General features: G+C 33.8%; 210 protein-coding genes, 7 tRNA genes, 3 rRNA genes, 12 pseudogenes and 1 riboswitch (2 of these 233 only partly in view). Of the genes and pseudogenes, 152 read left to right on the top strand and 80 right to left on the bottom strand.

Translation table 11 applies throughout. The annotated features are described in order from the left end of the window. The 5 genes in view from AAGE00_RS06885 to rseP are tightly spaced (at most 45 nt apart) and all read right to left on the bottom strand, a layout consistent with a single transcriptional unit that may run on beyond the window. Window positions 1-2,016 carry the 5' portion of a WPE palindromic element domain-containing protein gene (locus tag AAGE00_RS06885; protein ID WP_213863888.1) on the bottom strand. Its footprint begins 1,050 nt before the window's first position, so 2,016 of the gene's 3,066 nt are visible here — the first part of the coding sequence; its start codon is at window positions 2,014-2,016; the stop codon falls past the left edge of the window. Between the two features lie 45 nt (window positions 2,017-2,061). Next, window positions 2,062-2,493, bottom strand: coding sequence for a 3-hydroxyacyl-ACP dehydratase FabZ (gene fabZ, locus AAGE00_RS06880; protein ID WP_006014455.1), 432 nt, complete (start codon window positions 2,491-2,493; stop codon window positions 2,062-2,064). Between the two features lie 4 nt (window positions 2,494-2,497). After that, window positions 2,498-3,058, bottom strand: coding sequence for an OmpH family outer membrane protein (locus tag AAGE00_RS06875; protein WP_007302414.1), 561 nt, complete (start codon window positions 3,056-3,058; stop codon window positions 2,498-2,500). Continuing rightward, complete coding sequence (gene bamA / locus AAGE00_RS06870; RefSeq protein WP_052265000.1) at window positions 3,059-5,392, bottom strand: outer membrane protein assembly factor BamA; 2,334 nt, start codon at window positions 5,390-5,392, stop codon at window positions 3,059-3,061. A 7-nt stretch (window positions 5,393-5,399) separates the two neighbouring features. Continuing rightward, entirely contained in the window at window positions 5,400-6,515 is a 1,116-nt protein-coding gene (rseP, locus tag AAGE00_RS06865; protein WP_007302416.1) for an RIP metalloprotease RseP, read from the bottom strand. Window positions 6,516-6,614: 99 nt separating this feature from the next. Between rseP and AAGE00_RS06860 the strand changes: the two genes are divergently transcribed. Continuing rightward, window positions 6,615-6,881, top strand: coding sequence for a succinate dehydrogenase assembly factor 2 (locus AAGE00_RS06860; protein ID WP_019236875.1), 267 nt, complete (start codon window positions 6,615-6,617; stop codon window positions 6,879-6,881). On the opposite strand, the gene AAGE00_RS06855 is transcribed toward AAGE00_RS06860, so the two are convergent. Genes AAGE00_RS06855 through AAGE00_RS06845 form a run of 3 tightly spaced genes read right to left on the bottom strand, consistent with a single transcriptional unit; the run spans window position 6,859 to window position 9,170 of the window. Continuing rightward, window positions 6,859-7,176, bottom strand: coding sequence for a cell division protein ZapA (locus AAGE00_RS06855; protein ID WP_007302417.1), 318 nt, complete (start codon window positions 7,174-7,176; stop codon window positions 6,859-6,861). The genes AAGE00_RS06860 and AAGE00_RS06855 overlap by 23 nt on opposite strands. A 43-nt stretch (window positions 7,177-7,219) precedes the next feature. After that, a complete protein-coding gene (locus AAGE00_RS06850; protein WP_007302418.1) occupies window positions 7,220-7,498 on the bottom strand; it encodes an HU family DNA-binding protein in 279 nt (92 codons plus the stop codon). Window positions 7,499-7,517: 19 nt separating this feature from the next. Further along, window positions 7,518-9,170, bottom strand: a complete 1,653-nt coding sequence (locus tag AAGE00_RS06845) for a 30S ribosomal protein S1 (RefSeq protein WP_052264995.1) — start codon at window positions 9,168-9,170, stop codon at window positions 7,518-7,520. Window positions 9,171-9,273: 103 nt separating this feature from the next. On the opposite strand from AAGE00_RS06845, the gene trmB reads away from it, so the two are divergent. Further along, window positions 9,274-9,918 (top strand): tRNA (guanosine(46)-N7)-methyltransferase TrmB, encoded by a 645-nt coding sequence (gene trmB / locus AAGE00_RS06840; protein WP_007302420.1) that lies wholly within the window; start codon window positions 9,274-9,276, stop codon window positions 9,916-9,918. A gap of 208 nt (window positions 9,919-10,126) precedes the next feature. On the opposite strand, the gene AAGE00_RS06835 is transcribed toward trmB, so the two are convergent. Next, window positions 10,127-10,648: a pyrimidine dimer DNA glycosylase/endonuclease V gene (locus AAGE00_RS06835; RefSeq protein ID WP_007302421.1), complete on the bottom strand. Its 522-nt coding sequence runs from the start codon at window positions 10,646-10,648 to the stop codon at window positions 10,127-10,129. A gap of 122 nt (window positions 10,649-10,770) precedes the next feature. Beyond that, entirely contained in the window at window positions 10,771-12,168 is a 1,398-nt protein-coding gene (terL, locus tag AAGE00_RS06830; protein ID WP_012481978.1) for a phage terminase large subunit, read from the bottom strand. A 61-nt stretch (window positions 12,169-12,229) separates the two neighbouring features. On the opposite strand from terL, the gene AAGE00_RS06825 reads away from it, so the two are divergent. Together AAGE00_RS06825 and AAGE00_RS06820 are read left to right on the top strand one after the other, a co-directional pair. Further along, complete coding sequence (locus AAGE00_RS06825) at window positions 12,230-12,442, top strand: hypothetical protein (RefSeq protein WP_007302423.1); 213 nt, start codon at window positions 12,230-12,232, stop codon at window positions 12,440-12,442. A gap of 34 nt (window positions 12,443-12,476) precedes the next feature. Further along, the gene (locus AAGE00_RS06820; RefSeq protein ID WP_149168772.1) at window positions 12,477-13,313 is read left to right on the top strand and encodes an alpha/beta hydrolase; all 837 of its coding nucleotides are present in this window, start codon (window positions 12,477-12,479) and stop codon (window positions 13,311-13,313) included. 728 nt (window positions 13,314-14,041) lie between these two features. On the opposite strand, the gene AAGE00_RS06815 is transcribed toward AAGE00_RS06820, so the two are convergent. The 3 genes and pseudogenes from AAGE00_RS06815 to AAGE00_RS07995 form a co-directional block, all read right to left on the bottom strand. Continuing rightward, window positions 14,042-14,680: a hypothetical protein gene (locus AAGE00_RS06815; RefSeq protein WP_341815232.1), complete on the bottom strand. Its 639-nt coding sequence runs from the start codon at window positions 14,678-14,680 to the stop codon at window positions 14,042-14,044. 117 nt (window positions 14,681-14,797) lie between these two features. Continuing rightward, window positions 14,798-15,355 carry a hypothetical protein gene (locus AAGE00_RS06810; protein ID WP_341815231.1) on the bottom strand — a complete coding sequence of 186 codons (558 nt, stop codon included), beginning with the start codon at window positions 15,353-15,355 and terminating at the stop codon, window positions 14,798-14,800. 4 nt (window positions 15,356-15,359) lie between these two features. Beyond that, a pseudogene (locus tag AAGE00_RS07995) lies at window positions 15,360-19,864 on the bottom strand (hypothetical protein); the annotation flags it as partial. 115 nt (window positions 19,865-19,979) lie between these two features. Here AAGE00_RS07995 and AAGE00_RS06795 point away from each other — a divergent pair. Further along, window positions 19,980-20,939, top strand: a complete 960-nt coding sequence (locus tag AAGE00_RS06795) for an IS5 family transposase (protein ID WP_341815149.1) — start codon at window positions 19,980-19,982, stop codon at window positions 20,937-20,939. Window positions 20,940-20,968: 29 nt separating this feature from the next. Here the strand turns inward: AAGE00_RS06795 and AAGE00_RS06790 are convergent, their stop codons facing one another. From AAGE00_RS06790 to purE, 6 genes are all read right to left on the bottom strand, one after another. After that, window positions 20,969-21,154, bottom strand: a complete 186-nt coding sequence (locus AAGE00_RS06790; RefSeq protein ID WP_341815228.1) for a hypothetical protein — start codon at window positions 21,152-21,154, stop codon at window positions 20,969-20,971. A gap of 372 nt (window positions 21,155-21,526) precedes the next feature. After that, window positions 21,527-22,990, bottom strand: a complete 1,464-nt coding sequence (locus AAGE00_RS06785) for a DegQ family serine endoprotease (protein ID WP_213863890.1) — start codon at window positions 22,988-22,990, stop codon at window positions 21,527-21,529. Between the two features lie 3 nt (window positions 22,991-22,993). Continuing rightward, window positions 22,994-23,866, bottom strand: coding sequence for a protease modulator HflC (hflC, locus tag AAGE00_RS06780; RefSeq protein ID WP_007302430.1), 873 nt, complete (start codon window positions 23,864-23,866; stop codon window positions 22,994-22,996). Between the two features lie 2 nt (window positions 23,867-23,868). Further along, entirely contained in the window at window positions 23,869-24,894 is a 1,026-nt protein-coding gene (gene hflK / locus AAGE00_RS06775; protein WP_019236880.1) for an FtsH protease activity modulator HflK, read from the bottom strand. 414 nt (window positions 24,895-25,308) lie between these two features. Further along, window positions 25,309-27,138, bottom strand: coding sequence for a DNA mismatch repair endonuclease MutL (gene mutL, locus AAGE00_RS06770; protein ID WP_213863891.1), 1,830 nt, complete (start codon window positions 27,136-27,138; stop codon window positions 25,309-25,311). Further along, a complete protein-coding gene (gene purE, locus AAGE00_RS06765) occupies window positions 27,138-27,638 on the bottom strand; it encodes a 5-(carboxyamino)imidazole ribonucleotide mutase (RefSeq protein WP_213863892.1) in 501 nt (166 codons plus the stop codon). The genes mutL and purE overlap by 1 nt, the downstream gene beginning before the upstream one ends. An 852-nt stretch (window positions 27,639-28,490) precedes the next feature. On the opposite strand from purE, the gene AAGE00_RS06760 reads away from it, so the two are divergent. The 8 genes from AAGE00_RS06760 to rpoD all read left to right on the top strand — a co-directional run bounded on the left by AAGE00_RS06760 (window position 28,491) and on the right by rpoD (window position 33,079). After that, window positions 28,491-28,787, top strand: a complete 297-nt coding sequence (locus AAGE00_RS06760; protein WP_007302434.1) for a helix-turn-helix domain-containing protein — start codon at window positions 28,491-28,493, stop codon at window positions 28,785-28,787. 60 nt (window positions 28,788-28,847) lie between these two features. Next, the gene (gene rpoZ, locus AAGE00_RS06755; protein ID WP_213863893.1) at window positions 28,848-29,240 is read left to right on the top strand and encodes a DNA-directed RNA polymerase subunit omega; all 393 of its coding nucleotides are present in this window, start codon (window positions 28,848-28,850) and stop codon (window positions 29,238-29,240) included. Window positions 29,241-29,269: 29 nt separating this feature from the next. Next, complete coding sequence (locus AAGE00_RS06750; protein WP_012481980.1) at window positions 29,270-29,515, top strand: monovalent cation/H+ antiporter complex subunit F; 246 nt, start codon at window positions 29,270-29,272, stop codon at window positions 29,513-29,515. A gap of 6 nt (window positions 29,516-29,521) precedes the next feature. Next, window positions 29,522-29,794, top strand: coding sequence for a monovalent cation/H(+) antiporter subunit G (mnhG, locus tag AAGE00_RS06745; protein WP_012481981.1), 273 nt, complete (start codon window positions 29,522-29,524; stop codon window positions 29,792-29,794). 11 nt (window positions 29,795-29,805) lie between these two features. After that, the gene (locus AAGE00_RS06740; protein ID WP_213863894.1) at window positions 29,806-30,330 is read left to right on the top strand and encodes a DUF4040 domain-containing protein; all 525 of its coding nucleotides are present in this window, start codon (window positions 29,806-29,808) and stop codon (window positions 30,328-30,330) included. Next, window positions 30,323-30,742: a Na(+)/H(+) antiporter subunit B gene (locus AAGE00_RS06735; RefSeq protein ID WP_007302439.1), complete on the top strand. Its 420-nt coding sequence runs from the start codon at window positions 30,323-30,325 to the stop codon at window positions 30,740-30,742. The genes AAGE00_RS06740 and AAGE00_RS06735 overlap by 8 nt, the downstream gene beginning before the upstream one ends. Continuing rightward, window positions 30,739-31,041: a cation:proton antiporter subunit C gene (locus AAGE00_RS06730; protein WP_012481982.1), complete on the top strand. Its 303-nt coding sequence runs from the start codon at window positions 30,739-30,741 to the stop codon at window positions 31,039-31,041. The genes AAGE00_RS06735 and AAGE00_RS06730 overlap by 4 nt, the downstream gene beginning before the upstream one ends. A 139-nt stretch (window positions 31,042-31,180) precedes the next feature. Further along, window positions 31,181-33,079 (top strand): RNA polymerase sigma factor RpoD, encoded by a 1,899-nt coding sequence (gene rpoD, locus AAGE00_RS06725; RefSeq protein ID WP_007302441.1) that lies wholly within the window; start codon window positions 31,181-31,183, stop codon window positions 33,077-33,079. 1,629 nt (window positions 33,080-34,708) lie between these two features. On the opposite strand, the gene AAGE00_RS06720 is transcribed toward rpoD, so the two are convergent. Next, window positions 34,709-35,326 carry a hypothetical protein gene (locus tag AAGE00_RS06720; RefSeq protein WP_213863895.1) on the bottom strand — a complete coding sequence of 206 codons (618 nt, stop codon included), beginning with the start codon at window positions 35,324-35,326 and terminating at the stop codon, window positions 34,709-34,711. 153 nt (window positions 35,327-35,479) lie between these two features. Here AAGE00_RS06720 and AAGE00_RS06715 point away from each other — a divergent pair. The 19 genes from AAGE00_RS06715 to rnc all read left to right on the top strand — a co-directional run bounded on the left by AAGE00_RS06715 (window position 35,480) and on the right by rnc (window position 55,402). Continuing rightward, window positions 35,480-36,983 (top strand): 16S ribosomal RNA (locus tag AAGE00_RS06715). Between the two features lie 102 nt (window positions 36,984-37,085). Continuing rightward, window positions 37,086-37,457, top strand: a complete 372-nt coding sequence (sdhC, locus tag AAGE00_RS06710; RefSeq protein WP_012481985.1) for a succinate dehydrogenase, cytochrome b556 subunit — start codon at window positions 37,086-37,088, stop codon at window positions 37,455-37,457. Beyond that, the gene (gene sdhD, locus AAGE00_RS06705; RefSeq protein ID WP_012481986.1) at window positions 37,454-37,819 is read left to right on the top strand and encodes a succinate dehydrogenase, hydrophobic membrane anchor protein; all 366 of its coding nucleotides are present in this window, start codon (window positions 37,454-37,456) and stop codon (window positions 37,817-37,819) included. The genes sdhC and sdhD overlap by 4 nt, the downstream gene beginning before the upstream one ends. A gap of 76 nt (window positions 37,820-37,895) precedes the next feature. Then, complete coding sequence (locus tag AAGE00_RS06700) at window positions 37,896-39,128, top strand: hypothetical protein (RefSeq protein ID WP_007302448.1); 1,233 nt, start codon at window positions 37,896-37,898, stop codon at window positions 39,126-39,128. Between the two features lie 118 nt (window positions 39,129-39,246). After that, the gene (locus AAGE00_RS06695; RefSeq protein ID WP_012481987.1) at window positions 39,247-40,548 is read left to right on the top strand and encodes a sugar phosphate nucleotidyltransferase; all 1,302 of its coding nucleotides are present in this window, start codon (window positions 39,247-39,249) and stop codon (window positions 40,546-40,548) included. Between the two features lie 116 nt (window positions 40,549-40,664). Then, window positions 40,665-41,894, top strand: a complete 1,230-nt coding sequence (locus AAGE00_RS06690) for a lipoprotein-releasing ABC transporter permease subunit (RefSeq protein WP_007302450.1) — start codon at window positions 40,665-40,667, stop codon at window positions 41,892-41,894. Continuing rightward, window positions 41,887-42,618, top strand: a complete 732-nt coding sequence (locus tag AAGE00_RS06685; RefSeq protein ID WP_341815227.1) for a hypothetical protein — start codon at window positions 41,887-41,889, stop codon at window positions 42,616-42,618. The genes AAGE00_RS06690 and AAGE00_RS06685 overlap by 8 nt, the downstream gene beginning before the upstream one ends. Beyond that, window positions 42,615-43,835 carry a tetratricopeptide repeat protein gene (locus AAGE00_RS06680; RefSeq protein WP_019236883.1) on the top strand — a complete coding sequence of 407 codons (1,221 nt, stop codon included), beginning with the start codon at window positions 42,615-42,617 and terminating at the stop codon, window positions 43,833-43,835. Before AAGE00_RS06685 ends, AAGE00_RS06680 begins: the two co-directional genes overlap by 4 nt. A 166-nt stretch (window positions 43,836-44,001) precedes the next feature. After that, entirely contained in the window at window positions 44,002-44,874 is an 873-nt protein-coding gene (gene atpG / locus AAGE00_RS06675) for an ATP synthase F1 subunit gamma (protein WP_007302454.1), read from the top strand. Window positions 44,875-44,892: 18 nt separating this feature from the next. Continuing rightward, window positions 44,893-46,227: a TldD/PmbA family protein gene (locus AAGE00_RS06670; RefSeq protein ID WP_007302455.1), complete on the top strand. Its 1,335-nt coding sequence runs from the start codon at window positions 44,893-44,895 to the stop codon at window positions 46,225-46,227. 174 nt (window positions 46,228-46,401) lie between these two features. Then, window positions 46,402-46,653, top strand: a complete 252-nt coding sequence (locus AAGE00_RS06665) for a cold-shock protein (protein ID WP_007302456.1) — start codon at window positions 46,402-46,404, stop codon at window positions 46,651-46,653. 34 nt (window positions 46,654-46,687) lie between these two features. Next, window positions 46,688-47,914: a DEAD/DEAH box helicase gene (locus AAGE00_RS06660; protein WP_012481988.1), complete on the top strand. Its 1,227-nt coding sequence runs from the start codon at window positions 46,688-46,690 to the stop codon at window positions 47,912-47,914. Window positions 47,915-48,211: 297 nt separating this feature from the next. Then, on the top strand, window positions 48,212-50,491 hold the full coding sequence (locus tag AAGE00_RS06655; RefSeq protein ID WP_007302458.1) for an AAA family ATPase: 2,280 nt from the start codon (window positions 48,212-48,214) through the stop codon (window positions 50,489-50,491). 56 nt (window positions 50,492-50,547) lie between these two features. Continuing rightward, a complete protein-coding gene (locus AAGE00_RS06650) occupies window positions 50,548-51,546 on the top strand; it encodes a molecular chaperone DnaJ (protein ID WP_264376718.1) in 999 nt (332 codons plus the stop codon). A gap of 58 nt (window positions 51,547-51,604) precedes the next feature. Continuing rightward, window positions 51,605-52,495 carry a class I fructose-bisphosphate aldolase gene (locus tag AAGE00_RS06645; RefSeq protein WP_213863897.1) on the top strand — a complete coding sequence of 297 codons (891 nt, stop codon included), beginning with the start codon at window positions 51,605-51,607 and terminating at the stop codon, window positions 52,493-52,495. A 5-nt stretch (window positions 52,496-52,500) separates the two neighbouring features. Next, window positions 52,501-52,572: transfer RNA gene (locus AAGE00_RS06640), tRNA-Cys, on the top strand. A gap of 107 nt (window positions 52,573-52,679) precedes the next feature. Next, window positions 52,680-53,477, top strand: a complete 798-nt coding sequence (locus tag AAGE00_RS06635) for a hypothetical protein (RefSeq protein WP_052264760.1) — start codon at window positions 52,680-52,682, stop codon at window positions 53,475-53,477. Between the two features lie 72 nt (window positions 53,478-53,549). After that, window positions 53,550-54,617, top strand: coding sequence for a quinone-dependent dihydroorotate dehydrogenase (locus tag AAGE00_RS06630; RefSeq protein ID WP_007302462.1), 1,068 nt, complete (start codon window positions 53,550-53,552; stop codon window positions 54,615-54,617). A 92-nt stretch (window positions 54,618-54,709) separates the two neighbouring features. Continuing rightward, on the top strand, window positions 54,710-55,402 hold the full coding sequence (rnc, locus tag AAGE00_RS06625) for a ribonuclease III (RefSeq protein ID WP_213863898.1): 693 nt from the start codon (window positions 54,710-54,712) through the stop codon (window positions 55,400-55,402). A 52-nt stretch (window positions 55,403-55,454) separates the two neighbouring features. Here rnc and AAGE00_RS06620 read toward each other — a convergent pair whose 3' ends face one another. The 3 genes from AAGE00_RS06620 to AAGE00_RS06610 are packed head-to-tail and all read right to left on the bottom strand — an operon-like array spanning window position 55,455 to window position 57,453. Next, window positions 55,455-56,054 (bottom strand): SCO family protein, encoded by a 600-nt coding sequence (locus AAGE00_RS06620; protein WP_007302464.1) that lies wholly within the window; start codon window positions 56,052-56,054, stop codon window positions 55,455-55,457. Between the two features lie 35 nt (window positions 56,055-56,089). Then, the gene (gene dnaQ, locus AAGE00_RS06615) at window positions 56,090-56,794 is read right to left on the bottom strand and encodes a DNA polymerase III subunit epsilon (protein WP_007302465.1); all 705 of its coding nucleotides are present in this window, start codon (window positions 56,792-56,794) and stop codon (window positions 56,090-56,092) included. Further along, entirely contained in the window at window positions 56,794-57,453 is a 660-nt protein-coding gene (locus AAGE00_RS06610) for a Tim44/TimA family putative adaptor protein (protein ID WP_007302466.1), read from the bottom strand. The genes dnaQ and AAGE00_RS06610 overlap by 1 nt, the downstream gene beginning before the upstream one ends. A gap of 164 nt (window positions 57,454-57,617) precedes the next feature. On the opposite strand from AAGE00_RS06610, the gene secB reads away from it, so the two are divergent. The 10 genes and pseudogenes from secB (at window position 57,618) to AAGE00_RS06560 (ending at window position 72,595) form a co-directional block, all read left to right on the top strand. Next, window positions 57,618-58,121, top strand: coding sequence for a protein-export chaperone SecB (gene secB, locus AAGE00_RS06605; RefSeq protein WP_007302467.1), 504 nt, complete (start codon window positions 57,618-57,620; stop codon window positions 58,119-58,121). A 6-nt stretch (window positions 58,122-58,127) separates the two neighbouring features. After that, window positions 58,128-60,752, top strand: a complete 2,625-nt coding sequence (gene acnA, locus AAGE00_RS06600) for an aconitate hydratase AcnA (protein WP_213863900.1) — start codon at window positions 58,128-58,130, stop codon at window positions 60,750-60,752. A gap of 127 nt (window positions 60,753-60,879) precedes the next feature. Continuing rightward, window positions 60,880-64,020 (top strand): bifunctional proline dehydrogenase/L-glutamate gamma-semialdehyde dehydrogenase PutA, encoded by a 3,141-nt coding sequence (putA, locus tag AAGE00_RS06595; RefSeq protein ID WP_213863901.1) that lies wholly within the window; start codon window positions 60,880-60,882, stop codon window positions 64,018-64,020. 166 nt (window positions 64,021-64,186) lie between these two features. Further along, a complete protein-coding gene (locus tag AAGE00_RS06590) occupies window positions 64,187-64,828 on the top strand; it encodes a protocatechuate 3,4-dioxygenase (protein ID WP_012481990.1) in 642 nt (213 codons plus the stop codon). 135 nt (window positions 64,829-64,963) lie between these two features. Further along, window positions 64,964-66,421 (top strand): leucyl aminopeptidase, encoded by a 1,458-nt coding sequence (locus AAGE00_RS06585; RefSeq protein ID WP_007302471.1) that lies wholly within the window; start codon window positions 64,964-64,966, stop codon window positions 66,419-66,421. Between the two features lie 257 nt (window positions 66,422-66,678). Further along, window positions 66,679-66,891, top strand: coding sequence for a hypothetical protein (locus AAGE00_RS06580; RefSeq protein WP_006279675.1), 213 nt, complete (start codon window positions 66,679-66,681; stop codon window positions 66,889-66,891). Continuing rightward, window positions 66,876-68,945, top strand: coding sequence for an NADH-quinone oxidoreductase subunit NuoG (gene nuoG / locus AAGE00_RS06575; RefSeq protein ID WP_019236890.1), 2,070 nt, complete (start codon window positions 66,876-66,878; stop codon window positions 68,943-68,945). Before AAGE00_RS06580 ends, nuoG begins: the two co-directional genes overlap by 16 nt. 416 nt (window positions 68,946-69,361) lie before the next feature. Further along, window positions 69,362-70,387, top strand: a complete 1,026-nt coding sequence (gene nuoH, locus AAGE00_RS06570) for an NADH-quinone oxidoreductase subunit NuoH (RefSeq protein ID WP_213863902.1) — start codon at window positions 69,362-69,364, stop codon at window positions 70,385-70,387. Then, window positions 70,380-71,378 carry a porphobilinogen synthase gene (gene hemB / locus AAGE00_RS06565; RefSeq protein ID WP_213863903.1) on the top strand — a complete coding sequence of 333 codons (999 nt, stop codon included), beginning with the start codon at window positions 70,380-70,382 and terminating at the stop codon, window positions 71,376-71,378. Before nuoH ends, hemB begins: the two co-directional genes overlap by 8 nt. A 371-nt stretch (window positions 71,379-71,749) precedes the next feature. Next, window positions 71,750-72,595, top strand: a pseudogene (locus AAGE00_RS06560) (IS982 family transposase). A 52-nt stretch (window positions 72,596-72,647) separates the two neighbouring features. Here the strand turns inward: AAGE00_RS06560 and AAGE00_RS06555 are convergent. Continuing rightward, window positions 72,648-73,607, bottom strand: coding sequence for an IS5 family transposase (locus AAGE00_RS06555; protein WP_341815149.1), 960 nt, complete (start codon window positions 73,605-73,607; stop codon window positions 72,648-72,650). A gap of 145 nt (window positions 73,608-73,752) precedes the next feature. Here AAGE00_RS06555 and AAGE00_RS06550 point away from each other — a divergent pair, with 145 nt between their 5' ends. The 6 genes from AAGE00_RS06550 (at window position 73,753) to uvrC (ending at window position 80,751) form a co-directional block, all read left to right on the top strand. Continuing rightward, window positions 73,753-73,938, top strand: a complete 186-nt coding sequence (locus AAGE00_RS06550) for a hypothetical protein (RefSeq protein ID WP_341815226.1) — start codon at window positions 73,753-73,755, stop codon at window positions 73,936-73,938. 16 nt (window positions 73,939-73,954) lie between these two features. After that, complete coding sequence (locus AAGE00_RS06545) at window positions 73,955-74,911, top strand: IS5 family transposase (protein ID WP_341815148.1); 957 nt, start codon at window positions 73,955-73,957, stop codon at window positions 74,909-74,911. 284 nt (window positions 74,912-75,195) lie between these two features. Beyond that, window positions 75,196-75,954: a hypothetical protein gene (locus tag AAGE00_RS06540; protein ID WP_007302495.1), complete on the top strand. Its 759-nt coding sequence runs from the start codon at window positions 75,196-75,198 to the stop codon at window positions 75,952-75,954. 44 nt (window positions 75,955-75,998) lie between these two features. After that, window positions 75,999-76,838: a glycine--tRNA ligase subunit alpha gene (locus tag AAGE00_RS06535; RefSeq protein WP_127464006.1), complete on the top strand. Its 840-nt coding sequence runs from the start codon at window positions 75,999-76,001 to the stop codon at window positions 76,836-76,838. Window positions 76,839-76,841: 3 nt separating this feature from the next. Next, on the top strand, window positions 76,842-78,950 hold the full coding sequence (gene glyS / locus AAGE00_RS06530) for a glycine--tRNA ligase subunit beta (protein ID WP_213863905.1): 2,109 nt from the start codon (window positions 76,842-76,844) through the stop codon (window positions 78,948-78,950). After that, the gene (gene uvrC, locus AAGE00_RS06525) at window positions 78,934-80,751 is read left to right on the top strand and encodes an excinuclease ABC subunit UvrC (RefSeq protein ID WP_012481994.1); all 1,818 of its coding nucleotides are present in this window, start codon (window positions 78,934-78,936) and stop codon (window positions 80,749-80,751) included. Before glyS ends, uvrC begins: the two co-directional genes overlap by 17 nt. 11 nt (window positions 80,752-80,762) lie before the next feature. Here the strand turns inward: uvrC and AAGE00_RS06520 are convergent, their stop codons facing one another. Further along, a complete protein-coding gene (locus AAGE00_RS06520) occupies window positions 80,763-81,254 on the bottom strand; it encodes a Smr/MutS family protein (protein ID WP_007302491.1) in 492 nt (163 codons plus the stop codon). Window positions 81,255-81,346: 92 nt separating this feature from the next. Here AAGE00_RS06520 and rlmB point away from each other — a divergent pair, with 92 nt between their 5' ends. Next, window positions 81,347-82,114 (top strand): 23S rRNA (guanosine(2251)-2'-O)-methyltransferase RlmB, encoded by a 768-nt coding sequence (rlmB, locus tag AAGE00_RS06515; RefSeq protein WP_007302490.1) that lies wholly within the window; start codon window positions 81,347-81,349, stop codon window positions 82,112-82,114. A 90-nt stretch (window positions 82,115-82,204) separates the two neighbouring features. Here the strand turns inward: rlmB and AAGE00_RS06510 are convergent, their stop codons facing one another. Both AAGE00_RS06510 and AAGE00_RS07990 read right to left on the bottom strand, forming a co-directional pair. Continuing rightward, window positions 82,205-83,434 (bottom strand): hypothetical protein, encoded by a 1,230-nt coding sequence (locus AAGE00_RS06510; protein ID WP_341815225.1) that lies wholly within the window; start codon window positions 83,432-83,434, stop codon window positions 82,205-82,207. A gap of 299 nt (window positions 83,435-83,733) precedes the next feature. Then, window positions 83,734-85,997: pseudogene (locus AAGE00_RS07990) on the bottom strand (surface protein-related protein). Window positions 85,998-86,361: 364 nt separating this feature from the next. On the opposite strand from AAGE00_RS07990, the gene AAGE00_RS06495 reads away from it, so the two are divergent. After that, the gene (locus tag AAGE00_RS06495) at window positions 86,362-87,321 is read left to right on the top strand and encodes an IS5 family transposase (protein WP_341815149.1); all 960 of its coding nucleotides are present in this window, start codon (window positions 86,362-86,364) and stop codon (window positions 87,319-87,321) included. Between the two features lie 29 nt (window positions 87,322-87,350). On the opposite strand, the gene AAGE00_RS06490 is transcribed toward AAGE00_RS06495, so the two are convergent. Further along, the gene (locus AAGE00_RS06490; protein ID WP_341815223.1) at window positions 87,351-88,376 is read right to left on the bottom strand and encodes a collagenase; all 1,026 of its coding nucleotides are present in this window, start codon (window positions 88,374-88,376) and stop codon (window positions 87,351-87,353) included. A gap of 487 nt (window positions 88,377-88,863) precedes the next feature. Between AAGE00_RS06490 and AAGE00_RS06485 the strand changes: the two genes are divergently transcribed. From AAGE00_RS06485 to AAGE00_RS06475, 3 genes are all read left to right on the top strand, one after another. Beyond that, window positions 88,864-88,936: transfer RNA gene (locus AAGE00_RS06485), tRNA-Val, on the top strand. A 27-nt stretch (window positions 88,937-88,963) separates the two neighbouring features. Then, window positions 88,964-89,860 carry a cation diffusion facilitator family transporter gene (locus tag AAGE00_RS06480; RefSeq protein ID WP_007302486.1) on the top strand — a complete coding sequence of 299 codons (897 nt, stop codon included), beginning with the start codon at window positions 88,964-88,966 and terminating at the stop codon, window positions 89,858-89,860. A gap of 55 nt (window positions 89,861-89,915) precedes the next feature. Continuing rightward, window positions 89,916-91,730 carry a hypothetical protein gene (locus AAGE00_RS06475; RefSeq protein ID WP_341815222.1) on the top strand — a complete coding sequence of 605 codons (1,815 nt, stop codon included), beginning with the start codon at window positions 89,916-89,918 and terminating at the stop codon, window positions 91,728-91,730. On the opposite strand, the gene plsY is transcribed toward AAGE00_RS06475, so the two are convergent. From plsY to AAGE00_RS06455, 4 genes and pseudogenes are all read right to left on the bottom strand, one after another. Further along, window positions 91,725-92,300, bottom strand: a complete 576-nt coding sequence (gene plsY / locus AAGE00_RS06470; protein WP_052264701.1) for a glycerol-3-phosphate 1-O-acyltransferase PlsY — start codon at window positions 92,298-92,300, stop codon at window positions 91,725-91,727. The genes AAGE00_RS06475 and plsY overlap by 6 nt on opposite strands. A 12-nt stretch (window positions 92,301-92,312) precedes the next feature. Beyond that, window positions 92,313-93,779, bottom strand: coding sequence for an amino acid carrier protein (locus tag AAGE00_RS06465; RefSeq protein ID WP_341815221.1), 1,467 nt, complete (start codon window positions 93,777-93,779; stop codon window positions 92,313-92,315). A 2-nt stretch (window positions 93,780-93,781) separates the two neighbouring features. After that, window positions 93,782-94,474, bottom strand: a pseudogene (locus tag AAGE00_RS06460) (alanine:cation symporter family protein); the annotation flags it as partial. Beyond that, entirely contained in the window at window positions 94,410-95,735 is a 1,326-nt protein-coding gene (locus tag AAGE00_RS06455; RefSeq protein ID WP_341815372.1) for a recombinase family protein, read from the bottom strand. The gene AAGE00_RS06455 and the pseudogene AAGE00_RS06460, both read right to left, overlap by 65 nt. Window positions 95,736-95,885: 150 nt before the next feature. On the opposite strand from AAGE00_RS06455, the gene AAGE00_RS06450 reads away from it, so the two are divergent. Beyond that, the gene (locus AAGE00_RS06450) at window positions 95,886-96,845 is read left to right on the top strand and encodes an IS5 family transposase (protein WP_341815220.1); all 960 of its coding nucleotides are present in this window, start codon (window positions 95,886-95,888) and stop codon (window positions 96,843-96,845) included. A gap of 12 nt (window positions 96,846-96,857) precedes the next feature. Here the strand turns inward: AAGE00_RS06450 and AAGE00_RS06445 are convergent, their stop codons facing one another. The 4 genes and pseudogenes from AAGE00_RS06445 to AAGE00_RS06430 form a co-directional block, all read right to left on the bottom strand. Next, complete coding sequence (locus AAGE00_RS06445) at window positions 96,858-97,259, bottom strand: recombinase family protein (RefSeq protein WP_341815196.1); 402 nt, start codon at window positions 97,257-97,259, stop codon at window positions 96,858-96,860. 292 nt (window positions 97,260-97,551) lie between these two features. After that, window positions 97,552-98,208, bottom strand: a pseudogene (locus tag AAGE00_RS06440) (alanine:cation symporter family protein); the annotation flags it as partial. Window positions 98,209-98,216: 8 nt separating this feature from the next. After that, a complete protein-coding gene (locus AAGE00_RS06435; RefSeq protein ID WP_254229922.1) occupies window positions 98,217-99,002 on the bottom strand; it encodes a CDP-alcohol phosphatidyltransferase family protein in 786 nt (261 codons plus the stop codon). Beyond that, complete coding sequence (locus AAGE00_RS06430) at window positions 98,999-99,682, bottom strand: phosphatidylserine decarboxylase (protein ID WP_213863911.1); 684 nt, start codon at window positions 99,680-99,682, stop codon at window positions 98,999-99,001. The genes AAGE00_RS06435 and AAGE00_RS06430 overlap by 4 nt, the downstream gene beginning before the upstream one ends. Before the next feature lie 232 nt (window positions 99,683-99,914). Here AAGE00_RS06430 and AAGE00_RS06425 point away from each other — a divergent pair, with 232 nt between their 5' ends. The 6 genes from AAGE00_RS06425 to AAGE00_RS06400 all read left to right on the top strand — a co-directional run bounded on the left by AAGE00_RS06425 (window position 99,915) and on the right by AAGE00_RS06400 (window position 110,766). After that, window positions 99,915-100,781: an ankyrin repeat domain-containing protein gene (locus AAGE00_RS06425; RefSeq protein ID WP_019236893.1), complete on the top strand. Its 867-nt coding sequence runs from the start codon at window positions 99,915-99,917 to the stop codon at window positions 100,779-100,781. A gap of 70 nt (window positions 100,782-100,851) precedes the next feature. Then, window positions 100,852-102,084, top strand: a complete 1,233-nt coding sequence (locus AAGE00_RS06420) for a hypothetical protein (RefSeq protein ID WP_019236892.1) — start codon at window positions 100,852-100,854, stop codon at window positions 102,082-102,084. Between the two features lie 221 nt (window positions 102,085-102,305). Then, window positions 102,306-104,678 carry a DNA topoisomerase (ATP-hydrolyzing) subunit B gene (gene gyrB / locus AAGE00_RS06415; RefSeq protein WP_007302477.1) on the top strand — a complete coding sequence of 791 codons (2,373 nt, stop codon included), beginning with the start codon at window positions 102,306-102,308 and terminating at the stop codon, window positions 104,676-104,678. Between the two features lie 186 nt (window positions 104,679-104,864). Continuing rightward, window positions 104,865-106,331, top strand: coding sequence for an Asp-tRNA(Asn)/Glu-tRNA(Gln) amidotransferase subunit GatA (gene gatA / locus AAGE00_RS06410; RefSeq protein ID WP_213863912.1), 1,467 nt, complete (start codon window positions 104,865-104,867; stop codon window positions 106,329-106,331). A 111-nt stretch (window positions 106,332-106,442) separates the two neighbouring features. Continuing rightward, window positions 106,443-108,971, top strand: coding sequence for a DNA polymerase I (gene polA / locus AAGE00_RS06405; protein WP_007302475.1), 2,529 nt, complete (start codon window positions 106,443-106,445; stop codon window positions 108,969-108,971). 844 nt (window positions 108,972-109,815) lie between these two features. Continuing rightward, window positions 109,816-110,766 carry a hypothetical protein gene (locus AAGE00_RS06400; protein WP_007302496.1) on the top strand — a complete coding sequence of 317 codons (951 nt, stop codon included), beginning with the start codon at window positions 109,816-109,818 and terminating at the stop codon, window positions 110,764-110,766. A 37-nt stretch (window positions 110,767-110,803) separates the two neighbouring features. On the opposite strand, the gene AAGE00_RS06395 is transcribed toward AAGE00_RS06400, so the two are convergent. The 4 genes from AAGE00_RS06395 to AAGE00_RS06380 all read right to left on the bottom strand — a co-directional run bounded on the left by AAGE00_RS06395 (window position 110,804) and on the right by AAGE00_RS06380 (window position 116,426). Then, on the bottom strand, window positions 110,804-111,586 hold the full coding sequence (locus tag AAGE00_RS06395; RefSeq protein WP_213863914.1) for an exodeoxyribonuclease III: 783 nt from the start codon (window positions 111,584-111,586) through the stop codon (window positions 110,804-110,806). Beyond that, complete coding sequence (locus tag AAGE00_RS06390; protein ID WP_007302498.1) at window positions 111,586-112,293, bottom strand: uroporphyrinogen-III synthase; 708 nt, start codon at window positions 112,291-112,293, stop codon at window positions 111,586-111,588. Before AAGE00_RS06390 ends, AAGE00_RS06395 begins: the two co-directional genes overlap by 1 nt. A 235-nt stretch (window positions 112,294-112,528) precedes the next feature. Continuing rightward, window positions 112,529-114,058, bottom strand: coding sequence for a hypothetical protein (locus AAGE00_RS06385; RefSeq protein WP_341815219.1), 1,530 nt, complete (start codon window positions 114,056-114,058; stop codon window positions 112,529-112,531). A 190-nt stretch (window positions 114,059-114,248) separates the two neighbouring features. Next, the gene (locus AAGE00_RS06380; RefSeq protein WP_341815218.1) at window positions 114,249-116,426 is read right to left on the bottom strand and encodes a hypothetical protein; all 2,178 of its coding nucleotides are present in this window, start codon (window positions 116,424-116,426) and stop codon (window positions 114,249-114,251) included. A 129-nt stretch (window positions 116,427-116,555) separates the two neighbouring features. Between AAGE00_RS06380 and AAGE00_RS06375 the strand changes: the two genes are divergently transcribed. Next, window positions 116,556-117,881, top strand: a complete 1,326-nt coding sequence (locus AAGE00_RS06375; protein WP_213863916.1) for a phosphomannomutase/phosphoglucomutase — start codon at window positions 116,556-116,558, stop codon at window positions 117,879-117,881. A gap of 130 nt (window positions 117,882-118,011) precedes the next feature. Here AAGE00_RS06375 and AAGE00_RS06370 read toward each other — a convergent pair whose 3' ends face one another. From AAGE00_RS06370 to AAGE00_RS06360, 3 genes are read right to left on the bottom strand one after another with little or no spacing between them, the layout of a single operon-like run. After that, complete coding sequence (locus AAGE00_RS06370) at window positions 118,012-118,599, bottom strand: CvpA family protein (RefSeq protein ID WP_007302502.1); 588 nt, start codon at window positions 118,597-118,599, stop codon at window positions 118,012-118,014. 57 nt (window positions 118,600-118,656) lie between these two features. After that, complete coding sequence (locus tag AAGE00_RS06365) at window positions 118,657-119,253, bottom strand: riboflavin synthase (RefSeq protein ID WP_213863917.1); 597 nt, start codon at window positions 119,251-119,253, stop codon at window positions 118,657-118,659. A 40-nt stretch (window positions 119,254-119,293) separates the two neighbouring features. Next, window positions 119,294-121,027: a hypothetical protein gene (locus AAGE00_RS06360; protein WP_007302504.1), complete on the bottom strand. Its 1,734-nt coding sequence runs from the start codon at window positions 121,025-121,027 to the stop codon at window positions 119,294-119,296. 682 nt (window positions 121,028-121,709) lie between these two features. Here AAGE00_RS06360 and pheS point away from each other — a divergent pair. The 12 genes from pheS to ruvC all read left to right on the top strand — a co-directional run bounded on the left by pheS (window position 121,710) and on the right by ruvC (window position 130,181). After that, window positions 121,710-122,753: a phenylalanine--tRNA ligase subunit alpha gene (pheS, locus tag AAGE00_RS06355; RefSeq protein ID WP_019236907.1), complete on the top strand. Its 1,044-nt coding sequence runs from the start codon at window positions 121,710-121,712 to the stop codon at window positions 122,751-122,753. Then, window positions 122,754-123,989, top strand: a complete 1,236-nt coding sequence (locus tag AAGE00_RS06350) for an NTP transferase domain-containing protein (protein WP_019236908.1) — start codon at window positions 122,754-122,756, stop codon at window positions 123,987-123,989. A gap of 82 nt (window positions 123,990-124,071) precedes the next feature. After that, window positions 124,072-124,542 carry a P44/Msp2 family outer membrane protein gene (locus AAGE00_RS06345; protein WP_052264904.1) on the top strand — a complete coding sequence of 157 codons (471 nt, stop codon included), beginning with the start codon at window positions 124,072-124,074 and terminating at the stop codon, window positions 124,540-124,542. Between the two features lie 234 nt (window positions 124,543-124,776). Then, window positions 124,777-125,241 (top strand): outer membrane beta-barrel protein, encoded by a 465-nt coding sequence (locus AAGE00_RS06340; RefSeq protein ID WP_213863918.1) that lies wholly within the window; start codon window positions 124,777-124,779, stop codon window positions 125,239-125,241. 228 nt (window positions 125,242-125,469) lie between these two features. After that, window positions 125,470-125,772 carry a 50S ribosomal protein L21 gene (gene rplU, locus AAGE00_RS06335; protein WP_007302510.1) on the top strand — a complete coding sequence of 101 codons (303 nt, stop codon included), beginning with the start codon at window positions 125,470-125,472 and terminating at the stop codon, window positions 125,770-125,772. A 10-nt stretch (window positions 125,773-125,782) separates the two neighbouring features. After that, window positions 125,783-126,052 carry a 50S ribosomal protein L27 gene (gene rpmA, locus AAGE00_RS06330; RefSeq protein WP_006012184.1) on the top strand — a complete coding sequence of 90 codons (270 nt, stop codon included), beginning with the start codon at window positions 125,783-125,785 and terminating at the stop codon, window positions 126,050-126,052. Between the two features lie 8 nt (window positions 126,053-126,060). Beyond that, window positions 126,061-126,137 (top strand) — tRNA-Ile (locus AAGE00_RS06325). A gap of 39 nt (window positions 126,138-126,176) precedes the next feature. Then, window positions 126,177-127,343 (top strand): methionine adenosyltransferase, encoded by a 1,167-nt coding sequence (gene metK / locus AAGE00_RS06320; protein ID WP_019236911.1) that lies wholly within the window; start codon window positions 126,177-126,179, stop codon window positions 127,341-127,343. 109 nt (window positions 127,344-127,452) lie between these two features. Then, complete coding sequence (locus AAGE00_RS06315) at window positions 127,453-128,118, top strand: TenA family protein (protein ID WP_007302512.1); 666 nt, start codon at window positions 127,453-127,455, stop codon at window positions 128,116-128,118. Window positions 128,119-128,157: 39 nt separating this feature from the next. Further along, window positions 128,158-128,817, top strand: coding sequence for a TenA family protein (locus AAGE00_RS06310; protein ID WP_007302513.1), 660 nt, complete (start codon window positions 128,158-128,160; stop codon window positions 128,815-128,817). 47 nt (window positions 128,818-128,864) lie between these two features. After that, window positions 128,865-129,692: a cytochrome c oxidase subunit 3 gene (locus AAGE00_RS06305; RefSeq protein WP_019236912.1), complete on the top strand. Its 828-nt coding sequence runs from the start codon at window positions 128,865-128,867 to the stop codon at window positions 129,690-129,692. Beyond that, window positions 129,693-130,181 carry a crossover junction endodeoxyribonuclease RuvC gene (gene ruvC, locus AAGE00_RS06300; protein WP_341815217.1) on the top strand — a complete coding sequence of 163 codons (489 nt, stop codon included), beginning with the start codon at window positions 129,693-129,695 and terminating at the stop codon, window positions 130,179-130,181. A 25-nt stretch (window positions 130,182-130,206) separates the two neighbouring features. Here ruvC and ruvX read toward each other — a convergent pair whose 3' ends face one another. The 3 genes from ruvX to AAGE00_RS06285 are packed head-to-tail and all read right to left on the bottom strand — an operon-like array spanning window position 130,207 to window position 133,635. Beyond that, window positions 130,207-130,674 carry a Holliday junction resolvase RuvX gene (gene ruvX / locus AAGE00_RS06295; protein ID WP_341815216.1) on the bottom strand — a complete coding sequence of 156 codons (468 nt, stop codon included), beginning with the start codon at window positions 130,672-130,674 and terminating at the stop codon, window positions 130,207-130,209. A 57-nt stretch (window positions 130,675-130,731) separates the two neighbouring features. Further along, a complete protein-coding gene (locus tag AAGE00_RS06290) occupies window positions 130,732-132,516 on the bottom strand; it encodes a ribonucleoside-diphosphate reductase subunit alpha (RefSeq protein ID WP_341815215.1) in 1,785 nt (594 codons plus the stop codon). Between the two features lie 48 nt (window positions 132,517-132,564). Next, window positions 132,565-133,635, bottom strand: coding sequence for a methyltransferase domain-containing protein (locus AAGE00_RS06285; protein WP_007302520.1), 1,071 nt, complete (start codon window positions 133,633-133,635; stop codon window positions 132,565-132,567). A 331-nt stretch (window positions 133,636-133,966) separates the two neighbouring features. On the opposite strand from AAGE00_RS06285, the gene AAGE00_RS06280 reads away from it, so the two are divergent. The 3 genes and pseudogenes from AAGE00_RS06280 to AAGE00_RS07985 all read left to right on the top strand — a co-directional run. Then, a 23S ribosomal RNA gene (locus AAGE00_RS06280) occupies window positions 133,967-136,731 on the top strand. Between the two features lie 67 nt (window positions 136,732-136,798). Then, a 5S ribosomal RNA gene (gene rrf / locus AAGE00_RS06275) occupies window positions 136,799-136,905 on the top strand. Window positions 136,906-137,096: 191 nt separating this feature from the next. After that, a pseudogene (locus tag AAGE00_RS07985) lies at window positions 137,097-137,954 on the top strand (IS66 family transposase); the annotation flags it as partial. Here the strand turns inward: AAGE00_RS07985 and AAGE00_RS06270 are convergent. Genes AAGE00_RS06270 through rpmH form a run of 3 tightly spaced genes read right to left on the bottom strand, consistent with a single transcriptional unit; the run spans window position 137,933 to window position 138,710 of the window. After that, window positions 137,933-138,154 (bottom strand): hypothetical protein, encoded by a 222-nt coding sequence (locus AAGE00_RS06270; protein WP_341815214.1) that lies wholly within the window; start codon window positions 138,152-138,154, stop codon window positions 137,933-137,935. The pseudogene AAGE00_RS07985 and the gene AAGE00_RS06270 sit on opposite strands and share 22 nt — an antisense overlap. A 60-nt stretch (window positions 138,155-138,214) precedes the next feature. Further along, window positions 138,215-138,592 carry a ribonuclease P protein component gene (rnpA, locus tag AAGE00_RS06265; protein ID WP_081439702.1) on the bottom strand — a complete coding sequence of 126 codons (378 nt, stop codon included), beginning with the start codon at window positions 138,590-138,592 and terminating at the stop codon, window positions 138,215-138,217. After that, complete coding sequence (gene rpmH / locus AAGE00_RS06260; RefSeq protein ID WP_080600798.1) at window positions 138,576-138,710, bottom strand: 50S ribosomal protein L34; 135 nt, start codon at window positions 138,708-138,710, stop codon at window positions 138,576-138,578. The genes rnpA and rpmH overlap by 17 nt, the downstream gene beginning before the upstream one ends. A gap of 107 nt (window positions 138,711-138,817) precedes the next feature. Here rpmH and pstC point away from each other — a divergent pair, with 107 nt between their 5' ends. The 3 genes from pstC to AAGE00_RS06245 all read left to right on the top strand — a co-directional run bounded on the left by pstC (window position 138,818) and on the right by AAGE00_RS06245 (window position 141,786). Continuing rightward, window positions 138,818-139,906, top strand: a complete 1,089-nt coding sequence (pstC, locus tag AAGE00_RS06255; protein WP_012482001.1) for a phosphate ABC transporter permease subunit PstC — start codon at window positions 138,818-138,820, stop codon at window positions 139,904-139,906. A gap of 96 nt (window positions 139,907-140,002) precedes the next feature. Beyond that, entirely contained in the window at window positions 140,003-141,439 is a 1,437-nt protein-coding gene (gene atpD / locus AAGE00_RS06250; RefSeq protein WP_213863920.1) for a F0F1 ATP synthase subunit beta, read from the top strand. A 5-nt stretch (window positions 141,440-141,444) separates the two neighbouring features. Then, entirely contained in the window at window positions 141,445-141,786 is a 342-nt protein-coding gene (locus tag AAGE00_RS06245) for a F0F1 ATP synthase subunit epsilon (protein ID WP_213863919.1), read from the top strand. Window positions 141,787-141,915: 129 nt separating this feature from the next. Here the strand turns inward: AAGE00_RS06245 and AAGE00_RS06240 are convergent, their stop codons facing one another. The 4 genes and pseudogenes from AAGE00_RS06240 to AAGE00_RS06225 all read right to left on the bottom strand — a co-directional run. Then, entirely contained in the window at window positions 141,916-143,007 is a 1,092-nt protein-coding gene (locus AAGE00_RS06240; protein WP_250147221.1) for a hypothetical protein, read from the bottom strand. Between the two features lie 51 nt (window positions 143,008-143,058). Beyond that, window positions 143,059-144,606 (bottom strand): group II intron reverse transcriptase/maturase, encoded by a 1,548-nt coding sequence (gene ltrA, locus AAGE00_RS06235; RefSeq protein ID WP_341815213.1) that lies wholly within the window; start codon window positions 144,604-144,606, stop codon window positions 143,059-143,061. Window positions 144,607-144,614: 8 nt separating this feature from the next. Next, complete coding sequence (locus AAGE00_RS06230; protein WP_341815212.1) at window positions 144,615-144,881, bottom strand: hypothetical protein; 267 nt, start codon at window positions 144,879-144,881, stop codon at window positions 144,615-144,617. Window positions 144,882-145,242: 361 nt separating this feature from the next. Further along, window positions 145,243-147,165, bottom strand: a pseudogene (locus tag AAGE00_RS06225) (hypothetical protein); the annotation flags it as partial. 409 nt (window positions 147,166-147,574) lie between these two features. Here AAGE00_RS06225 and fsa point away from each other — a divergent pair. Then, a complete protein-coding gene (fsa, locus tag AAGE00_RS06220; RefSeq protein ID WP_007302527.1) occupies window positions 147,575-148,219 on the top strand; it encodes a fructose-6-phosphate aldolase in 645 nt (214 codons plus the stop codon). A 774-nt stretch (window positions 148,220-148,993) separates the two neighbouring features. Here fsa and AAGE00_RS06215 read toward each other — a convergent pair. Continuing rightward, window positions 148,994-149,461 carry a hypothetical protein gene (locus AAGE00_RS06215; protein ID WP_010407187.1) on the bottom strand — a complete coding sequence of 156 codons (468 nt, stop codon included), beginning with the start codon at window positions 149,459-149,461 and terminating at the stop codon, window positions 148,994-148,996. A gap of 132 nt (window positions 149,462-149,593) precedes the next feature. Then, window positions 149,594-150,310, bottom strand: coding sequence for an SDR family NAD(P)-dependent oxidoreductase (locus tag AAGE00_RS06210; protein ID WP_007302529.1), 717 nt, complete (start codon window positions 150,308-150,310; stop codon window positions 149,594-149,596). Window positions 150,311-150,512: 202 nt separating this feature from the next. On the opposite strand from AAGE00_RS06210, the gene carA reads away from it, so the two are divergent. The 36 genes from carA to AAGE00_RS06030 all read left to right on the top strand — a co-directional run bounded on the left by carA (window position 150,513) and on the right by AAGE00_RS06030 (window position 171,334). Continuing rightward, window positions 150,513-151,601, top strand: coding sequence for a glutamine-hydrolyzing carbamoyl-phosphate synthase small subunit (gene carA / locus AAGE00_RS06205; RefSeq protein ID WP_052265062.1), 1,089 nt, complete (start codon window positions 150,513-150,515; stop codon window positions 151,599-151,601). A 109-nt stretch (window positions 151,602-151,710) separates the two neighbouring features. Beyond that, window positions 151,711-151,792: transfer RNA gene (locus AAGE00_RS06200), tRNA-Tyr, on the top strand. Window positions 151,793-151,796: 4 nt separating this feature from the next. Beyond that, window positions 151,797-151,867, top strand: a tRNA-Gly gene (locus AAGE00_RS06195). Between the two features lie 78 nt (window positions 151,868-151,945). Beyond that, complete coding sequence (tuf, locus tag AAGE00_RS06190; protein WP_007301992.1) at window positions 151,946-153,118, top strand: elongation factor Tu; 1,173 nt, start codon at window positions 151,946-151,948, stop codon at window positions 153,116-153,118. 14 nt (window positions 153,119-153,132) lie between these two features. Then, a complete protein-coding gene (gene rpsJ, locus AAGE00_RS06185; RefSeq protein WP_012482004.1) occupies window positions 153,133-153,453 on the top strand; it encodes a 30S ribosomal protein S10 in 321 nt (106 codons plus the stop codon). Between the two features lie 9 nt (window positions 153,454-153,462). Beyond that, a complete protein-coding gene (gene rplC / locus AAGE00_RS06180) occupies window positions 153,463-154,185 on the top strand; it encodes a 50S ribosomal protein L3 (protein WP_029237662.1) in 723 nt (240 codons plus the stop codon). 2 nt (window positions 154,186-154,187) lie between these two features. Continuing rightward, window positions 154,188-154,802: a 50S ribosomal protein L4 gene (rplD, locus tag AAGE00_RS06175; protein ID WP_007302533.1), complete on the top strand. Its 615-nt coding sequence runs from the start codon at window positions 154,188-154,190 to the stop codon at window positions 154,800-154,802. Further along, window positions 154,799-155,086 carry a 50S ribosomal protein L23 gene (locus tag AAGE00_RS06170; RefSeq protein WP_007302534.1) on the top strand — a complete coding sequence of 96 codons (288 nt, stop codon included), beginning with the start codon at window positions 154,799-154,801 and terminating at the stop codon, window positions 155,084-155,086. Before rplD ends, AAGE00_RS06170 begins: the two co-directional genes overlap by 4 nt. Window position 155,087: 1 nt before the next feature. After that, window positions 155,088-155,912 (top strand): 50S ribosomal protein L2, encoded by an 825-nt coding sequence (gene rplB / locus AAGE00_RS06165; RefSeq protein ID WP_052265061.1) that lies wholly within the window; start codon window positions 155,088-155,090, stop codon window positions 155,910-155,912. 3 nt (window positions 155,913-155,915) lie between these two features. Beyond that, entirely contained in the window at window positions 155,916-156,200 is a 285-nt protein-coding gene (gene rpsS, locus AAGE00_RS06160; RefSeq protein WP_010404687.1) for a 30S ribosomal protein S19, read from the top strand. Window positions 156,201-156,209: 9 nt separating this feature from the next. Continuing rightward, window positions 156,210-156,560 carry a 50S ribosomal protein L22 gene (gene rplV, locus AAGE00_RS06155; RefSeq protein ID WP_007302537.1) on the top strand — a complete coding sequence of 117 codons (351 nt, stop codon included), beginning with the start codon at window positions 156,210-156,212 and terminating at the stop codon, window positions 156,558-156,560. A 39-nt stretch (window positions 156,561-156,599) separates the two neighbouring features. Continuing rightward, on the top strand, window positions 156,600-157,220 hold the full coding sequence (gene rpsC, locus AAGE00_RS06150; RefSeq protein ID WP_019236921.1) for a 30S ribosomal protein S3: 621 nt from the start codon (window positions 156,600-156,602) through the stop codon (window positions 157,218-157,220). An 11-nt stretch (window positions 157,221-157,231) separates the two neighbouring features. Beyond that, window positions 157,232-157,645 carry a 50S ribosomal protein L16 gene (gene rplP, locus AAGE00_RS06145; protein ID WP_019236922.1) on the top strand — a complete coding sequence of 138 codons (414 nt, stop codon included), beginning with the start codon at window positions 157,232-157,234 and terminating at the stop codon, window positions 157,643-157,645. Between the two features lie 11 nt (window positions 157,646-157,656). After that, window positions 157,657-157,860 (top strand): 50S ribosomal protein L29, encoded by a 204-nt coding sequence (gene rpmC / locus AAGE00_RS06140; protein ID WP_038198186.1) that lies wholly within the window; start codon window positions 157,657-157,659, stop codon window positions 157,858-157,860. Continuing rightward, window positions 157,853-158,083, top strand: a complete 231-nt coding sequence (rpsQ, locus tag AAGE00_RS06135; protein WP_010404696.1) for a 30S ribosomal protein S17 — start codon at window positions 157,853-157,855, stop codon at window positions 158,081-158,083. Before rpmC ends, rpsQ begins: the two co-directional genes overlap by 8 nt. Window positions 158,084-158,101: 18 nt before the next feature. Beyond that, window positions 158,102-158,461: a 50S ribosomal protein L14 gene (rplN, locus tag AAGE00_RS06130; RefSeq protein ID WP_007302542.1), complete on the top strand. Its 360-nt coding sequence runs from the start codon at window positions 158,102-158,104 to the stop codon at window positions 158,459-158,461. Then, window positions 158,461-158,778, top strand: a complete 318-nt coding sequence (rplX, locus tag AAGE00_RS06125; protein WP_007302543.1) for a 50S ribosomal protein L24 — start codon at window positions 158,461-158,463, stop codon at window positions 158,776-158,778. Before rplN ends, rplX begins: the two co-directional genes overlap by 1 nt. 6 nt (window positions 158,779-158,784) lie before the next feature. Beyond that, window positions 158,785-159,321, top strand: a complete 537-nt coding sequence (gene rplE, locus AAGE00_RS06120) for a 50S ribosomal protein L5 (RefSeq protein ID WP_007302544.1) — start codon at window positions 158,785-158,787, stop codon at window positions 159,319-159,321. 12 nt (window positions 159,322-159,333) lie between these two features. Further along, complete coding sequence (rpsN, locus tag AAGE00_RS06115; RefSeq protein WP_007302545.1) at window positions 159,334-159,642, top strand: 30S ribosomal protein S14; 309 nt, start codon at window positions 159,334-159,336, stop codon at window positions 159,640-159,642. A 22-nt stretch (window positions 159,643-159,664) separates the two neighbouring features. Next, window positions 159,665-160,060, top strand: a complete 396-nt coding sequence (gene rpsH / locus AAGE00_RS06110; RefSeq protein WP_007302546.1) for a 30S ribosomal protein S8 — start codon at window positions 159,665-159,667, stop codon at window positions 160,058-160,060. Window positions 160,061-160,076: 16 nt separating this feature from the next. Then, window positions 160,077-160,622 (top strand): 50S ribosomal protein L6, encoded by a 546-nt coding sequence (gene rplF / locus AAGE00_RS06105; RefSeq protein ID WP_007302547.1) that lies wholly within the window; start codon window positions 160,077-160,079, stop codon window positions 160,620-160,622. A 5-nt stretch (window positions 160,623-160,627) separates the two neighbouring features. Further along, window positions 160,628-160,999, top strand: coding sequence for a 50S ribosomal protein L18 (rplR, locus tag AAGE00_RS06100; RefSeq protein ID WP_213863922.1), 372 nt, complete (start codon window positions 160,628-160,630; stop codon window positions 160,997-160,999). Between the two features lie 12 nt (window positions 161,000-161,011). Beyond that, window positions 161,012-161,524, top strand: coding sequence for a 30S ribosomal protein S5 (rpsE, locus tag AAGE00_RS06095; RefSeq protein WP_007302549.1), 513 nt, complete (start codon window positions 161,012-161,014; stop codon window positions 161,522-161,524). 3 nt (window positions 161,525-161,527) lie between these two features. Beyond that, complete coding sequence (gene rplO, locus AAGE00_RS06090; protein WP_019236927.1) at window positions 161,528-161,998, top strand: 50S ribosomal protein L15; 471 nt, start codon at window positions 161,528-161,530, stop codon at window positions 161,996-161,998. Window positions 161,999-162,001: 3 nt separating this feature from the next. Continuing rightward, on the top strand, window positions 162,002-163,330 hold the full coding sequence (gene secY, locus AAGE00_RS06085) for a preprotein translocase subunit SecY (protein ID WP_213863923.1): 1,329 nt from the start codon (window positions 162,002-162,004) through the stop codon (window positions 163,328-163,330). Next, window positions 163,327-163,968 carry an adenylate kinase family protein gene (locus AAGE00_RS06080; RefSeq protein ID WP_052265056.1) on the top strand — a complete coding sequence of 214 codons (642 nt, stop codon included), beginning with the start codon at window positions 163,327-163,329 and terminating at the stop codon, window positions 163,966-163,968. The genes secY and AAGE00_RS06080 overlap by 4 nt, the downstream gene beginning before the upstream one ends. A 59-nt stretch (window positions 163,969-164,027) precedes the next feature. Then, window positions 164,028-164,396, top strand: a complete 369-nt coding sequence (gene rpsM / locus AAGE00_RS06075; protein ID WP_213863924.1) for a 30S ribosomal protein S13 — start codon at window positions 164,028-164,030, stop codon at window positions 164,394-164,396. A 24-nt stretch (window positions 164,397-164,420) separates the two neighbouring features. After that, entirely contained in the window at window positions 164,421-164,807 is a 387-nt protein-coding gene (gene rpsK, locus AAGE00_RS06070) for a 30S ribosomal protein S11 (protein WP_006012273.1), read from the top strand. 20 nt (window positions 164,808-164,827) lie between these two features. Continuing rightward, complete coding sequence (locus AAGE00_RS06065) at window positions 164,828-165,895, top strand: DNA-directed RNA polymerase subunit alpha (protein ID WP_007302554.1); 1,068 nt, start codon at window positions 164,828-164,830, stop codon at window positions 165,893-165,895. A gap of 7 nt (window positions 165,896-165,902) precedes the next feature. Then, a complete protein-coding gene (gene rplQ, locus AAGE00_RS06060) occupies window positions 165,903-166,331 on the top strand; it encodes a 50S ribosomal protein L17 (RefSeq protein WP_010404731.1) in 429 nt (142 codons plus the stop codon). Window positions 166,332-166,342: 11 nt separating this feature from the next. Beyond that, window positions 166,343-166,696, top strand: coding sequence for a YraN family protein (locus tag AAGE00_RS06055; protein ID WP_010404733.1), 354 nt, complete (start codon window positions 166,343-166,345; stop codon window positions 166,694-166,696). Between the two features lie 38 nt (window positions 166,697-166,734). Beyond that, entirely contained in the window at window positions 166,735-167,283 is a 549-nt protein-coding gene (gene atpH, locus AAGE00_RS06050; RefSeq protein WP_341815211.1) for an ATP synthase F1 subunit delta, read from the top strand. Then, window positions 167,280-168,821, top strand: coding sequence for a F0F1 ATP synthase subunit alpha (gene atpA, locus AAGE00_RS06045; RefSeq protein WP_213863925.1), 1,542 nt, complete (start codon window positions 167,280-167,282; stop codon window positions 168,819-168,821). The genes atpH and atpA overlap by 4 nt, the downstream gene beginning before the upstream one ends. 9 nt (window positions 168,822-168,830) lie before the next feature. Beyond that, window positions 168,831-169,325 carry a transcription elongation factor GreA gene (greA, locus tag AAGE00_RS06040; protein ID WP_007302559.1) on the top strand — a complete coding sequence of 165 codons (495 nt, stop codon included), beginning with the start codon at window positions 168,831-168,833 and terminating at the stop codon, window positions 169,323-169,325. A gap of 3 nt (window positions 169,326-169,328) precedes the next feature. Next, complete coding sequence (ribB, locus tag AAGE00_RS06035) at window positions 169,329-169,973, top strand: 3,4-dihydroxy-2-butanone-4-phosphate synthase (RefSeq protein WP_007302560.1); 645 nt, start codon at window positions 169,329-169,331, stop codon at window positions 169,971-169,973. Between the two features lie 71 nt (window positions 169,974-170,044). Next, entirely contained in the window at window positions 170,045-171,334 is a 1,290-nt protein-coding gene (locus AAGE00_RS06030; RefSeq protein ID WP_341815210.1) for a M48 family metalloprotease, read from the top strand. 1 nt (window position 171,335) lies between these two features. Here AAGE00_RS06030 and AAGE00_RS06025 read toward each other — a convergent pair whose 3' ends face one another. From AAGE00_RS06025 to AAGE00_RS06015, 3 genes and pseudogenes are all read right to left on the bottom strand, one after another. Then, window positions 171,336-171,671: a TrbC/VirB2 family protein gene (locus tag AAGE00_RS06025; RefSeq protein ID WP_007302562.1), complete on the bottom strand. Its 336-nt coding sequence runs from the start codon at window positions 171,669-171,671 to the stop codon at window positions 171,336-171,338. 95 nt (window positions 171,672-171,766) lie between these two features. Further along, the gene (fabG, locus tag AAGE00_RS06020; RefSeq protein ID WP_213863926.1) at window positions 171,767-172,501 is read right to left on the bottom strand and encodes a 3-oxoacyl-[acyl-carrier-protein] reductase; all 735 of its coding nucleotides are present in this window, start codon (window positions 172,499-172,501) and stop codon (window positions 171,767-171,769) included. A 698-nt stretch (window positions 172,502-173,199) separates the two neighbouring features. Continuing rightward, window positions 173,200-173,577 (bottom strand): annotated as a pseudogene (locus AAGE00_RS06015) (transposase); the annotation flags it as partial. Window positions 173,578-173,697: 120 nt separating this feature from the next. On the opposite strand from AAGE00_RS06015, the gene AAGE00_RS06010 reads away from it, so the two are divergent. Continuing rightward, window positions 173,698-174,657 carry an IS5 family transposase gene (locus AAGE00_RS06010; protein ID WP_341815149.1) on the top strand — a complete coding sequence of 320 codons (960 nt, stop codon included), beginning with the start codon at window positions 173,698-173,700 and terminating at the stop codon, window positions 174,655-174,657. Between the two features lie 45 nt (window positions 174,658-174,702). Here the strand turns inward: AAGE00_RS06010 and AAGE00_RS06005 are convergent. Both AAGE00_RS06005 and AAGE00_RS06000 read right to left on the bottom strand, forming a co-directional pair. After that, window positions 174,703-175,272: pseudogene (locus tag AAGE00_RS06005) on the bottom strand (IS110 family transposase); the annotation flags it as partial. 244 nt (window positions 175,273-175,516) lie between these two features. Further along, on the bottom strand, window positions 175,517-176,473 hold the full coding sequence (locus AAGE00_RS06000; protein ID WP_341815148.1) for an IS5 family transposase: 957 nt from the start codon (window positions 176,471-176,473) through the stop codon (window positions 175,517-175,519). A 334-nt stretch (window positions 176,474-176,807) separates the two neighbouring features. Here AAGE00_RS06000 and ppdK point away from each other — a divergent pair, with 334 nt between their 5' ends. Together ppdK and AAGE00_RS05990 are read left to right on the top strand one after the other, a co-directional pair. Continuing rightward, window positions 176,808-179,462, top strand: coding sequence for a pyruvate, phosphate dikinase (gene ppdK / locus AAGE00_RS05995; protein WP_213863927.1), 2,655 nt, complete (start codon window positions 176,808-176,810; stop codon window positions 179,460-179,462). A gap of 188 nt (window positions 179,463-179,650) precedes the next feature. Continuing rightward, a pseudogene (locus AAGE00_RS05990) lies at window positions 179,651-180,247 on the top strand (hypothetical protein); the annotation flags it as partial. Window positions 180,248-180,292: 45 nt separating this feature from the next. Here AAGE00_RS05990 and AAGE00_RS05985 read toward each other — a convergent pair. Beyond that, window positions 180,293-181,252: an IS5 family transposase gene (locus AAGE00_RS05985; protein WP_341815149.1), complete on the bottom strand. Its 960-nt coding sequence runs from the start codon at window positions 181,250-181,252 to the stop codon at window positions 180,293-180,295. A gap of 102 nt (window positions 181,253-181,354) precedes the next feature. Between AAGE00_RS05985 and AAGE00_RS05980 the strand changes: the two genes are divergently transcribed. The 3 genes from AAGE00_RS05980 (at window position 181,355) to AAGE00_RS05970 (ending at window position 184,501) form a co-directional block, all read left to right on the top strand. Continuing rightward, a complete protein-coding gene (locus AAGE00_RS05980) occupies window positions 181,355-182,149 on the top strand; it encodes a hypothetical protein (protein WP_341815209.1) in 795 nt (264 codons plus the stop codon). Between the two features lie 209 nt (window positions 182,150-182,358). After that, window positions 182,359-183,441 (top strand): efflux RND transporter periplasmic adaptor subunit, encoded by a 1,083-nt coding sequence (locus AAGE00_RS05975; RefSeq protein ID WP_213863928.1) that lies wholly within the window; start codon window positions 182,359-182,361, stop codon window positions 183,439-183,441. A gap of 148 nt (window positions 183,442-183,589) precedes the next feature. Beyond that, window positions 183,590-184,501: a hypothetical protein gene (locus tag AAGE00_RS05970; protein ID WP_264376750.1), complete on the top strand. Its 912-nt coding sequence runs from the start codon at window positions 183,590-183,592 to the stop codon at window positions 184,499-184,501. A gap of 57 nt (window positions 184,502-184,558) precedes the next feature. On the opposite strand, the gene grxD is transcribed toward AAGE00_RS05970, so the two are convergent. Both grxD and AAGE00_RS05960 read right to left on the bottom strand, forming a co-directional pair. Further along, window positions 184,559-184,876 (bottom strand): Grx4 family monothiol glutaredoxin, encoded by a 318-nt coding sequence (grxD, locus tag AAGE00_RS05965; RefSeq protein WP_007302570.1) that lies wholly within the window; start codon window positions 184,874-184,876, stop codon window positions 184,559-184,561. 16 nt (window positions 184,877-184,892) lie between these two features. Then, window positions 184,893-185,111 carry a BolA/IbaG family iron-sulfur metabolism protein gene (locus tag AAGE00_RS05960; protein WP_007302571.1) on the bottom strand — a complete coding sequence of 73 codons (219 nt, stop codon included), beginning with the start codon at window positions 185,109-185,111 and terminating at the stop codon, window positions 184,893-184,895. 119 nt (window positions 185,112-185,230) lie between these two features. Between AAGE00_RS05960 and AAGE00_RS05955 the strand changes: the two genes are divergently transcribed. Beyond that, complete coding sequence (locus AAGE00_RS05955) at window positions 185,231-186,145, top strand: P44/Msp2 family outer membrane protein (protein ID WP_019236934.1); 915 nt, start codon at window positions 185,231-185,233, stop codon at window positions 186,143-186,145. Window positions 186,146-186,155: 10 nt separating this feature from the next. Here the strand turns inward: AAGE00_RS05955 and AAGE00_RS05950 are convergent, their stop codons facing one another. Beyond that, on the bottom strand, window positions 186,156-187,478 hold the full coding sequence (locus AAGE00_RS05950; RefSeq protein ID WP_341815208.1) for a malic enzyme-like NAD(P)-binding protein: 1,323 nt from the start codon (window positions 187,476-187,478) through the stop codon (window positions 186,156-186,158). A 121-nt stretch (window positions 187,479-187,599) separates the two neighbouring features. On the opposite strand from AAGE00_RS05950, the gene pgsA reads away from it, so the two are divergent. From pgsA to AAGE00_RS05910, 8 genes are all read left to right on the top strand, one after another. Further along, entirely contained in the window at window positions 187,600-188,142 is a 543-nt protein-coding gene (pgsA, locus tag AAGE00_RS05945) for a CDP-diacylglycerol--glycerol-3-phosphate 3-phosphatidyltransferase (RefSeq protein ID WP_006012406.1), read from the top strand. Between the two features lie 99 nt (window positions 188,143-188,241). Then, the gene (locus tag AAGE00_RS05940; RefSeq protein ID WP_007302576.1) at window positions 188,242-189,198 is read left to right on the top strand and encodes a hypothetical protein; all 957 of its coding nucleotides are present in this window, start codon (window positions 188,242-188,244) and stop codon (window positions 189,196-189,198) included. A 67-nt stretch (window positions 189,199-189,265) separates the two neighbouring features. Then, window positions 189,266-189,952, top strand: a complete 687-nt coding sequence (gene bamD / locus AAGE00_RS05935; protein ID WP_007302577.1) for an outer membrane protein assembly factor BamD — start codon at window positions 189,266-189,268, stop codon at window positions 189,950-189,952. A 7-nt stretch (window positions 189,953-189,959) separates the two neighbouring features. Further along, the gene (locus tag AAGE00_RS05930) at window positions 189,960-190,700 is read left to right on the top strand and encodes a YebC/PmpR family DNA-binding transcriptional regulator (protein WP_019236937.1); all 741 of its coding nucleotides are present in this window, start codon (window positions 189,960-189,962) and stop codon (window positions 190,698-190,700) included. Continuing rightward, on the top strand, window positions 190,697-191,737 hold the full coding sequence (locus AAGE00_RS05925; RefSeq protein ID WP_019236938.1) for a M23 family metallopeptidase: 1,041 nt from the start codon (window positions 190,697-190,699) through the stop codon (window positions 191,735-191,737). The genes AAGE00_RS05930 and AAGE00_RS05925 overlap by 4 nt, the downstream gene beginning before the upstream one ends. Further along, on the top strand, window positions 191,721-192,590 hold the full coding sequence (locus AAGE00_RS05920; protein ID WP_019236939.1) for an SPFH domain-containing protein: 870 nt from the start codon (window positions 191,721-191,723) through the stop codon (window positions 192,588-192,590). The genes AAGE00_RS05925 and AAGE00_RS05920 overlap by 17 nt, the downstream gene beginning before the upstream one ends. Window positions 192,591-192,666: 76 nt before the next feature. Continuing rightward, window positions 192,667-192,769: riboswitch (TPP riboswitch) on the top strand. Then, the gene (locus tag AAGE00_RS05915) at window positions 192,758-193,042 is read left to right on the top strand and encodes a SemiSWEET family sugar transporter (RefSeq protein WP_026097271.1); all 285 of its coding nucleotides are present in this window, start codon (window positions 192,758-192,760) and stop codon (window positions 193,040-193,042) included. (Overlaps the previous riboswitch by 12 nt.) Continuing rightward, window positions 193,014-193,694 carry a thiamine diphosphokinase gene (locus AAGE00_RS05910; RefSeq protein ID WP_213863930.1) on the top strand — a complete coding sequence of 227 codons (681 nt, stop codon included), beginning with the start codon at window positions 193,014-193,016 and terminating at the stop codon, window positions 193,692-193,694. The genes AAGE00_RS05915 and AAGE00_RS05910 overlap by 29 nt, the downstream gene beginning before the upstream one ends. Window positions 193,695-194,238: 544 nt before the next feature. Here the strand turns inward: AAGE00_RS05910 and AAGE00_RS05905 are convergent. Both AAGE00_RS05905 and AAGE00_RS05900 read right to left on the bottom strand, forming a co-directional pair. Beyond that, window positions 194,239-196,215: an ankyrin repeat domain-containing protein gene (locus tag AAGE00_RS05905; RefSeq protein ID WP_007302582.1), complete on the bottom strand. Its 1,977-nt coding sequence runs from the start codon at window positions 196,213-196,215 to the stop codon at window positions 194,239-194,241. A gap of 78 nt (window positions 196,216-196,293) precedes the next feature. Further along, window positions 196,294-197,442, bottom strand: coding sequence for a Bcr/CflA family efflux MFS transporter (locus AAGE00_RS05900; RefSeq protein ID WP_213863931.1), 1,149 nt, complete (start codon window positions 197,440-197,442; stop codon window positions 196,294-196,296). A 149-nt stretch (window positions 197,443-197,591) separates the two neighbouring features. Here AAGE00_RS05900 and ubiE point away from each other — a divergent pair, with 149 nt between their 5' ends. The 4 genes from ubiE to argS all read left to right on the top strand — a co-directional run bounded on the left by ubiE (window position 197,592) and on the right by argS (window position 204,087). Beyond that, window positions 197,592-198,290 (top strand): bifunctional demethylmenaquinone methyltransferase/2-methoxy-6-polyprenyl-1,4-benzoquinol methylase UbiE, encoded by a 699-nt coding sequence (gene ubiE, locus AAGE00_RS05895; protein WP_341815207.1) that lies wholly within the window; start codon window positions 197,592-197,594, stop codon window positions 198,288-198,290. Window positions 198,291-198,449: 159 nt separating this feature from the next. Next, complete coding sequence (locus AAGE00_RS05890; protein WP_213863932.1) at window positions 198,450-200,147, top strand: ABC transporter ATP-binding protein; 1,698 nt, start codon at window positions 198,450-198,452, stop codon at window positions 200,145-200,147. Window positions 200,148-200,601: 454 nt separating this feature from the next. Continuing rightward, window positions 200,602-202,158, top strand: a complete 1,557-nt coding sequence (locus AAGE00_RS05885; RefSeq protein WP_341815206.1) for a hypothetical protein — start codon at window positions 200,602-200,604, stop codon at window positions 202,156-202,158. 228 nt (window positions 202,159-202,386) lie between these two features. Continuing rightward, the gene (argS, locus tag AAGE00_RS05880) at window positions 202,387-204,087 is read left to right on the top strand and encodes an arginine--tRNA ligase (protein ID WP_213863935.1); all 1,701 of its coding nucleotides are present in this window, start codon (window positions 202,387-202,389) and stop codon (window positions 204,085-204,087) included. A 15-nt stretch (window positions 204,088-204,102) separates the two neighbouring features. Here argS and ccmA read toward each other — a convergent pair whose 3' ends face one another. Both ccmA and AAGE00_RS05870 read right to left on the bottom strand, forming a co-directional pair. After that, window positions 204,103-204,726 (bottom strand): heme ABC exporter ATP-binding protein CcmA, encoded by a 624-nt coding sequence (gene ccmA, locus AAGE00_RS05875; protein WP_213863936.1) that lies wholly within the window; start codon window positions 204,724-204,726, stop codon window positions 204,103-204,105. A 347-nt stretch (window positions 204,727-205,073) separates the two neighbouring features. Next, the gene (locus AAGE00_RS05870) at window positions 205,074-205,505 is read right to left on the bottom strand and encodes a hypothetical protein (protein WP_213863937.1); all 432 of its coding nucleotides are present in this window, start codon (window positions 205,503-205,505) and stop codon (window positions 205,074-205,076) included. Between the two features lie 429 nt (window positions 205,506-205,934). Here AAGE00_RS05870 and AAGE00_RS05865 point away from each other — a divergent pair, with 429 nt between their 5' ends. Both AAGE00_RS05865 and AAGE00_RS05860 read left to right on the top strand, forming a co-directional pair. Further along, entirely contained in the window at window positions 205,935-206,141 is a 207-nt protein-coding gene (locus AAGE00_RS05865; RefSeq protein WP_250147229.1) for a hypothetical protein, read from the top strand. A 275-nt stretch (window positions 206,142-206,416) separates the two neighbouring features. Further along, a complete protein-coding gene (locus AAGE00_RS05860; protein WP_250147230.1) occupies window positions 206,417-207,577 on the top strand; it encodes a hypothetical protein in 1,161 nt (386 codons plus the stop codon). 473 nt (window positions 207,578-208,050) lie between these two features. Here the strand turns inward: AAGE00_RS05860 and AAGE00_RS05855 are convergent, their stop codons facing one another. Genes AAGE00_RS05855 through secG form a run of 4 tightly spaced genes read right to left on the bottom strand, consistent with a single transcriptional unit; the run spans window position 208,051 to window position 210,735 of the window. Then, window positions 208,051-208,458, bottom strand: coding sequence for a nucleoside deaminase (locus AAGE00_RS05855; RefSeq protein ID WP_010404879.1), 408 nt, complete (start codon window positions 208,456-208,458; stop codon window positions 208,051-208,053). 17 nt (window positions 208,459-208,475) lie between these two features. Further along, complete coding sequence (locus AAGE00_RS05850; protein ID WP_007302591.1) at window positions 208,476-208,769, bottom strand: hypothetical protein; 294 nt, start codon at window positions 208,767-208,769, stop codon at window positions 208,476-208,478. A gap of 38 nt (window positions 208,770-208,807) precedes the next feature. Continuing rightward, complete coding sequence (locus AAGE00_RS05845) at window positions 208,808-210,415, bottom strand: CTP synthase (protein ID WP_007302592.1); 1,608 nt, start codon at window positions 210,413-210,415, stop codon at window positions 208,808-208,810. Further along, complete coding sequence (secG, locus tag AAGE00_RS05840; protein WP_213863938.1) at window positions 210,415-210,735, bottom strand: preprotein translocase subunit SecG; 321 nt, start codon at window positions 210,733-210,735, stop codon at window positions 210,415-210,417. The genes AAGE00_RS05845 and secG overlap by 1 nt, the downstream gene beginning before the upstream one ends. 116 nt (window positions 210,736-210,851) lie before the next feature. Between secG and AAGE00_RS05835 the strand changes: the two genes are divergently transcribed. Continuing rightward, window positions 210,852-211,376 (top strand): gamma carbonic anhydrase family protein, encoded by a 525-nt coding sequence (locus tag AAGE00_RS05835; RefSeq protein WP_213863939.1) that lies wholly within the window; start codon window positions 210,852-210,854, stop codon window positions 211,374-211,376. Here the strand turns inward: AAGE00_RS05835 and AAGE00_RS05830 are convergent. Continuing rightward, window positions 211,366-212,391, bottom strand: coding sequence for a hypothetical protein (locus AAGE00_RS05830; RefSeq protein WP_213863940.1), 1,026 nt, complete (start codon window positions 212,389-212,391; stop codon window positions 211,366-211,368). The two genes, AAGE00_RS05835 and AAGE00_RS05830, sit on opposite strands and share 11 nt — an antisense overlap. A gap of 340 nt (window positions 212,392-212,731) precedes the next feature. Between AAGE00_RS05830 and tnpA the strand changes: the two are divergent. Further along, window positions 212,732-213,150 (top strand): annotated as a pseudogene (tnpA, locus tag AAGE00_RS05825) (IS200/IS605 family transposase). Between the two features lie 16 nt (window positions 213,151-213,166). Here the strand turns inward: tnpA and AAGE00_RS05820 are convergent. Next, complete coding sequence (locus AAGE00_RS05820; protein WP_213863941.1) at window positions 213,167-213,913, bottom strand: hypothetical protein; 747 nt, start codon at window positions 213,911-213,913, stop codon at window positions 213,167-213,169. 213 nt (window positions 213,914-214,126) lie between these two features. Between AAGE00_RS05820 and AAGE00_RS07980 the strand changes: the two are divergent. Further along, a pseudogene (locus AAGE00_RS07980) lies at window positions 214,127-214,240 on the top strand (IS481 family transposase); the annotation flags it as partial. Between the two features lie 298 nt (window positions 214,241-214,538). Here the strand turns inward: AAGE00_RS07980 and glmS are convergent. From glmS to AAGE00_RS05805, 3 genes are all read right to left on the bottom strand, one after another. Beyond that, entirely contained in the window at window positions 214,539-216,350 is a 1,812-nt protein-coding gene (glmS, locus tag AAGE00_RS05815) for a glutamine--fructose-6-phosphate transaminase (isomerizing) (RefSeq protein WP_007302597.1), read from the bottom strand. 8 nt (window positions 216,351-216,358) lie between these two features. Continuing rightward, on the bottom strand, window positions 216,359-216,772 hold the full coding sequence (gene yajC / locus AAGE00_RS05810) for a preprotein translocase subunit YajC (protein WP_006012489.1): 414 nt from the start codon (window positions 216,770-216,772) through the stop codon (window positions 216,359-216,361). A 130-nt stretch (window positions 216,773-216,902) separates the two neighbouring features. After that, window positions 216,903-216,979 (bottom strand) — tRNA-Asp (locus AAGE00_RS05805). Between the two features lie 181 nt (window positions 216,980-217,160). On the opposite strand from AAGE00_RS05805, the gene rpsB reads away from it, so the two are divergent. The 5 genes from rpsB to AAGE00_RS05780 all read left to right on the top strand — a co-directional run bounded on the left by rpsB (window position 217,161) and on the right by AAGE00_RS05780 (window position 221,320). After that, window positions 217,161-217,976 carry a 30S ribosomal protein S2 gene (gene rpsB / locus AAGE00_RS05800; RefSeq protein ID WP_012482019.1) on the top strand — a complete coding sequence of 272 codons (816 nt, stop codon included), beginning with the start codon at window positions 217,161-217,163 and terminating at the stop codon, window positions 217,974-217,976. Beyond that, the gene (tsf, locus tag AAGE00_RS05795; protein ID WP_108784350.1) at window positions 217,973-218,818 is read left to right on the top strand and encodes a translation elongation factor Ts; all 846 of its coding nucleotides are present in this window, start codon (window positions 217,973-217,975) and stop codon (window positions 218,816-218,818) included. Before rpsB ends, tsf begins: the two co-directional genes overlap by 4 nt. Further along, window positions 218,802-219,545 carry a UMP kinase gene (pyrH, locus tag AAGE00_RS05790; protein ID WP_010407219.1) on the top strand — a complete coding sequence of 248 codons (744 nt, stop codon included), beginning with the start codon at window positions 218,802-218,804 and terminating at the stop codon, window positions 219,543-219,545. Before tsf ends, pyrH begins: the two co-directional genes overlap by 17 nt. Before the next feature lie 7 nt (window positions 219,546-219,552). Then, entirely contained in the window at window positions 219,553-220,110 is a 558-nt protein-coding gene (frr, locus tag AAGE00_RS05785; protein WP_007302601.1) for a ribosome recycling factor, read from the top strand. Window positions 220,111-220,303: 193 nt separating this feature from the next. Further along, entirely contained in the window at window positions 220,304-221,320 is a 1,017-nt protein-coding gene (locus AAGE00_RS05780; protein WP_341815205.1) for a substrate-binding domain-containing protein, read from the top strand. A gap of 102 nt (window positions 221,321-221,422) precedes the next feature. On the opposite strand, the gene AAGE00_RS05775 is transcribed toward AAGE00_RS05780, so the two are convergent. After that, complete coding sequence (locus tag AAGE00_RS05775; RefSeq protein ID WP_007302603.1) at window positions 221,423-222,391, bottom strand: hypothetical protein; 969 nt, start codon at window positions 222,389-222,391, stop codon at window positions 221,423-221,425. A gap of 124 nt (window positions 222,392-222,515) precedes the next feature. Here AAGE00_RS05775 and AAGE00_RS05770 point away from each other — a divergent pair, with 124 nt between their 5' ends. The 3 genes from AAGE00_RS05770 (at window position 222,516) to dcd (ending at window position 225,730) form a co-directional block, all read left to right on the top strand. Beyond that, window positions 222,516-223,973: a TrkH family potassium uptake protein gene (locus AAGE00_RS05770; RefSeq protein WP_213863942.1), complete on the top strand. Its 1,458-nt coding sequence runs from the start codon at window positions 222,516-222,518 to the stop codon at window positions 223,971-223,973. A gap of 129 nt (window positions 223,974-224,102) precedes the next feature. Next, window positions 224,103-225,062, top strand: a complete 960-nt coding sequence (locus AAGE00_RS05765; protein WP_341815149.1) for an IS5 family transposase — start codon at window positions 224,103-224,105, stop codon at window positions 225,060-225,062. A 110-nt stretch (window positions 225,063-225,172) separates the two neighbouring features. Further along, window positions 225,173-225,730, top strand: a complete 558-nt coding sequence (gene dcd / locus AAGE00_RS05760; RefSeq protein ID WP_006012513.1) for a dCTP deaminase — start codon at window positions 225,173-225,175, stop codon at window positions 225,728-225,730. Here dcd and AAGE00_RS05755 read toward each other — a convergent pair whose 3' ends face one another. Together AAGE00_RS05755 and AAGE00_RS05750 are read right to left on the bottom strand one after the other, a co-directional pair. Next, a complete protein-coding gene (locus AAGE00_RS05755; protein ID WP_213863943.1) occupies window positions 225,731-226,756 on the bottom strand; it encodes a hypothetical protein in 1,026 nt (341 codons plus the stop codon). A 126-nt stretch (window positions 226,757-226,882) separates the two neighbouring features. Next, entirely contained in the window at window positions 226,883-228,118 is a 1,236-nt protein-coding gene (locus tag AAGE00_RS05750) for a metallophosphoesterase family protein (RefSeq protein WP_052265037.1), read from the bottom strand. Window positions 228,119-228,308: 190 nt separating this feature from the next. Here AAGE00_RS05750 and AAGE00_RS05745 point away from each other — a divergent pair. From AAGE00_RS05745 to virB9, 4 genes are all read left to right on the top strand, one after another. Next, window positions 228,309-228,396: transfer RNA gene (locus AAGE00_RS05745), tRNA-Leu, on the top strand. 20 nt (window positions 228,397-228,416) lie between these two features. Beyond that, complete coding sequence (locus AAGE00_RS05740; protein ID WP_213863944.1) at window positions 228,417-229,502, top strand: GTP cyclohydrolase II; 1,086 nt, start codon at window positions 228,417-228,419, stop codon at window positions 229,500-229,502. A 72-nt stretch (window positions 229,503-229,574) separates the two neighbouring features. Further along, complete coding sequence (locus tag AAGE00_RS05735) at window positions 229,575-230,255, top strand: virB8 family protein (protein ID WP_007302609.1); 681 nt, start codon at window positions 229,575-229,577, stop codon at window positions 230,253-230,255. After that, on the top strand, window positions 230,242-230,686 hold the 5' portion of the coding sequence (gene virB9, locus AAGE00_RS05730; protein ID WP_029237539.1) for a P-type conjugative transfer protein VirB9. Its footprint extends 347 nt past the window's final position; the window shows 445 of its 792 coding nt (coding positions 1-445); its start codon is at window positions 230,242-230,244; its stop codon lies beyond the right edge, outside the window. The genes AAGE00_RS05735 and virB9 overlap by 14 nt, the downstream gene beginning before the upstream one ends.

Here is a 230,686-nt window from a genome sequence, read left to right as displayed (position 1 = left end):
TCCTTCTGACAATGCATTTTGCACCTCTTCGCTATTTAATCGATAGCTCGGTGAATCTTTTAGCTCTTTTCTGTATATAATTTTCACTCCCCCGAAGCTCTTAGTTAGTTCCAATATTTTTGCTTCTCTATTCTCTTTTTTTGCTAACTCTTGCTCTGCTTGGATCAATTTTGCGTGCGATATAAGCTCATTTGCAATTTCATATTCTTCTTCCGTCCAATCTTTTTCAACATATTTCTTTCCATACTTATCAACTAATATCTCATAACGAAGAAGAAATTTTTCTACTTGAATTGGATAATATGCTAAAGCTTCAGTGGCAGTATCAATTGCAGTGAGTCCTGCACCTATGACAACTATCGGCATGCGAACTTGCAGATTTGCTATGGAGTCGAACTTAAGAGCACCGGTAAGTTGTAATGACATCAGAAAATCAGATGCCATGCGCACTCCGCGAGCCAGCATATTCTTTATTTTGATCATTCGTGGCTTGCCAGAGCCAAGTGCTAGTGCGATGTGATCAAAACCCAAGTTGAAGGCATCATCAACATTAATCGTGCCATCAAAACGAATGCCTCCATAAAGTGCGAAATTCTCACGCCTTTCCAGTAGTAATCTAATAATCTTTAAGTAATTTTTATCCCATCGGGAAGTAATGCCATATTCTGCCACCCCACCAAACCCATCTGCCATGCGTTCACTCAATTTTTCGTGTTTGAAATCTTTAATTAGCTGAAAATTATCGATCAAAGGTTCAATCTTTAGTCCATCAATGGCGATAACGTTATGCCCATCGTTTAATAAATGATGAGCTAAATTAAAACCCGCAGGACCAAGTCCTACAACTAGAACGTTTTTTCCAGTATTTTCTTTTGGCAATGGACGCTGAAAATTTAAAGGATTCCAACGGCTAAGCAGAGAATATATTTCAAATCCGTACGGCAAATTGAGTACGTCGTCCAAAATCCTTGTTTCAACCACTGGCACATTTACAGGCTCTTGTTTCTGATATATGCATGAGTTTATGCAATCATTGCATATTCTATTCCCAGTAGCTGCACATAATGGGTTATCTATCATCACAATTGCAAGACTTGCTATGCTATATCCTTCGCTTTTTACCAGATTCATTTCTGATATTTTCTGCTCTAGTGGGCAGCCGTGCAGCTCAACTCTAAGTGGAGACTTTTTGAAAGTGTTGTCATCATTGATTAGCCCCTTTGAGCAGCTGTCCTTACTTTGCTTATGACAAAATATGCAGTAGTGAGCATTATCTAGTGCTTTATTCAAACTCACCTTTTTGCTTGTTAGATCAAAACCATATCTTCTTTTCACCTCATTTGAATACAGAACCTCAACCTCGTCTACTTCTTTTTTCAAGAATGATACGAGATTTTCGTAATCAATTTTCTTATGTATGCTAAATAGTATACTCTGTTTATTTTTTACTCTCCAAACTGCATATTGAGCCGCAAGTTCTATTTCTTCTTTGTGATCCTCTTTATTTTCAAGCCAACTCATTACCTGCTCAGAAAAGTTTTTTTCTGTTGTCGGTAAAGTAATGAAACTATTTAATTTGTTAGTGACATAATCAATATTTGCTACATCAGTGTATTTCTTCAATGCATAACGCTGAACAAATAATCTTTTGCATCTGTATATTACAGCAAAGTCATTGTGTTTTTCCTTTAACTCTTCTACTTCTTTTTCAATATTGAAAAATTTTGCAATAAATTCATCAAGTAAATGTGAGAGATCCATTATTAACTGGCTATTACAACCATCTTTCATCCAAGCTGGAATCCATCCTTCTTGTTTTCTGGATCCCAGTGTCAAGCACTGGGATGAACACTGGGATGACATCGAAGAAGAAGCTGCTTTTTCTCTTGCTTCAACTAATGAATAAAACAAGCTTTCATCGCACGATTTTATGTAATCCAAAAACGCCTTATCTAACTTTATTAATTCATTACGAGTGTATAAGTTTGAAAATGAGATTTTGAAATTCAGTTGCATCTTTATACTATACAGTGTACATACTGTTTCTTATAGATGAAGATTTTATTTATCTTGCAGTTTTGCTAAGATTGTTGCTCCTGCAACCTCTTCTTTTCCAACAGATGCAACACACTTAAATTTGTATACACCTAAACGCAAACCTTCAAAGTTAGATTGAAGAATTAAGGTATCTCCTGGAGTGACTGGCTTTCTGAATTTTGCGTTTTCAATGGACATAAAGTATACAACTTTATTTTCTACTGTTTTTTTACCGAGAACACATATAGCAGATGCTTGAGCTAAAGACTCAATTATCAAAACTCCTGGCATTATCGGATGGCCAGGAAAATGACCAATAAAAAATTGCTCGTTGAAAGTCACGTTTTTAATTGCTTTTATACTCATACCAGGATCGCATTCTATGACCCTATCTACTAAGAGAAAAGGATAAGAATGTGGTAGTATTTTTATAATATCATTGATATTACATTGCATAAGTCTATTCAATGTTTTGCAAAGCAAATTCGGGGATTTCCTTGTTTACATTTTTTAATACTACATCCGATAAATCTACTTCATCCATAGAGTATAAAACTTGATTCTTTTTTGAAATAAATAGTACCAAATCTATGTTGTTTTTTTCTGCTGTTCTTTTAGCAACTTCTTTTATCTTGTTAAAGACACTTTCTACTGCTTCTCTATAATTTTCTTCTAAATGTGACATTTTCTTAGCGTAATTATCCCTAACACTTACAGTATGCTTACTAAATTGTTCTGTCTTTTCTTTTTTTGCTTCTTCTGACAAAAGGTCAAATTCTTCTTTCGATGGCTTAAATTTTTCTAACTCATTTTCAAATTCCTTCTGTAATCTAGAGTTCTGCTCCTTTATTTGTTGTTGTATATTTTGCAGAGCCAGAGATTCATTGATAACCTTATCACTATCAATAATGGCAGCCTTTGTATTAAGCGTGCTCTGAGGTTGATACCCTACAAACTTATACCCCACAAATAAGGAAATAATTAAGGCAATAACTGATGTAAATAACTGTATATATTTCATTTAAATCCCCGCTTCAATAGAAATTTTAACGTTTGTCGATGGTATTATGTCATAAGCTTCCTTTACTAAAGGAAACCCAAAATCTAATCTAATTCTACCAAAAGGAGAAGGCATTGAAAAGCCAAAACCTGGTGATACTCTTATAAGCTTACTATCGTAATATTTCCCACTATATCTCTTCTTTTCATCTAAACCAAAAAGTGTTGCATAGTCAACAAATAGTGAGCCTTTGATACCAGCATAGTCGTATAATTTAGATAGTGGAAAATCTACTTGCTGTGTTAAATTAAAATAAGTTTTGCCTCCCAATGAGCTTTGATTTTTGTCTTCTGCTCTTGGTCCAATGCCGGAAAGGTCAAATCCTCTAATCTCATTACCCCCTTTAAAAAAGTGCTGGCCAATGTTTAGATCTTCATCGGTATAAGAAAAAATATGACCTGCTGCTACTTTAAAGCGCAGTGTTATATCATCATCAATTTTGCTTAATATAGGATGTGTATAAAAAGATAAGAATTCAGATTTTAGGAAATTTACATTTCCTCCCAATCCTGAAATATCCTGATTTAAGCGCAATAAATATCCCTCTTTAGGAGTATAGAGGTTATCCAGTTTATTGTATGATAACGTATATCCCACTGATGAAACCTGATACTCACCTTCTTGATCTCTTATTATCTCAGAGATATCCTCATCTTTTCCACCCTTATTGTCCATGTGTATGTGATTATACTTATAAGAATATTGAAAGGAATTGGTTAGATTTTCTGAGATTTTATATGATACTTTTGCTATTCCTCCCCAGTTGCAGGTATCGAAAGTAGTGTTTGGTTTGTCTTGTTTTTCATAAAAAACACCCATGCCTAGTGAAGTATCAGAGTCGTTAAAATTATTTTCAACAGCGTCTATACTAGTAGAAAGAACATATTGACTTTTTTCAAGAGCAAAAGATACTTCTTTACCACTACCAAATAAATTACGATCTGTGAAATCGGTTTTAACAAATACTCCACCAGGAAGAGACATACCACCTGTTAAAGATAACGAGGCAGTTCTTTTTTCTTTAACATTTAAATCAAGATTCACTGCATTGTCATCCACTGTATAACTATTTATTTTTACTGTTTCAAAGAAATCACTATATATCAATTTTCTACGTGATTTTTGGATCTCAGATGTGTTATATGCGTCACCTTCTGCCATGCTAAGTTTTCTTCTAATTACTTTATCTAAAGTGCGGTCATTGCCATCAATAGTAATTTGGTTTATATAAATCTTTTTACCTGGTAGCACTTTGTAAGTTACATCCACAATATTGTTATGTTGTGTATATTCTGGATTAACTTTTGCAAATATATATCCTTTTTCGCTTAAATGTTTACTTATTTTTTCTGCTGTATTGTTAATTTTAACTCTATTAAATATTTGATTATTTTCCTCTTTGATAAATTCTAATATTTCTTCCCTTAAACTTAAATCCTGAATCTCAGTTTCAATATCAACTTCATTATTTCCAAATAAGTATTGCTGCTTTTCATCAATCAAAAAAGTTAACTCTATTTGGTTATTATTATCAACCTCAACAATTGGTTGGATATTATTTTGAATATATCCCTTAGATGAATAGAAGCGATCAAGCAGTTCTGTGTTAATCAGTAGATATTGAGGTGAATAATGAGTTCCGCTTTTAAAAATGGCTCTAAATAACTTACTAAATATATCATTGCTATGCCTTTTGATAACTTGCTCTAACTCATTTGCTGAAAAGTTTTTATTACCTATAAATCGTAAACCCTTAATTTTAGAAGTTCTTCCTTCTTTTATCTTAAAAATTAGGTTTATCCTATTGCTACCAAGCTTATCTAGCTCATATGCAATTTTAACACCAATTTTACCACTGTTCCTATAAAGAGTAGCTAGATTTATTAAATCGTTTTGTAATTTTGTTTCAGTGAAAATAGTTAGTGATTTTGACTGGATAACGTTATTTAGCAACTCTTTACTGTTAAATAACTTATTGCCTTTCAATATTACTTTGTTAATCAATGGATTCTCATGAATTTTTACTACTAAGTTTTTTTCATCATCGATATAGGCGTTAATACTAGCAAATAACTTTGTTTTATATAAATCTTTTATAACTGAATCTACATCATCATCATTTATATGATTACCTGGTTCTAATTTTGTATAAAACCTTATTGTTTGATCACTTACTCGCTCATTGCCAATATACTTAATATTTTTTATCTGTACTTTTTCCTTATTTTCTAGAGCAACAAGTAGAGTGGGAAAAGAAATAAATATTATTATTAGTATGTGAAATAACTTTTTCATATGTATCTTAAAAAAGATGCCTAATATCATTTGTGATTGCAACTGCCATCAACAAAAACAGTATGGTAGCACCAAAAGTGGCTGCATATTTTTGATATTTCAAACTCAAATCTCTACGTATAACTGCTTCTATAATATAATGAAATAAATGCCCACCATCTAGTAGTGGTATTGGCAGCAAGTTAATTGCAGCTAAATTCGCTGAAATAATTGCCATAAAATATAGAACCATAATAAGTCCCTTTTTAGCTGATTGCCCTGAATATTTTGCAATTTTTATTGGCCCACCTATTTCATTTATACTCCTTTTACCAACAACAATTTGAAAGAGTGCTTTGATTGTTAAACACATAGTGTGGTAGGTTTCATTCACTGATAGGCTAGCAGCTCCAAGAAAAGATGACTGTTTTAACCCTATCATATTAATTGAGGTAATTCCTATAGTTTTTCTTTCTATTATGTTACCAAAGACATCTCTATCCTCAACTGTAAACGGAGTTAGAATAGTTCTGTACTCTTCGTTATTTCTGCTATACTTAATTTCTATTCTTGTTTCAGGGTTGGACATTATCACGCGTGAAATATCTTCAAAGTATTTTATTTTGTACTCATTGATCTGTGTAATAGTGTCACCTGGTAATAGGCCAGCTTGCTTTGCTGCACTTTCTTCAATTACATTACCAATTACTGGTGGAGTACGATAATAACCTGCCACGCTGAAAAATATTGTGAAGGCTATAACGGTAAATATCATGTTTGCAAAAGGCCCTGCAAAAACTATTGCTGCTTTTTGATATCGAGGTTTTGTATGGAATGAGTATAATTTTTCTTCTTCAGTTAATTTTTGTTGATCAACAGGAACGCTTGCTGCATTAGTATCCCCTAACATTTTAACGTAACCACCCAATGGAAAGGCACTTAATTTCCATCTAGTTCCAGACTTGTCGTTAAAACCAAAAATTTCAGGACCAAAGCCTATAGAAAAAGATTCAACTTTAACCTTGCATGCTTTAGCGACAATATAATGCCCACATTCATGCACGAATACTATGATAGAAATTATTAAAGAAAACGATAAAAAATAATATATTCCAGCGCTAAGTTGATGAGAAATTAATTCCACCTATGTTTTAAATCTTAATCAAACGTTGAGTATATTAAAATGCGCCTTGCTTGACAAGTATTTAGTTTAGTCTTTAAATTAAAAAAAAGTTTAATGACAATGATAGATATCTCCTTATTAAGAAGAAAACTGATGTATAGGAGTTGGCATAGGGGTTGTAAAGAAACTGATATACTTTTAGGGCATTTTGCATTGAAATATCTTGATAAATTTTCCTTAAGTGAACTAATTGAATACGAAAAAATAGTTGATCTTGATGATTGCGAATTATATTGTTACATAACTCGTAAGAGACTTCTCCCCCCTGATTTGAGTAGTGAGGTAGTCGATTTGATTGCTTCCTTTAATCACTTATGCACCCAATAATCTTGTTTACCCTATCTAATACTTCAGCATATTCTACTCTTTTTTCCTCCTTATACTTTTTGCATTCTTGATTTATTTCGTCTAATCGCTTTGTTAATTCTAAAATTTTGTCTTCGAGAGTCAATGCTGCAAGTAAGAAATTTAATGCATCTGAGCCCTTACCTCCAGTTCTTTGAGATATGGAGCTAACTAGCTTGTTGAAGCTATTAGCAAGTTGTAATAAATGGTCCTTCTTTTTACTTTCGCAAGATATTTTATATGTGTTATTATGTATAACTATTTCTACTACTTGCATATGATGCTATATTGTACAACTTTCAAATTTACAATATAGATTTTCATTCATTTATCAAGAGGGATAACTTTTTACTGCTACGAAAATAAGTTTTAAAGTATTGATGTTTTGCAACCTTCTGTGACGTCAAATTACTTGCTTCTTTCAAGTTATAGCTTCTAATTGAAAAAGAACCAAACCCCCTGATTTCAACTCTATTATGATATTTTAACGTGTTTGAAAACACTCGAAAAAAACTATCAACTATGGCTGCTATAATAACCTTATCTAACAAAAGGTTTTTTTTTGCCACTTTTGCTATTATATCAGATTTCGTTGCCATTTATATGAAGCACAAGAAGTTATTTGGCAGATAATATTATATTATATTTTTCAACACCTACTACTTCAACTTGTATTTTTTCTGATATAGAAAACTTTTTATTTTCTGGTAAATGCTCTTGATCTACTAAAAGGGTTACATTGTTCTCAATTTCAACGATTAGACCATTTTCCTCTCTCTTACTTACAGTAACCTGAATTTTATCCCCTACTTTAACTTTCTCTATCAGTTCTTCAAGAGGATCATACTCTATTTGTTTTACTCCAAGATAAATTCTTGTCCGATCTACGTTAGCCCTTATCACTTTTGCTTCTATTTCATCACCTACATTATACTTTTTTATCTCATCTGAATTGTTTTTCGACCAACTTAGATTTTGCATATAAATTGTTCCTTCTACGTCCTCAGATATCTCAGAATTATCAAAAGTCACAGATATTTGTGAACCATTGTTGCTTTTAACTTTACCAGAAACAATAGAACCAAGAGGATATTTATCAATAAATACTTGCCAAGGATTCTCTACGCACCTTTTTGTGCTTAAACTCATCTTATTTTTAATAATGTCAATACCGAGAATTTTTACATCCACTTCTTGTCCTATTGTTACAAAACTACTAATTGGTAAATTACTCTTGCTCCAAGTTATTTCTGATGAGTGTACCAAACCCGCAATCCCAGGTTTAATCTCAACAATGAATCCACAATCTTTTATACCCGTTACGCATCCTTTGTGTACGCTGTTAATTGGGCATTTTGACTCTAGATCTTGCCAAGGATTGTCTCCTAATTGTTTTACACCCAGGGAGATTTTTCCATTTTCTCTATCTATTTTTATAATTTTAGTTTTTATATGCTGACCACAAGAAAAAATTGCAGATGGATGACTTACATTACTCCAAGAGATATCTGTAATATGTAGCAGTCCATCTATAACTCCCACTGTATCTGATTCATGAATGCCAACAAATGCACCGTAGTGAGTGATGCTTTTTATTTTGCCTTCTACTACATCACCTTCATTTAAAGATTCTAAAAACTTAATTTTTTCACCAGCATGCAACTTCTCTAATACCAGCTTTCTTGATACTACAATATTCCCCTGCTTCTTATCCATTTTAAGAACGATGAATTTTTGTTCAGTTTCAATAAGGTGATTAGCATCTTTTATTTGCTTCAAATCCACATGACTCAGAGGTAAAAACGCACTTATTCCATCACCAAGATCAACAATAAAACCGCATTTAATTGAGCGTTTAATGATTCCTGTTACTTCATCTTTTGTAATTGCGCTTTCTTCCAATTTATTCCATTTTTCGTCTCTGATTGCTTTCTCACGACTAAGAACAACATTACCATGGTAATCTTCAATTCTTTCAACATAAACTCTAATTTTCGAGCCAACAGTGATATCATCATTACAACTGAGCTCCTTAATCAGAATTCTTCCGTCTGACTTTAAACCAACATCAACCACAATATCATTAGAATTTCTTCTTGTGATTATACCTTCTACCACATCTCCTTCTTTGATTTTGTTAGCAAAAGAATCTTCACAAAAGTCATTGTCTTGATTATCAAATTGATCTTGAAATATCTCTTCTATGAACCTATTTGATGATAGCCTCTTGATAGCAACTGTACTTTCCATACCTTTTAATTTTAACTTCATTAGAACTCATATATTATATAATATTAATAATTAGTGACAAGTAAATTCTCATTAATTCATTTCGAGAATTGTTTAAGCTATAAAAGATTAAGTTATGTAAGATATGTTATCTAGGAATAATAATTGGATTAGGTCATTTTCCAGAAGATCTAGGTTGAAGTTGAATGTTTTGGAGAAGTATTCTATTAAAAACAGCAAGGAATCTATAAAAAAGATCGTAGACTTACAAAAAAGAATACGAGTAGAAATAGGTTTCGGTAATGGTGAAAATATGCTCCATCAGGCATTCAATGAATCTGATCTATTATTTATAGGATGTGAGCCTTATTTAAAGGGGGTCTCTTCCTTGCTAAAAAGCATAGAAGCACACAGCATAAAAAATATTTTAATATGGACAGAAGATGCAAGAGAATTAATTGCCAATTTTCCTGACAACAGTGTTGAAAAATTCTTTATTCTCTTTCCAGATCCATGGCCAAAAAGAAGTCACAACAAAAGACGGTTAATTAATACGGAATTTTTAAATTTATTAGCAAAAAAAATACTTGTCACAGGTGAAATATTTATTGCAACTGATCATCAGGATTATGCAGAGTGGATAGAGTTACATATAAAGCAGTGTAATTTTTTAACCTATAAGGAAGATAGTTTTGCAAATTATACCCCAACAAAATACCACAGAAAAGCGCTAGAATATCAGCGTAAAATAAAGTTTTTTAAAGTAAATGTTATATCTAAACTGACTTAGATTTACCTCTGCTTGTTAGTACAGATGTGTACATGACACTCTATAGTGCAAGTAGCCTACCATATACTGGGAATAACAGTTTACTGAATTCTTTAATCTCACAAATAGAAAGATCAATAAACTTGATAAACATCAACATTATCAGCCAGCATTGCTTTTGCAACTTCAATTCTACCTTTTTTATGATCGGTTTGGATAATTTTATAACCTATAGCATTTTGTCTAGCAACCAATCTGGTGCTTCTCTACCTTTTTCCCACTTAGCAAATCTCATCTTTTCTTTTAGGTAATATTCTCTATATGCTTCTATTGGGTTATTACATTTATATCGATCAGGTAACGCTTGTGTAAAAGCTTGTATATCAGCTGATCGAAATATTAGCAAATCCTTGTTATTATCGCACCAATCTATAACTTCTTCGGATTTATGCGTTCTTTTGTATCGCAAGCTATATTCTATACACAATTCTTTTCCATGTTTTATTAACCAATCAAAGTTTCCTTTTGATTGTCTAGCCCATAAAGAACAAGGATGGTTTTTGTGAGTAAGTTTATATGGAACTTCTATATTCTGGTTTGTAATGCTGACTAAAGGATTTGGCTCTTTTAATGCTATTGAAAAAACACTGCTAAGCAATTGAGCAGTTTCTAGCGGCATTTTTACTATGTGCTTATCGCATAACATTTGTGCTGCAGTTACAGGATTTTCGTCTAATATAAAGATATTCATCTAAGCACCCAGAGATAGAATTTTTGCGTAGTATTTATTTCAATAAACCCTAAAATATCATTCAGAAAATGGATAAAACTCAGTTAAAAAAATTATACACAATTCCGAGGAACCTTTTCAAGCTACAATGAACGTATCGCTACCACTCTAGCAATATTATTTCTCACCCACTGAAGATATTGCACGGTACTGTCTACTTGATCGTCGTGACGGATTTCTGGAAACATTAAAATCTCATACTCAAAGTCGCTAAGCCATACTGCTTGGTTAGGGAGAAAAACCCGCTCAGATTCTATAATTGGGACAATTCGGTGAAATCGAGTTAATTTGTCATCATGTGGTACTATTTGAATAATAGGTAAATCACTGTTTTTCCTGAGCTCCTGAACCAATTGCTGACCGCTTGCTTTTGCTTCGATTAAAATTGCGTGTGGCTTCCACCTTGCAGCCAGCGACAGAACTTTCTCTTTAAGTTTTGGATATTCAAGTTTTGCGCGATATACATCGAGTAAATAGAATGTATTATCTACTTTTGTCCAGGTAGTGCAGACACTAAAGTCACTTGTATTGTTTGTTGAAATTGCAGTATCCCAACTTTGTGTTACATGCAAGAGGCTATCAGGAAAATTTTTATAGCGCTTCAACCACTCTCGTTTAATTATAGCACTTGAAAGTGGTAGAGGGTTTTGTTGGTATTGAGCAGCAAAACCATAACTCCCAAGTTCAGCTTTTATCATCTCAATTTCTTCTTTTCCTTCAGTTAGGGAATACAACAATTGACCTTCTTTTCTTGAGTATATTTCCTGTTCATGCTCTGGAATATGATTATTAACTGAATAAATAATCTCCTTATCTTCAGCTATTATTGGTAAACAGACATGATGCCATATGTTTCTTGGTTTACAGAGGAGGTGACCAGTTAAATCTTCTAAATGGAGTCTGTGCATCACAAGAACGATAACTCCTTTTTTTCTGTCGTTGAGCCTGGTTACTAAAGCCTGATCAAACCAGTTTGCAGCACGCTTTCTAAATGTTTCGCTCAAAGCTTGTGCGGGACTTAGTGGATCATCCACGATAATGAAATCTCCACCTTCACCGGTTAATGTTCCCCCAACTGATGTTGCAATCCTACATCCTCTTTGCACTGTTTGAAATTTATATTTAGTGTTTTGATCTTTGCATAATTCTACTTTCGGAAATAGCTCTCTATACCAATCAGATTGCATTATGCACCTGGTATCGAGTGAGTGCTTTTCGCTGAGGAGCCGAGAATAACTTGCAACTATTATTCTTGCAGTTGGCTGATTTCCGAGTATCCATGCGGGCCATGCAACACTTACACAAATAGACTTCATTGAACGCGGAGGCATATTGAATATTATTCTTTTCACTTCACCTGAACTTGCCGCTTCAAGCCTATCCGCTATGACTTTTATATATTGATAATCATTATACTCACACCCCGGTACTACCGTTTGAAAGCATAATTCAATGAATTTTAAAAAGTTTATATTGTTCATAAAATTGAGATTTTGTTGATTTTTTAAGATTTTTTTGTATAATTATAGTGAGAGTTAAAATATGAAAGAAACAAGAGAGCAAACTGAGAGAGAATTTATAAAAACTCAAAACGGGATAAAAATAGAGACAATTACGCTTCTTGGTAAAAATCAAAACAATAATCGAGGTGAAAAACATCTGATATACTTTATTGGTGGAAATAGAGCGTTAAGCCCTGGTAAAGATTATTCCCAAAATTGGAATTGGGCCACAGAGCAATGTACATCTTTTTAATTATCCTGGACTTGGTTTAAGTAAAAACAGTTCATTGATACGTAGCAATAGAGTTAAATCTGGTATAGCAGTTGTAACTAACTTATTGGAAAAAGGTATAAAGCCAGATGATATCATATTGTTTGGAGACTGCCTAGGTGGACATGTGGCTGCAGAGGTTCATAAAAATTTTAAGGGTAAGGATATACATTTAAGATGTATCGTTAGCAATGCCGCTAGTTCACTTAAACAAGCGTCTCTTTATTACTTTGGTTTTATGGCAAAGTTAAAAATTTTTCTTGCTCCGATAATCAGATTGGTACTGAAGATTTTTGGCTGCCACTGGAAGACATATAAAATCGTAAATTCAATTACTCCTTATACAATGTACTTTAATCGAGAGGGAGATAAAACGATAAAACAGCCAGCGCAACTTGCAACAGAAATAGAAAAAATAGATCAAAGCGGTAGAAGAAAAGATTACCAAAAAAAAGAAGTATTTGAAGGATTTGAGGAATATGAAGAATTTTTCAAGCAGCATACAACATTAAGAAAGAATGATAAATGTATTGATTCTAAAAAAGCTGATAAAGATATACATAAATTGCCAATTACGTGTTTAAAGTCTTCCAACAAAACTGATTACACTTTTCCTGAGTTGATTAGTTTATATATTCACATTACAGATGAATATTTTTCTAAATATGGCTCATTAAATAATGAAGAGAAGATTAAAGCATTTAAAGAAAGTAAATTTTATAAAGATTTTTCAAGCTGCAAAAATTCAAAGGGCTTTTTGCATAATCACATGAAGAAGCAAGAGATGTCATTTCAGCATGTGATAATAGAATCTGGGGAAAAAAGACCTTTCTTGACAAGTCAAAGAAGGTAGTTGCTCTTAACTTGACGCGTATGCTTTCTTCAATATTTTAGCCATCTGTATCTGTTCAGATGCATGCAAATATTGAAACCAGTGTTTCTTTTCTTATCATCCGAGTACTGGGATCCAGAAGAATTAATTGTGAACAAATAGCTATACGATATTTTCAATGAAGTTACAAAAAAGCTGTATTCCACACTGGAATGACACCGTCATAAACTGCTAGGCCTTCATAATGTCATTCCAGTCCTCATAGTGTTTATCCCGGCCTTCATAATTTCATCCCAGTGTCCTCTTTCTCTTGTCATCCCAGTACTTGATACTGGGATCCAGATGCATGGCTAATGCTGAAACCAATACTCCCTTTTCTTGTCATACGAGTACTGGGACCCAGAAGACTCAGGTAATAAGAACTAGATTCCAGCGCCACGCGCTGGAATGACACCGTCATAAACTGCTAGGTCTTCATAATATCATACCAGTACTGGTATCCAACTAAATTGGTGAACACTTTACAGCATTTTTGATAGAAAGAACTAGATGCCAGTGTCAAGCACTGACCCATTTTTTCCTTAAGTTTTTGCAGCTTGTGTTCTATTACAAAACCACTGCGTTACTAACGAGCGGCAAAATGGTAGCGAATCTAAACTAAAAAAATACATTTTTACACTGCTTGAAAGTCTACTCGATTCAATTTTAAAAACAATTATTGAAACAATTATAATATACTTTGTGCGTGGTTAAGATAGCTCTGGAATAGTATAAAGAACTATGTCATCATTGAAGAGAAATTCATCTGTTGTTTTGTACTCTTTATTAATTTTATAAGAATCATAAACATCGTAATCTGCTTTTGTATGGTAATCACAATATTGAAACTTACCCTCTTTATTGAAAAAGCCAAATTGATCAATTAATGTAGCCATTTTCTCACGTTTTGCTAATTCAAATACATCAGCTGGGCAGTGGCCTGAAGAATCTTGATTAGTAGTTCCTTTTGCAATAAAAAAAGATGGTTTATCGTTAAGTAACTTGCAGAAATTTGGCTTATATCCCTTTTTCATATAGTTTAAACTTGTATACTGGTATTCATCTGGAACATTTGAGTATTGAGAATCATACTTTTTATGTTCAAAAAACTCATTACCTAGGAAATTACAAAATGTTAATTTATAATCATCATTATTACTAGACTTAACGACTTTAAGATAATGAAAGTTTCTAGGAATTTTTATCTCTTCTTCTGTAACGTGATTATGTATGACCAATTGGTCATCAAGCATGCAGTAACCTATTTTTGGTAAAGTAGCTACAAGCTTACCGTTTAACATGATATCTGCTTGATAGATATTATCCGATAATTCTTTTCCCTTTTGCAAAGTAAAATCCTGCCCTGCTTTAGCTGGTGCACTGCATTGCTCAGTTTTAGTTAAGTTTTTTATTATTGTTGATATCTCACTAATTTCTAATATATCATGTTCATTTTTTGTGTATTGCTACTTATAGCAACTACCATCTTCACATACTGGAAGACATTTTCCTTCTTCATCTGATATATAGATATAATCACCTTCTATTGTAAAATAAAGTCCACCTTTTTCTTCTTGAATTTTTTGTAGTACTGGGTCATTTTCATCGTTAAAATTGATAAAATTGAGCATTCCAATAAAATTATTTCCATCATCATTACTCATTATGAGTTCAATAACAAAATTATTACTGTCTTTTATGTACTTACGTGAAATTAACGCTTCTTCTCCTAATTTAAGCTGTTTTATAATATTCTCTTGATTCTCGCCTATGATAGCTTTTTGTTCTATAATAAAGTCCGTGCCATTTAATTTCAGAGGTGAGTTGTTTGTAAATAAAACTATCTCATCACCCTGCTCCTTTAACTTTAAATCATTAATATTCCCTACTTCAACTATACCAATATGTGAAGAAACAGTATTAACATTACCATTTTCCTTTACTATGTAATATACAGTGGGAAGTTTAATCAATTTTTTATAAAGCGGATTTTTATCGTCTATTTTAAATATATGTTTTTCCATGATATTACCTTAAATAACCGACAACTTGCTGATTAATGGCACTGAGGCTACTAGGAGGAGCAACATAACTCATAAAACTCCTTGGCTGCTCATTATCTGCCACTATTTTTTCAGTATTAACGAAAGCTCTTTGCTGCTCATTTAATCTTTTTTCCATATGATCTTTAAAAATAGCCAAACATTTACCGGTTTGTTTGTAATTAGGGAATGATTTTTTCGCAGTTACACACAAGAACTTCAACAACTCGTTATGATTTTCATCATTAAGTAATGACTTATTGATAATGGTTGACTGCAGTTCCATTGGATCAAAATTTAGACTTCTCTTTGAAATGCCACATTTCACAGCTGTTGCTCCTAATACTTCTTCAAATTGTATTACAATATCTGCTGCATTTATTATTTTTGCTACTTCCTGTATTTCATTTTTTACTTTATATTCATCCTGTCCTACCGCAGGGTAAAAGAAATTTATTACTTGAGATATAAATGAAGTTGGTCTGCTTGCTCCGCTTGTCACTGATGATTTTTTAATTTCCCTCCTTCTTCTACGTGCACCACAAATTTGATCTGCTGGACTTGTTCTACAAAATATATCTTTTGTTTGACGATAGAGCGCCTCTGTGTCTCTTTGCGATCGCAAAGCTTGAGTGTTAAAACTTTTAGCATTTTTTGTAAAAATAGCTGTTTTATTGTGCAGTTCTTCGACTTTGTTTGCAAAACCTTCTGAAGCATTTTTAGCTGCCTCTGCTGCTTTTTTAGCATCCAGAGTTTCATTTTTTGCTTTTCTTATCTCACGTAAAAACTGATCAGCTAATGTAGCACCTATTCCATCTATACCTGGCTCACCTTTTATGCCTTGAGGACCAATATCTCCTTTTAATCCGTCTATACCGGGCTCACCCTTGTTGCCTGTAAGACCTTGTGTACCATTGAAGCCCCTCATACCTGGCTCTCCTTTTGAACCTGGCAACCCATCTGATCCTTTAGGACCTTCTGGACCTTGCAACCCATTCGCACCTGGTTCTCCTTTGTCACCTTTAGAACCTATCTCTCCTTTCTCACCCATATCACCTTTTATTCCCATGGCTCCGTCTAATCCTTTAGGACCTATATCTCCCTTTGTTCCATTTATACCTGGCTCACCTTTTATACCTTGAGGTCCTATATCTCCTTTTAATCCTTCTATACCCGGCTCACCCTTGTTACCTGTAAGACCTTGTGTACCATTGAAGCCCCTCAGACCTGGCTCTCCCTTAGGACCTTCTGGACCTTGCAATCCATTTGCACCTGGTTCTCCTTTCTCACCCATATCACCTTTTATTCCCATGGCTCCGTCTAATCCTTTAGGACCTATATCTCCCTTTGTTCCATTTATACCTGGCTCACCTTTTATACCTTGAGGTCCTATATCTCCTTTTAATCCTTCTATACCCGGCTCACCCTTGTTACCTGTAAGACCTTGCGTACCATTGAAGCCCCTCAGACCTGGCTCTCCCTTAGGACCTTCTGGACCTTGCAATCCATTTGCACCTGGTTCTCCTTTCTCACCCATATCACCTTTTATTCCCATGGCTCCGTCTAATCCTTTAGGACCAATATCTCCCTTTGTTCCATTTATACCTGGCTCACCTTTTATACCTTGAGGTCCTATATCTCCTTTTAATCCTTCTATACCGGGCTCACCCTTGTTGCCTGTAAGACCTTGTGTACCATTGAAGCCCCTCATACCTGGCTCTCCCTTAGGACCTTCTGGACCTTGCAACCCATTCGTGCCTGGTTTTCCTTTGTCACCTTTGGAACCTATCTCTCCTTTCTCACCCATATCACCTTTTATTCCCATGGCTCCGTCTAATCCTTTAGGACCTATATCTCCTTTTTCTCCCTTTGGACCTTGGACTTCTCCTGGATTTTTCCTTAGTTCTTCTGCAATGCTTTGTGTTAGCTCGGTATTATTTGCAAGGTTTTCTACTAATGTATGATTAGAATCACTTAGTAACACATCTGCTAGCTCTTCCATTCTGTTATCAGCTAATGCAATGGCTATTCCTGTTTGAATATCTTGATTACTAATAATTCTTCCTGCAACTTGCTTCTCTAATACTAAATCTCCGCCTTGGTCACGATATTCAAGCACCTGATTAGCAATAGTGCCATTATTAATTAATTTTTGTGCAACTTCTTCAGGACTTGCATCTCTACCTTTATCACCTTTAGACCCAGTATCTCCTTTGTCACCTTTAGAACCTATCTTTCCTTTCTCACCCATATCACCTTTTATTCCCATGGCTCCGTCTAATCCTTTAGGACCAATATCCCCTTTGTTCCATTTATACCTGGCTCACCTTTTATGCCTGGCTCACCTTTTATGCCTGGCTCTCCCTTAGGACCTTGTGCACCTGGCAATCCATCTGTTCCGGTATCTCCTTTATCACCTTTAGAACCAGTATCTCCTTTGGGACCTTTTATCTTTCCTGGATTTTGTCTCAATTCTTCTGCTATTCCTTCACGTAAGACTGGATCATTTACCAGCACTTTTTTATCTTGATCATCTTTTGCTTCTAGTACTGCTCTTCCTAATTCACCTACTTTTTGAGTGTCAAAGAACTGATGAACAATATTTTCAACTATTGTTTTTGCTGCATTCACATCGCCTTTTAATTTGGCATACTCAAGCAAATACTCAACTAATTTTTCCTTGTCTATTTCTTGCTTCACGATTTCTAGAGCCTTTGGCTGATTATTTAAATCACTATGAAGCAGAAGATACTTAGCAAGTGCCCAATCGCTCACCTTACCTTTTATAAGATTGTGAGCTTCTATCTCGCTCATACTGCTTCTATCAACAAGTAGTTTAGCAAGCTTTTCTGCAAATTTTTCATATTTTTGGAAGGCTATAGGATCGGGATTATTTTTCTTTGTGGCATCGCTTGTTATCTTACTCACAGTATCTTTTATAATGTTTTTTGCTTCCTCTAAAGAAAGTTTACTTACTACTCCTTCAGTAAGTTTTGCTACATCAATTTTATTCACAAGTTCCTGCGAATTAAGATTAATTTTACCGGCAATCTGAGTTGCAAGATTTTCACCTTTGATACCATTTGCGTTAAGAACTGCTTCTCCTAGCTCAGCTTTTTTACTGGTAACTAATTCAGTTGCAATTTCTATAGCACTTGAGGCATCTCCCTTCTCACCTTTTGAGCCAGTATTTCCTTTAGAACCTTCTGGACCAGGAAAACCTCGGTCACCCTTATTACCTTTGGGACCTTGTTCGCCCTTTAACCCCCGTTGACCGTTACGACCTGGTTCGCCCTTTTGGCCTGGAGGACCTTGTACGCCTTTAACTAACGCTTTTAAAGAATCTTCTCGCTTTACACGCTCACCAAAAAGATGTGCTATTCTTTCTGAAAATCCCATGGAATTACTCTGATCTTCTTCCATTATAGCTGCTGCTAAAGGATATAGATGGGCTCTGTTAGAAGAAAATTCGGTAACAACTTGACTAATACTTGGAGTTATTCCATTAGTGCCTTGATTCCCTTTTTCTCCTTTAGGTCCTTGATCACCTTTTGATCCATGCGCACCTGACGATCCAGTATCCCCCTTGTTACCTTGAGGACCAGGCGCTCCATCGAAGCCTCTATCACCTTTTTGTCCCCTTTCACCTGGCTCACCTTTAGGACCTTGTACACCAGTACGTTCTAATCTGTCTATTCTGCGTTTTAAAAGTTCAATTTCTGTTTCTAAATTTATATGTTCTTGAATATTCACATCAACCTCCAAAAAGTTATCAAAATTTTCTAAGTTATAATAATAAGGATATGGACCTGGTCTATTGTCGTGCTCATACCCAAAAGAATTAGGGTTAAAATTATAAAAATTTTTGCATGTGCTATTTTCATACGATATGCAACCAACATAACTATTGCCTAACTTTTTTACTGCGAAATAGGTATCTTGTGCTTTCAAGCTCTCCATTTCATGAAAAGGGAATAACTGGAATGTATTGCTTATACGAGTAAATGCTGAAAGGATATTATTCAATATGCCAACTTTTCCACCAGTTAAATTATATACCTGATTATATACCTGAGCGCTCCTATATAATTTGTATATATTTCTTGATTCTTTAAACAAATAGTCTCCTATTTTTATTTTGAGTCTTCTATCAGGTGAACTTTTAAGATCTTCCAAAATAAGACTAACATTTTCGCTACTAATTATGTCTTTTGGATCTATTAAAACCTTCCTGTTTTCTAGCAGTTCATAATAAGTACTACAGCTTTCATGATTATATGTGTTAACATGTAAACCATTTGTGTAACCATAAGGCATATGATAAATAGTATCTATCATAGTATCTTTGCCATCATAGTAATAATAATAAGGTTGATCAGAGGTAGTAACTAAAGCGAATTTGTAATCATTTCCTACCCTTTCTAGCTTTAATTGTGGCCATTCAGATAAGTTGTTTAGTATACTTGCCACGTCATGCTTCAAATCCCAAATGGCTTTGTTGCATAGCTAGTGTTGGTTGAGGTTATTGTAAGAAGAAAAGCTTTTTAATATATGGCTACTAACGAATTTTGTTGTAAAATAGGCATTTTTCAAACAAGTACAACTTATGCCACAAAAAATGAGAGTAAGTAACCAAAGAGAATATAACGAGTTTCTCAAAAAAAGAGGAAATGTTTTTCATTTTGTTAATCAAGCCATAGAAAATTGGTATGAAAATAGTCCAAAAGTTGCAGGTGGCAATAACACTTATAGTGATAAAGTTGTAATTTTAATACACATAATAGTTCATCTTTTTAGAATTGGCTTGAGACAAGCTGTAGGTTTTGTAAAAGGTTATATGGTACAAATAGGCAAAAAACTTAAGATTATCAGCTATACACAAGCTTCCAGAAGATTTAAAAAGCTTAATTTGAAGATTGATGACCATAGAAGCAATAAAGATGATCTGGAAAATGTTGAAATTGCCGTAGATAGCACTAGAGTTAGTATCTACAATAATAACGGTGGGCATAGTAAGCTTAATATTCGAAAAAGAAAATACAGTGGTTATGGTCAAGTAAGAAAATTACATGTTGTTTTAAACATAAATGATAAGAAAGCAATAAGCATGAACTACACTAGTGGTGTTGCTGTAGACTATTTGCCGGTCTGCGATATGTTAGAAGAAGTCAGTGATAAATATAACATTTGTTCTATTCGAGCAGATGCGGCTTATGATATAAAAAGTGTGTATAAAGAATGCAGAAAATACAATATTGTGCCTATTATTCGCCCTAGGAAGGATACTAAAATTTGTTTAGCTGACTACTTATCAGAAAGAAACAAGTATATTAGTAGAATTAGGTCATATGAGAATTATGAAGATGGTATTAATGAATGGAAGAAAAAAGTTAAGTATGGAGCACGGTCTTATATTGAAGTCTTTTTCTATAGGTTGAAGCAAATATTTGGGTTTGGCTTGAAAAATAAATCAGAGGTAAATCGTGAAAAAGAGCTGTTAATTAAGTGCTACTTATTGAACAAATTTACTGATATAGGTATGGCTGAATTTAAATTAGCTGCGTAAATTCACTGTGATTTACATGCCTATCAGTGCTATGCAACAAAGCCATCCCAAATTTGAAAACTCAGGCCAATATTGTTGTCGATGATAATGTAAGATACACTAGGCAGGCTAAATGTTGTTTTGTTATTTAATCTTATTTGTGCAGGTATCCTACGACCAGTTCTATTATTACAATCTTTTTGTGGAATATCTTCCTTTTCTAGTTTAAAACGCATCTCCACCTCCCTTTGCGATTAGATATAATTAATTTATGGGTATTAATTATTGATTAATACTGATGATCAGTAAATATAATTATATTTTACACTAATTTAGTTATAAATTAACTTGTGAAAGAAAGTTGTTTTTTTACAACTGAGCATAAAAATGCTTTGTATTATCGAACTTCTTACCACTCCAGCTCTTTCATCTTATGGATGATATCGTTCCAGTGCTTGATACTGAAATCTAGTTCTTCCATAACCTCGTTGGAAAGGTTTTCAGTATAGGGACAAATTTTATTAATCTACAGAAACACCCTTACCCTCAGGATAAAGAAGCTAGTTAAATTTGTCAAGCAATTTTTTCATGACCAGCTAGAAAAATAGCTACTTCTTCAATTTGATTGAGGTGAAAAATTGATTGCCGTTGCGGTAAATAAGCAGCATTACTGAATCTTTGCCGTCTTTTTTTACTGCTGAATCAATTTGTTTTTGAAAATCATTAGTATTTTCAATATCGATTCCATCTAGTTGAATAATTATATCACCTTTCTTAATAACACGTAGTGTAGAATTACTACTACTATCTACACTAGTAACTACTACACCCTTTGTGGGTGCATTGTTTTTTAGTTCTTTTGGCAAATTTGAAACGGTTAAACCACTTATATAACTAGATGTTGATTTATTTTCTTCTTGATTATTACCTGAATCATCATTTGTAGATTCCTCGATTGCAACCTTGATATTGACTTCTTTACCTTTTCTAAGTAACTTAACCTGTACTTTCTTTCCGGGCTCAGTTCGTGAAACCATATGAGGTAATTGCGTCATTCTATCAATTTTTTTGCCGTCAAACTCTAATAGTATATCACCTACTTTGATTCCTCCTTTCTCTGCAGGACTGCCCTTTACTACGCTTGCAACTAATGCACCTTTGATATCTTTTAAACTCAAGGATTCAGCAAATTCTTTTGTTATAGGCTGAACTTGCACGCCAAGCCAACCATGTTTTATTTTTTTACCACTTTTTAATGTGTCAATAATTGAAATAGCTAGATTAGATGGTATAGCAAAGCCTATACCCACGTTACCGCCAGACTCAGATGGGGAATAAATAGCAGTATTAATGCCTATAACTTTTCCATTTAGATGAAATAGTGGTCCCCCTGAGTTACCTCTATTAATTGCAGCATCAGTTTGAATAAATTCATTCATAGTACCAATACTAATGTCTCTAGATCTTGCAGACACAATTCCTGTACTTACAGAGCCACCTAAACCAAAAGGGTTGCCTATTGCAATAACTGTATCACCAACTCTTGCTTTATCAGAATTACCAAATTCAACAAAAGGAAGATCTTTATCAGAATTAATCTTAAGCACAGCAAGATCAGTTTTTGCATCATAGCCTAAAACTTCTGCTTTGAAATAAGTATTATCGTTCATAGTAACTGTAATATCTTGGGCATTTTTAATAACGTGATAGTTGGTTACTATGGTTCCACTTTTATCTATAATAAATCCAGACCCAAGTAACGTCACTTCTCTATTAATGCTAGGAGCTCTATCGAAAAATTGATCAAAATGCTCGAAAAATTCTCTAAAGTCATCAAAGAAATTATTTCTTGGCGTAAAAGGGATTTTAGTTCTACTGTTATTTTCTTGCTTAACTATTTGCTCACTTGAAATATTTACAACTGCGGGAATAAGTTCTTCCACTATATCAGCAAGCCCTTTATTACAACTACATACAGGATCTGCAACTGTTTTTGCAAACAGATTAGCATATGAAGCAAATGAAATTAAAAAATATGCAAATATAGATAAAATAAATGCTTTACTTTTCATAAACTATTTCCATCCCTTGTTCAAAATATCTAAGAAATTATTATTTGGTGAAAGCACAAATTTAGTATTACCCTCAGCAAATGATTTACTGTAAGCTTTCATAGAGCGATAAAAGTTAAAAAACTCTTCATCAACCTTGAATGCCTCATTATAGATTCTAGTTGCTTCAGCATAACCACGGCCTCTTATTTCATGTGATTCTTTTACTGCACTAGAGACAATTCCCCTTTTTAATTTATCAGCTTTTGATCTAATTTCTTGTCCAGCTTGTTCTCCTTCTGCTCTAATTTCTTTTGCTTCCTTTTCTCTTTCAGTTTGCATGCGGCGGAATATTGCAGAACTATTTTCTTCTGGTAGATCTGCTCTCTTAATTCTTACATCTATTATCTCTATGCCAAATTTTCCAGCTTCAGAATAAACTCCACGTTGAATTAATTGCATAACTTCTGATCTCTTTTCATTCAATAAACTAATTAATGAAAATCTTCCTATATTCTCCCTTATGTGAGCTTCTATGACAGGATATAATCTTCTAACTAGCCCTGATTCATTTTTCACAGTCTGATAAAAAGTGATAGGATCTATTATTTTATATTTTGCATAAGCATCTACTATAATACGCTTTTGATCTGCAGTTATCACTTCCCTTGGAGTTTTATCAGGACTTAGATCTAAAATTCTCTTATCAAGAAATTCTACGTTATTTATAAATGGCAATTTAAAATATAAACCACTGTCCCTAACATCTTTTACGACTTTACCGAGTTGTATAACTATTGCTTGTTTTGTTTCTTGAACAACAAAGATTGAATTAGATAATGCAATCAATAATGCAACAAATACAAAAGCAAAAACAATTTTAATATTACTACTCATGACTATTTTCCTAGATTTGTAAGAGGTAAATAAGAGAACATACCTTTCAGATCGTCTGTTATAACAAATTTATCTACCTTGCTAAAAATATTTTCCATAGTTTCAAGATAAATACGATTCTTAACAAGAGAAGGATTTTGTCTATATTCTTCATAAAGAGATAAAAAGCGATTTGCATTACCTTTCGCTTCATTTATTATTTCGTTCTCATATGCTTCTGCATCTAATTTTATCTTTATTGCTTCACCTTTTGCACGAGGTATAATATCATTACTGTAAGCATATGCTTCGTTTATAGTACGCTCCTTATCTGCACGAGCACTTTGTACATCCCTAAATGAGCTAATCACTTTTTCTGGTGGGTCAATTTTTTTCATTTGAACAGATAAAATTTCTATACCCATTTGATATCCATCAAGAATCTGTTGCAATAAAATTCTAGTATCTCTGGAGATTTCAGCCCTACCTTGACCTTCGAGTGCAAAAGAGATCGTATTTTTACCTATTATTTCTCTCATGGCACTTTCAGCAGCATTTTTAACGCTGAAACCAGGTTTATAATCCCGCACTTTGAATAAATAATCTTTGGCATCTCTAACTCGCCACTGGACCTCAAAGTTAACGTTGACTATATTCTCATCTCCGGTAAGCATCACTCCTTCACCACGATCTGTATCTCGCCCATAAGAGCTGCTTATCCCAATTTCTTCACGATTTACTTCTTTAACATTCACTTTAAAAACCTTACCAATAGGGTAGGGAAAGTGATAACGCAAACCAGATGTTTCTGTATTGGAATATTTGCCAAAAGTAAGTTCTATACCTTCCTCACTCGGATGGACAATATAGAAACCAGTACAAAAATAAAACAACAAAACAATAAAAATGATGAAATAAGGTTTTTTCCCTCTATTTCTGGTTAAGCCATTAAAAAAGCATCTTATATCAGACACAGCTTTACTTAAAATATCTTCATTACTTGAACCTGACGGTTTCTTTCCAAGATTCCAAGGATTACGCTCATCCATAAAAATTATTAATTGTATAACTAATACGCTGATATTACTTAATCTTATCAAAAAATGCAAAACTATTTTGTTTGCAGATTAATGATCGGAGTGAAGGATGTGATCATACACTTCCTTTTTCTCTATATTATATGGTCAATTCTACAGAATTTCTGGCTTTTTTTGAATTCTTTATTGTCGTTTTTGATAAGTATCTTTAGTTGTATATTAATTATTAACATAAAAGACAATGCCTGGGATTTAGGAAACTTAATTTTAATCAAGTAGCTGCATAATAAATCATCGTCAAGTAATAGAATGACATTATCTACTATACAAATTACCTGCAAATTGCAATGTTCGAACAATTGTGTATCTGAGTTTTGAGATGACGAAACTAGGGTTGTATAATCTATACACATTTGTGACAATTTCTTACCTTCGCTCAAATAACTTTTCAATATCGCTTAATTTCATTTCTATATAGGTTGGTCTTCCGTGATTGCATTGTCCAGAATATGGTGTTTTTTCTATTTGCCTCAACAACTCATTCATCTCCTCTAATTTCATCTTTCTACCTGCTCTAATTGATCCATGACAAGCAATTGTAGCTAGTATTTTATTTATTTTATCCTCTATAGGTAGAGTATCTTCTATTTCTATTAATCTATCCACTATATCAATTAGCATTTTCTTCACATCTATTGACCCTAAGATTGCAGGTATTTCTTTTACTATGATCGCATTTTCTGATTTAATTTCGATATCAAAGCCCATTTCGAAAAGCTTATCCTTATAAACTTCTATCATTTCCATACCGGCTTGACTTTTGATTTCAACCATTTCAGGCAAAAGAAGTTTTTGTCTTTTTATACTTGATTTCTCCTTTAAGCACTCGTATACTAGTCTTTCATGGGCTGCATGCTGATCTACTATAATTAGTTTGTCTCTTACCTCGGCAATAATATAAGTATTGTAGATTTGACAGTGTGCAAACCCAAGTGGATAGTCCCTTATTAGATCGGTTTGTTTCCTTTCCAAAATTGTAGTTTCTGCTCGTGGAGGAGATTTTTGCATACCAGTATAATCAAACGATTTTGAATGTTCTGATAAGCTTTTTGTCTCTATATTTGGAGAAGTAAATTTTCTCATTAACTGGTTTTCAAAAGGATCCGACCTTCTTCCATAAAATTCATTTTTAAGACTAGACCTACTAAAAGGATCTGATGATAGATGATTCGTTTTTGTTCCATTCTGAGCCAATACAGTTTCTGCAAGATCTATTCTCTTTGATAGCACTTTTATTAGCCCTCTTCTCACTATTTCATATATTAGCCTCTTGTTCTGAAACCTTACCTCTGATTTATTTGGATGCACATTTACATCAACTTGATCATACGGTATCTCTAAGTGCAGCGCTGCAAAAGGATATCTATTGCTTGGAATAAGGTCGTGATACGCATAACGAATTGCACCAATAAGTAGATTATCTTTAATTGGTCTACCATTAACAAATGTATAGATCTGAGTTGAATTGCTACGATTGACAGTAGGTTTACAGATGTATCCTGTAAGTCTAATGCCATCTTCTTCTTCACTAATTTGCAAAGAGTTTTCATGAAATTCTTCTTCTACTTCGCATAGCCTGCTAAATAATGAGTTCTGCTTAGCATACTTAAGAAGCTTCTTATTATCGGAGATAAGAGTAAACTCAATTCCATAATTGATCATTGCTAAGTTGTTTACAATATCAACAATGCTTTGTGTTTCTGCCCTTTCGGTTTTGAGAAATTTTAGTCTATTTGGTGTGGCAAAAAATAAATCTCGTACTTCAATATATGTTCCTATCGATAAAGGATAAGGAATAAGCTCTCCTATTTTTTCTCCCCCCTCATACCTTATAGACCATGCTTGATCTGCTTTGCTTGCCTTAGATGATAATTTTATTCTGCTTACTGCTGCAATTGAAGGCAAAGCTTCTCCTCTAAAGCCAAGATGCTTGATCTCTATCAATTCACTGTCACTCAATTTTGAAGTAGCATGGCGCATAAACGCAAGTTCTAAATCATCCTTTTTTACTCCGCTACCATCATCGATTACAGTAATGAGGTTACGCCCACCACTTTCTATCTTAATTTCTATCTCTGAGCTTCTGGCATCTATTGCATTTTCCACTAATTCCTTTACCACACTTGCAGGCCTTTCTATTACCTCTCCTGCTGCTATACGATTTATGGTTTTTGTATCTAAAAGAACTATTGCCATTATAATGTTGGTTTTTCTTTTACTGCTTTAGTTTGCCCCTCTCTCCATTTTTTTAATCTATCTGCAATTTCACTATTAGAAATCGACAATATAGATGCAGCGGTAATAGCGGCATTGCATGCTCCACTCTCTCCTATAGACATTGTTGCAACTGGAACACCTTTTGGCATCTGCACTATAGATAATAGACTATCTAGCCCATTTAATTGCTTGCTATGCACAGGAATACCGATAACAGGTAAATAAGTAAGCGATGCAGTCATACCAGGTAAATGAGCCGCTCCTCCCGCACCAGCTATAATAACCTTAAAGCCTTTTTCTTGAGCAGACTTAGTAAAATTAAAGAGTCTCTCTGGTGTTCTGTGTGCGGATATTATAAATACATCATGTGAAATTCCCAATTCTTTTAATAGGTTAATAGCATGCACCATAGTGCCATAATCCGACTCGCTTCCCATAATTACAGCAACATCCTTTTTCATTTTTTCTGTATTAGACATGATTTTATTTACTAACCAAATAGTATTTCAGAAGCAACAGATATTTAAATTAAATTACGAATATGATATAGCATTCTTATTAAATAGAAACTTTAAAAATTGAAATGAATCCCTATATTAAAATATAGAGGTATAAATTTCGGATATAAGGGTCTATTCATAATCTTTTTAGAAGCAAAGCGGTGGAAGCAAGAAGACGATTTGTAAGCTAGTATTGAATTTTGCTTATCACAATTGTCTACACTTTTCTATAAGAGTATTAGAGACTTACCTTTTGACAATACGGCAAAGATTTCTACAGTTACATCCTTTTATTTGTTTCTTTGCAATTACTTTTTTATATATATTTCAAAACACTTTCTTTACTTCCGCTATGTTTTTTACTTCATTTATTAAAATAATCTTGCCATTTTGAAAACATTGTTGATTCACTGAAGCCACTTTTTAGGACCTGTAACACTATGTAAAATATATCCTAAATCTTCTTGATTTTGTTTCTTTCTACAGAACTCTACTCAGTTTTTCTCCTACTCATCTTGCTCTGTTTTCATAATTTACATACTCTATCTCCGGTTTATTCCTTTCTTGAGATCATGTACAGTCTCTAAAACGAGTTTGTAAAATGATTATTTCTGTATTTTAAACTTTGCAATTTCAACTTATTCTCTTTAATAGTAAGTTTTTTACAAAATAATAGTTTGAAATTACTAGTATTTTGATAAAAATTATAGTCAATTTAAAATTTTGAGTATCAGATAGTTATTGACAAGTTATATACTATTAATATATTGGTATATTAAATATTATGATATAATATTTAATAAAGCTAGTTGGTATGTGAGAGTAAAAATTATGGAAACAATATCATTAAACAATCTGGATAGTGAAGCAATAAAAAAAAAATTGCTGAGCATAATAAGTAAAATTATAGGAAAAAATACTTGGACTCAAGCTTGTGCGGCTGAGAAACTTGGTATTGATCAACCAAAGGTGTCACAAATTAAAAGTGGTAAGATAAGTGGTTTTTCTTTAGAGAGACTGTTAGGTTTTTTGAAAAAGCTTGATCATGAAATAACAATTACAATAACAGAAAATCAATCAGTAAAAGCTAAAGAAGAAAAAGTAGAATGTAGAATTGGATCTCAATAGATCTGAAGTTGACATCTTATTTTTTGTGATATAGTATAAAGCTTATCAAGGTGGTATTTTATGGTTGAGTCTATTGTAGAAAAGTGTGTAGAACAGGTACACAACCGTTTTAAATTGGTTCTGCTAGCAAGTCAAAGAACGCATGATTTGAGTACAGGGGCAAGCGATCCCGTTGAAATGGTTAAGTTTAAAGATCATAAGGATACGATAGTTTCTTTATATGAAATAGCAGAAAAGAAGGTGAATACTCATGAGTTGTTTAACCTTTTGGTGAAAAGGTGCAAGGAGCACATGAAAGGAAAAACAGATAATACTTATATTAATAGTCCAAGTAAGCTAGCAAATTTGTTAAATTTTTCTGATCATCAACTTAACACAAGTCTGGATGTAAGTCAAGAAAGCCACGATGATGAAATAGATGATCAAGATAGTGGTGAAGAAGTACCGATTTAGAAATCTACAGAGGTTATAATAGTTTATAAATGATTAGTATTGCTATCTATGTGCTTTTGTTCTGTATGAGTGTAATGTTATGTTGTATAGTATTTAGGTCAAGTGACGTTTACAATAAGATTTTAGCATTCAATAATTTATCAACACAATTAGTTTTACTCATAACAGCAATATCGATTGTTCTGAATGATTTTTTTTTAATTGATATAGCATTACTATATGCTAGCATCAGCTTTATATCAACTATAGCGCTAATGAGATTAATGTTGTTTTGATAATTTATGGTAGCATCCATTCTCATATTTTTAGGTGTTTGTTTAATAGTCATTTCAAGCGTAGGAGTAGTAGTATTTCCTGATTTCTATACTAGACTACATGCTGCAGGTATTGCAGATTCTAGTGGCGCAATGTTGTTGTTGATTGGTTTTGCTTGGCAAAATGAATTTTCAATCAATACTATTAAAGTTATATTATTGATTTTTATAATATGGATAGCCAATTCAACTAACAGTTATATTTTAGCGCGTACTTATTATAAAAGTAAAGACTATTAAAGAAGGTTAAGATGCTAGAAATACTGAATCTAATATTACTTTTGCTGTTACTCACGGTTACAGTTTTTATAGTTCTTTCGAAACATTTGGTTGTAAGTGCTGTTCTAATGTGTGTATTTAGTGCACTTATTGCACTTATGTACTTGATTATGAATGCGCCAGATGTTGCAATTACTGAAGCTTCTGTTGGTGCAGGATTGAGCACAGTCTTTACGTTTGCAGCACTCTCTTTGGTAAAGAATTACAAAGCAAATTTATCTCATAGCCCCACAACACTTTTTTTTATGTTATTTTTGACTGCATGTTTATCATACTTTATGATTCAATTACCAGATTTTGGCAGTCATAATGCTCCAGTTCACTTGCACGTTGCTCCTTATTATGTAGAAAATACTGAAAAAGCTATTGGTATTCCTAATATAGTGACAGCTGTTTTAGCAAGCTTTCGTGGCTATGACACATTTGGAGAAACTATAGTAGTTTTTACTGCTGCACTTTGTATAATGTTAATATTAGAAGAGAAAGAAAGTGATTAAAGATCCGGTATTAAGTGCAGTAACATTTTTGATGATACCTTTTATCATTTTTTTTGGTTTATACATACAGTTTCATGGTGACTATACTCCAGGTGGAGGTTTTCAGGCGGGAATAATTATTGCTTCTGGAATAATATTATATTCTATGTTATTTGATATACCTACAACTTTAAAAGCAATACCTTACTCTATTATCAAATTTACTAACGTACTAGGTATTTTAACCTATGGAGGAGCTGGTATTATAACAGTTTTATTTGGCCAAAATTTTTTATCCTATAGTATATTGTCAGCTGATAGTAGAACAGGTCAAAAATTGGGTATTTTCTTAGTGGAGCTGGGTGTATTGCTTACCGTCTCTTCTTCCATGTTAATCATATATATAAATTTTGCTCGCAAGAAAAAACAATGACTCTATATAATTATGTAGGCATTACTATATTAATGGTGCTAGGTTTCTATATCATTGTAAATGATAAAAACTTAATCAAAAAAATGATGGGATTAAGTGTCTTACAATCATCTGTTTTGTTGTTTTACATATCTTTAGGGTATGTAAAAAATTCTTTACCTCCTATATTGACTTCAAATTTTCACTTATATACCAATCCTATACCTCACGTCTTAATGCTTACTGCTATAGTGGTTGGAATTGCAACATTTTCAGTTGGATTGTCCATATTAGTAAGAATAGAGAGATTAGTTGATTAAGAAGAATGTGAATAAATTGATAGTATCTTAAACTATATGAAGTAGCAAGTAACTATAAATTAAGAATAAAACTATAAGCTTGCTAATTGTAAGTTTATTTGATAAATAAGAAATAAAATTATAAACTGTAAAGGTAATGATGTCAACTATTAATGGTACGGAAGATAGGAAAAAGATCATCAAAGATCTTGTAACCAAAAGTATAAGAAAGGGCGGTTTTATCACTTTTGATGATATAAATGATAAGTTGTCAGATGAAAATTTTTCAACTGATTTTATAGATGATACTATAGCTTTATTGCAAGACTCTGGAATTAACATACTCGAAAGTAGTGAAGATGAGGAAGAAGCTCCTTCTAATAATGATGGTAATAAGCTTGATGATGATGAGACATCGTTGAATACTACTACAACTTTAGTGCAAAACGATGATCCAGTAAGGATTTATTTACAGGATATGAGCTCTGTAAAGCTTTTGTCACGAGCAGATGAAATTAAGATAGCAAAAAAAATTGAATCTGAAAAGCATAACATGTTACGTGCAATAATTGAAACATCAGTGGCATTCAAAATAATCAAAACATGGCGTGATGATTTAAGTGGTGGAACTTTTTTACTGAGAGAAATTATAAATCTGGATGCAATTTATAACTCTGATTTCAATATGGTAGACAAAGAAGAAAGTGAAGCTGAAGATGTTAGAGATTGTGTTAATGATGAGGAAAAAGGTAATGATGAAAAGGGAAATGAGAGTGAAGACATAAGTTCAGCTAACTTAAATATTTCTGTTCTTGAAATGGAAAGTGATTTATTGCCAAAGGTTATCACGGCATTGGATGAGATCATTGCTTTAACAAATGAAGCATTGGTATTGAAAAAAAATTCTAAAGATTTCTCTAATGAGCTAGAAAATTTATATAATCAAATATGGTCTGTAGCATTACAAATTCAGTTTAGTGATGCTGCTATTACCAGAATTACACAAAAACTTTACGAAATAAATAGACTAATCACGTTTGAAGAAGCTAATCTTATTACTGAAGCTAGAAAGTACGATATTGATAGAGAAAGTTTTTATAATGTTTATGATGATGTGCTTTTAGAGCACGAGTTTAGTGAAATAAGTTTTCTCAAGATTAATGAAAATCAATCTCTTTTTACAGGTGAATTAAAAAATAAATTCTTAAGGTTTATAAACGATAGCTATGAGTATATAGCTAGTGCCTTAAGCAATATTAAGAGTTATGTACAAGGAGATAGAGTTCAGGAGTTTAAGAAGGTAATCAAGAGAATACAGAAACATGAACAAGAAGTCTCTCAAGCAAAGCAAGAAATGATTAAGGCTAATTTAAGGCTGGTGGTTTCGATTGCTAAAAAGTATTCAAAAAGAGGCCTTGATCTGCTTGATTTGATACAAGAAGGTAATATTGGTCTTATGAAGGCTGTGGATAAGTTTGATTACAAACGTGGGTATAAATTTTCGACTTATGGTACTTGGTGGGTAAAACAATCAATCACTAGGGCAATACCTGAACAGTCTAAAGTAGTTAGAATACCAGTACATATGGTGGAAATTATCAGTAAAATCAACAAAGCATTAAGAAAGATGACTCATGAAATGGGTAGAGAGCCTACATTAGAGGAATTGAGTATAGAATTGGCGATGCCGCTAGAAAGAATACGCAAAGTTATGAAGATAGCAAGAGATCCGGTAAGTCTTGAAGCTCCAACAGGAAAGGATGATAGTAGTACCTTCGGTGATTGTATAGAAGATAAGCGAGTTTCTAAACCAGAGGATGCTGCAATACTTGCCGACTTGCGTGGTATTACGACCAATGTTCTTGCAACTTTAACACCAAAAGAAGAAAGAATTCTAAGGATGCGCTTTGGCCTTGGTAAAGATGGAAAGGAGCATACCTTAGAAGAAGTAGGAAAAATTTTTAATGTTACACGTGAAAGAATTAGGCAAATAGAGGCAAAAGCACTACGTAAGTTGAAACATCCAAGCCGTGCTAAAAAACTTAGAGGTTTCTTTTAAGGCAGAAGGGCTGCTCAAAAAATAGGTAAAATTCAGCCAAAGTTCTATAATTTCACCCTATTTTTCTTTTTTTATAGGCTTTATAGAGCAGTATGATTAGATATTGAATGTTATGGCAAATAAAAATAATAACTCTAATTCAAAGTGTAAAAATTTTTGTGTTCTGGGTGATAGTTTATCTGATAATGGTGTAATTATTGAAATTTTAATAACTTATCCTTTGTAAGAAACGTGAAACTTAATGCCCCTTTTTATTAAGGAGGATTTTTAGCAATGGCCTTACTGTTGTTGAATATGTATCAAAGTATTTAGGTTTAGAAGAATTTAAGTCATCATGGAGATGCTCATTTTTTGATCGATACTATGAACAGCAAGGTCATAACTATGCGATTTTATATGCAACAGCATCTGAAATTCTTAACCCTATTTTTTCTTATTTCCTCAATAAATTTCGTTTAGTTAATCAGCTAAACGCAGTAATTAAACATCATCCAGACGTAGGTAAAGGAGATTTTATTTTTCATTATAATCGAGGAAATAATATTATGGGTGCCACTGCTTATAACAATGTTAAAGCAGAAAAAGTATTGAAATAAAGCGGTTAGTGAAATATGTAATGCATTTGGTTCTAAATGAATATGGTGTAAAGCATGTGATTGTTGCAAATGTGACTGAGGTTGGTTTGATACTAGCTTTAATAAAGACGAAAAGCAAGAGAGCTGGCTGCAACAGCTTACACAGAGTTTTAATACAAAATTAGCTAATAATTTAGATTATATGAAGAAAGGTGCAGATCTTGAAATAAAAGCATTCGATCTTAACTCTAAAATGAAAAGTATGCTTGGTAAATATAAGAGCAAAGGGTTAAATGATCGAGATGCATACCTATCAAACATCGTAGACCAGTTTAGGGTAGGGTGATTTGGAAAAAGTATAAAGATACTCTTGTTGATATTTAAAGGAAGGCTTGATACTTACTATAATTCTGGATGCAGCACAGAAATACTAAAGGATTATTTCTTTTTTGATTATTTTTATCCAACTGCAGAACCTTGTTGTGAAGTTGGTAATGAAATGTATGAGTTGATAAAAAATTAGATTTCTTTTAAACATCTTTACGGTTTGTAGTAACTATCTGCGTAGCTGAATGGTAAAGGGAGGGGGGTAAACAAAATAATCTAAAATATAGAGAAAATACAACGGTGCTTGATACATACTATTGCGATTTTATCCTCTTTTTGTCATTTTAGTGCTAGAATGACATTCTGCTAGTGAAGTTTATTCTTTGATATATTAACTATAAATATAGAGAAGTCTTACTAAATAAAAAGGTAAAAGGAACCTCTGAGTAGTGAAATTTTGACTCTATATTGCTGTAAGTGGTGCTGTAATAATGTTCTAACAAGCGCGACTTGGCTGAATATAGAAAAAATTTAAAAAACCGCTATAATTTTATGTAATCTACCAATAAACACCTAAGTTTTTACTGGATTTTGTGATTGATCCTACAGTCAAAAACAAATTTTGAGTCATAAATACTTTTAGTGCCATAATAAAATAGGGAGGTTTGTCAAGTAAAGTTCTTTATTTCATTAGATGCGCTGCCAAATTGTTATGCAAGCAAGTTTTTTAGTTTTCGTATATCCGAAGTAATTCTTGTGCATTGGCCTTGATTAGAGTCGGACATTCTCTATCATTTAATAATGAATGCAATATTTCAATTGCACCTTTAATGTCGTTACTGTGTATCTTTACTATAGCGATAGCTTCTTGGCTTGAATAAGGGTACACTGCATTTGATTCTAAATTACTAATTTTATCTTTATTTGTTTTTTCACCGCTGGAGTGAAGTAAGCTCATTACTTCTAAGTATTGTGCTAACTCACGTAAAACATCAGGAGCATCTTTATCGTCTGCCAAATCATTATAAATAATAGATGCTGTGTCTGTTGGCATTGAATCTGAGATATGATTGAATGCGCGTTCAAAATTTGCTAAATACTCCCAATGTGAATCTATTTCTTCTAGCAGCGACTTATTATCTTTTTTTAAGAATAATACTTCGTAAAACTTGTCACCTGCAGTTATAGATTGTTTTGTGTTATCAATGTTGCGCAATAAGTATAATGTGATGCCAACTAACATTGGCGCAAGTGTAAGCAGAAAGATGTATTTTTTCATGTTAATATTCCAAATAGTTATATATTTATACATTAATGCTTTTGATTTGCAAAAACATATTGACATAGTGATTATATCACATAATAATATCCTTAAAGTTGTTTGAATAGTTGGAGATTAAAATATTTCTAAAGTAGAAATAAAGACAGCAGTATTAAGCTAAATTATTTTTTGTCGGATTTATCCGATGTACCCTCAACCTTTTATAGGTTGAAGTCTAAATTTGAGAGTTTGATCCTGGCTCAGAATGAACGCTGGCGGCAGGCCTAACACATGCAAGTCGAACGGAGTTATATTGTAGCTTGCTATGGTATAACTTAGTGGCAGACGGGTGAGTAATGTATAGGAATCTACCTAGTAGTACGGAATAATTGTTGGAAACGACAACTAATACCGTATACGCCCTACGGGGGAAAAATTTATTGCTATTAGATGAGCCTATATTAGATTAGCTAGTTGGTGGGGTAATAGCCTACCAAGGTAATGATCTATAGCTGATCTGAGAGGATGATCAGCCACACTGGAACTGAGATACGGTCCAGACTCCTACGGGAGGCAGCAGTGGGGAATATTGGACAATGGGCGAAAGCCTGATCCAGCCATGCCGCATGAGTGAAGAAGGCCTTTGGGTTGTAAAGCTCTTTTAGTGAGGAAGATAATGACGGTACTCACAGAAGAAGTCCTGGCTAACTCCGTGCCAGCAGCCGCGGTAATACGGAGAGGGCTAGCGTTATTCGGAATTATTGGGCGTAAAGGGCGCGTAGGCTGGTTAATAAGTTAAAAGTGAAATCCCGAGGCTTAACCTTGGAATTGCTTTTAAAACTATTAATCTAGAGATTGAAAGAGGATAGAGGAATTCCTGATGTAGAGGTAAAATTCGTAAATATTAGGAGGAACACCAGTGGCGAAGGCGTCTATCTGGTTCAAATCTGACGCTGAAGCGCGAAGGCGTGGGGAGCAAACAGGATTAGATACCCTGGTAGTCCACGCTGTAAACGATGAATGTTAAATATGGGGAGTTTACTTTCTGTATTACAGCTAACGCGTTAAACATTCCGCCTGGGGACTACGGTCGCAAGATTAAAACTCAAAGGAATTGACGGGGACCCGCACAAGCGGTGGAGCATGTGGTTTAATTCGATGCAACGCGAAAAACCTTACCACTTCTTGACATGAAAATCATACCTATTCGAAGGGATAGGGTCGGTTCGGCCGGATTTTACACAAGTGTTGCATGGCTGTCGTCAGCTCGTGTCGTGAGATGTTGGGTTAAGTCCCGCAACGAGCGCAACCCTCATCCTTAGTTGCCATCAGGTAATGCTGAGTACTTTAAGGAAACTGCCAGTGATAAGCTGGAGGAAGGTGGGGATGATGTCAAGTCATCATGGCCTTTATGGAGTGGGCTACACACGTGCTACAATGGTGTCTACAATGGGCTGCAAGGTGCGCAAGCCTAAGCTAATCCCTAAAAGACATCTCAGTTCGGATTGTACTCTGCAACTCGAGTACATGAAGTTGGAATCGCTAGTAATCGTGGATCAGCATGCCACGGTGAATACGTTCTCGGGTCTTGTACACACTGCCCGTCACGCCATGGGAATTGGTTTCACTCGAAGCTAATGGCCTAACCGCAAGGAAGGAGTTATTTAAAGTGGGATCAGTGACTGGGGTGAAGTCGTAACAAGGTAGCAGTAGGGGAATCTGCAGCTGGATTACCTCCTTAGGCTTTGTACGTAATTCACCATTTCAAATAATAGTGTCATTATGTACTATACTGCTGTCTTTACTTCTACTTTATTTTTTAATTTCTCGATAACGAAATTTTATGAGTAACAGGCCTCTTTCCCCACATTTACAAATATATAAAGTACAAGTTACTAGTTTTTTTTCTATTATGCATAGATTGACTGGTATCTTGCTATTTCTTTTATTAATCATACTTTCTTGGTATTTTATATTATATGTTTACTCCCCTAAGTTAATTATAGTAAGGTGCTTAAATGCATTATTGTTCACTCCTGTTGCTAAATTAGCTTATATCTTATGCTTTGTAAGCTTTATGTATCATTTTCTCAATGGTATTCGTCATTTATTGTGGGATGCTGGGCTTAATTTAGAAATTGCTAGTGTTTTAAAAAGTGCTATATTACTAACAATAATGCTATTTCTTTCTACTATGGCTTTTATATTTATATGAGTCAATCTGTAAATTCAGTACATCATTGGTGGATCCAGCGTGTTTCTGCGGTGATTTTGTTATTTTTATTTCCTTGGTTTATTTACTCATTTTCTTGCACATTTTATGTTGATAGCCCTTTATCTTTTAATGAAAAATTATTTCAGGCTATTAATCATCCACTAGAGCTTTTGTTTTTTGTTATACTGGTGTTTTGCATTTTTTGGCATGCAGTTCTTGGAATGCAGGTAGTGTGTGAAGATTATATAGACAGCGTACTTCTAAGGATTTTTACAATTACATGCATAAAATACTTATCAAGCATTACTTATATAGTCCTTGCTTTTACGACTTTTTTCTTTTATAGGCATATTTTCTTGTAAAATTGTTAGTTCTGTGTTAGTATATTATTAGTTTACTAATTTTATTATTGAGCTATAGTGATTTTGGTTTGACAACATGTTTGGAGTGTTAAAAAAAGGAGTAGCAGACTTTACGCTTAAAGCAAAAGGTTTATTTGCTTCATCTGAATCTCAAATTTATGTCAAGGATCTTAGGAAGGTAATGACATATACAGATGGAAGAAAATGCAAATATCCAAAGAATTACGATCAGATTGTGAAATCTGGGAAAGTTGTAGAAAGTAAGAATAGTAATGGTGAGACTATATATAAACTTTTGTATGACAAGAAAACTTTTGAATTAGCTCTTGTCGAGAAAACGGATGATAGGTCCTATTTTACCATTGACTTTTTAGTTAATCGGGAAAAAAACAAGGATGTTAAGCATTATGATGGCTACTATAAACCATTTGGGTTTTCAAAAATTGATCTTGAAAAACATATTCCAATTTTTGAAGCTCGGGAAAAAGATGATAAGTTTGAGCTAACTAATTCCTCTTTTCTTGCTAAAAAAGGCTGCTTCATCAATGATGACACGGGAGAAGTTGATGAGAAAGATAGAGATGAAAAAGGAAGAAATGGAAAATTACTATACGCTAGTGATTACAAGAAGCTAAGCACCCATTTTTCAGAAATTAGAGATCAGGATGGTAATCTAGAGCTAGATAAAAGTCTGATATCTGTTCCTATTGTTTTTGTTGCGGGTTTAGCTAAGATTTGTGCTAGAATGCTGACTTTTATTCCTATGAAATTAGGAGAGAATTTGATAGCTAGAAAAAATCGAGTTGCAAAATCTTTTGGTTATCTTTTTTTCACTCCTGCAGTGGTAGTAAAAAATTTAGTAAATATGGGAGCTACAATACTTAAGGTTCCAATTTTATTATTTGTAGAAAATGAGAAAAAGTATGGTAATGCTTATCTTACTATGTCGAAACACCAATTGAAAGAATGTTGGAAAGAGGCAAAAAGTGACTTTAATATTATTAAAGGTGAAGAAGGGCTAAAGCCGGAGCAGAAGGATCATAAGCCACTCAGTATAGTGGGCACATGGGATGAGCTTGACGCTAGAAGTCTAGGTATTGAAAGAGACTTGGAAAAGGCGCTGAATAAAAGTAGTGAAAGTATAGATAAATCCAGAGAACCAGGTGTTGGAGAAAGCTTAAAGGAGAAGCCGCAAAACAAAACTGATAAAAAAATAGCTGCAGCCGTTAATCAAAAAAGCAGCACTCCTCATATTGATAGAGAGATAGAAAGAAGACAAGACTCATCACGAAATGTAGGGATTCCATAATGCTCGTAGTCAACCATCACTTTAAATTACTTTTTACTTTAATCATCTCACAATAAAAACTTGCATGCATTTTGCCGTTAGTATAAGATATTAATCAAATAATTAATATCTTAATTAAATGCGCCCTGTAATACTGTGTGGTGGTAGTGGCAGCAGACTTTGGCCTCTATCTAAGCCAAAGCAATTTCAGAAAATATTTAGTCAGAATACTATGTTTCACAACACTTTGTTGAGGCTAAAAGGCGATTATATGCCACCCATCATTACCACAAATATACAATATGAGTCATTATTGATGCAGGAATTACATGCATTACAGGAATGTAAAGTAGTTTTTGAACCAGTTAAAATTGGGACAGCGGCAGCAATACTAATTGCTGTGCTTCTCTGCGATAGGAACGAGACAATCTTAGTTCTGCCTTCAGACCATTTTATAGGTGATTTGAATAGTTTTTATGTTTCTATTGAGAAAGCGTCTAAGCTAGCCTCTGAAACTGACTCTATAGTCACTTTTGGGGTAAAGCCTCATGAATTCAATTCTGAATACGGCTATATAAATGCAGTATATGGTCAGAAAGAAAAATGTCATATAGTAAAAGATTTTACAGAAAAACCCGAGCGTAAGGTAAGTAACGATCATTATTGGAACTCTGGAATATTTGTGTTTAGAGCAAAACGCTATATAGATGAGATAAAAAAAATTGCTCCGACTCTCTATAATTTATGTTGTGAAAGTATGAAGCATTTTGTATCACGAGAGAGATTTCTGTATTTAGAACAGCAAAATTGTGCAGGAATGGGTGATACATCTATTGATCACCTAGTGATAGAAAAAGCAGAAAATATTGTAATGATAGAAGCCAATTTCGATTGGATGGATGTTGGCACTTGGGGTTCAGTTTTAGAGTTAAGTAAGAGATTTAATAAGAATTTTGAGTCGTTTCAAGCTGTAATCAAAGGAAGAGAGCCAGTTTTGATGACAGAAAATGATGCAAAAAATTTACTAGGTAGAGTTTATAAACGGCCAAGTAAGAGCCTAATGTTGTTCATTAATAAAGTTAAGGAAGTAAAGCCAATAAGGAAAGAGGTTAAGCCATGGGGATTTTATAGTGTAGTTTTAATGGGCAAGGATTTTCTTATAAAATACCTTTTTATAAATCCACTGAGCTGCACTTCTAAGCAATTTCACCACTATAGAGATGAGTACCATATAATACTATCAGGGGTTGGATGCGTGAGTTTAGATGACAAAACATATGCTATAACAAAAAATCATGTAGTAGAGATTCCAAGGAAGGTGTTTCATAAAATTGAGAATAAAAGTACAAGATTTCCTCTTGAGATAGTTGAGTTTCAGGTAGGAAAGTTTTTATCTGATAATGATATAGTAAGATTGGACGATATATATGGAAGGTCTTAATATAGAACATTGAATATATTCTATAAGCTTGCTAAATTTAGACAACCTCATTTGAGGTAAAGGAAAAATTACAGTTATATGAAGCATAAAAAGTATGATATTTAAATCTTAGTATAATGTCTATTGCCTTTGAATTTACTATGGCTATTCGCTATTTGCGAGCAAAGAATTCTAGATTTTGCTCTATAATGGCCTTGTTTTCTATTATTGGTATTGCTCTTGGAGTTGCAACGCTAATAGTAGTAATGTCTGTAATGAATGGGTTCAGAGCAAAGCTGCTCGACTCTGTACTTGGCATTAATGGTCATATTAATGTTTACTTTGATAGAAGCATAAATTCAGATTACCACGCAGTGTTAAAATCTATTGAGAAAATCCCAGGTGTATTAAAAGCTACTTCTATGACCAATGATCAAGTGATCGTTGCAGCAAATAGTGGAATTGTGGGTAGCGTAGTCCGTGGTGTGTCAACTAAAGACTTACTTAATAATACTATCGTTAAGAATAATGTAATTATGGGTAACGTGGAAAAATTCGATGAAGGTATCATAATAGGGGCAAGATTAGCAGAAGCTTTGAATATTGATTATGGTGATAACATTATGCTTATATCACCTGAAGGATTTGATGCACTGTCTGGTGAAATACCAAAAATGAAAGAATATAAAGTTGTAGCAATATTTGATATGGGTATGTTTGAGTACGACAATACCTTAATGTATATGCCCATAAAGTCAGCTAAAGCTTTTTTTAATTATAAAGATAATGTGAGAAATATAGAAGTGTTTGTAGATGATATTGCTATGGCTAATAAGCTAGCAAACGCTATAGCAAAAGAAACAGGAATGAGAGCTGAAAGTTGGCAGTCTCAGCAAAGCCATTATGTTAATGCTTTAAAGACTGAAAGAAATGTGATGTTTTTAATTCTCACTTTAATTATAGTTGTAGCAGCATTTAATATTGTTTCAAATTTGATGATGATAGTGCAAGAAAAGAAATCTGCAATTGCAATTATGCGTACGTTTGGTGCAACAAGCGGAAGCATTATGCGCATATTTTGTGCTTGTGGATTGCTGATTGGTTTTACAGGAACTTGTCTTGGCTCTATTATAGGGGTTGTTTTTTCTCTCAATATTGAAAGTATTAGAGTGTTTTTAGAAAACATTACCAACATCAAACTGTTTGATCCTATGATATACTTTTTTTCAAGTTTGCCAGTGATATTAGTCTCTCAAGATGTGATTAACATTTCTGCACTTGCATTGTTCTTATCATTTTTAGCGACAATTCCTCCTGCATTACAAGCAGCTGCTCAAGATCCTGTGGAGATATTACGTTATGAATGATACTTGGAGAAAATGCATAGGTTGGTTCTTAATTATATTGTTGTTTGTTAGCTATATTACAATAAATAACATAATATTTTTTAAAATAAATCAGCAAGAGAGTGAAAATAGTATAAGTATTGTAACGGAAAAGATAGATGAACTTAAAATGTTGCTTGAAGTTAATCAAATTAAGGTAGAGAAAAAGATATTTGATTTAAAGAGAAATCTGCTCACTCAATGTGAGCAAGGTGACGGTAGTTCAAGACATAAGAACCTCGCAAAGTTGCTGCTACTTGTGATTAAGATGAAGAATTCGTTATTGCAAGAAGCCAAGTTTGATAATCATATAAATTCAATAAAGCCTTTGATATCAGAGCTTGACGATCCAGAAATAGAAAATGCAGTCAATGAATTGGAAAATTTGAAAGAGGTAGATACTTTATGCGGGTTGAAATTGTCTTTTGAGAAGAACATGACTGTTATTAACTACAATAAAAGTAACTTGTTTAAAAAAATCATTTCAAATTGGATCAAGATAGATGATCGTAGTGATCCACTCAGGTTAAAGCTTGCGGAAATTGAAGAATTAATAAGCGATAATGATTGGCAGAGCATAGCCACCGCAATAAGTGACTTAACATACCCAGAATTCAAACCATGGCTTAATAAATTGAATGATTTTATTGTAGCTTTCAAGAATACTTCAATAATATATCGTCACTTATTACAATACATCTCATGATTTATTTTATAATTTTTGCTTTTTCGTTTTTATTTGGCATATGGATCAAGGTAAGTGGTGAAGTAATAAAATTGGAATTAGGCAATTACACTATAAGTATTGATCTATATTTCGTTATTCTTGCTTGCGTAGTCTTATTATTTTTATTGATTGCAGTTGCACGTTTTTGTTCTTCTATTTCATCAACATTTGCTAACATAAAAAATAGAAGAAGAAGTAGGGAAGAATTGCTTCTCTTTGAAGCTTTCTTTAGCTTAGATTTAGGTAATATAGAGAACACCAATAAGCTAATTAAAAATCTAAATGAAGAAAGTGATAAATTATCTTTAGTAAAGCTCTTTAATTCAGGTAAAACGGGAAATTACAGCTTTTTCAGCCATAATTTAACGAGTATTGCAAGTAAAAATCGCAACTTAGCTCTACTTCTGATCAATAAACTGATTATTCACCTAAAGCAAGAAAGGTTAGTCTTTCAAAAATTTATAGAATATTGCTCTAGTTCAATTAATGATAAAATTTTGTCTATTCCCTTTCAAATAGAGCATTGTATATTGCAAGAAGATTGGATAAATGCAATTTCAAAGTTAAAGGAAGCTATCAAATTCAATATTTTTCTTCCCTTTGATCGTAAAAAGATGTTAGCGGTTTTTTATTGCGCTTTAGCAAAGCAATACGAAAGTAAAGGAAGTTTTTGCAAAGCTATAGATTATTTAGCTAAAGCACAAAGTTATTATGCAACTTTTCAGCCCATCAATTATTTAAAGGCAGAATTATATATCAAGCTTGAAAAAATCAGAAAAGCTTCCACAGTATTAGAGGAAGAGTATAGAGTAAATCCTACTCCTCAATCAGCTAGAATGTATATCAAGTTAAATAATAAAGGCGCTGAAAGACTATATAACTTACGCCCTGATTATTATTTTAGTTATTGCTTGCTTGCTTTGTCTTCAATTAGCTTAGGGAAATATGATCTTGCAAGTCAGCATTTAGATATTGCTATGAAAAAAGCTAATTACATATCAATCTACCTTGTTATGGTACAGCTCAAGATTATGCTACAAGAGTATGATCAAGCAATTTACTGGCTAAATAAGATGAACTCAGAAGCTGTGCCTGATCCAGGTTGGAAATGTGTTGATTGTAATAAAGAGCTAAAGCAATGGGATTATAAGTGCTCAAGTTGCAATAGTCTTAATTGTATTTACCTTATATTATAAGACTCCATAAGGTGTGATACTTTTACATCGAGATTGCTTTAATATAATCTTTATCTCAAAACAGTAAATCTGTGAGTTTCTTAGTTAGGTTTGATTCCAATGTCAAAAAAACTTGTTTTTAGACATTACCAGTTATATATTTTAATAAATTAGAATTATATATAAAATGAAGAGCTTAAAGGAATTATCCTTAAGAATTAAAAATATTAAGTCTGTGCAGAAAATCACGAAAATAATGCAAATGGTTTCTGCAGCAAAATTATTACAAAGCCAAAAGAAATTATCAAATTCAAAATTGCATATATCTAAGCTGCATAGCATTATTTCTTCACTAGCGCTATCAGCGGATCAAGAGTTACTAGCAAGAATTCTAAATATCAATAATGAAGATTCTTTCCTAGTATTTATTATTGCATCTGATCGTGGTTTATGTGGCAGCTTCAACTCCTCTGTTGTTAAATTTAGTCAGGAGCATATAAACAAATTAATTGCAAATGATAAGAAAGTAGACATTGTTTTTTTTGGTAAGAAAGCTTTTGAGACAGGCAAAAATAGATTTAATTCTAAAAATATCTTGAAGGTTGAAAATAGTAAGGGAATCACACTAAAGCGTGTGGAAGCCTTGGTTAGTGATATAGATCTAAGTAAATACAATAAAGTTAAGGTTTTTTACAGTAAATTCTATAATACCTTCATGCAAAAGCCAATATTAGAAACAATAAAACCATGGAGTAAAGACTCATTATTAATTGATAATTCTGTAGTTAGTCCTCTAACAGATTACAGCTATGAGTATGAACCACAAAATATTGAGTTTATTTTAAAATCTTTGACTCAAGATTATGTTACAGCTTCTCTTTATTCTGCTTTACTTGAAAGTGCAGCAAGTGAAAATAGTGCTAGGATGGTTGCTATGGAATCAGCAAACAGAAATACAAAAGAAATGCTAAATAAACTAGCATTACTTTATAATCGTTCTCGTCAAGCAGCAATTACAACTGATTTGATTGAAGTTATAGGTGGTGCAGAATCTTTATAGAAACTCAAGGAATGAAAAATGAATATATTAAATATTGCAGCAGATATCACTAAACTAATAAAAAAGCAGAATCAAGACGCAGAAGTTACAATATATGAAACTAATAAGACCTCGGTTTCTCAGCGTCTATCAAAAATTGAACAAATATCACAATCTAAAAACTGTACTGTCGGAATTAGAGCTATAGCAGGTAAGAACAAAGCTGCGTATATTTCCACAAACGATTTGAATAATCTTAGTAGTGCAGTGAGCCAAGTGGTGGAAATGGCAAAGAATGCCCAGGAAGATCCTTATATTAGTTTTGCTGTAGATGGCAGTAATTATATCTCTTCTGCAGATTTAAATATCTCAGATAATAATGTTGTAACAATTGATAACTTAAAAGAAATTACTGAAGCTACAGAAAATTCAGCTCTTGCACATAAAAATATTATTAATTCCGAAGGAGCTTCATCTTCACATACTTCAGTAAATACAGTATTATCAACCGTTTCTGGTTTTGTTGGTTCATTTAGTAAGTCAACTTTTGTTAATCAGGTTTCTGTTGTTGCTGGAGAAAAGAATGAAATGAAAATAGGCTACGATTACGATGTAGCATGCAACTTCAGTGATTTAAAAACACCGGAGTCAATAGGGAAAGAAGCAGCAAAAAGAGCAATAGATCAATTGGGTTCATGTACAATCAGGACAGGCAAATTTCCGGTTGTTTTTGAAAAAAGAGCAGCAAAAGAGCTAGTAAAGAGCTTTGCTTCTGCCATAAATGGTAGCAATATTGTAAATAATAGCTCTTTTTTGAGAAATAGTTTAAATAATCAAATTTTTAATACTGAGATTAGCATTATTGATGACCCATTGTTACCAAGGGGTATAACATCAAGACCGTTTGACGGGGAAGGAATAATGAGTAGAAGAAATGAATTTGTAAAAAATGGAGTACTGCAAAACTGGATTTTAGATCTATATTCGGCTAGGAAATTAAACTTGGAAACGACCGCAAATGCAACTCGTGCAAGTAATGCTGCAATTATTCCTTCAGCTAGTAATTTCTATTTCAAAAATGGTAATAGATCGTTTAAGGAATTAATTGAGGAAGTAAAAGAAGGAATATATGTAACTGATTTATTTGGTTTTGGTGTTAATTTAATCAATGGCGATTATAGTCAAGGTGCATGCGGATTTTTTATAGAAAATGGTAAAATAACGTATCCAATACACGAGATTACTGTTGCCGACAATTTGAAAAATATGTTTAGCAATTTAGTTGTTGCAAATGACCTAACTTTCTGTGGGCAGTTTAATTCACCAACGATTAAAGTTAGCGAAATGACAGTAGCAGGTTCACTTAGTGATTAAAAATTTTAGTTGCATTAAGTACAATAATTGTGTACTATTACTATGTAATGTTAAGAATAGACTATGGAGTATAGAAGTTTAGTTGCAGTAACTAAGCTTAAAGCATTCTAAATCGTAATTTCAAAGTTTTTCATCACATTAATAATGTTAGTTAGTAGTTTAGGAGTTATCCATATGGAATTTGGTAATATAAAATGGTTTAATGTTGAAAAAGGCTATGGTTTCATCAAGCCAGAAGGTAAAGGTGAGGACGTTTTTGTACATGTTAGTACATTAGAACGTTCAGGAATAAGACCTGATGAACTTCGAGGAGAGGATAAAAAGAGAGGAATGAAAGGGGAAAGAGTAAGTTATGAGCTTAAAGAAGAGCGTGGTAGGAACGGAGAAGATAAAAAGTCTGCAATAAATTTAAGATTGGAAGATTAGTCTATCGTGAAGCTTTTTAATAGGGTAATGTATTGTGAGTAATTTTCATGAAATGGGGCTTCCAACTTTGCTTAGGCAAGCTCTAAGTAAAAATAATCTTTGTGTTCCAACCCCGATTCAGGTGCAAGCGATTCCTCTAGCTCTTCAGGGCAAAGATATTCTTGGGTCTGCTCAAACGGGAACTGGAAAAACCTTAGCGTTTGCTATTCCACTGGTTGCTAAATTGATGAATGAGCCAAGCATTGGTTCAGCTTTAGTCATCGTGCCAACCAGAGAGCTTGCTCATCAGGTAACAAGTGAGATAAGAAAACTCTTATCTCAAAGTTCTTTACTAAGAGTTGCTTTGTTGATCGGAGGCGAGCCTATTTTTAGGCAGCTAAATCAGCTTCAGAAAAAACCACAAATTATAATAGGTACTCCTGGTCGTATTATAGACCATATTGAGCGTAAAACTTTAGTTACTCGGAATGTTGGTATTCTTGTGCTTGATGAGACGGATCGTATGTTTGATATGGGCTTTGGAATTCAGATTGAAGAAATTATGAAGCATTTGCCTAAAATAAGGCAAACTCTTATGTTTTCTGCAACTCTTCCTGGAGAAATAGTAAAACTTACTGAAAAATATCTTAATCAACCAGAGCGTGTTTCTGTCGATTGCCAGGCTACAACTTCTGTAAAAATTAAACAAGAAGTTGTTTATGCATCAGAGTCAGAAAAATATGGCAAGCTTGTTACACAATTATGTCAGCGCAAAGGATCAATCATTATTTTTGTCAAAACAAAGCGAGGAGCGGATCAGCTAGCTGACAAATTGCACAAAGATGACTATAGCGCTTTGGCAATTCATGGTGATTTAAGGCAGCACAAGCGTGAAAGAGTCATTGATTCTTTTCGTCGTGGCCGCAATCAAATCATGGTTGCAACAGATGTTGCTTCTCGCGGTCTTGATATTCCGCACATTCAACATGTTATCAATTATGATGTACCACAATCGCAAGCTGATTATGTTCATCGTATAGGTAGAACTGCACGTGCGGGAGCTGAAGGATTTGCATTATCTTTTGTTACACCTCAAGATAAGAGAAGACTGCCTGCACTAGCAGATAAAGAAGGAGAGCCAAATTTTGATTGTAGTATGCAATCTCAAAAACGTAACAGCAAAAAGATCTTTAAAAGGCCAAGTACGTTAAAGGCTAAATACGGTAGAAAAAAGATCAATGTATTTAAGAAGAAAAGCAGAGTACTAGAAAAAGCGTATTAATGTACTTAACTATTCTTCTATTCTTTAAAAGCTCCAGTAAACTTGCTGCAAAGTGAAGTGATTGGAGGATGGTAGAAAGAATATATAGCTAGCCCAAATTAGATTTACCTACAATTTGATAATCTTAATTCTGCTGCTTATAACGTTTTGAGATTATCACAACGGTATAATGTTAGGCTGTGTGGACTATAATCTGTAGCTTAATTCAATTTGGCTACAACGAGCTGCTAGATTTCAGTTTTTTTAATAATTGTGTGCTACTAATTATATATAAATTTACACTTTTAAAGAGAATAGATGATTTCTAAAAATTTAGAGGCAAGTTTAAATAGAGCGTTACAGATTGCTTCTGATTGTAAGCTTAAATATGCAAAAGTGGAACATTTGTTGCTAGCATTAACCAAAGATGTGGATGTAAATTATGTTTTATCAAGATGTAACATCAGAGCTGGTGAAATCATAAATATAGATAATATTATATTAAGGAATGATCGTGGTAATAATGCAAAAGGTTTTTTACAAGACAACTCCGAATTAACTGTCAATAAAGTTGAGCCTGATGTGCTATTTCAACGCATAATACATAAAGCCATGATACGAGCTCATCGTCTGGGAAGAAAAGAAATAAATGGAGCAAGTATTCTATTAGAGATTCTGTCTGAGCAAGATTTATACATTGAAGAGCTATTATGCAAACAGAATGCAAAGGATTCTAATTTGATTTATAACATATCCAATATAAAATATTCAGGTGATATAGAAGAATATGTAACTAATCGCAAGATAAAACTTGATAAGAATAACGATATCTCTACTGTAGCAAATAAAGGTGAATTATTAAAAGATGAAGAAGTTCTACAAAATTATTGTAGAAATTTAAATGATTATGCAAGAAGCAAAAAAATAGATTATGTCATTGGTCGTGATTATGAATTAAATCGCACTATAGAAATCTTGCTAAGACGCAGAAAAAATAACCCTTTATATGTCGGAGAACCAGGTGTTGGTAAAACAACAATAGTTGAAGGCTTGGTATTGAAAATTATTGAAGGTAGTGTTCCGAGTGCACTGAGATCCAGCATAATTTATGCTTTGGATTTAGGATCACTTCTTGCAGGAACACGCTATAGAGGTGACTTCGAAGAGAGAATAAAATCTATAATAAAAGTAATTGAGGCAAAACCTGGCGCTATTCTTTTCATTGATGAAATACACACTATTATTGGAGCAGGTTCAACAAGTGGCAGCTTTCTTGATGCTGGCAATCTGCTCAAACCTGCACTTGCAAGAGGTGCGTTGCGTTGTATAGGTGCAACTACATATAGAGAATATAGCAATAGCTTTGAAAAGGATAAAGCATTAGCAAGGAGGTTTCAAAAAATTAATGTAAAAGAGTCTTCTATTAATGATACAGTAAAGATACTAGATGGTATAAAGCATTACTATGAAAGGTATCATGGAGTATATTACACGAAACATGCCATTAAATCTGCAGCTGAACTTTCACACAAGTATATTACTGGGCGAATATTACCTGATAAAGCAGTTGATGTTATAGATGAAGCAGGGGCATATTGTAAGTTACAAAAAAGCAGGCGAAAAATTATAAACAGTAGAGACATTAAGAGTACTATCGCTAGGATTACAAACGTACCTTGCGGGTTTGATGATATGCAAAGAGTAAAATCTTTGAAAGAAAATCTCAATAGGGCCATTTTTGGTCAAGAGCAAGCGATAGAGTTTCTCGTTAATTCTATTAAAATTGCTAAATCTGGTCTGAGAAGTTACAATAAACCCTTGGCAAAGTATCTTTTTGCAGGGCCAACTGGTGTAGGTAAGACTGAGCTTGCGAAGCAGCTAGCACAAAATATGGGTATGAACCTTATTCGGTTTGATATGTCTGAGTATATGGAACCTCACACAATATCTAGAATGATTGGTTCCCCTCCTGGATATGTGGGTTACGACCAAGGTGGATTGCTTACAGAATCTGTATCTAATAATCAATATAGCGTAGTACTTCTTGATGAAATTGAGAAAGCTCATAGTGATATTTATAATATATTACTACAAATCATGGATTATGGTTGTGTTACAGACACTTACGGACGTAAGGTTAATTTTTCCAATACGATTTTAATTATGACAACCAATGCAGGGGCATTTGAACGTAACAAAAGTTCTATTGGCTTTGGGTATAAAAACTTTAACATCAGTGACAGCGAAAAAGCAATGGAACGGGTTTTTAGCCCCGAATTTCGTAATCGTCTTGATGCAGTCATTTCCTTTTCTGATTTGGATGCGGATGTCATTTTGCACATTGTGGATAAATTTATTCAGGAATTAAAAAAACAACTTGTGCAAAAGGGTATAAGCTGCTCAGTGGAAGAAGAAGTAAAGTCTTATCTTGCGCAAACAGGTTATAGCAAAGAAATGGGAGCACGCCCAATAGAGAGGCTGATTGAAAAAGAGATAAAAAGTCATTTGGCTGAAGAAATACTGAATCGTCGATTAATTAAAGGAAAGAAATTAAGGATTTATATTGGTAAACACGGAATTGCTTTTGATATAGTTTAAATTCTTGCTTGAGTATTAAATTTGTAGTATAGTCACTATTTTTTAATGAGGCTATAGTGGCAAGTTTAACCAGAAATCAATATTACAGTAATCAAGATTTACGGAATTTATTTTCAAGGCTGGGAATAAAAGCGGAAGAAGTAATAAGCCAGGAGTTTGATGATGTACTTAAGTTAGTTGAGCGGCGCTTTAGAAGAGCTTCATTAAAATGTCACCCTGATAAAGTAGTAGGAGAGAAAGAGAAAAAAATAGCTGAAGAAAAGTTTAAAAAACTTAGTGCAGATAAAGATAAGCTAGAGAAATATCTTAACGACTTAAAAGCAGCTGGCATATCTATAACATTACAGCGAGAAGTGCAGGAAAAACAAAGGAGAATCAATGAGATTCTATTGCGTAGAGAGAAAGCTGTGAATAGAGCATGTTTATTTTTTATATTAGCAAATGTGGTACTTGGTCCGTCGCCTCAAGTCAAATATTGCTTATCACAACTTGCTAACAGTGGCAAAGTGCAAAATATTGCTTATAAATTTTATGCATTCAGCATTGGAGTTTGGCCATGGTTATTTATTATATCCTTTTGTAGTATTATCTATGCAGCAAGTAAACAAAGAGGCTCACAAGAAGGAAATCTAGATAGGTTAAATAGAAGATACAATCTACTTATTGCTGCTGATAATTATGTAATATGTATATCAGCAGCGTTTGCTGTATGCAGTTTAATGTCGGAAGTTGCACAAAATGGCTGGCCTGTTCAATATGGAACGATGCTAATAGCTAATTTAGCATTAGATTTATTACTTATTGCTTTACTTAGGACTTTTGTGAAAGCTTTTGAACTATATGGTGAATACTGTATCCAGTGTTTATATGAAGAAGATGCGGAATTTAGTTATAAAGAAAAATTTGCATGGTATGACTACAAATTAGTACTTATGCCGCTCGTTCTTCCTATTGTTAAAATGTATTTTGAAGATTTAGTTCAAGAAAAACCACAACAGCATACTACTGATCCTAAAGTTACACCTTTAAATATAGGCGTAGGAACAAGAGCATAAAAAGGTCTTTGCTTCAACTATAGTTTTTGCTACACTTTGAGTAAATTTGAAGATATTAATGAGTGAAGAAGTAAAACAAATCCTAAGTTACTACGAAAGTGAAAACCCTGGAGTAAAAGCGAATCTTACTCGCATTCTTATGCATGGGAAACTTGGTGGAACTGGCAAGTTAGTAATTCTCCCTGTAGACCAGGGATTTGAGCACGGACCAATAAAAAGTTTTGAAGTTAACCCTAATGCTTACGATCCACATTATCATTTTCAGCTTGCAGTTGATTCAGGAGTAAGTGCATACGCTGCTCCGCTTGGTATGATCGAAGCTGGTGCTTCAACTTATGCTGGAATGCTACCACTTATTTTGAAGCTTAATAGCGCTAACTCTTTGCACTCAAAAAGCTTAACTTCAGATCAAGCAATAACTGCCTCTGTAAAAGATGCGCTGCGTTTGGGCTGCATGGCTGTTGGGTTTACTATATATCCTGGTTCTGCTAAGTGTTTTGATATGATGGAAGAAGCTCGCAAAATTATAGCTGAGGCTAAATCTTGTGGCCTTGTTGTAGTGCTATGGTCTTATCCACGTGGTGAAGGGGTTTCCAAAGAAGGTGAAACAGCAGTTGATGTGATTGCCTATGCTGCGCATATAGCGGCTTTGCTCGGTGCCAACATAATAAAAGTAAAACTTCCAACCAATCATCTGGAAAGAGAAAAAATAGAAAATATTGAATCATTATCTAAAAGAATTGAATATATTAAAAAGTCTTGCTTTGCAGGAAAAAGAATAGTAGTTTTCTCTGGTGGTGAGTCAAAGTCAGTGGATGATATATACAATGAGGCAAAAGAAATTAAGCAAGGTGGTGGTAATGGTTCAATTATCGGGCGCAACACTTTTCAAAGAAAAAAAGAGGATGCTTTATCTATGCTAAAAGATATAATTAATATCTACGCATAAAAAACGGCTGGGTGGCAGAATGGCTTATGCGGAGGACTGCAAATCCTTTTATACCGGTTCAATTCCGGTCCCGGCCTCTTACTCCAATTAGATCGTTTTTTCTTCTGAAATTTTAACAAGAAGTGTGGCTTTTAATGAAATATTTAAAAAAATAAGATACTATATTCAAAATATAAGCAGTAAAATGCCAAAGAGATTAACAGAAGTTTTATTATTGATTGGTTTGCCCTTCTTGCTTACCAGTTGCACTTTTCACTATTTATTAAAGAGCTCGTATACTCATCTTGCACCAGAAAAGTACCCTTCATCCAACAAACAGCCGGTTTACGTCGGTACAGCTTACAGTGCACAGACTATATATAATGCGTTATTTAATGACTTTCTGTTAATAGGTAAGTCATCATTCACAGCCAAACATGGGCGTGCTAGTCAATATGTTAACTATGGAAGAGAAGTTGGAGCAGATGTGATAATCGTATCATTTCAAAATATGCAAAAGGATAAAGAGCATTTTAGCATCACAGAAAAACTATTATGGGACACAAGCTTAACAACATTTCATACAAGGACCATTATAAACTTTGATCAGGACGTACTCTTTCTAAAAAAGGTAGGTGATGCAAAAGCTCCATGGGAATATGTCAAAGGAGAGTTCAAGCTTCACGAAAAAGACGATACTGATCCATATCTAGGGAATTGGGTAGGGTATAGAATATGCGAGATTGCAATATCTTCTTCAGAAGATGAATACTTAGGATTTGTAAATGAAGATAATTGTAAAGAAAAATCTGGAATAAATAAGATGCTTGCTTGGAAAAATGGGGATGTAAGGTTGCGGATTAATAAACAATCAAAACAGGGATTTTATTTAAATCGAAATAAGATTCCTATACTAATAAAATCTCAAATTAACAAATTTGGCTACCTCGAATTAGTAGATGAAAATACTGATCAAGTTCTGGTTTCCCTTCAGAAAAATTAGTTTTTACTACCCATAGAAACTATATACTTACTATTTTGATAAACCTCAAGCTTTCTAAGTTATTCTTGTTGCATGGTAAAAAATAAACTAAAAATAAGCAAAGTGTTTTACAAAATGATATTACGTAATTTATTGTTTTTACTGCCGCCTGAAATCGCTCACTCCTTGGTAATAACGGCGTTAAAAAAGATGCCCTGTAGGAAACCTATAGAACTACCTAAGTCTTTAAATGTAAACTTTTTTGGTAATAAAATTAGGAGTCCTGTAGGTCTTGCTGCAGGTTTTGATAAAAATGCGGAAGTTGTAAAGCCGATGCTCTCATTTGGTTTTGGATTTATTGAGGCTGGTACTGTAACTAAACATCCCCAATATGGAAACAAAAAACCGAGAATTTTTCGATTAATTAAAGATGAAGGAATAATTAATAGATTGGGATTTAATAATAAAGGAGTAGACTATTTTCTTAAACAGATAAGTGAAACTAAACTTGGTAATTGTATTTTTGGTATAAATATAGGAAGAAACAGTACATCAAAGGACCAAATCAGCGATTATGTTGACTTAATAAAGATAGTATATGGAAAGAGCAATTATATAGTACTGAACATCTCATCCCCAAACACACCTAACTTGCGCGATTTGCACAATAAACAAGAATTATCCAAATTGTTGAAATCTATCACTCTAACCCGGAAATCAATCGATAGCTCTGAATCCATACCGATAATATTAAAAATTTCTCCAGATATAGATCAGCAAACAAAAGAAAATATCGCTGAGCTTACACTAGAATATAAAATTGACGGCTTAATAGTAAGCAACACTACGATAAGTCGAGATTCTTACTATAATGAGAGTGGTGGGTTGAGCGGCAGGCCATTATTTCAACTTTCAACCGAGTTATTGAGTGACATGTACAAGCTTACTAAAAGCAGAATTCTATTGATAGGATGCGGAGGAATTTCAAGTGGTGTTGATGCATATGAAAAAATAAAGGCAGGAGCCTCTTTAGTACAACTGTACACTGCTCTTGTATACCAGGGGCATCAAGTTGTGAACAAAATCAATCTGGAGCTTGCAGAATTGGTAAAAAGAGATGGATTTAGTAACATTACTGAAGCAGTGGGTTGTATACATTAATTTTGGAAGTTATTGATATTGTTTTAGTAAAGTAGAGCTAACTTTTTAGTGTAGAGGTATGATAGAGAGTGCTTTTCTATTGAATGATTAATATGAGAGTTTTGAACGATACAATATCTAAAGTTATTAATTATAAATTTACAGATTATGCAATATTAGAAGAGGCATTAACTCACCCAAGCGTAAATAAGAGAAATAGCGAAGACCAGGTTGTAAGCTACGAAAGGCTAGAGTTTTTGGGCGATAGTGTTTTGAATATGGTTGTGTCTGTTATGCTGTTTAAAATGTTTCCTGAAGAAAAAGAAGGAGCATTGGCAAAAAGAAAAACGGATTTAGTTTGTGGCAGTACCATTGCTAATGTTGCTAAAGAAATAGAGTTAGGTAACTTTATTATCATGAATAATAGTGAACGTTGTAACGGAGGAAAATGTAACTTAAAAAATTTAGAAAATTCGCTTGAAGCACTAATAGGTGCAATTTATATTGACGGCGGACTTGAGAGTGTTGAGAAATTTATTATCCGACATTGGGAAAAGCTAGCTAAGGACATCCTCGATCCTCCTCAAGATCCTAAAACTTCACTGCAAGAGTGGACTCAGAAAAACAAATTACCTTTACCAGAGTATGAACTTGTAAAACAAACTGGACCAGCACACAATCCTGAGTTTACTATATCAATTTTCATAGAGAATTATGGCAAAGTTTCTGCATGCGCTTCTAGTAAGAAAATTGCTGAACAAAAAGCTGCTGAGTTGATCCTAGAAAAAATTAAAAAAACGACTTAGTTTAATCAAAATAGCTGTTAGCATAAATTTAAAGTAAGCTAAGCTCTTTAGTTCAGCTTACATATTTTTTTATCTCAGCCAGAATCTTATCAGATTGACTTTCATCTGAATTTAAATCAGCTACAAAGTGTGTGACATATTTTCCTTCAGGGCTAATAAGGTATATCATTGAAGAATGGTTAATTTCCTCTTCTCCATCTACTTTACTTGCATATACTTTATACTTTGCAACTACTTCATCTATTTTTTGTCTTTCACCAGTTAGCATTTGTATTCTATGGTCAAATTGCTGCTGAAATTCTTTAAGCCTTTCTGTATTATCGCGCTCAGGATCAACTGTGATAAAAAATGTTTGTAGCTTGTTGTCAGTTTTCTCGTCTAACTTTGCAAGTGTTTCTGAAATTATTCCAAGGTTCATAGGGCAAATTCTTTTACATGAGGAAAATCCAAAAAAAATCATCATATACTTATCTTTGAAATCACTACTGCGTACTATTTGCCCGTTTTGGTTAATCAAAGAAAAATCCCCACCTATTTTAATTTCTGTATTTTGTGAAACAAATATGCCTTGCTTAGTAAAATAACAATAACCTAAGAAGATAGCTGCTACTGTTATTAGCAAACTAGACAATAACCTTATAAACTTTATCATTAAAGCGTTTCCAATAAAGTTAAATCATATATTGATTAGTTGATTGATTCAATATATTCCTTCCAAAGTGGGTTGTTAATTTTATCTAACAATTTCTTATGCTCATCAATTTCTTTAATACTTGGTGAATGTTCTCTGCGAGCTAAATTACGCACTTTATGTTGAATAAACGTAGAGTTATTGTCCTGAGCACATTCATTATTAAATAAAAAGGTTTGCAATCCTCCTGTAAGCTCAACATAGACCTTTGCAAGCAATTGAGCATCAACTAATGCTCCGTGTAACTCTCTACCTTCTAGCGATATATCAAAACGCTTGCATAATGCATTTAAAGAAGCAGGTGATCCTACAAACTTTTTTCTTGCAAGTGGTAATGTATCTAGCACTCTATCTGAGGAAATTAACCCAGCATTTAACTTGCCTAACTCCATATTAAGGAACTTAACATCGAATTCAGCATTATGAATCACCAAAATGTCATTGGATATGAAGTCAAGAAATTCAAGTGCAACATCTGAGAATAGTGGTTTATCTTCCAAAAATTCCTCACTAATACCATGAATCTTAAATGAGTGGTAAGGTATATCTCTTTCTGGATTGAGATATCGATGAAATGTTTTACCTGTTGGAATACGATTAATTAGTTCTACACATCCTATCTCAATAATTCGATGGCCAGATTTAGTATCAAGACCTGTAGTTTCAGTATCAAGTACTATTTCTCGTAGCCTACTTTTCATCAGTTGTCATTTGTTGTTAAATTTTTATCAGTACTTGCCTTCTTATAGTTAATAGAAACAAGTAACCAAGTTAGATCTGATGAATTAATATTTTTTTTGAATTGCCATACATCTTCAACTTTGTTAATAGTAGACATGCTACCTGATGTGATGTTTCCTTCGTTATTCTTAACGAAGTTAATTTGCTCTGAAAGGAAATATACTGCAATAAATATTACGTTTTTTACTAACTTTATTTCTAAGATCTTTTGTGAAACGATAGAAACAATTATGGACTCATGTGTCTCTTTACGATGTTTAATCTTATCCACAAAACTGTTATATAAGTCTTTGTCCAGAAGGGATTTTAATTGAGGTAAATTTCCTTGGTTAAAATATTTTATTATTAATTCAAAAGCTATGCTTGAACCTTCTATAAAATTGGAAATAGAAAACTCTTTGTTTTTTTGTAATATTTGTTCATAAGTAGTTTCTATTGAACTTTTGTCGTTGCTATAAATATAATCTTCGATATTTTCTACCACATCTTCTTTACTTTGACTTACATCCAATACACCTGTTAGCTTTTTTAGGTTGAGACTGGCTGATCTTCCTAAAGAATTATATAAGCGTGAAAAAATAAACGCCGCTAGTAAAGCATATATTACAAGCTCTATCATGGTAACTTAACTCCTTGATATATAAAGTATCTAAATATTATTAATTATTGATAAAAATATGTTTTTCATATTAACCTATAGTTAGGTTTACTATTCATTTGTAAATGAATATATTATATAAGAAAGTATTAAACATCTCAACTTAATTAAAGGAGACGTAAGAAATGTCACAACACAAAATGAAAATTCATGGTCAGTATGTCAAAGATTTTTCGTTTGAGAATCCAAATTCGCCATTCCTTCCTTCTAGTAAAGCTCCTGATATTAATGTAATGGTTAATATTAATTCAGCAAAATTAGAAGGAACAGAAAATAAAAAAGGAATAAGTGAAGAAAAGCCTTTTCATGAAATTACTTTGCATATAGAAGCCAAAGCAACGGTAAAAGATGAAGATGTAAAAGATGATATAGCTTTCATTTGCGAGGTAAAGTATTGCGGTATTTTTTCAATAGAAAATTTTACAGAGCTAAGTGAGGAAGAGGTGAGACAAGCTTTATTTATTGGTGGACCTACTTTTCTTTTCCCTTTTGCAAGAGAAATAATTGCAAGAACTACAAGTAGTGGTGGGTTTCCTCCACTTATGCTAGATCCTATAGATTTTGAAACTATGTATCAGCAGCAAAGTCAACAACAAAAAAGTAGCGCTAGTAATTCCAATTTTAACTAATACAGGATGAACAATTCTTTAAATGCAAAGACGACTTTAAATATTGATGGAAGGTTATATAACTACTTTAACCTAAGTAACGCTGGTAAATTTTTAGGAGTAAATTTAACAAAATTGCCTTGTTCACTCAAGGTATTGCTTGAAAATTTATTGCGCAACGAAGATGGAGTAAGCGTTAAATTAGATGACATAAAGATATTAGCAAATTGCGTCAAGAAACACATTAATCACGAAATTAGCTACAAGCCAGCAAGGGTTTTGATGCAGGATTTCACAGGAGTTCCTGCTGTCGTTGACTTAGCTTCAATGCGTAATTATGTGAAGAAAAACGGAGGTAACCCCAGCAAAATAAATCCATCTGTACCTGTTGATCTTGTGATCGATCACTCTGTTCAAGTAGATAGTTACGGAAGCACTTCTGCATTTGGTAAAAACGTTGCACTGGAAGTAAAAAGAAATTTGGAGAGGTATCAATTCTTAAAATGGGGAGAGTCATCCTTCACAAATTTTAGAGTAGTGCCACCAGGTACTGGAATTTGCCACCAAGTGAATCTTGAATATTTAGCGCAAGTTGTATGTAACGATAGCGGAGTTCTATATCCAGATACCTTAGTCGGTACAGATAGTCACACTACTATGGTAAATGGTTTATCGGTTCTTGGTTGGGGTGTTGGTGGAATAGAAGCTGAGTCTGTGATGCTTGGTCAACCAATTAGTATGGTAATTCCAGAAGTAGTAGGATTTAAATTAATAGGAAGACTTTCAGAGGGAGTAACAGCAACTGATCTAGTGCTAACGATTACTAATATCCTGAGAACAAAAGGCGTTGTTGGCAGATTTGTGGAATTTTATGGTGATGGCTTAGATTGTTTATCTTTGGCAGATAGAGCAACCATAGCTAATATGGCTCCAGAGTATGGTGCAACTTGTGGATTCTTTCCAATTGATCAGAAGACACTAGATTATTTAAACTTAACCGGAAGGCCAAAAGAGTTGGTTAAATTAGCTGAAGTCTATGCAAAAGAACAAGGGCTGTGGCGTAGTAATGAAGAATTGGCGTTCTTTGACACACTGAAGCTTGATTTATCAAGCGTAAAGCCAGTGATGGCTGGTCCTAAAAGACCACAGGATAAGATTTTCCTTTCAGAAGTAGCGGAATCTTTTTCTACATCTTTTCCTATTAATGAGACAAACAGACCTCCGTTGGAACCTATCTATGGCGATCAGCTCCAGAGTGGCAGCGTAGTGATTGCAGCAATAACAAGCTGCACTAACACCTCAAATCCAAGTGTGATGATTGCTGCAGGTCTTGTAGCTCGTAATGCAATTAAACTTGGATTAAAATCAAAGCCTTGGGTTAAAACTTCTCTTGCTCCAGGGTCACAAGTTGTGACAGAATATTTAGAAAAGTCTGGATTGCAGGTAGATCTAAATGCTTTGGGTTTTAATCTAGTTGGATATGGCTGCACAACTTGCATTGGAAATTCTGGTCCACTTAATAAGGATATAGAGGATGATATAAAAAACAAAAACTTAACTGTTGCTGCAGTTTTGTCTGGCAATCGTAACTTTGAAGGAAGAATTCATCCGTTAGTCAAAGCTAATTACTTGGCATCTCCGCCACTTATTGTTGCATATGCACTTGCAGGCACTGTGCAAATTGATTTGACAAAAGATTCAATATGCAAAGATAAGAATGGAAATGATGTCTATCTCAAAGATATATGGCCAACAAATAATGAAGTTGAGAGCTGTGTTAAAAGTGTTGTGACGCGTGAAATGTTCATACAAAAGTATAAGGATGTTTTTTCTGGTGATGAGCATTGGCAAAAGATAAAGTGTGAGAAAGGTGAAATCTATGATTGGGACGCGAAAAGCACTTATATACAAAACCCTCCCTATTTTGATAATTTATCGACTAAGAACAATAAAAGCAACATAGTTGATATAAAGAATGCGCAAATACTAGCGATGTTTGGCGATAGCGTCACTACCGACCACATTTCCCCTGCTGGAAATATTGCCTCAAATAGTCCTGCAGGCATATATTTAAAAGGTCTTGGAGTTGAACCGCAAGATTTCAATTCATATGGATCTCGCCGCGGTAACCACAACGTAATGATGCGTGGAACCTTTGCTAATATCAGAATAAGAAATAAAATGGTGAGCGCTGAGGGTGGCTATACAAAACATATTCCTTCTCAAGAAACTATGTCAATTTTTGATGCAGCAATGCAATATAAAAGAGAAGCTGTTCCATTAGTTGTCATTGCAGGAAAAGAATATGGTACGGGTTCAAGTAGGGATTGGGCAGCAAAGGGTACTGCATTGCTGGGAATTAAAGCTGTGATTGCAGAAAGTTTTGAACGCATACATAGGTCCAATTTGGTCGGTATGGGTGTTCTTCCACTTGCATTTCAGGATGGAGTAACGAGAAAGATATTTGATGGTAGTGAGATAGTGAGCATAAAAGGTGAAGTAGTACCAAATGGAAATCTAGAATGTATCATTAAAAGAAAGGATGATTCAGAGCAATCCATTCAACTCAAGTGCTGTGTACAAACTGCAACTGAGGTTAAGTACTTGATTAGTGGTGGAGTGTTGAGCTATATACTTGCGCAGTCCTTTTGAGCTATCACAGTCATCAACTAGGTTTTTTGAATCGATTCTGGCTCTTTATTTAAATAGTAATTTATTCGATGTAAAGTTATGATATAATCTTATCTTATATATGGTAAAGGGTGTTTTGTAGATAATTATGATCAGTTCTATACAAGAACCTAACGCATTACGAAAACGATTGCAGGCATTTTATCGTGCTGATGAAAAAAGTCACATACGCTATCTTGTAGAAAAATCAGAACTTTCGGCTGATTCAAAAAACATAATTTACAATATTGCAAAACAAATTGTCGAAAAGATTAGAGGTAGTAAATTAGGCATTATAGATTCTTTTATACAACAGTACTCACTTTCTAACGAAGAAGGAGTAGCGCTAATGTGTCTTGCTGAATCATTACTTAGAATACCAGACGATTACACAATAGATGAATTGATCAAAGATAAAATTGCCAACCAAGAATGGAATAAACACCTGGGGCGTTCCTCTTCATTGTTTGTTAATGCTTCTACATGGAGTTTAATTATAGGAAGCAGTATATTGAGAAACAATGAAGAGGATTCAAAATTCTATCACATAATTTCCAGGTTATTGAAAAATTTAGGAGAGCCAATAATCCGCAAAGCGGTGAAACAAGCAATATCCATTCTTGGCAAGCATTTTATTGTTGGAGAAACTATAGAAAAAGCATTGGAAAGTGTGAAATCAGATGACTACAGTAAGTATTTATGCTCTTTTGATATGCTTGGTGAATCTGCTTGCACAGTTGAGGATGCGGAAGAGTATTTTAATTTATACATGCATGCAATAAAAGCCATAGGTGAATCTGCTGACATAAATGATTGCTTTAAATCTCAAGGGGTTTCAATCAAATTGTCTTCACTGCACTCACGTTATGAATTTAGCCAATTTGGTAATATAGCTGAAGAGCTGAGAGCTAAGTTGCTGGAACTGTGTCATGAAGCGAAGAAATATAACATTTCACTTTGTATAGATGCAGAAGAATCAGAAAGGCTTGAGATGTCGCTCGTGTTATTTGAACAGTTGCGTCTTGATGAGTCACTTTCTGAGTGGGAAGGGCTTGGTCTAGCTGTGCAAGCGTATCAAAAACGTGCTTTGTCTGTTCTTGATTTTGTTGAAGATGTTGCCATTCGATCAAAGCATAAGGTTATGGTGAGACTTGTGAAAGGAGCATATTGGGACTCGGAAATCAAGCGCACACAAGAATTAGGGTTAATTGGTTATCCGGTGTTTACTAGAAAAAGCCACACAGATGTATGCTACCTTGCCTGTGCGCAGAAACTTTTAAGCAAAGAGAATCACTTTTATCCATGTTTTGGAACTCATAATGCTTATACTTTTGCTACTATAATAGAGCTTGCCGATAAAAATCATCCTGGGTTTGAGTTTCAGCGCTTACATGGAATGGGTAAAAGTTTGTATGATTATGCAATTTCAGAACTTGCAACAAGCATCAATTGTCGTATATATGCACCAGTTGGTAAACATAGTGATTTATTGCCATACCTTATTAGGCGTCTTCTTGAAAATGGAGCTAATAGCTCGTTTGTCAATCAAGTAAATGATTCTGACGTTAAAATTGAAGAATTAGTCTCAGATCCATTAGAAAAAGTAAAAAGCTTAGAATATGAGCCTCATCCAAGCATTCCGTTGCCACGAGATATTTTTGGAGAGGAAAGAAAAAACTCCTTGGGAATGGATATTAGCGATTCAATTGCAGTTTCACAATTTGCAAATGATATAAGGGAATTTAGTGAAAAGAAATGGCAAGTTGGCCCAATAATTGATGGAGAGTCGTTTCTTGACAGTGCGGAATTTACCGAAGTAGTGAATCCTGCACATTTGGAAAATGTAATTGGAGAAGTGTCAAGTGCAACAAGTGCTCATGCTTTAAATGCTCTTGAAATAGCACATAGTGCTTTTACTAAGTGGCAGAATGTTTCAGCAGAAGAGCGCGCTAAATGCCTTGAAAAAGCTGCAGATTTGCTTGAGGAAAGGATGAAAGAGTTAATTTATATTCTGATTGTAGAAGCAGGAAAAATTTTATCCGATGCAATAGCAGAAGTAAGAGAGGCAATCGACTTTTTGCGCTATTATGCAATGATAGCAAAAAATGAACTGAATGACTGGAAAAAATTGCCAGGTCCAACAGGTGAAGATAACTTCATCTTTTTTGAAGGCAGAGGAGTTTTCTTATGCATATCACCGTGGAATTTTCCACTCGCTATCTTCATTGGACAGGTTTCAGCTGCACTTGCAGCAGGTAATGCAGTGCTGGCAAAACCGGCAGAGCAAACGCCGATTATTGCCTATGAAGCCGTTAAGATACTACACGAAGCTGGAATACCAAAAAATGTGCTACACCTTATTCCAGGGGATGGTTGGTATTTAGGTAAAACATTAGTACCAGATAATAGAATTTCCGGTGTAGCTTTTACTGGTTCAACACAAACTGCTCAAATAATTAATCGAATGCTTGCTAGTAGAGATGGTCCTATTGTGCCACTTATCGCTGAGACTGGTGGATTAAATGCTATGATTGTTGATAGTTCTGCTCTTTTAGAGCAGGTAACTAAGGATGTTTTAATTTCTGCATTTCGCAGTGGCGGTCAACGTTGTTCTGCTCTCAGAGTGCTATTTATTCAAGAAGATATAGCAGAAAAACAGGTAAAAATGATATGCAATGCAGCTCAAGAACTAAAGATAGGTGACCCAATACAACTGAGCACAGATATTGGTCCAATAATTGACAAAGCATCTATTGATATGCTCACTAAACATACGGAAAAAATATCAAGGGATGAAGATTCAAACCTTTTGTTCAAGGTACCAATGGATACAAATTCTTATAATGGTTATTTCTTTCCTCCGTACATTTATGAGATACAAAAAATTTCGCAATTAAAGCAAGAAGTGTTTGGGCCTATTTTACATATCATACGTTTTAATAAGTCGCAGTTAAATGAAGTTATAAGTGATATAAACAATACAGGATATGGACTTACGTTTTCTTTGCAAAGCCGTGTACAAAGTCAGATCGCTTTAATAAGCAAGAAAATATCAGTTGGAAATGTATACATCAATCGCAATCAAATAGGTGCAGCAGTTGGAACACAACCATTTGGCGGTAGAGGACTGTCAGGTACCGGACCAAAAGCTGGTGGTCCTAATTATCTGCAACGTTTTTCTATAGAAAAGGTTGTAAGTGTCAACACTACAGCATGTGGCGGTAACATTAAACTTGCGTGTTTGGATTGATTTGCAATTTCTAAATTGGAAGTCCGTGCAGTTGTGTATGCAGTACTAAAACCTAAAACTCATACATTGAAAGGATAGTTGTGATTCTAAGGAGGCTTCAAAGAAAGTCTTGTCTTTAATAAAAGAAAAAGGTTGCTATAATTCTGATAAAAGCACTATAAACAAAATGAATGTAAAAAATATCTTATTAGCGTTTTTAGTACAATTTATATTCGATTTGTCATTATTTGCAGCTGATCCTATTTTGCTTAATTGTATTGAAACTCCAGGGATTTATGATCTTGAAACAAGGCCAAAAAGCTTTAACTCTTCAAATAATTTAAGAAGAAAACCTGGCTCTCCAAATAATGCATCAGGAGAATTAATAAATGTAGTGGGTAGAGTTACTGATGTAAATTGCTTACCGATACAAAATGCTGTGGTTTCTATATGGCACGCAGACTCACTTGGCATGAGCTATTATGATGAAAATGTGGAGCTTGATCCAAATTTTGCTGGATCAGGAAGATTTGTAGTAAATAACCTTGGCTATTATAATTTTATTACAATAGTACCAGGTAAAATTGGTGATAGGGCTCCACACATCAACTTTTTGGTCCAACATCCAGATTTTCCAGAATTCACAACACAAATGTTTTTTGCTGATCATAATTGCGATAACTGTGATGATCTTCTTCTTGGTAATCTTATTGAGAGTGGACTTGCAAGCCTTCTGATAGCACCATTTACTTATAACAATCAGGCTATGAAGACCTACACATTTAATATAACCCTAGGTGGGCATAACAAATTTTCTGATAAAAGATAAAGCCCTTGCATATCAGCGGAGTTCATAGTAGTCTTAAGCGCTATTGTACTTAAAATGTATATGAAAAATATCTTACTAATGTTTTTACTATGCTTTATGTGCAGCTTGCAATTATTTGCAACGGAGATGTCAACGATGAAGATAACAATTTCTAAAGCTTTACCCGATTTTGAGACGCTAGTGGTAGGTTTTTTTGAGGGTGATAAGCTCATAACTAATGTTCTACAAGATAAGCAAGCTATAGATAACATCAAGAAATTTAGTGATTTTAATGGAGGTTTTGGTGAATTTTTCTCCGTTACTTCATCAGAGGGAAAAAATATTATAGTTGCTGGTCTTGGAATGAGAGATGAATGGGATGAAAGCAAAGGATTAAATATTGGTGGTAAAATATATTGTGAGCTAAGCAGATTAAGAATCAAGCGAGCGGCAATCTCAATCGAAGGCAATGCAGCAAATGTTGCATACGGTGCATTTTTGCGCAGTTTTAAATTTGATAAGTATAAAACCAAAAAGGATGAAAAAGTTACAGAAGTAGAGGAGATCACAGTGCTAACGAAAGATGAGCAATTCAGTAGTGCTGAAAAATCATTTGAGCGTTTAAGACAAGAAGGTGAAGGCATATTTCTTGCACGTACTCTTACCATTGAACCACCTAATGTTTTATATCCAGAATCCTATGCTGATTATATAAAAACCGAGCTTACTAAGCTTGGCCTTGAAATCGAAGTGCTTGGTAAGAAGCAGATGGAAGAGAAAAAAATGGGAGCATTGCTTGGGGTAGCACAGGGAAGTAGTAAAGAGCCAAAATTAGTAGTGATCAAATGGAATGGAGCTTTCAAGGAACAAAAGCCTGTAGCTTTTGTGGGTAAAGGCATAACGTTTGATACTGGTGGAGTGTCACTCAAGCCTTCGCGTGGCATGGAGTCAATGAAATATGACATGGCGGGTTCTGCTACTGTGGTTGGGGTGATGCGTACTCTAGCTGGACGAAAAGCAAAGGTAAATGCAGTTGGTGTAGTTGCACTTGCAGAAAATGCAGTGGACGGTAATGCTCAAAGACCAAGTGATGTAGTAACTTCGATGTCTGGACAGACGATAGAAGTGTTGAACACTGATGCAGAAGGAAGGCTCATACTTGCAGATGCTTTATGGTATACACAAGATAGATTTGCACCGAAATTTATGATCGACCTTGCAACTTTAACTGGTGCTATAGTGGTTGCACTGGGAAATAATGAATATGCTGGTCTTTTTTCAAATAACGATGAATTAGCGAATCATCTGATTGATGTAGGAAATGAAGTAAATGAGAAATTATGGCGTTTTCCTATGAATGAAACTTATAACAAAATTATTGATTCGCCGATTGCTGATGTGCAAAATATAGCTCCTGCAGGTTCTGGTGGAGATAGTATAATGGCTGCACAGTTTCTACAGCGTTTTGTAAACGACACTTGTTGGGCACATTTAGACATTGCAGGCACTGCTTGGCACGAAAAAGGCACTGATATTTCTCCAAGAGGGGCAGTAGGTTTCGGTGTAAGGTTGCTAAATAAGTTGGTTGAGAAGTACTATGAGATTAATAATTAAGGATCTTTGTATTGAGTTTATAGCTTAATTTACGGCTACATGAATGTCTATTTATAAGACGTAGAAAATGATATCATCAAAGTAACTTACATTTTCTTTTTTGGGGATTCTAAAGTTACACACTTGAGCAGCATCAAGAGAAAGTATTTTGTTCAAATGATGATTGTAATGATGGACTATTAAAACTTTAAAGCTATTGGGTATTGACGGTATATACTTAAGTGTTAGAATAAAATAGGAAGTTTTTAGGAGTTTATATGGCAGCAGGCGGAAAAGCGAAAACAGCTAGTAAAAATAACCCTACTCAGCGTAAGAAAGCAGAACAAAAAATGTATAAGGATAAACCGGTAAAGCCGGTTAGATATATAGACCGTGATTCACGTATGAACTATATGTCTGCTCAATACGATAACGGCAATCTAGTTGAAGATGAGGTAAGCGGCAATCCTATAAAGTGGGAAGCTGTATAGTAGTTGTGGTTAAAGTTACTATTAATTCTAAGGAATGTGAAGTAGAGCATGGGCTCACTATAATTCAAGCTTGTGAAGTTGTGGGCGTTGAAGTTCCGCGGTTTTGTTATCATGAGCGTTTAGCAATTGCTGGTAACTGCAGAATGTGTTTGGTTGAAGTTGAGGGTGGCCCTCCAAAACCAGTAGCTTCTTGTGCAATGCCAGTTGCAGAGGGTATGGTTATTCACACGGATACTCCCAAGGTAAAAAAGGCGCGTGAAGGAGTGCTCGAATTTTTACTAATTAATCATCCACTTGATTGTCCAATTTGTGATCAAGGTGGTGAGTGCGATTTGCAAGATATAACAATGGCTTATGGGAAAGGAATAAGCAGACTTGATGAGCATAAAAGAGCTGTGCCAAAAAAACATTTTGGTCCACTGATTGGAACTGCAATGAATAGATGCATTCATTGTACTCGATGTGTTAGATTTTTGTCCGATGTTGCAGGTACAAATGAACTTGGAGGAATTGGCAGGGGAGAAAATATAGAGATTAGTACTTACATAAAAAGGCATATTAGCTCTGAATTATCTGGGAATATTATAGATCTCTGCCCGGTAGGGGCTTTAACTTCAAAGCCTTACTCCTTTACAGCGCGTCCATGGGAGCTATCACATTGTGAGACTATAGATGTGCTAGATGCTGTGGGAAGTAGCATTAGAGTTGATTATCGTGGCCTGGAAGTTATGCGAATATTACCAAGGCTGAGCGAAGAGGTAAATGAAGAATGGATATCAGATAAAACCCGTTTTGCCTATGATGGACTAAAAGTTCAGCGTCTTGATCAACCTTATGTAAAAAAAGATGGTAAATTAGCCCCAGTTGATTGGAATGAAGCACTAACTGTTGCTGCAAAGAAATTAAAGAATACAAAATCAAATAAAATAGCTGCAATTGCAGGTGATTTAGCAGATTGTGAGTCTATGCTTCTACTCAAAGAAGTGATGCAGAAGCTCGGCTCGGGGAATATAGACTGTAGGCAAGATGGAGCAAAGCTTATACCAAATAATCGTGGGTCATATGTATTCAACACCACTATTGAGGGTATAGAAAATGCAGATTTATGTCTGCTTATAAATACAAATCCAAGAATAGAAGCACCAATAATTAACGCAAGATTGAGAAAGAGATATTTACAAGGTAATTTCACTATTGCAAATATTGGTCCTAATCTTGAATATCTATATAATGTTGAAAGATTAGGTGATGGTCCAAACGTTCTAAAAGAAATAGAAGAGGGAAATCACAAATTCTGCGAGTTACTGAGTGCGGCTCAGAACCCTATGCTAATTATCGGTCAAGATGCATTAATAAGAGATGATTCTGAATCAGTTTTAGCTCTAGCTGGCAAAATTGCAGAAAAATTTAACATGATCAGAGATGACTGGAATGGCTTTAACGTACTGCATAAGGCTGCAGCAAGGGTTGGTGGACTCGATATTGGATTCGTTCCTAGCAAAGGTGGAAAAGACATTAATCAGATGCTAAAACAGGCAGAAAGTGGTGAGATAGAAGTAGTTTATCTTCTTGGCGCAGATGAAATTGATATATCAAAGTTAGAAAGTACATTTGTAATTTATCAAGGCCACCATGGTGATAGGGGAGCGCATATAGCAGATGTCATTCTACCTGGAGCTGCATACACAGAAAAATATGCAACTTATGTAAATACTGAAGGGCGAGTACAGAGAACAAATTTAGCTGTTTTTCCTCCTGGTGAAGCAAAGGAAGATTGGTTGATTATAAAAAATTTATCCCAATATTTGGGCCTTTCCTTACTATACGATAATTTATTTGATGTGAGGAAGAAATTATACACTATTGGTCCACAGTTTAGAGATGCTGACCAAGTGGTGAAAAACAAATGGGTACCAATTACCTGTGATGAAATAAAATTAAGTAATATCTCTTTCACTCTAAAAAAGTGTAATTTTTATATGACAGACTCAATAAGTCGCGCTTCAAAAATAATGGCAGATTGTACTAAGGATTTTTATGAACACTCTACTTAATATTTTATTTATTCTAACACCATTATTACTAATAACTCTGGTATATTTTCAACGAAAATTAAACTCTATATTTTTGTGTAAAGAACAAAATACATTAGAAAAACAGTTCGTTTATAAGCTAGTTGATTTTATCAATGATATTATTGCACTATTTACGGAAGGATATGTATGGATGGCAATAACATTTATTATAGTTACCGAGGGAAGAGGGAATTATTTGCCTCTCACAATGATCTTAATTATGATGTCACTAGTGTCATTCATATGCATATCATTTTACTATTCTATTAAGCTAAATGCTGTACAGAAAAGTGTTGTCCTATTGATTTCAATAGGGACATTGTCTTGTGTGTCTAGAGCATTTGCTGTATTTTTTATTGCCACAATTATGAACTATTTTTTTGATTTAGGGTTGCATGTACTTGATATTTGATATTCTTTTTCTTCTTATTCCACTTTTGCTTTCAGTAGCATATTTAGTGTACTTTGAGCGTAAAGTTATTGGTGCAATTCAACTAAGGCATGGTCCAAGTGTAGTAGGGCCATTTGGGCTACTACAGACATTTGCAGATGCTATCAAATTGATAATTAAAGAGCCGATAATACCATTTAGAGCAAACACCATACTGTTTATTATGGCTCCAATGCTCACCTTTATTTTAGCATTAATTTCCTGGGCAGTTATACCATTTGGAGCTGAAATAATTACAGAAAATGGACAGCAGGTAATAATCCCTAAGGTAATAGCAAATATTAATGTTGGAGTGCTTTATGTGCTAGCTATATCCTCTTTGGGAATATATGGCATTATTATTGCAGGCTGGTCTAGTAATTCTAATTATGCATTTCTTGGCGCTATAAGGTCAGCTGCTCAAATGATTTCATATGAAGTTTCAATAGGTCTAATAGTTGCTACAGTTGTTATTACAACTGGTACGTTGAATCTTGCAGAGATGGTGGTAGCGAAACATAATATGCCATTTTGGATTGATTTGCTGATGATGCCTATAGGAATAATATTTTTTATTTCTTTGCTTGCAGAAACTAACCGTCACCCATTTGACTTACCAGAAGCTGAAGCAGAGCTTGTCTCTGGGTATAACGTCGAATATTCATCAATGCCTTTTGCTCTCTTTTTTCTAGGAGAGTATGCAAATATGATTTTAGCAAGCGCTGTGATGACAATATTCTTTCTAGGAGGGTGGTATCCTCCACTAGAGCTTAGTTTACTATATAAAATTCCAGGTTTGATTTGGTTCGTTTTGAAGATAGTTTTATTATTGTTCATATTTATTTGGATCAGGGCAACAATACCCCGTTACAGATATGACCAACTAATGCGTCTTGGTTGGAAAGTGTTTCTACCGATATCAGTGCTTTGGGTAATACTCATTTCAGGAGTGTTGCTTTTTACTGGGAACTTGCCTGGGTCCAATGTTTAACTTTCCAAACATAAGATTAAGACGCAGGCGCTCAGGCAAGTGGATTCGCAATTTAACAAGTGAAATCACTTTATCAGTAAATGATTTGATTTTTCCCTTATTTGTTCATGACGGAGAAGAAACAATTGAGCCAATTTCTGGCTTACCTGATATCAAATGTTATTCAATAGATGGATTAATTTCTATAGTTCAGAAAGCTAAGGACTCGGGGATTAATGCTGTTGCAATTTTTCCTGTAGTTGATAGTAAACTAAAATCTGAAAAAGCTGAGGAAGCATATAATCCTGATAATTTAATCTGCAAAGCAATTCATGCTGTAAAATCGAAGGTACTTGATATTGGCATTATTGCAGACATTGCACTAGATCCATACACTACTCACGGTCATGATGGCATTTTAAAAGACGGCAAGATGGATGTGGAAAATGATGAAACTGTGTCAATATTGTGTAAGCAAGCGCTTGTTTTAGCAAAAGCAGGATGCGATATAGTTGCTCCTTCTGATATGATGGATGGCAGGATAGAAAAAATAAGAAAAACATTGGATGATAATAACTTTCAGAATGTGTCAATATTGTCCTATGCAGTAAAGTACTGTTCTAGCTTCTATGCGCCATTCAGGCAAGTTGTCGGTTCGTGCGCATCATCAAATTTCATCGACAAAAGTGGTTATCAAATGGATTATCGAAATGCACGCGAAGCAATCTGCGAAATTGAAATGGATATAAATGAAGGTGCAGATTTTATTATGATAAAGCCGGGTATGCCATACTTAGATATAATAAAAACAGCAAGTGACAAGTTCAATTTTCCGATTTTTGCTTACCAAGTAAGCGGTGAATACGCAATGATAAAAGCTGCAGCAAATAATGGCTGGTTGGATTATAACAGAGTGATTTATGAGTCCTTAATTGGTTTTAAACGTGCAGGTGCAAGTGCAATATTTACCTATGCTGCACTTGATGTTGCAAAAAATTTGGTATCTACTTAGCAGTGTGGAACATCTAAGTAGGTAGCTGGCCGAAGTGACTTGACAAACCTTCCCACTTTCCTTACCATATCAATAAGAGTATTTATCCTTGTTTTTAATCTCTGCAGATTTAACAACAAAAATTCAGTAAAAAACTCAGGTATATATTGGCAGATTACATAAAATTATAGCGGCTGCATGTCTTTTTTATTTTTTCTACATTCAGCCAAAACACGCTTATTTTAAGCGTTAGCACATTATTATAATGCCAATTTACATTATAAAACTCACTACTAACCCCAACTATGGATTAAATAAAGAGATAAAAGTGCAGCTAAGAAGAGGAAAACAGGGTAAGCTCAAGTATTTTATCAATAATTAAGAGGTTACCCATGAAGAAAGATATTACAGAACTTTACTGTTGCGTCGAGGATTTTTGTCGCACAGTCGATGATAGTTTTGCTAATATGCTCCTATCAAAAGGAAGAAAACCAACTAGAATACCGGACTTCGGAAATTCTCACCATAATTCTATTATATCATCAATCCCCTTGCAAAAGTTTCAAAGCTTTTTACCTACTTTATCTGCCACTTTATAAATCTGAGTTTTCTAAATTGCCAACATATGACCGATTTATCGCTCTTAAATCACGGGTTTTATGGATTACTTTTGCAATGGTTCTGCAAACAAGCAAAAATGACAGGTATTGCCTACATAGACACTTCTACAATCGCTGTTTGCCACAAAAAAAGAATCTCCAAGAACAAAGTTTTTGATGGTTTGGCAGAAATTAGTAAGAGCACATATGGTTGGTTTTTTGGCTTTAAATTGCACTTGGTAATTAATGAAATTGGAATCACTTACTCTAACCAAAGGTAACGTTGATGACAGAAAACCTGTGCCAACTCTCACTAAAAGACTGACCGGACTTTTGTTTGGAGATAAGGGCTATATAAAGAAAGAGCTCTTTGAGAAACTCTTTGATAGAGGCCTAAAACTCGTCACTAAAGTAAAAAAAGGTATGAAAAACGTACTCATTTCACTTAAAGAGAAGATTTTACTAAGGAAAAGATCGATTGTTGAGACTGTTTTCGACTCCTTGAAAAACAAATTTGAGATTGAGCACACAAGACACAGATCGCCAACAAATTTCCTAATTCATGTTTTTTCTGTTCTGATTTCCTATTCCATGCAGTCGAAAAAGCCCTCTATTTCTATGCCTTTCTTTGCTGGCTAATCCATAGTGGCTTTGTTGCATAGCACTGATAGGCATGTAAATCACAGTGAATTTACGCAGCTAATTTAAATTCAGCCATACCTATATCAGTAAATTTGTTCAATAAGTAGCACTTAATTAACAGCTCTTTTTCACGATTTACCTCTGATTTATTTTTCAAGCCAAACCCAAATATTTGCTTCAACCTATAGAAAAAGACTTCAATATAAGACCGTGCTCCATACTTAACTTTTTTCTTCCATTCATTAATACCATCTTCATAATTCTCATATGACCTAATTCTACTAATATACTTGTTTCTTTCTGATAAGTAGTCAGCTAAACAAATTTTAGTATCCTTCCTAGGGCGAATAATAGGCACAATATTGTATTTTCTGCATTCTTTATACACACTTTTTATATCATAAGCCGCATCTGCTCGAATAGAACAAATGTTATATTTATCACTGACTTCTTCTAACATATCGCAGACCGGCAAATAGTCTACAGCAACACCACTAGTGTAGTTCATGCTTATTGCTTTCTTATCATTTATGTTTAAAACAACATGTAATTTTCTTACTTGACCATAACCACTGTATTTTCTTTTTCGAATATTAAGCTTACTATGCCCACCGTTATTATTGTAGATACTAACTCTAGTGCTATCTACGGCAATTTCAACATTTTCCAGATCATCTTTATTGCTTCTATGGTCATCAATCTTCAAATTAAGCTTTTTAAATCTTCTGGAAGCTTGTGTATAGCTGATAATCTTAAGTTTTTTGCCTATTTGTACCATATAACCTTTTACAAAACCTACAGCTTGTCTCAAGCCAATTCTAAAAAGATGAACTATTATGTGTATTAAAATTACAACTTTATCACTATAAGTGTTATTGCCACCTGCAACTTTTGGACTATTTTCATACCAATTTTCTATGGCTTGATTAACAAAATGAAAAACATTTCCTCTTTTTTTGAGAAACTCGTTATATTCTCTTTGGTTACTTACTCTCATTTTTTGTGGCATAAGTTGTACTTGTTTGAAAAATGCCTATTTTACAACAAAATTCGTTAGTAGCCATATATTAAAAAGCTTTTCTTCTTACAATAACCTCAACCAACACTAGCTATGCAACAAAGCCATCCATAGTTGGGGTTACTAGGGGATTCTTTTGCCTTTTTCTAGCTTGGTAAATTTTTTAATATTTATAGTTAAAGCTTCAGGCCAGCGCGTGACGCATAGCTATGCGGAGATTAAAGATGTCATCCAAGTAGCTGACACTGGGATGGCTTTGTTGCACCACTCAAGGAAAGAACAGGCAGTTACTGATGGAATTTGTTATAAAATAGATATTTAGCCGACAAAGGAAAAATATGCCAATAAGAATGAAAGTCAGTAACTGCAATGAATATAACAAATTTCTTCAAGAAAGGGGAAATGTTTTTCATTATATCAACGATGCCATTGAAAATTGGTACGAAAATAGTCCAAAAGTAGCAGGTGGCAACAATGTCTACAGCGACAAAGTAGTGATTCTAATTCACATAATAACCTATCTATTCAGGATTGGTCTTAGGCAAACAGTGGGATTTATAGAGAAATATCTTGAGCAAATAGGGAAAATTTTGCAAATTATCAGCTATTCGCAGGCTTCAAGAAGGTTTAAAAAGCTTAATATCAAAATCAACGACTGCAGAGTTGATAAGAACGATATGGAAGATATTGAAATTGCTATAGATAGTACAGGTATCAGCATCTACAATAATATTCCAGGCCATAGTAAGGCAAATGGTACAGATAGAAAGTATCGCCGCTATGAGCAAACAAGAAAGCTACATGTAATGCTAGAGATAGGTAGTAAAAAAGTTATAGCTGCAAAATACAGTAGTGGAGTTTATTCCGACCACTATGGAGCCTGTGATCTTATTGAAAGAGTGGATACCAAGTATAACATAAGCACGATATATGCAGATAGGGCATATAATCGAAAGAAGTTATACAAACTGTGCGATGAGCTTGAAATAAAGACAAGGATTCCTCCGCAAAATAATGCAGTAGAGCATCCAAAGTTGGATTATATGAATGAGAGAAATTCTACAATCAAGCTCATAAAGTCATATGATGAAGATGGTATGAAGAGGTGGAAAAAAGAGATAAATTATTGGAAGAGATCTTATATAGAAAGTTTTTTCTCGCGACTGAAGCAAATATTTGGATTTAGTTTTAGGAATAAATCTGAGATTAATCGTGAGAAGGAACTGCTACTCAAGTGTTATTTGCTTAACAAATTTACTGAAATAGGCATGGCTAAGTTTGATATAGCTTCATGAATTTATTATACATTACCCACTATCCGAAGAGCTGTGCAACAAAGCCCACTGGAATCCAGGAATTTTTTGAGCACAAAGGAGATCTTATTCTAAGTTTTTATTGGTAAGAAAGGCTGGATCCCAGTGTCGGAGCACTGGGATGACAAAAAAGGAGGCTACTAGTATAAAGGGGCAACGGTTTAGATCGTTTTTAACTATTTGCCTTTTTTCTATGCAAGAAGTGTATTGATAAGTCCATTACAATTCAGTATTATGAAAAATATAAGTCAAGTGTTAGTTAGGACATGGGGATTTTTTTTCAATTTTTGGGTAAGATGCTAGGCAAGGTTTTTCCTGCCAAAATAGTAAGCTCTTTTTTAGGAGTAGGATATTTACCGGGTTGGCAGCATTATTGGTCTTCTTTTCTAATATTATTTATTACCGACATTATATTAATGCTTACATACGGAGGTGATTTTATACTATATAAAATGCCGAATTCAGGCATAGTTGTAGCTGCTATTTTTACCAAGCTAGCAATAGTTATGTTAGTGCTGCAATTAGTTGGCATATCTATTTTTCATACTCAAGATCCTTCAGCCAGCAGTGATGAGAATATAGTAATACAAATAGCATCAGGACAGGTGATGACTGTTGCGTTTTCGATGCCGGCAATAATGTCAATTTATTATATTGTAAGTAAATTCTATTTAAGTATATGCAAGGCAATACTTCAATGTCCATTTTGGTTTAATGATCTTATGCATTTGTTCTTTTTCTTTATAATACCTTATTTATTTTTTAATATTGTAGAAGTAATAAAACCATGGCCGATAAGTACGATACAGCTTAGTTATAACAATGCAATATCAATCACATTTGAAGGGATTTTTCATGTGTTTTATGCAGTGATTTTATTGTACTTGACTGCATTTATATTCTGCGATCTGACTATGCATGATGCGATTGTTTTAAACAAAAGCATATTTGAGTATGTAAAAGAAAGTTCAATAGCCTTGAGTGACTATTTTCATGGCACTATTAAAAAAATAAGTATAGAATAGTACTTATTTGCTTATGTATTCAGTTTAAAAGATATACAGTTTGCGTGAATCTACAGGATATAATAAAGGGATTACAAGATTTTTGGGCAGATGAAGGGTGTACTATACTTCATCCATATACGTCTGAAGTTGGAGCTGGAACACTACATCCCGCAACAATCATGTCAGCGATTGACGAAAAATCAACAAAAATTGCGTATCTACAACCAGTAATCAGACCTGCAGACGGACGCTATGGCGACAACCCTAATCGTTTATATCAGCATCATCAATACCAAGTTATAATAAAACCATCTGGCAGCAATTTGCAAGATATTTACTTAAATAGCTTAAAAGCTCTTGGTGTATCGACAAAAGAATATGATATTAAGTTTATTGAAGATGATTGGGAAAACCCAAGTGTTGGCGCATCCGGTCTTGGTTGGGAGGTTACATGCAACGGAATGGAAGTAACACAACTTACTTATATACAGCAAGTGGGAGGTATTGACTGCAGAATAATTCCTGGTGAAGTAGCATATGGGTTAGAGCGTTTAGCAATGTGCATACAGGGTGTAGATAATGTTTACGACATAATGTGGAACGATAATGGTGTAACTTATGGAGATATTTTTAAACAAAGAGAGCGAGAGTTTTCTTACCTGGCACTTGATTATTATGATACTAAAGTAGTACAACAGCAGTTTGAGGATACAGAAAAACTGTGTAAATTCCTTGTTGAAAAAGAATTGCCGATAGCAGCTTATGACCAATGTATTAAAACGAGCCATCTACTTAATCTACTTGATGCAAGAGGTGTGCTTGGTGTGAATGAACGTACAGCCTATATTGGTAGAGTGAGAGAGTTAACAAAAAAATGCTGTGAATTATATAGAGCAAAGTAGAATATGTTGTCACAATTATTGTTTGAATGTCTTTCAGAAGAAATTCCATCAAGAATGCAGAATTCATCTGCAGCTCAGGTTAAGAGCTATATCACTAATGCTTTTAGTAAAAATAATGTGAAATTTGCATCTATAGAAGTTTATGTGACTGCACGTCGCATTGCTCTTTTTATTGATAGCATAAGTGCTTTAGAGCTAAAAGATTCTAACAATGAAATTAAAGGACCAAGAGTTAATGCACCGAAAAGTGCTATCGAAGGTTTTTTGAGAAAAAATCGGAAAGGTGAAGAAGATTTACTCATTCGCAAAGTAAATGATGAAGATTTTTACTTCATTAAGAGAGAAAGCTGCTTATTTAACATCAACGGGTTTCTCAAAAATCAACTGGAGGAAATGCTAAAAAACTTTTCTTGGCCAAAGAGTATGAGATGGAGTGAAAGAAAAGAGAGATGGGTTAGGCCAATTAAAAATATTCTATGTATTTTAAATGACGAAATAATACCTATATCTTTTGCAGGGGTTACAGCATGCAACGTGACGTATGGTCATAGGTTTCTTTCAGGTGATGCAGTACTTACTGTTAAAACACCCAAAGACTATTTTGAATTGTTAGAAAAAAATAATGTCATTCTCCAGTTGGACAAAAGAAAGCAATTTATACTAGATCAGATTAATAAGTTTACAAAAGAGGAGAACTTACAACTTGAAAAAAATGATTATTTACTTAATGAATTGGCAGGGCTTATAGAGTGGCCAATAGTATTATTTGGTAAAGTAAAATCATCAGAATTACCGAAGAAAGTAATACTTAGTATAATTAATACGCAGCAAAAGTATCTTGCTTTAAGTGATGGACAGAAAATATCACATTTTGTTACTGTTGTAAATGTTAACAACAATGAAGTTGTCAAAGGCCATGAAAGAATATTAGAAGCACGTCTTGCTGATGCCCAGTTTTTGATATCTCAAGACAAGAAGGAAAACCTAGATTACTATGTCAAAAAATTGAGCTCTATTTCATTTCATGCTTCGCTCGGTAGCGTAGAAGAAAAAGTGAAGCGTATTATCGCTCTTTCAAAGTATATAGCGATATTTATTCCACATGCTTCATTAATTAAAGTTGAACGTGCTGCATATTTAGCAAAGGCAGATCTTGCAACGTTGATAGTGAAAGAATTTCCGGGATTGCAAGGAGTAATGAGTGGATACTACGCTTCTTATTTTCAAGAGGATAAAGAAGTAGTGGAAGCTATAACTGAGCACTATAAGCCAATTGGATCGGACCAAGAATGCCCTAGATCTCCTACTGCGATTGCTGTAGCTATTGCAGACAAAATGGATAGTTTGGTTGGCTTAATTGCAGCAGGTGAGAAAATCTCTGGTTCGTATGATCAGTTTGGTTTGCGTAGAATGACAATTGGTATAATTAGAACAATACTTGAAAATAATTTGCATATTCCAATTAGATTGCTGATAGATAAGTCAGTATCTTTATGTTCAAGGCTTCTATTGAATAAAAATATAACTCCAGTTGATAAGCCAAGTGAAAAACAAATTTTAGAACTAGTATTTAAATTCTGCTTAGAAAGGTTCAAGATTATTTTAAAAAATAGAAATATAAGGCAAGATGTTGTAGATTCAATACTATATAAAGTCGATATTAATGATCTGCTGAAAGCGGAAAAGCAAACTGTGATATTGGATCGTTATCTTAGTACAAAAGAAGGTGAACAGGTTCTAAGCACTTATAAAAGAGCCAGTAACATGATGAGCAAAGTGAGAAAAAGTGATGGCACTACTTATAATGCATCTTACAGTAAGAAGTTTTTGATTGAAGATGAGGAGATTGCGCTATCAAATTGTGCTATAGCTGCTTGTAAAAACATCAAACAAGCGATAGAAAATAACGACTTTAATACAGCGCTTGATGAACTTGCTCGTTTTGCTCCATTTATCAATCAATTTATGGACAGTGTAAAGATTAACTGTGATTCTAATGAGCTTAGAATAAACAGGTTATCTTTGCTTGCAAATGTTGTTTCTACCTTTCATTTAGTAGCAGAGTTTAACCTTATACAGGTTAAACAATTGATAAATGCTCAGGCAATATAAGGAACAAATCAAATCATCTCCACAATCCTGTGGCGTTTATAAGATGATTGGAGATAAGAGTAAGGTTTTATACATTGGTAAAGCAAAAAACTTGAAGTCGAGATTATCTGACTACCTTCAATTCGAAAACCTTTCTGAACGAATCAGAGTAATGATCTCACAGGTTATTAAGGTTGAAATATTCATCACTGAGAATGAAATCGAAGCATTGCTTCTTGAAGCACAGTTAATAAAATCGTTAAAACCATCTTATAATATTTTGCTTAGGGATGGAAAATCTTATCCTTATATAACAATTTCTAAGCATGATTATCCAAGAATAGCGAAATATAGAGGTAAGTTTAAGAAGAATGAGTTTCATTACTACGGCCCTTTTCCATCTGCTGCTGCTGTTAAGAACACTATATTATCATTGCAAAAAGCTTTTCTCTTAAGAGTATGTTCAGATCAATATTTCTCTTCAACAAAAAGACCATGTCTTGAGTATCAAGTTAAGCGCTGTTCAGCACCATGCGTAGATAAAATTACAAAAGATGATTACTGCAAATCAGTAAAACAAGCACAAGATACTCTGCTAGGAAGGAATAAAGAAGTGCAAAGACAGCTATTTTCTACAATGGAAAAGTGCAGTAGGGAAATGAACTACGAGCTTGCTGCTGTCTATAGAGATCGATTGAAATTTCTTCAGCAAATTCAAATGCAGCCAATGGATTTTTCTTTTGAAGAAGATGCAGATTTCTTTAGCGTTGTACGTGAGGCAGACTTAGCATGCATTGGTGTACTATCTTTCAGAGATAAAGGTAACTATGGAAGCATTCCTTACTTCATTGAGAATTGTAGTGATCATTCAAATGATGAAATTTTATCCACCTTTTTGGTCAATTTGTATAATCCAGTTAACACACCACCAGCGCAAATTTACGTTCCCGATTTTATTAAGGATAAGGAAATTATAGAACAAGCACTTTATGCTCTTACTCAAAAATCAATAAAAGTTTTGCATGCGAAAAATAGTAAAGAACGTGATTTGTTGAATTTTATTTACAATAATTCTCAGCATAGTCTAGAACAGAAGCTTACTGATTATAGAAATAACCTAGAAAAGCTCGAAGAGCTTAGGAAGATTTTCTCGTTACCAAATATTCCAAAGCGTATCGAGGTTTATGATAATAGCCATATATCTGGAAATCAACAAGTTGGTGTGATGATTGTTGCAGGGCAGGAAGGTTTTTTAAAAAGTGAATACAAAAAATTTACTATAAAAGAAGAAATTTCAGGTGATGACTATAAAATGATGAGAGAAGTGCTGACTAGACGTTTCTCTGGCAATATAAAAGATATAATCCCTGATTTTTTACTGATTGATGGCGGTCCAGGACATGTTTCCATAGTGCAGAATGTGTTGGAAATATTGAATATAAAAGTTCCTTTTGCTTGTATGGCAAAGGGTCATGATCGTAATGCAGGAAATGAAAGATTTTATGTGCCGGACAGAGAAGAATTTACTCTAGCAAGTGACAGTAAGGTCATGCTTTATTTACAATTGCTGCGTAATGAAGCTCACCGTTTTGCGATAACTTCGCATAGAAAAAAACGCGATAAACAGTTTTTTGCTTCACAATTAAGTGAAATATCCGGTGTTGGCAGTAAAAGAAAGAAGGCACTCATGTCTCATTTTGGTTCTGTAGAAAATATAAGCAAAGCTTCTCTAGCTGAAATTCAAAACGTACCTGGAATTAGTAAAGGTTTAGCAGAAATCATTCTTCAACACGTGAATTCTAAGAAAGGTACTCCTAAATAGGTACTCTAAAATTAACCTTTATTTCTTCTTAATAAGACATAAAAAGCTCCTTTGCCACCATGTTTTTTTATGGCTTGCTGATAGTATAAGATCATATTTCGAACTTTTGTGTCATTCAACCACTTATTTAAGCTATTCTTTATAGTGTCTATTTTATCTGTACTATTACCATGCCCCGTAATTACCAATAAGCACCTATTCCTTGCTTGATAATTTTTGATAATAAAATCTATCAATTTACAATAAGCATTATCTATACTATAGCCATGCAAATCGAGTTTATCGCTTATAAAATATTTGCCCCTATCGATCTTTAATTTTGTATTGTAGTCAAGACAAAATGATGAATCACCATTATCAGTATTAAGAAAATTTTCTTGTAAACTAGAGGCACCTTTATCAATCATAGATTTTATATTTACTTTGTGATCAACTTTCAAAGTAACTTTTCCACATTCTATTGGCTTAACATTTTTTTGCCAATCTAACTCATCATCTGACATAAATTCATTAATTGAACTGCATAATTTTACAACAATATATAAACACAGTAAAATATTGCTTATTCTATAAAAAACTGATTTTCAATAATGAGATGAAATCATCAAAAGCTAATGAAAACTGTTGGATATATGGAAAGCACACTTGTATTTCAGCATTAAGAAACAAAAATAGGCGGTGTATAGAACTGTTAGTAACAGAAAATTTCTACAGAGAATTTGAGAAAGAAATTAAACAATGTGCAGATAGTAAGGGCATTAAACCTCGACTGGTAGAGAACAAAATGTTCAATGATGTTTTACCCAAAGGTGTCAATCATCAAGGAATTGCTTTAAAAGTTGCTCCTATTTTTCACAGCTTAAATATCGAAGAAATAGCTGAAGGTTCAGGTGACAGCTCTACTATAGTCATTTTAGATCAAATTACTGATACACACAATATAGGGTCGATTTTAAGAACCTCAGCTTGTTTCAACATTGATGCACTGGTTTTACCACATCACCATTCACCGAGCGAAAATGCATCTATCGCAAAAGCAGCAAGTGGAGCACTGGATATTGTTCCTCTAATATACGTTACAAACATAGTAAAAACGATGGAGTCTTTAAAAAAGATAGGCTACTGGTGTTATGGGTTTGATTGCAATGCAAAGGAAAATATAGATGAAATAAAGAATTTTGGGCAAAAAAGAGTAATTATTTTTGGTTCTGAAGAGAAAGGAATGCGGAGATTAGTGAAAGAAAGTTGTGATTATCTTTTAAAAATTCCAATGTCAAACGTAATTGATAGTCTAAATGTTTCAAACGCAGCAGCAATAGGACTATATTCCATTTACATTAAAACAAAAATCACTGCAAATTAGTTGCAATAAAACAAGGATGTCATTCCAGCATGTGATACTGGAATGACAACAGTGAATGACATCTTGCGATGTCATTCACTAGCACTTACATTACCAATCCCAAGAAAGAGGTGAACTTGAATCTGTTGGAATCTCGAAGGATGGCTGTGACACTATCTCTTTTATCTCATTTTTAAGCCATTCGCTACCATCTTCTCCAGCTTCTTTAATAGCTTTCTTGAAACTGCTCTCTAGTACAGCTTTAGCAGCTTCAGTGACGTTACCATTACCATTTATAGCATTTCCTATTGTAGTTAACTTAATTAACTCAGCGTTTAAGTCAGCAGGCATCTTATCAGTCTTAGCCTTTATAGCAGTGACATCAGCTCCTAAGGTATCTGTAATCTTATCAGTCTTAGTTTGTATTGCAGTAACCTTATCTCCTAAATTAGCAGAATTTGTAGCAGTTTCTATAGCAGTTACTTTAGCTGTTAAGTCAGCTGGAATAGTATCAGTTTTAGCCTTTATAGCAGTAACATCGGCAGATTTAGCTAAAGGAGCTAGTTCAGCAGATTTAGCTAAATTACCTAACTCAGTTCCTAAATCAGCAGGCATCTTATCAGTCTTAGCCTTTATAGCAGTGACATCAGCTCCTAAGGTATCTGTAATCTTATCAGTCTTAGTTTGTATTGCAGTAACCTTCTTTCCTAAATTAGCAGCACTTGTAGCATCTTTTATAGCAGCAACATCAGCAGTAAAGGTATCTGGAATAAATACAGTCTTAGCCTTTATATCAGTGACATCAGCTCCTAAGGTATCTGTAATCTTATCAGTTTTAGTTTGTATTGCAGTAACCTTGTCTCCTAAATTAGCAGCATTTGTAGCAGTTTCTATAGCAGTTACTTTAGCTGTTAAGTCATCTGGAATAGTATCAGTTTTAGCCTTTATAGCAGTGACATCAGCTCCTAAGGTATCTGTAATCTTATCAGTCTTAGCCTTTATTCCTGATATCAGATCTGTTCCGACTTGAGTTTTTATGGTAACTAAGTCAGCGCTTAAGTCAGCTGGAATAGAATCAGTCTTAGTTTTTATTGCATCTACATTAGTTCCAATACCTAATAATGTAGCAATTGCACCTCCAGTCATGAACTTTGTTGCTGTAGCACTGTAATCTATTTCAGCAGCACCATTAGGTTCATACTTAAAAGTGTTGAAAACATTAGTAGCATTGTCTACACCAAAGGTATACTTATTCTGTGCAGCATCTTCATAAATTATGCTTTTAATGTTAGGGGATGGTACATTTGCTCCAGAGTTGTCTTTAAAAGTTAAACTAGCCATATCACTTTCCGTTAATTATAAAAACCATAATGTGCATGAAAATAATATAAATTCCGTAAATACTAGATTTTGCATAAGATTTCCTTGAAGCTTTTCGCTTCAGAATTCTTCTCTTGTGATCTAAGTATGTAGCAGACGATGTCATCCTAGTAGCCCCTTTGGTGTTATTCCAGTGCTTGACACTGGAATCCATTTTTCCATCATAAGAAACGTTGATTACTTTTATACTAGCAAATTTAACTGGATGCCAGTGTCTGGGCATTGGAATAACAAAAAGAGGGCAGGGCCCTCCTTATATATTAGATATAGGCTGAGTTATGATCGTGATAAACGTGATCGCTTGCGCAGTCGAACATTTTCACAAAACCATTCTCTAGATAGAGATTATATTCATGATGTTGATCTAATAACTCAAAGTTATCTTGTGTTTCTAAGCTGAAGTGACTTGAATCTGATAGCAATTCGTAATTTGGATTATCTATTTTACTAATGCTGCTTATTACTTTGCCATTACCATTTGATATAGCCAAACTATAACTATCACCATCCTTCATTATTTTGATGGATACCTTATCTTCAGGTAACACTATAAGCTTTTTCGTGTCACTATCGTGAATTAGAAATTTGCCATCTTTAAAGTAATACTTGTCTTCCGGCAAAGCACCAATCTTATAATCCGATGTATGCAGTTTGTTCCAAAAATCTAACACAGATTGCTTATCTGCTCCTTCTGCTCTATTATACAAGGCTTTCACATCATTATAATCTATGATTACATTTGCCTTATGCTTTCCTTCTACATCTCTATCATAGCTCTTTTCTATTTTCAAGATTGTGTCTTTCAACACTACCTGCTCTTTCTCCTCCACTGAAGCTGACCTTTTTGCCCTTGTTGGAATTTGTGGTTGATCAGACTGTATTTCACTGTTGTCGTTTCTCTCTTCAGCAACAACATTAGTAGTACTATGAACTTCTGTCTTAGTTTCACTTACTTGCCCTTTTGGACTTTCGGTTTGTTTCTCTTTTGTGAATATTCTCTGATAGTCCGTGTAGCCTCTGTTAGTATCGCCGATATCGCCACTGCCTTGATCGAAAGTTATTTTTTGCTTCCATTTCCCATATTCTCAATTTCAACTTGAGGAGAAACAGATGCGAGGAAATCATTATAGCTGTAGTTATAATCAGCAGAAAAGAATATTTTTCCTTTGAAGTTATGGAAATTATTAGATAACATTCCTATTTCTTCATCAGTATCACCATCAAATAGTTTTACTTTAGTGAAATATCTTTGATTGTTGATTCTCACTATTTCACCACTCGAGTTTCTTTGTATCTGATAATCATTTGGATCATGTTTAATGGTAAAAAGTTTACCAGGGGCATATTTTTCTAAGTTTATAAGGCCCACATTTATATGTTTATGAGAATAATCTCTCTTTTCATATTCATGTGCAAATACTGGGTTGATATATTTGTATTCTTCTGGTATAGTATTACCTTGAGCATCATACCTATATTCATTACCACGTTCATCAGCTGGCACTAATTTGTATCCTTCATCCTTTTGCACTAACTTTAGATGAGTAACTTCTTCAGGTAACTGATAGCGTACATTTTTTCCATGATCATGAATGAACAAGTTACTTTCATTTATAACTTCACCTCTTTCATTTTTCATCTCTTCAGTGATATAGAAGCCCATATTTTTGAATGCATGTAGATTTTCGCCTCCTTGCTTTACAACCGCTTCGTATACATCGTCGTCTGTTCTATCAGTCCCTTTATCATCCAATAATGTTCCTTTTTCTACGATTACGCCGCTTTCTCTTTGCTCATCAGAATATTGAGCATGCTTTGAATCCTGATGATTTAGAATTTTGGTCCCTCTAAGAAGCAGAGAATCTAAATCTTTTTGAATGTGTCCAGTGCTAGGATGCAACAATTCATTTTCATGTAAATGTGCTTCATCAAAGTATTCATCACGTTCAACTGTTCTGCCATCTATTAGAGAAGCTTTATAATGACCATTTTCTTTTGTAATAGCCATATAAGCACCACCGTCATATTGAGTATTCAAGTTGTGCAATATGTCCTCAAAAACAAAAGTTTCTTTAGTTTGACCTTCAACTTGCTTAAAAAAGCCCGATTCGCTCGACAACTCTCCAAGCTTTGTATTCCCATCATATATAGATAGTGCACCCATATCTCCGTGACCAAGAGCTTTGATAGAGAAAACTTTACCTTCTTGTAGATTAATATGAGCACCTCTGATTAGGTTTGGATCGATATTAACCATCTCTTCTAACATCTTTTCTACGTCAATGTTCTGAGTTTCTTTTACTTGTTTCAAGCCAGCGTTTATGGTTTTATCAAGCAAATCATCTTTCAGTTGTGTATATTTGTCCTGTGTAGCATTATATAATCTCTTACCTTCATTATGATAATTAGTGCTGGCTGAATTGCATTTTTCTACAAATTTCTCATAAGAGATCTCTCCTCTTTTGTATTGCTCGTATGCATCATGACGCTGTGTTTCTTCCTGTTCACGCAGGCTTTTCAACACATCATTATATTTTATATCCTTCTGCTTATCTAAGTCTTCTTTCCCATCATAGTAAGATTTTCTAAGATCTTTACCATGTTTTGATAATATCCTCAAAGCTTGCATTTTATACTCTTGACTGTTTTGATATTCATTACCTTGTTGGTCAGAGTAAGTTAGTTTATCCTGTCCATCAGGAGTTTTTACTACCTTTAAAAAATGATATTCCTTTGATATATCGAGGTTATCATTTGTTGCCCTATTAATAGCGGCTTTGTTGCATAGCTAGTGTTGGTTGAGGTTATTGTAAGAAGAAAAGCTTTTTAATATATGGCTACTAACGAATTTTGTTGTAAAATAGGCATTTTTCAAACAAGTACAACTTATGCCACAAAAAATGAGAGTAAGTAACCAAAGAGAATATAACGAGTTTCTCAAAAAAAGAGGAAATGTTTTTCATTTTGTTAATCAAGCCATAGAAAATTGGTATGAAAATAGTCCAAAAGTTGCAGGTGGCAATAACACTTATAGTGATAAAGTTGTAATTTTAATACACATAATAGTTCATCTTTTTAGAATTGGCTTGAGACAAGCTGTAGGTTTTGTAAAAGGTTATATGGTACAAATAGGCAAAAAACTTAAGATTATCAGCTATACACAAGCTTCCAGAAGATTTAAAAAGCTTAATTTGAAGATTGATGACCATAGAAGCAATAAAGATGATCTGGAAAATGTTGAAATTGCCGTAGATAGCACTAGAGTTAGTATCTACAATAATAACGGTGGGCATAGTAAGCTTAATATTCGAAAAAGAAAATACAGTGGTTATGGTCAAGTAAGAAAATTACATGTTGTTTTAAACATAAATGATAAGAAAGCAATAAGCATGAACTACACTAGTGGTGTTGCTGTAGACTATTTGCCGGTCTGCGATATGTTAGAAGAAGTCAGTGATAAATATAACATTTGTTCTATTCGAGCAGATGCGGCTTATGATATAAAAAGTGTGTATAAAGAATGCAGAAAATACAATATTGTGCCTATTATTCGCCCTAGGAAGGATACTAAAATTTGTTTAGCTGACTACTTATCAGAAAGAAACAAGTATATTAGTAGAATTAGGTCATATGAGAATTATGAAGATGGTATTAATGAATGGAAGAAAAAAGTTAAGTATGGAGCACGGTCTTATATTGAAGTCTTTTTCTATAGGTTGAAGCAAATATTTGGGTTTGGCTTGAAAAATAAATCAGAGGTAAATCGTGAAAAAGAGCTGTTAATTAAGTGCTACTTATTGAACAAATTTACTGATATAGGTATGGCTGAATTTAAATTAGCTGCGTAAATTCACTGTGATTTACATGCCTATCAGTGCTATGCAACAAAGCCATTAATAGCACGAGCAACATCATAAAATGCAACATGTTCTACAGGAGAAAAACTTCCAACGTTTTCTCCATCTATCTTTTCTATATTTGCTTTATAGTAGGATATGTTTTTAATTTCTCCACCCACTATTTCTTGACCAGTTGCTATAAAATCTCCTTTTGTAACTTGCAAAGCGTTGAGATGTTCCATTGCAGTTTCTGTATCATTCTCAGCAAGCCAACTTTTGAAGTCAGCATCATGTCCTTTTATGTCTTTCAAGAAACTTTTTGATTCATCTGAGTTACCTTGACGTAAAGCATCTAGGTAGTCTCTTAATAAACTAGGATCTTTTTCCTGTAAGTACATTATCAACGCATGACCAGTTTTATACACTAAACTGTTTTCTTCACCATTGGCTGAGTATTGTAAATTTAAAATTCCACCTAGATCCAAATTTGTGGCTTCAGTTTTATCAATGCTTGACCCTTGAGCATTGAACTTGTGATCTGAATGATGTTCAAAGTAATCTGCAATTCCCTCCATTAATACTGTAGGTAGAGATTTTCCTCCTGTAGCCAAGTAAGTTAAACCATGTGCAAATTCATGCTGAAGGTTATGAACGCCACCTTGCTGATAGACATACATCTCAGCAAAAATATCAGCTTCTCCTTTGTAGTAACATTTACCACCTTCATCTCCAAGGTAAGAACCAAAACGTTCGCTTCCACCAAGGTGAGTGTAATCAGCCTTATCATCAAACACATAAATTTTGAATGTTTGTTCTGAGCTACCAGGCTCCAGCTTAAATGCATCTTTAAAATTAGTAGCTGTTTCTCTTATCTCACTTTCAATGTGAGCAACTTTACTTGTTCTTAAATCATGAGAATGAACCTCTACTTTGATATTTAAATCTTTAACTTCTATGATATGCTTGTTGTTAAAATATTCATCTTTAGATATATTTTTATTTACTTGTCGATTGATTGTCATTACTTTAACCCCTAATTTATTAGTCTTTACAATATCAAGCATAAAGCTACTTCCGCTAAGAAAGTGTAAATTCTCATATTGATATAATTTATATCTTAATAAAAAAGTATAGATAGTTAACTCAATATGAAAAATCGAGAATATAGCTAAAATTCCATGGCTGTTAATAAGTAGCGGAATTATAATTAAGAAATTTACTGAGTAGAAAAAAAGGTAAAAAAATCCTTTAGTAGCGAGTTTTATAATGTAAATTGGCGTTGTAATAATGTCCTAACAAGCGCGATTTGGCTGAATGTAGAAAAAATAAAAAAGACATGCAGCCGCTATAATTTTTATGTAATTTGCCAATAAATATCTGAGTTTTTTACTGAATTTTTGTTGTTGAACCCGCGAGGATCAAAAACAAGGATAAGTACTCTTATTGGTATGATAAGGAAAGTGGGAAGGTTTGTCAAGGAGTTTCATTCAGCAAGAAGTCTAAAAGCAAATTGACTTTCATTTCACTGAAGCACTATACTAAAGCTACGATGGGTAATTAGCTCAGTTGGTAGAGCACTTGCTTGACGTGCAAGGGGTCGCTGGTTCGAGCCCAGTGTTACCCACGATTTTTGCTCATAAAAAGATTTTATATGACAGCAGTGCACAATGGCAAACACTCAATAGCAGAGTCCAAGCGCTTAATTTATTCCATAATAATAGTCGCAATAACAATGCTTATGGAGATAGCAGGTGGAGTAATTTCACATTCGCTTGCTCTACTATCAGATGCAGGACATATGCTCACTGATCTTTTTGCCTTGGTTTTAAGCTGGATAGCACACAAATTTTCAGCTAAGAAATCTGATTTACAGAGGTCATATGGGTATCACAGATTGCAGATAATAGCAGCATTTGTTAATGGTTTAACTCTATTTTTCATTGCAGCGGTCATTATAATTGAATCAATAAAGAGATTCATTTGTCCGGTCAATGTTGAATGGAAAGTAATGCTAATAATTGCCACACTTGGCCTGATCTCTAACATTATAGTCTTTTTTATATTACATAGTAAATGCGAAAGTAATATAAACATAAAAAGTGCTGTATTGCATGTTATCGGAGATATTTTAGGTTCTGTAGCTGCTATACTTGCATCCATAATTATCATGTTTACCGGATGGCAAATAGTGGACCCTATTTTGTCAGTATTTGTCAGTGTAATAATCTTAAACAGTGGATATAAAATTCTCAAGAATTCTTGCCATATACTCCTTGAAGGTACACCTGAGAGTGTATCTGCTGAGGAGATAAAAAGTGAGATTGTATCTAAGTTACCTGAAGTGATAGATGTGCATCATATACATGCATGGTCACTATCTGATAATTATTTTATACTTACTATGCATGCCAAGATAAAGCAAAATGGACAACACACTAATATTTTGTATGAGATAAAAAAAATACTATTAAATAGGTTCGAAATTGCGCACTCTACAGTTGAAATTGAATACGATGAGTGCGTAGACAGTAAAATACTTAAGCATTGACATCTATAGGCTATTTGTTATTACTACAATATCATAATATTATAGAGAGTAGGCTATGATAGGTGTTTCCCAAATACAATTTCCTGGAAAGGATTCTTACAGATTAAAGACAGCAAGTTACTTCGCAGCTTTTGTTTCTTTAAGCATTTTAGTTAATCCTGCCAATGTCTTTTTATCTTTTGCCACATTGTTTTTTAGATCTGAAATAAAAACTTTTTACGTTTATAAAGACATAAAAGCTGCAAAGCAGGAAAAAATAAGTAAAAAGGAATATTGGGAAATATTTTTTGAGAAAAATAAAATTAAGATAGCATCTTTCCTTTTATTTTTTGCCTCTATAACATATATAACTTTTACAACTACTTTCCTGCTTGTTTCGTTACTTGCAACAATACCACTTGCAATGATTTTAATTCTATTACAAAGTGAATTAAGGCCAAAGGATTTTAATCCATTTACGTTACTCAAAGCTGCTATTAGTTTCTTTTTAGAAGGCATAAAAGAAAACTCACGTGGGCTAGTCAATAGCTTTGATATTAAGCTTGAACATTTACTACCCCATCAATTAAATAATGATATCATTAAAAATATTGACAAATTAAAAGATAAATATACTGAACAAGTATCTGAAGACACTATTAATAATGAGGGATTTAAAGAATTTATTGAATATATAAATCACTTACATATGCTTGATGGCCAACCATTTAGTAATGAGAATAAGGGAAAATTAGTAATGTTTTTGCAAGATTTTTGCAAAGGTAATGAGAAACATAGCTCTGGCTTCACTGGTGGACAAATTCTTCTGTTAGTTCTTAGAGCCTGCAATGATGGAGATAGAGAAGCTGTAAAAAATAAAAAAGACGCGTTGATTGCAAATTTACTAGATAGCCAAACTTTCTCTAGAAAAGAACGAATTCCTAACACATGTTTTACTGGTGTTATCTACAGAATGTTAAGTACATTAGAGGGTATTCATTCCGATCCAGAGATTAAATTTACACCACCTAGACAAATGCTCCTTACAGAAGCAGAAAATGAAGCACGTAAGTTTATGTTAGACAGGCTAAAAAATAAGAAGAACAGTAAAGAAATTCTTAGGGCTTGGCATAACGCCCAAAATAATTATGAAGATGATAAAAGTCAAAAAATAGTTGATGATTTTATTGCAGAAGTAAGCATTCCTTTAATGAGAAGGTTGCTAAGTTTTACTTCTCAGTATAGTGAACAAATTGTGCTGACATTAATGAAAAATATCAGCTCTGTAAAGTTAAATAAATTAGAGCACTTTGTGTTGGGTCAGCACATGAGAGATAGACTGCAGGAGCATGCTTTAGATGACCAACTCGAAAATATCAAAGAAAAAGTCTTTTTGAAGCTTTTAAACCAAAATTTACTTAGGATAGATTTTTCTCTTAAGGATTCATTTTTGAATGAAGCTAAGGGAATAGCTGACGAAATAATAAAAGAAGAAGTAGAGAAATTTAGGTCAGAAACTGCTGAAAAGGCTAGGAAAGTTAACCCTATAGAAGCTCAAATAGATGCTACATTGCAAAATCTGTCAGCCTTGCCACGAGAAAGGAAGTGTTGCATTGCATATAACAGACTAAATGGACAATATAAAGGTGATAAAAGAGAAATAATGGAGAACATCTTACTAAAAAAATTAGAGATAACGAAAGAAGAAATGAATAAGATGCTAGAAGAGTATGATATACGTAAGCTAAAATTAGCACTTGATGATGCATGTAAAAAAAGTGGAAAAAACATGGAAGAAATAATAAAAGAAGTAGAAGAAGTAGTCTCAAGTCGTCTCTCACATGGAGTATCCGCTAGTAATGTAGTAGAAGGAATGAGACATAGCTCATAAAAACTTACGTTCTCTGCCTTGCAGAAGATTTGCAATATTTTTGTAATGCTTCAAGAAAATTAATATCGCTACAGTGAGTAGTATAAGGAATAACTCCTTTTGAAAAAAGAAAGATGCTATAACAGCTGCTGCAGTAGCAGCCAAGGAAGCAAGAGAGGAGTACCGAAAGATAAAAAATACTATTAGCCAGACAAATACAAATGCTAATGCTATAGAAATGTTAAGTGCTATCAAAACTCCCAAAGTTGTTGCAACTCCCTTTCCTCCATTGAACCTTAGCCAAATAGGAAACATATGCCCTAGAACTGCTAAAATTGCAGATACATATATATAAAAATCGTTATTATCACAAAATTGTTGTGCTGTATAAACCGCGACAAATCCTTTCAAAGAGTCTAAAAATAATGCGAGGACAGCAAGTCTCTTATTTCCTGTTCTTGCAACATTTGTAGCACCAATGTTTCCTGAACCTACTTCTCTTAAATTTATACCATTTATTTTTGCAATAATTAAGCTAAACGGTATTGAACCGATTACGTAAGATAATATAAGAATTATATATTTCTCCATTATACTAAAAATCTAGTTGATCTTGTTATTCCTCAGTCTTTTTAGATAGCATTGAACTTCATCATTAATCTGATTGCTAAACAGTATAAGTGCTGTCATATTGATGAGTGCTAAACAAGAGAATAAAGCCCCACCAATATTAGCAATAGCCATTATATCTTTAGACAAACCTGACAAAAATGCAACTACCACCACCGCTATACGATATATTACTACACTTTTTACACCAAACAAATACAGCCATCCCATTTCACAACAATATACAAATGAAATTACTGAGGAAAACGCAAACAAAGGCGCAGCGATGGTTAAAAGTATAGGAAACCAAGAAGAAACTGTTTCAAATGCTTTTTGGGTGATCAATATTCCCTCGCCAATGCCAGTCTGGTATGAGCCTGTTATTACTATTGTTATTCCTGTCAAACAACAAATTAACATTGTATCGAAGCATGGTTCTATCATAGCAACTAGACCAGTCCTAACCGGCTCCTCATCTTTAGCTACAGCGTGAGTAATTGCAGCAGAACCAACACCTGCTTCACTGGCAAAAATTGCCCTTTGAATCCCAGCGACAAATGCTCCTACTACTCCACCACCAACAGCATTGAAGTCTATCATACTGGAAAACAATATTTTTAATGTATTGCTAAAATTGTGAATATTGAATGCAATAATCGTGAAACAACTCAAAATATATATGAGTGACATAATAGGCACTAGTGCAGAAGATACTCTAGCTATTCTCCTGATTCCACCGATAATCACTAGAGCAAGTAATGTAGAAATTATGAAGGAAAGAACCCAAGGATGACTATCTATCCAGCTTGAATAGCCAGATAATATTGAAACCATTTGATTAGTCTGAAATGCTACACTTCCACCAAGACCTGACAATACAAAAAACACTGCATATATTGCAGCTATCACAATACCAAGCTTCTTAAATCCAAATTCCTCTAGTCCATTTCTTATATATTGAAAGGGACCACTGAATAACTGCTCTTGACCTTCTGTTCTGTGCCTGAATGCTAAAGTCACTTCAGCGAATTTTGCAGACATACCAAAAAAGCCTGTGATCATCATCCAAGGTACCGCTCCTGGCCCTCCCATTGAAATTGCAATTGCAACACCAGCAACAGTTCCAAGACCTACTGTGCTTGATAGCGCGGTTACAAATGCCTGAAAATGCGTAATGTGACCATCATGATGATCTGTGTCATATTTTCCACATAAAATAGCGAACGCATGCTTAAACATCCTTATGTTGAGAAATCTAAAACGTAGTGTTAGAAATATATAACCAAAGGCCAATAAAAGAATTATAAATGGTACGTGAAAGATCTTGAAAAACAACACTTCATTCATGAAGTTGCTTACTCCATTTAATGCAGTGTCATAACTTTTATGAAAAACTGAAGCAGCGTATACATCGTTAAACGATAGGCAAAATAACATCATGCAAAGCAATCTATAAATCATGTTTAATACCTTTTGTAATAAGAATCTATTGTATTTAAGACTTCCCTTCTCAGTAGATATATTGCAACAGCATTTGGAATCATAAGGCACATAAACAGGCTATCGCCTAAATAAGATATAAATTCTATATTTTTTGACATACAACTGATATACACTGAACCCACTATAAGAATTTGGAACAATATCAGTACTTTTTTGTTACCAAATAAGTACAACAGGGCAACTTCACAGTAGTAATAGTAAGCTATTATTGTGGAAAATGCAAAGGAAAACATTATCAGCGGAAGAGCTAGCTTGCTCAATAAAGGCAAGGCTGTTGAAAATGCTGAGCTAACTAACGTAATATCACCTACGGTATTAGTGCTATGCATATCGGTGATAATTATCACAATACCAGTCAAAAATGAGACTAATATTGTGTCTACAAATGGTGCAATCATTGCAACACTTCCAACTTTAACTGGGTCTTTCTCTTTTACAATCGAATGTGCTATAGCTGCTGTTCCAGTACCTGCTTCATTAGCAAACACTGACCTTCTTACCCCTGCTATTAATCCACTCAATACTCCACCTCCTATAGCTGATTTGTTAAAGATATCTTGAAATATTATAGATAGAGCATTCAGTAGATTATTTCCGTTTACACAGATTAAATATATACACATGCCTATATATAACATTATCATGATTACACCTACGACAATGTTGCAAATTTTTATTTTCCTTTCCATTATGTCCAGAAGAGTTCGGTAGCTCTTTTACGCGAAATACCACATTTACGTCCTCAAGGTTAATTTCAATTCTCTTGACCAATGTTCTGATAATATCACGTTTAGTTAACCAGTCTGCGTTATCAAGGTTTAACGTAATATTGGAAGAAAAGTCTTCTAAATTGGCCACAACCAGAGTTACCTCCTGTTCTAATTCCTTTTGATAAAATATCTTTTTCTTCTCTTCTTTAATTGTTTTTAAGCTTTGTTTCATTGCTTTAATTCGTGGTTCAAATTCCTCTTGATTGATATATTCTTGAGCATAACTATCGATAAGTCTAGCAATACCACGTTTTAATTTATTTTCTTGTTTCTCTAGCAGGTCACTTTTTTGATCCAATGATGATTTTTTTAGTTCTGAAAGCCTACGCTTGTATTCTTCTAAAATCCTGTTTGGATTTTTCAATAACTGCTTAACCTCTTCCCACACAGCTGTTTCTAATGCATCTGAGCGAATGGGTTTATTGTCACAAATCTTATTACCACCAAAACGGTAAGAATCTTTACCACTACAACGGTAATATGCATAATGACCACCTTCTTCTTCTCGTCTACTTCTCATGCAAGTTCCGTAACATCCGTAATTACAACGCTTACATATGACTAAACCTTGTAGTAAGTACTTTGCTCCTCTTTTTCTTGTCCTTGCTACTTTTCTATTTTCAGCTAATTGTTCTTGAACAATATCAAATATATCTTCATCTACTATATTTGGCACTTTAATATAAATCCAATTTGCTTTTTCAACAGGATAGACAGAGTGGTTACTTTTTGGCTGCTCACAAGAGCCTTTCTGTGGTCTTACTTGCTTTAATCTTACTCCTAACCTTCTTCTACCAAAAGCTGCTTGTCCTTTGTAAGCAGGGTTTTTCAACATACTCCAAATTGTACCTTTATTCCAGCGTTCTTTTCCTTTTTGTGTCTTAATGGACATAGTATTTAGCCGACGACATACTTCCCCAATACTTGTTCTTTCTCTGCCTATCCACAAAAATACTTTACGAACGACATCAGCTTCTTTTTCGTTAATCTCAAATAAAGCTTGTCCTCCTCCCATATGCTTATCTATATAACGATAACCATAAGGAGCTCCTCCCATTACATTTACATAGCCTTTGTTAGCTGCATAGATTTTACCACGACGACTTCGTTCCATAATTTTCGCACGTTCATATTCTGCTATCATACCTTGCATTTGTAACAGTAATTGAGATTCTGGGTGGCTTTGTTGCATAGCTAGTGTTGGTTGAGGTTATTGTAAGAAGAAAAGCTTTTTAATATATGGCTACTAACGAATTTTGTTGTAAAATAGGCATTTTTCAAACAAGTACAACTTATGCCACAAAAAATGAGAGTAAGTAACCAAAGAGAATATAACGAGTTTCTCAAAAAAAGAGGAAATGTTTTTCATTTTGTTAATCAAGCCATAGAAAATCGGTATGAAAATAGTCCAAAAGTTGCAGGTGGCAATAACACTTATAGTGATAAAGTTGTAATTTTAATACACATAATAGTTCATCTTTTTAGAATTGGCTTGAGACAAGCTGTAGGTTTTGTAAAAGGTTATATGGTACAAATAGGCAAAAAACTTAAGATTATCAGCTATACACAAGCTTCCAGAAGATTTAAAAAGCTTAATTTGAAGATTGATGACCATAGAAGCAATAAAGATGATCTGGAAAATGTTGAAATTGCCGTAGATAGCACTAGAGTTAGTATCTACAATAATAACGGTGGGCATAGTAAGCTTAATATTCGAAAAAGAAAATACAGTGGTTATGGTCAAGTAAGAAAATTACATGTTGTTTTAAACATAAATGATAAGAAAGCAATAAGCATGAACTACACTAGTGGTGTTGCTGTAGACTATTTGCCGGTCTGCGATATGTTAGAAGAAGTCAGTGATAAATATAACATTTGTTCTATTCGAGCAGATGCGGCTTATGATATAAAAAGTGTGTATAAAGAATGCAGAAAATACAATATTGTGCCTATTATTCGCCCTAGGAAGGATACTAAAATTTGTTTAGCTGACTACTTATCAGAAAGAAACAAGTATATTAGTAGAATTAGGTCATATGAGAATTATGAAGATGGTATTAATGAATGGAAGAAAAAAGTTAAGTATGGAGCACGGTCTTATATTGAAGTCTTTTTCTATAGGTTGAAGCAAATATTTGGGTTTGGCTTGAAAAATAAATCAGAGGTAAATCGTGAAAAAGAGCTGTTAATTAAGTGCTACTTATTGAACAAATTTACTGATATAGGTATGGCTGAATTTAAATTAGCTGCGTAAATTCACTGTGATTTACATGCCTATCAGTGCTATGCAACAAAGCCATTCTGGGTTACCGTTAATCTCATAATTTAAAAAAACCACTTTTGCTCCTGCTTTTTCAAATTCTTCAATCAGCACCATTTGATATGCATATTTTCTAGATAAACGATCAGGAGAATGAATGTAAATCTTATCAATTTTACCTTCTGTTACTTTATCACGTAATTTTTCTAAATCAGGGCGGACTAAATGAGATCCACTGTAGCCGTTATCAATAAATTTATACTCACTTAACAATCTGTATCCGTCCAGATTAATTTGCTTCTCTAAAGCTGCAATTTGACTTTCTATCGTATTTCCTTCTACTTGTTTCCCCGAAGAAACTCTCGCATATAAACATACTGTTACCATTTGACCCTCCTTGAATCCCATTTTTATGTTTTAAGTTTTTTTGACTTATTTCCTTTGACACTACCTTTTCATAAGCATCTGATAAGCATTGTTCTGCTAACCGATTAGGTTCATAGCTACAGCTAATTTGGATAGCTAATCTCTTGTTTCTCATGACTTTTCCTTGAAATAATATGTTCATATCATTCCTTAAAGCCGATGGTTAATTGATTATTAGCGCTATAAGTAAATCGGACTCTTGGTTCTGGACACAGAAGTTTTCGAGAAATGGTTTTCTCTAGTTTTATTTTTATGTTTTTTGCAACATTGTCGGTAGTGTAAACGGCCCTAAACCTGTTGCAACTAAAGCAATTCGCTTTATTCCTCCCAGTATTACAATTAATACAAATAGCGAGATAATAACAGATGTGTTGTATTCAAATAAGTTACTTGACAACGCTGCAATTTGATTTGCCTGAAATGGTATGCCGCCTAGAATCATTGCAACAAGCAGCATAACTGCGTAGATAAATGCAAGGAATTTGCCAGTCTTCATAAATCCAATCTTTGCAAGTCCATGTTCCATATAATAAAAAGCCCCACCAGTTGTGTTTTCAGAGCGATGAGTAAATGCAAGCACTACTTCAGCAAATTTTATTGACATGCCAAGTACTCCGGTAATTATCATCCAAAAAACTGCACTTGGCCCCCCTATTGTAATAGCTATTGCAACTCCTGATATTGTTCCAAGACCAACTGTTCCTGAAATTACCGTTGCAAATGCCTGAATGTGGGTGATTATGCCGTTATTATTATGGCTCTCTAGGTTGAATAGTGTTTGTATTCCATATTTGAACAACCTAAAGTTAATGAATTTGAATCGAATCGTACAAAAAACCCCAGTTGCAATTACCCAAATAATTATAAATGGTATGTTGAATATCTTTATATATAAAAAAGAGTTTAATAGATCAGTTACTTTTATAATCATGCTGCTCACTATTTTTTATGTAGCTGACTAGTTTTATATGCGTAATGTATATAAAGTCCGATACTTATTGGAATAGTCAAGATATAAACTACACCTAAAATTGGTAGTGTTATCCAGGGCTTGCTTATAAACAGTATGATCAATATTCCAAAAAATGACACAAATATATAGGATAAACTTTTAGGGACATAAATGTATTTTGCAGAGAAAGTTGGAATATGACTTATCGAAAAAAATGAGATGGTCAAAAAGTAACAAGCTGTATTCTTTACGTTAAAAAATTGCTCTATAAGAAGTAGATATTCACTTTCATGAGATTGAAAGGTAATAATTATTGGAAACAGAACAAGTAAAGCGCATACAGGGGCTGGAACACCAGAAAAGAAAAATTTTTTCCAGTATAATTGCTCTAAATGTAGCGAAACATTGAATCTTGCAAGTCTTATTGATATGCAGATTACATATATCATTACTAAAATCCATCCTACAACTTTAATTTCATTTAACTTCCAAAAATATAAAAGAAAAGCAGGTGCTGAACCAAAATTTAGAAAATCTGCAAAAGAATCGAGTTGTGCTCCAAAATCGCTGGTTGATTTTAAAATTCTGGCTATTCTGCCATCCATTCCATCTATTATTGCTGCAATGATAATAAAAATTGCTGAAAATTCCCATTGTTCATTAAATGTGAATTTAAGTGAAGTAAGGCCAGCACATAAACCTAATAAAGTTATAAAGTTTGGGAATAACTTGGTAATAGGTAAAAATTTACTGTTACTTTCATCGTTATTCATATAACATCAAAAGTAAGCTTTTCTTGTTTATTAAAATCTGCTATAATTGTTTCACCGCCAATAACAGTTTGCCCTTCTGAAACTCTTACTCCTATGCCAATGGGAATATAAATATTTACTCTGCTACCAAATCTTATAATTCCAAATCTTTCACCTGCTTTTACGCTCTGAGATGTCCTCAAATTACAAACAATGCGGCGTGCAATAAATCCAGCTATTTGTTCCACAATGATTTCTTTTCCCTTTTCATATTCAATCACAATAATCTGCTTTTCATTTTCATTACTGGACCTATTACTCATTGCAGAAACAAACTTGCCTTTCTTGTAGCTCATTTCCTTTATCGTACCAGATATTGGTATACGATTCACATGGACATTCAAAACGCTTAGAAATATGCTGACAAGTGTAAATTTCTTTTCTTCTTCATTCTCTTCTGATAAAGAGTAACTAACTTCTTCTATCTTTGAAATTACACCATCAGCAGGACTTAATATAAAGTCCTTATTGTTTGGTACAGCTCTTGCTGGATCACGAAAAAAATAGGCACATAATAACGTTGGAAATAAGCAAGTAATTCCAGCTCCCCAAGATATAGAGAATGCTATACATGTTACGATAAAGGAAACAACTATAAATAAATAACCTTCTCTGTTTATGTTAGGTAAACCAAAGCACATAATTTATTCTCGATAATTCATTATTAACAATTTATCATTTATAATTTCTCATGAAAAGCTTTTTTTCACTTCTTCACTTTTGGAATGGTTATATAAACATTTGCTTATATAACCATTGATAGAGATTAATTTTTAATGAAAATTTAATTTCTTAGCTATTGTTAATATTATTTTAATAAAAACTTAATAATAATTCTTAATAATATATGAATTGTTGTGTTCTTAATTTCGTATGACAGGGGAAATAGAAAAAGATGAATCTCCTTCCTTATACTCTGCAATTCGGATGGGTGATATTGAAGCTACAGAGCTGCTAATAAAGTTTGGTGCAAATGTCAATGATAATTATGAACGTAATCGTACACCACTACATATTGCTATCGGGTATAAGCAGTTTGAAATAGCGAAATTGCTGATAAATAACGGAGCAAACGTTAACGCAAAAACTGGAAATCATGGCAAAGATGACTTAACACCAATGCACCTTGCAATTTTTGCAAACACGCCAGAGTTTATAGAATTGCTAGCTAGCAATGGTGCGTCAATTGATGAAAGAGAAAGCACTGAAGGACATACACCTTTTCACCTTGCTACTTTATATGGAAATAAAAGTGTAATACAAGCCTTAGTTGACAAGGGACAGAATATTGAAGATATTGATAATAATGGGCGTACAGCTTTATTTTTAGCTATTAGGCAATGCACTGAAGCAAAGGATGATAGCAGAGTAGAAGTTATCGAGTATTTGATAAATAAACTCAAAGCAGACATAACGAAAAAAGATAATAATAACAACACAATACTTTTTCCTGCTGCTAATAATTGTCCTGGAAAAGTAGTGGAACTCATCATTAAACAATATATAGAAAGCTTTGGTAGAGATCGGTTGAAGAATTTTATCAATCACAAAAATAAAGCTGGAATGGATGCCTTGGATATTGCACTCAATAGTGGGAATGAAAAGGCCATTGAAGTACTTAGCTCATATGGAGCAGATATCGAGAATAAAGTAACTCCCAAGATTACTGTAGAAAAACCAAATAGTACCTTAGATGGAGCGGAAAGTATAGAAGTGGTATCCCCAATCAAACAAAAATAAAAGCAGCTCTAAATTCCTTGCTTTATTTACATTCTTTCTATAGTATGATATATTAATGTTAGAATAGGGTATGTTTGCAGGTCAAAATAATAATCAACAGCAAAATAGAAATAGAGCACAGGCTTTAATAGAAAGAGTGCAAAATGCTTACAACAACACTAATAAAATTAAAAGATTCATTAATATAGTTTTATTAGTAAGTATGATTCCTTCATTTTTTCTTCTTGTACAGCTCTCTTTGTATTTATCATTAGTAAATTATTTTTTCAAACCAAGGGAAAATGAAAAAAGATTATCAGCGTGGCCAAAAAATGTTATTAGAATAACATTAAGCATTTTTTTAATTATACACATTATTAATTCCTGTGTGCTTTTGGTACTGCCTATATTGTGCTTATGTTTGCTAAACAAATCACTCATTGAAGAAATACAGCAGTTTAACGATTTAATACAACAAATTCCAGAGGAAGAAAGGCCTATTTTCTTTCAAGATTTAGCAGCCATTCCTTTTATGGCACAAACTACTCATGACCCAAGTGCAGTTGCTAGTATAAACTTGAGTGTTGATAGACTCATAGAAAAGTATAAAGAGAATTTAAGCAAAGATGAATTCTATGTACAGCTAAATAGAGGCAACACAACCGACATTGAAGAGTACATCAAACAATCAAATGAATTTACAGAAGGCGATAAATCTCATGCACTTGAATGCTTAAGATTTATCAATAGAACAGGAGATAATTTTAAAGACAATCATAGTAAGTTAACATTAAAGCAAGCAGCTATTTTATGTTGGAAAGCCTGCAATGATAGAAATACAGGAACAGAGAATCAAAGAATTCCTTTGAGTGATGCAGGCATAAAAAATAGAAAGGATATGTTTGTAAAAGGTCTTGTAGACGCTGCAACAACTTATGGTAATCAAGGTCAAAGTTGTGCAGGTGGAACATACAATAAATTATTTGAGTCTTTATCTGGCTTACATCCATCAGTGGTTATTACACTCGATGGAGAAGAGGCTAGAGAAATGATAAAAGAAACGATCACACAAAAATTCCCTGAAATGGCCAGAGCCAATTTCACCAATTTCTCTGGAACAGAACAAGAAAGGATCCGTAGCGAGTTACCAGAGTTATCATCTGAAACAGTAAGGTATATTATGACTACGCATTCAGCTCTTGAGAGAAGGTGTCAAGAGTTCAGCAATAGATTAAACAATGATAAAAAGAATGAAATATTAGAAGAGTGTATGAGCAACTTATCCTGTGTTGAGCTAGAAAGTCCAATTGAAAGGAGAAGGTAAATTGTATTTGATTGTCGCCATTTATTTTAAAATATGAAGCAGAGTTTTGTATGATTATTTGAACTTAAGTTTATGTATTGAAATAACATGTAAAACCACTTCGTGTAGGTGATATGTTATGTTTTATCTACATGTCAAGGATCCTTCTCTCAACTTAAAGATGTTGCTAATCAGCACATACAAATGTAATATTAATTAATATTTATAAATAAAGCAATTCCATGGAAAGTAACTACAACGCCGACGCAATAAAAATCCTAAGAGGTCTTGATGCTGTAAGAAAGCGTCCAGGTATGTATATTGGTGACACTGATGATGGATCAGGCTTGCACCATATGGTGTATGAGGTTGTTGATAATGCGATAGATGAGTCTTTAGCTGGTTATTGTAGTAAGATTGAAGTTAGCATAAATGAAGATGGTTCAGTTTCTGTAACCGACAACGGTCGTGGCATTCCAACAGACATTCATCCAGAGGAAGGAATATCGGCAGCAGAAGTAATAATGACCCAATTGCATGCAGGAGGTAAATTTGACAGCAATACCTATAAGGTTTCCGGAGGATTACATGGTGTTGGAATTTCAGTTGTGAATGCATTATCAAGTTGGCTGGAATTAACCATCTGGCGCAATAAAAAAGAACATTTTATGCGCTTTGAAGATGGTGAGTCTATTGAATCTTTAAAGATAATTAATGAAAACACAAATAAAAGAGGAACTAGAGTAACGTTTATGCCATCAACGGGGACTTTTAGTAGTATTGATTTTAGTTACTCCACTCTTGAGAGTCGCATCAGAGAATTGGCATTTTTAAACTCAAATATTGAGATCATTTTGCGTGATCTCCGTAATAAACCACATGTAGAGTCTCATTTTAACGATAGTAAAGAGTCTGAAGATAATTTTGGTACAGCTAATTTTGTACGGTACTTAGACAAGAATAAGACACATGTTACTAAAATTGCCAGCATTAGAGATAATGTAAAAGATCTAGGTACCAGTGTAGAAATATCAATGGAGTGGAATGATTCCTACTATGAGAATATGCTATGCTTCACAAATAATATAAGACAACGGGATGGTGGTACGCATTTGGCAGGGTTTAGATCTGCACTAACCAGATGTATCAATAACTATGCAAACAATGAAGGTTTTTTGAAGAAGGCAAAAGTGAATTTGACTGGAGAAGATGTTAGAGAAGGCTTAACTTGTGTTTTATCTCTCAAGATGCCTGATCCTAAATTTTCTTCACAGACAAAAGATAAATTGGTCAGTTCTGAAGCGCGGGCAGTTGTAGAGAGCATAGTTTTTGACAAGTTGAGTACAATACTTGAAACTGACCCCAAGTTAGCAGCAAGTATAGTAGAAAGAGCGATTAGGTCAGCAAAAGGAAGAGAAGCCGCAAGAAAAGCACGAGAGTTAGTTAAAAATAAAAACAATATTAATATTGCAACTCTACCGGGAAAGCTTGCCGATTGTCAGGAAAAAGTTCCTGAGTTATCGGAATTGTTTATAGTAGAGGGTAATTCCGCAGGTGGTACTGCAAAGCAGGGACGTAATCGTAAAACACAGGCGGTACTTGCTTTAAGAGGGAAAATTCTAAACGTAGAACGTGCAGGGCTGGATCGTATTTTTTCATCTGCAGAAATTGGCTCTCTGATCACGGCAATTGGGGCTGGAATAGGGAGTGAGCACTTCGATATTGAAAAAACTAGGTATCATAAAATTATCATTATGACAGACGCAGACGTTGATGGCTCGCATATAAGAACTTTGATTCTAACTTTCTTTTTTAGACATATGCGTGAAGTAATTGAGAAAGGATATTTATACATAGCGCAGCCACCGCTCTATAAAGTTACAAAAAATGCTAAAGATACTTATATCAAAGATGATGAAACTTTTGAAGAGTATATAGTAAATTCAGCGATTAAAAGATTAACATTAAATGGTGTAGGCAAAGATTTGCGTTTCGTTTTGAATAAGTGCCTCAGTATTTCAAACATTAGCAAAAATTATGATAGGGAAATACCAAAAGATCTCTTAGAATCATTGCTAATTTTAAGCAAAAAGAATGCTCTATTGTCTGCTGATGAGATATTAAAATATTTAAAATTGATGTATAGTGAATATAATTGGGAAGTAGAAGTAAAAGATGAGGAAATTCACATTGCTAAATTGTTTCAAGGGTTAGCAGACAAATATGTATTCTCGCTTAGTATGCTTGAAAGCAAAGAAATACGGAATATATTGAGTTCTCTTGATAACATAATTGACTTATTTAATGGTGATTCATTTTTACAGTCGCAAGAAACTGAAATAAAAATAAAGTCTCCAAGTACACTCGCAAAAATAGTGATGGATTATGGTAAAAAAGGTTTAACTCTGCAGAGATTTAAAGGCCTTGGTGAAATGAATGCTGATCAGCTTTGGGAAACTACACTCAATCCAGAAACTAGAACTCTGCTAAAAGTTGAAATAAAAGATTGTGAAGAAGCAGATAGCATATTCTCGGTGCTAATGGGTGATATAGTTGAACCACGTCGTGACTTTATAAATAACAATGCACTTAACGTGCATGATGTTGATATTTGATTTTAGAAACGCTAAACCCTTATGGCTTAGCATTGTGTGCCAAACCGGCTATTTAAAACGTACTACTAACCAATCCATTTCAGAAATCTGAATTGATCTTGATTGTATTCCCGTTTTCGATCATAAATATATAGATTTTCTGTCCTATTGTTGTTATAATTAATGCCTCGCTAAAATTGAATATTAATGAATGAATTGAGAAGGCTCACTATTACAGAGATGCATGATGGACTTAGGCGGAGAGATTTTTCTGCTGTTGAGCTTGTAGAGACGCATGTTAATGCAGTTGAAAATGAGCAACTGAATGCATTTGTAACAAAAACCCCAGAAATCGCGATAAAAGCTGCTAAAATAGCAGATGAATACTTCTTGAAACAAAAAGATAATATTTCACCACTTATGGGCATACCAGTTGGTGTTAAAGATTTATTCTGTACAAAAGGAATAAAAACAACAGCATGCTCAAAAATGCTGGAAAATTTTGTCCCGACTTATGAATCTACGGTATCTAATGTGCTTTTAAAAAGTGGAGCAGCCATGCTTGGTAAACTTAATATGGATGAGTTTGCTATGGGTTCTGCGAACACAAATAGCTATTTTGGTCCTGTTAAAAATGTATGGATTAGAAAAAGTGACGGAGAAAAAGTTGTTCCTGGTGGATCATCTGGTGGATCTGCAGCATCAGTTGCTGGGTTTTTATGCGCTGGAGCATTAGGAAGCGATACTGGTGGGTCTGTACGTCAACCAGCAGCTTATTGCGGAGTAGTGGGAATAAAGCCAACTTATGGAAGGTGTTCGCGTTTTGGTATGATTGCGTTTGCAAGTTCTCTCGATCAAGCAGGAGTAATTACTCGTTCCGTTTCTGATTCAGCATTAATGCTTGAAATAATTTGTGGCTATGATGAAAAAGATTCAACATCGAGCAAAAGGACAGTGCCTAAATTTTCCAGTTTTATAAATGGTGATATTAAGGGTAAGCGCATTGGTATACCAAAAGAGTATAAGATGGATGGAATTTCAGATGAAATAGTTCATAATTGGGAAAAAGTTTCTTCCAATTTAAAAGAAAATGGTGCTGAAGTTGTTGACATTACTCTGCCTCATACTAAATATGCGATACCGGTTTACTATCTAATTTGTTCTGCTGAAACTTCATCTAATCTTGCTCGCTATGATGGTGTACGTTATGGATTCAGGGTTGATGCTGATACCCTTGAAGAAATGTATTCGCTAACAAGAGCAGAAGGTTTTGGTAAAGAAGTGAAAAGGAGAATTTTAATTGGTTCTTATGCTCTTTCTTCAGGTCATTACAATGAGTATTATGAAAAAGCACAGTGCATTAGGGCATTAATCAGAAATGATTTTATAAAAGCGTTTGAAAAAATAGATTACATACTTGTGCCATCTGCTCCAACAGAGGCTTTTGGCTTAAATGAAAAGCCAGACCCGCTAATTATGTGCATCAATGATGTGTTTACCGTGCCGGCAAGCTTAGCAGGGTTACCTGCTATTTCTGTTCCTGTTGGACTTTCCAATGAAGGCTTACCACTTGCTTTACAAGTAATTGGAAATTATTACGATGAAGCTGGAATATTAAATATGGCAAGTGTGATAGAGCAAAATTGTGGCAGAATAGTTAATTCCCTTACGTAATATGTTTTCTTATAGTAACTATAGCATTATGATTATTTTGGCTATAGGAAACAAGAGCTTGATTTTTACAGCTAAATAACAGACCATCAAAGGCACACATAAATATCTACAATGAAAGAAAAAACTTTCACAATCATTGATGGTTATGGTTTTCTTTTCAGAGCTTATTACGTTTTGCATCATTTGACTACCACAGCTGGTATTCCAGTAGGTGCTGTGTACGGTTTTCTTAATATGGTTCTGAAGTATATTTCCCATTCGGACTACTTAACTATAGCACTTGATTCTGGCAAAAAAAATTTCAGGCACAGTTTATATTCTGAGTATAAAGCAAACAGAGTAACACCTCCTGAGGATCTAATTCCACAATTTACAATACTGAGAGAAGCGGTAGAAGCTTTTAACTTCAGCTATGAAGAGATTGAAGGCTATGAAGCAGATGACATAATTGCAACACTAGCTGCAAAATATGCCAACCACGAAGACTTTAAAGTAGTAGTAGTCTCATCAGATAAAGACTTATTTCAACTTTTGAATTACAACATTCTAATATTTGATCCTATCAAAAATATATACGTAGATGAAAAACAAGTGATAGAAAAATTTGGTGTAAATTCAAATAAGCTTCTTGATTTATTTTCTCTAACTGGAGATGCATCTGATAACATTCCAGGTGTTCCAGGAATAGGCCCAAAAACTGCAGCTAAATTGCTGGATAAATTTGATTCGTTGGATAACATTATAGAAAACATCAATAACATTGAGCAAACAAGAGTTCGTAATATTCTTACTGAGCATAAGGAAAAAGCACTAATTTCAAGAGAACTTTTGTCACTATGCAAAAAAGTAGATCTTCAACATGATATTGTAAAATATGAAGTTCATCCTCCAAATATGGAAAAATTGTTATCCTTTTTGAAGAAATATGAATTTAATTCATTGATAGGAAAAGTAGAAAAGCTCTTTTCTTATAGTGGATCTAGCACAAAAGAGAAAACAGAATATAGTAGTGAAGAATTAGAAAAATTTTTGGAGCATTGCAGATATGAAGGTAAAATTGCAATTCATTGCCACTTTGAAAACAATAGATTGAACAAAATCTCCTTATCTTGTAGTGAGGATAATATTTTCTACATAGATCAAAGCTGCCTACAAGATGCACTTACTATAATAAATTCAACTTTATTTTCAAATGGGGTGCTTAAAATAGTACATGATATTAGAAAGATCAGAGAAATATTTCCTACAATAGAGAGAGTGCTAGACTCAATTGATGACCTGATGATCATGTCATACAGCCTTGACACAGGTAAGCATGATCACAGCATTCCAAACATAATTGCACACAATTTAAGTAAAAATGTAGAAACTTTCTCGGCAAAAATTTTAATAGCGATCCATGAGAAACTGACACAAAGATTATTTCAGGAAAAACTTTTTACGATTTACGAGCGCTTTGATAGACCTCTCATGAAAGTAATATTTGATATGGAGCAAAATGGAATACTGCTCAATATTCAAAAACTACAGGAATTGTCTGATAAGTTTGAGCAGCTAATTGCTGTACTTGAAAACGATATACATAATTTAGCAGGAGAAAAATTCAACATTGCATCGCCAAAACAATTAAGTGATGTTTTGTTTAATAAAATGGAGCTAAGTAAAAAGAAAAAGTCAAAATCTGGGTCGTATAGCACCAATTATGAAGTTCTAGAGGCTCTTGAAGAAGAAGGGGTAGAAATTGCAAGTAAAATTTTAAATTGGCGACATTTAAGTAAATTAAAGGGTACCTACACTGATGCGCTAATAAAGCAAGTTGATCCTATTGATGGTAGAATACACACAAGTTTCTCAACAACTGTGACTGCAACTGGAAGGCTGAGCTCGAGCAACCCTAACTTGCAGAATATTCCTATCAGGAGCGAAGAAGGAAATTTCATCAGACAAGCATTTATTGCACCAAAAGGTTGCAAGATAATTTCTGCCGACTATTCACAAATAGAATTAAAACTCCTGGCACACGTTGCAAATGTTACCGCATTTAAAGAAGCTTTTGCAAACAGGCAAGATATTCATGATATCACTGCAAGACAAGTTTTTGGAGTGCAAGAAATAGATGAGCAATTAAGACGCAAAGCAAAAACCATTAATTTTGGCATTATATATGGCATTAGTCCATTTGGCCTTGCAAAGCGACTTGGCATTACCTTTCAAGAGGCTGCTGAATACATTAATTACTATTTTTCTTGTTACCCAGAAATAAAGGTCTATATGGAAAAAGCAGTATCTATCGCGAGAAATCATGGTTATGTAGAGACTTTGTTTGGTAGAAGATGTTTTGTAAGAGACATCAACAATAAAATTCCTTATCTAAGACAATTTGCAGAAAGGGCAGCAATAAATGCACCACTGCAGGGAACTGCCGCTGATATAATAAAACGCGCGATGATTCGGCTTTTTGATCAGTTAAAGTCAGGTAAAATAATCCTCCAGGTTCATGATGAATTACTTGTAGAAGTGGAAGAGAGCAGAGTGCAAGAAACAGCAAAACTTATGAAAGATATAATGGAAAATGCAGTAGAAATTTCTATACCACTTGAAGTAGAAATAAAAATTAGCGACAACTGGGGCTTTTCTTAATTATACCCTAAGAACCTGTCTTGAAAGGACTTAAGTAGTATCTGTTCAGATGCATGGCTAATGTGTAAATATTGAAGCAAAAGTAATGTCATCCCAGTGCTTGACACTGGTGCTCACAAGCAACCTAATCATAGATATTAAAAGCAACGCTTTCAATGAGACTACAAAAGGCTGGATTCCAGTGTCTGGGCACTGCCTTATTGTTGTAAATTCACTTTTACCTTATTTTGCCACACCCCTGAACGGATGCCTTGAGTGGTTAATTTCGCAAGTATAATAGTAGTCATATTAAAGAGTTCTTGAAGTAAGGAGAGCACGTTAAGCAAACAACGTTTACCTAAAATTCTGTGACATTAGCAGCTTTCTTGCCCCGTTTTCAGTAAACAGTGATTTTTCTATATATTAGAAAAATTTTTATTTTAATTAGCGTTAAACAATAGGCGCCTATTGGTTTTTAGCTAAAGTAAAGGTCAAATATCTGGAATTCTGGACATAAAATCCCCCTGTGTAAAAAAAAGATTAGAAAAAAGTGCAGCGCACATACAACAGAGATTAAGCATATTTACATGCACTAAAGAAGATACGCTACGCTTTTTGATTAAAAATTTGACTGAAAAGTCTGCAGACAAAGATAGATTTTGAGCTCTTAAAATATCTCTAACTGTAATTATAATCAGATTTAAAATATATGGAAGCAATTTTTTACATTCCCTTATCATTTGTTACTTTTCTATTTCTTGCTTTATTCTTTTCTTTTTTCCCTTTCAAGACAGGTTCTAAGAAATTTGAATTAATGCGAAAAATATGCTATAATTATAGCATAGGTTAGTACAAATAGATCGTTATGACAGTTCCAAAAGCAAAAAATAAGCCTTTAGAGTCATCTACTCAGGTGACCGGGCAAAATGAGATGCTCTTCAAGAAGGAACATAAGGAAATTTACGATTACTTTGTAAAAGTATTAGAAGTTAAAGCCAAATTAAAGGAGAGCAAAGGAATAACTGATTATTTTATATTAGCTTATAAGAAGATACTACTAACTAATGTCAATCCGGAAAAAATAAGACCACTCAGTGAAGAGAATTTTTGTCAGTTTTTACTTTCTATATTTAAAGAAGTTAGAGAGAAAAAATTGGCTGGAGAGGAAGATAGTAAAGTAAAGCAAGTAGTAGAGGAATGCTTAGATGATGTACGTGGTACAGAAGCTAAAGATTTACTAATAAAACTTGTTGGGTTCCCATTGGGAATAAAAATAGACCCGAAAAATATTTCTGGCTCCTTTATGGATGGAGTGAAAGAAAAAATACCATTTTTAGGTGGAGATAAAAAAGAAGAGGATGAACCACTACTTAGTGATCAAGAGATGGTAACAAAGTGCTTACGTAAGGTTTTTCTTCCTATTCTTTTTTCCATTGCTTCAATATTAATTTTTGGTCCTACTACACTTGCGATAGTTGCTGCTGTTATTGGTACAATATTTGCTGTAAAGGGAGGAATTGAAGTTCTTTTTTCAAATAATAGGCCAGGTACTTTATATGACCCTAGCTCACCAGATAAAGATGATACAGAAAAGAGAGCAAAATTGAATGAAAAAATTCGCAAGGGTATTGATGATATTTTAAAAACCCCAATTGAAAGCTCTCTTGAAACAATTGCTGACGGGAGTAAAAAACAACCTACTCCGGAACAAGCTCCTCAGGTGGGAAATAAAGGGGGTGAGCAGCTTACTATGCTTGATGGAAAAATTACTATAGATCAGCCAGCCAAAAGCACAGAAAAGACAGCAGTCAAGTAAGACCTATTTGCCAAAGGTGAATTGTGTAATAGGTCTTTTATTGTTTTATAACACATACAACAGGAGTATGATCAGATGGGTTTTCTAGTTTACGCAACCTATCATCTATGTAACATGTTTCCAATTTATCTGCAGCTTGTGGCGATAGCAGCATATGATCTATTCGCATTCCTTGATTGTTTCTGAGTGAATTACCTTGATAATGCCACCAAGTGAATTGTTGTAAGTTGAGGTGAGATATTCTAAATGCATCTTTAAAACCAAGATTCAAGATCGCTCTTAATTTCTCACGCTCTTTTATATGAAAGCACACTTGGCCATTTAATAAATTTGAATCAAAAACATCAATTTCATCCAGTGCAACATTATAATCGCCAGCTATAATAGTTAACTCTTCATTTTTCAACAAAGTGCCCATCCTTTTATATAGGTTATCAAAAAACTTGAGTTTATACTCAAAAGTATGAGAGTCTGGGCTTTGACCGTTTGGAACGTATACACTTCCTACCCTTACCTTATTATTGGTGTGTTTTATCACACACTCTATATAACGTGCTTCTTGATGACTCTCTACAATATCAATTTTTAATTTTTCCAGTATTAGATATTTAGATAAAACACAAACACCATTTCTTGCAACCTGTCCATAGACAGCATATTCATATCCTAACTTTTCTATCTCTGCATAAGGAAATTGCTCTTCTGTACATTTTATCTCTTGCAGCAAAACTATATCTATCTGACTATCAACTATAAAACTACAAAGTTGGTTAATTCTTTTACGTATGGAGTTTACATTCCAAGTTGCAATCTTTAGCATCAACAATCCTTATTAATTATATCAATTAAACTCTCCCCTGTGGGCAACCTCGATGTTATAATTTTTTTCCACTTGATTAACTTTAAACTATCAGCAATGTTTTTACTCATGGTATATGCAACTGTATTATTCATCACAGGAGATAGCCCACTTTTTAGAACTAATGAACAAAATACCCTTGCAGTTTGTGAGGAAAAAAAAGCAACGCTATCAATTTTACCGTCCAATAGTAAATTTTTACACCTATTAGTTAGACTCCTTTTAGTAATTGTTTTATAGAGTACAACTTCTCTTACGTTAAAACCTTCTTCAGATAATCTTTTTTTTAGGTCACATGATACTTCTTGTCCCCTTATATATAAGAACTTTATTGTATTTGAATAATGAGATTTTATGCATGATATCAGACCATCAACGTTGCTGTCTGCTGAGATTATATCGGAAAATCCCAAATTTTTTGCAGCCTGCATGGTTGAATTACCAACCGTAATAATTGGAAAGCCATACTCTTTACATATTTGACTGAAAGCCTTTACACTGTTTTTACTTGTAGATATCACAACATCAAATTCGTGCGCGGATATATCAGGATTTAAGTACTTTATTGTGAATACTGGCTCTATAAAAACTTTGTATCCATATTTTTTTAGCGTGCTTCTTGTGCTCAACGAATCTAATAAAGGCCTTGTCAATAAAATAGACTTCATTCTGGTTTATTTCACTAGCAGTAAAATAATATCCCTTATACACAAATTATTGAATAAAAACTTTTATTTTTTAAGTTTCTTACGTAACCTATGAAAAAGGCAAGAGAAACTCCATAAATTGGCCCAGTGCTAGAAAACTGATCTTAAATAAGCGAATGTTTTTGATAAAATGAAAAAAAGATGTTACTCACTGAGTAACATCTTTTTTAAGAAGATAGATAGTTTTGTTTACTCTCTATATCTTCATTTTTGGAGCTTGATGCTCTACATCGACTTCAGCAGTTACTGTTGAAGAAGGTCCCACCAATTTGTCCAAAGAACCTGTCTTTCTTAAGTCAGCTTGGGTTTTTAACTTGCCATTTTTCTCAGTGAACATACCATGTTGCGGAGAAGAACTTGGTGAATTGAACCCACTATCAGAATTACGACGGTAACTGGCAAAGCTAGAAGTTGTAGCAGTACTGTCAGTGCTTAAAGAACCCGTTGAATTGCTTCTTGGCGGTTTCTCCGGAGCAACATAAAAACGGCTATTTCCTATCTCCGCAGATTGTATCTGATCCAACTCAGAATCTTGATATCTTATATAAGTAGCTTCCTCTGGCTTTTTGCCACCTTTTAGTGATGGTAACAACTTGCTCCAAAATGAAGTAGGTTCTTTTACTTCCTTATGCTCATTAGGATTTAATAATTCTGCTTTGCTGCTAACAGTACTTATAGAACTCGTTGAACTACTACCTGATAAGCTATTTTCCAGTGAATTCATAGAACTTGCTTTATGCCTTTTTGCTGACTTATTAAGCCTTTCTAAAGTATTAAAACGAGTATGCTCTTCCTTGCATTCTTGAATAACTTCCTTAATCTCATCATGATGTTCAGAAAAAATTTCATATAGGCTGCTATTATCTTTAGCTAACAAATGTTGCAACTTCTTAGCATCTAATTTATTGATAAAATCTATTTGCTGCTTCAATCGGTTGATCAACTGGTCCTTTTTGGCACTGTGTTGACCATCAACAGAATAAGCTTTCTCTAATATTTTTTCCCCCAGCTTAGAAAATATTTTCCTAGTTAAAGCAGAGCTATTCACACCTTTGTCTTCAAAAACTTCCTTGACAAACATTTCCTTTACACTATTAAAACTTCTCGTTTTTTCTTTTGTTTTCAAAATAACAGTTTGATCTTCATTACCTATTGAATATGCGATGCCATCTAAACTAGACACGCTTGCACCACTATCACTCATCTTCCTTCCAAGGTTTTGAATGTTATCCCCCATTTTTCTTAATGTAGAGCTAGCTCTCTCTTGTGTTGCCTGTTTTACAGAACTTGCAGTTTCTTTTACCGAATTCTTGGCATATACAGCACCATCTTTGATTTTTCCGCCAATATGCTTCGCCCCTTCAACTGTTTTTTCTGCTGACCATTTGAGTCCTTTATATCCAGATTGAACTGCTTTTACAGCAACTTTCGCAGCGAAAAATAGAGTAAGACCAACTATAGCACTTGGTATAGCAAGTGTTGCACCAACTGCCAAAAATGGTAACACTGCTGCAAATAATCCACTTGCTGTACCTACTACAAGAGCCTGATCTCCTTTCTTCATTTTGGAGAATTCTGTATCTCCTTTTAACAGATCCATAATTCTGTCTTTTAGCTTCTTGGGATCGTGAATGATATCTGAATTTAATGAAGAATCTTGAATCATTTTAAGATCATCTTGCTTAGTTTCAACAAAATTTGAAGAGTTTTTTTCACTAGGTGACATTTTTAACCTCACTATTAATTAAACATACTAATATTGTATATATCTGATTCTTAAGTTAGGGTTAATTCATCTAACAATGTCCACTTACTCTCAAATGATTTTGCTTGATGTGTTTTTTTGAAAGCACAGAAAATTAGTGATTGTTGCGGTATGATGTTTCGTTTGGATTAGCTATAGTTGAAGTAAAAACTCATCCTTTTGAAGGAGTAGATTTTTCCGTAGTCTTAGCAGGAACTGTGTTTGGATCTGATAGTTCTGTTCTGACATATTTGCCTTCTTTATCATATAAATCGCGAAAATCATTCATTTGCACATCAGTTTGAACTTCCACTGTATTAGTCTTTTTTTGATCTGTTGAAGATGATGCATTAACTTCTTTATCTTTAGTAGCTTTTTGTCTTAGTTGTGTATTTTCTTCTTGTAATTGCTTTGAATTTTTCTTTAACTCATCAATCTCTTTTGTTTTTTGTTTTAATTGTTCAGATATCATTAGTTTGTCCCTAGCCAAACTTTTATTTTCCTTTCCTAATTTACTAATTCTTTTGCTTGAAGATTTATCCGCAGCTTGTGTACCTTGGTCTTGTGTTTTAGGAACTGTAGTTTCGTGATTACTTGCCTGGATTCCTCTACTTTCATATTTAGCTTCAGTTTGAGTTGAAGTAGCTACTTTCGCATTTACTTCACTGAACTCATCCGCAAGTGATCTTCCGGGTTCAAGTTGCCAAATTTCCCTTTCTAAATTCCCCTTTTCTTTTTGCAGTTGATTTAATTCTCTAGCTAATTGATTTGCTGTATCAGTCAATTTTTCGTTTTCATTTTTTGCTTCCATCAACTGTTCTGCCAACTGCTTTTCATGATTATCTTGTGAACCTTCTACCAATATTTTCTTTAGATTATTTTCCAAATTTGCATTCTTTTTTTCTAGTGCACTTAACTTAGCTTCACTTTGCTTAAATTTTTCCTGTAGTTCCTCATTTATTCTATTTGTTGACTGAATCTCGCTTTCTTTATCTTTCAATTGATTAATTAAATCTGTTATTCTAGCATTTTTATCTTTTTGACTTTGTTCTAGTGTGCTTACCTTTCGTTCTAATTGCTTAATGTCTTGATCTTTTTTAGCTAACTCTTTTTCCTTTCTTTTCAATTCATCTTTAAGTCTTGTGACTTCTTTTCCCAAATCTTGCTTTTCTTCACTTAGTGTTCTTATTTCTGTATTACCTTCCTTTTGTATCTTTTGATTAAGTTCTTCTGATTTTTTGAGTTTCTCTGTAAGTGACTTAATATAAGCATCTTGTTCCTTGATTTTTTGATCTCTTTCAAATATTGCTTGCTGTTGTTCGTTAATTGCATTTCTCAGGTAATCACGTTCCGAGATTAGATCATAATTCTGCTTTACAAGTTTGTTAATTTCATTTATAGTCTCATCTACACCTTTTAATCCCTCTGGCTCATACTTTCTGTAATAATCTTTGTACATTTTTTGTTGATCGTAACCGTCGTCAATGTATTCATCAGTGATTTCAGACTCTTCATCACCAAATTCCCTCTCAGCGGAAAAAGAACTTCTACGCGAATCAGGAGAGGAATATCCACTGCTACTTGGTATAGGTGACTGTGGTGAATTTTTTGTAAATGTTTCCTCTGCTGGTGTTTGCTGATTGTTCACACTTTTGACCATGTCAGTGAAAGTTTGATATAGAGTTTTGCCATTGATAAAAACTTCTTTATTCTGCTCAACTAATTTTAATACCTCTTCTGGGTCGGTTATTTCTCCAAATTTTGATTTATCAATCACTCTTTTTATGCCCTTAGAATTTACTTCTACAGTCATGCTACAATCTACGCTATTGCCTTTAGAATCCTTAGCTTGCCAGTTAATGGTCATCTCACATGAGCTTGAACCAGTAAAATCATAGTGCCTTTCGCTGCCTTTTTTGGTTGCAGTTATTTGACTATCTTTCCCTAAAGATAGGTTATAAACCTTGCCTTCGTCACTGGCTCTTAAAAGGGTGCTAATCTCTATTGGTTTTTCTTTATTTTCAAATCTAATTTTAAATTCATTATCTTGTGTTGTATATACTAAGAAATTTTCACTTGGTAGAGATTCTGCGAATTTTTTATGTGTTGCATTTATTGATTGCTCAAACTTTTGAAACTCATTTTCCCACTTTAAATTTATCTGTTCTTTAATGTCCTTATCTTTGCGTAAAGGGCCAATAAAATACCAAATTAAGTTTTCTTCCTCTAATTTTTTTATAAAATCCTGAAAATTGTTGCAAAGTTCAATGAAACTTAAAATATCATTTTTCTTTTGCTCATCTACATCTAAACCTTGATTTTCAGTTACAAGTAAATTTTCTTTTGGCATAATTTTTATTTTTAGAGAGCTATGTTATAATATTAACATATTTTTTTAAAAAATCAACTAATTTTATAGTTAAATAAACTTGAGTATTTGACGGGAATGTTATATATTAACCACTCCAAGAAGTGCAGTATGGACAATAATATTATAAGAAAATACGATATTAGAGGTGTGGTAGGCAGAGACCTGCAAATCAGTGATGGGTATGAAATAGGTAGAAAATTCGGTCAAACTGCAGCTAACGTTTGTGTAGGCTATGACAGCAGGATAGATTCACCAAGTATAGAAAAAGAATTAATCAGAGGCTTGATTTTATCCGGTGCGAATGTTATACGCGTTGGGCTCTGTTCTTCACCTATGCTCTACGCTGCAACAATGCAGGCAGATCTTGGGATTATGATCACTGCTTCTCATAACCCCAGAGAATATAACGGCTTTAAATTTTTCAGTAGTAAAAAAGTTTACTCAGATCAAGAAATGAAGGAAATTATAGGCAATACAATTAAAAACAGCACGAAAATTGGAAGCTTAATTAACACGAATATATATAGTGAGTACGTTAACATATTAAAAAATGCGCTCAAGAATAACGCTACACAAAAACTAAAAATAGCTTGGGATTTTGGCAATAGTCCAACAATTGTAAGGTATATTGAAAAAGTTTTACCAAGTCATATACACATCATAACCAATAACTCTATAGATGGGACGTTTCCACTGCATGACCCAGATCCCATAGAAGAAAAAAATCTTGCTCAGTTAATCAGTATTGTCAAGAAAGATAAATGTGATCTTGGTATTGCACTTGATGGTGATGGTGATAGGGTACGCTTGATTGATAATAAAGGTAATGTTGTTTCCAATGATCACTTGTTTATGATTTTTTCACGTGAAGTATTGGCGGAATACCCAAAAAGCAAAGTTATTGCCAACGTAAAAATGAGTATGAAAGTGCATGATTTCGTTAGCAAATTAGGAGGACAAATAATTACCTGTGCCACTGGACACTCACTAGTTAAGAAAAAGATGGTAGAAGAAGGGGCCAAGTTTGCCGGTGAACTGAGTGGGCATTTTTTCTTTTCTGAGCTGGGTTTTGATGATGGACTATATTCTGCTATTAAAGCCATTGACATTTTACTTAAGAAAAACCAAAGCCTATCTGAGGCGATTGAAGATTTACCAAAGTTATATATCACTCATGAAGTGAAAATTGTGGTGAAGGATGAGAAAAAATTTCAAATAATTGAATCAATCAAGGAGACACTAAAGCAGCAAAACATTGTATTTTCAGAGCTTGATGGAATTAAGGTAACTGATGATAAAGGTTGGTGGCTTCTTAGAGTATCAAATACGCAAAACTGCATAACAGCAAGATGTGAAGGAAATACCTTAGAAGATTTTGAACTCACTAAAAAAGTTTTGTTTTATTACATTGATGAACTAAAATTATACATTTAAATTTTTTTGATGATTTACTTCTTCGTCAATGTTTGCAGTTTTGTTTGATTAGTAATAGGAATTGGTAACCTATGGCGCACTGCTGTGGATAATAGCTGTCTAGGCTAGTTTAGCTATAGAAAATCAACACTCACTTTTCTTTATTGTTTTGAGGTTTTTCTTGATCAACCATTTCCTCACCAATCTCTTTTATTTTTAGTATCAATGACTCTGGTACATACATGTTAATTACTTCTTCTGTTGTCACAAATAAAGCCTGATAAGAGTGTGAATTTATTATCCAATTGGGCAATATGTCTTCTGCGTCTATTTTAGACTCTCCCTCTTTTTTATCATATACTGTGTGGCAATATAAGTGCACAGCAAAAAATAGTACATAAGAAAGCAATATTCCTCTGAGTGCTCCGACAAAGATTCCAGTAACTCTATCCATTAATCCCAACCTTATAGGTGATAATATGTACATTAGCCAGTTATTCATTGTCATGAATGTAAGATTAAGTATAATAAATACAGAGATTGTAGAAAGTATGTTTTGTGTAACTTTAGAGTTAAAATACTTACTATAATTTATAATAAAAAAATCATAGTAACTAGCTGTCAAAAAGACTGATAAGAGCAAGAACATTAATGCACATAGCTCTTTTATAAAACCTCTAGTTATCGATATTATTACACACAAGACAATAATAAAGATAATTAGGCTATCGAAAAACATATTTTGTATCTATATGATTTTCAAGATATAATAGTTGTAAATAACAAAGTTGTAAAATTAATTGTATTGATATTTTATCAGCTGGTCTAAGTACCGGGCAATCATATCAACTTCTAAATTTAGGTAATTACCTGTTTTATTATGCTGAAAAGTTGTGTTTTTCCATGTATAGGGAATTATATTCACAGTGAATTCTTGATCGACAACTGAATTTACTGTAAGGGAAACTCCATCTAGCGTTACAGAGCCTTTTTTTGTAATAAATTTAATTAATTCTTGTGGGCATGATAGTCTGATTTCATGAGATTCTAAATTTTGATTGATTGTTAAAATTTCTGTTGTGTCATCCACATGACCCTGAACCAAGTGGCCGTCAATTCTGTCACTCAGTTTCATTGCTTGTTCTAGGTTTATTTTTTTTCCTATTTTCCACATATTTAAGTTAGAAACCTTCATAGTTTCTTGAGATACTTGAACTGTGAATACATTGCTCATTATGTCGACAACAGTTAAACACACTCCGGAGCAGGATATTGAATCTCCTTTGTTTATAGAGGATAAATTTTGTGTCTCAATATGGAAGATTTGATCAGAGTTAGGGTGGATAGTGATATTAGTTATAGTGCCAATATCTTGGATAATTCCTTTAAACATGCAATAAAATAAATAATTATATCACAAAAGATCTTATTTGTTAGATGTGCAAAGGAAGATCTTTTTCACTTATCTGCTCAATAGATTCTACAGAATATTCAGAATATAGAAAGTAAGCCAGGTTCAAAACGCACAGTGTAATTAATATCGGTAACCCTATGTTTAATGTTAGACCGATACTTTTCCTTTTTTCTGTTGGCACCAATTCCTTTAAAATTGACACTTTTCCCAGCGGCAAGTGCCATAGCCAGAGTGCTGATATAGAAGCTGCTACTAAAAATAGACAAAGATAAGTCTCTTTCGAGGAAAATACAGTTTTTAATGGTGATTTGAGCCCAATATTAGTAGGCAATCGAGTTTTAGCTTCATTTGTTTTTGGTAAATGTTCTACAGCTTTGCTTGGCAAAATTTCATGAGAAATATTTCGAGGCTGTGGAGAAGATTGTATAGGAATGCCCGAAACTAATTTGAGCAATTGCACTGTTTTTCTATATACTTGCTTTTGTAAGTATTCTTTACCTAGAAGTGAGTTATTAGGAGGTTGTGGCCTTTTGAGTACCTCTAGCACTTCTGATATCTCATCTGATTCTAATACTTCATGTAATTGTTTATCTTGAAAGTAAACAATATTAAATATTAAGTTGAAAATATTGTGAAATGTCTCTGGGTCTTGATTTTTATATCCATTCATCACTTCAATAAATATTTCATCGAGTTTTTTTTCTCTACGCTCAATCTGGTTATCTATCATAGCTACTCTAGCATCATTTTGAGCTTGTTTTACGATAGATTGTTTTTCTTCTTCTGATAGTTCTTGAGCTTGCTTTTTTGACTTCTTTTTTCTGTTAGTTTTAAAATAATCTGTGTGCGACCTGGTTTGACCTATATCCCGCTCTGTTTCTTGAGGGACTAAATTTCCTATACTACCCTCTGTTATCCGAGTGGCTGACACTGGTTCTTTCTCTTCTTGGTCAAGTGCTGGAATAACACCAGGTGGCATATTGTTACTCTGTATAGAAAATTTGGGCAGTTGTGGGAAAAAGAATTGTGCCGTATTAAAAAAATTGAATGGCTGAAAAAGAGACCTAAACCAGGAAATATTTTCATGCATTGTAGCAACAATTACTGGTGCACGTGTAATTTGCTTTCTGTTACTTGCTATATTGTAGCCAAACGAACCTTGCACAATTTGTTTATCTTGCGTGTTTCTTTTTTCAATCACATTTTCGTTTTTATTTTCAGTTTCTTCTATTTGTAATGTATCTTGACTTTGCTCCTCACTTTTGGCTTTTTCTACATGTTTTAGCTGCTTATTCAAGAATATCTCGATTTGTTGCAAGCTATTGAGGTTGATGTTTTTAACGTTTGTTTGTAGCGTTATCGTTATGCCCTGCATGAGGATTTGAATTGGAGCATTATTTATGAATTCTTCTACAGTTTTATTAGCTTTATGGTAGTTATTATATAATTCTTCACTTTCTTTTGCTACTTTTATATTGGCTGTGAAGTTTTTCTCCTGAGAAAGGCTGGTTTCAAAAAAGTCAATCAAATGTTTTATTTGAGGTAATATTGTATTAGGGTTTACCTCTGTCAGTAGCTTGAGCTTAAATGAAAACTCTTGCGTATCACTTGTAATATTTTTTGAGCGAATGGTGCTAATCTCCAGCACTTCATTAGAAAATGCTTTACTTATTTCTTTAGATCTATCCTTAAAAAACTTAGGTAAACCCTCAATTTCGTATTTTTTCTTAGTTTCTATGTTACTACTATGCATGAGTAAATTTTTTAATGTAGAGTGAAATAAAAAACATAATTAGTCAATAAATTAATAATTATAGCACTCTTACATAATAGTAGCGTGTTGGATTCAATAAGAGCAGAAAAAGTTACTTTACAAATCTCATCAATCTTCTTATCATAACAATAAGAGTGTTTATCCTTGTTTTTAATCTCTGCAGATTTAACAACAAAATTCAGTAAAAAACTCAGGTATATATTGGCAGATTACATAAAATTATAGCGGCTGCATGTCTTTTTTATTTTTTCTACATTCAGCCAAAACGCGCTTTAAATAAGCGTTAGCACATTATTACAATGCCGATTTACATTATTATAGGGTCAAAACTCACTACTGGGGGATTCTTTTGCCTTTTTTTCGCTTGGTGAATTTTTTAATATTCTGGATTAGTTAGTAGTCCTATAGAGATAGCACTTGATGCTGGAATTCAGGAATTTTTTGAGCACGAAAGTTATGCTAAGTTTTTATTGTTAAGTAAAGGCTGGATTCCAGTGTCGGAGCACTGGAATGACAGAAGAAGGAAACACTCGGATAGGGGCAATTTTAATGATACCAATCATAGAGATCAGCTACTCTGATGACAACTTTTTATCCAAATAGTTTTATTGATGATATTAAAGATTGCACTATAATGAAAGTTTAAGCTAGCGTTTTTAAGGTGAATAAAGAGCTAATAAGTGAAATACCTTTACTTGAAGATAAGGCAGTTTCTGAGATTGAAAATGCTGCTTCTTTGAAGGATTTAGAAAAAGTTAGGTTGTCATACTTGGGGAGAAAGGGTGTAGTAAAAGCTTATTTCGATGACTTAAAGAATATAGATGATGCAGGAGAGAAACGCGACCTAGGTGCAGTGATTAATGTTTTACGCAATAAGATAGACCAGCTTATAACAAGCAAAGAAAATGAACTGAAAGATAAAGAAGTTAAGTTAAAACTGCAAAATGAAGCAGTTGATATCACACTGCCTGTCAGACCAGAAAGAATTGGCAAGATTCATCCACTCAGTAAAGTTATAAGTGAAGTGAAGCTCATTTTTGCGCATATGGGCTTTAAAGCAGTTGATGGTCCTGATATTGAAGATGAATTTCACGTATTTGATGCATTAAATACTCCAAGTCACCACCCTGCACGAGAGGAGCAAGATACCTTCTATTTAAGGAATAAAATAAATGATAAAAGAATGGTGCTGCGCACTCATACCTCATCTGTGCAGATTAGAACCATGGAAAAGACAAAAACTTTTCCAATTAAAATAGTGGCTGCAGGCAGGGTATACAGAAATGACTTTGATGCAACTCACACTCCTATGTTTCATCAGATAGAAGGACTTTATGTTAATGAAAATGTCAATATGGGCCAATTAAAATTTACTATTCATTGCTTCCTTAGTAAATTTTTCGGAGATAAGGGTCTAAGAATACGCTTTCGTAATAGTTTTTTCCCTTTTACTGAACCTTCTGCGGAAGTGGACATAAGCTATAAAGATAGTAAATGGATTGAAGTACTTGGATGTGGTATGGTGCATCCAAATGTCTTTAAAAATGTTGGAATAGACGATACTAAATACAGTGGCTTTGCATTTGGGATTGGTATAGAAAGGCTAGCAATGCTGAAATATCAAATTAGTGATCTAAGGAGCTTTTACGACAATAGAGTTAGTTGGCTCAACCATTATGGTTTTCATTTTTCGTCTTTAAGATAAGTGACAAATAAATCTTATACATTTGTTGTACTTGCTGCTGGGCATAGTGAACGAATGAATTCAAGCTTGCCTAAGGTTCTGCACAAAATAGGTAATTTCTCCATGCTTGAGCATGTCATTTACAATGCAAAGCAGCTGAATCCTGAAAAAATAGTTATTGTAGTCGATTTGCCTTTAACTCAAAGGCTGAAATGCTTTGAGGGTATAAAACTAATTACACAAGAGTCAACGCTCGGCACGGGAGATGCAGTCAAAATTGCAATGAGGAACCTGAAAGAATTGTCAGATATAGTTGTTGTGCAGTATGGGGATACTCCACTAATAAAAAGCAGCACAATAACTAAAATGATAAGCTGCTTAGGAGAGAGCAATGCTTTAGTTTGTCTTGGGTTTAAAACTAATAATAAAGGATACGGTAGACTAATTATTGAGAACGGTTCCCTAAGAGAAATCGTAGAAGCACAAAATGGTAGAAATAATGATGAGGAATTTCTTGCTAATGCCGGAATAATGGTTGCACGTGAAAAGAATCTACGTGAATTGGTGGAGAAAATAGAGTGTAATAACCAAGCTCATGAATATTACTTGACCGATATCGTTGCCATTGCAGTAAAGAGTAATTTAAATGTCGGCTATGTTATTGCTGATGAGGAGGAGGCAACTGGCATAAATAATAGGAATGACCTTGCAACGGCCGAGTTTTACTTTCAAGAAGAAAAAAGAAAGTTTTTCACTAACTCTGGAGTAACGCTTGTTGCTCCAGAAACTGTTTTCTTCTCTCTTGATACGCAAATTGGTATGGATTCGATTGTTTACCCATACGTTTTTTTTGGTCCTGGAGTAAAAATAGGATCTGGTGTTAGGGTTGGTCCATTTGCCAAATGTGAAAATACAACAATAGGTGATGGTGCAATCATAGGTAATTTTGTTGAAACAAAAGCAAGTGATATAGGTATAAATACTAAGATAAAGCATTTAAGTTATATAGGAAATACTCAGGTAGGGCAGGGGAGTAACATAGGTGCAGGTACCGTTATTTGTAATTATGATGGGAAAAAGAAACATAGAACAAATATTGGAAGCAATTGTTTTATTGGTGCCAATAGTTCATTAATTGCACCGCTTAATGTTCATGATGACTCTCTAGTTGCAGCAGGTAGCGTTGTAGTCAAAGATGTGCCAAAGGGAAGTCTGGCAATTGCAAGAGAAAGACAAATAACAAAAAAAATAAAATAATTCCAATTTTTTACTTGCAATTTATACTATTTTTAATATTTATATGCTTGTATATGCATATATTAATCTTTGGAGGATAAAAATGAAAAAGTTACTTACTTTGTTGGCTTGCTGTTCTTTGTCAGCACCGTCTTTTGGAGTTGATTGGGTTAAAGATAGAACCTACACCTCTTCGTCATATGGCATGCTTGGTGTTAATTATGATCTTGGCTATCATTGTACAGATAGCATTAAAATTTCATTTGGTCCTGCAGTTAAACTTGTTATGAGTGAAGGGATTTTAGACGCGGGACTTATGACAAAGCTTCATTATCATTATAAATTTGAAAATACAGATATTACTCCTTATGTTACTTTTGGTATAGGAGGAGTTGCTAAAATTCCTCTTTCAGAAAATCAAGGGCCAGACGTAGAAGAATTTTTTTCTTATCAAATAGGTTCTGGTATTAATCTTCCACTTTCTGAGAGAACAAGTGTTTTTGCTGGCTACAAGCTGCAGAAGTTTCATGAACTTTCGCATGGGGTTGAATTTGGAATGAGTTTTAATTTGTAAGCTCCGATTGAATGTTTTTAGTGAAGTCTGGTTTGAATTTTTGTTGAAAAAAAGCAAGTGATATAGGCTAAAATGATGATTGCAGTAGGTAACAAAATGTGACAAAGAGAAGTTTGGCAATTGCAAGAGAAAGGCAAGTAGCTAAGAAAGTGATTCCGATTTTATTATGTAAGTTATGTAATTTTTAACTTTTCTGTGAGTATATATGCGTATATTCATGGTTAGAGGGTAAAAATGAAAAAATTACTTACTTTAGTAGTCTGCTGTTTTCTGTCAGCACCGTCTTTTGGAGTTGATTGGATTAGAGATAGAATCTATACTTCGTCGTCATATGGCAATCTTGGTGTTAATTATGATCTTGGCTATCATTATACAGATAGTGTTAAAATTTCGGTTGGTTCTGTAGTTAAACCTACTCTCAATAGTCAGTATAACCTTACTGGACTAGAGGTGGGACTTATGGCAAAGCTTCATTATCATCATCAATTTGAAAGTACGGATATTACTCCTTATATTACTTTTGGCACAGGAGGCATTATTGCAATGTCTCAAAAACAAGAAGGATTTTTTTCCTACCAGATAGGTGCTGGTATTAATCTTCCACTTTCTGAGAGAACGAATGTTTTCGCTGGCTATAAACTTCACAAGTTCAGTAATTTTTCTCATGGGTTTGAACTTGGAATGAGTTTTAATTTATAAGCTCCGATTGAATGTTTTTAGTGAAAGCTTGAGTTTTTATTAACATCATAAAGTTTTCATGAGAAGAAGGGAATTTAAGGTGAATGTTAAGAATAGTCAGGTTTTAAAACTTGACTACTCTCCAAGGAAAAGCAGATAAAGATAGAAGTATTTCATGTTTTTATTTATATTGACAGTATGTGTAACATCATTTACGATTAATGTTAATAACAATAATTGATATTTGTCATGTTTGCAGTAATCGAAACTGGTGGAAAGCAGTATTTAGTAAAAAAAGGCAGCATAATTAAAGTAGAAAGATTACAAGCTGAAGAAAAAGAGGAAGTGGAAATCAATAAAGTGATTTGTGTTTCAAACAATGGCTTATCTTGTTCATCTAATGCTGTTGTTAAAGCTGAAGTACTGGAGCAGTGTAGAGATAAAAAAATTATAATCTTTAAGAAAAAGAGAAGAAAAAATTACCGTAGGAAAAATGGTCATAGGCAGTATATTACTGTTCTTCGTATCAATGAAATTAGTCTTCAAAAGTAAGAGGTAAGATATGGCAACTAAAAAATCAGGTGGTAGTTCCTGTAATGGTAGAGATTCGGCAGGGCGTCGACTCGGGATAAAGAAGAATGGTGAGGTTATTCCAGGTAACATAATTGTACGTCAAAGAGGTACAAAATTTCATCCTGGAAAGAATGTTGGTATGGGTAAAGATCATACGATTTTTGCTAAAACGAAAGGCTGGGTGAGTTTTAGAAAATCAGCAAATAAAAAGACGTTTATTGATGTTGTGCCTACAGATGATATGCAAGCCTTGGCTTGAATAGATACGGGTCTGTAGCTCAGGTGGTTAGAGCGCACGCCTGATAAGCGTGAGGTCGGAGGTTCAACTCTTCCCAGACCCACCATTTAAATTTGCAATAGTTTTGATATCGTGTAACTAAGCGATGGTTTTACATAAGAATTCAGTAACCAGTGAATCAGTAGCAGCCGGTCATCCAGACAAAGTAGCAGACCAGATTTCAGATGCAATACTTGACGAATACCTTTTTAATGACTCTTCCTCTCGTACTGCAATAGAGACTTTAGTTACTAAAGATAATGTTATTATAGCTGGGGAAGTATTTGGGCCGAACATTGAAAATAGCAAGATTGAAAGTATTGTACGGAATACAATAAAAGATATTGGTTATGAGCATGATGGTTTCCACTGGGAAACAGTGAAAGTAAATATATTACTACATGAACAATCAAATGACATTGCAATAGGTGTGGATCAAGGTGCTGGGGATCAGGGCATAATGTATGGCTATGCAACAATAGAGACAGAAAGCCTCATGCCAGCACCCATTTTTTATGCACACTCGATTCTGAGAAATATCATGAGTATGGTCAAAGGGGTAAAGCTTGGTCCGGATGCAAAATCGCAAATCACTTTGGCGTATGAGAATAACCTTCCAGTGCGTGCTGAAAGTATTGTTGTTTCAATACAGCATCTTGAGGATCTGAGTCAATCGAAAGTGAAGGAAATAATTTATCCTTACATAGCTTCATCTTTACCTGAAGGGTGGATGTGCCCTAAAGAAAATCTCTTAGTCAATCCAACAGGTAGATTTGTTATTGGTGGACCAGTTGGTGATTGTGGATTAACCGGACGAAAAATTATGGTTGATACTTATGGAGGCTATATTCCACACGGTGGAGGAGCGTTTTCTGGAAAAGATGCAACAAAAGTTGATAGATCCGCAGCTTATATGGCGAGATACCTTGCTAAAAATATTGTCTTTGCAGGTTTAGCTGAACGTTGTCTTGTGCAGCTTTCTTATGCAATTGGTGTCTCAAAACCTACTTCATTTTACATTGATACATTTGGCACGAATACAATAGATGAAGAGAGGATTAAAGGGTTTATTGAAGGTAACATAGATTTATCAACTAAAGGCATAATAAGACATTTATCACTTAATCGTCCTATATATAAACGTACAGCCTGCTATGGGCATTTTGGTAAAAAGTTAGAAAGTGATGGTGGATTTTCTTGGGAAGGTGTGGACTTATCTACTGATTTTTGTAAAGAATTTAATATAGAAGAAGAAAAGAGAGAATTTCTTTAAACTATTAAACTCTTTTATTTCTAGCTTGATACTGATATAATAACTTATTATAAATTGTAAGTAACTTTTTAGTAACTATACTAGTTTTAATATTTATGAGGCTTACAAGATGTCCAACAAACCAAAAGAAGAATTTTATGATATTGCTATAAAAGAATCATCTGATCTTATTGAAGAAATAAAAGAACATCCTTTCAATGTTGAATTGATAAACAATACGCTAGATTATGAAAAGTTCAAAATTTATCTTCAGCAGGATTTTTTATATTTAGTGGACTGTACTCGTGCTTTATTGATTATTGCAGCTAAAGTTGATGACATTGAAATAATGGGCAGTTTGGTTAATGTAGCAAGGGGAACATTTGCGGTTCGAAAGCAGTATACTGAATATTTTGAGACTTGTGATTTATCCGATAATCATAAAAAATCAAAATCTTGTTCTGCTTTTACTGATTTTTTTATGCGTGCTGCATATCATAATTCTGTTGCTGAAGCTTTAGCAGCGTCTTATCCTTGTTTTAATATATACCAAATTATTATAAATCATATGGTAGGAGAGGTTATGCCTAAAAAAGTTGAAGATCACAGATATCAAGGGTGGATTGATATCTATAATAACACAGTAATGAATGCTACGATTAATCAAGTTACTGACGTTGCAAATAATCTATATGCAAAGGCTGGTGATTGTGAGAGGAAAAAGATGCGTGAGTTTTTTAAGAGAGGTCTAGAGCTAGAAATAATGTTTTGGGATGAGATGTATTCTCTAGCATAATCTGTAGTATTAACACTAAATTATATTCTAGTTTATGTGATGTTTAGTGGTATAATTAAGAGTTATTATGGGTCAAATCTTTTAAAGGATATTATTGAGCATCCTTTCAATGTTGAATTAGCAAATAATACTTTAAACATAGAAAACTTCAAATTTTATATACAACAAGATGCATTCTTTTTAGCTGATTATGTTCGTACTGTTTTAATGACTGCATCAAAAATGGAGAGTTGTAATAACATTGTTCCATTGATTGGGGTGGCTAAAGGAGGAATAGAGATTATGAGAGTGTTATACGACCACTACTTTACTGTATACTCCATAAATCGTGGAGAAAAGTCGCTTGAATGTTTCAATTTTACTAACTTTCTTTTGTCTACTTCGTATAGCGACATTTATGAAGCTGTAACAGTTCTTTACTCTTGCCATTTTATATATAAAATTATTGTTGATAATATGAGAAATAAAATTAAAAAAAATAATAGATATAAGGATTGGTTTGATTTTTTTGGCGGTAGTTTGATGGAATCTGGATGTGTTGCTTTGGAAGATATTGTTGACGAGTATTGTAACAAAGCAAGGGAAAGTGAAAGAACCAGAATGCTTGAATTATTTAAAATAACTGCACAATTTGAGTTAGACTTTTGGAATAGCGCATATAATTTTTCAAAATTTGATCAAGATTTTAAGAAATATTGACAATTTTAAGCTAATTTGTATGCTTGATATGTATTTTTGAAGGTGATATGAAAAGTAAAGAACATGATTTTCATTTAGTGGACCCAAGTCCCTGGCCAATTGCTATATCAGCAGCAATTCTTGTTCTTGCACTTGGATTAGTTGGTACACTCCATAAACAAATTTCTGGAATATTTGGTTTAGTTTTGGGAATCTCTGCGGTATCAGGAGTGCTGTTTTATTGGTGGAGAGATGTAATAAGAGAAGCAATTTATGATAAATGCCATACTGCCATTGTAAAACATGGACTCAAGCTTGCAATGTACTTATTTATCCTCTCGGAAGTTGTGTTTTTTATAGCGTTCTTTTGTTCATTCTTTAAAGCCTGGCTTGATCCGGTTTTTTTATTTGAAGCGTTTTCTCCTACAAAAAAAGTTGAATGGCCCCCTGAAGGGATTTTACCACCGGATCCGTGGTCGTTACCATTTATGAATACACTAATATTATTACTTTCTGGTACAACGATTACTTCAGCACATCATTTTTTACTTGAAAATGATCAAAAGAGCATGATTAAAATGCTGTCTATAACTATATTGCTTGGGATGTTCTTTATAATAGTGCAAGCAATTGAGTATTATGAAGCAAGTTTTTCTCTACAAGAAGCGGGAGAGAAACTTATCTATACATCCAACTTTTACATGATTACTGGTTTTCATTGTGTACATGTTATAATAGGGATAATATTCTTGTCAGTATGTTTATTTAGAGCTCGAAAAAATCAGATTACACCTCAAGATCATTTATGTTTTGAGTTTGCTTCTTGGTATTGGCACTTCGTTGATGTAGTTTGGATATTTTTATTTTTGTTTGTTTATTGGCTCAGCATTTATTAAGTGATTAAGATAATAGGTCTAGATCCAGGAATAAGCAAAACTGGTTGGGCAATTATCAATCTGGAAGAAAAAAATAGTATTGAATTTTTGGGTGGTGGTGCCATATCAACTGATAGTAAGTTGGGTACAGGTGAGCGTTTACATATAATTTTTGAAGAATTAAAGAAAGTAATTTCTCTATACTCTCCAAATGAAGCTGCAGTAGAGAAAATTTTTGTTAATAAGAACCCAAAATCTTCGCTAACTTTAGGATATGCAAGAGCGATTGCAATTTTAATATTACGAATGACGGATTTACCCATGAATGAATATGATGCAAACTATATAAAAAAGAGCATTACTGGAAATGGTCATGCTGATAAGGATCAGATTATATTTATGGTGAAGCAAATAGTTAAAAACTTAAATATAAAATGTCATCATACTGCTGATGCTCTTGCTACAGCAATTTGTCATGCTTATACGAGAAGTTTTTGTTTTATTGAATAGTTTTACATGAATTCAGTTGAAAAAACTATTTGATGGTATTTATCGTATCTAACGTTCGTTGCAGAATAATACATGCAGCAATTTTATCATCTATTTTTTTTGATTTTGTGATTGATATTCCAGTAATTTTTAGTGCGTGAGTTGCAAGAGATGTTGATAGACTTTCGTCTTGTAGGTATATGTGTACTTTACATTTTTTTATTATTTTATTTGCAAACTGGATTATTGCTTTACACCATTCAGTCTCTTGGTCATCTATTTTGAATGGTAGTCCTATTACCATTGATCCAGCTTCATTTTCTTTAAGCACTCTATTTAGATAACCTAAATCTTTGCTCATATTTCTTCTATAATATATACTATGAGCTGTAGCTATAAGCTGTGTTTTATCACTAAATGCTATGCCTATTTGTTTTTCTCCCATATCAAGGCACATTATACGTTTATCTCTTGGAATAGACTTTAGAAATTCATCTGGATTTCTATGTAGCATCTATGAAAACATAACTTTTGTACAATTGTATTTTTGTGACAGTAAGTTATGTACAGTCTACTGGCATGATAGACATTCATCATAATTAATATCTGTTTTTTGTTGCAATATTTCACTTTTTTTGAATATGTCATGTGAGACCTTGTCAGCTCTCTGCATTGATTGTGATCTGCAGTAATACAAGCTTTTTAATCCTTTTTTCCAAGCAAGCATATGTATTTTGTGTAAGTAACGTTTATGCACATTGGCAGGTAAGAACAGATTTACTGATTGAGATTGACAAATATAAGGAGTTCTATCACTTGCATGTTCTATGATCCATTGTTGATCAAGTTCGTATGCTGTTTTAAATGTCAGTTTTTCATGCTTGCTAAGAAAATCTAAATGCTGAACAGAACCCTCATTTGTTGAAATTGAGGACCATATTTCATCATTGTCTTGATTTTTTTCTGCTAGTAGTTTTTGCAAGAATTTATTTCGTACTACAAATGAACCTGTAAGTGTCTTCTGTATAAATACGTTTGCTGCATATGGCTCTATTCCAGGGGAAGTGTTGCCTGCGATAATCGAAATTGAGGCAGTTGGAGCAATAGCGAGCTTATGTGTAAACCTTTCCATTAGATCGATTTCTTTAGCATCAAGACATGGCCCTTTTTCTTCTGCTAATTTTTTAGAAACTACATCTGCTTGCTCGCGCAAATGCTTAAATACTTTTTTATTCCATTGTTGGGCTGTTACTGATTCAAAAGGAACCATTTTACTTTGTAAAAATGAATGAAAACCCATCACGCCAAGACCGATACTACGCTCTCTTATTGCGGAATATTTTGCTCGCTGTATTTCATTTGGTGCTTGGTTTATGAAATCCTCTAATACATTATCAAGAAAACGCATTATATCTTCTATGAAAAGCTCATTATCTTTCCATTCTTCGTAGTATTCAAGATTTACGGATGATAAACAACATACAGCAGTGCGTGACTTTTTCAGGTGATCGTAACCTGTAGTTAAAGTTATTTCACTGCATAGGTTTGACATTTTGATGTCTAAGTTGAGTTTTTTGTAAGATTCTGGCTTATTGTTATTTGTTGCATCAAGGAAAATAATGTAAGGTTCTCCAGTTTCAACTCTTGCTGTTAATATTTTAATCCATATATCCCGTGCTTTTACTGTTGAAATAACTTTATTGTTATGAGGGCTTATTAAATCCCATTCTTGATCATCTTCAACAGCTTGCATAAACTTATCTGTTACTATTACAGCATGATGTATATTTAATGCTTTGCGATTTGGGTCACCACCAGTTGGCTTACGTAAATCTAGAAACTCTTCTATTTCTGGATGCCATACAGGAAGATAAACTGCTGAGCTTCCTCTTCTTAAGGATCCTTGGCTGATTGCAAGCGTCAGAGCATTTTGTACTACGATAAATGGCACAATTCCTGATGTTTTACCGCTACCTTTGACACTTTCACCAATTGAACGTAAATTTCCCCAATAACTACCTATTCCACCACCACGTGCAGCGAGCCAAACATTTTCATTCCATAAATCAACTATTCCCTGCAAGCTATCTTCAGTTTCGTTAAGAAAGCAGGAAATAGGCAATCCTCTCTTGGTACCACCATTACTAAGTATTGGAGTTGAAGGCATGAACCATAAATTGCTCATGTAATCATAAAGACGCTGTGCATGCTCTTTATTATCAGAGTAGTAATTGGCAATACGTATAAAGAGATCTTGATAACTTTCATTTTCTATTAAATACCTGTCCAATAGAACTGCTTTTCCAAAAGCAGTTAATTTACTATCCTTTGCGTAGTTAATAGCAATGTAATTCATAAGACTCCCTTTATGATAATATAGACATTTATTTGAGCGATTTCTCGATTAAGTTGTTAAATTTTTTTGTGGATACTGTAATGCAAACAAGATACCATCAACTTGGCTGCCATATATTTTACAGTAACTCATTTGACTTATTTGCATATTTGTTTCTTTTGCAACATGCTGAATATAATCTTCTGAGTGACGAAAATAATCTCCTTTGTTTACAAAGTCAATACCTTTACCTTCCTTTCTTCTTACTAAACATACAATAACCCCTTTTTTGTTTGTCAATCCTTTTGCTAGTTCCAATTCTGCTAGAAAATCATGTAGATAGTGTAGCACTTCAGCAAAGATAATTACATCATACTGCTGGTTCTTCTCTTGTTTAAGAAACTCTTTCATTTCTGTATGTATTAACTCATCGTAAACAGGTTTACCTTTTATAAGGCATCCTCTTGCAATATTGAGCATTCTATTTGAGATGTCAACTCCTGTTATGCGACTTCTAATATTACTTATTTTTAGGAAGTGACCACATATTCCAGTACCGCAACCAAGGTCGAGTATATTCAGTTTAGAAGTGGAGTTGTTAAAGACTTTTGTAATTATCATGTGTACGAGTTCATGCCCTCTGTATTGTTTGGCAATTAGCCAATGCTCAACAAAATATTCACCTGTGTAATCAAAATATTGTTTTATGAGATTTTCAGGCAATTCCACAATATCTGATGTGTTTGTTATTTTCTTTATATAGTAAGAAGCTTCTTTATGACTACTATCTAATTTTAGGGTTTTTGTTAAATAATTATAAGCTTTGTTAGTATTGCCTACTGCAAAATGACATCTTCCGATATTATACCAGACTAGAGGTAAATTAGGGTAGAATATGCTAATTAACCAAAATCTTAACTTTGCATCTGATATATTACCTTTATAGAAGTGATATAACCCGATTTCAGTGTTGGTATTTAACAGGTTTTTAGATTTTTCAAGAAACACTACAATTTCTTTATGGAGAGTACTGTATTTATCCATAATGAAATTTTTTACTTTTTTACTATTTAATAAGCCAGTGAGCTTGGATATACAATTTAAAGCAAAGTTTTTTATAAAAGATAGATTACTTTTCATACATTAGAAATACTCCAAATGTTCATTTTCATTTTTAGGTAACTAATTTTAACACATTTTATCTTACAAAATATCTTTTTCATTAATTTTTCTGTACATATCAATTTGTCAAATATTTCTTAGATTATAATGTTTAAGATTGCTGGTATATTGTTGTTGATAATAATAGGTAAATGTTTTGTGTAAAAAGGCGTTGACATATGATTTATCAGATTGTAACATATAAAAGATTAGTTTTTAGATGTTTGAAAAGTTTTATGGTAGAGATTATTTAATCTCAATTCAATTGTAAGTTAATATTTAACTCTGCATATTCTACATATAGTCAGATAAATAAATTATTAAGAGCACTTGATGGATGCCTTGGCGTTAAGAGGCGATGAAGGACGTGGCAGGCTGCGATAAGCTGTGGGAAATTGTCAACAAATTTTGATCCGCAGATTTCCGAATGGGGAAACCCAACTAGCTTAGCTAGTTATTATATACTAAGTATATAAAGCAAACTTGGTGAACTGAAATATCTAAGTAGCCAAAGGAAAAGAAATCAACCGAGATTCTGTTAGTAGTGACGAGCGAAAGCGGAAAAGGCTAGTGATTTAAAAATAAGAATTAGAATACTCTGGAAATGGTAACCATAGAAGGTGATAGTCCTGTATAAATAGAAAGTTTTTAAATCCTTGAGTAGAGCGGGGCACGTGAAATCCTGTTTGAATATGGGGGGACCATCCTCCAAGCCTAAATACTCCTTAACGACCGATAGTGAACAAGTACCGTGAGGGAAAGGTGAAAAGAACCCCGGGAGGGGAGTGAAATAGAATCTGAAATCAAGTGCTTACAAACAGTTGGAGCTCTATATCAATTTATTGATATTTAGAGTGACAGCGTACCTTTTGCATAATGGGTCAGCGAGTTAATCTATGAAGCAAGCTTAAGCCGGTAGGTGTAGGCGTAGCGAAAGCAAGTCTGAATAGGGCGTTTAGTTTTATGGATTAGACCCGAAACCAAGTGATCTAGTCATGACCAGATTGAAGGTATGGTAAAACATACTGAAGGATCGAACCAGTTAATGTTGCAACATTATTGGATGAGTTGTGATTAGGGGTGAAAGGCCAATCAAACTTGGAAATAGCTGGTTCTCCGCGAAATCTATTTAGGTAGAGCGTTGTATTTATGTTGTTGGGGGTAGAGCACTGGATAGACTAGGGGGATTCATCATCTTACCAAATCTAACCAAACTCCGAATACCAATAATTAAGTATACAGCAGACACACTATGGGTGCTAAGTCCGTGGTGGAAAGGGAAACAGCCCAGATCACTATCTAAGGTCCCAAAATTACAGCTAAGTGGGAAAGGAAGTAGAAAAACCATTACAGCTAGGAGGTTGGCTTGGAAGCAGCCATCCTTTAAAGAAAGCGTAACAGCTCACTTGTCTAAATAAGTTTTTCTGCGCCGAAAATGTACCGGGGCTAAAGCTGTATACCGAAGATGTGGGTGCTTATTAATTTCGATTAATAGGCGCGGTAGCGGAGCGTTCCGTAAGTCTGTGAAGGTGGTTTGTAAAAACTGCTGGAGATATCGGAAGTGAGAATGCTGACATAAGTAGCGTAAAAGAGTGTGAAAAACACTCTCACCAAAAATCTAAGGGTTCCTACGTTAAGTTAATCTGCGTAGGGTTAGTCGGTTCCTAAGGCGAGTCCGTAAAGGAGTAGTCGATGGCAATTAGGTTAATATTCCTAAACCTCTTAAGTGTGACGGGTTTTGTATTTGTATAGGTCTTATTGGATTGATCTATGCTTAAAAGAAGCTCCAGGAAATAGCACTTATATTTATGAGGCCGTACCGTAAACCGACACTGGTGGATGAGTAGAGTATACTAAGGTGTTGAAAGAATGATGTTGAAGGAACTCGGCAAATTATACCTGTAACTTCGGAAGAAGGGTAACCTGCTTTTAGGCAACTATAAGTAGGTGGCACAAAATAGGGAGTAGCGACTGTTTACTAAAAACACAGGACTCTGCAAACACGTAAGTGGAAGTATAGGGTCTGACGCCTGCCCGGTGCTGGAAGGTTAATAGGAGGGGTGCAAGCTCTGAATTGAAGCCCCAGTAAACGGCGGCCGTAACACTGACGGTCCTAAGGTAGCGAAATTCCTTGTCGGGTAAGTTCCGACCCGCACGAATGGCGTAACGATTTCTCCACTGTCTCCAACATCACTTCAGCGAAATTGAATTCCCCGTGCAGATGCGGGGTACCCGCGGTTAGACGAAGAGACCCCGTGCACCTTTACTATAGCTTTACATTGCTATTAAAAGTGTGATGTGCAGGATAGGTGGGAGACTTTGAAGTTATGGCGCTAGCTATAATGGAGTTAACCTTGAGATACCACCCTTTACACTTTTGATATCTAACTATGTTTCATTATCTGGAACTAGGACATTGTATGGTGGGTAGTTTGACTGGGGCGGTCGCCTCCTAAAAAGTAACGGAGGCGTGCGAAGGTAAGCTAGAGCTGGTCGGAAATCAGCTTGATAGTACAATGGCATAAGCTTGCCTGACTGCGAGGCTGACAAGCCAAGCAGAGACGAAAGTCGGTCATAGTGATCCGGTAATTCTGTATGGAAGGGTTATCGCTCAACGGATAAAAGGTACGCCGGGGATAACAGGCTGATGGTGTTCGAGAGTTCATATCGACGACACCGTTTGGCACCTCGATGTCGACTCATCACATCCTGGGGCTGGAGAAGGTCCCAAGGGTTCGGCTGTTCGCCGATTAAAGTGTTACGTGAGTTGGGTTTAGAACGTCGTGAGACAGTTCGGTTTCTATCTGCCGTGGGTGAAGGAAATTTGAGAAGATCTGACTCTAGTACGAGAGGACCGAGATGTATATACCTCTGGTGTACCAGCTGTTATGCCAATAGCATCGCTGGGTAGCTATGTATAGATGGGATAATTGCTGAAAGCATATAAGCAAGAAACCCTCTTCAAAAAAATTTCCCAATTAAGGCCGTGGGAGACTACCACGTTGATAGGCTAGGTGTAGAAGCATGGTAACATGTGAAGCTAACTGGTACTAATAGCCTGATTGATTTATTTGCTTTCTATATGTGCATATGCAGTGTTAAATATTAAATTAAAATTTATTAAGTCAGAAATTTTTGTTGACTTGGTGGCTATAGCAAAAATGAACCACCCGATCTCATTTCGAACTCGGAAGTGAAACTTTTTAGCGCCGATGATACTTAAAAAGGGAAAGTAGGTCGTTGCCAAGTTTATAAAAATTTCTTCTTATTTATATCTTTTCAGTAGAGCGATGAAACAAGGTAAACATAGAGTAGCTGTGAGGTAATATAACTGATCTTTTAGAACTCTGCGAAAACTTTAAGATAAAAGTAGAAAATTTAAAAGTAGAATTTGTCACTTATTTCCAAATTAGGAGGAGAGATAGCAACATTTAACAAATCATCAAACAATTGATCTTCCGAAAATCAAACTTTATATAATTGAATATTAATTAAGTTGTTGGAGATGAGGAGAAAGAAGAAGTAGCAAACTACCAAAAAGCAGATACATTTGGTCCAATAGTTAGGTGATAATTGTAGCACTCAGTGGATCTTATAAAAATTCAAAACGTGAAAATTATAAGTGATGTTTTTAATGTGAATTGAAAGCGTATCAAATAGTGAATATAGAATTCCCTCAAATACAAAAAGGTGTATGAGCAAATCGAATAAGAAAAGTGAGGTTTTGCGCATCAACGTGTTATAATAAAGGTAAACTTGGTTAGTGCTGAAGCAATACTGCAAGTTTTAAAGGGAAAGAAGATTTAAAAGACAGTGTATGTTGCAATCGTAATAGTCGCTGAAAGGTACTTTGAAACATAGCTGGACTATTGAAGTTAAAATTCTGGGCTGTTACTTAAAAAACGCATCCACTGAATTATTTATGCTAAAAAAAGCTTTATTAAAAAATGAAACAGAAGTGTAAGAAAGTTGCAAAACGTATAAGGTATTACTTGAAGCTACCTATCTGAAGCAACTGGAGCTTCTCAAGTTGCGAAAAATATTTTAAAATCTGAAAGAATGATGTGAAATTTTTTAAGTAAACCAGAAAGTATTCCACTATCACGCTGAACAGCAAATTAGGCATTATATCGTTTACTGTAAAAGCTCATATTTTACGTAATCAGAGCTAGGAACTTGAAAGGATAATTTCATTATACTTAACATGGAAACAAAGAGAACTATACAATCTCCTACCTATCGTTTCTTCAACCACTTCCCTGAACGGGTACTTTTATCAAACTATTCTCTTATTGTAATGAGTTGCTTCTATATTAAAATTTAGCAATTTCCCTCTAGGATTATCTTTATTTTGTTCTAAATATTGGCTTTGTTCAAATGCCATTCCCCATTGTGTACGATAGCTAGACTTTTTATATTCATAAAAACTCTCTTCAGCATTATTTGTATCGAGCTTTTTATCTTGTTTTTTTATACTTTCTACCTCAAGCACCCACATCTATTAATTTATTTTAAAAACCTCACTTATCTTATCATAAAAAATATAGCTGTAAATACTTTAGTGAAAATTCCTTCTTATTTTATCTTTCTTTAAGCAAATATTGAGGTCTTTTTGTAAATTTTTATAGCCTGCTTGCATAATGTTTTGATGGGTTAGTATTATGTAATAGTATCCTACATTACTTATATTAGAAATGCTAACTTTAGCTAGCATTCGTAATTGCCTTTTTATTTTATTTCTTTTTGCTGCTTTTCCGACTTTTTTACTGATAGCCAGACCTACTCTAATAACATGAATATACTTTTCAGGTTCTCTTTCTTTTATAGCATATAGTGATATATATACCCCTCGATAAAAAAGACTGTAAGATGCTAATCTGTTTTTAAAAGCAAAGGAAAACTCTTTTTTTTTATGCTTACTATGCGCATAATTTATTACACCCTAATGAGCGACGCTTATTAAGAATTTTTCTTCCAGCTTTTGTTGACATACGTGAACGAAATCCATGTTTGTGCTTTTTTTTAAAATTTTTTGGTTGAAATGTTCTTTTCATTGTTTTTATATTAATATGACTATTTATTTTAAACTATTTTGCTCTATTGTCAAATAATGGTCAACTTCTGTGGCATTCTTGTTGAATAAAATTTGATATATGGAAAAATGAATTTAATTATAGGCGTACTTGTTTTACTAGTCCTTTTATTTTGTTTGAGTAAGTTTCAAGCAGTAAGTAAAGTTAAGTCTTATATATATTTGAGTTGTATGTGGATGCTACCTTGTTTGTTAGCATTCTATGATGGTTATTTTATAACTTCTATTTCTATAGCGTTACTTTTTTTTATGCTGATTTTTATCCTTAAAGGTAAAAGAAATAAGATGGTAAAATTTTTGTTATTTATGGCTTTAGCAATATCACTTTTTATCACTTTATTTATAATGCTATCTATTTTTGTTCAGTCCATTTCTTTTTTTAATAAAGTAGCTATTTCAGAATTCTTATTTTGCTTAAAATGGAAGCATAATGTAGCTATTATTGGTGAAGGAGAGGTGGGGTGTTTTGGTATAGCGCCACTTTTAGTGGGGACATTACTTATAACTATTGTAGCAATGTTAGTTGCGGTGCCGCTTGGTTTATTTTCTGCAATATATATTAGTGAGTATGCGAGTGAAAAAGTGCGTTATGTTATTAATACAGCCTTACAGGTTTTGTCTGCTATTCCTACTGTTGTATATGGATACTTCTCAGTTATATTTTTGTCTTTTTTTATAAAGCAGGTAGCAAATTTTTTTAATTTAAGTATACACTCAGAAAGTGCTTTGATTGCTGGTTTATCGATCGGGGTAATGATTCTTCCTTTTATTATTTCTTTGCTTGAAGATGCTATAAGATCTGTTCCAAAAAGTTTACGTTATGGTTTTATGGCGCTTGGCGCAACACCAGCGGAAACTATATGGCATATAACAATACCTTATGCAATGCCTACAATTTTAAGTGCAATTTTATTATCAATTTCAAGAGTAATAGGTGAAACAATGATTGTACTAATGGCTGTGGGAATCAATGCAAATTTGACCTTTAATCCTCTCAATTCAGTTACTACTATCACTGTACAAATTGCTACATTACTTACCGGAGATCAGGATTTCAATAGTGTGCAAACTCTTGCTGCTTATGCGCTTAGTTTGGTGCTGTTTGTTATTACTTGGCTATTGAATGCATTTGCATTGTTTATAATGAAACGTAACTAGTAAGTGTTTTAATATTGCAAAATTTCTGTTAATAATATAAGATTTATTTTCTTTAGAAGTTCTTTTATAGAATTGTAGTGTTAGGTGATGAAAGAGATGAGTACAGGTAAAGTAGTTAAAATAACTCAAGCAGTTGTTGATTTAAAATTTGAAGACGGGTTGCCTAAGATATTTAATGCTTTAAAAAGCAAACTAAAATATAAGGGCAAGGAGCTAGTTTTAGAGGTTTCACAGCATATAGGTGACAATATAGTTCGTTGCATTGCTATGGATAGCACAGATGGTATGTCAAGAGGTGATGAGTTTGTTGATACAGGTGCACCAATATCAGTTCCGGTTGGACGCTCAACTTTAGGAAGGATTTTTAATGTTGTAGGGGAGCTTATAGATGAGTGTGGTCCGCTAAAAGGAAAGTATGATTTAGAACCTATACATAGATCACCTCCAAGCTTTACTGAGCAGAAGATACAGGAAGAAGTTTTAGTTACAGGAATAAAGGTTATAGATCTTCTTGCTCCTTATCTTAAAGGAGGAAAAATTGGCTTATTTGGTGGAGCTGGTGTTGGTAAAACAGTTCTGATAATGGAGCTGATTAACAACATAGCAAAAGCTCATAAAGGATTTTCTGTGTTTGCTGGAGTAGGAGAGAGAACGCGTGAAGGTAATGATCTTTATAACGAGATGATTACTTCGAATGTAATAGATATAAATGAGCACGAAAAATCTCAAGCCGTTTTGGTTTATGGTCAAATGAATGAACCTCCTGGAGCAAGGGCTAGGGTTGCTTTAACAGCACTAACTATGGCGGAGTATTTTCGTGATCATGAAAATCAAGATGTTCTATTTTTTGTAGATAATATCTTCCGTTTTACTCAAGCTGGCTCTGAAATTTCTGCTTTGCTTGGAAGAATACCGTCGGCTGTTGGTTATCAGCCAACTCTTGCGACTGATATGGGCGCTATGCAAGAGAGAATAGCCTCAACTACTGCTGGTTCTATTACTTCTGTACAGGCTATATATGTTCCTGCAGACGATTTGACCGATCCAGCTCCAGCAACGACATTCTCTCATCTTGATGCCACTACAGTATTGTCAAGGCAGATAGCTGAAATGGGTATATATCCTGCTGTTGATCCACTTGAATCAACTTCTCAGTCTTTATCTGCTGAAATCATTGGTGAAGAGCATTATAATGTGGCTTCTGAAGTGAAACGTATATTGCAAACTTATAAGTCGCTGCAAGATATTATCGCAATACTTGGTATGGATGAACTATCTGATGAAGATAAAATTATTGTTGATAGAGCTCGTAAAATTCAGAAGTTTCTTTCTCAACCTTTTCATGTTGCGGAGGTATTTACTGGCATGTCTGGCAAATTTGTTTCACTTTCTGATACTATTTCTAGTTTTAAAGGAATTATTGAAGGTAAATATGATCACCTGCCAGAAGCTGCTTTTTATATGGTGGGAAGTATAAGTGAAGCAATAGAAAAGGCTGAATCAATAAAAGCTGAAGTTGGAGCCGGACATTAAAGATTATGAACACTTTTAAGGTGCAATTTTTTTCTCCTGATAATCGAATTTCATTCGATGAAGTGGTTTCGCTTTCAGTGAATGGGCTTGAAGGAGAGCTAGTGATTTTAGCTTACCATTCTCTTTACTTAATTTATTTATTGCCTGGTATAATTACTGCTCAAATGAGTAACCAGACAAAGGAAAAAGTTGTAATTGATAATGGTATATTAGAGGTTGCAAATAATAATTGTAGCATTATAACGAATCAAATTCAGGTTTTTGATCATTTGACTCATGATGAGGAATCATTAAAAGATAAGAGAGTTGGTATATATTTAAGTTATCTTGATGTCAAATCTCTTTAGGGCTCTTTTTTGTTAAAGAAATAAGTCTACTCTTGTCATCTCAATGTTTGTCGTTCAAGTAGCTGACACACAACTCGGATGACAAGAGGGGCTACTTGAATAAAGAAGCCGCTGGTCTCATGTGCATCTTTAAACATTTTCACGCTGACTTTGGCTACACACCTTTGAGGGACTGCTGATGAAGTCTAGAAGTGAATTACAACAATCATCATCACTATAAAATGCACTATCAGAGCTTGAAGATCTAGATTTTCTTTCTGCATTATCAACTTCCCCTACAAGCTGATCAGATATTTTTGCACGATTGTTCAAAGGTTCCTGTTGAGAAATCTCTGTACTTAACATTTCTACTTGGTTATTTAGATGTTGCTCTTTACCGTTTAGCTCTTCTCTTTCTCCCGTTATTCTTTCAATTTCCATATCTTTAATCTTTTCTTTCAATATTTCAATCTCATTCTCATACTCTTCAAACTTTGGTTCTATAAATGAACGGTATTGATCCATTATTTCTTCTTCCATCTCCTGCCGTAACTGTTCTCTTTGCCTCTCAATTTGCTCATCTTTAGTCTCTAGCTCTCCCTCTGACGATTTAAAATCCCACTTTTCATCCCACTCTAGCTCACTTACCTCTTGTTCATCAGATTCTAAATGTGCGTTATGCTCACTTTGCAAATTTTGCATTTGAGGTTTTAAATTCGTTAAACGTTCATCCTGCCGTAACTGTTCTTCTTGACTCTTAATCTGCTTATTTTTAAGCTCTACCTCGTTCTTTAACTCTTCATATTTCCACTTTAGCTGATCTACCTCTTGTTTATAAGATTCCAGATTTGTGTTGTACTTATAATCTAAGCATTGAATTGTAGATTTTAAATTCTGTATATCTTTCCAATTTTCATCTAATATATCTCCTGCTTCCTCTTCCGCTTTTTTAAACTGTTTCAATTTATCTTCCAGTTTTTCATTTTTTGCATTAGCAATTGTTAACTTTTTCTCTAGATCTTTCTTTCCTTCATTTGCACTTTCAAGTTCTTGTATTTTCTCTTGCAGCTCTGTTGATATATTTTCTAGCTTCTCATCTTTTTGTGTTAGTCCAATTTGCAATTTTACGTTTTTTTGCTTTTCTTCTTCAAGTTTATTCTGTAAATCACTATTGGTCAGGTAAGGAAGCAGTATTACTACTACTCCCTCCCTTAGAAACGCAGCATGCAGGTTTCCCCACACTACGCTTGAGCCCCTTATCTAAGTTCTTCTTTTGTCGAACCGGCTTGTCTTTCATAAATCCTCAGAATACATCAACTTTAGTGGTGACACTAACAGTAGAGAACCTTCTCTTGAAAAGGAGCTTGCCAACATTCTTGTTCGTTTTACTCTCTCATCAAAATACTTTTTCCATTTTAAGTCAAGGGGATTTGCATCCGCTCTGATTTTAACATGTCGTCTGATAGGTATATCAATCAGCTTAAGCAGTCTTAAATACCGTATCTCTTTTGGTTTGTTCTTGCATGTGGGTGCAGCAAAGACCCATTGTCGTTGACCCATTACTTTGAAGTAACGATTCTTTATCCAACGTAATCCTTTACGAGGATGTCTTTTCTTTGCCCATTTCCATAAACTATGCCAAATTTCATTGTCGATCTTTCTAAACGCTTTTTTAGCACACACATGGTGATAGTAATTTCCCCATCCTCTCAGTAGAGAGTTGAGTGACTTAATTACTATAGCCTGAGTGTTCGCTATATTTGCTTTTATCAATGTACGTGCTTTATTCAGAAGTCTTTTAATACTTTCTTTCGAAGGTTGAATAATTAACTTCTTATTATATCTACGTACATTACAACCAAGAAAGTCAAACCCTGTTGTGATAGATGTAATCTTTGTCTTCTCTTCTGACAGAATTAAACCTCGCTCATGAAGAAAAGATGACACTAAAGGCTTAACTTCATTTTCCAGTACTTCATGTGTGAAACCTGAAATAATAAAGTCGTCTGCGTACCTGATTACATTCACTCCACTTCTGATTTTTTCTCTTCTTTTGCTACCTAATTTACCAAAGCGACTTTCTAATAACTGTTCAAGACCATCTAAGGTAAAGTTAGCTAGTATTGGAGAAATTATACTTCCTTGCGGAGTGCCAGCAGTTGTGGGATACAGAGTTTTCGATTCTAGGAAACCAGCTTTTAACCATCTATGAAGAATTTTCTTCTCCATAGGAATATGCTTCATGAGCCATTCATGGTTAATGTTATCAAAACAACCTTTGATATCACCTTCGAGTATCCATTGTAGTTGATTACGACTTGCCAGTAATAAGTGGCAAGCCACAGTAGCGTCTGCGCAGGATCTTTTAGGTCTAAAGCCATAGGAGTGACGGTCGCTGATTGTTTCAGATACTGGCTCCAGGGCAAACAGATATAATGCTTGCATCGCTCTATCTTTTATCGTGGGTATACCAAGAGGCCTTCTTTTGCCATTAGATTTACTGATATAAATTCGTTTGAGCGGAGAAGGTTTATATCCTCTTTGTTTTAACAGCTTTATTCCTTGAAATTTAGCATTGCAAGTTGACCATAGTTGACGATCTACACCTGATGTGGTTTTTCCTTGGTTTTCAGTTACTCTCTTAACAGCCAAAGCTTTTCCGCTAAAAGAGCGTGTGAGAAGATGTTGTAAAGCTTTTACCTTACCCCATCTTCCTTCTTGGACAGCCTTAACAATACGTCTTTGTAGCCTCACAATAACTTTCTGGCATTTCTTCCATGGCAATTGCTTCCATGCTTCAAAGCTTTCGGTAGATGCACTTACAGGTTTACTTGTAATCATCTGCTTTCCTACCTTAAGTGGTTAACAAAGTTTCTTGTCACGAGGGACCAAATGGAAGTCTGCTCGTTTTCACGCGAATTAATGTTACAAATTCTATCCATTTCGTTACAAAATGGCATTCGCTTTCTCCATTCTCCTTTACCTGCACTTCCATCAGCATTCCTTGCGTTTTGCTTGCCATGTAGGCGAAAATACAGGCTTACCCTGTTTCTCCAGTCATACAACAGTGGGTTAGGTGGCTTCTCTATACCGGTGGAGTTATTATTTGCGTACATCTAGAAATGAAAAATGTAACTTATCCACATTACCTTTTGGTCAGAGCTTATCAGCATCTTTAGCTCCTTAATCATTACGATACTTATGAAGCTTCACTTACGTTCACCATACCACTAAGCCTAGCCCTCCAACCACATGATGCTTGCAGTTTATGCCCCTCTCACGATTGAGCATCTTCTTTTTCAAGAGGAGGTTCATTGTCCGCATCGCTTGGCACCAACCGGTTGCCCGATTCGCACTGATGCGTAGACTCAGATGGCAAAACATCTGGTTTAATAAGTTTTAGAATCCTTTCAGTTTCTTTCTGGAGGAATTCCTCTCCTTTTAAACAATATGACCGAAGACTTTCAGGTCGCACCACTTCTCTAATTCTTCAATTTCTTGCTTAGCCTCCATGAGTTCCTGTTCTGATTTTTTTTGCTTTATTATGCAATTACTTAACAGCTGGTCTAATTCCTCTTGCAATTTTCTTACCTCACTTGTCAACTCTTCTTTTTCTGCATTAGCAACTTCCAGCCTCTTCTTTAGATCTTCTTTTTCTTCTTCATACACACTCTCAAGTTTTTGCGCTCTTTCTTCCAGCTCTGTTGACATATTTGCTAGCTTTTCATTTTTTTGTGTCAGTTCAGCTTGCAATTTTGCATTTTTTTGCTTTTCCTCTCCAAGTTCATTCTGTAAATCACTATTATGCTTTTCAAATTCTTGCTCAGCCTTGTCGAGCCTATATTTTAAATTCGTTAAGCGCTCATTCTCTTCGATCATTATACGTTCTGCTTGCTCGCTCTCTATCTGCAATGTATCTTCCAGTTTCTTATTTTTTACATTGGCAACTTCCAGCTTTTTCTTCAGGTCTTTCTTTTCTTCATATGCACCTTCAAGTTCTTGCGCTCTTTCTTGCAGCTCTGTTGACATATTTGCTAGTTTTTCATCTTTTTGTGTCAGTTCAGTTTGTAATTTTGCATTTTTTTGCTTTTCTTCTCCAAGTTTATTCTGTAAATCACTATTATGCTTTTTTAACTCTTCAAATTTTTGCTCAGCATCTTCGAGTCTACATTGTAAGTTGTTTCTCTGCTGATTTAACTCTCTAATTTCTTGCTTTTCTTCTCCAAGTTCATTCTGTAAGTCACTATTGTGCTTTTCTAACTCTTCAAGTTCTTGTTCAGCCTTGTCGAACCTATATCGTAATTCGTTCCTCTGCTCATTTAATTCTCTAATTTCTTGTTCAGCTTTTGTAAGCTTTTGATCTAGTTGTTGTGAGTTAACTTCTGTTTGCGCTGCAGCTTCTTGCAAATTAACTTCTGTCTGAGTTTCAGTTTCTTGAGAGCCAATTCCTGTTTGAGTCTTAACGTGTTGCACAGAGACCTCTGTTTGAGTTTCAGTGTGCTGTGAATTAACTTCTGTTTGAGTTGCAATTGCCTGAGTTGCAATCTGCTGTGGATTAACCTCTGATACATTGTTGCTAGTGAAAGAAAGAATAGGATTGCTTTTAGCATCATTTTCAAGATCTTTCATCTTTTCGTCTTGATTGATTACGATATGTTCGTTATTTTGCAGATTACTAACAGCCGGTGCAATGTTAGCATTTTTGTTCTTTTTCAATAATGCTTTTACAGCATCATGTAGAGAGAGGTCTTGAATATATAATTCCTCATTTTGTCTTATTAATTCCCAAAACTCCTCAGGTGGCGATTCAAAATCTTTACCATTAAACTGTAGTACTTTAGTTATACCAGAATTACTTACATTCATAACCATAGTACAGGTAAAAGTTTTCCCATCCTTGTCCTGCACAGGCCAAGTGCTTGTCATTTCATAATATGCACCCTCTTTAAATTCATAATGTCTTTCCTTACCTTTTCGGTAAGCGTATATGTCATGCTTTTTATTGCAATAAATATTCAATGTGCTAATATCCCTTTCTTGCTGTAAGATATCACTAATTCTTATTGGCTCACTTCTATTGTAATTAATAAGATTAATGTTTAACACTTTATCAGAATTGTTAGTTTCTACATAAAAAGCTCGAAGGTCTATGTCTTTGTCTCTAAAATACTTACTTACAGCTTTTTTTGCCTGATTTGCTAATTCTATAAAGTTTTTTTTAAAGCTCTTGTTGAAAGATAGATCTATATATGCTTGCTTAAAATTTTCATCATTTGTCAAATCCATGAGCAAGTCATAAATCTCCCATTTGTCCTGATAGTATTCTTCTAAAACAGTAATGCTATTTTTTCTTTTCAGTTCTGCTAATATGTTTTTCAATGTCAGGAAATTTGTTGACATAGTATACCCCCTATTACTATTGTTTTGATAATATATTTACTTTGGGAGTGATTAACTCCTTTTGTATTAACCTTTTTAGTTGAATTTAATTGCGAGCGTTAAACTAGATCTTAGTCATTTTGTTTATTGTTCCCCACTATCTATTTGTGTTACTATACTAATAGTAGCACTAAGTTTTAGGCTATGCAAGAATTTCTATTGAACGTAAAGCTAGTAAACTTCAGAAATTGGTTATGCTAATTTTGTTAATAAAATGCAACCAATTAAGGAAAGCGCTATACTGTGTCTCAGTGCAATATTTTCTTTCCTAACGGACTGAAAATTGAGTTGAGTTAAAAATCCGATTTTATTTAATACTTTTCAAAGATGACAATATTTTGTAAAAATAGGTTTTTAATAGGACAATAATATGGAAATTTTTCTTGATAGTGTTGATTTGAATGAAATTAAGGAGCTAAAAGAGTTCATTGATGGTATAACAACTAATCCTTCTTTAATAGCAAAATCTGGACATAAAGATAAGTACGAAGATTTAGTAAGCGAAATATGTTCTATTATAAAAGGACCTGTTAGTGTTGAAGTTGTTGCAGATAGCCATGAAGATATGGTTAAGGAAGGCCTTAAGTTAGCGAAAATCGCTAGTAATATCGTAGTAAAGTTACCCCTTACACATGAAGGATTAATTTCTTGTAAAAAGTTGTGGACAGAACATAAAATACCTGCTAATATCACATTATGTTTTTCTCCTGGACAAGCACTGTTTGCCGCTAAGGCCGGTGCTTGTTTTATTTCTCCCTTTGTTGGTCGCCTTGATGATATAAGCTATGATGGCTTATCGCTAATAGAAGATATATGCACTATATATTCTAATTATAATTTTAAGACAAAAGTTCTTGTTGCATCAGTAAGAAGTCCAGCACATGTAATAGAAGCTGCACGGCTTGGTGCTCATTCAATTACTGTGCCAGCAAAAATACTTAGACAGTTAATTAATCATCCACTTACTGATCAAGGGCTCGCAATATTTGAAAAAGACTGGGGCGTAAAACAATAAATGACATTGCTAAAAAAGACATAAAAACACAATAATTTATATAAAAAGGACATAGGTACCATCTGTCCTTTAAAGACATGTAGGTCAATGATATGCGTAATTCAGTGTTTTAAACATGATAGTCCTCCACTAATAAAAAAGATTGAGAAAAATGTATACAGCTACGACCGAAGTATAGCAAAAATATATTTTAACTGAAGATTATAGATTAATTGAATTGAAAAGTCTGCAGACGAAGATAGATTCCGAGCTCTAGAACACCTTAACTGTGCATGGTAACAAAACTATTAGAGTTTGTCAAGTAATTTTTTATCGTAATTTTACGAACGTGCCATGCCAGTAATTATATCTAGTTAAATTTGTAAAGTAATACAGTGTTTTCGATAGTTATAAAAAAGCTGGATTTCAGTACTGGAGTAACATTTTGGAAATTGGGATGAAAAGAGGGAAAGTACTGGTTTGAAATTAAGTTTTCTGGATTCCAGTGCTGGAATGACAAGAGAGGAGCTCCAGGTACAGCTGTTACCTATAGAATGGCAGTACTAGAATGATAACAAACTGAATGACATATTTAATCTCTATACAGATGTACATCACGCACCGATTTCCATTCAAGGTAATGTCATTCCAGCACTGGAATCCAGTTAGATTTGCGAGTATAAAAGTAATACAACATTTTTGATGATGGAAGCCATTACTAGGATAACAAGAAAGGAAGTGCTGATTTCAGTGTTTATACGTTAGCCATGCATCTAAAAATTTATAAACAAAAGATTACACTTCACAACTTTGTGATGGAATAAGTTTTTCAATGCTGTTGACGCAAAACTCAGTTGTATTATTAGCTATTTCATCGAATTTATCATTTATATCCTTACCTATTTTTTCATCTTTAATATATTCATACAGAGCTAAAATAGCTATAGTTGAACATATTGCGATGAAACCAACTTTTGCTGTAATAAGTAATGATATCCCACCTGCAAGTATGGACACTGCTCCAATAGCTAGGTTTATAATTTTATTTTGTGTTGATTGATTCTCTTTATCCTCTAAAACGTTTGATATTGCTTTTGAGGCAATTTTTATTGCTATTGCTGTAGTTGAGATTATAACAAACATCATAGCTATTTTTGCTAAGAGAAAAATTGATGGTAGCATTATTACAAGAAACAGTGAAGCACCTCCTATAAATAACCATTTCTCATTTATTTTTTTAGACTGATCTGTATTATTAGGCATTGCAACCCTCCACTTTCATTAACAGTTTATTCATATAATATGAAACATGCGATAGTCAAGATGTTTTTGTGTGGAGAAGCTTGCGATTGAGTTTTGAAGAGCTTTAGCTTTACAAGATGGTAGATTTGGTGATTATCGTAAGATTCTTGCAGTCATTTTAGTGGGAAGAATTTGTAAAATATGAAAAAATAACCGCCAGAAAATTGGAAACGCTATAACTTTCTTTCCTTTAAATATACTTTTTAAAATATATGCTGCAGCTTTTTCTGGCTCCCATATGAAGGGAAGTGGTTTATTAGACTTAAACATATCTGTTTTTACTGGCCCTGGCATTATGGTGATAAACTTTGTGCTACTGTTAGAATATTGGATTTTTAGTGATTGAAAACAACTTTTTAGTGCTGCTTTGCTGGCACAGTATGCAGAAGCATGTGGTGTTGCATGCATAGCAACAAGAGAAGATATAACCGCAAAAGTTGCCAAGGAATTATGATGAATCCATTCTTCAATCCAGTTGATAACTCCAAAATAATTGGTTTCAAATGTTTTTCTATGAATGTTGGTATGAAACTTATCTTCTATTTCGCCACATCCTGCATTAAGAAAAAAGAGATTTGGTATAATATTTTGCTTTTTTAAAAAATCAGACGAGTTTTTAATATTTTCACTTTTGCTTACATCACATGTTATAGGTAAAAAATTACTACCTAATTCTTCTTTTAATTTTTCCAGTTTTTCAGTGCGCCTTGCAATGCCAACCACAAACCATCGATCTTTAATGAGCAACCGTGCTAGACTTTCTCCAATGCCAGATGATGCTCCTGTAATGAGACAAGTTTTTCTATCCATGTGAATTTATATAACATGAAGTATGAATGTAATGACTATTGCCTATTCACACAAGTTAAGTTTGCTATAATTTTCCTAAATAATAAAAAAAGAAAGCTACTTATAATTTTGAATTTTATATAAACTTAAAGGGAAATTTAGTATTTGCTTACTTGTAATTTAAAATTCTTATATAATATTTTAAATGAGTTGAGAGAATTAAATGCAGGATGCAGCTTTAGTTTTACAAGATGGCAAGTACTTTTTGGGAAAATCGGTAGGTAAAAGAGGCAAATGTATAGGTGAAGTTTGTTTTACCACTGGTATGACAGGTTATCAGCATACTATAACAGATCCTTCTTTTGCTGATCAAATAATAGCGTTCACTTTTCCTCATATTGGTAATGTTGGAATAAATCACAAAGATAATGAAGGAGAAAAAGTTTTTGCAAGTGGTGTGGTTATGCGTGAACTTTCTCCTATGTCTCACTCTTCTTCATATATTAGTTTAAATGATTGGTTGGAGAAAAATAATGTAGTTGGGATATCGGGAATTGATACTAGAGCTTTGACGAGATATTTGAGAAAACATGGATCTCAAAATGGAATGATATGTCCGTCAAGTGAGGTACATATATTAGATGAATTGAAGAAATACAAATCTGTAAATGGAATAGAAATAACTAAGAAAGTCAGTTTAAGTAATAACTTTCAAAGCGTTCTTAATGCAAAATATAGGGTTGTAATTGTTGATTTCGGTGTAAAAAATAGTATAATCTCACGCTTAGTAGAACTTGATTGTACGGTTGAATTAGTCAAACCAGATACAGGTTTTGCTCACAAAATATTAAGCATGAATCCAGATGGTATAGTGCTTTCAAATGGCCCTGGTGATCCACAAGAGATAGGAGAGAGTGTAACTTCAGAAATAGAAATTATTGTGAAATCTAAAATACCAGTTTTTGGCATATGCCTGGGCCATCAATTACTTGCAGTTACTTTGGGAGCAAAGACTGTCAAGATGGATATTGGTCATCGAGGGAGTAATCATCCAGTTTATGATCTGGAGAGTAAAAAAGTTGAGATAACTAGCCAAAATCATGGTTTTGTTGTTGATTCAGCTTCTCTTCCAAGTAACGTTGAAGTTACTCATATTTCTCTATTTGATAATAGTGTAGAGGGGATAATGATGAAGGATTACCCAGTCTTTTCTACTCAATACCATCCAGAAGAAGCGCCAGGTACACATGATTCACATTACTTATTTGGGCGTTTTATTGACAATATTTTGTTATATAAAAGTAAAATCTAACTGAAATCAGTTAGATTAGCTTTTATTACTTGATCTTTTGGATTTGGATGTTTAATATTAGGAATAATAAAACTTAAGTTAAGGTAGTGTTCTCTTAACAGATTTTTGTGGAGGAGTGACCGAGTGGTTAAAGGTAACAGACTGTAAATCTGTCCGCATTGCGTACGTAGGTTCGAATCCTACCTCCTCCATTGTGCGGGTATAGCTCAATGGTAGAGCTCTAGCCTTCCAAGCTAGTGACGTGGGTTCGATTCCCACTATCCGCTCTTTTTTTTGTTGTATTTATATAAAATCAACATATTATTTGTTGATGTATTTGTATTTTAGGTAGAAGAGTTAAAATTATGACAGCGATAGTAGAAGCATTTGGAAAGCCGCATGTAAACGTGGGAACGATAGGACATGTGGATCATGGGAAGACAACGTTAACAGCGGCGATAACAAAGCATTATGGTAATTTTGTAGCATATGATCAAATAGATAAAGCGCCAGAAGAAAGAAAGAGAGGTATAACAATAGCAACAGCGCATGTTGAATATCAAACAGAAAAGAGACACTATGCACACGTTGATTGCCCTGGACATGCTGATTATGTAAAGAATATGATAGTAGGTGCAGCACAGATGGATGCAGCGATATTGGTAGTGTCAGGGGTTGATGGGCCGATGCCACAAACGAGAGAGCATATATTGCTGGCAAAACAGGTGGGTGTTGGATATATCGTGGTATATATAAATAAAGCTGATGTTGCTGATGCTGATATGATAGATTTGGTAGAGATGGAAGTGAGAGAGTTGCTGAGTAAGTATGGATTTCCAGGTGATGAAGTGCCTATGATAGTTGGGTCTGCGTTAAAAGCATTAGAGGATGATAGTAGTGAGTATGGAAAGAAATCAATAGATAAATTGATGGAGAAGTTAGATGAGTATGTGGCAGTACCTCCAAGGCCTATAGATTTGCCGTTTTTGTTGCCAATAGAAGATGTATTTTCAATATCGGGCCGAGGTACGGTAGTAACAGGAAGAATAGAGAAGGGGGAGATAAAGACAGGGGATGAGATAGAGATAATAGGTCTGAAAGCGACGCAAAAGACGATATGTACTGGTGTTGAGATGTTTAAGAAGTTGCTAGATAAGGGAAGTGCAGGACTCAATGTAGGAATACTACTAAGAGGAACAAAGAGAGAAGAAGTGGAGAGAGGGCAAGTATTGGCAAAACCAGGGACAATAACCCCGCATAAGAAATTTAATGCGGAGGTGTATATATTGAAGAAAGAAGAAGGAGGAAGGCATACACCATTTTTTGGAAATTATCAGCCACAGTTTTATTTAAGGACAACGGATGTAACTGGGAGCATAAAATTGCTAGATGGAAAGGAGATGGTAATGCCAGGGGACAATGTAAGTATAGAAGTGGAGTTGCAAGTACCAATAGCAATGGATAAAGGATTACGTTTTGCGATAAGAGAAGGTGGTAGAACTGTTGGTTCTGGCGTTGTTTCGGAAATTTTAGAATGAGTATAATAACTAAGATGAAGCAAGATATATATATTAGAATCAAAGCTTTCGATTGTTCTTTGTTGGAAAAGTGTATTCGCGAGTTTATTGATCAATTAAAGCAGTTTAATGCAGATTTATCTGGTCCGATTGCGTTGCCAAGAAAAGATTCTAAATTTACTGTTAATAGGTCTCCTCATGTTGATAAAAAATCTCGTGAGCAATTTGAAATGAGAATTTCTAAGCGGTTAATTATTGTACATAATCCTACTTCTACTATGATGAAGATGCTTGCAGATTTATCTTTTTCTGCTGGTGTAGAAGTGGATTTAAAGGTTAAGGAAGTCAATATTTAGGAAAAGGAAATGAAGAGAATAAATTCGCTTAGGAGAATTGGTTTGTTAATGACCAATGTTGGCCATACTGCTATGTATTTTGATAATAGTCGCATGGCTGTAACCTTATTGCATCTCAGCGAAACTTATATTATCGATATAAAAGGACAAGATAAATGTGGCTACAATTCAGTCATTTTAGGCACAGGGGATTTAAAAAAAATAGCAAAACCTCAGTTGGAATATTTAAAGAAAAAGGGTATAAATAGTAAATGTAAATTATACGAAAGTAGATTAACTGATCTATTCGGAATAGAATGTGGTAAAAAGGTGGGGGTTAATCATTTTGTAGTTGGTCAATATCTTGACATTACGGGTTATTCTTTAGGCAAAGGGTTTGCTGGTGTGATGAAGCGGCATAACTTCAGTGGGCTTAGGGCATCTCATGGCGTTTCTATTGCTCATAGATCACAAGGTTCTACTGGTCAATGTCAAGATCCTGGTAGAGTATTCAAGGGGAAGAAAATGGCTGGTCATTTAGGTAATAGCAGAGTGACTGTACAGAATATGAAAATATTATCCATTGATTATGAAAATAGCATAATTGCTGTGAAGGGTAATAATGTTCCTGGGTTTAAAAACTCTTATGTTTTTGTGAGAGATGCAGTTAAAAAGCCTTTACATAAAGATGTTCCTTTTCCAGCAGGTCTGCTGTTGAATATGAGTGATGATGCTAATAATTTGGTGAGTTAGTTATGGAATGTGAATTAGTTGATCTATCTAATAATAATGTAGGTAGTGTTGAGCTTAATCCCTTGATATTTTCTGCCAAGCAAAAATTGAGTATTTTGCATGATATAGTGAGATGGCAATTAGCAAAGAGAAGAGTTGGTGCTCATAAAACAAAGGGTATCAGTGATGTTTCTGGTACAACAGCTAAGCCGTATGGTCAAAAACGTACCGGTAGGGCGAGACAGGGGAGCTTGCGATCTCCTCAGTTTAGAGGTGGTGGAATTATTTTTGGTCCTGTTGTGAGGAGTCATGCTTATTCTCTTAATAAAAAAGTACGTAAATTTGGTTTGAAAATTGCTTTATCTCTAAAATATTTAAATAATCAAGTTGTTGTTCTTGATAGTTTAAATGTTGATGTGAAGAAAACATCTAAAATGTGTGAATATATTAAAAATTTTAAATTTTCTTCTTTTTTAATAGTTGGTGATTATGGAGATGATTTGTTACGTGCTGCTAAAAATTTGCATTATGTAGATTTAATCAAACCTATTGGGTTAAATGTTTTTGATATATTGAATCATGAATGCGTGATGTTAACAAAAGACACTTTAAAGCATCTTGAAGGTAGATTGTTATGATTAAATATAATAATATAATAAAATCTCCTGTAATCACAGAAAAGGCTTCTCTTTTAAGAGAGAAGTTTAATAAATACTCTTTGTATGTTTTTGTAAATGTAAATAAGCGTCAAATAAAATCGGCAATAGAGTCTTTATTTAATGTCAGAATTTCTTCTATAAATGTTATTAGAGTTAAACCTAAATATAGACGTTTCAGGGGTGTGGTTGGTTGTAAAAAACAGAGAAAAAAGGTTTATTTTTCTTTGATGGATGGTCAAAAATTAGATATAATGAGCGTTTAATATGGGTATGAAATTTTTTAATCCTGTTACTCCGTCTTCTCGTGGGACTATATTAATAAGTAAAATTGGTTTATCAAAAGATAAGCCGGAGAAGTCTCTTGTATTTGGCAAGAAATCCAGTGGTGGAAGAAATAATCATGGTAGAATTACAACTCGTCACAGGGGTGGTGGTCACAAGAAGAAGTATAGAGTTATAGATTTTAAACGTAATAGAAGTGATCAGGGTATAGTTGAGAAAATAGAGTATGATCCAAATAGAAGTGGGTTTTTAGCATTAATATCATATAAGGAAGATGATACTAAATCTTATATATTAGCTCCTCAAGGTATGAAGCCTGGTGATGTTGTGACAGCTGGAGATGATGCTGATATTTTGCCAGGGAATTGTTTACTACTCAAGCATATACCTGTTGGTTCTTTCGTTCATAATGTTGAGCTGAAGCCAGGTAATGGTGCTGCGATTGCTAGAGCTGCTGGTTGTTATGCACAAATCGTTGGTCGTGATGGCCAATATGTTTTATTACGACTCAGGTCTGGTCAAATTAGGTTGATTTTATCTTCTTGCAAGGCTACTATTGGTGTAGTATCTAACCCTGACCATAAGAATAGAAAGTTGGGTAAAGCTGGGAGAAGTAGGTGGCTTGGGATTAGACCTGCTGTACGTGGAGTTGCAATGAATCCGGTTGACCATCCTCATGGAGGTGGAGAGGGAAAAACTTCTGGCGGTCGTCATCCTGTTACTCCTTGGGGTGTTGCAACAAAAGGAAAAAAAACTAGGAAAAAAAATAAATCTAGTGATAAGTATATAAAAAAATTGAAAGGTTAATTTATGAGTAGATCTGTATGGAAACCACCTTTTTTACACCCATCTGTACTAAGATTAGTTCAGAGAGCTTTAAAAGAGGGTTCTATTAATAAGGTGATAAAAATTCATTCCAGGGCTTCTGTAATTCTTCCTAATTGTTTGGGTTTAAAATTTGCTGTTTATAATGGTAAAGATTACATTCCTGTTAGTGTTGATAATCAGAATATGATAGGTCATAAATTCGGTGAATTTTCACCTACTCGTAAATTTACTGGGCATGGTGGTGATAAAAAGGCAACAAGAAGGTAGGCAATTGATATGAAAAATAGGGATATAATAGTTGAGGCTGGTTCTAAGGTTTTAAGATCAACTCCTCGCAAATTAAATTTGGTTGCTGATTTAGTGCGTAATAAAAAAGTTTCTTTTGCTAATGTACAATTAAGATTTTGTGAAAAAAAGGCTGCCGGTTTTATAATGAAGGTGTTGAATTCTGCAATTGCTAATGCTCAAAATAATTATGGATTGAACGTTGATAATTTATATATAAAGGAAATTTTAATAGGTAAGTCACTTACTTTGCGTAGAGTATATCCAAAAGCTATGGGTAGGGCTAATAGAATGAGCAAATTTTATAGTAATATAACTATAAAATTGAAAGAAATTGTATGATTTATAGAAATGGAAAATTAATAAGGAAAGTGTAAAAATATGGGACAGAAGGTTAATCCTAAAGTATTTAGATTGCAAATAAATAGTAATACCTGGGATTCTGTTTGGTGTGCTACGGACGATTATAAACAGAAATTGCATCAAGATCTATTTATTCGCAGTTATATAAATGAATCCTTTAAGCATGCTGGTATTTCTAAAGTAACTGTAGAGCGTACAGTTACTTTAGTGTCTGTAATAATACATTCTTCTAAGCCTGGAGTTATAATAGGTAAGAAAGGTTTGGATGTTGAGAAGATAAAGCAAAAAATAGCTAAAAAAGTAGAAAGTAGTGTCGAAGTGAATGTAGTAGGAGTTAAAAAGTCTGAAATAGATGCAGTTTTAATATCAAGGAATATTACACATCAGCTAGAAAAAAGGATTTCATGTAGAAGAGCGATGAAAAAAGCTATTCAAAATTGTTTGAAGATGGGTGCTGAGGGTATTAAAGTAAGTTGCTCTGGGCGTCTTGGCGGAGCTGAAATAGCTCGTACTGAATGGTACAAAGAAGGTCGTTTGCCTTTACACACTTTGCGTGCTAATATAGATTATGCTTTTTGTGAAGCGAAGACTATATGTGGTATTATAGGAGTTAAAGTTTGGGTTTATGTTGGTAGTTAAGGTATATTGAGATGTTTGTTCCCAAAAAGAGTAAATATAAAAAGGTATTTAAGGGGAGAATAAAGGGTAATGCTAAGGGTGGTAGCACGCTGTCTTTTGGAGATTATGGATTAAAAGCTATGGAAGTAGGTAAGGTTCAGTCCAAGCATATTGAAACTGCAAGGCGCGTAATATCTAGAACGTTAAAACGCTCTGGTAAAGTATGGATAAGAATTTTTCCTGATACTCCGGTTAGTAAAAAGCCAGCAGATGTACGTATGGGTAAAGGGAAAGGTAGTGTTGAATTTTGGGTATTTAAAGCTAAGCCCGGTAGGATTTTGTTTGAAATTAGTAGTGATGTTCCCATGCATTTAGCAAGATTGGCGCTTGAAAAAGCGACTGCTAAGCTTCCTATGAAGTGTAAATTTATATCTAATCATAATTGAATGGAGTTGCAATGGATATAGTTAAATTTGAATCAGAATCTTCACAAGGATTACATGAACTTCTTGTGAGTTTGAGGAAAGAATTTGTTAATTTGGCTTTTCAAAAAAAGCTGGGCCAGTGCAACAATTTTTCGCGTTTTAGCTTAATAAGAAAGAGCATAGCTCGTAGTCTAACTGTATTAAATAGAAGAAAGAGAGAGGGAAAAAATGCCTAAGAAGGTTTTTTGTGGTGTCGTAACTAATGCTGAGTCTGATAAGACTGTAAAGGTTTCGGTGTTACAAGTGTATAAGGATAGGCTGTATAAAAAAGTTATTAAAAAATACAAGAAGTATACAGCACATGATGAGAATAATAGTTGCAAAAAGGGAGATAGGGTTTTAATACAGGAACATAAGCCTATTTCTGTTACTAAAAAATGGGTTGTTATCAATAGCTAAAAAGGAATAGGTATTTATATGATTCAAAAAAATACATTGTTAGAAGTAGCTGATAATTCTGGTGCGCGTGCAGTGCTTTGTATTGGCTTGTTAGGTGGTAGGAAATCTGCATCTGTAGGTGATACGATTATTATATCTACTAAGTCTATTAATCCAAAAGGTAAAGTTGAAAAAGGAAAAGTATATAAAGCAGTTGTTGTTAGAGTAAAAAATAGTGTTAAGAAATCTGATGGTTCTGTAATTCGTTTTTCTAGCAATGCTGTGGTTTTAATTAATGATCAAGGTGAACCACTTGGCACTCGGGTGTTTGGTCCAGTAAAAAAGTTGTTATCTGGTTCTTTTATGAAAATAATGTCATTAGCTGATGAGGTTTTATAATGAGTGCTAAAATAAAAAGTGGTGATGATATTATAGTTTTAACTGGTAAAGATAAGAAAAAAATTGGTAAGGTAATCAAAGTTATAATACGTAATGCTAAAAAGAAAGTAGTTGTTTCTGGCGTAAATGTGTGTAAGAGACATACTAAACCAAGAGCTGGTAGTGGTGGTGGTATATTCAATAAAGAGTTAGCTATTGATGTATCCAATGTTGCAATATTGGATCCTAAGTATAAAACTCCAACTAAAGTAGGATTTAAGATTATAGATGGTAGAAAAGTGCGTTTTGCAAAAGTTTCTGGAGAAGTGATAGATTAGGTTGATATGTTTAAACAATTGTATAAAGATAATATAGTAAAATCCTTAAAGGATAAGTTTAATTACAGCAATGTAATGCAAGTGCCTAAACTTGTCAAGGTGTGTATCAATATGGGCGTTGGAGATGCTGCTACGGACAATAAAGCGATAAATGAGCCATTTGATAATCTACATTCGATTGCTGGGCAAAAGCCTGTGTTAACCTTTGCAAAAAAATCTATTTCTGGTTTCAAAATTAGAAAAGGTGCAACTGTAGGTTGTAAAGTGACTTTGCGTAGAAACAAAATGTATGAATTCTTAGAAAGATTAATATATATTGCTTTGCCAAGGGAAAAAGATTTTAGAGGGTTTAGTGTGAAGCAATTTGATGGTCATGGTAATTTTTCCTTTGGTATCAAGGAGCATATATCATTTTTAGAAATAGACTATGATAAAATAAGTAAAATTAGAGGTATGGATATTAATATTATAACAAGTGCAGTTAGTGATAAGGAAGCAAAGGAATTATTACTGGCTCTTAAATTCCCTTTTTTTGATAATTGAGAGAAAATATATATGGCAAAAAAATCCATGATACAGAAGAATCTTCGTAGAATAAAGTTATGCGATCAATATAGGGAGAGAAGGGAAGAATTAAAATCTATAATGAATAATAAGGATTTATCTATTGCAAAAAGGTTTGCAGCTCAAAGTAAGCTGATTAAAAAATTGCCTAGAGATTCTTCTAAAATCAGAATTAGGAATAGATGCGCTTTAACTGGTAGGCCGAGAGGAGTATATAGAAAATTTGGTTTATGTAGGATTGTTTTACGTGATTTGTGTTCTTTTGGACAAGTTCCAGGGGTTACAAAATCTAGTTGGTAAATGTGATATAAGGAGTGTAATAGTGTCGTTATCTGATGGTATTGGTGATTTTTTAACAAGAATACGTAATGCTCAATTGGCAATGCATAGGGAAACAAGAGTCCTATTCTCTAAAGTGAATTCTTCTATATTGAAGATCTTAAAAGAGGAAGGGTATATTCTTAATTATGAAAAGCAAGAGAGTGATAGTATCCCTTCCCTTGTTGTGCAGTTGAAGTATTATGATAAATCACCTGTGATTAATGATATAGCTAGGGTATCAAAGCCCGGTTGTCGTTATTATTCTAAGTGTAAGGACATTTCTAAAGCGTATAATGGTCTTGGAATTTTTATTATATCTACACCGAAAGGAGTGATGACCGATTATAATGCACGTAGATTAAAAGTTGGTGGAGAAGTTTTGTGTCGTGTATTTTAAATGATAGGAGAAATGTATGTCTCGTATAGGTGCCGCACCTATCAATATTCCTGCTGATCTTTCAGTTGAATATAATAATGGTAGGGTATTAATAAGAAGTGTTAGGGCAGAAAAAGAGCTGAACTTGTGTAGTGGCATTCTGTGTCAGATAGTTGATAACCAATTGTTACTTTCTGTTGATCAAGGCAGGGATGATTATGATAAAATAAAATCTATATGGGGCACTTATAGAAGTAATATTAATAACATGATTAACGGTATGGTTAATGATTTTTCTGTTGATCTTGAGATCAATGGTGTGGGGTATAAAGCAGAATGTGATGATAAGTATTTGACTTTATATCTTGGTTATAGTCATAATATTAAGTATAAAGTGCCTAAAGACGTTGAGATTAAGTGTATAAAGCCAACTCATTTAGTGATTCGCGGTATGGATAAGCAAAAAGTCTATATGGTGGCTTCTGATATATGCAAAATTAGAAAATATGATCCTTATAAAGGTAAGGGTATTGTAATAAAAGGCAAATTTATGCTGCGTAAGGTTGTAAATAAAAAGAAGTAATTAAAATGAAAAGATTGTATAATTTTTTAAGTAGCTATGAAAAAAGGAAACTTCGTAATAGAGCGAAGCTCGATAAGAGCGCTGGGCGTTTACGTATATCCATATTTAAGTCTAATAAACATTTCTATGTTCAGTTGATTAACGATGCAAAAGGAACAACCCTAGCTTCTGCTTCTACTTTGGATGATAAAATTAGGAATGTATGTAAAGGTAGGGTTAATGCTGAAACTATAAAACAGGTTTCTTCTTTATTGATTGAGCGTCTCCCTAGTACAAAATTGCAGCAGCGGTTCGTCTTTGATCGGGGGGCATATAAGTATACAGGATTGATTTCTCAATTTGCTGAAGCTTTAAGAAGCTCTGGATTTGAATTTTAGAAGGTTTGAAGTATGGCTGTAAAGAATTTACAAAATAATAATGATTTATCAGAACTTTTGGTTTCAGTCCGAAGGGTAACAACGGTTACTAAAGGTGGTAGAAGATTTTCATTTTCAACTTTGGTTGTTGTTGGTGATGGTAAGGGTAGGGTAGGATGTGGAATAGGTAAACACGCAGAGGTTGCTGAAGCAAGAGTGAAAGCTTTAAATGCTGCAAAGAAGTCGATGATTAGGGTGTACTTACGTGAAGGTAGAACTTTACATCATGATATTAAAGCTAAATTCTGTTCTGGTGAGATAGTTTTAAGAGCTGCAAGAGCTGGAACAGGTATTATTGCTGGTGGAGCAATGAGGTCGGTTTTTGAGGTATTAGGTATAAAGGATGTGGTAGCTAAGTCTACTAGATCAAATGATCCTCATAATATTATATGTGCAGTATTTAAGGCTTTTGATGTTATGTTATCTCCTCGCCAAGTGGCAGGTAAGAGGGGTAAAAAGATTAGTGAGATAGTTGGAAATAGGTAAACTATGAATGATGCTGTAAAATTAAATTCTATATTTACCAAATTATCTAAGAAAAAGAAGCCTAAATTATTAGGTAGAGGTATTGGTTGTGGTAAAGGTAAAACATCCGGTAGGGGGCATAAAGGGCAGAAAGCGAGAAGTGGCGTTTCTATAAATGGTTTTGAAGGTGGACAGCAGTCTATATATACTCGTTTACCTAAAAGAGGTTTTAAGCCTATACGCAAAAACTTATACTCTATATTTAATGTTGGGGATGTACAGTGCTTAATGGAAGCTAAAAAAATAGTCAAGGATTCTATCATAGATAAGGAGCTACTGCATAAGTTAGGTTTTATCAGATCTGTTAAAAGTAAAATCAAACTTCTTAATAAGGGTAAATTAAGCGAAAAATTTGTGTTTCATGTTGATTTTGCATCAGAAGCTGCAAAAAGATCTGTAGCTTCAGTTGGTGGTAGTGTAGAAATACTATCGTAAATCATGAACAGTAAATTTGCATTTAATAGTTTGGATTCTACGCTGTTATATAAAAGTGATTTACTAAAGCGTATATTTTTTACTCTAATGGCTTTAGTTTGTTATCGTTTAGGCACTTATGTTCCTATTCCTGGAATTAATCTTGATATAATCAATGATATATTTCCAAAAGAGAGTTCTGGTGTTTTTGGAGTATTTAATTTATTTTCTGGTGGCGCTTTAGCTAGAATGACGATCTTGGCGTTAAACGTTATGCCATACATAGTTGCATCCATAGTTATGCAATTATTATCTTCTGCCGTTAAAGGAATCAATGAAATTAAAAATGACGGAGAGTTGGGACGTCGAAAGATGAACTCTTATATACGCTATATGACTATAGTGTTTTGTATCTTTCAATCAATTACGATCTTAATAGGGTTAGAAAGAATGAATATAGAAGGGGTATTAGTTGTAGTTGAACCTGGTATTATGTTTCGTACTATAGGTGTCTTTAGCCTTTTAGGTGGAACTATATTTTTAATATGGCTTGGTGAGCGGATCAGTGTGAGCGGTATAGGCAATGGTATCTCATTAATCATTTTTACTGGCATAACATCTGAATTACATAATGCTTTATCATCTCTGCTAACATTAAATAAAAATGGTAGTATGTCGTTTTTCATTACCCTTTTTGTTATAGCATTGTTTTTTTTACTGCTCCTTTTAGTCATTTTTACAGAATCTTCTTATAGAAAGGTAATTGTTCAATATCCCAAAAAACAGTTTAAAAAATTACATAATGATGATTTTACTTACATTCCATTGAAGATCAATTTATCTGGTGTAATACCAACTATTTTTGCTAACGCAATTTTATTAACGCCTATTTCAATTGCAAATTTCTATAAGGGTCATGCCATTGCTGATTTTATTTTAAACTACTTTATGGAAAATAAAGTGATGTACATTATAACTTACTTAATACTCATAGTACTTTTTAATTTTTTCTATACCAATTTTATATTTAATCCAGAGGAAAATGCTGATTTTCTTAGGAAAAATGGTGGTTTTATTCCTGGTAGAGGGCCTGGAAAACATACTTCTGATTATCTTCAAGATATAGTTTTTAAATTAACATTTATTGGGTCTGCGTATTTGGTGGTAATATGTACTATACCTGAAATTATGAGGTATCATTATGATATACCATTTATTTTTGGTGGGACGAGCTTGCTGATTATAGTTAACGTTATTACTGATACTATTATGCAAGTACAATCTTATGTTTTTTCAAATAGGTACGATAGTTGGATAAAGAAATATGAGTCTAAAACAAGGAAGCTAAAGTGATTATTACAATTTTTGGTCCTCCTGGCTCTGGTAAGGGTACTCAGTCCAGTTTGTTAATAGCAAAGTATAATTTTAAATTAGTTTCAGTAGGAGATTTATTAAGGAATATTATATCTAGTGGGAGTAAATTAGGTAAAGGAATAAAGGATACTGTTGAATCTGGTAATTTAATTCAAGATGAAGTTATATGTAAATTATTGTGTGACCAGCTTGCATTAATAGATGGTGATTTTTTGTTAGATGGTTTTCCAAGAAATTTAAATCAAGCTCATTTTTTAACTCAAGTTTTGCAAAAAAGATGCAATAGGGATGTTGATCTTGTAATTGAGTTGCAGCTTGACGATAATATTGCAATTGATAGATTAAAAGATCGTCTTACTTGTTTGGATTGTAAAAGTATATATAGTATATCTTCTTTTAAGAATACTACTTGTGCTAAATGTAAAAGTACGAGATTGGAGAAGAGAATTGATGATGCTAATATGCTTGCAATTAATAAGAGGATAAGAGAATATCATTCTCAGATAGAGGGTTTGCGCGAGTATTATAAGGACAAGTTGTTAACAATTAACGCTAATTTGAGTGTTGATAGAGTAATGCAAGAGATTGAAAGTAAAATTTCTTGTAATTTGATTTGACTATAAGTTGTTTTATGGTATAAATTAAGAGTTATTTTTAATAAAGTATCGAGGTATCAGTGGCACGTATTGCAGGCATAAATATTCCAGTGAAGAAGTGTGTTCCTTTTGCATTAACTTATATACATGGTATAGGTATTACTACTGCGAATATAATTTGTCGTAGCTGTAAAATTGATGAGCGTAAGCGTGTTTTAGAATTACAAGATGAAGATATAGAGAAAATTAGTAGTTTTATTAGGCAAAAATATGTCATAGAGGGTGAGCTCAGAAAAAAAGTAGCTATGGATATAAAATCTTTAATGGAAATCGGTTGCTATAGAGGATTAAGGCATAGAAAAGGTTTGCCTGTGAGGGGACAAAGAACCCATACTAATGCTAAAACTCGTAAAGGCAGATCTAAATTGCCTATTGCTGGAAAAAAATAAAATTTGTTATTATCGTGAGTTTTTATGAAAAAAGTTAAAACGGTTGGTAAGAATACAAAAAGGTTTATTACTGGTATTGTCCATATTCGTGCAACTTTTAATAATACTTTTGTAAATGTGACTGATGTTTGTGGTAATACGCTTTACCAGACTTCTGTTGGTGCATGTGGTTTTTCTGGTTCGAGAAAATCCACACCTTATGCTGCAGGTAAGGTTGCCGATTCTGCTGCGAAGAAAGTAATAGAGAGATTTGGTATGAAGGTTGTTTCTGTAATAATTCGTGGTCCTGGTTTTGGTGCAGAAGCTGCAGTTAAAGCACTTCGGAATTGTGGATTGACTGTCACTTCAATTGCAGATAAAACGGCGATACCTCATAATGGGTGTAGACTAAGGAAAAAAAGAAGAGTATAGGATATTTGGAAGGTTTTTGTATGTATTATAGTGATAATGTCTCTTTCTGTGGAAATTTAGATAGATTAACTAAGCCTAATGCGATTAAGGTAATATCAGGTGATTCAAGTAAAAAAAGTGATATAGTTCTAGAACCTTTGGAAAGTGGTTTTGCTTTAACGTTGGGTCATGCATTAAGGCGTGTAATGTTGTCTTCTCTTCGCGGTAGTGCTGTTTATGGAATAAAAATTGAAGGCGTGAATCATGAATTTACTTCGATCCAAGGAGTTAGGGAAGACATAACTGATATAGCATTAAATATGGGCATGTTGAGATGTAAGTTAAATAACACGTCTAATAAGTGCTTAAATTTGAGCGCTAAAGGGCCTTGTCAAGTATTAGCTGGAATGATAGAAACTGATGACCAATGCTCTATTGTTAATAAAGATTTGGTGATATGTACACTAGGTCAAGATGTGGAGCTTAACATTACTATATATATTGCTAGTGGAAAAGGTTATCTTTCTGTAAATAAATATAAAGAAAATGAATTTTTAAAGTCTATGAATGAACAAGATTTAATTGGTTTTATTCCAGTTAATGCTTTATATAGTCCTGTTGAGAGGGTTTCGTATAGAGTAGAGAATAGTCGTGTTGGTCAAGTTACTGATAAAGATAAGCTGATATTGTCAATTGAAACTGATGGTACAATCTCTCCAAGTCAAGCTGTTGACTATGCTGCAAGAATATTACAGGAGCAATTTCAGCCTTTTATTAGTTCTGATATGAGTTATAAAAAATCGCAAGTTTCTTTGTCTAGTGGTGCTAAAGATTTGGGCTATGATCCTGTTCTATTGCGTAAAGTAGATGAAATGGAATTATCTGTTAGATCTCATAACTGTCTGAAAAATGAAAATATCACTTATATAGGTGATCTTGTGCAAAAGACGGAAGTTGAAATGTTAAGAACTGCTAATTTTGGCCGAAAGTCTTTGAATGAAATCAAGGCAATTTTAAATAATTCAGGTTTGTCTTTGGGTATGAATATACCAAATTGGCCGCCTAAGGATATAGATGAACTGGCTAAACAACATACTGATGAGGATTAGGTAGTATATGAAACATGGAATAAAGAAAAATAAACTGTCTCGTTGTACCGAGCATAGGTTATCAATGTTAAAGAATCTATCTATCTCGTTAATTAATCATGAGCAGATTGTAACTACTTTACCAAAGGCTAAAGCACTTCGTCCATATGTGGAAAAGTTTATTACAATTGCTAAGAATAACGATTCTTTACATGGTAGAAGGCTTTTGCTTTCACGTCTTCATAATAGTAAGTTAGTAGTTGATAAATTATTAAGCGTTCTAGCTAATCGTTATCAAGACCGTAAAGGTGGATATTCTAGAATAATAAAATTTGGTACTCGAAAGGGTGATTGCGCTCCAATGGCAGTGATAGAGCTAGTTGATAGAGATATTTCAGCAAAAGGTGAGATTTATAGTAAAAATAAAAAAGGAAGCAAAGTAGTTACACAAAGCTAATTATTCTTTTTATGGTAAGTAGGTTACGCTATTTTGTAGGTTACTTTGGAGAATTGTTAGTTTCGATATATTTAAAGCTGAAATTCTATAATGTTATAAAACGTCGCTTCCGTTGTAAGTTGGGTGAAATTGACTTAATTGTATCTAAAAAAAGGGAGCTGATTTTTATAGAAGTTAAAACAAGTTTATTTGGAAAAGAAGTACCGATATCTCATTTTCAGTGTCAGTCTATTATAAATTCTTCTAAATATTTCTTAAGTAAAAATCTTGATTTTTTAGATTATTCAGTCAGATATGATTTATGTTTTCTTTCCTTAAGGAGAAGACCTATTTATATAAAAAATGCTTGGATTGAACAATGGTAGCTAAAATAATTTAGATTTACTAGAACAGGTAATTGAATATGAAAAACAATAATTTAGTTTCATCTTATGCTAGAGCACTGTTTCCTGTCTCAGGAAGCAGATTAGGTATTATAAGAAAAGAAGTAGAATTTTTGTTAGCTTTTTTTAAAGATCAAGATGTTTTTGTGTATCTATCTCATCCTATGGTTTCTCTTTTGCACAAAAAAGAAGCGATACTTTCTATAAAGGAGAACTTGAGTGAAAACTTAGTCAAATTTATTATGGTTACACTTGCAAACAAGCGCTCCCGTTTATTAATCCTTATATTAGAAAAATTCTTAAATCTTGTAAGGGAAAGTGAAAATGAATTGGAAATTACTATAAAATCAGCAGAGATTTTAAAGAAACCTGATATAAAAATAATTACTGAATCTTTGAACTTTCTTGGTAAAATAATAAAAGTCAGTCATGTGGTTGATCCTTCTATACTAGGTGGCTTTGTAGTTAGGTATGGTTTTAACGTGATTGATGCTTCGCTTAAGAGTTATTTGGATAGATTGGTTGATTTGAGTAAAATGGAAATGTTGAAAATAAGGAATTGTATATGAAGAATAGCATAAATGCCTCTGAAGTAGTAAACATAATAAAAGAGAAGGTTGAGACATTTGATAATCCTATAAAACGAGAAAATATAGGTGAAGTAATTTCAGTAACGGATGGTATCACATTGGTCTATGGGCTGGAAAAAGCAAAGTTTGGTGAAAAGGTATCTTTTGCAAGCGGTGTAGAAGGAATAGTTCTTGATTTAGATCATGATACAGCTGGAATAGTTGTGCTTGGCAATGACCGTGATGTAAAAGAAGGGGACGTTGTAAAATGTAGTGGTGATGTTGTACAGGTGCCTGTAGGTCATGAATTATTAGGGAGAGTTGTAAATGCATTAGGCGATCCTATAGACGATGGCGGAGAAATTAGAGCCAAGAACAAAATGTATATAGAATCTAAAGCGCCAGGTATTATTGACCGTAAATCTGTGCATGAACCTCTGCAGACAGGAATTAAAATTATAGATTTGTTGATTCCTATAGGTAGAGGGCAACGTGAATTAATTATTGGCGATAGACAAATTGGTAAAACCACTATTGCGATTGATACTATTATCAATCAGAAGAAGATTAATGATGAGGTAAACGAAAATCAAAAAATTTACTGTGTTTATGTTGCTATTGGACAAAAAATTTCGACAGTAGCAAAAGTGGTGAATAAGCTAAAAGAAAGTGGAGCATTAGAGTATACAACCGTAGTTGTGGCTAGCGCATCTGACTGCGCGCCTATGCAATTTTTAGCACCTTATACCGGTTGCACTATTGGAGAATTTTTCCGTGATAATGGAATGCATTGCTTGGTGGTATATGATGATTTATCTAAGCATGCTGTGGCATATAGGCAGATGTCCTTATTGCTCAGACGTCCTCCTGGTCGTGAAGCTTATCCTGGAGATATATTCTATGTACACTCTCGCTTGCTTGAAAGAGCTGCCAAAATGTCTGATGAAAAAGGACAGGGATCTTTGACTGCTTTGCCGATTATTGAGACTCAGGCTGGTGATGTATCTGCATATGTTCCAACTAATGTGATTTCAATTACCGATGGACAAATTTTTCTTGAGTCTGAATTGTTTCACAAAGGATTTCGCCCTGCAGTGAATATAGGTTTATCGGTTTCTCGGGTTGGCTCTGCTGCACAATTGAAATCTGTGAAAAAAGTTGCTGGTTCTATAAAGCTGAGTTTGGCCCAATATAGAGAAATGGAAGACTTTGCTAAATTTGGTTCTGATCTTGATGCTACTGTTCAATTGTCCTTAAACAAAGGTAAATACCTTATTGAATTATTAAAGCAAAAACAGTATTCACCTATGCAAATAGAAGAGCAAGTATTGCTTATGTATATCTTTTCTAATCTGTATGGTCAATTAAATAAGGTACAGGTGAGCAACATCAATAGGTTCGAGTGTGATCTTATCAATTATTTTCAAACTGTTCACCCTGGAGTTTTAAAAAAGTTGTCGGGTGACATGAATGATGATATAAAAGATGATATTCTTGGTATTGTGAGTGATTTTGTCACTCAATTTAATTGCGTTTAGGCGGTGATTATGACTTCATCCATTGTTAACAAGTTTCCTATTACAAGGGAAGGTTTTGAGAGTATGCAAGTCGAACTTGAGAAATTAAAGGAAGAAAAACCTTCTATCATACAGGCTATTTCTGATGCTCGTGATCAAGGCGATTTATCAGAAAATGCAGAATATCATGCAGCACGGGAGAGATTAAGTTTTATTGAAGGCCGTATAATTGAGGTAGAAAGTAAACTTTCACATGCAGAAGTGATAGAAGTAAAAAATTTGTCTGGTGATACAGTAATGTTTGGTGCAACTGTTACGGTAAGCATGCTCGGTGATGATAACAGTGAAATTGAATATGTTTATAAGATTGTAGGTGGATATGAAGCTGATGCTTCAAAGCAGTTGATCTCTACGGATTCACCACTCGGTAGTGCTTTAATTGGCAAAAAAGTTGGTGAGTATGTGGAAGTGATAGTGCCAAATGGAGAGAAATTGTATAAAATAGTTAAGATTGAGTTTAAGTAAATCATGGTACAAGTAACTTATCCTTCAATTAGTCTACCCGGTATTTCTTCTGTGGAAGATGTATTGAGGGATGCTAGTTCTGGTAAATTATTCATTTTAGTTGACGATGAAAACAGAGAAAATGAAGGTGATCTGATTGTATTAGCTGAGAAATTAGAGCCAGAACATGTGGCTTTTATGGTTAGATACGGTACAGGGATTGTTTGTTTAGCAATGACTAAAGTTCACATGAAAAGGTTAGGCCTTAGTTTCATGGAAAAAAAAAATGTTGGTGAAAATCATACTGCTTTTACTACATCAATTGATGCACGTTATGGTATTACTACGGGTGTTTCAGCTGAGGATAGAACAAAAACTATACATGTTGCTATTGATAAAAATAGAACTCAGGATGACATTATAACTCCCGGTCATATTTTTCCTGTGATTGCACATGAGGGTGGAGTAGAGCAACGTGCTGGTCATACTGAAGCAAGTGTTGAGATAGCTAAGTTAGTGGGATGTAATCATTCTGCAGTTATTTGTGAATTAGTGAATGATGATGGCTCTATGATGCGCTTACCCCAGTTGCTTGAATTTGCTGAACAACATAATATTAAGTTAACTACCATTGATAAACTTATCAGTTACGTTCAAAATTTAAACTAGCGTTTATAGATTCGTATAGTTTAAGTGTTAAAATACAAAATTCCTCAAAGTTATACAAACAAGGAATTTCCATGTCTAAGCTTTTTGTTTTACTATTTTTTTTCGTATACTGTAATAGCGCTTACTCTGTTAGTATTATTAGAGATAGTGAAGTGGAAGCGGTAGTTAAGGATCTAGCGCAACCTTTATTTTCTGCTGCGGATATTGATAATGATAAAATAAAAGTTTTTATAGTTGATGATAGATCGATTAATGCTTTTGTAATTAACAATAATAGCATTTTCATTCATTTAGGGCTTTTACAATATTCGACTGAACCTTATGTCTTACTTGGTATATTAGCACATGAAATTGCTCATATATCTGCTGGTCATGTATTACAAATGAGTAGTGCTGTAGGTTATTTTCAATCAATAGCAATGATTAGTTATATGGTAGGACTAGTTTCTAGTATTGTCATTAACCCTCAGGTTGCGAGTGCAATCTTGCTTAGTGGTGTAACGCTTAGTTCAAGGTTGTTTTTTAACTATTCTCAAGAGCAAGAGAGTGTAGCAGATAGCTATGCTTTAAGATACCTAGATGAATCTGGCTATGATAATTTGGGTATGAAAGAGATTTTTGACTATTTTAAGAGTATTGAGCATGAAAACACTGAAGAGTATTTCCGCACTCACCCACTTAGTGATAAGCGTATATTTGCTGTACAGAATTATAAGGTTAAAAACAATATAAAACCAATCCTTGCAGATAAATTGCTGAAGTTTGAGCGTATGGTTGCAAAGCTAGACTCTTTTTTTGCTCCTATTCATGTGTTATCTAATAAATATGAAGGTAGTTCTAAGTATGTAAATGCTGTAATTCACTATAGGCAAGGAAAGATAGAAGAGGCTATTACTAAAGTTAATTCATTGATTCAAGAGTCACGCAATGATCCTTATTTATATGAATTAAAAGCGGAGATGTTATACAAAGCTGGAAATTTAAGTGAAGCAATAAAAATGTATGAAGAATCACTTAGATATTTATCTGAGAAGAATAACTATTTAGTGAAACTTGCGTTATCTCATACTTTATTATTACACGGTGAAATAGAGAAGGCAATTTTTTACCTAGAGCAGGTTGCAAACGTAGAAACAAATAACGCCTTTGTCTGGAAGTATTTAAGTATTGCATATAAACGTAGCGCTGATATGGCAATGTATTATTTTGCTTTGACGGAAAAGGCTTGTATTGAAGGTAATTTAGAGAAATTTATGAAGTACGCTGAGTTAGCTATTAAAACTTTACCGAAAGACAGTCATTATTTGTTACAGATTGAAGACATGAAGGAACAATACACACAAAAACATCCTGATTTTTAAGTTATTTTTCCCCACACTTGCTCAACATACTATCTTGTTTAATGCTATCGGGTATAATTTTCATTATAATCGCTTTGGCACCAAAAAATACACCACAAAACATACCTAGGGCAAAGAGAGCTGGCCATGGCATTCTACCAAATATTGCAAGCAAAGCTGCACCTATTATGACTACAGTCATAAGTGGCCCACCTATTCCCCAAATATAACCAATAATATTGCATATTACTTGGGCAGTTGTATCATCTATATCAGTAGCAGCATTTGCGTAATCTGAAAAAGAGAGAAACAGCACTATACACAAAGCATTAAAAAATTTTTTTATTATATAGCTCATTCTTTTGCCTCCAAGTAATAAACTAACGCGAAAATAAATTTATATATATACTTATTGTAAAGTAAAACTTATAATTTGTCCATAAATAAGTGTTGCTACATAAATAGCCCACCATTGATGTTAAGCACATGTCCCGTTATATATTTTGCCTCATCGCTTGCTAAAAACAATACTCCTGCTGCTATTTCTTTTCCTGTTCCCACTCTTTTCATTGGGATGTTATCTAATATTTTTTCCTTTTGTCCTTCATTTAAAACTTCAGTCATTTTAGTATCTATAAATCCAGGAGCAATGCAATTTACTGTTACACCGCGACTTGCAACTTCTTTTGCTATAGATTTGCTCATAGCTATTATTCCAGCTTTTGATGCTGCATAATTTACTTGCCCGGCATTTCCTGTCAATCCTACTATTGAAGAAATATTTATGATTCTTCCCCAATTATTTTTAATTAATTTCTTGCATGCTTCTCTATTTAGCTTAAATGTGGAGGTCAAATTAATATCAATCACCTTTTGCCATGCTTCATCTGTCATTCTCAACAATAAGCTGTCTTGTGTAATTCCTGCATTGCATATGAGTCCATCAAAGCCTTTCATCAACTCACTTGCTTTATTTATTAGTTGATTTACCTCTTCAGGATTTGATAAGTTGCAAGGAAGTACGTGAATGTTTTTTTCATATTTTTTAGCAACTTCTTCGAGTATTTCTTTTTTTGTACTAGAAATACATAAAGTTGCTCTGGCCTTATGCATAATTTCTACAATTGCCTGGCCTATTCCGCCTGATGCACCAGTAATCAGAAATTTCTTATTCTCTAATCCAAACATAATAATTTTTATTTGTTCCAGCTCTTAACAGAATATTAAAAGACTTGCAATAGATTTTTTGCATAACTTTCATTTAATAGAAGCTTCTTGATAAATCTTGTGTTTATTGGCGAAATTATGGCGGCTGCATGCCTTTTTTTATTTTTTTCTATTCAGCCTAAACACGCTTCGTTTAAGCGTTAGCACATTATCAATTACAGTAATAAAATCAGCACCATGTGGATTCTTTTGCCTTTTTTTGATTGGTAAATTTCTTAACACTTATAGCTAAAGTAATTTAAGAGAGCCAGCGCGTGACTAGTTCTTATTACTTGATCAGTCTTCTGGATCCCAGTGTCTGGGCACTGGGATGACAGGAGTGTGAGATAAGGCTACATTCATACTCTAACAGGTATGACGGTGTCATTCCAGCACTTGACGCTGGGATGGCTTTGTTGCACAGCTCTTCGGATCAACTATGTTTTTTAAAATTTTTTGAATTTAGTTTCATTACAACTTTTGTTTGTAATTTTGTTTTTTATTCGAGTAAAAAGTGCATTTTTGACAATAAAAACCCTAACTTAATCATAGAAAAATTTTGTATCAAACAACAGTTACTGCTTAGATCTTATGGTTAACGAATATGTGTATAAATACTTTAAATGTGTGTAGACGTATTTATCCACATATTCGTTAACCTATTTTCTATGCAGATTTTTTTAATTCACATTGACTGCTTCTTTAAGCCTCGCATTGGAAATTACTATGATTTTACGCATTAGAGCTGTCATAGCCACCATCTTCTTTTTACCTTTACCAACAAGCCTTGAATAGAAGGCACCAAGCGCAGACTTAGACCTTGAAGCAGACATCGCAGCTGTAAAAAGCTTTTCACGAACGTTGCTTCTGCCACCACTTATTCTGCGATAACCAATAGTTTTACCACTTTCTTTCGGATGAGGTGCAACTCCAGCAAGACTTGCAATTTCTCCCCTACTTACATAACCAAGTTCTGGCATTAGACACAGAAAATCTTGAGATAATTTTGCACCTATTCCTGGAACTGTTTTAAGGATTTTTTGGCGCTTTTGTAACTCTGGATGGCTTTGTTGCATAGCTAGTGTTGGTTGAGGTTATTGTAAGAAGAAAAGCTTTTTAATATATGGCTACTAACGAATTTTGTTGTAAAATAGGCATTTTTCAAACAAGTACAACTTATGCCACAAAAAATGAGAGTAAGTAACCAAAGAGAATATAACGAGTTTCTCAAAAAAAGAGGAAATGTTTTTCATTTTGTTAATCAAGCCATAGAAAATTGGTATGAAAATAGTCCAAAAGTTGCAGGTGGCAATAACACTTATAGTGATAAAGTTGTAATTTTAATACACATAATAGTTCATCTTTTTAGAATTGGCTTGAGACAAGCTGTAGGTTTTGTAAAAGGTTATATGGTACAAATAGGCAAAAAACTTAAGATTATCAGCTATACACAAGCTTCCAGAAGATTTAAAAAGCTTAATTTGAAGATTGATGACCATAGAAGCAATAAAGATGATCTGGAAAATGTTGAAATTGCCGTAGATAGCACTAGAGTTAGTATCTACAATAATAACGGTGGGCATAGTAAGCTTAATATTCGAAAAAGAAAATACAGTGGTTATGGTCAAGTAAGAAAATTACATGTTGTTTTAAACATAAATGATAAGAAAGCAATAAGCATGAACTACACTAGTGGTGTTGCTGTAGACTATTTGCCGGTCTGCGATATGTTAGAAGAAGTCAGTGATAAATATAACATTTGTTCTATTCGAGCAGATGCGGCTTATGATATAAAAAGTGTGTATAAAGAATGCAGAAAATACAATATTGTGCCTATTATTCGCCCTAGGAAGGATACTAAAATTTGTTTAGCTGACTACTTATCAGAAAGAAACAAGTATATTAGTAGAATTAGGTCATATGAGAATTATGAAGATGGTATTAATGAATGGAAGAAAAAAGTTAAGTATGGAGCACGGTCTTATATTGAAGTCTTTTTCTATAGGTTGAAGCAAATATTTGGGTTTGGCTTGAAAAATAAATCAGAGGTAAATCGTGAAAAAGAGCTGTTAATTAAGTGCTACTTATTGAACAAATTTACTGATATAGGTATGGCTGAATTTAAATTAGCTGCGTAAATTCACTGTGATTTACATGCCTATCAGTGCTATGCAACAAAGCCACTCTGGATTCTCATCAATAATTTTTTGTATGGTATTGTTGAGCTCATCTATCTGGCTATTAAAGAATTCAATAGTTTTCTGACAGCTTTCTTTTATATGGTCGTTTTCAGGTGCTGCAAGCCTAGATTTCTCTTGAGCTCTCATTTTTGTAATGTCATCACGACGTTGACAAAGTGCAACTAAGGTTGTTTGTTCTTTTGACATAGGTGCAAATAGAGATAGAGTACTATAGCGTTCAAACCCTTACTGAGCAAGGGCTCTTGCATCTGATTGATCAGACTTTGCTAAAGTTCCATGAGATAGAACAAAGCTTTTTACTTTGCGAGTATTAGCTCGATGTACAGCAATATCTTTATCAACAAGAAAATGTGCTAAGCCAAGCTCATATTTTCCAGTGTTTTCCAGAGTTACTAAAGAATTAGGTAAGATATTTGAAAAATCTTGAAACAATTGTTGCCAGCCAGCAGTATCATTGTCGAATTCGACAGCGTTCTTCTGTTTGTGAACTGCAACAACATTTTTAAATTTTCCAATATCAATGCCAATAAAATTTTGATAAGATGTAATCATAATAACCTCGATTAGTTTTAATTAATTTAAGATTGTAAACGGGTGCATACATATGTCCCATGCAACTATTCAAACGTATCGAGAGATGGGCTAGTGTACCTTGATCCGAACGGTTATAATACCAACAGTTGGTCGGTCGCACACGCCCGTGATAACTCTATTCCTATAGTGAGTAGGGTTATCTCCCTCTTATCTCCTTTATATCATATTTTTAACTTACAATAGTGGGTAATGTATAATAAATTCATGAAGCTATATCAAACTTAGCCATGCCTATTTCAGTAAATTTGTTAAGCAAATAACACTTGAGTAGCAGTTCCTTCTCACGATTAATCTCAGATTTATTCCTAAAACTAAATCCAAATATTTGCTTCAGTCGCGAGAAAAAACTTTCTATATAAGATCTCTTCCAATAATTTATCTCTTTTTTCCACCTCTTCATACCATCTTCATCATATGACTTTATGAGCTTGATTGTAGAATTTCTCTCATTCATATAATCCAACTTTGGATGCTCTACTGCATTATTTTGCGGAGGAATCCTTGTCTTTATTTCAAGCTCATCGCACAGTTTGTATAACTTCTTTCGATTATATGCCCTATCTGCATATATCGTGCTTATGTTATACTTGGTATCCACTCTTTCAATAAGATCACAGGCTCCATAGTGGTCGGAATAAACTCCACTACTGTATTTTGCAGCTATAACTTTTTTACTACCTATCTCTAGCATTACATGTAGCTTTCTTGTTTGCTCATAGCGGCGATACTTTCTATCTGTACCATTTGCCTTACTATGGCCTGGAATATTATTGTAGATGCTGATACCTGTACTATCTATAGCAATTTCAATATCTTCCATATCGTTCTTATCAACTCTGCAGTCGTTGATTTTGATATTAAGCTTTTTAAACCTTCTTGAAGCCTGCGAATAGCTGATAATTTGCAAAATTTTCCCTATTTGCTCAAGATATTTCTCTATAAATCCCACTGTTTGCCTAAGACCAATCCTGAATAGATAGGTTATTATGTGAATTAGAATCACTACTTTGTCGCTGTAGACATTGTTGCCACCTGCTACTTTTGGACTATTTTCGTACCAATTTTCAATGGCATCGTTGATATAATGAAAAACATTTCCCCTTTCTTGAAGAAATTTGTTATATTCATTGCAGTTACTGACTTTCATTCTTATTGGCATATTTTTCCTTTGTCGGCTAAATATCTATTTTATAACAAATTCCATCAGTAACTGCCTGTTCTTTCCTTGAGTGGTGCAACAAAGCCCACTGGGATCCAGAAAAATTTACTATAAATAAGCATATTGAGCACAAAATTATGCTAAAACACAACGTTTTTGTTGAGATTATGGACGAACTGGATTCCAGCGTCATGCGCTGGAATGACATCATAGAGGTCATTGAGATGACAGAAAAGAGTACTGGAATGAAAGGAAAAGAGGCTATTTAATTGTGCTGAATTTTACAAAATTTATTACTCCTGCCTGACAAATTTATTAGAATAGTATGTATAGTATGTTTATTAGTGAAAATCCGAAAAAAATGCAAGAAAAGTTAATATATTACTTTAGCCAAAGCAACTGTGAAGGTAATGCAGCAATGAGAAATCTACTAGGAGGGAAGGGAGCAAATCTGGCAGAGATGTGTAACATTGGCATTCCTGTTCCACCTGGTTTTACAATTTCCACTGCTGTTTGTCAGGCCTATTGTCAAGATAATGAATTGTCTTGTGATCTACGTAACGAGATAAAAAACTACATGGCGATGCTCGAAAGTGACATCGGTTGTAAATTCGGGGATTCAAATAATCCTTTATTAGTTTCCATACGCTCTGGTAGTGTGAATTCAATGCCGGGCATGCTCGATACAGTCCTAAATGTTGGCCTAAATGATGCAACCGTTGTTGGGCTTGCAAAAAAAAGTGGCGAACGTTTTGCCTATGATAGCTACTGTCGTTTCATCATGATGTACTCGAGTGTTGTACTACAGCTTGACCATCACTTATTTCAAGACATTGTTGATAGTGAACAGCAAAAAAGTGGAGCAAAAAGCTTAGCTGATCTTAATGTTGATGTTTTAAAGAAAATTGTTAATGATTTTAAAGAGATAGTATGTGAAAAAACTGGAAAGCATTTCCCGCAGAACGTTGAAGAGCAATTGTTAAACTCGGTTAATGCAGTATTTGCCTCTTGGAAAAACGATAGGGCTGTTTCCTATAGAAGAATACATAATATTCCTGAAAACCTTGGAACAGCGGTCAACGTGCAAGCAATGGTTTTTGGTAATTTAAATGATAATTCTGCAACCGGCGTGATATTTACACGTAATCCTTCAACTGGAGAAAAAAAGCTTTTTGGTGAGTTTTTAGTTAATGCTCAGGGTGAGGATGTGGTTTCTGGTGTTTATACTCCTATGCCAATTGACGGGGAGCAAGAAAGTACCATGGAGAAGTTGCTACCAAGTGTCTACCGAGAATTATGCGCGGTATGTGAAAAACTTGAAAGTCATAATAAGGACATGCAGGATATCGAATTTACTGTACAGGACGGTAAGTTATGGATTTTGCAGACTAGGTCTGGCAAGCGCACAGCCGAAGCTGCTATTCGCATAATAGTTGATATGGTAAACGAAGGAGTGATTACAAAAGAGGAAGGAATATTGAGAATTGATCCAAAAACTTTTGACAATTTATTGCATCCAGTTCTTGATGTTAAAATCGATCAAGAAGTAATAGGCAAAGGACTGCCAGCTTCTCCAGGTGTTGCTTCTGGATATGTAGTATTCAGTGCAAGTGATGCTGAAAAAGCTGCAGAGCAGGGTAAAAAAGTAATTTTGGTAAGATCAGAAACGAGCCCTGAAGATATTAATGGAATGAATGCTGCAAGTGGAATAGTAACAGCGCGAGGAGGTATGACCTCGCATGCCGCTGTTGTAACTCGTGGAATGGGTAAACCATGCATTTGTAGTCTAAATGGACTTTATATTGATAAAGATGAAAAATTTCTTTCTATGGGGGATATAAAAGTAAATAAAGGTGAATCAATCACCATCAATGGAGGAACAGGAGAGGTTATGCTTGGTATTCTTCCTACAATTTTGCCTGAATTATCTCAAGAATTCAAAACGATAATTAACTGGGTAGATGAAATCAAAACAGTGAAGGTGAGAGCGAATGCTGATACTCCAAAAGATGCAAAAATTGCAAAAGAATTCGGTTCAGAAGGTATAGGATTATGTCGCACAGAACATATGTTTTTTGCTAGTGATAGAATCGAATTCATTCAAAAGTTGATAATAGCTGATGATGAAAATGAAAGGACAAATGCATTAAATAAACTCGAAGAAATGCAAAAGTCTGATTTCAAAGAAATATTTTCTATTATGGAGGGCAGGGAGGTTACTATACGTTTACTTGATCCACCTCTACATGAGTTTTTGCCCCACAATCAATCTATTATAGAGAAAATTGCCAAATCACTGAATAAGTCAGTTGAATCAGTAAAAAATAAAATAGCACAGTTATCAGAAAAAAATCCAATGCTTGGCCATCGAGGTTGTAGACTTGCTATTTCTCATCCTGAAATATATGGCATGCAAATTAGGGCAATACTCAGTGCTGCAAGTGAATTAAGGAAAGAAAAGAAGATAGAAGTGAAACCTGAAATCATGATTCCTTTTATCATGAGTGAGAAAGAGTTTATTCTGATATGCGAGTTAATAAAGAAAGAAGCCGAAAATTTCGATGTGAACTATTCAATTGGAACGATGATAGAACTGCCAAGAGCAGCACTTATTGCTGACAAACTCGCAAAACACGCAGAATTTTTTAGTTTTGGCACTAATGATTTAACACAAACAACTATGGGACTTTCACGAGATGATTCAGTTAATTTCCTCGATTCTTATAAGGAAAGCAACATATTCAAAAACGATCCCTTTGAGGTGCTAGATGTCGAAGGGGTAGGGGAATTAATCAGAATAGCTATCGAAAGGGGCAAAAAAACCAGAAAAGAAATTAAACTTGGTATATGTGGAGAGCATGGAGCGAATCCACAGTCCATAGAGTTTTTCATCAAATCAGGGGTTGATTATGTGTCATGCTCGCCTTATAGAGTACTGGTTGCAAAATTAGTGGCAGCACAGCTTAGCATAAGTTTGTTGGGTAAATAGCGATAACTAACTGTGCGAACATAGATTCGGCTAACAAGTAGCGGAATGATGATTTTTCAAATTGTCGATAAATCTAAGTCAGTTTAGCTATTTTGCTGCTGCTTTTTCTTTTCTTAATATCTTAAGAAAGATTGACTTTTTGTCTAAAATAATAAATATAGGATAAAATAATAGTGAGTGAGGTAAAAATGTCAATATCAAAAGAACGTAAGGAATATTTACTAGAAAAGTTTAAATATGCTGCCAAAGAATTTGGCAAGTCTGGTACAAAGTCCAATCATCTAGCAGTACCAAAGGAACAGCAACTCTCTATTGATTTAGGTAATAGAAAAGTTTTTGGTATCATAAATAAGATTCTGTATTGGATAGAGAATAATTTTACTTATTTTTTTCCACGATATAATTTGTTTCCAGAAGTTGGAGTTGAAGGAAGAAAAATTCCTGGAACTAATACAAGGGTTAAGTATTTTAACTCTGATGAACAATTTGATCAAAGAAAATTTATTGGCGAGCAAGATGGGGAACTTAAGTTATACAACTTAGAGGGCAAATTATATGATACAACTGATAAAATTAGTAAGGGTAAAAAAGGTTGTGTAGCTTATGTTATCACGCTTGATGGAAAATTAGTAACTCATGAACATATTAATGTTAACAAAAGCGAATGGGCTTATCGTCATTCAACTCTTGCAGGCGGTAAGCCGATTTTATGTTCTGGTTTAATGAAAGTGGTAAATGGTAAAATAACTTATATAGACAATAATAGCGGGCATTATAAACCAGAATGGCTTTGTTGCATAGCACTGATAGGCATGTAAATCACAGTGAATTTACGCAGCTAATTTAAATTCAGCCATACCTATATCAGTAAATTTGTTCAATAAGTAGCACTTAATTAACAGCTCTTTTTCACGATTTACCTCTGATTTATTTTTCAAGCCAAACCCAAATATTTGCTTCAACCTATAGAAAAAGACTTCAATATAAGACCGTGCTCCATACTTAACTTTTTTCTTCCATTCATTAATACCATCTTCATAATTCTCATATGACCTAATTCTACTAATATACTTGTTTCTTTCTGATAAGTAGTCAGCTAAACAAATTTTAGTATCCTTCCTAGGGCGAATAATAGGCACAATATTGTATTTTCTGCATTCTTTATACACACTTTTTATATCATAAGCCGCATCTGCTCGAATAGAACAAATGTTATATTTATCACTGACTTCTTCTAACATATCGCAGACCGGCAAATAGTCTACAGCAACACCACTAGTGTAGTTCATGCTTATTGCTTTCTTATCATTTATGTTTAAAACAACATGTAATTTTCTTACTTGACCATAACCACTGTATTTTCTTTTTCGAATATTAAGCTTACTATGCCCACCGTTATTATTGTAGATACTAACTCTAGTGCTATCTACGGCAATTTCAACATTTTCCAGATCATCTTTATTGCTTCTATGGTCATCAATCTTCAAATTAAGCTTTTTAAATCTTCTGGAAGCTTGTGTATAGCTGATAATCTTAAGTTTTTTGCCTATTTGTACCATATAACCTTTTACAAAACCTACAGCTTGTCTCAAGCCAATTCTAAAAAGATGAACTATTATGTGTATTAAAATTACAACTTTATCACTATAAGTGTTATTGCCACCTGCAACTTTTGGACTATTTTCATACCAATTTTCTATGGCTTGATTAACAAAATGAAAAACATTTCCTCTTTTTTTGAGAAACTCGTTATATTCTCTTTGGTTACTTACTCTCATTTTTTGTGGCATAAGTTGTACTTGTTTGAAAAATGCCTATTTTACAACAAAATTCGTTAGTAGCCATATATTAAAAAGCTTTTCTTCTTACAATAACCTCAACCAACACTAGCTATGCAACAAAGCCAACCAGAATCAGCAAACTTATACAATGCAGTGAAAAAGTTAGAAGGTCTATTTTCGAAAGATGCGAAAGTTGTTTGCTTACCATATTGGATTAGCTTGAAAAAACAAATTCCGCTTATACGCAAAATTAATCTAGCCAAACGAGAGCCAGTAGAGGAATTCTTGAAAAGGATGGAGAAAAAAGGGAAAGATGGATTGACTCAATATAAAAGACATTTTGAAAAGATAAAGAAATTTAATGAGCAATATGAACAAAAATTCCTTCTTGCAAACTATAAGTCACCTACAAATGAACTGTCCTACAAACCAACTATACATAAAAAACACAGATTGAAATACTCTGAATATATTAACTTACACCTTAATTTTTTGAAAGAGTTTGATGAAAGTCCTGAAGTGCAAAAAATAGCAATAGAACATTCAATAAGAAGGGTTATTGGAGCAAATTATGGCCATAAGCCTACAGTTGCGCTTGCTAAGGCACAGGTAATAGATAAAGATGGAAAGCTGCAAGAAACGGACGAAATAGTAGGTATAAATGTTGCTTTTCACCATGAGAATGATCGTGATGGCTTTGCTAAACTTCTAGATTTTAAAAAGTATAGCTATATTTGCGAACCTCATTTGCAAGATAAAAAAAATAGAGCAGATATGGAAAAATTAATGCCCAATAAACATGCAGTTTTTATGAGTACAGACCAGGCTAATAAATTTATAAAGGGCACTTTACAAATTAAAATTGATAGTGTTGAGCAATTGGGTGTTGGTTTAGTGATGGGCTAAAGCTCTGTTTAAATATATATTTAGTTTTGTTACAATATTCTTATTTTCATCATATAATATGATGGAAATTTTATGCACAACTTTTTTATTTGATTAAAAATTGCATTTTTGCAATAAAAACTTATTTATTGTAAGAAAACTTGCTCATATAAAACTATTTATAGAGTGACAATAGCTGTGTTATACTTACACTTCTGATTCGAAAATTTATGCAGTTATTTCTAACAAGATTGGTCAATAAATTTTACTGTTTAAGGATGAGAAACAAAGTAATCATCGTTTCCGGTATTGCTCTTATTCTACTGTTTTTTATCAACAGTACATTTTTAAAAAAAGATCAGGCGGTTCATAGTGATAATCCAATTAGTAGTTTTTCATTAAAAACTCAGGATTATACTCCACAAAATCGCACTGTATATTTAAATTTTTCTGGTACGGTAAATCCCTTGCATAGGGTCAGCCTTGTCTCAAGAACAAGTGGTCAAGTTATTGCTATTTATTTGTCTGATGGTGAAAAAGTAAAAAGAGGCGATGTAATTTTAAAGATAGAAGATTATGACAGAGTTGAGCAAGTTGAAAAAGCCAAAGCTTTATTAAATCAGCGTGAAATTGAGTATGATTCCTCTCGAAAATTGAATACAAAAGGGTATGGAGCACAGATAAGAGTGGAATCAGCTTTTACTGCATTGCAGAGTGCAAAAGCTGACCTAAAAAGGCTAGAGTTGGATTTAGAAAATACTGCGATTAAATCCCCTATTGATGGTTATGTAGATAAGATCAACGTAAATGAAGGGGATTTTGTTAATCTTGGACATAAGATAACTGACATAGTTAATTTTGATCAGGTTCTTGTGGTGTTATATGTTTCAGAAAATGAAGTAAATAAAATAAAGCTAGGTAGCACAGCGCAAATTAATTTGCTAGACGGAAGGGAATTAGTAGGTGAAGTGAGTTTTATTAGTAAAATTGCTGAGCCTAAAACTGGATCTTATAGAGTGGAGGTAAAGGTAACTGATAATGAGATTATATCTTTGCAAGGACTGACTGCTAGTGTAAGCCTCCCTTCAGGTGAAAGATTTGCATATAAAATTCCTTCTTCGGCCTTAAGCTTAAATGACGATGGTATTCTTGGAATAAAGATTGTTGATGATAATAATTATGTAGTATTTACAGCAATAGAAATTGTTGATTATGAAGACGATGGAGTTTGGGTAGTCGCAAATAATGAAAGTAAGCCTATAAAGTTAATAACATTGGGTCATCTATTTGTTAAGCCTGGTGATAAGGTTTAGCTTGTATATACACTTTTAGTAAAAATCAGATAAAATTCCGTGTTAGCAATAATTATAAAAATACTTACTAATATACTTATCTAAGTATTGACAATTATTAACAAGAAAGCTAGTTGTATAAATGTTTTATAAAAAAAGAGTGTATTATATGCCACGTATTAGTGAAGAAAAGTATAAGCGTTATCGTGAGTTGAATAACCTTGACTTAAATAAAAAGTTAAAAGAAGCTATAAATGAGCTAGATTATAATAAGATAAGGAGTATTATTTTTGACAATGAATTGGAGTCAATTGACGATGAAATATATGGTGCATTATTTTTGAATAAATATCCTAGCTTTCCCAAATTTTTACTTATGCTAGGAGACAGTAGTTCAAGTGATGTAGTTAACTTTTTTATACAACATGTTCCAAGTAAATTTTTGTGTGGAGAAGGCCCTAGAAATAGTTTGGGTAATATTCCATACATAGAATTTATCTTTAGTTACAGACAAGACGCAATACCTACTCTATTAGAGGCTGTTTCAAAATCAGACAGAGACGATACTATCGTATCTGGAAAAGGTTTAGTTTCTAGTGTAAAGAAGAGAATAGAAAACATTGAGAGTAATGGGAGCCCTTATTATAGAAATGAATCTTGTGCAGCATATTCTTGTTCTGATAATCCACAAGATTACTACGATGCAAAAGAGGCTATTGAAGAATATTGCACAAAAAATGATAATGGTGATTACGAAATCGTTCCAGACTATCTTTTTACTATAAAAGATCAACCTCGAGAGCTAAAGCGATTGTTTATAGATATTGCTGCTGCCATAAGAAGTGATAGTCTTGATAAAGTGCAAAGTGGTCTGAAAGCAATTGAAGCAAGTGTTCCTAAAGCTGATCTGCGCATTATTGATAAAATCAGTACGTCATTAAGTTCTCTAATAAAAAAGGCTAAACAAAATGTAAATATGGCACGCGCTATTAGTGATGTACAGGCAAATATTACTTGGCCTGGTACATTTCTTAAAGAGAATGTCTTATGTACAAATAGTGTACAAAAGTCAAAAAACTAAAGTTTTTAATCAGGCTAGGTGTGAGGCACGCCTATTTTTTTCTTGCTTATTTCCTTACTAAACAATCTGTTTTTCTTTCAATAAACTCTGTAATTCACCTTTTTCATACATCTCGCGGATTATGTCACAGCCACCAATAAACTCTCCCTTTATATATATTTGTGGAATTGTTGGCCAATCAGAAAAACTTTTTATGGACTGACGTATTTCATCATTCTCAAGTACGTTGATGCATTTAAACTTTACATTCAAATTTTTGAGAATTGATACGACGAGCCCAGAGAATCCGCATTGAGGAAAGTCAGAGGTGCCTTTCATATACAGCACTACATCGTTTTCTGCTATGTCTTTTTTTATTTGTTCAAAGTTGTTCATAAATATCACCTTAATTTTAAGCTCCAGTTTCTAGTTGCAATGCATGTATAGATTGACCTTCAAGAGCCTTATATACCATTCTATGTTGTTCTATTTTTGTCCTTCCAGAAAAACACTGGGAAGTTATTTTTAAATGGTAGTGATCATCATCTCCAGCAAGATCCTTAATCTTTATATCGGCACCAGGGAATGACTGTTTGATAATTTTCTCTAATTCATGAACTGCAACAACCATTGATTCACTTTAAATTACAATACTCTTATTCTAAATCTAAAACAACTGAGCGCAATAAAAAATTGCTACATAAAAAATAGAAGTATGTTAGCATAAAAGTGAAATTATGTGAGGTTTATATGGCGAATAAAAGATTTAAATTTACATACCTACTAACTTTGCTCACTTTTTCATTTAGGTGCTTATCTTATGATAGTGAAATAAATAATTTAAAGAATTTTTATATTCAAGCTAACTATTTTGGAGCATTTTTCAATGCAATAGGTTCTCTAAAAGGAAAAGAAGATGCAGGTGAAAATGTAACGGAAGGTGTTTTTAGCTTTAATGAGGAGGAGAGGATTGAGGCTGGATATAGTCCTAAATACGTTCCAGGACTTGCAGGTGGTGCTTCAATAGGATATGTATTCAAAAATATGAGAGTTGATCTTGAAGTTCTATATTCTCAGACTAACTTAGATGATGAAGATTACTCAGATAAAGGAAAAGCAAGATATATTGAACTTCGTCGTAATGATGATGTTTCTGTTGGAACAGAACGTAAATCACCTTGGAGAAGTGGAAAAGTTGATATTGAAATTCAAGAAAAGCCGCCTAATGTTCAAGTAAAGTTCAAAGCTGCATTTAAGATGAAAAATGAAGGTTTTAATAATTTGGCTGGAATGATCAATGTGTATAATGATTTTAACGTCGGAGAAATGCTCTGCATTCCATATTTTGGAGTTGGTGCAGGTGTAACTAAGGTTAAATTTTTAGGAAAAACCAGATATGCTTTGGCTTACCAAGCAAAGCTTGGTGTTAATTATCCACTTACAACAAACACTCAAGCGTTTGCTGGTTTACGCTATTTTGGTATTCTTGGTAACGAATTTAAAGGTATTCTGCCAGTAGCAAAGATACTAGCTGGCGAAAAATATATTCCTGCTGGTAAAAGCAATGAAGTTGATGAAACTGCACGTATGCAATCAACAACTACAACAATTACCAATAGGTTTGGCATATATGGCTTAGAGTTTGGATTGGTTTATCGCTTTTAAATTTATCCAATTACGTATGTGAAGACAATAAATTGAGCGTGCTGAGAGCCTTAGCGAGGCGAGATTTTAATTGACTTGCATACTCATTCCAGTCCTCTATTTCCTTTCTTGCCACACCTGAGGTAACGGCAGCTTTTGCAACAGCAGGAGATACCATAGAAATTAATCTTGGATCAAATGGAGTAGGTATTATATATTCACGTCCATAGCTCATTTTACGACCGCCATAGGCTGCAGATATCTCATTTGGCACTGGCTCACGGACAAGCTTCGCTATTGCATCTGCAGCTGCAATTTTCATTTCTTCATTTATTGTCGTTGCATGTACATCAAGTGCTCCTCTGAATATATAAGGAAACCCCATTACGTTATTGACTTGGTTGTTATAGTCTGACCTACCAGTTGCAATTATTGCATCTGGCCTTACAGACTTTGCAAACTCAGGCCTTATTTCTGGATCAGGATTAGCAAGAGCAAAAATGATCGGGTCTTTACCCATGCTTTTTAACATCTCTTCGCTGAGCACATCCTTTGCAGAGAGTCCGATGAATACATCAGCGCCTTTTATGGCATCAAGTAGAGAACGTTCTTTAGTGTCAATTGCATATTTTTCCTTCCACTTATTCATGTCCTCTTTTCTGTCTTTGTGTATTACTCCTTGTTTGTCACATAGCACTATGTTCTTAGCGCCCATGGACTTTAGTATTTCCAAACACGCAATACCAGCTGCTCCAGCACCATTCATGATGATCTTGACATTCTCTAATTTCTTTTCAGCAATATCGAGGGCATTTTCTATACCAGCTGCAACAACTGCTGCAGTGCCATGTTGATCATCGTGGAACACCGGAATATCCATCAACTCATTTAGACGTTTCTCTATTATAAAACAATCAGGAGATCTTATATCTTCTAGATTTATTCCCCCCCAACTTGGACCAAGATACCTTACTGCATTGATGAAATCTTCTATGTTTTCTGTGTCAACTTCTATATCAATTGCATCAATGTCAGCAAAACGCTTAAATAAAACAGCTTTGCCTTCCATGACGGGTTTTGAAGCAAGAGGACCGATATTGCCAAGTCCCAGCACTGCGGTGCCATTTGAAATGACAGCCACATAATTGCTTTTTGCCGTGTAATCATAAACAGCTTTAGGATTTTTAGCTATTGCAAGGCATGGGGCTGCAACACCAGGGGAATAAGCAAGTGATAGGTCATGCTGTGTGGATAAGGGTTTTGTTGGTATAACTGATACCTTACCAGGTTTACCACTTTTATTATGGTACTTAAGTGCTTCTTGTTTTGTGGTGTTATCTAAATCATTATTCATGCTTTGAGCTTATTGTTAGTAATTTCCTAAGTATATGGGGTTTTTATGAATGTTCAACTATTAGCTTGTGAACTCTATTGTACTTCTGTATAAATTTATCTACTACGTAGGGTGATGTGACATGCTTAAGAAAAACGTGCCTAATTTGCTAACAATTTCTCGTGCGCTCGCAATACCGGCAATAATATCAAGCTTTTATATAGAGAGTAAGTATGCAAGTCTAATAACAATATTGATCTTTATGTTTGCGTGCATTACAGATTTTTTTGATGGTTATTTAGCGCGTGCATGGAAAGTCCAATCGAATTTTGGCAAATTATTTGATCCAATTGCCGACAAGTTAGTAGTAGCTTCAACAATAATCATGCTAGTTTATAAGCATAAGATAGATGATATTACAATTATACCGTCAGTTATAATTGTTTGTAGGGAGATATTAGTTTCAGGCTTGCGGGAGTTCTTGATAGCTACAAACGTTAGTTTACCTGTGAGTAAGGCTGGGAAAATTAAAACATTTTTGCAGATGGTTGCTATAGTAGCGTTAATAATGAGTGATTATGAAGCAACTAAATATATAGGTGTGGTTTGCTTATGGGCTGCGGCTGTTATGACTATGTGGTCAGGCTATAATTACGTTCTAGCTGGCATCAAACAGATTGACTAAATTGCTTAAGAGTATACAAAGAAAGTTAATAATTTCATAACATTGACTTAGTAATTAAAATCCTATATAATGTATTAGTTCATAAGTTGGTCTGTTCATATGACTAGTATTACAGGCACTAAGTTTTTTTTAAAAAGATCCAAAGGTAAAAAAGGTGCTAAAATGGAAGATTTTTTCTGGGATTTTTGGCCAACAGTTGATGAAGAAGTCAGAAAAGAAAGAGAGGAAGAAAAAAGCAAAAAGCTCGAACAAGAACTATTAACACTAAAAAAAAGAGAGCTACATAGGAAATGTGTATCATTGGTAACAATGGTTCCATTTGCATTATTGATGGCAATTGAGCTCGAAAAAACATGTAGCGATCAGGTATTACTTGGCCTTATAAGCAGCTCATTAGGCCATACTATATTACCTTTCACAGTCTTATCCCTTATTTGCACGCTATATTTAATTTATAATAATAGAAAAATAGCACAAAAAGAACGAGAATTGGAGAATATTGAAAGTGGGAAAACAGTAGAAAAAGAAAAGAGAGACCTTCCTTGTACCGTTGATGATTACTTTAACTATGCTGATGCTGCTTTAGTTACATTAGTTATTGTGGCTAGCATAGTAGGTGAAGCATTGGAGCAAGGAATAATAGGAGACGTAGCTTTTTCAATTTCTAGTCTATTTTACTTTGTAGCGAGTGCTACTTTCTGCTATCGCGAGTACAAGAAAAGTAAAAAATATGAAGTAGAAAAAGAGCAAGACTTTGATGAGAAGTTTGAAAAAAAGACAAGCAATATGTCTTCAGCTAAGTTAATGCTCGCTGGTTCTTCTTTATTACTAATCAGGAAAATAATATTGATTTCTGGAGTAGCATTAGCATCATCTGCTGTTGGGCCTGCTTTAGGTCTGGTAGGTATTGCTCTTTTGATGGTAGGAAGTGGATTGATCACACATTCTTATAGTAGAAAGCTAGAGAACGTAGAAGTGAGTGGAAAGGGTGTTGCAATAGGTGGTGGTGCGAGCAATATAGGTAATGGTGGCCAAGAGACGCTTTTCGTTCGATGATAATGCCAAAAATTTGTTTATTTAGGTAATATTTAGTCTATACTTTATTTTGATCAAAAAAAATCTTATGTATAAGACTTTAATCATATGCTTTTTTCTTCTGACTTGCCCCTTCACGCAGTTATATGCGAATGATCTTGAACACACTGAAACTGAACTATATGAGGAGGCAGTTAAGCTTTATGATCAGAAAAAATATAAGCAAGCTATTAGAGCATTTCAAAAGATAGAGGATTTGTATCCTTTATCTTATTGGGCAATGAAAGCAAAATTATTATCTGGAGTTTCTTACTATAATATGGGTAACTACAGCAGTGCTGCAAGTGATATGGATGATTATATATACGTTTATCCAAATGGTGAAGATTTGCCATATGTATATTACTTAAGAGTATTATCTTATTACATGCAAATTAATAAAGTGCAGCTTGGGCAACAAATTGCATATAAAACTTTAGAGCTAGCTACTGAATATATTAATCTTTTTCCGAATAGCGAATATATAGAAGAGATCAAAGAAAAAGAAAAATTAATCACAGAACATATATCAAAAAAAGAGTATTCTATTGGTGAATTTTACCTAAAGCGTGGTGAATATTTAGCAGCAATTAAGCGTTTTCAAGATATGATAAGCAATAAAGATTCTAAATATTCTTCTAGAGTTATTAGTTATTTAATAACAGCTCACTTAGCTCTTGGCCTTGACTTAGAAGCTGAGCAGTATGAAAATATGTTAGTAGAAGGGGTGAATTAGTTTTCTTATGGCTGGTCATTCACAGTTTTCAAATATAAAACATCGAAAAGGTGCTCAGGATGCAAAGCGCTCGCAAAAATTTACGAAGCTCATTAGGGAAATAACAGTTGCTGCAAAACAAGGGCTAACTGATCCCGAGCTTAATCCACGTCTTCGCTCTGCTATCTTTTCTGCGCGAAAGGAAAATCTACCAAAAGATAAAATAGAAACAGCAATAAAAAATGCAGCTGGTAACGTTGCTGGAGAAAGTTATGAAGAAATACAATATGAAGGCTGCGGACCTTCTGGTGCTGCACTTATTGTCCATGCTCTGACAAATAATCGCAACCGAACTGCTTCTGAGATACGTTATATCTTTTCTCGCAAAGGCGGTAATTTGGGAGAAACAGGATGTGTGAGTTACCTTTTCGATCATGTAGGCTTAATTGTCTATAAAGCAGAGGGTATAAATTTTGAAGATTTATTTAACTATGGAATTGAATTAGAAGTATTGAATGTTGAGGAAAATAACAAGGAAGAATTATATGTTATAACTTGTGAAGTGAAAGATTTTGGTAGAGTGCGTGATGCTTTCTATACAAAATTTGGAGAACCAGAACTTGCTCGTCTTTCATGGCAACCAAAGGACCTGATTGAAGTTAGCGACAAAGAATTAATTGATAAATTATCTATATTAGTTGAAGAGCTAGAAGATAATGATGATGTGCAGTATGTTGAAGGTAATTTTATTTTTGCTGATAAACTATGAGGCTGGTAATACTTCCACTGCTTTGTATTTTACCAGCATATGCAACTGAAACATTTGCGCAGAAATACTATTGTCATTCCAGTGCCCAGACACTGGAAATTGATTGTAAACAGCACGCTATACAACATTTTCGATTAAAAAACTGTTCAAGCACTGGAATAACAGAAAGCAACCTAAACCACTTTCCAGCGTTACTTCAGCACGGGATCAGAAAAAAAAAAGCTGCTTTGGTGACAGAAAGTGATAGAAAGTTGTTATTCATATCCAGTGACATAAAATCCTCTTTTTTTGACGCAGAAGGTTTGGCGCCAAATACAGTAATGAGATTAATCGACATATATAAAGGTTATGGTGTAGATTTTAAAAAAGACATTGTGCCCAAAAGCAAGTTGGAAGTTCTGTGTGAGAGTGATCAGAAGGCTGAAGAAAAAATTTTATATACTTCACTAACAACAAGCAATAAAGCTATAAGTTTATATTATTATGAGTCACAAAACGGCAAAGAAGAGTATTTTAATAAAGAGGGGATAAGCTTAAAGAGTTTCGTAAGTCCTTTAAACGGAGATTTTCGTATATCCTCGAATTTTGGTAATAGAAAGCATCCCATTCATGGTAAAATTGCTTTTCATAAAGGAGTAGATTATGCAGCTAAACTTGGCACTCCTATACACGCCACTGCAGAAGGTGTAATAGAATATATAGGAAAGAATGGTGGCTATGGGAATTACATCAAAATAAAGCACAACAATAAATATTCAACTTGTTACGCACATATAAGCAAATTTAGTAGCGATGTAAAGTTAGGCTCTAAAGTAAAGCAGGGACAAATCATTGCTTATGTTGGCAGCACTGGTGTTGCAACAGGACCTCATTTACATTATGAAGTTATATATAATGGTAAACATATTGATCCGCTTACGATAGCTCATGGCAATGAGATAAAGTTGCCTGATTGTGAATTAAGAGAGTTTAAATTATTTGTAAGTAAGGTAGATGAAATAATCAGCAGAGAGGGTGCAAGTGAAAAAGCAATCTGATGAAGACAGTACAGATAAAAATACAATAAATGATAGAAATCTAAGTAAAATTCGGGCTTTTCCTGTACTAATAGCGCTAGGGTTAATTTTATTGGTACTTTTTGTGTATGACAGCACAATTGCACTTGGAGTTGCTGCTGTTTCAATATTGACTTTTTCTCAAGGATTTTTCGTTAATGATCCTAATGAAGCAAGAGTGATAGAGTTTTTTGGTCATTATATTGGAACTTATTTTAAGTCTGGAATATGCGTAACGCTTCCGTTTTCGAGTAAATATAGAGTTTCTTTGAAATTTCAGAATATCAATACAGAAAAAATTAAAGTTAATGATGCTAATGGAAGTCCGATAGAGATTTCAGTAGTAATTGTTTGGAGAGTGAGCAGTCCTGCGAAGGCATATTATAATGTTAATAATTATCATGATTTTGTTTTTGTGCAAAGTGACTCGGTAATTAGAGAACTGGCAAGTAATTATCCGTATGATAGCGAAAACGATGAAGAATCTTTGCGTAAAAACTCTGACAAAATTTCAAATGAATTGCGGTCAATGCTACAACAAAGATTGAATATTGCTGGAATTGAAATTGCAGAAGCAAGAATATCGCATTTGGCCTATTCATCTGAGATTGCACAAGCAATGCTGAGGCGTCAACAAGCACATGCCATCACCTCTGCAAGAAAGCATATAGTGCAAAATGCAATAGGAATTATCGAAGAAGTAATAGCCCATTTTGAAAAAAATAAAAGCTTACAATTGGATGGAAAACAAAAGGTTCAATTGATAAACAATTTGCTAGTTGCTCTGATCTCTGAGCAGGATGCACAGCCGACTATTAGTTTGGATAATAATTAGCATAGAAGCCGATTGGGTTTCATGAATGCAAGTCACTGTTAATTTCTTGATTAATAGACTAAATGATGTTATAAATTACACGCATTAGGGGTGCTCTAAAAAAGCTGAGAGTACATAAAGTACAACCCTTTGAACCTGATCTTGTTAAAACAAACGTAGGAAAATGTATGTATATAAATATTGAAGAATGCTTTGGCTTCATCGCGTTCATTACATCTCTCATTGGGTTATTGCCTCAAGTATATAGAGCATATATCACAAAACTTACTCGTGACGTATCGATGCTAATGTTGGTGAATTATCTTATTTTTTCATCATCTTGGCTTATTTACGGTATTTGTCAGGGTTTAACTTTTATGATACTCAGTAATATTGCTGGATTAGTGATCAGTATAATATCAATTGTTCAAAAATGTTACTACGATGCAAAAACTGCACGAAGCGTTTTATAACCATATGCTACATTGTAGCGTGGAGCAAGAATATCGTTCTATTGTAGTACTAAATGGAGAAATACCTGATTCATCGTTTTTTAAACAAGATATACCTGTTATTGCTGTAGATGGAGGAGCAAATAAGCTTCTATCAATTGGCGTAAAACCTGATCTTGTAATAGGAGATTTGGATAGTATAAATCCGAATTTACGTGCTAACTTAAATACAGTATATCTACCTGATCAAGATTATTGCGACTTTTCTAAAGCAATGGCTCACTTAAAAACAGTAAAGTTATTGCCATCAATAGTAACGGGTATTACTGGAGGAGCAATTGATCATATACTACAAAATATCAACATTTTTTCAAGTACAGATAGTATCTTTTATATGCCTTCGCCTTCCATGGTGGGGTACGCCTTACAAAAAGGTATTAGCTATTTTTCCTCTTTGCTAAAAAATACTAAAATATCCTTACTTGGTATACCGAAAGCTCAAATATCAACTAAAGGATTACAATGGGAACTATGCCATAGTAACCTTGCTTTTCCAGGAAAGAATTCTTGCTTTAATCGAAGTCTAGGCAATGAGTTATCTATAGAAATACACAGCGGCGTGTGTTTAGCAATGATATATTTAGAAGCAGTAAATGATGATGGTGTGTATTGAGTTAAAACATTAAGAAAAAAAAAGTAGAAAAACCGTGTTAACACTAATTCTAAAAACTACAGGCGCCTGTTGTTAGCTAAAGTAAAGGTCAAATATCTGGAATTCTGGACATAAAATCCTCCTGTATAAAAAAGATTCAGAATGTACACACAACAGATGTAGCTGAATTTTTATTGAAAAATTGGTTAAAAGGTCTGCAGACCAAGATAAATTTTGAGCTCTCTAAATATCTCTACCATCATTATAATGGCATCTTGAGTATGCGGAAGCAATTTTTTCATTAAAATAAAAAATTTTATTCTACAGCTTAAAAAGGAGTTTGCTAATTTTCACACTGAATCGGATTTCACTACTCAAACCTAGAAACTTTAATGTATCAAGGTATCTGTTCAGGGGAATGTTCAAGTCAGTGCTCCCTTTCTTGTCATTCCAGTGCTTGACACTGGAATCCATTATACTCCGTAAATTTAACTGGGTGCCAGTGTCAGCTACTTTCATGACATCAACTGATTTTCCTTTGAATGCCAGTTATGCAAGAAATCTATTATATAATATTATTGTCACCCTCTTGATAGTTTGTTAGCTCCTCTCCTCCTGAGTTACTTGGTGCAATTATTTGATCATATTCAGTTGATGGTTCATCAGATCCAAACAACCATGAAAAAAAGCCACCAAAAAATGATGCAATTAAAGAAAAGGGCTTCATAATTATATTAAGCAAATTATCGAAAAAAGAGCTCGGTTGCTCTTCATTTGTCGATACTCTATTTTGTGTAGGTTCTGCATAAGGAAGATGTCCATTATCAGCAGCTTCAATTTTTACATCACTTTCTTCTTCTGCACTGATCTCCTGTGATTCTTCCTCTTGTTCTTGTAAACTTAGTTGGGCATTACCTTCTTGCTCAGCATCTTCCTCTTGACCTACTTCATTATCTTTTGATGCTATACTGTCATCAATTTTTTTGGGGGGTTTTAGTAATAGAGTTTTTATTTCTTCTGTGCTAGCTAAATCTAAAGGAGTCTTTCCATATTTATCTTGTGCATTAACATTTGCTTCTGCGTTTATTAGAGCTTCTACTATCTCTTTTCTATCATAGTTTGCAGCCCAATGTAAAGGAGTCCTCTCATCCTTATCTACTGCGTTAACATTTACTTCTGCGTTTATTAGAGCTTTTACTATCTCTTTTCTACCATATCCTGCAGCCCAATGTAAAGGAGTCCTCTCATCCTTATCTACTGCATTAACATTTGCCTTCATTCCTATTAGAATATCGACCATCTTTTCACGGCTCCACGATACATTAGGCAATGTATTCCAGTTGTTTTTTTCAATTACCAGGTGTAAAGGAGTCTTTCCATCTATATTTTGTAAATTAACATTGATACTTTCTACTTTCAGTAGATCGTCCAATTCAGGTATCTCCATCGCTTTCTTTTTTAAAAAAAAATGCAAAGGAGTCTCTTTATTTTTATCTGTTAGATTAACATTGATGCCTTTTTTGTTCAGTAGAGTATAGAATTTATCTGTATCTATATCTAGGTCTATTTTTTGAAGAATTAAATGTAAAGGGGTTTCTCCTGCATTATTTTGTGCATTAACGTCTGCTCCTTTATCAAGTAGAAATTTTACTATCTTTTCTGTATCTTTATATCTGCTTTTAGCAGCAAAATGTAAAGGGGTACTTAGATCATCACTTTGTGCATCAACCTTTGCTCCTTTGCTGAGTAGAAATTCTACTACGTCTTTATGTCCATATTTAGCAGCAAAATGTAAAGGGGTGCTTAGATCATCACTTTGTGCATCAACCTTTGCTCCTTTACTGAATAGAAATTCTACTACACCTTTATGTCCATTTTGAGCAGCCAAATGTAGAGGAGTCTCTTCAAATTCATTTTTTGCATCAATTTTTGCTCCTTTGCTGAGTAGAAATTCCACTACGTCTTTATGTCCATTTTGAGCAGATAAGTGTAGAGGGGTCTCTTCAAATTCATTTTCTGCGTTAACCTGTACTTTTTCTTCTCTATTTAACAGATTTTCTACATCATCAATATTACCGCTTTTAGCAGCTTCAAGCAATTTGTCATTGGCATCTTTTATGCTTTGTAATAGATTTTTTATTTCTTCTGTCTTAGCTAAATCTAAAGGAGTCTGTCCTTTATCATTTTTTGTATTAACATTTGCTTCTTTCTTTAATAGGTCTTCTACTGCTTTCAAGTCGCCAAGTCTGGCAGCCAGATGTAGAGAAACCTTACAATGCTCAGCTTTTACTTCTTCGTATTTATTTAACACGTGGCGTTCTCGAGAAGAGTCATAAGCAATAAAATCTGCTCCATTATCTAATAGAACTTTTGCTATATAAGAATGATTATTTTTAACAGCCCAATATAGAGAATTACCTTGAGATCCATCATATGCATTAACATCAGCTTCTTCAATTATTAGGCGCTTTGCTTCATTAAGATCACCTCTTTTAGCAGCATCAAGTAAAGCAGCATCTATATTTCTGATTGAATAATTCATTTAACACTTCTCTATAAAATTGCATTACTATAGTAAGGTAATTAATAATTCATGAAATCTGGGTTGTAGAAATAATGATTATCCTTCGTGTTTTTCAGTATATTTAAGTAAACTATATATAAGAATTGCAATTATAGAACATACAACTGTTAATAGTAAATTTGGTAAAATGCCATAAGAAAAGAATTTTCCTACTATGTATATTCCAACAGCCCCAAACATCATATTGCAAAATGAGAGAACTGCACTACCAAGCCCTATACTTTTGACCGTTTCTAAAGCAGAAGTTACGTTATTGCTGATTACGAGTGCAAGCCCGATATTGCTCGGAATCCAAGTAACTTGAAGAATAAGTACACTTAACTTGTTTGTGAGATAAAAATATACCAATAAACCATCCGATATCATCGGTAATACCAAACCTATTATTAACATCTTGCTCACTCCTATTTTTGGTACGTACCTTCTATTAATTAAAGTTCCAATTATGTAAAATATAACTATGATTGATATGAGATAGCCAAAATATTGTACTTCAACGCCCATTGATTCAAATATGAACGGGTAGTTAGCAATGTATGCCCAAAGCCACATGAAAGTTAATCCATGAATGGCTGAAAACCCAAGGAAACGATAATTCTTAAATATTAATATATACTGCTTGAAGATATTAATACTGGCTTTACTTTTATTTACGGTCAGCGTTTCTTGTAGCTTCAAGTAAATAAAAATGAGCATAATAATTGCGGCAAGTGATATGATAAAAAACAAAAACTTCCAACTATAACCATGTGAAATTATATAACTGCCTACCACTGGAGCTATTCCAGGTGAAAGTGCTACTACCATATTTAACTTTGAGATTACTCTTGAGTATTCACTACCTGAGTACATATCCCTGATTGCTGCATATCCGACAACGCCTGCAACACCAGCTCCTGCTCCTTGTATAAAACGGATTAATATTAAAAGTATAATATTATCAGCTATGCAACATACAATACTTGCCAAAGTAAAAATTGCCATGCCAATCAGCATTATTAGGCGCCTACCATAATAGTCTGACAGTGGCCCATAAATTAATCCAGATATTGCAACTCCTACTAAATTTAAACTGATCGTAAGCTGCGCTATATTACCTTTCACCTTAAAATAGTTGGCAATACTTGGCAATGCAACTGAGTATAAGTCTGTTGCCATATCAACAACTGCTACAGATAATATCATAATAAGAGAGATGATATTTTGTGAAAAAGCTGTCGACACTAATGATTTACTGGATTAAATATGTTTAATTGTAGTATATTTTTCTCATTAGTATATTAATTTAACTGCTAAAGTTTAAAATAATTATGTAAGCAATCTCTATATAAAATATGGATAAATCACAACTAGTTAAAGAGGTTTTCGATTCTGTAGCAAATTGCTACGACATCATGAATGATATAATGAGTTTTGGAATGCACAGGCTATGGAAGGATAAGATGGTAAATAGTGTGCATTTTAAAAAGCACTCCAAGGTTTTGGATATTGCTGGAGGAACCGGAGATATAGCTATAAGAATAGCAAGAGGGGAGCCAAGTGCTCAAGTTACAGTATGTGATATAAATCAAAACATGCTGGACAAAGGGTGTGATAAAGCTATAAATTCAAATCAGCTAAATTTCAGTTGGGTATGTGCAAATGCAGAGAGTTTACCATTTGAAGATTCCGAATTTGATTATTATACAGTAGCTTTTGGTATTCGAAACTTTTCCGACCGTAAGAGGGCTTTAAGTGAAGCATATAGGGTATTGAAGCAAAATGGACAATTTGTCTGCTTGGAATTTGCCCCTATGCATTATCAAAATGAGATATTCACCAAATTTTATGACTTATACTCATTTAAAGTAATTCCTAAAATTGGCAGCATAGTTGCTAAAGATAAGGGTTCTTATGAATATCTAGTAAAAAGCATAAGAGAATTTCCAACTCAGACTAACTTTAAAATGGAAATTGAAGAGGTAGGCTTTAAGAATGTTGAGTTCCACAATATGAGTTATGGAATAGTAGCATTACATATTGGAACAAAATAAACTCTGGTCTATTCAGTAGTTTTTTTGCTAACTTTCTGTAATTTCGCAGCGTTTTTCCTTCAGAAGCTAAAGTTTCTTGAACGTATTGTTCTAAGGAAGTACACTGTAGACTAATGCTGTAACTTTTTCCTGAAGCTAAATACTTAACTTTAAAATAAAATGCAATCTAACATTAAGCAGTTATTTTACTATATAAAACCTAGTTTACATTATTTTACCGTAGCGTTTATTGCAGTTCTATTTTCAGCTTTAACGATTCTTCTTTTTGGTAGGGGCTTAAGCAACATAATTGATTCTGGCGCAGAGCATAATTTTACTACTAATCTATTAGTTGCAATACTGATAGTTTTAGGCATCTCTCTCACTGCATTTATTCGGTTATATTTCATTGGCATTGGAAGCGAAAAAGTTATCGCAAGAATCAGATATGACTTATATAGCAGTATTACTGATTTACAACCAAGTTTCTTTGAGAATACAGGTGTGCAAGATGTTATCTCAGCACTCATTACTGATACCTCTGCATTGCAATCGATAATAAACAGCAGCTTATTGACAATATTGAGGAATGCAGTGGTACTAACTGGTAGTGTTGCAATGCTGTTATACACAAATCTACATTTAACCGCATATGCAGCTGCAATAATACCTATACTGCTCATTGTCATGACTTCACTTGGGAAAAAAGTACGCAATTATGCACGCTTTGCTCAGGATAAATTAAGTGAGCTTGCATCATTTAGTGAGGAAAATTTTAGATCTATAGTAACTATCAAATCGTTTGTACTCGAAGAAAATGAAAAAATCCATTTTCAGAAACATCTAAACTCAGTATCAAAATCATACGTAAAATTAGTACTCTTGCGTGCTATTTTAGTAACTCTAGTTATCACGTGTGTGATAGGTTCGCTAGTTGTTTTGCTTTTTTTGGGAATAAAAGAAGTCTTAAGTAATAATATGACCATTGGAGAACTCTCCTCATTTGTGTTTTATTCAGCACTTGCTGCAGGGGCTGTAAACAATCTAAGCGATAACATCAGTGATTTGCAACGAGGTCTTGGAATTGTAGAGCGTTTATTTGAATTTATGAACATGAAAAGCTCTATATTAGATAATGATAATCCTATAAGGATCAATAGTGTTCAAAAAGGAATTTCGTTTAACGATGTAACATTTTTTTATGCTGATAAGCCAGCATTAAATAACGTATCATTTTCTATAGAGGCAGGCCAATCAGTATCAATTGTTGGACCATCTGGCAGTGGCAAGAGCACCATTTTAAAGCTTTTGCTCCGTTTTCACGATCCAAGTGAAGGCAGTATTACTATCGATGGACAGAATATTAAGACAATTGCGCTAAATGATCTAAGATCGCTGTTTGGCTTAGTACCACAAGATCACATGATATTTTCTTGCTCAATAATGGAAAATATACTATATGGTAAACCAGATGCTGAATATGAAGAGGTGAAGCAAGCAGCTATCAGTGCGTATGCAATGGAATTTATTGATAAGCTGCCGGATAAATTTGATACATTTGTAGGAAAAAGAGGACTAAAGCTTTCCGAAGGACAAAAGCAACGTATTATAATAGCAAGAGCAATACTGAAAAATCCTCAGGTTTTAATACTGGATGAAGCAACCTCTGCCCTTGATTATAAAAGTGAGAACCTCGTGCAAAAAGCACTGAGCAAATTAATGCAAAACAGAACAACAATTATAATCACACACAGACTATCAACCGCACTCAAAACTGACAAGATTATAGTGATCAATCATGGAAGAGTAGAGGAAGTAGGAACTCATGACTCTCTAATGAGTAAAGATGGGCTGTATGCAAAATTGGTGAAGATATAGTAAAAACTGAAGGAAAATTTGAGTCATACTTGTTGGTTGTTATGCTAAATTTGGCAATCTGGTTATTAAATCTTTAATTATTTTGACCTATAATAGTTCTATAATATTTTTAGAGGATTATTATGATTCATATTCGTAACGCTTTGCCAAAACAGCATATGACTTCTTATGCGTTAAAAGTACCAGCATTCTCGCATATGCAGTCTCATATGCTTGCACATGCACCTAATTTACACCATGGCCAATTTGATTTATATCATAATCATTTTGGTTTGCATAATAATTATTATGATACATTCCACAATTATCATGATGGATTTGGTTTTCTCTATTAGAGAATTATTGACTCATGTTCCAATAAGCTTACTTAAAGATATGGCAGACTGTCCAGTTTATAATAAGTTTTTTTATTTGATTTTATTTAATTTTAACATAACCATTTCAGGAGGTTTATATGTCTCATAACTCACATATCAACATATTATCTAATAACGATATTAAAAGTGGCAACAATACTGATAAAAAGAAATTTACATTACATGTAGATCAGTCCGTCTTAGATAAGACCACCAATATAATCAACGAAGAAGAACTTATAGTTGAAGAAAAAAAAACTACAGGTGGTGAAGAGGAACCTACAGGTGGTGAAGAGGAACCTACAGGTGGTGAAGAGGAACCTACAGGTGATGGAAAAAAAACTAAAGGTGATGAGGTTAAGTCTATAGTGGATGAGGTTAAAAAACTGATAGAGGAAATAAGAGTTGTAGTGGACGAAGTTAAACCTAAGGTTGATGAAGAGAAACCTACAGGTGATGGAGAAAAAACTAAAGGTGATGAGGTTAAGTCTATAGTGGATGAGGTTAAAAAACTGATAGAGGAAATAAGAGTTGTAGTGGACGAAGTTAAACCTAAGGTTGATGAAGAGAAACCTACAGGTGATGGAGAAAAAACTAAAGGTGATGAGGTTAAGTCTATAGTGGATGAGGTTAAAAAACTGATAGAGGAAATAAGAGTTGTAGTGGACGAAGTTAAACCTAAGGTTGATGAAGAGAAACCTACAGGTGATGAGGATAAGTCTATAATGGATGAGATTAAGGAGCTTATAGTAGATGGGATAAAACTCATAATGGATGAAGTTAAACCTAAGGTTGATGACACGATAGATAAGGAAAAGCTTACGGTGGATAAGGTTAGGGAACTTATCGAAGATAGGATTAAATCTGTAATAGATGAGAAAAAACCTACTGTAGATGAAGAAAAGTCTATCATGAATGAGATCAAAGAACTTATAGTAGATGGAATAAAGCTTATAATGGATGAAGTTAAACCTAAGGTTGATGACAAAGTAGGTAAAGACAAATCTATAGAAAGTGAGTGGAAACCTATAATGGATGAAATTAAACTCATAATAGATAAGGTTATACCTACGTTAGATGAGAAAAAACCTACGGTGGAAGAAGAAAAGCTTACGGTGGATAAGGTTATGAAACTCATCAAAGATGAGGTTACTACTATAAATGAGAAAAAACACACAGAAAATGAGGTTAAATCTGCAATAGACGGAATGAAACAATCTATAATAGATGGAATTAAATCTGTAATAGATGAGAAAAAACCTACGGTGCAAGAAGAAAAGCTTACGATGGATAAGGTTATGAAACTTATCAAAGATGAGGTTACTACTATAAATGAGAAAAAACACACAGAAAATGAGGTTAAATCTGCAATAGATGGAATGAAACAATCTATAATAGATGGAATTAAATCTGTAATAGATGAGAAAAAACCTACAGTAAATGAGGTTAAACCTGTAATATGTGAGTTTAAGCCTATAATTGATAATTACCCGCATTACAAACATCATCATGATCAGTATTTCAATAGTTATCATGGCAGTCCTTGTCATAGTGGTTACGATGCAGGATGGAATCACTGTGGTTCTGGCCACAAGGTAATGTTCAATGCATTACCTGATACAGGATATTTAGGATATTCTGACTATTTGTACTAATTAGCTTCCCTAGTCGTACAGCCGTACTATCAGCAAGTAGTGTAAATTATTTACCATGGATAGAGATGCATAACATGCATCTCTATCCACTGATTGCTTCTTAATAATTCTTTGAACGTTCCCTTTGAATGCACACTTCAAGTAAGTATAAACAGCCGATGTAAGATAACCCTTCAACTTCCCCCACTTATTCGCTATACTGCTACAGGTTTTGTAGCTTTTTAGTTAATGAACATTTTTAAGCGTATTTTCTCTCTGATTTTCAGTAAATTAAATGAATTGAAACGAAGAGGTATCATAAATATAAGTGCAGAAAATTTTATTGTGGAACCTCCAAGCAATAGAGCACATGGTGATATTTACACAAATGTTGCTATGGTGCTTGCAAAGCATGAAAAAAAGAATCCAATTGAGATTGCAGGGATCTTAGCAAGAGAATTTAAACCTTTTGATGAAGTTGCAGAAGTGGAAATAGCAAGCCCCGGTTTTATCAATATGCACTTAAAAATGGAAGTATGGCATGGGATTTTAAAACAAATAAATGAGCTAAAAACAGAGTTTGGCACTCTAAATATTGGAAATAATCAAGCTGTCAATGTTGAATTTGTATCGGCAAATCCAACAGGTCCTCTGCATATTGGTCATGCAAGAGGGGCAGTGTTTGGTGATGTTCTGGCAAATTTACTAAAGAAAGTTGGCTATAATGTTACTAAGGAGTACTATATCAATGACGCTGGAGCGCAGATAGATACGCTAATTCGGTCAGTATATTTGCGGTATAAGGAAGCTCTGGGAGAAAAAATTAGCATTGAAAAGGGTTTATACCCAGGTGAATATTTAAAGCCAATAGGAGAGGGATTAGCTAAAAAATATGGCAAGGAGCTTAGAGCAGAGGAAGATAACCAGATAATTAGAGAATATACTTTAAGTTCTATTTTAGAACTCATAAAGGAGGACATGAGCTTGCTTGGAGTAAATCATGATGTCTTTACTTCAGAGTATGAGCTACGTGGCAAAATCGAAGAGAGTATAAAGATATTATCTGACAAGGGTCTAGTGTATGAAGGGTACCTGGAGAAACCAAAAGGCAAAGAAAGTGAAAATTGGACTTCCAGAAAAGAAATGTTATTTCGCTCTACAAAATTTGGCGATGATGTTGACCGCGCATTGAAGAAAGAGGACGGCAGTTGGACTTATTTTGCCTCAGATATCGCTTACCATTTTGATAAGATATCGCGTGGTTTTAACAATATGATCGTAGAGCTTGGTAGTGACCACGGTGGTTATGTCAAAAGGCTAAAAGCAGTCGTCTCTGCGCTCAGTGATGATCAAGCAAAAATAGAGGTAAAACTGCATAATATTGTGAATTTTTTCGAGAATGAAAAACCTGTTAAGATGTCCAAAAGATCAGGAAACTTCCTAACAGCAAGAGATGTAGTGGAGGAAGTTGGCAGGGATATCACTCGTTTTATAATGCTGACACGCAAGAATGATATGGTCTTGGACTTTGATTTTGCTAAAGTTAAAGAACAATCAAAAGACAACCCTATTTTTTATGTGCAATATGCGCACGCCCGTGCTCATTCGTTAATGCGTAATGCTCCAAAAGAGCTCCCAACAGCAGATCCTTCACTTTTAAAGACCGATGGGGAGCTCTTCCTCATAAAAATCTTAGCAAAGTGGCCAGATGTGGTAGAAATAGCGGCAAGGCTCTATGAGCCACACAGAATCACTTTCTACTTACTTGAAGTTGCAGAAGCGTTTCACGTTTTATGGGGGTATGGCAAAAGTGATTTAAACATGCGGTTCATACTAGAAGATAACTTGAACCTCACCGCTGCAAGAATGTTTCTCGTACAAGCCTTAGCGCACGTAATCGCTTCTGGGCTTTCTATTTTTAATATAGAGCCTTTGAAAGAGATGTGTTAATTTTAAGGCCAAAAATTATACAAGAGGTCTGTTAAAATCACGTATATCGATTGTCTTGAAGTCACACAGTTGTTCTGTAGAGCTATGTCCTGTAATAATTACTATACCGTTTTGCTCAGAGCGTATTGAGATTAGATTTAATATTAATTCACACGTTGCACTGTCGAGATTACAAAATGGTTCGTCTATCAGCCAAACGTTTGCATTAGAAATTAAGAGGCGAGCAAGCGCAACTCTTCTTTTCCAACCTGCAGAAAGTTCACTATATTTGATATTAAGTACAGGTTGCAACTGTAAGCAACAAACGGCTGCCATAATTAATTCTCTAGTATTCCGTATTCTTGCCCAGAATTGTATGTTTTCACCAACTGTTGAGCTATCTTTACAGGCATTTTTATGGCCTATATAGACCATGGAAGGTATATAGGATTTTAGGTCATCATATATATCTTTTCCACAGTACATTATATTACCTGACACTGGCGGCAAAAGTCCAGATAAACTTCTGATTAAGCTGGTTTTGCCGCTACCATTTGGACCAGTGATTAAGATTTTTGATTTTGGTTCAGCTTTAAAATTGAGGTTTTTAAATAATACTTTGTTATTACGAGCACAGAATAGATTTTTACATTCAAGCATCTATTGGACCTTTAAAGAGAACTTGGAGCCTAAACACTTCAGTGTATGAACATTCGATAGCTTGCATAACAAACAGTCAGTGTTTGACATACAACTGTACGAACATTGGGTTTGTAGGTAGCAGATGGTGTCATCCCAGTGCTTGACACTGGGATCCAGGAATTTTAAGTAAGCACGCTGAGCTGGTTGGCATAAAAGTAGTTGCTTTATGTTAAAATTAATATTTTTAACTAGATTACATGAAGAGCTGGATCCCAGTGTCGAGCACTGGGATGACACCCTTATACTTGACTGACTATAACACTTAAGAAGTTTAATGCCAGAAAGCAGGTTATACAACGGATACGTCATCTGCCTTTTCCTCTATATTTACCCTTAGTTGAAGACTGAGCTTTTATAAATAGCTCCCAAAATCCTTTCTTATCACCTTCTCTGTGTATCAATTGTGCAAAATGTTTCATTAAACTATTACCCATCATAACCATCTTTGTCCATTTGCCTAACGGTTTTGCTATATCAACTATTTCTAGATCTTCTTTGTAAACTTGCATATTCTTTTGTTTCTCCTTTAGCATTTCCTGTTGTTTCATCAACTCTTTTTGCTTATTTTTTTGATACAATTCATTAAATCTTCTATTTTCTTCCCACTCTTCTTTGAGAACTTTTAGAGGAAATATAATTTTCCTAATATGATTTTTGTATATTTTTCTCAAAAAGAGAGATACTGCAATTATAGCAAGTAATATCGTGCTATATGTAATGATTTGTCCGAACGGCATTTTTATACTCAGCTTATTGGCAAGCGGTACTTACAATTATACCATAACTATAGAAATTTTACAATTTTTTTCTGGATAAAGATAGTAGACTAAAAATTTCTAAAGGACAAAAGCAACGTATTTACGTACAGGCTATCAACTACTACACTCAAAACTGACAAGTGATTAATCATTGGAGAGTAGAGGAATCACGGCTCTCTAATGAATAAAGATGGACTGTGTCAAGCTGGTGAGTAAGGTGGAAATTGAATAATTGTTGGTTATCATGCTAGATCTAAAATATAAGTTATAAAATTTTTAATCATTTTGGCTTATAATAATTTCTGAGTTAACCTGAGATTTCCTGAACTGTGGTTTCTTTTACCCATGTTGAATTCTCAGCTTTTATACTCTAATTTAATTCCAGTTTTGACTGTATAGGAGGTCACAATGTCAAACAATATCTATAGCGATCAAGTTAATAATAGTAATTTATATGCCAACAAACTTTTTTATGGTGAAGAGGGTGAGCAAGTCGAAAATCTAGGAGATCAGTTTGCGGGAGAAGAGGATGCTGTGGAATCACAAAAAGAAATTACAAAATTAGAAGAAGAAGTTGATAAGTTAAAAAAACAAGTTCAAGAAGAAAGAAGGTAGAGGCAGAATTTAAAGATAAGTTAAAAGAAGCTGAGAGTGAAGCTAATAAGGTAAAAGAAGAAAATGATAAGTTAAAAAAACAAGTTCAAGAAGAAAGAGAGAATGTAGAGGCAGAATTTAAAGGTAAGTTAAAAGAAGCTGAGAATGAAGCAAAAGCAGAAGTTGATAAATTAAAAAAACAAGTTCAAGAAGAAAGAGAGAAGGTAGAACAAACTAAGAATGAAGCTGAGGCAACAAAAAATGAGTTAATACAGTGTAAAAAAAATGCTGAGAAGATGAAAGAAAACGGTGGACAGGCAATTAATCAGGAAAAATGTGATGATATTAAAGCAGAAGCTGAACAAGCAAAATTAGAAGCTAAACTAGCAAAAGAGGAAATTTTGAGGTACAAAATTGAACAGGAGAAAGAAGAAGTGATGCAGAGTAAGATTGAAGAAGTAAAAGAAGAACTTTTAAAGTGTAAAATTAACATGGCAAAAGCAGAGACTGAGTGGTATAAAAAAGCAGCTGAAGAATGTAAAAATGAGAAAAGAATCGGTAAAGATAAACCTAGTATTAGGGGAGAGGATGAAAATGATAGAGGCAAACATGTTACCAATGAGGACGATCGCACTGATAAAGATAAACCTAGTATTAGGGGAGAGGATGAAAATGATAGAGGCAAACATGTTACCAATGAAGGAGGGAATGAAAGTGGAGAAATTACATCTCGAGAAATAACACCAGATCTTAGCCTACCAGGAATTTGTGGGCCTAAGGCTACTTTGTATAAATCGAATAATAAGATAGGTTGTCAAGGTTTTAATACATCTGATTTATTAAAAGAACTCTATCCTGAGATGTATAGTAATTCTAAAATTGTGCCATATATAGAAAAGGGATCAGAGGGTGTTTATAGTGCAGTAAATTTTAAATTTGCCTTTACTGATACTATTAGTTCAGCAGCCAACTTTGGTAATACGAAATGTCTTAAATGTATTGATAGTCCACAAGAGTTAGCTTGTCAGGACGAGAAGGTTAAGAGTTTCTGCCAATCTGGCAATGATTATACTAATAAAGAATTAAACAAGAATTTTTTTTCTAGAGAATCATGTCCTGATCTCATCAAAGACCCCAGTGGAGCAAGTATTGTGAAAGCAAAACAAGTTGCACCATTGATACTTGTTAATACCTCAGGACAAATGATAGATAAAGAGGGCAATAATACTCAAGTACAATATAATTCATTAAAGCCTTATCTAAAGCTTAATGGTAAAATCAGGGACTGTGGAAATGATCAAAAGTGTAAAGATTATAATGCAATTATGGAGAAAGTTGCATGGGATAGTGATAAGGAAGTACTATTAAAAGCTGTCTTTGATAATGTGCAAAGAACAACTCCTTACTCTTATGATAATGAGGTTGGTTCTTTTCCCATTGATAATGAGTTGATATAAGAGAGAATGTTCTCTGGATTTTTTAGTTCAGAGAACACTTTTGTAGAAAAATAGAGTTGGTGACCTTACTCAAAAAAAAGTAGAGAAGAAGTTTTTGTTGTGAGAATAAATTTAGCAGAGTTTATAATATAATATTTAAGTTATTTATGATAAAAAATAGATTTTTTGCATAACCAGCCAGTCTGGGATTTAGCAAGAAAATCTAGATTCCAGCGTTACGCGCTGAAACTCTTTAAATTCCAGTAGTGCAAGAAATCTAATTTCTACGTATTCAAATATGGAAGTTCTAGTTTGCTGAACAGAACGTTGAGAAGTATCAATAAGAAGCTCCCTTTTGAGTAAACTTTTCTGCAACGGAGTTATCGTAATAACATCCCTTATGTACGTTGCATGAGCAGATTGGTCAAATATACGAAAGAGTTATAATACAGATTTTACTCAAAAAATATTGAAACAATCTCACACATCTTAAACTAAGTTCTCAATTTCTCAAAGAAATCTTTTAATAAAAGAGAACATTTTGTTTCTAATATTCCACCATAAACTTCAGGTATGTGGTTACAGAATTGAAATATTCTAGTGCCGTTTTCAACTCCTCCACCTTTGGGATTGTAAGCCCCGAAGTACAGACGTTTAATTTTTGCAAAAGAGATAGCTTGAGCGCACATCGGGCACGGCTCTAACGTTACGTACATTTCAGCTTCATAAAGCGTGGAAGTTGAAAATGCTTGTCTAATTGTTAACATTTCTGCATGTGCAGTTGGATCATTAGATATATTGTGTGCAGAGGAGATGATATTGTTTCCATTAACTATTACAGCGCCTATTGGCACTTCGCCATCTTTCTGAGCAAGTTTTGCTTGCTCTATGGCAAGTTCCATGTATTGGTACTTAAACATTAGGTGCTTGGGTAAATATAATTTTCTTTTCTTGGCTTTTCTATTTTTTCTAGGTTATAGAATTCACTAAGGACTATTGTCCTTTTTACAAGGCTATCTATTTCTCGCTTTAAATATTTTTTTATTTCTTCTACCGATTTTAGTTCGTTTATAGCTACAACTACTTCTTCCATTATATCCTCTATAATTTGATCCTCCTCTAATTTATATATTATTTGTTCTACATGCCTATTCAATTCCTCGAAGGTCGCAGATCCATATGTAATGCTATCTTTACTATTTCTTAGTAACATTTTTACCTCTCTATTAGAATAGAGTTTATTAAGTTCTATTAAACTCTATTGTCAATAGTTGCCTTAATAAATGATGTAAAGAGAGGATGAGGAGAAAATGGTCTTGATTGAAATTCTGGATGAAATTGCACACCAATAAACCATGAGTGATTTTTTAGCTCCACTGCCTCTATGCATGTTTTATCTTCTGATATACCACTGCATATCATTCCATTCTCTTCTAAGTTATTTTTATAATCTAAATTAACTATATATCTGTGTCTGTGTCTTTCTGAAATAGTGACACTACTATACACATTTGCCATTTTTGAATTTGGATTTACATTACACTTGTATGTTCCAAGTCTCATGGTTCCACCAAGATCAACGTTCTTACCATCAGCGAGCTTGATGATTGGGTGTTTGCAAGTATAAAATTCTTCAGAGTGTACATCTTCAAGCTTAATAACGTTACGAGCAAATTCAATCACTGCAAGCTGCATACCAAGACATATTCCTAAAAAAGGAATGTTATTTACACGGGCATAGTTTATTGCTAATATTTTACCTTCTATTCCATTATCACCAAATCCTCCTGGAACAAGGACTGAATTAGAGCTTTGTAATTTTTCTCTGATAAACTTTGCATCTATAGATTTTCCATTCTCTTCTCTTGAGTTGACCCAATTTATCTTCACTCTAGCTTTATTACTAATTGCACCATGGTTTAATGCTTCAATCAGTGATTTATATGCGTCAGGAAATTCAGTATATTTTCCTACTATGGAAACGATAACTTCTTGTGTTGGATGTTTCATAGAGTGTACTATTTGGTCCCATTCAGGTAAGCTTGGTTTTGGCTTACTTAAGTGAAAGTGATCCAAAATTTGTGCCCCGAGCCCACATTGATTATACAAGGACGGTAACTCGTATATATGGTTTACATCAGGAGCAGGTATTACGTTAGATAAAGAAACATTGCAAAGATTGGCTATCTTTTCTTTTTGATTATCGGAAATTTCTTTTTCACTGCGACATAATATAATATCTGGTTGTAACCCCGCAGAGTTTAACTCTCGAACTGAATGCTGTGTCGGTTTTGTCTTTAATTCTTGTGCTGCAGTGAGATATGGTATTAAAGTTAAGTGAATAAGGATAACTTTTTGCTTTCCTAGTTTATAATTAACTTGGCGTATAGCTTCCAAAAACGGTTGGCTTTCAATATCACCTACGGTTCCGCCTATTTCGCATATTACAAAATCTAAATCTTCTGTACCATTAAAAATGAAAGATTTGATTAAATCTGTCACATGAGGAATGATTTGCACAGTTTTGCCTAGATAATCACCACACCTTTCCTTCTTTAATAATTTATTATATACTTTACCAGTTGTTATATTGTCGTCCTTGGTTGCTTTAATTTTAGTAAAACGCTCGTAATGTCCAAGGTCTAAATCAGTTTCAGCACCATCCTCAGTAACAAATACTTCCCCGTGCTGAGCTGGGCTCATTGTTCCAGGATCAATGTTGAGATATGGGTCAAGCTTTCTGATGCGAACATTGAATCCATGAGCTTGAAGAAGTGCTCCCACACTTGAAGCAACTAAACCCTTACCAAGTGATGAAACAACTCCACCTGTAACAAAGATAAACTTGGTTTCTTTCATTAATTTTCAAATGGAACAGAAGTTGATTGGCCTTCTTGCTTCTTTTCTGATATAATCTTCTCTGCAATTGATTTTTTATGTACATCTTTTGAACATAATCCTGATAGTAACAGTGTATTTATAATGAACAATCCAGCAACTATAGAAGTTATTCTACTGAGTGGATTTTCAGAAGACTTTACCGGAATTATTGAATTCATTTGCTGTTGTGAATTACTAAAGCCACTTAATGAACTACTTCCAGGTGGCTGCAGGAGTACTAAAATTACCAATACAACAACTAATATTATTTGAAGTACACTAAGTACTGTTACTGACATTATGAATAGAGCTAAAAATAAAGATTTTAGGAGCATAAGGATCATAAGTCAAGAATATCTTTACCCGAGTAACTTGACTACTGGAACCCAAGTATGTATTAAACCTTATTTAAATTATGAGCTATCAAATTTTAAAATACAAAGATTATGAACCAAAAATGGATGAAAGTTCTTTTATCGCAGATGGTGTGCGTATCATAGGTAACGTTGAAATAGGAAGGAATGCGAGTATCTGGTTTAATTGTGTGATCAGAGGAGATGTTGGATCAATCAAAATAGGTGATGAAACGAATATTCAAGATGGCACCGTAATTCATGTAGATAGAAATCCAGGCGGTGACACGATTATTGGTAGTATAGTGACGGTTGGACATTTTTGTGTGTTACATGCATGCACGATACATGATAAAGCATTTATTGGTATGGGCTCTGTTATAATGGATCATGCGATTGTCGAGTCTGGAGCTATGGTAGCTGCTGGCTCACTGGTGACACATGGAAAAGTGATAAAAAGTGGTGAAGTATGGGCTGGCAGGCCAGCACAATTCTTCAAAAAAATGTCAGATGAGGAAATAAAACATATTACACAATCTGCACAAAATTATATCATGCTGATGAAAGAATATAAGGCTATATGCTAGGTTGAGAAATCTTCAGCTCTGATGCACATTCTACGTTAACTACTTCAAAAGTTTCTTCAACTATATAATGCTTATCAATATAAGCTTCTTCAACTCTAGGAATATGCTGATTAATAAAACTACCTCTGACTAGAATATCCTTTACTGGCCAGTTTGTTTCTATCTGAGTACCTGATGATTTAGCTGCACATTTTGTCCATGCTGACGTTAGAAAAAGAGATATAGTATTGTTTGAGTTAAGAAAGAAATTTACACGACTCCTGCAGTATTCAAGCGATTTGCCCACTGGATAATCTGGTATTTCACCTACAACCTTTCTTATTAACCAATTGCACTCTTTGGTAAATATGCTTGCTTCTTTTGGAACTTGTAGCGGTATTATAATATCATTGCTAATTCTATTTTCTTCTTGAGAAAAAAGTTCGGTGTAAGCTCCTTTTTTACTGTGTTTCTCAAAATACTTAGGAAAATAAATATTGAGATATTCAGAGTGTAATTCTATTCGACTTTTCTGATCATTTTCTAAGATAAACGTATATTTATCACCATTTTGCTTAAGTTCGCATAACTTAAATTTACTAAGGTCAGAGTCTGGAAATGGCTTTTCAATTTCAAAAGCAAGTGTAAGAGTGTGCGTTGTGTGATCAAATTCATTTTTTTCTTGTAGACCATCTTGCAGACTATAGTACTTATTTTTTTCATACTCTTTTCCTTCTATGTTAGCACTCACTTCCTCTTCATCCAAATTTTCAATAGCATCAAAAAATTCTTCTTCATCCAGATCTCTTTCTTTTTCACCTGGCTCTTGTTCTTTCAGAGAATCATACCATACATCCTCTTCATTAACTTTCTCCTCTATTGTATTTTCTACACTTATTTTTCTTGTATGATCATTTCCATTGCTAGCAGTTGTTTGATGATGTGTATCGTTAGTTTGAAAAAAGCTCTTTACTTTTGATATTAAGCTAATCCATGAAAGTCTTACTTGATTAAGTAGCCATTTAAAACTCTTCATTGTTTTACCCCAACCTAATTACTAAAAATTGTAACAGAATAAATTAAATATGTCAATAAGATACACAAATTGTACTAACTGGGAATTAGTGGCAGCACTTAACATCTGTGTAAATTTTGACATAGGCGTTTTCTGCATTTTAACCAAATCAGTAAGGAGAACACCATTGATATTCTCCTTTTAGAAGCAACTTGAATAAAACTGATAAAGTTTGAATTAAAGTGTGATTAGGAAAGTGAGTGATGAGAACTCTTTATTGTCCCAAATTTGGGAGAAAAACCCTGGACTTGAAGTCCATCCTTTTAAGAATATAATTTTAAGGTGAAAAATCTGAAAGAATGTGGAATATTATAGAAAAAGCAGTCACTCTGTATATATATCACATAGTGTGGATAACAAAATATCGATATCCAGTACTAGTTGGAGATATTGGACAGAAAGCTAAAGAAGTTGTACAAGAAGTATGTACAAATAATCAAGTAGAAATTATCAGAGGTAGAGTTGCGTCAAGTCATGTACACGTATACGTTTCTGTACCCCCATACTTAAGTATTAGTAAGTTAGTGCAGTTAATAAAAGGAAAAAGTTCCAGAAAAATCCAGCAAAACTTTCCAGAGCTAAAAAAGAGATATTGGGTTGTGGGCAGTAGGCTAGTTTGTCAGGACTAGCGGAAATGTAACTGACGAAATGATAAAAAATTATATTGAAAATCACTCTAAAAAAGAAGATAAATTTGGTGACTTTCAAGTCGAAAGTTAGCATTCTATGCTCTCTCTCAATCTTTGGATTTTAATCCATAGTGGTTGAATTGGACTTCTTTTGATTCATCTATTTTAGTATTAGGTCTTAGTGCTTCATATGTAGCACCACCAGCTACGAGTGCAGATGCTGTAGCTATGCCAATTATTGCTAATATACTTAGTCTAGTTGTATGTTCAAGTATAGTACTTGCTACCAGCCCAACAGCAAGACCAATAACAGCAGTGTACAACATTCTAGGATTATTTGAATTAGGCATATAGCTCACTAACTCTCTGCAACACTTTTCTGATTCTTTCTTTATGTCCTCGAGCTTATTTAGATCTTCTTTTTCTATTTTAGCATTTAATTCTAGTTTCTTACATAATTCTTGCATTTCTTTTACTTGTTTTTCTAATTTTTTTAAAAAATTTATTATTTTTGTTCCTTGTAATTTTATTATTGTTTCCTTAAGTAGTAACGTTGATATTGGCATTGCTATTTCTTCTATCTCTTTTTCTATTTTCCTTTCCAATTCCACTACTTTTTCTATTCCTTCTTCTGATATTTTAGTGTCTTTTTTTAGTTCTATTTCAAACTTTCTTTTTTTCAACTCTGATTTTGCTTCTTCTAATGATTCTAATACATTCCATAGCTTTTCACCAGAATTCTGACTCCGTTTTGGTGACATAGACTGACTGCCTTTGAACTTTTTTGGTGATATGGGCTGATTTTTACCATCTTTAAGCTTTTTTGAGTTTTCACCAGCACTTACTTTAGCCATAATAAACCTCACATATTAAATAATGCTATTACATAATATCTTTAAAGCTCAATGTCAAATAGTATCTTTACATAATATAACTCATAAACAGAAAATTTTAGTGTAAATTGCCATATTTACTTTGTGCTACGGTTTGAGATAGAATAACAACTTGCTTCAAATATGGAAAGGCAGTACAACTCTATAATCAAGTTACTGAACTCTCATTTACTCCTCTTTTTTTGTAAAACAATCTACAATTCATTAGAAGATCTTCAGATAGACGTTGATCATTGGTTGTGTTTTTACAATGAGACAAGACCTCATTCTAGTAAATATTGTTATGGCGATGTAGACTTTCCTGAATAGAAAACATATTAGAAAAATATTAGTAACATTACATAAGAGACTGATATTAGTTTTCAATTTTTCTGTTAGTTAATTCTTGCTTGCTAGGTTAAGTTGTGTCTGGTAACCATAATGGCAAATCTTGTTAATTTGAGGCGTGGATTTTAGCCTCTCTCATCCTTACATTAGTTACATATTCTTTCGCAGAGGGCTAATGATAGCAATGAATTTATTAGTAAAATTCAGTAATTTATAACTGACAATTAGAGCTGTTAATTAGCAACTCACTTTAAATAAGTTACTCAACTGTGACAGATTTAGCTAAATTTCTCGGACAATCTACATCTAACCCTTTTTTTTCTGCAATAGAATAAGCAAGAAATTGCATAGCAACACTGTAGATAATTGGAGAAACAAAATTGTCAACTTCTGGAAGTTGCACCACATCTATGCAAATTCCCTTTAAGAGCGGTGCTCCTTGCTTATCACTAAAGGCAATTACTTTACCTTTTCTTGCAATAATCTCTTGTATATTGGATAGCGTTTTAAAGAATAAATTATCGTAAGGAATAATTGCGATAACAAGTACAGTAGAGTCTATCAAGGCGATAGAACCGTGCTTCATTTCTCCCGCTGCAATACCAATTGTGTTGATATATGAAAGCTCTTTTATCTTCAATGCACCTTCCATTGCAACTCCATATGAGCTTCCTCTCCCAATTATAATTATATTATTGTGCTCTAATATACTGCCTGATATATGTTGTATTTCCATCACATTCAAAACATGCTCTACATGTTCGGGAATGGAATTAATAGCACCGCTTAGTTCCTTTATCCTCTCTCTACCCAGTATACCTTTTATTTTTCCAAGCTCTACAGCAAAGCATGCTAAAATTGCAAGCTGCGTAGAAAAGGTTTTTGTCGAAGCAACACCAATCTCAGGTCCAGCAAGAGTATGCAATACAATATCTGAGGCTTTTTCTATGCTGCTATTAAATGTATTAATTATGCTAATGATCATTTGTTTCTGCAATCTCGCATAACGTAGTGCTTCCATAGTATCTGCAGTTTCACCAGATTGAGAAATGAATAAGCCAATACTACCTTCTTCGAGCTTGACGCTGCTATACCTAAATTCTGACGAGATTTCTAGATATACCCGAATTTGAGCAATACTTTCCAGCCAACACTTTGCTATTAGTCCAGCAAAATAGGATGAACCGCATCCAACTATAGTAATGTAACCTAGTTCAGAAAATAATTCTTTGTTGATTTCTTTATATTGTTTATAAAATTGATTTATTGTTTTGTTTAATGCATACGGTTGCTCAAAAATTTCTTTTAGCATAAAGCTAGGGTAACCATTTTTACTAATTAGAAAATTTCTTGGACTGCTATTTTCTGTTCTGCGTTTAACTTGTATACCATTATTATATATACTGAATTCGTTAGATTTTATTACTGCAATATCATTATCTTCTAAATGCAATATTTTTTCTACAAATGAATTCAAAGTATTAGTATCAGAAGCAGCAAACACTTTATTACAGTTATATCCTATTGCTAAAGGCAAATTTCTTTTTGCAACAAATAAAGTATCTGGATATTCTGCAAATAATAAAGCCAAAGCAAGTGAACCTTGTAAATTGTTTAGACACTGTAATATAGAATCAATTGGTGATAACCCTTCATCAAGATATGAAGTTAATATGTTTGGTATCACTTCTGTATCAGTATCGGTGTGGAAAGATACTCCCTTTTCCTCCAGATCCTTTTTTAATATATTGTAATTTTCAATTATGCCATTATGAGCAACAACAACATTATTTATATAAATGGGATGAGCATTTTTAAGATTTGGAGCTCCATGTGTAGCCCAACGAGTATGTGCTATACCAACTTTGCTACTAGATATCTTGCTCTCATGAACAACTTCACACAATCTTTCAACTTTACCTTCTGATTTTTTTACTTCTATCTTACCTCTATTATTTATAATTGCTATACCTGAAGAGTCATAACCTCTGTATTCCAATTTTTGCAACGCGGTTAGTAAAGTTGGTATTACTGAATCACCGCTACTTACTATACCTAATATTCCACACACTTCTTAAATTATGAAGCATTTTTGTCTTTTTTACTTTCCTCTAGTTTATTTTTCTTGCCATTCTTTTCAACTTTGCTTTTTTCAATAGATTTAGCTACTGGCTTTTGAATTTCTTTATTTAAGATTTCAGATATAGCAGACTTTAGGATTTTTATTTCAATTTTTGGTGCTATTTCTAGTATTAGTTGTGCATTTACTTCGTCAACTTTGTTTACTTCACCTATTATTCCACTAGAAGTAATAACCGTATCACCACGTTTTATTTGATCTATCATCCTTCTATGTTCTTTTAGTTTTTTGTGATTGGGACGAATAATGAGAAAATAAAATACTACAAATATTAAAATGAGTGGAATAAAGCTAGCAACAGATGCTGATACATTGTTAGTCGCATCTGCCGCAAAAACCTCAGAAATGAACATATTTAATCCCAATTATTAACGATAAAGTTAAATAGATTAAGCAGCAATTACAATATCATGTCAAGTCTCTGAAAGAAATTAATTCAAATTAATAAGAAAGTTAAGGAATTTTAAGGTGTTTCTGCTGTAATGGCGGGAGTGATGAGACTTGAACTCACGACCTCATGCGTGACAGGCATGCGCTCTAACCAACTGAGCTACACCCCCCATTGCTTTTTAACGTTTGCAATCTTAAAGCTAATCAACGTGTTGCTACTTGTCAATATTTTTTGTTTGCGCTTTTTTGTCTTTTTTATTACTATGTAAATAACTTAATTTCACACATGGCTTATGCAAGTAGTCCCGTTAGGGTTATGCCATGGAGGATAAACTATTTGGAGGAGTAAATATGACAAATTTGCCTAAAGTCACTATACGTGATTTAGCTGAATCTGGTGTGCATTTTGGCCATAAAGTTAGTCGCTGGAATGCGAAAATGGCCCCATATATATATGGTGTACATCAACAGAATCGTATACACATAATAGACTTACGAAAAACATTACCATTGTTAGAGGCGGCAATGAAAGCTTTATACGATGTTGCATCTCAAGATGGTCGCATTTTATTTGTTGGTACGAAATTTCAAGCTTTAGATATTGTTGCAAGTGAAGCGGTTCGTTGTGGTCAATATTATGTAAATGATCGATGGCTTGGTGGTATGCTTACTAATTGGAACACTGTTTCTTCTTCGATAAAAACTTTGATACAATATGAGAAAATATTAAATGATGAAGATAGTATCTTAACAAAAAAAGAATTAGGAAATATTGAAAAGAAAAGAAAAAAGCTTGATAAAGAATTGGGTGGCATTAGAGAAATGGGAGCAGTTCCTGATATTTTATTCATTATTGATACTAACAAAGAGCATATAGCGGTTAAAGAGGCTAAAAAACTGGGTATTCCTGTAGTTGGAGTACTTGATACCAATTCTGACCCAGATGATATTGCCTATCCTATATCAGGAAATGATGATTCAAGAAAATCAATAGAGCTCTACTGTAAATTAGCTGCTGATTCTATATTAGCTGGAATAGAGTCTAGTTTGACAAGGTCTAGAGTTAAGGATGATGAGCTTATTCAAGAAAAAGAAGGGGGTATTGTGCAAACTAAAAAGAAGCGTATGAAGGATGAAACAGAAAGGGAGGTAATAGTAAGTAAATGAAGATGGATTCAAGTAGTATAAGGGAATTACGCGATAGAACAGGGCTTGGCTTAAGCGATTGTAAGAAAGCGTTAGAAGAGTGTGATGGTGATATTAAGAAAGCCGTTGATAGGTTACGTACAATAGGATTTGCTAAAGCTGACAAAAAGTCTGATAGAGTAGCTTCAGATGGGCTTATTGCTATGTGCTTGGCTAAAAATTATGGTGTATTGGTTAAAGTCAATTGTGAAACTGATTTTGTTGCTAGAAATGAGAAGTTCATAGCATTAGTTTCAAATTTAGCATCAATTGCTTGTCAAGAACGTTGTACTAGTCTTGATGAGTTAAAAAATGCCAAATATGAAGATGTTGGTACAGTACAGGAAGCTATTATGAGTGGTACATCGGTTCTTGGTGAGAAGTTAGAGTTAAGCAATCTTTGCTACCTAGAGACTAAGGATGGGATTATTGCTGGCTATGTACATGGTGATATGCATGGCTTAGGTAAGATTGGTGCTTTAGTAGCATTGCAATCATCTGGTGATAAACAAGAGATTGGAAAGCAAATAGCTATGCATGTAGTTGCTATGAAACCTGAAGCTTTATCTATAGATGATTTAGATCAAGAAAAATTAAACAATGAGCGTTCTATAATTGAGGAGCAAGTAAAGAGCTTAAATAAACCTGAAGAGGTAGCGAAAAAAATAGTAGATGGACGAATGGCTAAATACTATGAAGAAGTTGTTCTACTAGAGCAGAAGTTTATAAAAGATGATAAAATGAAGATTGCTGATTTTATAGAATCAAGTGCTGTTAAATTAGCTAATTATAAGTTACTTACTTTGGATGGTGCAAATAAGTAACAAAACTTCAGAAGTAAAGTACCCCAGAGTGTTATTCAAAATCTCTGGGGAGGCTTTGATGGGATCAAAGCTATTTGGCCATGATATGGAAGTTATAGATAAACTATCCAAAGACATAGTTGAAGTTTGTAATCTTGGAGTTCAAGTTTGTATTGTTGTTGGTGGTGGGAATATTTTTCGTGGTGCATCAGCATCTTTAAGTGGCTGTGAAAGAGCAAGCAGTGATTATATTGGAATGCTTGGTACTGTCATTAATGCTTTAATTTTGCAAAATTTTTTAGAAAAAAGCTCTATAGTCTCTAGGGTGTTGTCTGCTATACCCATGACTACTATATGTGAACCTTATATAAGAAGGAAGGCTATTCATCATTTAGAGAAAGGTAGAGTAGTCATTTTTGCAGCAGGCACAGGTAACCCATTTTTTACTACAGATACAGCTGCAGCTTTACGTGCTGTTGAAATGAATTGTGATGTTATTTTAAAAGGTACTCAAGTAAGTGGTGTATATTCTGCCGATCCAAAAAAAAATGAGAATGCTGTGATGTATGATAGGCTTTCTTATACAGATCTGCTAACTCGTGATTTAAAAGTTATGGATGCATCAGCAATTTCACTTGCTCGTGAGAATTCTATCCCAATTGTAGTTTTTTCTTTAAAAAGAGAAAAAATGGTTGATATTATTAAGGGTCAAGGCACTTATACTATAGTTTCAGATTGTAAACATTAGGTAATTTATGTTAAACGAAATAAAAGCTAAAACAAAAGAAAGAATGCTAAAAACTATTCAGTCTTTTCACGATGATATGAAAGGTGTACGTACTGGTAGAGCTAACGCATCATTACTTGATGGTATAGTTGTAAATATCTATGGTGGACATCAAAAACTGAACCAAGTTGCAGGAGTTTCAGCTATAGATAACAAAACTCTATCAGTTAAAGTTTGGGATGCTACTGCTATCGGTGAAGTAAAAAATGCGATAATCAATGCTAACCTGAATTTAAATCCTGTTGTTGAAGGAAATACTATACGTATAGTTCTTCCAGACTTAACACAAGAAACTCGTGAAAAATTAGTGAAATTATTGCATCAATTTTCTGAAAATGCACGAGTTGCAATTAGAAATATACGCAGAGATGTTATGGAAGAAATAGAGGAAATGAAGAAAAATAAGGAAATCTCAGAAGATGATTTTCATGTTGCCAAAAAGGAAATACAAAACATTACTGATGATAATGTAAAAAAAGTCGATGATGACTTATCTATTAAAGAAAAGGATATATTGCATCATTAAGTTAATATGAAAGAATTTTTCAGTATTGAAAAACATAAGAGGATTCGATATAGATACAGTTGTATGAATGCTGTGATTCAGATCTCATCATTACGCACACATTTGATCGTTATACCTTTTGAAATCTAGAAAAAAAGCTTTTCAGTTTGATTTTTTATTACGATAATTAAGTTTACACTCTTGAGCGAAAACGATGCTGAAACGCCTTTTCCTTATTTTTGCATTTGTATTACTCATCCCACTGTCAAATGTTGATGCCAGAAGATATATCAGAATTGTTGGATCTTCAACTGTTTTTCCTTTTATCTCATTTATATCTGAAGAATTCAGCCGTATATTTTCCTTTAAAACTCCAGTTGTAGAATCGATAGGAAGTGGATCAGGGTTCAAAATGTTTTGTTCAGGAATAGGGGAAGGCACACCAGATATCACTACTTCATCTCGCCCTATGAAGGAAGTAGAGAGAGAATTATGTAAAAGAAATAAAGTGAATGAAGTAATAGAGATAATAATTGGCTATGATGGAATTGTTATTGCAAATTCAAATCAAAGCCATAGATTTGATTTTACAAAAAATGACCTGTTTGAAACTTTATCTTCATATTCTGAAGACAATGATAGATTAGTAAAGAATAACAAGAAATTTTGGTCTGATGTAAATCAAGCTCTACCAAAAACAGAAATTAAAATCTATGGCCCACATCAAAATACAGGTACACATGAAACTTTGATTAATTTTATTATGCTTGATCAATATTCATGTATGAACTCAAGGATTTTCAAAGAGAATTATCAAGACCAAGAAAAAAGAAAGAAAGCATGTAGTAATATCAGAGATGATGGAAGATATATAGAAGTTGGAATTAATGAAAACATAATAATACAAAAATTGAAGAGCAATAAAAATGCTTTAGGAATATTTAGCTTCAGCTTTTTAGCGAAAAACCAAGATGAGATTCAAGGAAGCACAATCGCAGGAATTGAGCCAACTTATAAAAATATATCATCGGGGGAGTATATGTTAGCAAGGCCTTTATATCTTTATATAAAGAAAGAACACTTAGATACTGTTGATGGATTAAGGGAATTCATTAGAGAAGTTGTAGACTCTATTAGTACTGAAGGTAGATATTTATCTAGGCTTGGCTTAATTCCACTTTCAAGCGAAAATATAAAAAAAGTCTTGGAAAAGGTTCGTGATATAATATGATGACTTTGATATTTTTTTATTCTGGATACTAGGTTAAAAATAGAACGTTTAAATTTCTTGTTTTTATTGTTATCATACTTAGATTTCCTAAGAACTTATTTACTACAAAATACAACAAGTTCTATTTATTTGAGAAAGTTGTGCGTCTTGTAGAACAGATTTTGTTGTAGGTTTCTCTGTAGCTATTTCAAGGTTTTCTTCTATGGTTTTTTGTTCTCTGTAATCTTTAACTTCTTGAATGAAATCTTCAAGCCACTTCTCACTACCTATCTTGGCATGTCGTTGTTGCTCACCTTTAAGAAGTTTTATTACAGCTGCATCTTGATTTTCAGGCACTCTTTGATATTTAAGCCACAAGTCACGAATATCAGGAGGAGCTTTTTTCAAATGAGCTTCAAAGGTTGCTTTTGTGTCTTTTGTACTTTCTTCTTGTTGATCTTGATGGAATTTAAACCAGAAATTGCGAATATCAGGAGAAGCTTTATCCCAAAGAAGTTTAGTAATTTCTTTTATATTTCTCAGATCTTCTTGTTTCAATCTTTTACCATCACCTATATATCGTTTATTAAGACCAACTTGCAGAGGATAAAGTAAAAGGGTAGTTTTGCTCTGTGAATGTATAGGTCTATTTAAAATCATTGCTAGATTTGTATCACAATCTTCTAATACTGCTTTAACTTTTTTAACATCTAAATAATCTATTGCTTGACGTAATTTGTGGTGAAGATCACTTGTTCTCTTTAAGTTTTTCACTTTTTGCATATGCGAATCATCATTTCCTTTCGCTTCTTGCATAGCTATATCACACGAAATACTCTCAATTTTTTGCTCCATTTTCTGTATACATTGATTAATTTCCTTTTGATTTTTTTTGAATATAATCAACTGTGAAGTGGTACAAGGGTTAGGTAGATCGTCTTTAAACTCTTTTTGTATATTACTAGGTAATTCGCTTTTCAAAACTTCTTGTATATCGCTATCGTAATTATTTTTTATATTCTCAAAGTTGCCTTGTATAGCTTCACTAATTAATGAATCTCGAATGTTTTTTTGTCTGTCAGTTAATAACATACCTTACCTCTATCTCTTATGGCAAATTTAGCGCTATAATTATACGTATTTATAATCAAGTCAAGAGAAAAAATTAGCAAAGCGGTTGAAGTTTTAATAACATATAGCTTTCACAGTACTGTCTATGGAAAGTCTGCAAGTTTTACGTTCAATTGCGTTTATTGTGGGAATTTTTCTATTGTTGTTTGGCGTAGCAATGCTTATTCCTGCTATTACTAATAATTATCTAGGTTACGAATGGAAAAATTTTCTGGTTGGATTTATAGTTACCTGCACATTTAGTGCGACTTTTATTCTACTGGGTAAACTAAATAGGGTACATGGAATGCCGGCAATTTTTGCGATTACCAGTTGTACCTGGATTGCATTATCTCTGTTTGCAGCTATTCCATTTTATCTTGATAGTTTAAGCTACATTGATGCACTGTTTGAAGCAGTATCTGGGATTACAACCACAGGAGCAACTGTTCTAAGTTACATCGAGCAACAATCTCCGGGGATACTACTGTGGAGAGCAATGCTACACGGTATAGGTGGTTTTGGAGTAATTACAGTAGGAATTGCAATTTTTCCCATATTTAAGGTTTTGAGCTTAAATAATTTACTCTATTCTGAGTACTCAGATGCTCTTAAAAGAAAGTTACCACATACGCGAAGCGTAGTAATACATATTGCAGAAATATATTACTGCCTAATTTTATTGTGCATATTTTCCTATTATCTAGCTGGCATGCCATTATTTGACGCAGTATGTCACGGAATGTCCGCTGTATCAACTGGTGGATTTGCTAACTATAACGATTCTATAGGCTACTACAATAACCCTATATTGGAGGTAATAACAATTATCTTTATGATTTTAGGCTCTTTACCTTTTCTGAGCTATTTAAAAATTGTAAGACGATTAGACGTTTGTTATGATGAACAGGTCTCTTACTTTATTAAGATAGTTGTTATTTCATCTTTGCTTGCTTGTTTTTGGTTATATAAAAATTTTGACTTAGGAGTATTTTTATTATTTAGGTACAGCACATTCACCATTACCTCCTTTATCACATCAACTGGCTATATAATGTGCAACTACTTGAATTGGAGCTTTATTTCAGTCTTAGCTTTCTTTTTAGCCTTTATTGGTGGATGTGGTGGTTCTGCTAGTGGTGGAATCAAAATCTTCCGTTTAGTCATTTTTCTAAAATCTATAAGGAATTACTTTAGCTCTTTATTAAATCCAAGTGAAAGCGATAGAGTAAAACTCAATGGTAAAATACTGGAAAATGATGAAGTTCAATCCGTCTTTACGTTTTTTGCGATTTACATGTTAACGTTCACTATATCATCAATAGTGATGTCTTACTTGAGCAATGCGGACTTTATAACTAGCATCAGCTCTGTTTCTGCAATGCTTACAAATTCTGGCCCAGGATTTAGTAACCTAATAGGTCCTTCAGGTAATTATTCCTCCTTTAGTGGTGGAGTAAAGCTATTTCTATCGTTTTTGATGCTGCTTGGCAGGCTTGAAATATTGCCAATTTATTTTTGTATAGGTAGTTTATACTGGAAACTTTGCCATTCCAGAGTGTAACGCTAATTCAGGTTGGCTTTGTTGCATAGCTAGTGTTGGTTGAGGTTATTGTAAGAAGAAAAGCTTTTTAATATATGGCTACTAACGAATTTTGTTGTAAAATAGGCATTTTTCAAACAAGTACAACTTATGCCACAAAAAATGAGAGTAAGTAACCAAAGAGAATATAACGAGTTTCTCAAAAAAAGAGGAAATGTTTTTCATTTTGTTAATCAAGCCATAGAAAATTGGTATGAAAATAGTCCAAAAGTTGCAGGTGGCAATAACACTTATAGTGATAAAGTTGTAATTTTAATACACATAATAGTTCATCTTTTTAGAATTGGCTTGAGACAAGCTGTAGGTTTTGTAAAAGGTTATATGGTACAAATAGGCAAAAAACTTAAGATTATCAGCTATACACAAGCTTCCAGAAGATTTAAAAAGCTTAATTTGAAGATTGATGACCATAGAAGCAATAAAGATGATCTGGAAAATGTTGAAATTGCCGTAGATAGCACTAGAGTTAGTATCTACAATAATAACGGTGGGCATAGTAAGCTTAATATTCGAAAAAGAAAATACAGTGGTTATGGTCAAGTAAGAAAATTACATGTTGTTTTAAACATAAATGATAAGAAAGCAATAAGCATGAACTACACTAGTGGTGTTGCTGTAGACTATTTGCCGGTCTGCGATATGTTAGAAGAAGTCAGTGATAAATATAACATTTGTTCTATTCGAGCAGATGCGGCTTATGATATAAAAAGTGTGTATAAAGAATGCAGAAAATACAATATTGTGCCTATTATTCGCCCTAGGAAGGATACTAAAATTTGTTTAGCTGACTACTTATCAGAAAGAAACAAGTATATTAGTAGAATTAGGTCATATGAGAATTATGAAGATGGTATTAATGAATGGAAGAAAAAAGTTAAGTATGGAGCACGGTCTTATATTGAAGTCTTTTTCTATAGGTTGAAGCAAATATTTGGGTTTGGCTTGAAAAATAAATCAGAGGTAAATCGTGAAAAAGAGCTGTTAATTAAGTGCTACTTATTGAACAAATTTACTGATATAGGTATGGCTGAATTTAAATTAGCTGCGTAAATTCACTGTGATTTACATGCCTATCAGTGCTATGCAACAAAGCCATTCAGGTTTACATTTAAATTCTATTACATATTATTATAAGTATTACAAAACTTTAAAGGACAATTATGGCAGTTATGCCAGATAAATGGATAAGGGAAAAGGCTGAAAACTCTAGAATGATAGAGCCTTTTGTGAATCATAAAAGCAGTAAGGGTGTTGTATCTTTCGGATTATCATCTTATGGCTATGATGCAAGAGTTAGTAATAAGTTTAAGATTTTTACTAATGTTAATTCAGCTATTGTAGACCCAAAGAATTTTTCTGAGAATAGTTTCATAGATAAGGAAACAGATGTATGTATAATTCCACCAAATAGTTTTGTGCTTGCCAGCACAGTGGAGTATTTTCGTATACCAAGGAATGTACTAGTAATTTGTGTTGGCAAATCAACTTATGCAAGATGTGGTATCATAGTGAACGTCACACCTTTAGAACCTGGATGGGAAGGTCACGTCACACTTGAATTCTCTAACACTACTCCACTTCCTGCAAAAATTTACGCTAATGAAGGAGCATGCCAATTTGTGTTTTTAAGCGGCGAAAGTGAGTGTGAGAAGTCATATGATGATATGAAAGGAAAATATATGAATCAACATGGTATCACTTTGCCGTTAGTTAAGTGATTACTTTATAAAGCAAGATATTGTTGGTTTATATTGAAGATTACCAAAATGCTCTTTTATTAGTTCATCACATCTTTTATCGCCTAAAACTGCACGTGCAGAGTGATTTTTAAATGATTCTATAAAGCTAATAAAGAAATTTGTAGAAGGATTACTTAAAGCTTCTGCAACTTCTTTTTTTTCTTTATCATTGGAAAGCCGATTAAATAATTCTTCACCTTTTTTTTGTAGATCATTTTCAAACTCTTGTTTTACAGTAGCCTTATCCGCTCTTTGCAAGAAGAAAAATTCTTCAAAAGTGTACAAGGAAGAGACAATACTGTTAAAGGTACCAGTAAAACATGCACTGCCAACAAGTACTCCATATTCTGTTTGCGATTCTACTAAATGTTTAACCAGTTGATATTTTCTCTGTGATATGCGGGTATTAATATCTATATTATCATCAGCACTTTTTTTATTTTCATCTTTACAAGCTTTCCAAACCAAATTTAAAACTTGCTTCAATGTTAATCCGCTTCCACTATGTGTATCAGGGTTGTTTTTTATACGCTCCAAGCACTTAAGTGCATGTTTTTTCTCATCTTCTGTGAGTTGATCTTTATCCACAGCTTTTTGTGTACCATTTGCTATACACTCTAACTGATCAATAAATCCTTCTATTTCCTCTATAAACTTATCATCAACATCAGGCTCGCCATAGTTTTCTTTTAGCTTTTGAACGTTAATATTAATTGCATCATTTACATTAGTATCATGCGTTGTTTGTGGGACACGCACTGCCTCCATAAATGCTTCAGTTCTTTGCTCTAACCATTCTGGTAATTTGCCTCCTGCAAGAAGATATAGCTTACCCAATGCTTGAGCAACTAGAATTAACGCTATGACAAAAACAATAAATGCTATGAGTAATACTACAGCTAAACCAATGACTAGCCATCTCACAGGGGCTAGTAAAATATCTCTTGCCTTTTTAAATTTCGACATTCTTTGTATGTTATCTGGTGTATTTACTGCTACTGGCATAATTAATTTTAAATACTCTTACTACCATTAATATACTATATTTCTCTTATTTTGTCAACTCACATTTCTACTTCTCTACTTTTTCTCGGTAAGGTCAGTAATCGATAACAACAAATAGTCCTAATTTTAATTTGTTTTAAGTTTAAAGTCTTTCGTTAGGTTTGCAGAATACATTTCCTTATTATCTTGGTTATAGAAAGTAAATTTGTGATCGTCTAAACCTAATATTGCAAAGCCAAAGCCGAAAAAGTTTCTAACTTCGTGTGCTAAGTAATTTCTACTATTTGGATAGTTAAATTCTACGTTTTGATAAACAGGTTCTTGATCTTGAGCGTGTAATAATGCACCGCCGTTTCCAACTATAATCTGATCTGGAACATTATCCATTAATAAAATCTGGGCTATATGAATGTGGCCAGAAACTATGGTAGTAACATTGCTTGGAAATTTATCTCCAAAAGCTTCAATTTGTGTAAGATTGCCATGGCTTTTTAATGTCAAAAATTCTTTTTTTGGAGATCTCCAAAGTGGTTTATGAGTCAAAAACCACGTGGGCTTATCTTGTATCAATTTATCAAACTGCCTCTCAAAAGCATCAACTGTGCTTTGGGTTGTAAAAATTTCCTCACCGGATGAAGAGTCGAAGATAAAAAACTTCATCGGCCCAGCATCTAAGAACCAACTGGAAATAAGATCTTCACATTTTTGAGGGGAAAAGGGGTATGAATCTAAATATCTGAACCATCCTTCATAAGCTCTATTACAACTCTCATGATTTCCACGAACAAAAAGAAAAGGAGATTGTGTTAAAATATCTTTTGCAGGCTCAAACCAATCAGCGTACCAAGCTTCTTTGCTATATCCATAAATATCGCCGCACTTTTTTGTGTTTCTACATTTTGTTTGTCTATAATGATAATCACCAACATGGATAATTAAATCTGGTTTATGAAAAGCGATTGAATCTAAATTTTTTTTCAAAGGCCAGTTATCTACAGAATTACATTCTTGCTGAAATAACATATTTATTCTACATCCTGTATCGCCAATGAAGGCAATTTTGCTGATCTTTTCCGCTAATACGGGAACTTTTATATTGTCAATACTAATGTTTTGAGCATTTGTTTCTACTATCAGTTCACAAACTGTTTCGGTATTGTTAATTGAGCTGCGACTTAGCATTTCTACTGCCTTATTATCGACGTAAGCAATGGGACACATGTTATTGTCTATAATCGCACGTATGCTTAATTTATTTTCTGGAATGATTTGAGACCATGTGTACAATATTTGTGCATGATTAGAGTGAAAGCTAATTGTAAGAGATAGAATTAAAAAAATGAAGATATTAGCTACTTTCATTTGTATAAAAACCTAAATTAAGAATTAGTATTAAGATTATCTTAAATGATTAAAGTTTGTAACCATAAAATTCATAGTTAAATTATACAGGCATTTCCTAAATTATCCTAGTATCAGATTGACACTTTAGATGAAAAATCTTAAAATGATTAAGTAATTTAAAGTAATTATATAGAAACTAGAATAAAGTGCGGTCGTGGTGGAATTGGTAGACACGCAGCGTTGAGGTCGCTGTGGCTCACAAAGCCTTGGAAGTTCAAGTCTTCTCGACCGCACCAAGTTGTTTGGTGTAGGTGAAATGTTTATAGGAAATCAAAGTAGAAATAAAGTAGAAAGGGCCATCAGTGAAGTCAGGCGTGGTCTTCCAATTTTAATATATGATGATGAAAATAACTATCTATTGCTTGCTGCTGCTGAAACTTTAGAAAAAAATTTATTTAGTCAATATAAGCTTATATCAGGTAATGTGTATGTTACTTTGACTGCAAGTAAGGTAAAATACATATGTCAGAGTAAAGAACATAGTAGCAAACGTCTGTTGATAAGCAATTTTGATGAACTGCTCCATTTAATAAACTGTTCAAAGGAAGATTGGATAAAAGAGTTGCAATGCTCAAAGACAATAGATGCGTATGCTGTTGCCTTGCTTAAGTTCTCAGAATTATTGCCATACGCGTTAGTGGCTGATATGACTTTTGAGAATAAACATGAAATGCGAAATTGGTGTGAAGAAAATGACATTATTGCACTAAATACGTTACTTGTGAATGATTTTCAACAAAATCATAGTGTGTATGAAGTGTGCAAAACATCATTATTTTTAAAGCAGACTCAAGAAGTAGATATCATATCTTATAGAACCAAAAGTGGCGGAAGAGAACATTATGCAATTATCATTGGCAATCCAGATAAAGATAATGAGCCATTAGTGAGAATTCATTCTGCATGCTATACAGGAGACTTATTAGACAGCTTATCATGTGATTGCAGAAGCCAGTTACATCAAGCGATTCAAATAATGACCGACTTTGGGAATGGCATTATATTATACTTGATGCAAGATGGGAGAGGCATTGGTTTAACTAATAAGTTAAGAGCATACAGTATGCAAAGAAAATATAATCTTGATACTGTTGATGCAAATAGAGTATTGGGTTTTGAAGATGATGAAAGGAGCTTTGCTGTTGCAGCTAAAATACTTAAGAAATTGAACATTAATAAAATACAATTACTTACAAACAATGGTAGAAAGTTATCAGAGTTGAAAAATAACGGTATAGAAGTTACAAAGTGTGTACCACTTATTATGGAACGCAATGAATATAATCATTCATATATGGAAACAAAATTTGGCAAGTTAGGCCATGGATTAAGGGTTTATTAGCTTTTTTGTTATAACTACTTTGTTAGCTTGCTATGTTAATTAATATAAGTTAAGATTTTTAAGAATATTGAGATGCTGAAATTTTTAAAACAAGAAAAAAGTAATGAGTCATTGGATAAGGATATAAATTGGAATTCAAGTCGCTATAGCACAGTTGTTGCTCAGAGAAATACTTTACTTTTATTTACATTAATATTACTAGTTGCAATTTCTATAAGCATATTAGCTATATTTAAAATTAGCACAAGTAGCACTATTGAGCCATTCGTTATAGAAATTGATAAAAAGTCAGGAATAGTGCAATTGGTTGATCCTGTTACAGTAAAACAATATTCTGCAAATGAAACGCTGAACGATTATTTTATTTCAGAGTATATAAAAGCAAGGGAGGTTTTTGACCCATATAATTATAATTATAATTATTATACAAAAGTAAGGTTGTTTTCTTCGCCTAGTGTATATAGTGAATTTAGCAATTATATAAAATCGCAGAATATGAATGACCTTTTTAATTTATATTCAGATGCTAAAGGTGAGTTGAAAATTCGTTCAATTCAAAAATTAGGTAATGATGCTCTTCAAGTGAGATTTTCTATAGAATTTACACGAAAAGATGGAAATTCCTCAAGGAAAAATAAGATAGTTGTGATGTCGTATAAATATGCATCGCTTGAAATGAATGATCAGCAAAGATATATTAACCCGTTAGGGTTTCAAGTTATTTCATATAGAGTAGATGATGAATATGTGTAGGATATTGTTAGTTTTAGCTTTACTAATAAGTGGCAACTTAAATGCATCTATTAATAATAAACCTATTTCTGTAGATAGTAGAATAAAGACTTTTGTATATAGCCCTAATGAGGTGTTTACAGTAATTTTTAGTCAAGGTTACTATTCTTATATTGAGTTTGCAGAAGGGGAAAAAGTCAAAAATATTGCTGTTGGTGATGCATCAAGTTGGAAAATTAATCCTTATGATAATAAACTGCTTGTCATGCCATTTGAAGTCAGTAGTCGCACTAACATGATTATTACGACAACTAAAAAGAGAAATTACATTTTTGATCTAATTTCAAGACCAAATTACGATAAATACCCAGATACTGATGCTAAAAAAGTGGATCATGATTATTCCGTTGAAAAGGATATATCTTACGTAATACGTTTTTATTATCCTCAAG

This window comes from Wolbachia endosymbiont (group B) of Aricia artaxerxes (assembly GCF_964026975.1).
Lineage (GTDB): Bacteria > Pseudomonadota > Alphaproteobacteria > Rickettsiales > Anaplasmataceae > Wolbachia.
This window is presented reverse-complemented; position numbering and strand designations above follow the sequence as displayed.

Bases quoted from the DNA above. Each gene is read 5' to 3' on its own strand.
- pgsA (WP_006012406.1), top strand. From the start codon at position 187,600: ATGCTTAAGAAAAACGTGCCTAATTTGCTAACAATTTCTCGTGCGCTC.
- AAGE00_RS06495 (WP_341815149.1), top strand. From the start codon at position 86,362: ATGCCACAAAAAATGAGAGTAAGTAACCAAAGAGAATATAACGAGTTT.
- ppdK (WP_213863927.1), top strand. From the start codon at position 176,808: ATGTTTATTAGTGAAAATCCGAAAAAAATGCAAGAAAAGTTAATATAT.
- AAGE00_RS06670 (WP_007302455.1), top strand. From the start codon at position 44,893: ATGAATATATTAAATATTGCAGCAGATATCACTAAACTAATAAAAAAG.
- AAGE00_RS05890 (WP_213863932.1), top strand. From the start codon at position 198,450: ATGCAATCTAACATTAAGCAGTTATTTTACTATATAAAACCTAGTTTA.
- rplV (WP_007302537.1), top strand. From the start codon at position 156,210: ATGAAAAATAGGGATATAATAGTTGAGGCTGGTTCTAAGGTTTTAAGA.
- rpsC (WP_019236921.1), top strand. From the start codon at position 156,600: ATGGGACAGAAGGTTAATCCTAAAGTATTTAGATTGCAAATAAATAGT.
- AAGE00_RS06395 (WP_213863914.1), bottom strand. From the start codon at position 111,586: ATGCTAAAGATTGCAACTTGGAATGTAAACTCCATACGTAAAAGAATT.
- AAGE00_RS06590 (WP_012481990.1), top strand. From the start codon at position 64,187: ATGAATGTAAAAAATATCTTATTAGCGTTTTTAGTACAATTTATATTC.
- yajC (WP_006012489.1), bottom strand. From the start codon at position 216,772: ATGTTCATTTCTGAGGTTTTTGCGGCAGATGCGACTAACAATGTATCA.
- AAGE00_RS06855 (WP_007302417.1), bottom strand. From the start codon at position 7,176: ATGCAAGTAGTAGAAATAGTTATACATAATAACACATATAAAATATCT.
- AAGE00_RS05915 (WP_026097271.1), top strand. From the start codon at position 192,758: ATGTATATAAATATTGAAGAATGCTTTGGCTTCATCGCGTTCATTACA.
- AAGE00_RS06345 (WP_052264904.1), top strand. From the start codon at position 124,072: ATGAAAAAGTTACTTACTTTGTTGGCTTGCTGTTCTTTGTCAGCACCG.
- rpsS (WP_010404687.1), top strand. From the start codon at position 155,916: ATGAGTAGATCTGTATGGAAACCACCTTTTTTACACCCATCTGTACTA.
- AAGE00_RS06730 (WP_012481982.1), top strand. From the start codon at position 30,739: ATGACTCTATATAATTATGTAGGCATTACTATATTAATGGTGCTAGGT.
- AAGE00_RS06665 (WP_007302456.1), top strand. From the start codon at position 46,402: ATGGAATTTGGTAATATAAAATGGTTTAATGTTGAAAAAGGCTATGGT.
- AAGE00_RS06360 (WP_007302504.1), bottom strand. From the start codon at position 121,027: ATGCATAGTAGTAACATAGAAACTAAGAAAAAATACGAAATTGAGGGT.
- polA (WP_007302475.1), top strand. From the start codon at position 106,443: ATGAAAGAAAAAACTTTCACAATCATTGATGGTTATGGTTTTCTTTTC.
- AAGE00_RS06685 (WP_341815227.1), top strand. From the start codon at position 41,887: ATGAATGATACTTGGAGAAAATGCATAGGTTGGTTCTTAATTATATTG.
- secG (WP_213863938.1), bottom strand. From the start codon at position 210,735: ATGTCAGTAACAGTACTTAGTGTACTTCAAATAATATTAGTTGTTGTA.
- ltrA (WP_341815213.1), bottom strand. From the start codon at position 144,606: ATGATTACAAGTAAACCTGTAAGTGCATCTACCGAAAGCTTTGAAGCA.
- rplQ (WP_010404731.1), top strand. From the start codon at position 165,903: ATGAAACATGGAATAAAGAAAAATAAACTGTCTCGTTGTACCGAGCAT.
- argS (WP_213863935.1), top strand. From the start codon at position 202,387: ATGAACATTTTTAAGCGTATTTTCTCTCTGATTTTCAGTAAATTAAAT.
- pyrH (WP_010407219.1), top strand. From the start codon at position 218,802: ATGGTGCAAATAAGTAACAAAACTTCAGAAGTAAAGTACCCCAGAGTG.
- AAGE00_RS05955 (WP_019236934.1), top strand. From the start codon at position 185,231: ATGGCGAATAAAAGATTTAAATTTACATACCTACTAACTTTGCTCACT.
- AAGE00_RS06585 (WP_007302471.1), top strand. From the start codon at position 64,964: ATGAAGATAACAATTTCTAAAGCTTTACCCGATTTTGAGACGCTAGTG.
- AAGE00_RS06635 (WP_052264760.1), top strand. From the start codon at position 52,680: ATGCCAAAGAGATTAACAGAAGTTTTATTATTGATTGGTTTGCCCTTC.
- tuf (WP_007301992.1), top strand. From the start codon at position 151,946: ATGACAGCGATAGTAGAAGCATTTGGAAAGCCGCATGTAAACGTGGGA.
- AAGE00_RS06700 (WP_007302448.1), top strand. From the start codon at position 37,896: ATGTTTGGAGTGTTAAAAAAAGGAGTAGCAGACTTTACGCTTAAAGCA.
- mnhG (WP_012481981.1), top strand. From the start codon at position 29,522: ATGGTAGCATCCATTCTCATATTTTTAGGTGTTTGTTTAATAGTCATT.
- hflC (WP_007302430.1), bottom strand. From the start codon at position 23,866: ATGAGTAGTAATATTAAAATTGTTTTTGCTTTTGTATTTGTTGCATTA.
- AAGE00_RS06445 (WP_341815196.1), bottom strand. From the start codon at position 97,259: ATGGGATTCAAGGAGGGTCAAATGGTAACAGTATGTTTATATGCGAGA.
- AAGE00_RS06430 (WP_213863911.1), bottom strand. From the start codon at position 99,682: ATGTGCTTTGGTTTACCTAACATAAACAGAGAAGGTTATTTATTTATA.
- AAGE00_RS05985 (WP_341815149.1), bottom strand. From the start codon at position 181,252: ATGCCACAAAAAATGAGAGTAAGTAACCAAAGAGAATATAACGAGTTT.
- AAGE00_RS06860 (WP_019236875.1), top strand. From the start codon at position 6,615: ATGATAGATATCTCCTTATTAAGAAGAAAACTGATGTATAGGAGTTGG.
- dnaQ (WP_007302465.1), bottom strand. From the start codon at position 56,794: ATGAAAAGTAGGCTACGAGAAATAGTACTTGATACTGAAACTACAGGT.
- AAGE00_RS06645 (WP_213863897.1), top strand. From the start codon at position 51,605: ATGAGTGAAGAAGTAAAACAAATCCTAAGTTACTACGAAAGTGAAAAC.
- AAGE00_RS06555 (WP_341815149.1), bottom strand. From the start codon at position 73,607: ATGCCACAAAAAATGAGAGTAAGTAACCAAAGAGAATATAACGAGTTT.
- AAGE00_RS06290 (WP_341815215.1), bottom strand. From the start codon at position 132,516: ATGAATTACATTGCTATTAACTACGCAAAGGATAGTAAATTAACTGCT.
- AAGE00_RS06490 (WP_341815223.1), bottom strand. From the start codon at position 88,376: ATGCTTGATATTGTAAAGACTAATAAATTAGGGGTTAAAGTAATGACA.
- AAGE00_RS05830 (WP_213863940.1), bottom strand. From the start codon at position 212,391: ATGAAGAGTTTTAAATGGCTACTTAATCAAGTAAGACTTTCATGGATT.
- AAGE00_RS05775 (WP_007302603.1), bottom strand. From the start codon at position 222,391: ATGTTATTAACTGACAGACAAAAAAACATTCGAGATTCATTAATTAGT.
- AAGE00_RS05770 (WP_213863942.1), top strand. From the start codon at position 222,516: ATGGAAAGTCTGCAAGTTTTACGTTCAATTGCGTTTATTGTGGGAATT.
- AAGE00_RS06270 (WP_341815214.1), bottom strand. From the start codon at position 138,154: ATGTGGGTGCTTGAGGTAGAAAGTATAAAAAAACAAGATAAAAAGCTC.
- rpsJ (WP_012482004.1), top strand. From the start codon at position 153,133: ATGAAGCAAGATATATATATTAGAATCAAAGCTTTCGATTGTTCTTTG.
- AAGE00_RS06400 (WP_007302496.1), top strand. From the start codon at position 109,816: ATGACAGTTCCAAAAGCAAAAAATAAGCCTTTAGAGTCATCTACTCAG.
- AAGE00_RS05950 (WP_341815208.1), bottom strand. From the start codon at position 187,478: ATGAATAATGATTTAGATAACACCACAAAACAAGAAGCACTTAAGTAC.
- hflK (WP_019236880.1), bottom strand. From the start codon at position 24,894: ATGGATGAGCGTAATCCTTGGAATCTTGGAAAGAAACCGTCAGGTTCA.
- AAGE00_RS06520 (WP_007302491.1), bottom strand. From the start codon at position 81,254: ATGTCAGATGATGAGTTAGATTGGCAAAAAAATGTTAAGCCAATAGAA.
- AAGE00_RS05820 (WP_213863941.1), bottom strand. From the start codon at position 213,913: ATGGCTAAAGTAAGTGCTGGTGAAAACTCAAAAAAGCTTAAAGATGGT.
- secB (WP_007302467.1), top strand. From the start codon at position 57,618: ATGTCACAACACAAAATGAAAATTCATGGTCAGTATGTCAAAGATTTT.
- plsY (WP_052264701.1), bottom strand. From the start codon at position 92,300: ATGGAGAAATATATAATTCTTATATTATCTTACGTAATCGGTTCAATA.
- AAGE00_RS06375 (WP_213863916.1), top strand. From the start codon at position 116,556: ATGGACAATAATATTATAAGAAAATACGATATTAGAGGTGTGGTAGGC.
- rpmH (WP_080600798.1), bottom strand. From the start codon at position 138,710: ATGAAAAGAACATTTCAACCAAAAAATTTTAAAAAAAAGCACAAACAT.
- AAGE00_RS06055 (WP_010404733.1), top strand. From the start codon at position 166,343: ATGGTAAGTAGGTTACGCTATTTTGTAGGTTACTTTGGAGAATTGTTA.
- AAGE00_RS06875 (WP_007302414.1), bottom strand. From the start codon at position 3,058: ATGAAATATATACAGTTATTTACATCAGTTATTGCCTTAATTATTTCC.
- AAGE00_RS05885 (WP_341815206.1), top strand. From the start codon at position 200,602: ATGTCTCATAACTCACATATCAACATATTATCTAATAACGATATTAAA.
- AAGE00_RS05740 (WP_213863944.1), top strand. From the start codon at position 228,417: ATGTTTATAGGAAATCAAAGTAGAAATAAAGTAGAAAGGGCCATCAGT.
- carA (WP_052265062.1), top strand. From the start codon at position 150,513: ATGCAGGATGCAGCTTTAGTTTTACAAGATGGCAAGTACTTTTTGGGA.
- AAGE00_RS05750 (WP_052265037.1), bottom strand. From the start codon at position 228,118: ATGAAAGTAGCTAATATCTTCATTTTTTTAATTCTATCTCTTACAATT.
- atpD (WP_213863920.1), top strand. From the start codon at position 140,003: ATGAGTACAGGTAAAGTAGTTAAAATAACTCAAGCAGTTGTTGATTTA.
- AAGE00_RS06825 (WP_007302423.1), top strand. From the start codon at position 12,230: ATGAAAGAAACAAGAGAGCAAACTGAGAGAGAATTTATAAAAACTCAA.
- gyrB (WP_007302477.1), top strand. From the start codon at position 102,306: ATGGAAAGTAACTACAACGCCGACGCAATAAAAATCCTAAGAGGTCTT.
- rplN (WP_007302542.1), top strand. From the start codon at position 158,102: ATGATTCAAAAAAATACATTGTTAGAAGTAGCTGATAATTCTGGTGCG.
- rplD (WP_007302533.1), top strand. From the start codon at position 154,188: ATGGAATGTGAATTAGTTGATCTATCTAATAATAATGTAGGTAGTGTT.
- AAGE00_RS06385 (WP_341815219.1), bottom strand. From the start codon at position 114,058: ATGTCACCTAGTGAAAAAAACTCTTCAAATTTTGTTGAAACTAAGCAA.
- AAGE00_RS05755 (WP_213863943.1), bottom strand. From the start codon at position 226,756: ATGCCAGTAGCAGTAAATACACCAGATAACATACAAAGAATGTCGAAA.
- fabG (WP_213863926.1), bottom strand. From the start codon at position 172,501: ATGTTTGGATTAGAGAATAAGAAATTTCTGATTACTGGTGCATCAGGC.
- AAGE00_RS06790 (WP_341815228.1), bottom strand. From the start codon at position 21,154: ATGCGTTTTAAACTAGAAAAGGAAGATATTCCACAAAAAGATTGTAAT.
- AAGE00_RS05975 (WP_213863928.1), top strand. From the start codon at position 182,359: ATGCAGTTATTTCTAACAAGATTGGTCAATAAATTTTACTGTTTAAGG.
- AAGE00_RS06340 (WP_213863918.1), top strand. From the start codon at position 124,777: ATGAAAAAATTACTTACTTTAGTAGTCTGCTGTTTTCTGTCAGCACCG.
- rpsB (WP_012482019.1), top strand. From the start codon at position 217,161: ATGACAAATTTGCCTAAAGTCACTATACGTGATTTAGCTGAATCTGGT.
- rplR (WP_213863922.1), top strand. From the start codon at position 160,628: ATGAAAAGATTGTATAATTTTTTAAGTAGCTATGAAAAAAGGAAACTT.
- AAGE00_RS06010 (WP_341815149.1), top strand. From the start codon at position 173,698: ATGCCACAAAAAATGAGAGTAAGTAACCAAAGAGAATATAACGAGTTT.
- ccmA (WP_213863936.1), bottom strand. From the start codon at position 204,726: ATGCTTGAATGTAAAAATCTATTCTGTGCTCGTAATAACAAAGTATTA.
- atpG (WP_007302454.1), top strand. From the start codon at position 44,002: ATGAAGAGCTTAAAGGAATTATCCTTAAGAATTAAAAATATTAAGTCT.
- tsf (WP_108784350.1), top strand. From the start codon at position 217,973: ATGAAGATGGATTCAAGTAGTATAAGGGAATTACGCGATAGAACAGGG.
- AAGE00_RS06310 (WP_007302513.1), top strand. From the start codon at position 128,158: ATGTTTAGTGGTATAATTAAGAGTTATTATGGGTCAAATCTTTTAAAG.
- AAGE00_RS06230 (WP_341815212.1), bottom strand. From the start codon at position 144,881: ATGTACGCAAATAATAACTCCACCGGTATAGAGAAGCCACCTAACCCA.
- AAGE00_RS06025 (WP_007302562.1), bottom strand. From the start codon at position 171,671: ATGAGCTATATAATAAAAAAATTTTTTAATGCTTTGTGTATAGTGCTG.
- AAGE00_RS06750 (WP_012481980.1), top strand. From the start codon at position 29,270: ATGATTAGTATTGCTATCTATGTGCTTTTGTTCTGTATGAGTGTAATG.
- AAGE00_RS06655 (WP_007302458.1), top strand. From the start codon at position 48,212: ATGATTTCTAAAAATTTAGAGGCAAGTTTAAATAGAGCGTTACAGATT.
- AAGE00_RS06210 (WP_007302529.1), bottom strand. From the start codon at position 150,310: ATGGATAGAAAAACTTGTCTCATTACAGGAGCATCATCTGGCATTGGA.
- rplP (WP_019236922.1), top strand. From the start codon at position 157,232: ATGTTTGTTCCCAAAAAGAGTAAATATAAAAAGGTATTTAAGGGGAGA.
- fsa (WP_007302527.1), top strand. From the start codon at position 147,575: ATGGAAATTTTTCTTGATAGTGTTGATTTGAATGAAATTAAGGAGCTA.
- acnA (WP_213863900.1), top strand. From the start codon at position 58,128: ATGAACAATTCTTTAAATGCAAAGACGACTTTAAATATTGATGGAAGG.
- rpsN (WP_007302545.1), top strand. From the start codon at position 159,334: ATGGCAAAAAAATCCATGATACAGAAGAATCTTCGTAGAATAAAGTTA.
- AAGE00_RS06420 (WP_019236892.1), top strand. From the start codon at position 100,852: ATGTTTGCAGGTCAAAATAATAATCAACAGCAAAATAGAAATAGAGCA.
- rpoD (WP_007302441.1), top strand. From the start codon at position 31,181: ATGTCAACTATTAATGGTACGGAAGATAGGAAAAAGATCATCAAAGAT.
- AAGE00_RS06370 (WP_007302502.1), bottom strand. From the start codon at position 118,599: ATGTTTTTCGATAGCCTAATTATCTTTATTATTGTCTTGTGTGTAATA.
- rnc (WP_213863898.1), top strand. From the start codon at position 54,710: ATGAGAGTTTTGAACGATACAATATCTAAAGTTATTAATTATAAATTT.
- AAGE00_RS05865 (WP_250147229.1), top strand. From the start codon at position 205,935: ATGTCAAACAATATCTATAGCGATCAAGTTAATAATAGTAATTTATAT.
- AAGE00_RS05765 (WP_341815149.1), top strand. From the start codon at position 224,103: ATGCCACAAAAAATGAGAGTAAGTAACCAAAGAGAATATAACGAGTTT.
- AAGE00_RS06215 (WP_010407187.1), bottom strand. From the start codon at position 149,461: ATGCCTAATAATACAGATCAGTCTAAAAAAATAAATGAGAAATGGTTA.
- AAGE00_RS06365 (WP_213863917.1), bottom strand. From the start codon at position 119,253: ATGTTTAAAGGAATTATCCAAGATATTGGCACTATAACTAATATCACT.
- rpsK (WP_006012273.1), top strand. From the start codon at position 164,421: ATGAAAAAAGTTAAAACGGTTGGTAAGAATACAAAAAGGTTTATTACT.
- AAGE00_RS05835 (WP_213863939.1), top strand. From the start codon at position 210,852: ATGAGCTATCAAATTTTAAAATACAAAGATTATGAACCAAAAATGGAT.
- hemB (WP_213863903.1), top strand. From the start codon at position 70,380: ATGTTTAACTTTCCAAACATAAGATTAAGACGCAGGCGCTCAGGCAAG.
- gatA (WP_213863912.1), top strand. From the start codon at position 104,865: ATGAATGAATTGAGAAGGCTCACTATTACAGAGATGCATGATGGACTT.
- bamD (WP_007302577.1), top strand. From the start codon at position 189,266: ATGTATAAGACTTTAATCATATGCTTTTTTCTTCTGACTTGCCCCTTC.
- greA (WP_007302559.1), top strand. From the start codon at position 168,831: ATGACTTCATCCATTGTTAACAAGTTTCCTATTACAAGGGAAGGTTTT.
- AAGE00_RS06580 (WP_006279675.1), top strand. From the start codon at position 66,679: ATGGCAGCAGGCGGAAAAGCGAAAACAGCTAGTAAAAATAACCCTACT.
- ribB (WP_007302560.1), top strand. From the start codon at position 169,329: ATGGTACAAGTAACTTATCCTTCAATTAGTCTACCCGGTATTTCTTCT.
- ubiE (WP_341815207.1), top strand. From the start codon at position 197,592: ATGGATAAATCACAACTAGTTAAAGAGGTTTTCGATTCTGTAGCAAAT.
- rlmB (WP_007302490.1), top strand. From the start codon at position 81,347: ATGAAATCATCAAAAGCTAATGAAAACTGTTGGATATATGGAAAGCAC.
- terL (WP_012481978.1), bottom strand. From the start codon at position 12,168: ATGAACAATATAAACTTTTTAAAATTCATTGAATTATGCTTTCAAACG.
- AAGE00_RS06510 (WP_341815225.1), bottom strand. From the start codon at position 83,434: ATGGCTAGTTTAACTTTTAAAGACAACTCTGGAGCAAATGTACCATCC.
- putA (WP_213863901.1), top strand. From the start codon at position 60,880: ATGATCAGTTCTATACAAGAACCTAACGCATTACGAAAACGATTGCAG.
- AAGE00_RS06850 (WP_007302418.1), bottom strand. From the start codon at position 7,498: ATGGCAACGAAATCTGATATAATAGCAAAAGTGGCAAAAAAAAACCTT.
- AAGE00_RS05850 (WP_007302591.1), bottom strand. From the start codon at position 208,769: ATGTTACTAAGAAATAGTAAAGATAGCATTACATATGGATCTGCGACC.
- dcd (WP_006012513.1), top strand. From the start codon at position 225,173: ATGGCAGTTATGCCAGATAAATGGATAAGGGAAAAGGCTGAAAACTCT.
- AAGE00_RS06720 (WP_213863895.1), bottom strand. From the start codon at position 35,326: ATGTCAATATGTTTTTGCAAATCAAAAGCATTAATGTATAAATATATA.
- AAGE00_RS05970 (WP_264376750.1), top strand. From the start codon at position 183,590: ATGCCACGTATTAGTGAAGAAAAGTATAAGCGTTATCGTGAGTTGAAT.
- nuoH (WP_213863902.1), top strand. From the start codon at position 69,362: ATGTACTTGATATTTGATATTCTTTTTCTTCTTATTCCACTTTTGCTT.
- AAGE00_RS06620 (WP_007302464.1), bottom strand. From the start codon at position 56,054: ATGATAAAGTTTATAAGGTTATTGTCTAGTTTGCTAATAACAGTAGCA.
- rplF (WP_007302547.1), top strand. From the start codon at position 160,077: ATGTCTCGTATAGGTGCCGCACCTATCAATATTCCTGCTGATCTTTCA.
- rplX (WP_007302543.1), top strand. From the start codon at position 158,461: ATGAGTGCTAAAATAAAAAGTGGTGATGATATTATAGTTTTAACTGGT.
- AAGE00_RS05930 (WP_019236937.1), top strand. From the start codon at position 189,960: ATGGCTGGTCATTCACAGTTTTCAAATATAAAACATCGAAAAGGTGCT.
- ruvX (WP_341815216.1), bottom strand. From the start codon at position 130,674: ATGCTACATAGAAATCCAGATGAATTTCTAAAGTCTATTCCAAGAGAT.
- glyS (WP_213863905.1), top strand. From the start codon at position 76,842: ATGTTGTCACAATTATTGTTTGAATGTCTTTCAGAAGAAATTCCATCA.
- AAGE00_RS06245 (WP_213863919.1), top strand. From the start codon at position 141,445: ATGAACACTTTTAAGGTGCAATTTTTTTCTCCTGATAATCGAATTTCA.
- trmB (WP_007302420.1), top strand. From the start codon at position 9,274: ATGTTATCTAGGAATAATAATTGGATTAGGTCATTTTCCAGAAGATCT.
- AAGE00_RS06835 (WP_007302421.1), bottom strand. From the start codon at position 10,648: ATGAATATCTTTATATTAGACGAAAATCCTGTAACTGCAGCACAAATG.
- rpoZ (WP_213863893.1), top strand. From the start codon at position 28,848: ATGGTTGAGTCTATTGTAGAAAAGTGTGTAGAACAGGTACACAACCGT.
- AAGE00_RS06315 (WP_007302512.1), top strand. From the start codon at position 127,453: ATGTCCAACAAACCAAAAGAAGAATTTTATGATATTGCTATAAAAGAA.
- AAGE00_RS06785 (WP_213863890.1), bottom strand. From the start codon at position 22,990: ATGAAAAGTAAAGCATTTATTTTATCTATATTTGCATATTTTTTAATT.
- atpH (WP_341815211.1), top strand. From the start codon at position 166,735: ATGAAAAACAATAATTTAGTTTCATCTTATGCTAGAGCACTGTTTCCT.
- AAGE00_RS06030 (WP_341815210.1), top strand. From the start codon at position 170,045: ATGTCTAAGCTTTTTGTTTTACTATTTTTTTTCGTATACTGTAATAGC.
- AAGE00_RS06465 (WP_341815221.1), bottom strand. From the start codon at position 93,779: ATGATTTATAGATTGCTTTGCATGATGTTATTTTGCCTATCGTTTAAC.
- AAGE00_RS05980 (WP_341815209.1), top strand. From the start codon at position 181,355: ATGCAACAAAGCCAACCAGAATCAGCAAACTTATACAATGCAGTGAAA.
- AAGE00_RS06795 (WP_341815149.1), top strand. From the start codon at position 19,980: ATGCCACAAAAAATGAGAGTAAGTAACCAAAGAGAATATAACGAGTTT.
- rplB (WP_052265061.1), top strand. From the start codon at position 155,088: ATGGGTATGAAATTTTTTAATCCTGTTACTCCGTCTTCTCGTGGGACT.
- AAGE00_RS06425 (WP_019236893.1), top strand. From the start codon at position 99,915: ATGACAGGGGAAATAGAAAAAGATGAATCTCCTTCCTTATACTCTGCA.
- AAGE00_RS06450 (WP_341815220.1), top strand. From the start codon at position 95,886: ATGCCACAAAAAATGAGAGTAAGTAACCAAAGAGAATATAACGAGTTT.
- AAGE00_RS05870 (WP_213863937.1), bottom strand. From the start codon at position 205,505: ATGCCGTTCGGACAAATCATTACATATAGCACGATATTACTTGCTATA.
- AAGE00_RS05860 (WP_250147230.1), top strand. From the start codon at position 206,417: ATGAAAGAAAACGGTGGACAGGCAATTAATCAGGAAAAATGTGATGAT.
- AAGE00_RS06680 (WP_019236883.1), top strand. From the start codon at position 42,615: ATGATTTATTTTATAATTTTTGCTTTTTCGTTTTTATTTGGCATATGG.
- AAGE00_RS05940 (WP_007302576.1), top strand. From the start codon at position 188,242: ATGACTAGTATTACAGGCACTAAGTTTTTTTTAAAAAGATCCAAAGGT.
- AAGE00_RS06545 (WP_341815148.1), top strand. From the start codon at position 73,955: ATGCCAATAAGAATGAAAGTCAGTAACTGCAATGAATATAACAAATTT.
- AAGE00_RS06065 (WP_007302554.1), top strand. From the start codon at position 164,828: ATGTATTATAGTGATAATGTCTCTTTCTGTGGAAATTTAGATAGATTA.
- AAGE00_RS06380 (WP_341815218.1), bottom strand. From the start codon at position 116,426: ATGCCAAAAGAAAATTTACTTGTAACTGAAAATCAAGGTTTAGATGTA.
- AAGE00_RS05905 (WP_007302582.1), bottom strand. From the start codon at position 196,215: ATGAATTATTCAATCAGAAATATAGATGCTGCTTTACTTGATGCTGCT.
- AAGE00_RS06390 (WP_007302498.1), bottom strand. From the start codon at position 112,293: ATGAAGTCTATTTTATTGACAAGGCCTTTATTAGATTCGTTGAGCACA.
- AAGE00_RS06690 (WP_007302450.1), top strand. From the start codon at position 40,665: ATGTCTATTGCCTTTGAATTTACTATGGCTATTCGCTATTTGCGAGCA.
- purE (WP_213863892.1), bottom strand. From the start codon at position 27,638: ATGTCTAATACAGAAAAAATGAAAAAGGATGTTGCTGTAATTATGGGA.
- AAGE00_RS05925 (WP_019236938.1), top strand. From the start codon at position 190,697: ATGAGGCTGGTAATACTTCCACTGCTTTGTATTTTACCAGCATATGCA.
- rplU (WP_007302510.1), top strand. From the start codon at position 125,470: ATGTTTGCAGTAATCGAAACTGGTGGAAAGCAGTATTTAGTAAAAAAA.
- AAGE00_RS05900 (WP_213863931.1), bottom strand. From the start codon at position 197,442: ATGATATTATCTGTAGCAGTTGTTGATATGGCAACAGACTTATACTCA.
- AAGE00_RS06760 (WP_007302434.1), top strand. From the start codon at position 28,491: ATGGAAACAATATCATTAAACAATCTGGATAGTGAAGCAATAAAAAAA.
- sdhD (WP_012481986.1), top strand. From the start codon at position 37,454: ATGAGTCAATCTGTAAATTCAGTACATCATTGGTGGATCCAGCGTGTT.
- rpsQ (WP_010404696.1), top strand. From the start codon at position 157,853: ATGCCTAAGAAGGTTTTTTGTGGTGTCGTAACTAATGCTGAGTCTGAT.
- sdhC (WP_012481985.1), top strand. From the start codon at position 37,086: ATGAGTAACAGGCCTCTTTCCCCACATTTACAAATATATAAAGTACAA.
- AAGE00_RS06435 (WP_254229922.1), bottom strand. From the start codon at position 99,002: ATGAATAACGATGAAAGTAACAGTAAATTTTTACCTATTACCAAGTTA.
- AAGE00_RS06455 (WP_341815372.1), bottom strand. From the start codon at position 95,735: ATGATAGCAGAATATGAACGTGCGAAAATTATGGAACGAAGTCGTCGT.
- AAGE00_RS06740 (WP_213863894.1), top strand. From the start codon at position 29,806: ATGCTAGAAATACTGAATCTAATATTACTTTTGCTGTTACTCACGGTT.
- AAGE00_RS05780 (WP_341815205.1), top strand. From the start codon at position 220,304: ATGCTGAAACGCCTTTTCCTTATTTTTGCATTTGTATTACTCATCCCA.
- AAGE00_RS06540 (WP_007302495.1), top strand. From the start codon at position 75,196: ATGGGGATTTTTTTTCAATTTTTGGGTAAGATGCTAGGCAAGGTTTTT.
- AAGE00_RS05855 (WP_010404879.1), bottom strand. From the start codon at position 208,458: ATGGAACTTGCCATAGAGCAAGCAAAACTTGCTCAGAAAGATGGCGAA.
- rplC (WP_029237662.1), top strand. From the start codon at position 153,463: ATGAAGAGAATAAATTCGCTTAGGAGAATTGGTTTGTTAATGACCAAT.
- bamA (WP_052265000.1), bottom strand. From the start codon at position 5,392: ATGAAAAAGTTATTTCACATACTAATAATAATATTTATTTCTTTTCCC.
- AAGE00_RS06630 (WP_007302462.1), top strand. From the start codon at position 53,550: ATGGTAAAAAATAAACTAAAAATAAGCAAAGTGTTTTACAAAATGATA.
- AAGE00_RS06000 (WP_341815148.1), bottom strand. From the start codon at position 176,473: ATGCCAATAAGAATGAAAGTCAGTAACTGCAATGAATATAACAAATTT.
- AAGE00_RS06610 (WP_007302466.1), bottom strand. From the start codon at position 57,453: ATGATAGAGCTTGTAATATATGCTTTACTAGCGGCGTTTATTTTTTCA.
- uvrC (WP_012481994.1), top strand. From the start codon at position 78,934: ATGCTCAGGCAATATAAGGAACAAATCAAATCATCTCCACAATCCTGT.
- metK (WP_019236911.1), top strand. From the start codon at position 126,177: ATGGTTTTACATAAGAATTCAGTAACCAGTGAATCAGTAGCAGCCGGT.
- rplO (WP_019236927.1), top strand. From the start codon at position 161,528: ATGAATGATGCTGTAAAATTAAATTCTATATTTACCAAATTATCTAAG.
- AAGE00_RS06845 (WP_052264995.1), bottom strand. From the start codon at position 9,170: ATGAAGTTAAAATTAAAAGGTATGGAAAGTACAGTTGCTATCAAGAGG.
- AAGE00_RS06170 (WP_007302534.1), top strand. From the start codon at position 154,799: ATGATTAAATATAATAATATAATAAAATCTCCTGTAATCACAGAAAAG.
- rpmA (WP_006012184.1), top strand. From the start codon at position 125,783: ATGGCAACTAAAAAATCAGGTGGTAGTTCCTGTAATGGTAGAGATTCG.
- pstC (WP_012482001.1), top strand. From the start codon at position 138,818: ATGAATTTAATTATAGGCGTACTTGTTTTACTAGTCCTTTTATTTTGT.
- AAGE00_RS05735 (WP_007302609.1), top strand. From the start codon at position 229,575: ATGCTGAAATTTTTAAAACAAGAAAAAAGTAATGAGTCATTGGATAAG.
- AAGE00_RS06695 (WP_012481987.1), top strand. From the start codon at position 39,247: ATGCGCCCTGTAATACTGTGTGGTGGTAGTGGCAGCAGACTTTGGCCT.
- fabZ (WP_006014455.1), bottom strand. From the start codon at position 2,493: ATGCAATGTAATATCAATGATATTATAAAAATACTACCACATTCTTAT.
- AAGE00_RS06285 (WP_007302520.1), bottom strand. From the start codon at position 133,635: ATGAAAAGTAATCTATCTTTTATAAAAAACTTTGCTTTAAATTGTATA.
- secY (WP_213863923.1), top strand. From the start codon at position 162,002: ATGAACAGTAAATTTGCATTTAATAGTTTGGATTCTACGCTGTTATAT.
- AAGE00_RS06475 (WP_341815222.1), top strand. From the start codon at position 89,916: ATGATAGGTGTTTCCCAAATACAATTTCCTGGAAAGGATTCTTACAGA.
- AAGE00_RS05960 (WP_007302571.1), bottom strand. From the start codon at position 185,111: ATGGTTGTTGCAGTTCATGAATTAGAGAAAATTATCAAACAGTCATTC.
- AAGE00_RS06810 (WP_341815231.1), bottom strand. From the start codon at position 15,355: ATGGAAAAACATATATTTAAAATAGACGATAAAAATCCGCTTTATAAA.
- mutL (WP_213863891.1), bottom strand. From the start codon at position 27,138: ATGGCAATAGTTCTTTTAGATACAAAAACCATAAATCGTATAGCAGCA.
- rplE (WP_007302544.1), top strand. From the start codon at position 158,785: ATGTTTAAACAATTGTATAAAGATAATATAGTAAAATCCTTAAAGGAT.
- grxD (WP_007302570.1), bottom strand. From the start codon at position 184,876: ATGAACAACTTTGAACAAATAAAAAAAGACATAGCAGAAAACGATGTA.
- AAGE00_RS06305 (WP_019236912.1), top strand. From the start codon at position 128,865: ATGAAAAGTAAAGAACATGATTTTCATTTAGTGGACCCAAGTCCCTGG.
- frr (WP_007302601.1), top strand. From the start codon at position 219,553: ATGTTAAACGAAATAAAAGCTAAAACAAAAGAAAGAATGCTAAAAACT.
- atpA (WP_213863925.1), top strand. From the start codon at position 167,280: ATGAAGAATAGCATAAATGCCTCTGAAGTAGTAAACATAATAAAAGAG.
- AAGE00_RS06480 (WP_007302486.1), top strand. From the start codon at position 88,964: ATGACAGCAGTGCACAATGGCAAACACTCAATAGCAGAGTCCAAGCGC.
- rpsE (WP_007302549.1), top strand. From the start codon at position 161,012: ATGGCTGTAAAGAATTTACAAAATAATAATGATTTATCAGAACTTTTG.
- rpmC (WP_038198186.1), top strand. From the start codon at position 157,657: ATGGATATAGTTAAATTTGAATCAGAATCTTCACAAGGATTACATGAA.
- AAGE00_RS05910 (WP_213863930.1), top strand. From the start codon at position 193,014: ATGCAAAAACTGCACGAAGCGTTTTATAACCATATGCTACATTGTAGC.
- AAGE00_RS05845 (WP_007302592.1), bottom strand. From the start codon at position 210,415: ATGAAAGAAACCAAGTTTATCTTTGTTACAGGTGGAGTTGTTTCATCA.